At 65.1% G+C, this 230,686-nt stretch carries 201 protein-coding genes and 1 riboswitch (1 of these 202 cut by a window edge); of the genes, 103 read left to right on the top strand and 98 right to left on the bottom strand.

All coding sequences use genetic code 11. The features are described 5' to 3' along the window. The 6 genes from H7828_RS13680 to H7828_RS13655 all read left to right on the top strand — a co-directional run. Nucleotides 1–405 carry the end of a sugar phosphate isomerase/epimerase family protein gene (locus H7828_RS13680; protein ID WP_226781612.1) on the top strand. It extends 411 nt beyond the left edge of the window, so only the last 405 of its 816 coding nucleotides appear in the window; its start codon lies beyond the left edge, outside the window; its stop codon occupies nt 403–405. A gap of 23 nt (nt 406–428) precedes the next feature. Then, nucleotides 429–2,300, top strand: a complete 1,872-nt coding sequence (locus tag H7828_RS13675) for an ABC transporter substrate-binding protein (RefSeq protein WP_226781611.1) — start codon at nt 429–431, stop codon at nt 2,298–2,300. 63 nt (nt 2,301–2,363) lie between these two features. Beyond that, the gene (locus H7828_RS13670; protein ID WP_226781610.1) at nt 2,364–3,362 is read left to right on the top strand and encodes an ABC transporter permease; all 999 of its coding nucleotides are present in this window, start codon (nt 2,364–2,366) and stop codon (nt 3,360–3,362) included. Further along, nucleotides 3,362–4,531 carry an ABC transporter permease gene (locus H7828_RS13665; RefSeq protein ID WP_226781609.1) on the top strand — a complete coding sequence of 390 codons (1,170 nt, stop codon included), beginning with the start codon at nt 3,362–3,364 and terminating at the stop codon, nt 4,529–4,531. The genes H7828_RS13670 and H7828_RS13665 overlap by 1 nt, the downstream gene beginning before the upstream one ends. 10 nt (nt 4,532–4,541) lie before the next feature. Further along, nucleotides 4,542–6,215, top strand: coding sequence for an ABC transporter ATP-binding protein (locus tag H7828_RS13660; protein WP_226781608.1), 1,674 nt, complete (start codon nt 4,542–4,544; stop codon nt 6,213–6,215). Nucleotides 6,216–6,230: 15 nt separating this feature from the next. Further along, nucleotides 6,231–8,075: a DUF2264 domain-containing protein gene (locus H7828_RS13655; protein WP_226781607.1), complete on the top strand. Its 1,845-nt coding sequence runs from the start codon at nt 6,231–6,233 to the stop codon at nt 8,073–8,075. A 3-nt stretch (nt 8,076–8,078) separates the two neighbouring features. Here the strand turns inward: H7828_RS13655 and H7828_RS13650 are convergent, their stop codons facing one another. Genes H7828_RS13650 through H7828_RS13615 form a run of 8 tightly spaced genes read right to left on the bottom strand, consistent with a single transcriptional unit; the run spans nt 8,079 to nt 15,723 of the window. Continuing rightward, nucleotides 8,079–8,954 carry a dihydrodipicolinate synthase family protein gene (locus H7828_RS13650; RefSeq protein ID WP_226781606.1) on the bottom strand — a complete coding sequence of 292 codons (876 nt, stop codon included), beginning with the start codon at nt 8,952–8,954 and terminating at the stop codon, nt 8,079–8,081. Nucleotides 8,955–8,964: 10 nt separating this feature from the next. Continuing rightward, the gene (locus H7828_RS13645) at nt 8,965–9,273 is read right to left on the bottom strand and encodes an L-rhamnose mutarotase (RefSeq protein WP_226781605.1); all 309 of its coding nucleotides are present in this window, start codon (nt 9,271–9,273) and stop codon (nt 8,965–8,967) included. Further along, a complete protein-coding gene (locus H7828_RS13640; protein ID WP_226781604.1) occupies nt 9,270–10,433 on the bottom strand; it encodes an enolase C-terminal domain-like protein in 1,164 nt (387 codons plus the stop codon). Before H7828_RS13640 ends, H7828_RS13645 begins: the two co-directional genes overlap by 4 nt. A gap of 3 nt (nt 10,434–10,436) precedes the next feature. Beyond that, nucleotides 10,437–11,495, bottom strand: coding sequence for an ABC transporter ATP-binding protein (locus tag H7828_RS13635; RefSeq protein ID WP_226781603.1), 1,059 nt, complete (start codon nt 11,493–11,495; stop codon nt 10,437–10,439). 3 nt (nt 11,496–11,498) lie between these two features. Beyond that, on the bottom strand, nt 11,499–12,650 hold the full coding sequence (locus H7828_RS13630; protein ID WP_226781602.1) for an enolase C-terminal domain-like protein: 1,152 nt from the start codon (nt 12,648–12,650) through the stop codon (nt 11,499–11,501). Then, nucleotides 12,647–13,504 (bottom strand): carbohydrate ABC transporter permease, encoded by an 858-nt coding sequence (locus H7828_RS13625; protein ID WP_226781601.1) that lies wholly within the window; start codon nt 13,502–13,504, stop codon nt 12,647–12,649. The genes H7828_RS13630 and H7828_RS13625 overlap by 4 nt, the downstream gene beginning before the upstream one ends. Then, nucleotides 13,501–14,388: a carbohydrate ABC transporter permease gene (locus tag H7828_RS13620; RefSeq protein WP_226781600.1), complete on the bottom strand. Its 888-nt coding sequence runs from the start codon at nt 14,386–14,388 to the stop codon at nt 13,501–13,503. The genes H7828_RS13625 and H7828_RS13620 overlap by 4 nt, the downstream gene beginning before the upstream one ends. Before the next feature lie 21 nt (nt 14,389–14,409). Continuing rightward, nucleotides 14,410–15,723 carry an ABC transporter substrate-binding protein gene (locus H7828_RS13615; RefSeq protein ID WP_226781599.1) on the bottom strand — a complete coding sequence of 438 codons (1,314 nt, stop codon included), beginning with the start codon at nt 15,721–15,723 and terminating at the stop codon, nt 14,410–14,412. A gap of 139 nt (nt 15,724–15,862) precedes the next feature. On the opposite strand from H7828_RS13615, the gene H7828_RS13610 reads away from it, so the two are divergent. From H7828_RS13610 to H7828_RS13585, 6 genes are all read left to right on the top strand, one after another. After that, nucleotides 15,863–16,879, top strand: a complete 1,017-nt coding sequence (locus H7828_RS13610) for a LacI family DNA-binding transcriptional regulator (protein WP_226781598.1) — start codon at nt 15,863–15,865, stop codon at nt 16,877–16,879. Then, entirely contained in the window at nt 16,876–17,946 is a 1,071-nt protein-coding gene (locus tag H7828_RS13605) for a Gfo/Idh/MocA family protein (RefSeq protein WP_226781597.1), read from the top strand. The genes H7828_RS13610 and H7828_RS13605 overlap by 4 nt, the downstream gene beginning before the upstream one ends. After that, on the top strand, nt 17,943–18,689 hold the full coding sequence (locus H7828_RS13600; RefSeq protein WP_226781596.1) for an SDR family NAD(P)-dependent oxidoreductase: 747 nt from the start codon (nt 17,943–17,945) through the stop codon (nt 18,687–18,689). The genes H7828_RS13605 and H7828_RS13600 overlap by 4 nt, the downstream gene beginning before the upstream one ends. A 44-nt stretch (nt 18,690–18,733) precedes the next feature. Further along, a complete protein-coding gene (locus tag H7828_RS13595) occupies nt 18,734–19,663 on the top strand; it encodes an amidohydrolase family protein (protein WP_226781595.1) in 930 nt (309 codons plus the stop codon). A 109-nt stretch (nt 19,664–19,772) separates the two neighbouring features. Next, entirely contained in the window at nt 19,773–20,084 is a 312-nt protein-coding gene (locus tag H7828_RS13590; protein WP_226781594.1) for a MocE family 2Fe-2S type ferredoxin, read from the top strand. Beyond that, a complete protein-coding gene (locus H7828_RS13585; RefSeq protein ID WP_226781593.1) occupies nt 20,081–20,881 on the top strand; it encodes a 3-methyl-2-oxobutanoate hydroxymethyltransferase in 801 nt (266 codons plus the stop codon). The genes H7828_RS13590 and H7828_RS13585 overlap by 4 nt, the downstream gene beginning before the upstream one ends. Nucleotides 20,882–21,052: 171 nt before the next feature. Here the strand turns inward: H7828_RS13585 and H7828_RS13580 are convergent, their stop codons facing one another. Next, nucleotides 21,053–21,730 carry a GntR family transcriptional regulator gene (locus tag H7828_RS13580; protein ID WP_226781592.1) on the bottom strand — a complete coding sequence of 226 codons (678 nt, stop codon included), beginning with the start codon at nt 21,728–21,730 and terminating at the stop codon, nt 21,053–21,055. Between the two features lie 219 nt (nt 21,731–21,949). Between H7828_RS13580 and H7828_RS13575 the strand changes: the two genes are divergently transcribed. From H7828_RS13575 to H7828_RS13515, 13 genes are all read left to right on the top strand, one after another. After that, the gene (locus H7828_RS13575; RefSeq protein ID WP_226781591.1) at nt 21,950–24,064 is read left to right on the top strand and encodes a hydantoinase/oxoprolinase family protein; all 2,115 of its coding nucleotides are present in this window, start codon (nt 21,950–21,952) and stop codon (nt 24,062–24,064) included. Beyond that, nucleotides 24,057–25,742, top strand: a complete 1,686-nt coding sequence (locus H7828_RS13570) for a hydantoinase B/oxoprolinase family protein (protein ID WP_226781590.1) — start codon at nt 24,057–24,059, stop codon at nt 25,740–25,742. The genes H7828_RS13575 and H7828_RS13570 overlap by 8 nt, the downstream gene beginning before the upstream one ends. Before the next feature lie 24 nt (nt 25,743–25,766). Further along, the gene (locus H7828_RS13565) at nt 25,767–26,807 is read left to right on the top strand and encodes an extracellular solute-binding protein (protein ID WP_226781589.1); all 1,041 of its coding nucleotides are present in this window, start codon (nt 25,767–25,769) and stop codon (nt 26,805–26,807) included. A 42-nt stretch (nt 26,808–26,849) separates the two neighbouring features. After that, complete coding sequence (locus H7828_RS13560; protein WP_226781588.1) at nt 26,850–28,490, top strand: ABC transporter permease subunit; 1,641 nt, start codon at nt 26,850–26,852, stop codon at nt 28,488–28,490. Then, a complete protein-coding gene (locus H7828_RS13555; RefSeq protein ID WP_226781587.1) occupies nt 28,471–29,595 on the top strand; it encodes an ABC transporter ATP-binding protein in 1,125 nt (374 codons plus the stop codon). Before H7828_RS13560 ends, H7828_RS13555 begins: the two co-directional genes overlap by 20 nt. 51 nt (nt 29,596–29,646) lie before the next feature. Continuing rightward, nucleotides 29,647–30,534: an aminotransferase class IV gene (locus H7828_RS13550; protein WP_226781586.1), complete on the top strand. Its 888-nt coding sequence runs from the start codon at nt 29,647–29,649 to the stop codon at nt 30,532–30,534. Nucleotides 30,535–30,751: 217 nt separating this feature from the next. Next, complete coding sequence (locus tag H7828_RS13545) at nt 30,752–31,423, top strand: FadR/GntR family transcriptional regulator (protein WP_342592298.1); 672 nt, start codon at nt 30,752–30,754, stop codon at nt 31,421–31,423. 173 nt (nt 31,424–31,596) lie between these two features. Next, on the top strand, nt 31,597–32,592 hold the full coding sequence (locus H7828_RS13540; RefSeq protein ID WP_226781584.1) for a mannonate dehydratase: 996 nt from the start codon (nt 31,597–31,599) through the stop codon (nt 32,590–32,592). Between the two features lie 48 nt (nt 32,593–32,640). Then, nucleotides 32,641–34,560: an ABC transporter substrate-binding protein gene (locus tag H7828_RS13535; protein WP_226781583.1), complete on the top strand. Its 1,920-nt coding sequence runs from the start codon at nt 32,641–32,643 to the stop codon at nt 34,558–34,560. 68 nt (nt 34,561–34,628) lie between these two features. Further along, nucleotides 34,629–35,615, top strand: coding sequence for an ABC transporter permease (locus tag H7828_RS13530; RefSeq protein WP_226781582.1), 987 nt, complete (start codon nt 34,629–34,631; stop codon nt 35,613–35,615). Further along, nucleotides 35,608–36,783 (top strand): ABC transporter permease, encoded by a 1,176-nt coding sequence (locus H7828_RS13525; protein WP_226781581.1) that lies wholly within the window; start codon nt 35,608–35,610, stop codon nt 36,781–36,783. Before H7828_RS13530 ends, H7828_RS13525 begins: the two co-directional genes overlap by 8 nt. A gap of 9 nt (nt 36,784–36,792) precedes the next feature. Next, the gene (locus H7828_RS13520) at nt 36,793–38,541 is read left to right on the top strand and encodes an ABC transporter ATP-binding protein (RefSeq protein ID WP_226781580.1); all 1,749 of its coding nucleotides are present in this window, start codon (nt 36,793–36,795) and stop codon (nt 38,539–38,541) included. Next, nucleotides 38,541–39,425, top strand: coding sequence for an SMP-30/gluconolactonase/LRE family protein (locus H7828_RS13515; protein ID WP_226781579.1), 885 nt, complete (start codon nt 38,541–38,543; stop codon nt 39,423–39,425). The genes H7828_RS13520 and H7828_RS13515 overlap by 1 nt, the downstream gene beginning before the upstream one ends. Nucleotides 39,426–39,443: 18 nt before the next feature. Here the strand turns inward: H7828_RS13515 and H7828_RS13510 are convergent, their stop codons facing one another. From H7828_RS13510 to H7828_RS13500, 3 genes are read right to left on the bottom strand one after another with little or no spacing between them, the layout of a single operon-like run. Continuing rightward, on the bottom strand, nt 39,444–40,913 hold the full coding sequence (locus tag H7828_RS13510) for a sulfatase family protein (protein ID WP_226781578.1): 1,470 nt from the start codon (nt 40,911–40,913) through the stop codon (nt 39,444–39,446). Nucleotides 40,914–40,922: 9 nt separating this feature from the next. After that, on the bottom strand, nt 40,923–42,143 hold the full coding sequence (locus H7828_RS13505; RefSeq protein WP_226781577.1) for a mandelate racemase/muconate lactonizing enzyme family protein: 1,221 nt from the start codon (nt 42,141–42,143) through the stop codon (nt 40,923–40,925). Between the two features lie 45 nt (nt 42,144–42,188). Then, a complete protein-coding gene (locus tag H7828_RS13500) occupies nt 42,189–42,935 on the bottom strand; it encodes a FadR/GntR family transcriptional regulator (protein WP_226781576.1) in 747 nt (248 codons plus the stop codon). A 140-nt stretch (nt 42,936–43,075) separates the two neighbouring features. Between H7828_RS13500 and H7828_RS13495 the strand changes: the two genes are divergently transcribed. Both H7828_RS13495 and H7828_RS13490 read left to right on the top strand, forming a co-directional pair. After that, nucleotides 43,076–43,894 carry an NAD-dependent epimerase/dehydratase family protein gene (locus tag H7828_RS13495; protein WP_226781575.1) on the top strand — a complete coding sequence of 273 codons (819 nt, stop codon included), beginning with the start codon at nt 43,076–43,078 and terminating at the stop codon, nt 43,892–43,894. Continuing rightward, entirely contained in the window at nt 43,891–44,712 is an 822-nt protein-coding gene (locus H7828_RS13490) for an aldose epimerase family protein (RefSeq protein ID WP_226781574.1), read from the top strand. The genes H7828_RS13495 and H7828_RS13490 overlap by 4 nt, the downstream gene beginning before the upstream one ends. A 96-nt stretch (nt 44,713–44,808) precedes the next feature. On the opposite strand, the gene H7828_RS13485 is transcribed toward H7828_RS13490, so the two are convergent. The 3 genes from H7828_RS13485 to H7828_RS13475 all read right to left on the bottom strand — a co-directional run bounded on the left by H7828_RS13485 (nt 44,809) and on the right by H7828_RS13475 (nt 48,553). Continuing rightward, complete coding sequence (locus H7828_RS13485) at nt 44,809–46,026, bottom strand: mandelate racemase/muconate lactonizing enzyme family protein (RefSeq protein ID WP_226781573.1); 1,218 nt, start codon at nt 46,024–46,026, stop codon at nt 44,809–44,811. A gap of 500 nt (nt 46,027–46,526) precedes the next feature. After that, nucleotides 46,527–47,777 carry an enolase C-terminal domain-like protein gene (locus tag H7828_RS13480; protein WP_226781572.1) on the bottom strand — a complete coding sequence of 417 codons (1,251 nt, stop codon included), beginning with the start codon at nt 47,775–47,777 and terminating at the stop codon, nt 46,527–46,529. Continuing rightward, the gene (locus H7828_RS13475; RefSeq protein WP_226781571.1) at nt 47,774–48,553 is read right to left on the bottom strand and encodes an SDR family NAD(P)-dependent oxidoreductase; all 780 of its coding nucleotides are present in this window, start codon (nt 48,551–48,553) and stop codon (nt 47,774–47,776) included. Before H7828_RS13475 ends, H7828_RS13480 begins: the two co-directional genes overlap by 4 nt. 167 nt (nt 48,554–48,720) lie before the next feature. Between H7828_RS13475 and H7828_RS13470 the strand changes: the two genes are divergently transcribed. Beyond that, a complete protein-coding gene (locus H7828_RS13470; RefSeq protein ID WP_226781570.1) occupies nt 48,721–49,413 on the top strand; it encodes a GntR family transcriptional regulator in 693 nt (230 codons plus the stop codon). Between the two features lie 155 nt (nt 49,414–49,568). On the opposite strand, the gene H7828_RS13465 is transcribed toward H7828_RS13470, so the two are convergent. Genes H7828_RS13465 through H7828_RS13455 form a run of 3 tightly spaced genes read right to left on the bottom strand, consistent with a single transcriptional unit; the run spans nt 49,569 to nt 52,636 of the window. Then, nucleotides 49,569–50,372, bottom strand: coding sequence for a methyltransferase, TIGR04325 family (locus H7828_RS13465; RefSeq protein ID WP_226781569.1), 804 nt, complete (start codon nt 50,370–50,372; stop codon nt 49,569–49,571). Next, the gene (locus H7828_RS13460; RefSeq protein ID WP_226781568.1) at nt 50,369–51,889 is read right to left on the bottom strand and encodes an oligosaccharide flippase family protein; all 1,521 of its coding nucleotides are present in this window, start codon (nt 51,887–51,889) and stop codon (nt 50,369–50,371) included. Before H7828_RS13460 ends, H7828_RS13465 begins: the two co-directional genes overlap by 4 nt. Before the next feature lie 36 nt (nt 51,890–51,925). Beyond that, nucleotides 51,926–52,636 (bottom strand): sugar transferase, encoded by a 711-nt coding sequence (locus H7828_RS13455; RefSeq protein ID WP_226781567.1) that lies wholly within the window; start codon nt 52,634–52,636, stop codon nt 51,926–51,928. Nucleotides 52,637–52,896: 260 nt separating this feature from the next. Between H7828_RS13455 and H7828_RS13450 the strand changes: the two genes are divergently transcribed. Further along, nucleotides 52,897–53,067: a hypothetical protein gene (locus H7828_RS13450; protein WP_226781566.1), complete on the top strand. Its 171-nt coding sequence runs from the start codon at nt 52,897–52,899 to the stop codon at nt 53,065–53,067. Here H7828_RS13450 and H7828_RS13445 read toward each other — a convergent pair. Genes H7828_RS13445 through H7828_RS13435 form a run of 3 tightly spaced genes read right to left on the bottom strand, consistent with a single transcriptional unit; the run spans nt 53,052 to nt 65,532 of the window. Then, nucleotides 53,052–55,862, bottom strand: coding sequence for a condensation domain-containing protein (locus H7828_RS13445; protein WP_226781565.1), 2,811 nt, complete (start codon nt 55,860–55,862; stop codon nt 53,052–53,054). The genes H7828_RS13450 and H7828_RS13445 overlap by 16 nt on opposite strands. Further along, on the bottom strand, nt 55,859–63,637 hold the full coding sequence (locus H7828_RS13440; RefSeq protein ID WP_226781564.1) for a hybrid non-ribosomal peptide synthetase/type I polyketide synthase: 7,779 nt from the start codon (nt 63,635–63,637) through the stop codon (nt 55,859–55,861). Before H7828_RS13440 ends, H7828_RS13445 begins: the two co-directional genes overlap by 4 nt. Continuing rightward, entirely contained in the window at nt 63,634–65,532 is a 1,899-nt protein-coding gene (locus H7828_RS13435) for a non-ribosomal peptide synthetase (RefSeq protein ID WP_226781563.1), read from the bottom strand. Before H7828_RS13435 ends, H7828_RS13440 begins: the two co-directional genes overlap by 4 nt. Nucleotides 65,533–65,965: 433 nt before the next feature. On the opposite strand from H7828_RS13435, the gene H7828_RS13430 reads away from it, so the two are divergent. Continuing rightward, entirely contained in the window at nt 65,966–67,366 is a 1,401-nt protein-coding gene (locus H7828_RS13430; RefSeq protein ID WP_226781562.1) for a hypothetical protein, read from the top strand. Here H7828_RS13430 and H7828_RS13425 read toward each other — a convergent pair. Beyond that, nucleotides 67,363–68,358, bottom strand: coding sequence for a glycosyltransferase family 8 protein (locus H7828_RS13425; protein ID WP_226781561.1), 996 nt, complete (start codon nt 68,356–68,358; stop codon nt 67,363–67,365). The genes H7828_RS13430 and H7828_RS13425 overlap by 4 nt on opposite strands. Before the next feature lie 268 nt (nt 68,359–68,626). Between H7828_RS13425 and H7828_RS13420 the strand changes: the two genes are divergently transcribed. Genes H7828_RS13420 through H7828_RS13410 form a run of 3 tightly spaced genes read left to right on the top strand, consistent with a single transcriptional unit; the run spans nt 68,627 to nt 72,779 of the window. Then, nucleotides 68,627–69,514, top strand: a complete 888-nt coding sequence (locus tag H7828_RS13420) for a glycosyltransferase family 2 protein (protein ID WP_226781560.1) — start codon at nt 68,627–68,629, stop codon at nt 69,512–69,514. Then, the gene (locus tag H7828_RS13415) at nt 69,501–70,736 is read left to right on the top strand and encodes a glycosyltransferase family 4 protein (RefSeq protein ID WP_226781559.1); all 1,236 of its coding nucleotides are present in this window, start codon (nt 69,501–69,503) and stop codon (nt 70,734–70,736) included. Before H7828_RS13420 ends, H7828_RS13415 begins: the two co-directional genes overlap by 14 nt. Nucleotides 70,737–70,766: 30 nt before the next feature. After that, nucleotides 70,767–72,779 carry a hypothetical protein gene (locus H7828_RS13410; protein ID WP_226781558.1) on the top strand — a complete coding sequence of 671 codons (2,013 nt, stop codon included), beginning with the start codon at nt 70,767–70,769 and terminating at the stop codon, nt 72,777–72,779. On the opposite strand, the gene H7828_RS13405 is transcribed toward H7828_RS13410, so the two are convergent. Further along, on the bottom strand, nt 72,776–73,423 hold the full coding sequence (locus H7828_RS13405; RefSeq protein WP_226781557.1) for a 4'-phosphopantetheinyl transferase family protein: 648 nt from the start codon (nt 73,421–73,423) through the stop codon (nt 72,776–72,778). The two genes, H7828_RS13410 and H7828_RS13405, sit on opposite strands and share 4 nt — an antisense overlap. On the opposite strand from H7828_RS13405, the gene H7828_RS13400 reads away from it, so the two are divergent. Next, the gene (locus H7828_RS13400) at nt 73,423–75,255 is read left to right on the top strand and encodes a CocE/NonD family hydrolase (protein WP_226781556.1); all 1,833 of its coding nucleotides are present in this window, start codon (nt 73,423–73,425) and stop codon (nt 75,253–75,255) included. The two genes, H7828_RS13405 and H7828_RS13400, sit on opposite strands and share 1 nt — an antisense overlap. On the opposite strand, the gene H7828_RS13395 is transcribed toward H7828_RS13400, so the two are convergent. The 21 genes from H7828_RS13395 to H7828_RS13295 form a co-directional block, all read right to left on the bottom strand. Next, on the bottom strand, nt 75,231–76,355 hold the full coding sequence (locus H7828_RS13395) for a glycosyltransferase (RefSeq protein ID WP_226781555.1): 1,125 nt from the start codon (nt 76,353–76,355) through the stop codon (nt 75,231–75,233). The genes H7828_RS13400 and H7828_RS13395 overlap by 25 nt on opposite strands. 25 nt (nt 76,356–76,380) lie before the next feature. Continuing rightward, nucleotides 76,381–78,645 carry a GumC family protein gene (locus tag H7828_RS13390; protein ID WP_226781554.1) on the bottom strand — a complete coding sequence of 755 codons (2,265 nt, stop codon included), beginning with the start codon at nt 78,643–78,645 and terminating at the stop codon, nt 76,381–76,383. Beyond that, complete coding sequence (locus H7828_RS13385) at nt 78,642–79,802, bottom strand: polysaccharide biosynthesis/export family protein (protein WP_226781553.1); 1,161 nt, start codon at nt 79,800–79,802, stop codon at nt 78,642–78,644. Before H7828_RS13385 ends, H7828_RS13390 begins: the two co-directional genes overlap by 4 nt. 237 nt (nt 79,803–80,039) lie before the next feature. Continuing rightward, complete coding sequence (locus tag H7828_RS13380) at nt 80,040–80,783, bottom strand: FadR/GntR family transcriptional regulator (RefSeq protein WP_226781552.1); 744 nt, start codon at nt 80,781–80,783, stop codon at nt 80,040–80,042. Between the two features lie 8 nt (nt 80,784–80,791). Further along, the gene (locus H7828_RS13375) at nt 80,792–81,778 is read right to left on the bottom strand and encodes an ABC transporter permease (protein ID WP_226781551.1); all 987 of its coding nucleotides are present in this window, start codon (nt 81,776–81,778) and stop codon (nt 80,792–80,794) included. Further along, nucleotides 81,775–83,319: a sugar ABC transporter ATP-binding protein gene (locus tag H7828_RS13370; RefSeq protein WP_226781550.1), complete on the bottom strand. Its 1,545-nt coding sequence runs from the start codon at nt 83,317–83,319 to the stop codon at nt 81,775–81,777. Before H7828_RS13370 ends, H7828_RS13375 begins: the two co-directional genes overlap by 4 nt. Nucleotides 83,320–83,385: 66 nt before the next feature. Beyond that, nucleotides 83,386–84,360: a substrate-binding domain-containing protein gene (locus H7828_RS13365; protein WP_226781549.1), complete on the bottom strand. Its 975-nt coding sequence runs from the start codon at nt 84,358–84,360 to the stop codon at nt 83,386–83,388. Nucleotides 84,361–84,392: 32 nt separating this feature from the next. After that, a complete protein-coding gene (locus H7828_RS13360; protein ID WP_226781548.1) occupies nt 84,393–85,154 on the bottom strand; it encodes an SDR family oxidoreductase in 762 nt (253 codons plus the stop codon). A gap of 5 nt (nt 85,155–85,159) precedes the next feature. Continuing rightward, a complete protein-coding gene (gene dgoD, locus H7828_RS13355) occupies nt 85,160–86,332 on the bottom strand; it encodes a galactonate dehydratase (protein ID WP_226781547.1) in 1,173 nt (390 codons plus the stop codon). A gap of 173 nt (nt 86,333–86,505) precedes the next feature. Continuing rightward, nucleotides 86,506–87,555, bottom strand: coding sequence for a dihydrodipicolinate synthase family protein (locus H7828_RS13350; RefSeq protein ID WP_226781546.1), 1,050 nt, complete (start codon nt 87,553–87,555; stop codon nt 86,506–86,508). Beyond that, nucleotides 87,552–88,241 (bottom strand): TetR/AcrR family transcriptional regulator, encoded by a 690-nt coding sequence (locus tag H7828_RS13345; RefSeq protein WP_226781545.1) that lies wholly within the window; start codon nt 88,239–88,241, stop codon nt 87,552–87,554. The genes H7828_RS13350 and H7828_RS13345 overlap by 4 nt, the downstream gene beginning before the upstream one ends. Beyond that, nucleotides 88,228–89,253, bottom strand: a complete 1,026-nt coding sequence (locus tag H7828_RS13340) for an NAD-dependent epimerase/dehydratase family protein (RefSeq protein ID WP_226781544.1) — start codon at nt 89,251–89,253, stop codon at nt 88,228–88,230. Before H7828_RS13340 ends, H7828_RS13345 begins: the two co-directional genes overlap by 14 nt. Beyond that, on the bottom strand, nt 89,250–90,704 hold the full coding sequence (locus H7828_RS13335) for an enolase-like domain-containing protein (RefSeq protein WP_226781543.1): 1,455 nt from the start codon (nt 90,702–90,704) through the stop codon (nt 89,250–89,252). Before H7828_RS13335 ends, H7828_RS13340 begins: the two co-directional genes overlap by 4 nt. Further along, nucleotides 90,701–91,540 (bottom strand): sugar phosphate isomerase/epimerase family protein, encoded by an 840-nt coding sequence (locus H7828_RS13330; RefSeq protein ID WP_226781542.1) that lies wholly within the window; start codon nt 91,538–91,540, stop codon nt 90,701–90,703. Before H7828_RS13330 ends, H7828_RS13335 begins: the two co-directional genes overlap by 4 nt. Next, entirely contained in the window at nt 91,537–92,031 is a 495-nt protein-coding gene (locus tag H7828_RS13325) for a tripartite tricarboxylate transporter TctB family protein (protein WP_226781541.1), read from the bottom strand. Before H7828_RS13325 ends, H7828_RS13330 begins: the two co-directional genes overlap by 4 nt. Continuing rightward, the gene (locus H7828_RS13320) at nt 92,031–93,053 is read right to left on the bottom strand and encodes a Gfo/Idh/MocA family protein (RefSeq protein WP_226781540.1); all 1,023 of its coding nucleotides are present in this window, start codon (nt 93,051–93,053) and stop codon (nt 92,031–92,033) included. The genes H7828_RS13325 and H7828_RS13320 overlap by 1 nt, the downstream gene beginning before the upstream one ends. Further along, a complete protein-coding gene (locus H7828_RS13315; protein WP_226781539.1) occupies nt 93,046–94,551 on the bottom strand; it encodes a tripartite tricarboxylate transporter permease in 1,506 nt (501 codons plus the stop codon). The genes H7828_RS13320 and H7828_RS13315 overlap by 8 nt, the downstream gene beginning before the upstream one ends. 86 nt (nt 94,552–94,637) lie before the next feature. Then, nucleotides 94,638–95,639, bottom strand: coding sequence for a Bug family tripartite tricarboxylate transporter substrate binding protein (locus H7828_RS13310; RefSeq protein ID WP_226781538.1), 1,002 nt, complete (start codon nt 95,637–95,639; stop codon nt 94,638–94,640). A gap of 194 nt (nt 95,640–95,833) precedes the next feature. Beyond that, nucleotides 95,834–96,376 carry a hypothetical protein gene (locus tag H7828_RS13305; protein ID WP_226781537.1) on the bottom strand — a complete coding sequence of 181 codons (543 nt, stop codon included), beginning with the start codon at nt 96,374–96,376 and terminating at the stop codon, nt 95,834–95,836. A gap of 121 nt (nt 96,377–96,497) precedes the next feature. Further along, complete coding sequence (locus tag H7828_RS13300) at nt 96,498–97,367, bottom strand: SMP-30/gluconolactonase/LRE family protein (RefSeq protein ID WP_226781536.1); 870 nt, start codon at nt 97,365–97,367, stop codon at nt 96,498–96,500. Beyond that, nucleotides 97,364–99,046 (bottom strand): SMP-30/gluconolactonase/LRE family protein, encoded by a 1,683-nt coding sequence (locus H7828_RS13295; protein WP_226781535.1) that lies wholly within the window; start codon nt 99,044–99,046, stop codon nt 97,364–97,366. The genes H7828_RS13300 and H7828_RS13295 overlap by 4 nt, the downstream gene beginning before the upstream one ends. Nucleotides 99,047–99,157: 111 nt before the next feature. On the opposite strand from H7828_RS13295, the gene H7828_RS13290 reads away from it, so the two are divergent. Genes H7828_RS13290 through H7828_RS13255 form a run of 8 tightly spaced genes read left to right on the top strand, consistent with a single transcriptional unit; the run spans nt 99,158 to nt 108,599 of the window. Beyond that, a complete protein-coding gene (locus H7828_RS13290; RefSeq protein WP_226781534.1) occupies nt 99,158–100,339 on the top strand; it encodes a mandelate racemase/muconate lactonizing enzyme family protein in 1,182 nt (393 codons plus the stop codon). Between the two features lie 28 nt (nt 100,340–100,367). Continuing rightward, a complete protein-coding gene (locus H7828_RS13285; RefSeq protein ID WP_226781533.1) occupies nt 100,368–101,216 on the top strand; it encodes an SDR family NAD(P)-dependent oxidoreductase in 849 nt (282 codons plus the stop codon). A gap of 33 nt (nt 101,217–101,249) precedes the next feature. Further along, a complete protein-coding gene (locus H7828_RS13280; protein WP_226781532.1) occupies nt 101,250–103,010 on the top strand; it encodes an ABC transporter substrate-binding protein in 1,761 nt (586 codons plus the stop codon). A gap of 57 nt (nt 103,011–103,067) precedes the next feature. Beyond that, nucleotides 103,068–104,063, top strand: a complete 996-nt coding sequence (locus tag H7828_RS13275) for an ABC transporter permease (RefSeq protein ID WP_226781531.1) — start codon at nt 103,068–103,070, stop codon at nt 104,061–104,063. Between the two features lie 9 nt (nt 104,064–104,072). Continuing rightward, nucleotides 104,073–104,999 carry an ABC transporter permease gene (locus tag H7828_RS13270; RefSeq protein WP_226781530.1) on the top strand — a complete coding sequence of 309 codons (927 nt, stop codon included), beginning with the start codon at nt 104,073–104,075 and terminating at the stop codon, nt 104,997–104,999. Nucleotides 105,000–105,002: 3 nt separating this feature from the next. Beyond that, nucleotides 105,003–106,718, top strand: coding sequence for an ABC transporter ATP-binding protein (locus tag H7828_RS13265; RefSeq protein WP_226781529.1), 1,716 nt, complete (start codon nt 105,003–105,005; stop codon nt 106,716–106,718). Between the two features lie 40 nt (nt 106,719–106,758). Then, nucleotides 106,759–107,670, top strand: a complete 912-nt coding sequence (locus tag H7828_RS13260; protein WP_226781528.1) for a dihydrodipicolinate synthase family protein — start codon at nt 106,759–106,761, stop codon at nt 107,668–107,670. Nucleotides 107,671–107,699: 29 nt separating this feature from the next. Next, complete coding sequence (locus tag H7828_RS13255; protein WP_226781527.1) at nt 107,700–108,599, top strand: dihydrodipicolinate synthase family protein; 900 nt, start codon at nt 107,700–107,702, stop codon at nt 108,597–108,599. Nucleotides 108,600–108,629: 30 nt separating this feature from the next. Here H7828_RS13255 and H7828_RS13250 read toward each other — a convergent pair whose 3' ends face one another. The 7 genes from H7828_RS13250 to H7828_RS13220 all read right to left on the bottom strand — a co-directional run bounded on the left by H7828_RS13250 (nt 108,630) and on the right by H7828_RS13220 (nt 115,855). Continuing rightward, nucleotides 108,630–109,295 carry a GntR family transcriptional regulator gene (locus H7828_RS13250; protein ID WP_226781526.1) on the bottom strand — a complete coding sequence of 222 codons (666 nt, stop codon included), beginning with the start codon at nt 109,293–109,295 and terminating at the stop codon, nt 108,630–108,632. A 92-nt stretch (nt 109,296–109,387) separates the two neighbouring features. Further along, nucleotides 109,388–110,482 (bottom strand): ABC transporter ATP-binding protein, encoded by a 1,095-nt coding sequence (locus H7828_RS13245; protein ID WP_226781525.1) that lies wholly within the window; start codon nt 110,480–110,482, stop codon nt 109,388–109,390. Between the two features lie 5 nt (nt 110,483–110,487). Further along, nucleotides 110,488–111,327: a carbohydrate ABC transporter permease gene (locus tag H7828_RS13240; protein WP_226781524.1), complete on the bottom strand. Its 840-nt coding sequence runs from the start codon at nt 111,325–111,327 to the stop codon at nt 110,488–110,490. A gap of 3 nt (nt 111,328–111,330) precedes the next feature. Next, complete coding sequence (locus H7828_RS13235; RefSeq protein ID WP_226781523.1) at nt 111,331–112,206, bottom strand: carbohydrate ABC transporter permease; 876 nt, start codon at nt 112,204–112,206, stop codon at nt 111,331–111,333. Nucleotides 112,207–112,274: 68 nt separating this feature from the next. Beyond that, entirely contained in the window at nt 112,275–113,384 is a 1,110-nt protein-coding gene (locus H7828_RS13230; RefSeq protein WP_226781522.1) for an enolase C-terminal domain-like protein, read from the bottom strand. Nucleotides 113,385–113,443: 59 nt separating this feature from the next. Then, the gene (locus H7828_RS13225) at nt 113,444–114,679 is read right to left on the bottom strand and encodes an extracellular solute-binding protein (protein WP_226781521.1); all 1,236 of its coding nucleotides are present in this window, start codon (nt 114,677–114,679) and stop codon (nt 113,444–113,446) included. A gap of 144 nt (nt 114,680–114,823) precedes the next feature. Then, nucleotides 114,824–115,855 (bottom strand): LacI family DNA-binding transcriptional regulator, encoded by a 1,032-nt coding sequence (locus H7828_RS13220; protein ID WP_226781520.1) that lies wholly within the window; start codon nt 115,853–115,855, stop codon nt 114,824–114,826. Nucleotides 115,856–116,048: 193 nt separating this feature from the next. Here H7828_RS13220 and H7828_RS13215 point away from each other — a divergent pair, with 193 nt between their 5' ends. The 5 genes from H7828_RS13215 (at nt 116,049) to H7828_RS13195 (ending at nt 122,268) form a co-directional block, all read left to right on the top strand. Continuing rightward, nucleotides 116,049–117,317 (top strand): ABC transporter substrate-binding protein, encoded by a 1,269-nt coding sequence (locus H7828_RS13215; RefSeq protein ID WP_226781519.1) that lies wholly within the window; start codon nt 116,049–116,051, stop codon nt 117,315–117,317. 77 nt (nt 117,318–117,394) lie between these two features. After that, nucleotides 117,395–118,285, top strand: coding sequence for a carbohydrate ABC transporter permease (locus H7828_RS13210; protein ID WP_226781518.1), 891 nt, complete (start codon nt 117,395–117,397; stop codon nt 118,283–118,285). Nucleotides 118,286–118,296: 11 nt separating this feature from the next. Beyond that, nucleotides 118,297–119,121 carry a carbohydrate ABC transporter permease gene (locus tag H7828_RS13205; protein WP_226781517.1) on the top strand — a complete coding sequence of 275 codons (825 nt, stop codon included), beginning with the start codon at nt 118,297–118,299 and terminating at the stop codon, nt 119,119–119,121. 10 nt (nt 119,122–119,131) lie between these two features. Next, nucleotides 119,132–120,265, top strand: coding sequence for an ABC transporter ATP-binding protein (locus H7828_RS13200; RefSeq protein ID WP_226781516.1), 1,134 nt, complete (start codon nt 119,132–119,134; stop codon nt 120,263–120,265). Nucleotides 120,266–120,282: 17 nt separating this feature from the next. Then, a complete protein-coding gene (locus tag H7828_RS13195; RefSeq protein ID WP_226781515.1) occupies nt 120,283–122,268 on the top strand; it encodes an alpha-amylase family protein in 1,986 nt (661 codons plus the stop codon). A 102-nt stretch (nt 122,269–122,370) separates the two neighbouring features. Here H7828_RS13195 and melA (H7828_RS13190) read toward each other — a convergent pair whose 3' ends face one another. From melA (H7828_RS13190) to H7828_RS13160, 7 genes are all read right to left on the bottom strand, one after another. After that, a complete protein-coding gene (gene melA, locus H7828_RS13190) occupies nt 122,371–123,861 on the bottom strand; it encodes an alpha-glucosidase/alpha-galactosidase (RefSeq protein WP_226781514.1) in 1,491 nt (496 codons plus the stop codon). After that, complete coding sequence (locus tag H7828_RS13185; protein ID WP_226781513.1) at nt 123,858–125,351, bottom strand: tryptophan halogenase family protein; 1,494 nt, start codon at nt 125,349–125,351, stop codon at nt 123,858–123,860. Before H7828_RS13185 ends, melA (H7828_RS13190) begins: the two co-directional genes overlap by 4 nt. Next, the gene (gene melA, locus H7828_RS13180) at nt 125,348–126,709 is read right to left on the bottom strand and encodes an alpha-glucosidase/alpha-galactosidase (RefSeq protein ID WP_226781512.1); all 1,362 of its coding nucleotides are present in this window, start codon (nt 126,707–126,709) and stop codon (nt 125,348–125,350) included. The genes H7828_RS13185 and melA (H7828_RS13180) overlap by 4 nt, the downstream gene beginning before the upstream one ends. Next, complete coding sequence (locus tag H7828_RS13175; RefSeq protein ID WP_226781511.1) at nt 126,706–128,322, bottom strand: ABC transporter ATP-binding protein; 1,617 nt, start codon at nt 128,320–128,322, stop codon at nt 126,706–126,708. Before H7828_RS13175 ends, melA (H7828_RS13180) begins: the two co-directional genes overlap by 4 nt. 12 nt (nt 128,323–128,334) lie before the next feature. Further along, the gene (locus H7828_RS13170; protein WP_226781510.1) at nt 128,335–129,540 is read right to left on the bottom strand and encodes an ABC transporter permease; all 1,206 of its coding nucleotides are present in this window, start codon (nt 129,538–129,540) and stop codon (nt 128,335–128,337) included. Next, nucleotides 129,541–130,566: an ABC transporter permease gene (locus H7828_RS13165; RefSeq protein ID WP_226781509.1), complete on the bottom strand. Its 1,026-nt coding sequence runs from the start codon at nt 130,564–130,566 to the stop codon at nt 129,541–129,543. Between the two features lie 101 nt (nt 130,567–130,667). Further along, a complete protein-coding gene (locus H7828_RS13160; RefSeq protein ID WP_226781508.1) occupies nt 130,668–132,755 on the bottom strand; it encodes an ABC transporter substrate-binding protein in 2,088 nt (695 codons plus the stop codon). A gap of 178 nt (nt 132,756–132,933) precedes the next feature. On the opposite strand from H7828_RS13160, the gene H7828_RS13155 reads away from it, so the two are divergent. Next, nucleotides 132,934–133,848: a helix-turn-helix domain-containing protein gene (locus tag H7828_RS13155; RefSeq protein ID WP_226781507.1), complete on the top strand. Its 915-nt coding sequence runs from the start codon at nt 132,934–132,936 to the stop codon at nt 133,846–133,848. Between the two features lie 140 nt (nt 133,849–133,988). On the opposite strand, the gene nagA is transcribed toward H7828_RS13155, so the two are convergent. The 8 genes from nagA to H7828_RS13115 all read right to left on the bottom strand — a co-directional run bounded on the left by nagA (nt 133,989) and on the right by H7828_RS13115 (nt 141,062). Further along, nucleotides 133,989–135,161, bottom strand: coding sequence for an N-acetylglucosamine-6-phosphate deacetylase (nagA, locus tag H7828_RS13150; protein ID WP_226781506.1), 1,173 nt, complete (start codon nt 135,159–135,161; stop codon nt 133,989–133,991). Continuing rightward, complete coding sequence (gene nagB / locus H7828_RS13145) at nt 135,148–135,930, bottom strand: glucosamine-6-phosphate deaminase (RefSeq protein ID WP_226781505.1); 783 nt, start codon at nt 135,928–135,930, stop codon at nt 135,148–135,150. The genes nagA and nagB overlap by 14 nt, the downstream gene beginning before the upstream one ends. Next, a complete protein-coding gene (locus H7828_RS13140) occupies nt 135,927–136,826 on the bottom strand; it encodes an ROK family protein (protein ID WP_226781504.1) in 900 nt (299 codons plus the stop codon). Before H7828_RS13140 ends, nagB begins: the two co-directional genes overlap by 4 nt. Further along, nucleotides 136,826–137,497, bottom strand: coding sequence for an N-acetylmannosamine-6-phosphate 2-epimerase (locus H7828_RS13135; RefSeq protein ID WP_226781503.1), 672 nt, complete (start codon nt 137,495–137,497; stop codon nt 136,826–136,828). Before H7828_RS13135 ends, H7828_RS13140 begins: the two co-directional genes overlap by 1 nt. A gap of 5 nt (nt 137,498–137,502) precedes the next feature. Next, nucleotides 137,503–138,777, bottom strand: coding sequence for a TRAP transporter large permease (locus H7828_RS13130; RefSeq protein ID WP_226781502.1), 1,275 nt, complete (start codon nt 138,775–138,777; stop codon nt 137,503–137,505). After that, nucleotides 138,774–139,253 (bottom strand): TRAP transporter small permease, encoded by a 480-nt coding sequence (locus H7828_RS13125; protein ID WP_226781501.1) that lies wholly within the window; start codon nt 139,251–139,253, stop codon nt 138,774–138,776. The genes H7828_RS13130 and H7828_RS13125 overlap by 4 nt, the downstream gene beginning before the upstream one ends. A 65-nt stretch (nt 139,254–139,318) precedes the next feature. Next, nucleotides 139,319–140,281, bottom strand: a complete 963-nt coding sequence (locus H7828_RS13120; protein ID WP_226781500.1) for a sialic acid TRAP transporter substrate-binding protein SiaP — start codon at nt 140,279–140,281, stop codon at nt 139,319–139,321. A 46-nt stretch (nt 140,282–140,327) separates the two neighbouring features. Then, on the bottom strand, nt 140,328–141,062 hold the full coding sequence (locus tag H7828_RS13115; protein WP_226781499.1) for an FCD domain-containing protein: 735 nt from the start codon (nt 141,060–141,062) through the stop codon (nt 140,328–140,330). A 162-nt stretch (nt 141,063–141,224) separates the two neighbouring features. On the opposite strand from H7828_RS13115, the gene H7828_RS13110 reads away from it, so the two are divergent. After that, nucleotides 141,225–142,127 carry a dihydrodipicolinate synthase family protein gene (locus H7828_RS13110; protein ID WP_226781498.1) on the top strand — a complete coding sequence of 301 codons (903 nt, stop codon included), beginning with the start codon at nt 141,225–141,227 and terminating at the stop codon, nt 142,125–142,127. Nucleotides 142,128–142,282: 155 nt separating this feature from the next. On the opposite strand, the gene H7828_RS13105 is transcribed toward H7828_RS13110, so the two are convergent. Together H7828_RS13105 and H7828_RS13100 are read right to left on the bottom strand one after the other, a co-directional pair. Then, complete coding sequence (locus H7828_RS13105) at nt 142,283–143,737, bottom strand: aldehyde dehydrogenase family protein (RefSeq protein WP_226781497.1); 1,455 nt, start codon at nt 143,735–143,737, stop codon at nt 142,283–142,285. A gap of 3 nt (nt 143,738–143,740) precedes the next feature. Beyond that, nucleotides 143,741–144,322 carry a carboxymuconolactone decarboxylase family protein gene (locus tag H7828_RS13100; protein WP_226781496.1) on the bottom strand — a complete coding sequence of 194 codons (582 nt, stop codon included), beginning with the start codon at nt 144,320–144,322 and terminating at the stop codon, nt 143,741–143,743. Nucleotides 144,323–144,446: 124 nt separating this feature from the next. Between H7828_RS13100 and H7828_RS13095 the strand changes: the two genes are divergently transcribed. The 4 genes from H7828_RS13095 to H7828_RS13080 are packed head-to-tail and all read left to right on the top strand — an operon-like array spanning nt 144,447 to nt 147,737. Beyond that, nucleotides 144,447–145,190, top strand: coding sequence for an amino acid ABC transporter ATP-binding protein (locus H7828_RS13095; RefSeq protein WP_245398703.1), 744 nt, complete (start codon nt 144,447–144,449; stop codon nt 145,188–145,190). Between the two features lie 2 nt (nt 145,191–145,192). Then, entirely contained in the window at nt 145,193–146,002 is an 810-nt protein-coding gene (locus H7828_RS13090) for an amino acid ABC transporter permease (RefSeq protein ID WP_226781495.1), read from the top strand. Nucleotides 146,003–146,024: 22 nt separating this feature from the next. Continuing rightward, nucleotides 146,025–146,852, top strand: a complete 828-nt coding sequence (locus H7828_RS13085; RefSeq protein ID WP_226781494.1) for a transporter substrate-binding domain-containing protein — start codon at nt 146,025–146,027, stop codon at nt 146,850–146,852. A 12-nt stretch (nt 146,853–146,864) separates the two neighbouring features. Next, complete coding sequence (locus tag H7828_RS13080; RefSeq protein ID WP_226781493.1) at nt 146,865–147,737, top strand: amino acid ABC transporter permease; 873 nt, start codon at nt 146,865–146,867, stop codon at nt 147,735–147,737. On the opposite strand, the gene H7828_RS13075 is transcribed toward H7828_RS13080, so the two are convergent. Further along, a complete protein-coding gene (locus tag H7828_RS13075) occupies nt 147,694–148,824 on the bottom strand; it encodes a hypothetical protein (RefSeq protein ID WP_226781492.1) in 1,131 nt (376 codons plus the stop codon). The genes H7828_RS13080 and H7828_RS13075 overlap by 44 nt on opposite strands. A 72-nt stretch (nt 148,825–148,896) precedes the next feature. Here H7828_RS13075 and H7828_RS13070 point away from each other — a divergent pair, with 72 nt between their 5' ends. From H7828_RS13070 to H7828_RS13055, 4 genes are read left to right on the top strand one after another with little or no spacing between them, the layout of a single operon-like run. After that, on the top strand, nt 148,897–149,877 hold the full coding sequence (locus H7828_RS13070) for a LysR substrate-binding domain-containing protein (RefSeq protein ID WP_226781491.1): 981 nt from the start codon (nt 148,897–148,899) through the stop codon (nt 149,875–149,877). A gap of 11 nt (nt 149,878–149,888) precedes the next feature. Beyond that, nucleotides 149,889–150,914 carry an aromatic ring-hydroxylating dioxygenase subunit alpha gene (locus tag H7828_RS13065; protein WP_226781490.1) on the top strand — a complete coding sequence of 342 codons (1,026 nt, stop codon included), beginning with the start codon at nt 149,889–149,891 and terminating at the stop codon, nt 150,912–150,914. Beyond that, the gene (locus tag H7828_RS13060) at nt 150,911–151,933 is read left to right on the top strand and encodes a histone deacetylase family protein (protein ID WP_226781489.1); all 1,023 of its coding nucleotides are present in this window, start codon (nt 150,911–150,913) and stop codon (nt 151,931–151,933) included. Before H7828_RS13065 ends, H7828_RS13060 begins: the two co-directional genes overlap by 4 nt. 19 nt (nt 151,934–151,952) lie before the next feature. Next, nucleotides 151,953–153,335, top strand: a complete 1,383-nt coding sequence (locus tag H7828_RS13055) for an aspartate aminotransferase family protein (protein WP_226781488.1) — start codon at nt 151,953–151,955, stop codon at nt 153,333–153,335. A gap of 65 nt (nt 153,336–153,400) precedes the next feature. Here H7828_RS13055 and H7828_RS13050 read toward each other — a convergent pair whose 3' ends face one another. The 6 genes from H7828_RS13050 to H7828_RS13025 all read right to left on the bottom strand — a co-directional run bounded on the left by H7828_RS13050 (nt 153,401) and on the right by H7828_RS13025 (nt 159,924). After that, the gene (locus H7828_RS13050) at nt 153,401–154,897 is read right to left on the bottom strand and encodes a TRAP transporter large permease (protein ID WP_226781487.1); all 1,497 of its coding nucleotides are present in this window, start codon (nt 154,895–154,897) and stop codon (nt 153,401–153,403) included. Next, nucleotides 154,894–155,424, bottom strand: a complete 531-nt coding sequence (locus tag H7828_RS13045) for a TRAP transporter small permease (protein WP_226781486.1) — start codon at nt 155,422–155,424, stop codon at nt 154,894–154,896. Before H7828_RS13045 ends, H7828_RS13050 begins: the two co-directional genes overlap by 4 nt. 15 nt (nt 155,425–155,439) lie before the next feature. Then, on the bottom strand, nt 155,440–156,477 hold the full coding sequence (locus H7828_RS13040; protein WP_226781485.1) for a TRAP transporter substrate-binding protein: 1,038 nt from the start codon (nt 156,475–156,477) through the stop codon (nt 155,440–155,442). A gap of 90 nt (nt 156,478–156,567) precedes the next feature. Next, entirely contained in the window at nt 156,568–157,266 is a 699-nt protein-coding gene (locus H7828_RS13035; protein WP_226781484.1) for a fumarylacetoacetate hydrolase family protein, read from the bottom strand. Nucleotides 157,267–157,565: 299 nt separating this feature from the next. Next, the gene (locus H7828_RS13030; protein WP_226781483.1) at nt 157,566–158,615 is read right to left on the bottom strand and encodes a ParB/RepB/Spo0J family partition protein; all 1,050 of its coding nucleotides are present in this window, start codon (nt 158,613–158,615) and stop codon (nt 157,566–157,568) included. A 1-nt stretch (nt 158,616) separates the two neighbouring features. After that, nucleotides 158,617–159,924, bottom strand: a complete 1,308-nt coding sequence (locus H7828_RS13025) for an AAA family ATPase (RefSeq protein WP_226781482.1) — start codon at nt 159,922–159,924, stop codon at nt 158,617–158,619. Nucleotides 159,925–160,307: 383 nt separating this feature from the next. Here H7828_RS13025 and H7828_RS13020 point away from each other — a divergent pair, with 383 nt between their 5' ends. The 9 genes from H7828_RS13020 (at nt 160,308) to H7828_RS12980 (ending at nt 169,750) form a co-directional block, all read left to right on the top strand. Then, nucleotides 160,308–160,997 (top strand): hypothetical protein, encoded by a 690-nt coding sequence (locus H7828_RS13020; protein ID WP_226781481.1) that lies wholly within the window; start codon nt 160,308–160,310, stop codon nt 160,995–160,997. 121 nt (nt 160,998–161,118) lie between these two features. Next, nucleotides 161,119–161,448, top strand: a complete 330-nt coding sequence (locus H7828_RS13015; RefSeq protein WP_226781480.1) for a hypothetical protein — start codon at nt 161,119–161,121, stop codon at nt 161,446–161,448. Nucleotides 161,449–161,521: 73 nt separating this feature from the next. Further along, nucleotides 161,522–163,129 (top strand): carboxyl transferase domain-containing protein, encoded by a 1,608-nt coding sequence (locus H7828_RS13010; RefSeq protein ID WP_226781479.1) that lies wholly within the window; start codon nt 161,522–161,524, stop codon nt 163,127–163,129. Between the two features lie 9 nt (nt 163,130–163,138). Beyond that, nucleotides 163,139–165,130, top strand: coding sequence for an acetyl/propionyl/methylcrotonyl-CoA carboxylase subunit alpha (locus H7828_RS13005; protein ID WP_226781478.1), 1,992 nt, complete (start codon nt 163,139–163,141; stop codon nt 165,128–165,130). Then, complete coding sequence (locus tag H7828_RS13000; protein WP_226781477.1) at nt 165,123–165,977, top strand: hydroxymethylglutaryl-CoA lyase; 855 nt, start codon at nt 165,123–165,125, stop codon at nt 165,975–165,977. Before H7828_RS13005 ends, H7828_RS13000 begins: the two co-directional genes overlap by 8 nt. After that, complete coding sequence (locus H7828_RS12995) at nt 165,974–166,765, top strand: crotonase/enoyl-CoA hydratase family protein (protein ID WP_226781476.1); 792 nt, start codon at nt 165,974–165,976, stop codon at nt 166,763–166,765. Before H7828_RS13000 ends, H7828_RS12995 begins: the two co-directional genes overlap by 4 nt. 82 nt (nt 166,766–166,847) lie before the next feature. Beyond that, nucleotides 166,848–168,047, top strand: a complete 1,200-nt coding sequence (locus tag H7828_RS12990; protein WP_226781475.1) for an NAD(P)/FAD-dependent oxidoreductase — start codon at nt 166,848–166,850, stop codon at nt 168,045–168,047. Nucleotides 168,048–168,071: 24 nt separating this feature from the next. Further along, the gene (locus tag H7828_RS12985) at nt 168,072–168,908 is read left to right on the top strand and encodes an NAD-dependent epimerase/dehydratase family protein (RefSeq protein ID WP_226781474.1); all 837 of its coding nucleotides are present in this window, start codon (nt 168,072–168,074) and stop codon (nt 168,906–168,908) included. 11 nt (nt 168,909–168,919) lie between these two features. Beyond that, a complete protein-coding gene (locus H7828_RS12980; RefSeq protein WP_226781473.1) occupies nt 168,920–169,750 on the top strand; it encodes a Rossmann-fold NAD(P)-binding domain-containing protein in 831 nt (276 codons plus the stop codon). On the opposite strand, the gene H7828_RS12975 is transcribed toward H7828_RS12980, so the two are convergent. Beyond that, entirely contained in the window at nt 169,747–170,412 is a 666-nt protein-coding gene (locus tag H7828_RS12975; RefSeq protein ID WP_226781472.1) for a DUF1028 domain-containing protein, read from the bottom strand. The genes H7828_RS12980 and H7828_RS12975 overlap by 4 nt on opposite strands. A 102-nt stretch (nt 170,413–170,514) precedes the next feature. On the opposite strand from H7828_RS12975, the gene H7828_RS12970 reads away from it, so the two are divergent. Genes H7828_RS12970 through H7828_RS12950 form a run of 5 tightly spaced genes read left to right on the top strand, consistent with a single transcriptional unit; the run spans nt 170,515 to nt 176,625 of the window. Then, nucleotides 170,515–172,080 (top strand): ABC transporter substrate-binding protein, encoded by a 1,566-nt coding sequence (locus H7828_RS12970; protein WP_226781471.1) that lies wholly within the window; start codon nt 170,515–170,517, stop codon nt 172,078–172,080. Nucleotides 172,081–172,126: 46 nt separating this feature from the next. Then, complete coding sequence (locus tag H7828_RS12965) at nt 172,127–173,074, top strand: ABC transporter permease (protein ID WP_226781470.1); 948 nt, start codon at nt 172,127–172,129, stop codon at nt 173,072–173,074. Further along, entirely contained in the window at nt 173,071–174,939 is a 1,869-nt protein-coding gene (locus H7828_RS12960) for a dipeptide/oligopeptide/nickel ABC transporter permease/ATP-binding protein (protein WP_226781469.1), read from the top strand. Before H7828_RS12965 ends, H7828_RS12960 begins: the two co-directional genes overlap by 4 nt. Beyond that, complete coding sequence (locus H7828_RS12955) at nt 174,936–175,892, top strand: ABC transporter ATP-binding protein (RefSeq protein WP_226781468.1); 957 nt, start codon at nt 174,936–174,938, stop codon at nt 175,890–175,892. The genes H7828_RS12960 and H7828_RS12955 overlap by 4 nt, the downstream gene beginning before the upstream one ends. Further along, complete coding sequence (locus H7828_RS12950; protein WP_226781467.1) at nt 175,861–176,625, top strand: FadR/GntR family transcriptional regulator; 765 nt, start codon at nt 175,861–175,863, stop codon at nt 176,623–176,625. The genes H7828_RS12955 and H7828_RS12950 overlap by 32 nt, the downstream gene beginning before the upstream one ends. A 28-nt stretch (nt 176,626–176,653) precedes the next feature. Here the strand turns inward: H7828_RS12950 and H7828_RS12945 are convergent, their stop codons facing one another. The 4 genes from H7828_RS12945 to H7828_RS12930 form a co-directional block, all read right to left on the bottom strand. Beyond that, complete coding sequence (locus tag H7828_RS12945) at nt 176,654–177,766, bottom strand: acetate/propionate family kinase (protein ID WP_226781466.1); 1,113 nt, start codon at nt 177,764–177,766, stop codon at nt 176,654–176,656. Next, entirely contained in the window at nt 177,763–178,692 is a 930-nt protein-coding gene (locus H7828_RS12940; RefSeq protein ID WP_245398702.1) for a bifunctional enoyl-CoA hydratase/phosphate acetyltransferase, read from the bottom strand. Before H7828_RS12940 ends, H7828_RS12945 begins: the two co-directional genes overlap by 4 nt. A gap of 87 nt (nt 178,693–178,779) precedes the next feature. Continuing rightward, complete coding sequence (locus tag H7828_RS12935) at nt 178,780–179,940, bottom strand: CaiB/BaiF CoA transferase family protein (protein WP_226781464.1); 1,161 nt, start codon at nt 179,938–179,940, stop codon at nt 178,780–178,782. Further along, nucleotides 179,930–180,496, bottom strand: coding sequence for a MaoC family dehydratase (locus tag H7828_RS12930; protein ID WP_226781463.1), 567 nt, complete (start codon nt 180,494–180,496; stop codon nt 179,930–179,932). Before H7828_RS12930 ends, H7828_RS12935 begins: the two co-directional genes overlap by 11 nt. A gap of 258 nt (nt 180,497–180,754) precedes the next feature. On the opposite strand from H7828_RS12930, the gene H7828_RS12925 reads away from it, so the two are divergent. Then, complete coding sequence (locus H7828_RS12925) at nt 180,755–181,843, top strand: lactonase family protein (protein WP_226781462.1); 1,089 nt, start codon at nt 180,755–180,757, stop codon at nt 181,841–181,843. Beyond that, complete coding sequence (locus H7828_RS12920) at nt 181,840–182,949, top strand: ABC transporter substrate-binding protein (RefSeq protein ID WP_226781461.1); 1,110 nt, start codon at nt 181,840–181,842, stop codon at nt 182,947–182,949. Before H7828_RS12925 ends, H7828_RS12920 begins: the two co-directional genes overlap by 4 nt. On the opposite strand, the gene H7828_RS12915 is transcribed toward H7828_RS12920, so the two are convergent. Together H7828_RS12915 and H7828_RS12910 are read right to left on the bottom strand one after the other, a co-directional pair. Further along, complete coding sequence (locus tag H7828_RS12915; RefSeq protein ID WP_226781460.1) at nt 182,939–183,802, bottom strand: amidohydrolase family protein; 864 nt, start codon at nt 183,800–183,802, stop codon at nt 182,939–182,941. The genes H7828_RS12920 and H7828_RS12915 overlap by 11 nt on opposite strands. After that, the gene (locus H7828_RS12910) at nt 183,799–184,620 is read right to left on the bottom strand and encodes an IclR family transcriptional regulator (RefSeq protein WP_226781459.1); all 822 of its coding nucleotides are present in this window, start codon (nt 184,618–184,620) and stop codon (nt 183,799–183,801) included. The genes H7828_RS12915 and H7828_RS12910 overlap by 4 nt, the downstream gene beginning before the upstream one ends. A 160-nt stretch (nt 184,621–184,780) precedes the next feature. Here H7828_RS12910 and H7828_RS12905 point away from each other — a divergent pair, with 160 nt between their 5' ends. The 8 genes from H7828_RS12905 to H7828_RS12870 all read left to right on the top strand — a co-directional run bounded on the left by H7828_RS12905 (nt 184,781) and on the right by H7828_RS12870 (nt 192,004). Continuing rightward, nucleotides 184,781–186,103, top strand: a complete 1,323-nt coding sequence (locus tag H7828_RS12905) for an ABC transporter substrate-binding protein (RefSeq protein WP_226781458.1) — start codon at nt 184,781–184,783, stop codon at nt 186,101–186,103. Between the two features lie 67 nt (nt 186,104–186,170). Beyond that, nucleotides 186,171–187,067 carry a carbohydrate ABC transporter permease gene (locus H7828_RS12900; RefSeq protein WP_226781457.1) on the top strand — a complete coding sequence of 299 codons (897 nt, stop codon included), beginning with the start codon at nt 186,171–186,173 and terminating at the stop codon, nt 187,065–187,067. Next, entirely contained in the window at nt 187,067–187,933 is an 867-nt protein-coding gene (locus tag H7828_RS12895) for a carbohydrate ABC transporter permease (protein ID WP_226781456.1), read from the top strand. The genes H7828_RS12900 and H7828_RS12895 overlap by 1 nt, the downstream gene beginning before the upstream one ends. 29 nt (nt 187,934–187,962) lie before the next feature. Further along, nucleotides 187,963–189,060 carry an ABC transporter ATP-binding protein gene (locus H7828_RS12890; RefSeq protein WP_226781455.1) on the top strand — a complete coding sequence of 366 codons (1,098 nt, stop codon included), beginning with the start codon at nt 187,963–187,965 and terminating at the stop codon, nt 189,058–189,060. Beyond that, complete coding sequence (locus H7828_RS12885; protein WP_226781454.1) at nt 189,060–190,178, top strand: mandelate racemase/muconate lactonizing enzyme family protein; 1,119 nt, start codon at nt 189,060–189,062, stop codon at nt 190,176–190,178. Before H7828_RS12890 ends, H7828_RS12885 begins: the two co-directional genes overlap by 1 nt. Continuing rightward, complete coding sequence (locus H7828_RS12880) at nt 190,178–190,507, top strand: L-rhamnose mutarotase (protein ID WP_226781453.1); 330 nt, start codon at nt 190,178–190,180, stop codon at nt 190,505–190,507. Before H7828_RS12885 ends, H7828_RS12880 begins: the two co-directional genes overlap by 1 nt. Further along, nucleotides 190,500–191,552: a Gfo/Idh/MocA family protein gene (locus H7828_RS12875; protein WP_226781452.1), complete on the top strand. Its 1,053-nt coding sequence runs from the start codon at nt 190,500–190,502 to the stop codon at nt 191,550–191,552. Before H7828_RS12880 ends, H7828_RS12875 begins: the two co-directional genes overlap by 8 nt. Beyond that, nucleotides 191,552–192,004, top strand: coding sequence for a MaoC/PaaZ C-terminal domain-containing protein (locus H7828_RS12870; protein ID WP_226781451.1), 453 nt, complete (start codon nt 191,552–191,554; stop codon nt 192,002–192,004). The genes H7828_RS12875 and H7828_RS12870 overlap by 1 nt, the downstream gene beginning before the upstream one ends. Nucleotides 192,005–192,026: 22 nt before the next feature. Here the strand turns inward: H7828_RS12870 and H7828_RS12865 are convergent, their stop codons facing one another. The 4 genes from H7828_RS12865 to H7828_RS12850 are packed head-to-tail and all read right to left on the bottom strand — an operon-like array spanning nt 192,027 to nt 195,416. Continuing rightward, on the bottom strand, nt 192,027–192,779 hold the full coding sequence (locus H7828_RS12865; RefSeq protein WP_226781450.1) for an ABC transporter ATP-binding protein: 753 nt from the start codon (nt 192,777–192,779) through the stop codon (nt 192,027–192,029). After that, on the bottom strand, nt 192,769–193,764 hold the full coding sequence (locus tag H7828_RS12860; protein ID WP_226781449.1) for a FecCD family ABC transporter permease: 996 nt from the start codon (nt 193,762–193,764) through the stop codon (nt 192,769–192,771). Before H7828_RS12860 ends, H7828_RS12865 begins: the two co-directional genes overlap by 11 nt. Nucleotides 193,765–193,768: 4 nt before the next feature. Next, nucleotides 193,769–194,710, bottom strand: coding sequence for an ABC transporter substrate-binding protein (locus tag H7828_RS12855; protein ID WP_226781448.1), 942 nt, complete (start codon nt 194,708–194,710; stop codon nt 193,769–193,771). Beyond that, nucleotides 194,697–195,416: a (2Fe-2S) ferredoxin domain-containing protein gene (locus H7828_RS12850; protein ID WP_226781447.1), complete on the bottom strand. Its 720-nt coding sequence runs from the start codon at nt 195,414–195,416 to the stop codon at nt 194,697–194,699. Before H7828_RS12850 ends, H7828_RS12855 begins: the two co-directional genes overlap by 14 nt. A gap of 88 nt (nt 195,417–195,504) precedes the next feature. Further along, nucleotides 195,505–195,717, bottom strand: a riboswitch (cobalamin riboswitch). A 142-nt stretch (nt 195,718–195,859) separates the two neighbouring features. On the opposite strand from H7828_RS12850, the gene H7828_RS12845 reads away from it, so the two are divergent. The 5 genes from H7828_RS12845 to H7828_RS12825 are packed head-to-tail and all read left to right on the top strand — an operon-like array spanning nt 195,860 to nt 201,011. After that, on the top strand, nt 195,860–196,834 hold the full coding sequence (locus tag H7828_RS12845) for a Bug family tripartite tricarboxylate transporter substrate binding protein (RefSeq protein ID WP_226781446.1): 975 nt from the start codon (nt 195,860–195,862) through the stop codon (nt 196,832–196,834). A 49-nt stretch (nt 196,835–196,883) separates the two neighbouring features. Further along, nucleotides 196,884–197,360 (top strand): tripartite tricarboxylate transporter TctB family protein, encoded by a 477-nt coding sequence (locus H7828_RS12840; protein WP_226781445.1) that lies wholly within the window; start codon nt 196,884–196,886, stop codon nt 197,358–197,360. 3 nt (nt 197,361–197,363) lie between these two features. Continuing rightward, a complete protein-coding gene (locus H7828_RS12835; protein WP_226781444.1) occupies nt 197,364–198,851 on the top strand; it encodes a tripartite tricarboxylate transporter permease in 1,488 nt (495 codons plus the stop codon). Continuing rightward, nucleotides 198,848–199,546, top strand: a complete 699-nt coding sequence (locus H7828_RS12830; protein WP_226781443.1) for a FadR/GntR family transcriptional regulator — start codon at nt 198,848–198,850, stop codon at nt 199,544–199,546. The genes H7828_RS12835 and H7828_RS12830 overlap by 4 nt, the downstream gene beginning before the upstream one ends. 10 nt (nt 199,547–199,556) lie before the next feature. Next, complete coding sequence (locus H7828_RS12825) at nt 199,557–201,011, top strand: sulfatase family protein (protein WP_226781442.1); 1,455 nt, start codon at nt 199,557–199,559, stop codon at nt 201,009–201,011. A 14-nt stretch (nt 201,012–201,025) separates the two neighbouring features. Here the strand turns inward: H7828_RS12825 and H7828_RS12820 are convergent, their stop codons facing one another. Both H7828_RS12820 and H7828_RS12815 read right to left on the bottom strand, forming a co-directional pair. Next, complete coding sequence (locus H7828_RS12820) at nt 201,026–201,742, bottom strand: FCD domain-containing protein (protein ID WP_226781441.1); 717 nt, start codon at nt 201,740–201,742, stop codon at nt 201,026–201,028. A gap of 31 nt (nt 201,743–201,773) precedes the next feature. Then, nucleotides 201,774–203,390 (bottom strand): GMC family oxidoreductase, encoded by a 1,617-nt coding sequence (locus tag H7828_RS12815; protein WP_226781440.1) that lies wholly within the window; start codon nt 203,388–203,390, stop codon nt 201,774–201,776. Nucleotides 203,391–203,535: 145 nt separating this feature from the next. Here H7828_RS12815 and H7828_RS12810 point away from each other — a divergent pair, with 145 nt between their 5' ends. From H7828_RS12810 to H7828_RS12775, 8 genes are read left to right on the top strand one after another with little or no spacing between them, the layout of a single operon-like run. Next, on the top strand, nt 203,536–204,996 hold the full coding sequence (locus H7828_RS12810) for an aldehyde dehydrogenase family protein (protein WP_226781439.1): 1,461 nt from the start codon (nt 203,536–203,538) through the stop codon (nt 204,994–204,996). A gap of 52 nt (nt 204,997–205,048) precedes the next feature. Then, nucleotides 205,049–206,026 (top strand): ABC transporter substrate-binding protein, encoded by a 978-nt coding sequence (locus tag H7828_RS12805; protein WP_226781438.1) that lies wholly within the window; start codon nt 205,049–205,051, stop codon nt 206,024–206,026. A 60-nt stretch (nt 206,027–206,086) separates the two neighbouring features. After that, nucleotides 206,087–207,607, top strand: coding sequence for a sugar ABC transporter ATP-binding protein (locus H7828_RS12800; protein WP_226781437.1), 1,521 nt, complete (start codon nt 206,087–206,089; stop codon nt 207,605–207,607). Beyond that, nucleotides 207,604–208,575 (top strand): ABC transporter permease, encoded by a 972-nt coding sequence (locus tag H7828_RS12795; protein WP_226781436.1) that lies wholly within the window; start codon nt 207,604–207,606, stop codon nt 208,573–208,575. Before H7828_RS12800 ends, H7828_RS12795 begins: the two co-directional genes overlap by 4 nt. Nucleotides 208,576–208,578: 3 nt before the next feature. After that, the gene (locus H7828_RS12790; RefSeq protein ID WP_226781435.1) at nt 208,579–209,574 is read left to right on the top strand and encodes an ABC transporter permease; all 996 of its coding nucleotides are present in this window, start codon (nt 208,579–208,581) and stop codon (nt 209,572–209,574) included. After that, entirely contained in the window at nt 209,571–210,671 is a 1,101-nt protein-coding gene (locus H7828_RS12785) for a mandelate racemase/muconate lactonizing enzyme family protein (protein ID WP_226781434.1), read from the top strand. Before H7828_RS12790 ends, H7828_RS12785 begins: the two co-directional genes overlap by 4 nt. Continuing rightward, entirely contained in the window at nt 210,668–211,702 is a 1,035-nt protein-coding gene (locus H7828_RS12780) for a zinc-dependent alcohol dehydrogenase (RefSeq protein ID WP_226781433.1), read from the top strand. The genes H7828_RS12785 and H7828_RS12780 overlap by 4 nt, the downstream gene beginning before the upstream one ends. After that, nucleotides 211,699–212,466 (top strand): SDR family oxidoreductase, encoded by a 768-nt coding sequence (locus H7828_RS12775; protein ID WP_226781432.1) that lies wholly within the window; start codon nt 211,699–211,701, stop codon nt 212,464–212,466. The genes H7828_RS12780 and H7828_RS12775 overlap by 4 nt, the downstream gene beginning before the upstream one ends. 85 nt (nt 212,467–212,551) lie before the next feature. Here the strand turns inward: H7828_RS12775 and H7828_RS12770 are convergent, their stop codons facing one another. The 5 genes from H7828_RS12770 to H7828_RS12750 are packed head-to-tail and all read right to left on the bottom strand — an operon-like array spanning nt 212,552 to nt 217,916. Beyond that, nucleotides 212,552–214,090 carry a sulfatase family protein gene (locus H7828_RS12770; protein WP_226781431.1) on the bottom strand — a complete coding sequence of 513 codons (1,539 nt, stop codon included), beginning with the start codon at nt 214,088–214,090 and terminating at the stop codon, nt 212,552–212,554. 58 nt (nt 214,091–214,148) lie between these two features. Next, entirely contained in the window at nt 214,149–215,123 is a 975-nt protein-coding gene (locus tag H7828_RS12765) for an aliphatic sulfonate ABC transporter substrate-binding protein (protein WP_226781430.1), read from the bottom strand. A gap of 14 nt (nt 215,124–215,137) precedes the next feature. Further along, nucleotides 215,138–215,923 (bottom strand): ABC transporter ATP-binding protein, encoded by a 786-nt coding sequence (locus H7828_RS12760; RefSeq protein ID WP_226781429.1) that lies wholly within the window; start codon nt 215,921–215,923, stop codon nt 215,138–215,140. A gap of 2 nt (nt 215,924–215,925) precedes the next feature. Further along, nucleotides 215,926–216,720: an ABC transporter permease gene (locus tag H7828_RS12755; protein ID WP_226781428.1), complete on the bottom strand. Its 795-nt coding sequence runs from the start codon at nt 216,718–216,720 to the stop codon at nt 215,926–215,928. Nucleotides 216,721–216,764: 44 nt separating this feature from the next. Next, nucleotides 216,765–217,916 (bottom strand): ROK family protein, encoded by a 1,152-nt coding sequence (locus H7828_RS12750; RefSeq protein WP_226781427.1) that lies wholly within the window; start codon nt 217,914–217,916, stop codon nt 216,765–216,767. A 238-nt stretch (nt 217,917–218,154) separates the two neighbouring features. Between H7828_RS12750 and H7828_RS12745 the strand changes: the two genes are divergently transcribed. The 7 genes from H7828_RS12745 (at nt 218,155) to H7828_RS12715 (ending at nt 224,501) form a co-directional block, all read left to right on the top strand. Continuing rightward, nucleotides 218,155–218,868 (top strand): FadR/GntR family transcriptional regulator, encoded by a 714-nt coding sequence (locus tag H7828_RS12745; RefSeq protein WP_226781426.1) that lies wholly within the window; start codon nt 218,155–218,157, stop codon nt 218,866–218,868. Between the two features lie 7 nt (nt 218,869–218,875). Continuing rightward, a complete protein-coding gene (locus tag H7828_RS12740; protein WP_226781425.1) occupies nt 218,876–220,078 on the top strand; it encodes a mandelate racemase/muconate lactonizing enzyme family protein in 1,203 nt (400 codons plus the stop codon). Between the two features lie 28 nt (nt 220,079–220,106). Next, nucleotides 220,107–221,081, top strand: coding sequence for a sugar ABC transporter substrate-binding protein (locus H7828_RS12735; protein WP_226781424.1), 975 nt, complete (start codon nt 220,107–220,109; stop codon nt 221,079–221,081). A gap of 71 nt (nt 221,082–221,152) precedes the next feature. Further along, a complete protein-coding gene (locus H7828_RS12730; RefSeq protein ID WP_226781423.1) occupies nt 221,153–222,133 on the top strand; it encodes an ABC transporter permease in 981 nt (326 codons plus the stop codon). Nucleotide 222,134: 1 nt separating this feature from the next. Then, nucleotides 222,135–222,866: an ATP-binding cassette domain-containing protein gene (locus H7828_RS12725; RefSeq protein WP_226781422.1), complete on the top strand. Its 732-nt coding sequence runs from the start codon at nt 222,135–222,137 to the stop codon at nt 222,864–222,866. An 11-nt stretch (nt 222,867–222,877) separates the two neighbouring features. Beyond that, nucleotides 222,878–223,630: an SDR family oxidoreductase gene (locus H7828_RS12720; RefSeq protein WP_226781421.1), complete on the top strand. Its 753-nt coding sequence runs from the start codon at nt 222,878–222,880 to the stop codon at nt 223,628–223,630. After that, nucleotides 223,605–224,501: an aldose 1-epimerase gene (locus H7828_RS12715; RefSeq protein ID WP_226781420.1), complete on the top strand. Its 897-nt coding sequence runs from the start codon at nt 223,605–223,607 to the stop codon at nt 224,499–224,501. The genes H7828_RS12720 and H7828_RS12715 overlap by 26 nt, the downstream gene beginning before the upstream one ends. A gap of 14 nt (nt 224,502–224,515) precedes the next feature. On the opposite strand, the gene H7828_RS12710 is transcribed toward H7828_RS12715, so the two are convergent. The 5 genes from H7828_RS12710 to H7828_RS12690 all read right to left on the bottom strand — a co-directional run bounded on the left by H7828_RS12710 (nt 224,516) and on the right by H7828_RS12690 (nt 229,388). Then, nucleotides 224,516–225,589 carry a 3-carboxy-cis,cis-muconate cycloisomerase gene (locus H7828_RS12710; protein WP_226781419.1) on the bottom strand — a complete coding sequence of 358 codons (1,074 nt, stop codon included), beginning with the start codon at nt 225,587–225,589 and terminating at the stop codon, nt 224,516–224,518. After that, a complete protein-coding gene (gene pcaD / locus H7828_RS12705; RefSeq protein WP_226781418.1) occupies nt 225,586–226,398 on the bottom strand; it encodes a 3-oxoadipate enol-lactonase in 813 nt (270 codons plus the stop codon). Before pcaD ends, H7828_RS12710 begins: the two co-directional genes overlap by 4 nt. Next, complete coding sequence (locus tag H7828_RS12700) at nt 226,395–227,903, bottom strand: tripartite tricarboxylate transporter permease (RefSeq protein WP_226781417.1); 1,509 nt, start codon at nt 227,901–227,903, stop codon at nt 226,395–226,397. Before H7828_RS12700 ends, pcaD begins: the two co-directional genes overlap by 4 nt. Before the next feature lie 7 nt (nt 227,904–227,910). Further along, entirely contained in the window at nt 227,911–228,351 is a 441-nt protein-coding gene (locus H7828_RS12695; RefSeq protein ID WP_226781416.1) for a tripartite tricarboxylate transporter TctB family protein, read from the bottom strand. 68 nt (nt 228,352–228,419) lie between these two features. Then, nucleotides 228,420–229,388: a Bug family tripartite tricarboxylate transporter substrate binding protein gene (locus H7828_RS12690; RefSeq protein ID WP_226781415.1), complete on the bottom strand. Its 969-nt coding sequence runs from the start codon at nt 229,386–229,388 to the stop codon at nt 228,420–228,422. 160 nt (nt 229,389–229,548) lie between these two features. Here H7828_RS12690 and H7828_RS12685 point away from each other — a divergent pair, with 160 nt between their 5' ends. Both H7828_RS12685 and H7828_RS12680 read left to right on the top strand, forming a co-directional pair. Then, nucleotides 229,549–230,415: a LysR family transcriptional regulator gene (locus tag H7828_RS12685; protein ID WP_226781414.1), complete on the top strand. Its 867-nt coding sequence runs from the start codon at nt 229,549–229,551 to the stop codon at nt 230,413–230,415. A gap of 45 nt (nt 230,416–230,460) precedes the next feature. Next, nucleotides 230,461–230,686, top strand: a 226-nt coding sequence (locus H7828_RS12680) for a DUF1153 domain-containing protein (protein WP_226781413.1), incomplete at its 3' end; no start/stop codon positions are given.

The raw sequence follows: 230,686 nt of genomic DNA, 5'->3' as shown, positions 1-230,686 counted from the left end.
CGCAATTCCCTGACCGAAGAGGCCGCCGATACCCTGGCCCTGCTGAAGGCCGCCGCGCATCCGAACCTCTTTACCTATTGGCAGCCGGTGCCGGGCCGTGGCCTTGCAAGGTGGCAGGCCGAGCTTGACCTGCTGGCGCCCCACCTGGGCGATCTGCATGTCTTTCACTGGATCATGACCGACGAGGGCCAGAAGCGCCGCCCTCTGGCCGAAGGTGTGGAAGACTGGCGCGCCCTGTTCCATCGCTGGCAGGTGGCCGATGCCTGGCCCCACCCGCGCACCGCCTTTCTGGAATTCGTGCAGGACGACACGACCGCACGGTTCCGCGACGACATTCGCCATCTGCACGCCCTTTGCGGCACCCGGGGCGAAGATGAAACCAGCATGAAATCAATGGGAGGTTGAGAAACATGATGTTGAGAAATCGGATGAGCGTATCGCTCGTGGCGATCCTGGCCATGGCCGGGCCGGCCTTGGCGCAGGAATATACCCAGGCGCCTGAACTGGACGCGGCGGTCGAGGCCGGCGATCTGGCCCCCGTGGCCGAGCGGTTGCCGGAAAACCCCTATGTCCTGACGCCGATTGAATCGGTGGGCACCTATGGCGGCACATGGCGTTCGGCGCTGAAGGGCACCTATGACAGCGGCTGGATCCGCCGCTCGGTGGGTTATGAGCCCCTGGTGGCCTATGATCTGGAATGGACCGGCGTTTTCCCCAACGTTGCCGAAGAATTCGAAGTGAACGACGACGCGACCGAGTTCACCTTCCATCTGCGCAAGGGTCACAAGTGGTCGGACGGTGAACCCTTCACCGCCGAAGACCTGAAGTTCGCGCTCGACCTGATGAAAAGCCCCGCCTATGGCGGCCGCAAGGCCAGCGGCTTCGAGTGGGAGAAGATGACGGGCGAGGTCATCGATCCGCAGACCTTCAAGATCACCCTGACCGAACCCAACGGCTTTTTGCTGGAGCGTCTGGCTTCGGTCGAGGGCATGTTCATCGTGAACGCGGCCAAGCATTACTGCGGCAAGTATTTCCCCGAAACGGATGAAGCGGCGAACGACAACGCCAAGGCGGACGGGTACGAATCCTGGAGCCAGGCTGTGGAACAGACCTGTTTCTTCAACTTCGTCGATGAAGACCGCCCGCTTCTTTTCGCCTGGCGCCAGACCACGCCCTATGACGGGCTGAACCAGCTGATCGAATGGGAGCGCAACCCCTACTTCTTCAAGGTCGATACCGAGGGTCAGCAGCTGCCCTATATCGACGACGTGCAGATGATCCAGACCGAAAGCGTCGAGGACATCGTGCTGAAGGTCGTCGCGGGCGAGATCGACTTTTCCAACCGTCACTTCGCCACCGTGGCCAACAAGCCGGTGATCTATGACGCGCAGGAAAGCGGAGGCTACACCCTGAAGTCGACGGTCGATGCGCGGATGAACAACGCGATCTTCCAGCTGAACCTGACCCACGAGGACGAGAACAAGCGCAAGCTGTACAACGAAAAGGATTTCCGCGCCGCGCTGAGCCTTGGCATGGATCGCGAAGAAATCATCGACGTGGTCTTCGCCGGGCAGGGCGAACCCTATCAGGCCGCACCGCGCCCCACTTCGGCGCTGTACAACGAAAAACTGGCGACCCAGTTCACCGAATACGACCCCGACCGCGCGAACGAGCTTCTGGACGGCCTGGGCCTGACCGAGCGCAACGCCGATGGCATCCGCCTCGGGTATGACGGTGAGCCGATCCGTATCCAGCTTCTGTCGCCCTCGGACCAGTCCGAGTTCAACGACGTGGCCCAGCTTGTCGTCGAGCAGTGGAAGGAGATCGGCATCGACCTCGATGCGCGCAACGCCGAACGTTCGCTGGTCTACGAAAGGGTGCAGAACAACAGCCACGACATGCACATCTGGTGGGGCGATGGCGGGCTGAATGACGCGCTTCTCGATCCGCGCTTCTATTTCCCCTTCAACCTTGAATCGGCCTATGCCGAAAAATGGGCGCAGCATTTCATGAAAAGCGGCAGCACCCTGGCCGAAGCGCCGCCCGCCGAGGTGCAGAAGCAGATGGATCTGTACCTTGAAATGACGGCAACCGCCGACAAGGAGCGCCAGAAAGAGCTGTTCGGCGAGATCCTGGATATCGCCGCAGATCAGTTCTATGTCATCGGCACGGTCCTGCCCGCCGACGGCTATGTGGTAGCGAAATCGAACCTTGGCAACGTGCCGGATGGTCAGATCTATACCTGGCTTTATCCGCAGCCGGGCCCGATGGAACCGGCTCAGCTTTACTACAAGAAGTGACAGGGCGACGGGCGCGGGGTTTTCCGCGCCCGTCCGACCCGGAACCGAACAGGGGGGAAACGGATGCTTGGCTATATCGCGCGTCGGCTTGTGACCATGGTGTTCACGCTTCTTGCGTTGTCCGTGGTGGTGTTTGTCGTGATCCAGCTGCCACCGGGGGATTTCGTTACCTCCTATATCGCCAGCCTGTCGGCGGCGGGCGAAAGCGTGGACCAGGAAACGATCATCGCCCTGCGCGAACGCTACAAGCTGGATTCCCCGGTCCTTGTCCAATACGCCGCCTGGCTGGGCGATCTGCTGCGCGGCGAATTCGGCTACAGCTTTGAAATGCAGCGCCCCGTTGGCGAGATCTTCTCGCAGCGCATCGGTATATCGCTGGCGGTCGAACTGACGGCCGTGGTGGTGATGTGGGCGATTTCCATTCCCATCGGCATCTATTCCGCGGTGAACCAGTATTCGATCGGCGATTACGTCGCCACGATCCTGGGCTTCCTGGGCCTTGCGATCCCGAATTTCCTGTTCGCGCTGATCCTGATGTATGTCTGCTATAACTGGTTCGGGGTCACGATCACCGGCCTCTTCTCGGCCGAATACATGAACGCGCGCTGGTCGCTTGACCGGTTCCTGGATTTCGCCAGCCATGTCTGGGCGCCGATCCTGGTGATTTCCACCGCCGGCGCGGCGCAATTGGTACGCGTGCTGCGCGCCAACCTGCTGGATGAATTGAACAAGCCCTATGTCCTGACCGCCCGCGCCAAGGGTCTGGCGCGGCGCAAGGTGATCTGGCGCTATCCCGTCCGCGTGGCCATGAACCCGCTGGTGTCGACCATCGGCTGGGTGCTGCCCACGGTGATCTCGTCTTCTTTCGTGACCGCCATCGTGCTGAACCTGCCCACCCTGTCGCCCATCCTTCTGCGCGCGTTGCTGAGCCAGGACATGTATCTGGCGGGTGCGCTGATCCTCTTCATGGGTCTTCTGACGCTGGTGGGCACGCTGATTTCCGATCTTCTGCTGGCCTGGATCGACCCGCGCATCCGGCTTGGCATGGTAGGAGCGAACTGATGTCGATCATTCCCCCCGCAGACAGCCCCGACACCCGGCTCGAGGCGCCCTCGGGCGACATTGACCCGCGCATCGATGGCAATGCCGGCACCGAAAGCCAATGGCAACTGATCCGCCGCCGCTTTTCCAAGCACCGCCTGGCGATGATCAGCCTGGTGATCCTGGCGCTGTTCGGCTTTGTCGCCCTCTTTGCCGGCTTCATTTCGCCCAACGATCCGGGTGACGTCAAGGCGCGCTATACCTTCGCGCCGCCCCAGGGGCTGCATTTCATCGACCGCACCGAAGAGGGCTGGTCGTTCCGCCCCTATGTCTATGGCTACGACGTCGAGATCGACCCGGTGGCCCTGCGCCGCACCTTCGTGATCGACGAGGAAAAGAAGATCTACCTGACCTTCTTCAAGCGCAGCTGGGAATACAAGCTGTTCGGCCTGATCCCCACCGACCTGCACCTGATCGGCCCGGAAAAGACCCGCGATCCGCTTTACATCTTCGGGGCCGACAGGCTGGGCCGCGACATGTTCTCGCGGGTGGCCTATGGCACGCAGATTTCGCTGTCGGTCGGCCTTGTCGGCGTCATCATGAGCCTGGTCCTCGGCGTCATCATCGGCGGGGCGGCGGGGTATTTCGGCGGCTGGTTCGATGCCGCCACGCAGCGGGTGATCGAATTCCTGCGATCCCTGCCTACCATTCCGCTGTGGATGGGGCTGGCCGCGGCCATGCCCAGCGGCTGGTCGCCTCTGCAAACCTATTTCGCCATCACGCTGATCCTGTCCTTCCTGGGCTGGACCGAACTGGCCCGGGTGGTCAGGGGGCGGTTCCTGGCGCTGAACGGCGAAGATTACGTTGCCGCCGCCCGCTATGACGGCTGCTCCCATGGCCGGGTGATCGTGCGCCACATGGTGCCCGCCTTCACAAGCCACATCATCACCGCCGCATCGCTGGCCGTGCCGGGGATGATCCTGGCGGAAACCGCGCTGTCCTTTCTTGGGCTCGGGCTTCAGGCGCCGGTCATTTCCTGGGGCGTGCTTCTGCAAGAGGCGCAGAACATCCGCACCCTGGCCACCGCGCCCTGGCTGCTGGTGCCCGGTGCCGCCATCGTGATTGCCGTTCTGGCGATGAACTTCGTCGGTGACGGCCTGCGCGATGCCGCCGACCCCTATGCAAACTGAGAGGCCCGGCATGAGCAACGACACCATTCTTCAAGTGCGCGGCCTCAGCGTCGATTTCCCGGGCCGCAAGGGGGACACCACGGCCATTGCCGACGTGGATTTCGACCTGAAGCTGGGGGAAACCACCTGTTTCGTCGGCGAATCCGGGTCGGGCAAATCGGTGACGGCGCGGGCGGTTCTGAACATCGTGGAACCGGCGATCATCAAGAAGGGCGCGATTCACCTCGTCGACGTGAAGGCGGGCCAGAAGATCGAGCTTTCGGGCCTTGACCCCGACGGCGCCGAGATCCGCGCCGTGCGCGGGGCGCGCATCGCGATGATCTTCCAGGAACCGATGTCATCGCTCAGCCCGGTTCATACCATCGGTCAGCAGATCACCGAGGCGATCCTGCTGCATCAGGATGTCGACGAGGCCGAGGCCCGGCGCCGCGCCATCGAGGCGCTGCGCGCCGTGCAGATCGCCGACCCCGAACAGGCGATCGACAAGTATCCCTTCGAATATTCCGGCGGGATGCGCCAGCGCGCCATGATCGCCATGGCGCTGGGGTGCGAACCCGACATCCTGATCGCCGACGAACCCACAACCGCGCTGGATGTCACCACCCAGGCCGAAATCCTGCGCCTGATCCGTGGTTTGCAGGAAAGCCGCCGCATGGCGGTGATGTTCATCACCCACGACATGGGCGTGGTGGCCGAAATCGCCGATCAGGTGGTCGTCATGCTCCATGGCCGGGTCGTGGAAACCGGTGCGGTCGACCAGGTGTTTCACGCCCCCGAACACGCCTATACCAAGAAGCTGCTCAAGGCCGCGCTGGGGTTGGATGATGCCCCCGCACGGCGGCGCGAGACGCCCTCGGACGAGGTGCTGATCGAAACCGGCGATCTTTCGCTGGCCTTTCCCAGCAAGGGCAAGCTGTTCAAGAGAGTTGCCGGAGTGCAGGCCCTGGACCGGGTGTCGGTCGAGCTGCGCAAGGGCGAGATTCTGGGCATCGTAGGTGAATCCGGCTCGGGCAAGACCACGCTGGCGCGGGTTCTCATGGGGCGGTTTCAGCCGCAGTCGGGGCAGGCGATCTATCACATGCGCGACGGCGGCACCCGCGATCTGACCGACAAGGCCAGCTTTCGCGACGGGCAGGTCTACCGCGAGATGCGGATGATCTTTCAAGACCCCTACGGCTCGCTGAACCCGCGCATGACGGTTGAGCAGATCATCGGTGAACCGCTTCTGGTGAACGGGCTGCTGAAGGGCGCCGACCTGCGCCGCCGGGTCGGCGCATTGCTGGAACGTGTCGGGCTGCCCGCAACCGCGATGGAGCGATACCCCCACGCCTTTTCGGGCGGCCAGCGGCAGCGCATCGGCATCGCCCGCGCCATCGCGCTGGACCCCCGGATCATCATCGCGGACGAGGCGACATCGGCGCTGGACGGGTCGATCCGGGCGCAGATCCTCGATCTGCTGCTGGACCTGCGCGCCGAGCTGGACCTGTCGATCCTGTTCATCGCCCATGACATCGGCGTCGTGCGTTACTTCTGCGATCGGGTGGCGGTGATGCACCGGGGCCGGGTAGTGGAAACCGGCACCGCCGTGCAGATCTGCGACGCCCCGCAAGAGGCCTATACCCAACGCCTGATTTCCGCCGTGCCGATCCCCGATCCGCGCAAACGGCACCTGACGGCAAGCTGAACGAAAGACGCTCCCATGATGACCAACCCGATGAACGGCAATCCCTTTGCCACCCGCGCCGATGTGCAAAGGGCCGTGCAGGACCTGACTACGCCTCTGCTGGCCGGGTTTTCGCCCGGGCGCGCGCGGGTGGAGCTGGGCACCAGCGCGGCGCATTTCCACACCGCCGCCGCGCATCTTGAAGGGTTGTCGCGCCCCTTCTGGGGATTGGCACCGCTGTTGGCGGGGGGCGGCACGTTTGACGGGATCGACCTGTTTGTCGAAGGGGTGAACAACGGCGCCGATCCCGATCATCCCGAATACTGGGGCCCGGTGGCCGACCGGGATCAAAGGATGGTGGAATCCGCCGCCCTTGGCTATGCGCTGGCGCTGGCGCCCGAAACCTTCTGGGATGGGCTGACGGGCAGGGGGCGCGATTGCCTGCGCGACTGGCTTTTGCATTCGCTGCAACAGACCCCCGCACCCAACAACTGGAACTTTTTCCATGTCCTCGTATCGCTGGGCCTGACCCGGGTCGGAGTCGACCATGACCTGTCGATCATCAAGGGCAACCTGGACCGGCTGGAAACCTGGGACATGGGCAATGGATGGTATCGCGATGGCGACCAGCGGCAGGCCGACCATTACATTCCCTTCGCCATGCATTTCTATGGCCTGATCTACGCGCAATACGGCCCCGAGGCCGACGCCGCCCGCCGCGAAAGGTTTCGCGAACGCGCGCGCCTGTTTGCGCCGCAGATCGCCCATTGGTACGGGGCCGACGGTTCGGCGCTGCCCTATGGGCGGTCGCTGACCTACCGATTTGCCCATGGCGGCATCTGGGGCGCGCTGGCCCTGGCGGGGGAAGAGGCCCTGCCCTGGGGTGAAATCCGCGGTCACTGGGCGCGCAACCTGCGCTGGTGGTCGGACAAGCCGATCACCGACCGCACCGGCGTGATGTCCATCGGATACGGCTATGCGCAACTGTCGATGGCCGAGCGGTACAATTCCCCCGGCTCGCCCTATTGGGCGTTCAAGGCCTTTGCCCCGCTGGCCCTGCCCGAAACCCACCCGTTCTGGACGGCCGAGGAAACCCCCGCCCAGGAGCGTGACGGCGTGGTGTCCCTGCCCGAACCGGGGATGGTGAAATACGAGGACAAGGGCGATGTGACGGTCCTGTCGGGCGGGCAGCAATCGCCGACCTTCGGGCGCACCGCCGAGAAGTACAACAAGTTCGCCTATTCCACCCGCTATGGCTTCAGCGCCGAACCCGAGGGGCGGTGCTTTGCCAATGGCACCTTCGACAACATGCTGGCCTTTTCCGAAAACGGCGAACTGGCCGCCCTGCGCAGCCGGGAATCCATGGCGCGGATCGGCGATGACTGGCTGTTCTCGGCCTGGTCGCCCATGCCCGAGGTCGAGGTTGAAACCTGGCTGATCGCCCGCGCCCCCTGGCATCTGCGCATCCACCGGATCGTGACCGGGCGGGAGGTGGAAACCGTGGAAGGGGGCTTTGCCATTCGCCGCTACGATCCGACCCCGGCGCGCAACCCCGAACCGGCGCCGATCGGCCCCATGGCCGGCATCGCGACGCAAAGTGACATGAGTTGCATCGTCGATGGCACCGCGCCGTTTGAAAACCCGGTGTCCCGTACCCCCCGGATCATCACGCCCGAACCCAACAGCAACGTGATCTGGCCGCAGTCATGGGTGCCGCAGCTGACCGGCACCCTGACGCCCGGCACCTGGTCGCTGGCCGCATGGGTGCGGGCGGGGCGCGACATGGCGCTGCCCGATGGCGCGCCCGAAGGGTTGCCCACCGCCGCGGATCTTGTGGCGATGCGCGAGGGCGGGCAGGTCATCAAGGTCTGGGATCTCTGAGCGTCAGCCGATCAGCGCGTCGATTTCGCCCTGCGTGATCCTGTCGGGCAGGGCGGTCGGCGCGCGCACATCCGCCCGGGCAATCACGCCCTTCTTCACAAGCATCTGCTTGTGGACGTGGTAGAACAGGTCATGTTGCTGTGCGCCCAGCCGGTTCACGGCCATGATCTCACGGTCGAACACCTCGCGCGCTGCTGCCTCGTCCCCCGCCAGCAGGTGATCCCAGACCGAGACGAAGGCGGCGGGTTGGCTGCAAAACGGCATGGTGCCACGGGCGCCACGGCGGAATTCCTCGATCATGTAGGTGCCGGCCAGGCCGCCGATCACCGTCAGGCTGTCGGCCACCTGGGCGGCCATGGCGCCCACCTGTGAAACGGTTGGCATGGTTTCGACCTTGATCGCCCGTGCCGTGGGGCAATGCGCCAGAACCGCGCGGGCCATGGCGGCCGGTATCGGGCCCTGCACCACGTCCTGAAGGATCAGGGGCAGGGGGGTTGCGCGGCCGACCGCCTCGAAACAATCGGCGCCGCTGTCCGGCCCGGTGGGCATGAAGGACGGCGGAAACAGCATCAGCGCATCGGCGCCCAGTTCGGCGGCGCGGCGGGCCTGGGCCACGGTCAGGTCGGTTCCCTGGGCCGAGACGTTCATCACCACCGGCACCCGGCCGCGCACCGCGGCGACGGTCAGCTTCAGGATCTCGTCCCGCTCGGCCGCGTCCATCTTGTAAAGCTCGCTGCCGATGGCGATGCCCAGGCCATGCACGCCCGCGTCGATGTTGAACTCGATCAGCGATTGCAGGCTGTCGGCGTCGATACGGTTCTGGCCGTCGAAAGGGGTGACCAGAATCGGGATGATGCCGGTGAAGTCGGGGTTTTCCATGGGAACCTCGTCAGGAAGAAGCGTTGAAATCAAACATCGTTTCCAGATCGGTCTGGATTGGGCGCGTGTCGGGGTGAACCTCCATCAGGGGCGCCATGTGTGCCCACCATTTCCACATCACCGGATCAGGTTCGCCCGGGGCCGGGCCGTCGCGGTCTTGCACGGCAAAGAGGGTCAGCCCGTGGCGGTGGATGGTGAAGCGCGACACGCCCGCCTTGCGCATCTGGTCCAGCATCTCGGGCCAGATGGCATCGTGGCGGGCCTTGTATTCGGCCGCGCAGCCCGGTTTCAGGGTCATGATCCAGGCGCGGCGCGTCATCGGGCGATCACGTTGTCGTCGATGTAATCCCAGACGATATCATACCCCAGGCCGGGGCCGGTGGGCAGGGTGATCATGCCGTCGGGGTCCATCGGATCGCAGTTGGCGCGCAGATAGGGGTGGGGCGCGTCGTAATCCACGCCGGGGGCCAGCAGGCCCTTTTCGTAGTATTCGCTGGTATCCTCGCTGGTGGCGCCCATGGCGTGAAGATTGCCCCAGCCGGCCATGTGGATTTCGCACTTGATGCCGTAGGCCTCGCAGACCACCGCCGTCTTGCGGCAGCCGGTCAGCCCGCCGCGCCGCACGTCCATCCGGCTCATGTCGCTCGCGCCGCGCAGGATCCATTCGGCGCGGGTGAAGACGCCGCCGGCGGCGATTTCGGGCGCCAGGATCGGGATCGACAACTCGCGGCACAGGCGCACATAGCTCTCCACGCGATATTCCGGCATCGGATGTTCGAACCAGTAGAAATCTAGCGATTCCAGCACCCGCCCGACCTTTATGGTTTCTTCCAGCGTGTGATAGGTGCCCCAGACATCGTACATCAGCACCATGTCGGGGCCGACAGCCTCGCGCACCAGGCGGCAGGTTTCGATATCGGCCTTGATGTTCGACGGGCGGCCCGGCGTGGGGGTGCCGGTTTCGGGGTTCCAGAAATAATGGGGGTGGATCTTGTAGGCGGTATAGCCCTGGGCCTGGCATTCCAGCGCGTGATCGGCATAGACCTGCGGCGCGCCGATGTTGGGATAGGTCGAGGCATAGCATTTGACCCGGTCGCGCGCGCCGCCCATCACCTTGTAGGCCGGTTGGCCAAAGGCGCGCCCCGCCAGATCCCACAGCGCCAGATCGACGACCGAGGCGACAACCTCGGGAATATTGGCGACCCAGAGCCATTTCCAGATCATCTCGCGGTCGAAGGGGTCTTGCCCCAGCAACAGCTCCCTGATCCGCCCGGTCAGAAGCCCCGCCTCGACCACGTTCAGCCCGTCCTGATCGCCATGCTTGCCGCCGCCCAGGAAATACCCCGAAAGCCCTTCGTCGGTGTCGATGCAGGTGACGGTCTGCGTCACCTCGGCGTTCGGCAACAGGCGGCCATGGCCGATGTCCCACCGGTCCGCATGGGTGCGGAAGGTGATGACGCGGACATCGGTGATCTTCATGGCCTAGACTCCGCCAAGGCGTGCGCCGGTTTCGGGGTCGAAGGCGTGCAGCTTGCCCGGTTCGACCGACAGGTTCAGGGTGTCGCCCAGCCGGGCCGTGACCCGGTCGCGCGTGGTGATCAGCACATGATCGCCCGCGATATCGACAGTGAACTGGATTTCCGCGCCCGTCGGTTCGACAAGGGTGACAGGGGCATCAAGCGCGCCGCTGCCGATGACGAAATGTTCGGGCCGCACCCCGGCGGTAAAGGCCTGTCCCTCGCCCAGCCCGGCGGGGGCCGCGCCCAGCACCTGACCGTTGGAAAGAACCGCCTTGCCCCCCTGGGCGGTGCAGGACATGAAATTCATCGAGGGCGACCCGATGAACCCCGCCACGAAAAGATTGGCGGGCGTGTCGTAAAGATCGAGCGGCGCGCCGATCTGTTCGACGTGGCCGTCCTTCATCACCACGATCTTGTCGGCCATGGTCATCGCCTCGATCTGGTCGTGGGTGACATAGACGATGGTGGTACCAAGGCGCTGGTGCAGCTCCTTGATTTCCGAACGCATCTGGACGCGCAGTTTCGCATCGAGGTTGGACAGCGGTTCGTCGAAGAGAAACACCTTGGGGTCGCGCACGATGGCCCGGCCCATGGCAACCCGCTGACGCTGGCCGCCCGAAAGCTGCTTGGGATAGCGGTCAAGCATCGCCGTCAGGCTGAGGATCTCGGCCGCCTTGGCGACCTTGCTTTCGATCTCGTCCTTGGGAACCTTGTTGAGCTTGAGGGAAAACGCCATGTTTTCCCGCACCTTCATATGCGGGTACAGCGCATAGTTCTGGAACACCATGGCGATGTCGCGGTTCTTGGGTTCCAGCCCGTTGATCACCTTGTCGTCGATGGAAATGTCGCCGGCGCTGATCGTCTCCAGCCCGGCAAGCGAGCGCAGGAGCGTGGATTTCCCACAGCCGGACGGGCCGACCAGAACGACGAATTCGCCGTCGGCCACGTCAAGGTCGATGCCATGCAGCACCTCGACCGGGCCATAGGATTTGCGGATGTTGCGAAGTGTGACGGACCCCATGGGTTAGCTCCTGCTTTGGCTCGGACGGGCGGATTCGCCGTCGAAAAGTGCCGAAATATGTTCGGGAGGACGGTTGCCGGCGGTTGGCACCGCAACCCGGCCTCCGGCGATCCGGGCGCGCGGGCCGGTCAGTTCGTACAAGGGCGAGGTTTCGCCGCGATCCACGAATTCAACCACCGCGTCGGTCTGGCGCGCGGCGGCCAGCGCTAGCGCCCAGGGCTGTTCGCATGTGTTGTGAAGGATCACCGGCACCGATTTCTCTGCCGCCATGTCAAGGATGCGCAGCACCTCGGTGATGCCCCCGGCCCAGGCGACATCGGGTTGCAGCAGGTCGCACAGATCCTCGCGCATCAGTTCGGCGCAATCCCAGCGGGTGAAACAGAAGTTCCCCAGCGCAAGGCGGATGTCGCTGCCGGCCTCGGCACGGATGCGGCGCAGCCCGTCCAGATCGTAGGGCGGCAGGGGGTCTTCGATCCAGTAGACATCCAGATCGCGCGCCGCCTCGGCAAAGCGCAGGGTATATTCTGCATCCCAGGCCATGAAGCTGTCGAGCATCACGCGCCCCTTGCCGGCCACGTCGCGGAACTGGGCGATGTATTTCACGTTCTCGGCCAGCCCCTGATCGCCGGCCGAGGGTTCAAAGGGCATGGCGGCCTTGATGCCCCACCACTCCGCGCCGCCGTGCGCCTCGGGTTGGGGGGTGGTGCAATAGACGGCCAGATCGGGGGTTTTCGCCCCGCCCAGCAGATCGACCAGCGATTTGCCTTCGGTCCTTGCCTTCAGATCCCACAGGGCGATGTCGATGCCCGCAATCGCCATCATGGGAAAGCCGGATCTGTCGCAGGGAAGCAGGGAAAAGAACATCTGGTCCCAGACTTCGGAGATGTCCGTCACCTCGACCCCGTCCAGAAGGCGCGAGAGGTGCTGTTCGATGATCATCGCCACGATCTCGCCGCCGTTGGTGGCGGACCAGCCGACCTGGCCATCGTCGCTTTCGATGCGCACGAAGACCTTCTTTGTCGGCCACATCCAGCTTGACCGTTTCTCGCCGAACTGCGGAAACCGCGACATGGGCGAGGCGACGCGCGTGGTTTGCAGCTTTTGCGCCTGAAAGCCCATGTCGACGGCGCGGGCCTGAATCGAGGTGATCTTCATCCCTTCACCGCCCCGGCCAGAAGGCCGCGTGTGAAATAGCGTTGGCCGAAGAAGAAGACCAACATGATCGGCATGGCCACAAGGCTGGCGGCGGCGCCAACGCGGTTGAATTCGATGGTGAAGAGTTCGACGAAACTGGCCAGGCCGATGGTCACGGTCTTGCTGTCCGAGCTTTCCATCAGGATCGAGGCGAAGGCGAATTCGGACCATGCGCCGACGAAATGCCACATGGCGGCGGTGATCAACGCGGGCGTGGCCAGGGGCAGCACGATCTTGACCATGCATTGCAGACGCGACGCCCCGTCCATCATCGCGGATTCCTCAAGCTCGAAGGGGATTTCACGCAGGGAGGATGCGATGATCCAGGTGGCGAAAGGCAAGCCGAAGGCCGAGTAGAGCAGCGTCAGGCCCAGAAGGCTGTCTTGCAGGCCAAGGTTGTTCATCAGCCGGTAGGTGGGCAGCAGCAGCGCCGCCCCCTGGAACATCCGGCTGATCAAGAGCCCGCCCAGGATCAGGTCGCGGCCCGGAAACTGGATCCGGCTGAAGGCGTAGCCGGCCAGGGTACCGAAGACCAGCACGATCAGGGTCGAGCTGACCGAGACAAGGAAGCTGTTCGAGATCAGCCGCGGCCAGTTCAGGATCTGGCTGGACTGCGACGTGGTGTCGAACAGGGCCGTATAGGCCTCGATTGTGGGGGCGACGGGCCAGAAGGTCAGCGGCAACGAAGCCAGTTCGCCCGTCGTCTTGAACGAGGCCAGGAACAGCCAGAAGATCGGGAACAGCACATAGGTGGCGATCACCAGACCGAAGATGGACAGGCCGATCCAGTAAAGCGGGCGCGGCTGCGGATTCATGAGTTACCCCCTGCGGCCCAGGACCGGCGGTTGATGTAAAGGTAAAGGCCGACGACCGTCATCAGGAACACCAGGTTCACCACCGACATGGCCGAGCCGACGCCCCAGTTGAAGAACTGGAAGCTCTGTTGATAGATGTAGGTCGACATGATCTGGCTGGAGTTGGCCGGACCACCGCCCGTCATGACCCAGGGCAGGGTGAATTCCGCCGTGATCCAGATCATCGAGATCACCGTCACCGCCGTCAGAGAAAAGGCGATGTTGGGCACCACCACGAAGCGGAACCGGTGCCAGCCGTTGGCGCCATCCATGCGCGCCGCCTCAAGCTGTTCCGAAGGCACCGAACGGATCGCGGCGCAGAGGATCAGGGCCACCAGCGGCATCTTGCGCCAGATCAGCACGATCACCAGCATCCACATCACAAGGTCGGGGTTGCCAAGGAACGAGATCGCCCCGTCGGTCAGCCCCATGCGCGAGATATAGTCGCCGATCACGCCCACCTGGCCGTGCAGCATCCATTTCCAGGCCATCGCCGTCACCACGTCGGGCAGGACCCAGGGCAACAGAATGATGGCGCGCAGGCCCATGGTCATCTTCGAATCGATGGCCAGGAACATGCCCACGGCAAGCCCTGTCATCACGCACAGGATTGTGCCGCCCAGGATCCAGATCGCGGTGTTCTTTACCACCGTGGGAAAGACCGGATCGGCGAAAAGCGCGCGGAAGTTCGACAATGTGCCGAACCCCCTTTCCTGGCCCATGACCACGCTGGTCAGGGACAGGGTTCCGACATCCCATGTCGGGCCGATGACGAAGGCCAGAACCGCCGCAACGACGGGCAGTATCATGAAGTAGGCTAGCCATGTGTCGCTGCGACGGTTCATATCTTTATCCTTTCCGGGCGATCAGCCGCGCAGCAGGTCGATCTGCGCCTGGGCTGCCTCGGTTGCTTCGTCTGCGGCCTCTTGCGGGGTCTTCTGACCCAGGACCACCTGCTGGATCGCCGTTGCCAGGGCCGATTCCACGGCCGAGACGCCGATGAAACGCGGCATCGGTTCGGCGCCGTCGAACAGCGTGCCGGCGTTGTAGGATTCAACCCAGGCAGGCCATGCGTCGGCCAGGCCCTGTTCGCTCCAGGCGCTCTTGCCGGCGGGAACGCGGGCAATCTCGGGGTTGCCGCCCCAGGTGTTCAGCTGCTCGTTCTGCGACCAGAAATCGAGGTATTCGATGGCGGCCTCGGGGTTCTTGGTGCTGCTGGACACCATCAGAACGGCGGTGCCGTCCATGATCGCGGCCACGGGCGGGAAGGCGCCCGAGGGTGCGTCGGGTTTCGGGAAGGGCGCGCCGGCCCAGTTCATGCCCTCCATCACGCCCCAGGGGGTGTTCAGCCAGGACAGGCCGATCCACATGGCGGCGCGCTTCTGACCGAACAGCTGCGCGGTGTCGCGGAAGTTGGTTTCGGTCATCGAGTTGCCCGAGGGGGTGGAGCCATCGGCGATCAGGTCGGCGTAAAGTTGCAGCGCACCGACGACGCCCGCGTCGTTCAGCGTGACCTTGCCGGTTTCCTCGTCGAAGATGCGCCCGCCGTTGGCATAGGCGATGCCTTCGAAGATGTTGATGTCGACGGGGGCCGTGGTGGCCGGGAAGGCGATGCCCGGGCGGTCGGCGGTGGTCAGCTTCTTGGCGTATTCACGCAGCTCGCTCCAGGTTTCGGGCGGGCGGTCGTATCCGGCCTCTTTCATCGCATCGGTGTCGATGGCGATGAAGGTGGCCATGTCGACATAGGTGGGCAGGCCGTAAAGCTTGCCCTCGTGCATGCCCGAGGACAGGATTTCGGGAACGATACGGTCCTTCCAACCCTCCAGCTTGTCGCCCGCGATCTCTTCCAACGGCTGGATCATGCCGAAACCGGCGAATTCGGGAATGTCCTGGCCGAAGGCGATGATCACATCGGCCAGCTTGCGGGTCTGGAACCCGGCCAGGATCTTCTGACGGCGGATCTGCCCGTTGAAGAAGGAATAGTTCAGGTCGATGTCGGGGTTGGCGGCCAGGAACTTGTCGTTCGCGGCGGGCCATGCCTCGACCTCGGCGGGGGTGCCGCCGAATTTCCAGACCGAAAGCGCCCCCGATGCGGCGCGGGCCGGAATCGAGGTTGTCGCCAGCGCCAGAAGCGCTGTCGTTCCGGCAAGGAAGCCGCGGCGGCCAATATCAGTTTTCATCAGTCTTTCCTCCCATGAGATGTCCCCGACAGGTTGGGGAACAGAAATGACATACGAATGTCATATGCTGTTGCACCGGAACTAGCGGAATGATATTCGTATGTCAACGGGTTCGAAGCCAAAGCGTCAGGGATGCCAGATGACCGACAAAAAGCGAAAGGTGACGCTCAAGGATGTCTCGGCAGCCTCGGGAGTGTCGCTGATCACGGTGTCGCGCGCCCTGCGTCTTCCCGACACCGTGCAGCCTGCCACGCGGGCCAAGGTGATGAAGGCGATCGACGATATCGGCTATGTTCCGAACCTGACCGCACGTTCGCTGGTGTCGAACCGTTCGGGGATGATCGGTGTCGTCGTCCCGATTCTCACCAGTTCGCTGTTTGCCGATTTCGCCCAGGGCGTGGCCGGGGCGCTGCATCGGGACAATGTGCAGATGTTGCTGGGCGTCAGCGAACGCTCGGTCGATCTTGAGGCCGAGGCGGTGCGCACCTTCATCGCCCGCCAGGCGGATGCGATCATCGTTACCGGCTTCACCCATTCGAAGGCCTGCCTGAAGCTGCTGGAGACCTTTGACGGCCCCGTGGTCGAGACGTGGAACACCCGCCGCGCACCCATCGACATGACGGTGGGTTATGACAACTTCGCCGCCTCGGCCGAGATGACCCGCTATCTGATCAAGCGCGGGTATCGCGAAATCGCCATGGTGGGCGGCGCCTTTGAAAACAACGACCAAGCGGTGGATCGCCACGCCGGTTTCCTGTCGGCCATGGCCGAGGCCGGGCGCAGCGTGCGTGACGAATTCGTCGTCTCGGTGCCCAACCCGACCACGATGCACAGCGGCGGCGAAGCGATGAACCGCCTGCTGGACGGCCCGGTCAGGCCCGACGCGGTGTTCTTCCAGGCGGAAATCCCGGCCCTTGGCGCGGTCATGGCCTGCATGTCGCGCGGGGTGTCCATGCCCGGTGACGTGGCCATTGCGGGGTTCGGCGATCTGAACCTGTCGGCGCTTCTGCCCGTGCCGCTGACCACGGTGCGCATCAAGGCGCGCGAGATCGGCGAGCGCAGCGCGCGCATGGTGCTGGACCGGCTGGCCGGCGATGAAATCTCCGACACCGTTCAGGATGTCGGTTTCGATCTGATGATAAGGGAAAGTGCATGACTGCCTCACAGAAACCCGTCCGCGCCGCCGTGATCGGCGCCGGGCATTTCGCCTATCGCGTCCATATCCCCGTGCTGGCCGCCCGCCCCGAAGTGGTGCTGGACAGTGTCTGCCGGCGCGGCGCCGAGCCCCTGAAGCTGATCAAGGAGGAGTTCGGCTTTGAATTCGGGGCCGAGGATTGGCGCGACGTGCTGGAGCGCGACATCGACATCGCGGTGATCGCGACGCCGCATCACCTGCATTACGAACAGGCGATGGCCTTTCTCGACAAGGGCTGTCACGTTCTGGTGGAAAAGCCGATGTGTCTTGATCCGGTTCAGGCTTGGGAACTGGTGGAAAAGGCGCGCGCCGTCGGGCGCGAACTGGTGGTGTCCTATGGCTGGCACTACAAGCCCGGCCTGTCCGACGCCCGGGCGATGATCGAACGGATCGGGCGCATCGAACATGTGGTCTGCCACATGGGGTCGTTCACCCGGTCGGTCTTTGCGGGCAGTGGCGGCGCCGGGCGGTGGGCGCATATCAAGATCCAGCCCCAGGCCGAAACCTGGCAGAATGCCGATGCCGGGGGTGGCTATGCCTATGGGCAACTCAGCCATGCACTGGGCCTGCTGTTCTGGCTGACCGACCTGCGGGTCGGTTCGGTGCGGGCGCAGACCCTGAACGCCGAAAATGGTGTCGATCTGCACGATGCCGCCGTTGCCCGTTTTGACGGCGGCGCCACGGGCGTCTTTTCCGGCACCTGCGGCGTGCCCGACGGCCATGGCTTCGAGGTGGATCTGCGGATCTACGGCGAGGGCGGGTCTGTCTTGCTGGACATCGAAACCGAACGGCTGATCCTGAAACTGCCCGGCGGCACGCGGGAAGAGGCCCAGGTGCCCAAGGGCGCCTGGTTCTATTCCTGCGAAGGCCCGGCGAACGCGCTGGTCGATCTGGCGCTGGGTCAGGGCACGAACGAAAGCGGCGGCGCCATCGGCGCGAAGGCCGTTGAAACCCTGCATGCGCTTGTCGCATCGGCGCGGGCCGAGGGGCAGGTCATCGACATCACATCAAAAGGAACATCCGAATGAGCGCTCCCGAATTCAACCAGCAGATTGCCGTCGTCACCGGCGGTGCCCAGGGCATCGGCGGCGCGGTTGCCGCGCAACTGGCCGAAAAGGGCCTGCGCGTCGCGATCTGGGACATGGACGAAGCCCTGGCCCAGGCCACGGCCGACACCCTTGGCAACGGCGCCGTCGCGGTGAAATGCGACGTTTCCGACTGGGGCAGCGTGCAGGCCGCCTATGACGCGACCATTAAGGCCTGCGGGCGGGTCGACGTTCTGGTCAATTCGGCCGGCATCGCGGGGGCCAATGCTCCGGTGGCCGACTACCCGGTGGAAGAGTTTCAGAAGATCGTCGCCATCAACCTGAACGGCTGTTTCATGGTCAACAAGGTGGTGGTCAAGGGCATGGAGGCACAGGACTACGGGCGCATCGTCAATATCGCATCGGTCGCGGGGAAAGAGGGCAACCCCAATGCCTCGGCCTATTCCGCCTCGAAGGCCGGGGTGATCGGGCTGACGAAATCCCTGGGCAAGGAACTGGCCGGCAAGAACATCGCGGTGAACTGCGTGACGCCCGCCGCCGCCCGCACCCGCATCTTCGACCAGATGAAGCAGGAGCATATCGACTACATGCTCAGCAAGATTCCCCGGGGCCGGTTCCTGGAGCTGGACGAGGCCGCGGCGATGATCGTCTGGCTGTGCACGCCGGAAAACAGCTTTACCACCGGGGCCACCTTCGATCTTTCGGGCGGGCGGGCGACCTATTGATCCTGCCCTATTACCATCGTTCCGCCGGGGCGGAGGGCTGAGCCATGGCCGGACACCAGCCGCGCGCGATTGTCGATGCCCATCACCACCTGTGGGAACTGGGGCGCTTTCCCTACACCTGGCTTGCCCCCGACGCCCCGCCGCGCCCCTTCGGCGATCATACCGCGATCAAGCGTGACTACCTGCCCAACGATCACCGCCGCACCATCGGCGACATGCCGGTGGTACAATGGGTGCATGTCCAGGCAGAATGCGGCGCGTCCGACCCCGTTGCCGAAACGGCCTGGCTGGCACAGTTGGCCCGGACAGAGGGCGCGCCCCAGGCCGCGGTCTTTCACGCCGATCTAAGCGCGGATCATGCGCCGTCGGTCCTTGCGGCGAATGCCCGGTTTGCCATCGCGCGGGGGGTGCGCGCGCCGGTGTCCTGGCATCCATCGGGGCGGTTCTGCTTTGCCAACCGCCCCGGCGTCATGGGCGAACCGGCCTTCCTGAAGGCCGCCTCCCTGCTGCCCGGTCTGGGCCTCTCGCTTGATCTGGTGGTGGTGCCCGATCAGCTGACCGAGGTCGCAGCCCTTGCCGCGCGGATGCCCGAGCTTCAGATCGTCATCAACCATCTTGGTACCGCCGAACCGGCGACGCGGACGCCCTGGGAAAAGGGAGTCGATGCCATCGCCGCCCATCCCAACATCGCGATGAAGATCTCGGGCCTCTGGACCATCGACCTTGCCTGGCGCGCCGAGAAACTCGCGCCCTACCTTCGGCATGCCTGCGCCCGGCTTGGCCCGTCGCGGCTTCTTTATGGCAGCAACGCGCCGATCGAAACGCTGAACTGTACGATTCCCCGTCAGATTGCCGTTCTGACCGAAGTGCTGGATCATCTGTCGCCTGCGCAACTGGACATGATCCTTGCCGGAACGGCGCGGCGCGTCTATCGGCTGCCCCCGGGTGTGATCGCGCAGCATGCGCCGGCGTGAATGGCTTGCGGTTTCCCGCGAAGGACGCAAAACTCGGCTCCGACGCATTGCAACGCCGATGCCCCGCCTCCATGACTGCAAAAGACACTGCACTTAAAAGGAAGAAAAGATGCCCTGGATTGACGCCTGTGCCACCGATGATGTCGAAGAAGAGGACGTGATCCGCTGGGACCATGACACGCGGACCTTCGCCATCTATCGCAGCGCCGACGACGAGTATTACTGCACCGACGGGCTGTGCACCCACGAACAGGTTCACCTGGCCGATGGCCTGGTGATGGACCACGAAATCGAATGCCCCAAGCACAACGGGTTGTTCGACTATCGCACCGGCGAGGCCAAGCGCGCCCCGGTCTGCGTCAACCTGGCGACCTATGAAACCAAGGTCGAAGGCGACCGCGTCTTCGTGATGCTGACATGAGCCGCAAGCGCCCCACCGTCGCCGACCTTCGCGCCCAGAAGGGCAAGCGTCAGCTTCCCATGCTGCGCATCGAATCACTGGACGAAGCCGCCGCCGCCGAGGCGGCGGGCATCGAGATCGGGTCGGTCATCCCCGAGCTTTGCGCCGACCCCCGGTTCCGTGACCTGGCCCCCGGCATCTTTGCCATGACCGGCAAGGAACACCTGACCGCAGGCACCGCCGAGGATTACCTGCGCTGGTGCGGCAATGCCATCGCGGGCGGGGCCGATGCGGTCTATTGCTCGGGGTCGTTTGAAACGGTCGAATACCTGGCGCGCGAACATATCCCCGTCGTCGGCCATGTCGGGCTTGTCCCCGCACGGGCCACCTGGACGGGCGGTTACCGCGCCGTGGGCAAGACCGCCGACAGCGCGCTTGAGCTGTATCGCCAGGTCAAGGCCTATGAGGCGGCAGGCGCCATCGCCGTCGAGATCGAGGTGGTGCCCGCCAAGGTTGCCGAGGCGATCAGCCGGCGCACCAGCATCCTGTTGTGGTCGATGGGCGCAGGGGCGGGGTGCGATGCGCAATACCTTTTCGCCTGCGACATCCTGGGCGAAACCCGCGGCCACATTCCGCGCCACGCCAAGGTCTATCGCGATTTCGCCCGCGAATATGACCGCCTTCAACAGGAACGCATCGCCGCCTTCCAGGAGTTCGTGGCCGATGTCGACAGCGGGGCCTTCCCCGAAGACCGCAACCTGGTTCCGATGCCAGACCCTGAGTTTGACCGCTTCATGGAGGCCCTCGAAAAGGCCTGAGCGGTGTTGGCCAGCGTTTTCGCGCCCTTGCCCAAATCCGTGACGGGCAGGAAATGGGCGCGAAGGCATCCGCGCAATATCTGCTGACAGGCGGCGCTTGTCGTCTGTCAGCAATCGGTCGCGGGATCGCAGATGTGCTTTGGTGAAACGAGCGGGGGCTGGGGCTGCCGCTTATCGCGCTTCGGCCTCCGGGGCGGTCGGTGTTCGTGCCAGCCCCTGCTTCATGTGTTCGCGGATCACGGATTTCATCACCTCGAAATCCTCGCCCAGGGCTGCGGCGACGTAGTCGTCGTGGGCGTCGCGCTTGGGCCCCTGGCGCTGATGCGCCCGATGAAGCGTGGCCCAGTAGAGTTGCACGCGCCCACGCAGACTGTGCCAGACGGTCTTCAGCAGGTTGTGCCCTGTCGATTCGTAGACAAGGGAATGCAGGGCCAGTTCGGCAAGAAGGCTGGCTTCGTCGTCCTGGCGGTCAATGCAGCTTTGCAATTCCTCGTGCCGGGCCACCAGATCGGCGCGAAAGGCCGCATCCCGGTGATCCCAGATCAGTTCGAAGGCGAAAATCTCCAATGTCGTGCGAAGCGAATGCATCTCGCGCACGTCCGAGTCGGTGAGGGCGACAACCTGTGCGCCTCCGAAAGAGCGGGTGGTGAGAAGACCTTCGTTGCTGAGCGCGCGGATGGCTTCGCGCAGGGGGCCGCGGCTGACGCCGAATTCCGCCGCGATGCGGGTTTCGACAACCTGGCTTCCGGGCGGCAATGACCCGTTCATGATCGCTTCGCGCAGTTTCTCATGGACGAGGTCGCCGAAGGTACTGCGTTGAATTCTCTCGATTCCGGCTGCCTTGGCCACGATGCCTCCCCCTTCATGTCCGGATGTTCGTCCGACGCAATCGCCGATGGAACGCCCTGCAATTTTCCCTGTCAAGCATAGTGCCGGTGCGGGCAATAACAATAGACTGTCTATAGCTAACAGCAAACTGTTGACAATTGACCAACGGTCTTTAATCTTTCGAGTCATGCGGCGCCCCCTTTGCGCGCCGGGGATGAATTCGGATTGCTGGAGGCACGGGTGCAGGACAAGAAGCGCGACTATCGCATCGGCATCGACATCGGTGGCAGCTTCAGCGATGCGGTGCTTTTGCATGACGCCTCGGGCCAGGTCTGGACCGCGAAGGCCCTGACGACAGCCGACCCCACCAAGGGCGCGATCGAGGCGATCGAACGGGTGGTGCAAGAAGCGCAGGTCACGCTGGAAGAGGTCGGATCGATCGTCCACGCGACGACGCTGGTGCCCAACACCATCCTGCAACGCCGTGGAACCGAAGTCGGGTTCATCACCAACCTCGGGTTCGAAGATCTGATCCATATCGGCCGCGAGGCGCGATATGACACCCTGCACCTCGACGCGCCCCTGGTGGAACCGCTGGTCGCGCGCCGCAACTGCCGGGGCGTGGCAGGGCGGATGCTTGCGGACGGAACCGAGATCGAACCCTTCGATCTGGATGGGTTGAAGCGCATCCTGGAAGAATGGAAGGGCACCGGCATCTCGGCTGTCGCGGTCTGCCTGATGCATTGCTACGCCAATCCGGCCCATGAGCAGGCGGCATTGGCCGCGATCCGGTCGGTGCTGGGAGATGATTTTCCCGTCTCGCTGTCGTCCGAGGTGGCGCCGGAAATCCGCGAGTTCGAACGTGCCTCCACGACGGTTCTCAATGCCTACGTCCAGCCCGTCGTCAGCGGCTATCTGAACCGCTTCGAGACGGCACTGGCCGATCTCAGGTACAAGGGGCAACTGTTGGTCATGCTGTCGGAAGGCGGCGTGACCTCGGCCAGCGTGGCATCGAAGTTTCCTGCGCGGATGCTGGAATCGGGGCCTGCGGCGGGCGTGCTTGCGGCGGCGGGCTATTCCTCGGGCGATCGCAACCCGGCGCTGGTGGCTTTCGATATCGGCGGCACCACCGCCAAGGCCTGCCTGGTCACCGAAGGGCGGCCACAGCGCACCGCCAGCCTGGAAGTGGCGCGCACCCGGCGTTTTGCCAAGGGCAGCGGCATCACGGTCCGCTTGCCCAGTGTCGACCTGATCGAGATTGGCGCCGGGGGCGGGTCCATCGCGCATACCGATTTTCTGGGGCTTCTCAAGGTCGGGCCGCAATCCGCAGAGTCGCGCCCCGGTCCGGCCTGTTTCGGGATGGGCGGTGCCAAGCCGACGGTGACCGACGCCAACCTTGTCCTTGGGTATTTCGATGCCGAGGGCTTTGCCGGCGGCACCATGCAGCTGGATCTCGCCGCCGCGCGCGATGCCATCGCCACCCTGGCCAAGCCGCTGGAGGCCAGCGTCGAGGATGCGGCCCTGGCCATCGTCAATTCCATCAACGAATCCATGGCCGATGCGATCCGTGTGCACCTGGCCGAACACGGTCTTGACCCGCGCCGCGCCACCATCCTGGCCTCGGGCGGGGGCGGGCCGCTGCATGCCGCCCGCGTGGCGCGCAAGCTGTCCATCGGCAAGGTCCTGGTGCCTGCCAACGCCGCCGTCCTTTCGGCGGTGGGGCTGCTGGTCACGCCCCCCGCGATCGACCTGGTGCGCTCGCACATCATCCGCCTAACGCCGGATGCCGATTATGACCGGCTGTTCCGGATGCTGAAGGAGGTGGAAGCCGAAGCGCGCGCCACGCTGGCCGACACGGGCGTGCCTGCCGATGCCATCAGGATCGAACGCTGGGCCGATTTCCGTTGGGTCGGCCAGACGCATTCCGTCGAAACGCCGCTGCCTGATTGCGACACGGGCAGCGAATTCGCTCAGGCCGCGGTCGAGAATTTCAACGCGGAATGCACGCGCATCTACGGCGCGCCGCTGGAGCCGACGGTCCTTGAATCCGGCAACTGGCGCATCCGTGCCACCGTAAGCCAGGAAAGCCCCGACATCCGCGCCGAGACGGTTGCCGGGCAAGCGGGCGAGGTGCCGACGCGCACGCTCTGGTTCGAAGGCACCGGGGGGGTTGTCGGCAAGGTCTATCAGCGCGCCCAGTTGGAGCCCGGTTTCCGGGCCCCCGGTCCGGCTATCGTCGAAGACCGCATGTCGACCGCCCTCATCGGCCCGCACGACAGCCTGGAAGTCGACGACCTGGGGAATCTCGTCATTTCCATCAATCATGAAGATACCAGCCGAGGTCAGAATGTCTGAGATCGACACCCTGCATATCGAGATCATTCGCCAGCGCCTTGTCAGTATCGCCGAGGAGAGCGAGGCGACGATCCTGCGCACCGCCTATTCATCGACGGTTGCCGAGGCCGCCGATTTTTCGGCCGGGCTGTTCGATGCGCAGCGCCGCCTGATCGCCCAGACACCGCGCGCCCTGGGGGCCTTCATCGGCATCCTGGGCACCGCCCTCCGGCGCCTTCTTGAGGATTTCCCGCCCGAAACCCTGTCGCCCGGCGATGTCATCATCACCAACGACCCCTGGATCGGGGCGGGGCACCTGCCCGATATCGTGATGATACGCCCGATATTCTATCGCGAGCGGATCGTCGGCTATTCCGCCAACGTGGCCCATGTGGCCGACCTGGGCGGCAAGGTCTCGGCCGAGGCGGCGGACATGTTCGAGGAAGGGCTGAGCATTCCGCCCATCAAGTTCTATGAGAAGGGCAAGATGAACCGCACGGTTCTGGCCTTCATCGCCGCCAACAGCCGCTTGCCGACCCACGTCAACGGCGACCTGCACGCGCTGAACACCGCCAACAAGATGGCGGCCCAGCGGGTTTGCGAGCTGATGGACGAATACGGGCTGGACGAACTGACCGGCTTCAGCGACCAGATCCAGTCGCGGGCCGAAAAGGCGGTGCGCGCACGCATACGCGAGGTTCCCGACGGGGTCTATACCGGAAGCGCCACCTCGGACGGCGCCGATGCCCCGCTGAAGCTGAACGTGGCGATCACGGTCAAGGGCGATACGGTGACGGTGGACTATGCCGGCACCTCGGACCAGGTGCGCTGGGGGTTGAATGCCCCCTTCAACCTGACCCGGGCCGAAACGCTCTATGCCCTGCGCATCGCCTTTGCCCCGGATGTTCCGGTCGTCGACGGTGCCGTCGCCCCCTTCACTGTCACAGCCCCCGAGGGCTGCGTGCTGAACCCCCTGCGCCCCGCGCCCACGATGATCAGGGTGACGGTGGTGCAGAACGTCTATGGCGCGGTCTTCAAGGCGCTTGCGCCGCTGGTGCCCGAACATATCGCGCCCAACCGGTTGCATGCCCATTTCGGCGGGATCTGGGCCGTGCGCTTTCGCGGAACCTATCCGAAGGTGCCCGCCGCCTATGCCAATGGCGGCCCGCCCCAGGTCAACGCCACCTTCACCGAGGCCTATTTCGCCAATGGGGGGGCGGGCGCGCTGCCCGATTCCGACGGGCATTCGACGATTTCGATGCCGGTCAACTGCGCCAATATCCCGGTCGAGATCATGGAGGCCCGCGCGCCGATCCTGTTCGAATACAAACGCCAGGAGCCCGACACCGGCGGCCCCGGAAAATACCGCGGCGGCGTGGGCCAGGCCTTTGCCATCAAGGTGCTGAGCGATGTTCCCGTCGATTTCGTGCCCGGCACGAACGACCGCGTCGACAACCCGCCCTTCGGCCTGTTCGGCGGCCAGGCCGGGCGCGGCGGCGGCTTCTGGATCGAGGGGCAGAAGGCCGACCGGCGCCGTTCACAGCGGATGGAGCACGGTCAGGTCGTCACGGTGGTCGTTCCCGGTGGCGGGGGCTGCGGCAACCCGTCCGAGCGCGACCGCGCGGCGATCGCGGAGGATCTGAAGGAAGGTCTGATTACATCAGAGGGCGCCGCCCGCGACTATGATTATCGCGACTAGCGTCCCAACAAGGAGGAGATGGGAGTGATTACCGGAAAAGTGAAACAGGGCGCGATGGCAGCCGTTCTTGCGGCGGCCCTGCCGCTGGTGGCGGGCGAAGCCACCGCGCAGAACCGCGCGCTGGTGCTGATGAGTTCGGGCGGCGTGCTGCTGGACGCGCAGAAGAAGGCCTTCATCGAGCCTTTCGAAGAAGCGACGGGCATTCGCGTCGTCACCGTGGCCCCCGTGGATTTCGGCAAGATCCAGACCCAGGTCGAGGTTGGCCGGGTCGAGATCGACGTGGTGGAATGGGCGCCGGAATTCGCCATCCGCTTCTGCGGCACCGTGCTTGAGAAGATCACCGACGAATTCGACATGTCGGTCTTCGATCCGAAATACGTCAGCAACGAATGCGGCATCCCGCAGGCGACCTTCACCCACCCGTTCTTCTACAACAAGAACGTGTTCACCGGTGACGTGCCAAGCACCTGGGCCGATTTCTTCGACACCGAGAAGTTCCCGGGCAAGCGCGCGGTCTGGAACTCGGGCTATGGAACGAACTTCGAAAAGGCGCTGATCGCCGATGGCGTTGCCGCCGAAGACCTGTATCCGCTGGATTTCGAAAGGGCGCTGGCAAAGTTCGACGGCATCAAGGATGACATCATCTACTGGAACACGGCCGCGCAGCTGGTTCAGCTGATGCAGGAAGGGTCGGTCGATCTGGTGGCAGGCTGGGGGCCGGCGGCGACGCAGGCCATCATCAACGGCGCCGATGCCTATGTTCCCGTGATGAACCAACCGATCATGATCTACAATCAGCTCATGATCCCGACGGGCGCGCCGAACCGCGAAGAGGCGCTGGAGTTCATCCGCTTCGTCACCTCGCAGGAATCGCAGCTGGGCCATGTCTCGACCTATCCGCAGGGCCCGACCCGCAAGGACGTGAACCCGACCGAGTTCGCGAATGAAACGCTCAAGCAGAACTATCCCGGTTCCGCGACCAACGCTGTCGATCTCGATCCGTCGTGGCGCTGGCAGCACATCGGCGAGATGGGCGATGCCTGGGTGAACTGGTCGACACAGTAACGCCCAACCGGGCACTGCGAAAACGCGAGGGCGGGTGAAACGATGAAGTCACCGAACATGTGGAAACTTGCGGTCATTCCGGCCCTGCTGTTCCTGATGGTGGTGGTGATCCTGCCCCTGGGCAACACGATCTGGACAAGTTTTGCCAAGCCCGAACTCGGGCTTGGCAACTATGTCGAATTCTTCGCGCGCGACGCCTATGTGCGGATTCTGGTGCGAACCATCCTTACCGCGCTTCTGGTGACGGTGGCCTGCCTGCTGATCGCCTTTCCCTATGCCTATCTGATGACGCTGGTGGGCGCGCGCTGGCGGCTTGTCATGGTGGGGGCGATCCTCATTCCGTTCTGGACCAGCGCGGTCGTCAGAACCTTTGCCTGGATGGTGCTGCTGCAACCCAGCGGCTTGGTGAACCAGGCGCTTGGCCTGTTCGGCCTGGGGCCCTATTACCTGACCGGCAACCTGATCGGCGTGCTCTTGGCGATGACCCAGGTGATGCTGCCGCTGATGATCCTGCCGCTCTTTTCCGCGCTGGCCTCGATCGACCGCAAGCTTCTGGTCGCCGCCAACGGGCTTGGCTCTCCGCCGCTCAGGGCCTTTCGCCGTGTGATCCTGCCTCTGACGGTGCCGGGGATCGTGGCAGGGTCGGTGATTGTCTTCGTCTCGTCGCTTGGCTTCTATCTCATCCCGCAACTTCTGGGCTCACCGCGCCAGCAACTTCTGTCGCAGCTGATCGTGGACGAGGTTTCGGTGCGGCTGAACTTCGGGATCGGATCGGCCATGGCGGTTGTCCTGTTCCTGGCAACGGCGCTTATCCTACTGTCGGCGCGCAAATTCGGCGGATCAACGGAAACCTTCGGGTCCACCAATGTTCTTTCGCCGCGCGGCGCCGAGACGCTTTCGGGGCGCAGGCCGGTTGCGCTGGTGATCTTCTCGGGGATCGTGGGGATGATCCTGGTGGGGCCGGCCATGGTGCTGATCCCGCTCAGCTTCACCAACGAAGCCTCGTTCGTCTTTCCGCCCGAATCCTACTCGCTGCGCTGGTACGCCAACTTCTTCTCGTCGCGCGACTGGATCGAGGCGCTGACCAACTCTCTCAAGATCGCGGGGCTGGTGACGGTCTGCGCCACGGTGCTGGGCGTGCTGGCCTCGTTCGGGATCGTGCGAAGCCGCTCGCGTTTCGGACGCTGGGCGCAGGGCATCATCCTGGTGCCGCGCATCGTTCCCACCGTGATCGTCGCGGTGGCCGTCTATGCGGTGTTCCTGGTCTGGGGGTTTACGGCCACGACCACGGGTTTCGTGATGGCGCATACGGCCCTCGCGGTGCCCTTCGTCGTCGTCATCGTGTCGGCGGCGGTCAAGACGCTGGACCCGCGGCTTGAGATCGCGGCGCAATCACTCGGCTCGTCGCCGCTGCGCGGGTTCTGCCGCGTGACGCTGCCGCTGATCTGGCCCAGCGTCGCCAGCGGTGCCCTGCTGGCCTTCATCACGTCCTTCGATGAGGTCATCATCTCGCTCTTCCTTCAGGGGCCGTTCCTGCGAACCCTGCCGGTGCTGATGTTCTCAAGCATCCAGGACCGGATCGATCCGACGATTGCCGTCGCCTCGACCCTCATCCTGGCGCTGGCGTCGATCCTTATCATATTGAACCTGGTGTTTAGAAAAGATGGCCAAAATATTAGCTGACAATTCCGAAGGGCAGGGCGCCGCGGTTCGACTTGAAGGCGTCAAGCGCAGCTACGGCGACGTCATTGCCGTGGAGAACGTCAACCTTGACGTGAAGCCCGGCGAATTCGTGACATTGCTGGGCCCCAGCGGCAGCGGCAAGAGCACGACGCTCAACATCATCGCGGGCTTTGAACAGGCCACGGCGGGCGAAGTTTTCGTCAACGATCAGCCCATCGGCAGGCTGCCCGCCCACAAGCGCAACATGGGCATGGTGTTTCAGCACTATGCCCTGTTCCCGCACATGACCGTTTCCCAGAATGTCGCCTACCCGCTGGAAGAACGGCGGATGGCCAAACAGGACATCGCCGAAAAAACCAGGGCGGCGCTGGATCTGGTGAAGCTGGGGCATCTGGGCGATCGCAACATCGCGCAGCTTTCGGGCGGCCAGCAGCAGCGCGTTGCACTGGCGCGCGCCATCGTCTTTTCACCCCATATCCTGCTGATGGACGAACCCCTTGGCGCGCTCGACAAGCAGTTGCGCGAAGAACTTCAATACGAGCTGAAGGAACTGCATCGCCGCATCGGTGTGACCGTCTTCTTCGTGACCCACGACCAGGAAGAGGCCCTGGCCCTGTCGGACCGGATCGCGGTTTTCAACGACGGCCAGATCCTTCAGATCGGAACGCCCCGCGCCCTGTGGGAGGCCCCCCAAAGCCCCTTCGTGGCCAATTTCATCGGTGAATCGAACCTGATCCCCGGTGCCATGGCGCAGGGCAGGTTCCGCGCCCGCGATCAGGACTATCAGGCAGGCCCGAATGCAGGTGACGGCGCGGCGACCCTTCTGGTGCGCCCCGGCCAGTTGCGGGTCAGCGCCGCGGATGGCGCGGTGCCCGATGGGCACAACCGGATCACCGGGAAACTGGCATCATCGGCCTTCATGGGTTCGGTGCGGCGGCTGGTGGTCGATTGCGGCGCGAATGGCCGGTTCCAGGTGGTCGAACAGATCGGCGCCTTTTCCGATACCGCCGATGGCGACGCCGTGATCCTGCACTGGCACCCCGACAACAGCATCCTCGTCGAAGGTGTGGACGACACCGTCGCCAATGTCTTCGACGCCCGCTGAGCCCTTCCAGGGCCTTCACCCGCGACCTCATACTTCCGGAGAAAAGAACCAATGACCGAACAGCTTGTCTATATCAACGGCGATCTCGTGACGCGCGAGAACGCCAAGATTTCCGTCTGGGATCGCGGCTTCCAGAGCGGTGACGGCGTCTATGAAGGCCTGCGCGTCTACAATGGCGGCGTCTTCCGCCTGCATGAACATGTTGCCCGCCTGATCCGCTGTGCCCATGCCCTGCGCATCAACCTGAAGATGACCCATGATGACATCTGCAAGGCGATCCTGAAAACGGTCGAGGCGAACGGCCTGACATCTGATGCCCATATCCGCATCACCCTGACCCGCGGCGACAAGCCCACCACCGGCATGGACACCAAGATCGGCGAAGACTGGCCACCCTGCCTTGTCATCATCATCGAACCCAAGAAGCCGAGCTTTCCGAAGGACGGTCTGCGCCTGATCACGTCCAGCGTGCGCCGGATGCCCGCGCAATGCCTTGACCCAAAGCTGCACACCCTGAACCAGTTGGGCCAGATCATGGCCAAGATCGAAGCCAACAACGCCGGCGCGAACGAGGCGATCATGCTGGACATGCAGGGCTTCGTGGCCGAGACCAATTCGGCCAACCTGTTCATGATCGAGGGCGACACCCTGCGCACCCCCAAGGTCGATGCCCTGATGCCGGGCCTGACGCGCGGTTACATGCTGAAGATCGCGGCCGATTTCGGCCTGAAGGCGGTCGAGGACAACATTTCGCTGGGCGATCTCTATTGCGCCGACGAAGTTTTCATGACCGGCACCGTCTGCGAAATCGTGCCGGTGACGGAAATCGACGGCCGGCGGATCGGCGCGGGCAAGCCCGGGCCGCGGACGCTCAAGCTTCTCGAACGCTATCTTGAAACCGCCAACAGCGAAGTGACCCGGGCCGCCGAATTCGCCTGAGGCTTTCCGCACCGCGCAGGGCGGATCATCCGGTTTCGGAGTGTTCCGCTCCATTTTTCGACCGGCCGGAATATTCCGGCCGGTCGAATTGCATTTGGCAGGGCCGCCCGCCTGTCGGGCTCCCCTTGCCATCGTGGGGTTTATCGGGGTAATCTGACTGACAAATTCTGGCTATCGAGGCAACATGGCTCCGAAACATGCGTCAAGATCGGATCACGTGTTCGCCGTTCTGCGCGAGGAAATTCGCAGCGGAAAACACCCCGTCGGTGCGCGTCTTCCAACCGAACGTGAACTGATACAACGCTTTGATGTCAGCCGGGTCTGCGTGCGCGAGGCGCTGGCCGCCCTGCGGTCGATGGGGCTGGTATCGTCGCGACAGGGCTCGGGTGTCTATGTGTCGGACGCCCAGGCCGAAGGGAACGGCGTGCTCCTGACGGCAACCACCCATGCCGAGATCCTGGATTGCCTGGAGCTGCGACTTGCCATCGAAGTCGAGGCCGTGGGCCTGGCCGCCATGCGCCGTAGCCCCTCCCAGCTTGACGCGATGACCGATTGCCTTGTCGAAATGCGGCGGTGCATCGAAGCCGGATCGCCCTCGGACGAGGCCGACTGGGCCTTTCATCGTGCCGTGGCGGCGGCCGGGGGAAACAAGTATTTCACCCGCCTGATGGACGGCCTTGGCGCCCGGGCCATCCCGCGGAATTCCCTGCCCGGTCAAAAACGCGACGCCACTTGGGAAACCGCCCAGCACGCCGAGCATATGGCGATTCTACAGGCGGTCAGCGCGCAGGACCGCGATGCAGCGCGCGCCACCATGCGGACACATCTGACCAACGCCATGGCACGCTATCGCGAGATGCGCGTCGCCGCGCTGATGAAAAAAGTTTGACAGATTTATATGATAACTTTACCGATAACTACCAATTAACCTGTGAGGTGCCATGACCGCGGAACAACGTGAAGGACGCCCGGCGATGCGTGTCTGTTGTTTCGGCGATGCGGTCGGGGTGGATTTCGCGACGCCTCGCACCCTGTTCGCAACCGCACCGCGGGAGGACCGTCATGCTGCTTGGCACTCAATTCAGGGCGCGTGACGACGACGATTATCGCGTCATGGCGCAACTGGGGGTGACCCATGTCTGCGCCGATCCCGATGGCAATCCGCATGACTGGACGCTGGATGTGCTTCAGCGTCATCGCGACCGGATCGCAGGTTTCGGGCTGAACCTCGATATGGTTCAACTGCCGCTGGCCTCTTGTGTAGTGGAAGATTCGCAAAGCCCCGACATCGTGCTTGCAGGGCCCGATCGAGACCGACAGATCGACTCCATCTGCCGGTTGATCGAACGGCTGGCCGCGGCCGGCATCGGGGCGGCGAAATACAACTTCAATTTCATCGGCATCCCCCGCAGCGCCCCCGAAGAGGGCAGGGGAGGGGCGCGCAATGCCGCCTTCCGCTGGGACAGGATGGATCAGGCCGCGGCGCCCGGCCTTGCCGGCAGCCTGGACGAGGACGAGATCTGGGAACGGATCGACTATTTTCTGGCCCGTGTCGTGCCGGTCGCCACGGCCAACCGCCTGCGTCTTGCCTGCCATCCCCATGATCCGCCGACGCCGCCCGGCTATCGTGGCGTGACCCGCGTGCTGGGCAGCGTCGAGGGACTGAAGCGGTTCGTGACCCTGCATGAAAGCCCCTATCACGGCCTGAACTTCTGTCAGGGCACCGTGGGCGAAATGCTGGACGACCCGGCGCGCGAGATCGGCGAGGTGATCCGCTGGTTCGGCACCCGGGGCAAGATATTCAACGTCCATTTCCGCAATATCAGGGGCCGCCGCCTGTCGTTCATGGAAACCTTCCCCGACGAGGGTGACATGGACATGTGGGCGGCGCTGAAACTCTATGCCGAAACGGGCTACAGATACATGGTGATGCCGGACCATGTGCCGCAAATCTCGGGGCGTGACGGTGAGAATACCGCCTTCGCGTTCTGCTATGGGTATATCGCGGCACAGCTTCAGGCACTGCGGGCGGAGGGGCTTCTGAACACGACGGCATAGGGATTGCGAAAACACCGAAGAGTGAATTCAAGGGAGGAGAACCAAGAAATGACACTTTACTGGAAAATGGGTGCGCTGGCGCTCTCGCTGGGGTTGGTCACGACGCCAACCTGGGCGCAGGACTACAACGAGGCTCCGGCGCTGGCCGAGGCCGTTAAGGCCGGCAAACTGCCGCCAGTTGCCGAACGTCTGCCCGCCAAACCCGAGGTGATCACCCCGGTCGAACAGATCGGGACCTATGGCGGCACGATCCGCCGCGGTCTGCGCGGTTCTTCCGACCACAACAACATCCTGCGCTTCCTGTCGCCGCAGGGCCTGACCCGCTGGAACCCCGATTTCACCGAGGTCGTTCCAAACCTCGCCGAAAGCTGGGAGGTCAGCGACGACGCGTCGGAATACACCTTCCATCTGCGCGAAGGCACCAAGTGGTCGGATGGCGCACCCTTCACGGCGGATGACGTGCTGTTCTTCGTCAACGACCTGCTGACCAACGCAGACTTCTACGGTTCGGCGCCGCCGGCCCGTTTTGTCATCGAGGGCCAGCCGATGACGGCCGAGAAGATCGACGACTACACCGTAAAGCTCAGCTTCGTTGCGCCCTACGGGCAGTTCCTTCAGGAACTGGCAACGCCGCTTGCACAGGAACCGGTCCTGTGGGCCAAGCATTACTGCTCGCAGTTCCACCCCACCTACAATTCCGATGTCCAGAGCATGGTCGACGCCGAGGGCGCGGCCGATTGGGCCGATCTGTTCCGCCGCAAGTGTGGCGACCTGGAGATCCCGGCGCGCTGGGGCAACCCCGACCGGCCGACGCTCGATCCCTGGGTGGCGACCGACGAGGCCTATACCGGCGACGCCACCCGCGTCGTATTTGAACGCAACCCCTACTTCTGGCAGGTCGATACCGAGGGCAACCAGCTACCCTATGTCGACAAGGTGCGCTGGAGCGTGGAGCAGGACGCGGAAAGCCTGGTCCTTCAGGTGCTGGCCGGCGAGATCGACATGCAGGCCCGCCATCTGGACGCCTCCAAGAACATCCCGGTCTATTACGAGAACCAGGAACGTGGAGGCTATGACATCCTGGAGCGCCTGAACTCGGATGCCAACGCCATGGGCTTCTATCTCAACCTCAACGAGAAAGACCCCGAGCTGAACAAGGTGTTCAATTCCAAGGATTTCCGCATCGCGCTGAGCCTTGGCATCAACCGCGACGAAATCATCGACCTTGTTTACCTGGGGCAGGGCGAACCCTTCCAGATCGGCGCACGTCCGGGCCACGCGCTGTACAACGAACAGCTGGGCCGTCAGTTCACCGAGTATGACCCCGACCGCGCGAACGAACTTCTGGATGGCCTGGGCCTGACCGAACGCGACGCCGAAGGCTATCGCCTGCTGCCGGATGGCAAGCGCCTGTCGTTCCAGGTCGACGTGATCCCGACCCTTCAGGTCGAATGGGTCGATGCGATGGAACTGGTCAACGAACAATGGAAGGCCCTCGGGATCGAGACCACCACCAACACCGTCGAACGGACCCTCTACTACGAGCGGGGCGACAGCAACGATTTCGAGATGCAGGTCTGGAACGCTCCCGGCGGGCTCGACCCCACGCTCAGCCCGCGCAACGTGATGGCCGTGCATCCCCAGGGCAGCCGTTTCGCCCTGCAATGGGCCAAGTGGTATCTGTCGGGCGGCAAGGACGGCATGGAACCCAGCGACAGCATGAAGCGGCGCTATGACCTCTTCGCCGAGTTCAAGTCCGAGGCCGATCTGCAAAAGCAGCTCGAGATCTTCGAGAAGATCCACCAGGAAGCGGCGGATGCCTTCGAGGTGTTCGGCGTCGCGCTTCCGGCCAACAAGGTCGGGATCAAGAGCAGGAAGCTGAAGAACGTGCCGATGTCCTTCCCGGCGGCGTGGATGTATCCCGATCCGGGCCCGACCCTGCCGCAACAGTACTACTTCGAGAAGTAACATTCTCCGGCGGCGCGGCGGGTTCTTCGCCGCGCCTACCACCTGCCCCCACCCCAGGGAACATTGTCATGTTGCTGCGCTATTTCATCCGACGCCTGCTCTGGATGATCCCCTTCCTGTTCGTGGTCTCGATCGTGGTCTTCGCCCTGATCCAGGCGCCTCCGGGTGACTTCCTCACCACCTACGTCGCGAAAATGGCAGAGTCGAACGAAGGCATCGACCAGGCAACGCTTGAGCGTATGCGCGAGCAATACGGTCTCGACCGTTCGTTGCCGGTTCAGTACTGGAAGTGGATTTCCGGTCTTGCCGTCGGCGATTTCGGCCAGAGCTTCGAGTGGAACCAATCCGCATGGAGCGTCATCAAAAGCCGCCTGCCGCTTACCCTTGTCCTGATGCTGTCGACCTTCATCTTCGCCTGGGGCGTGGCGTTGCCCATCGGCATTTATTCGGCGGTGCGCAAATATACCGTGGGCGATTATGTCGTGACGTTCTTCGGCTTTCTTGGCCTGGCCACGCCCAACTTCCTTTTGGCCCTCGTGGTGCTCTACCTCGGCGTGCGGTTTTTCGGGGTTCACATGGGCGGGCTGTTCTCGGACGAATACGAGGGCGAGCCCTGGTCGCTGGCCAAGGTCATCGACCTCTACAAGCATCTCTGGATCGGCATCCTTGTCCTTGGAACGGCGATCCTGGCCAGCCTGATCCGCATCATGCGGGCCAACCTGCTGGACGAACTGTCGAAACCCTATGTGACGACGGCCCGCGCCAAGGGCATGGCCGAATGGAAACTGATCCTCAAGTATCCGGTCCGCATCGCGTTGAACCCGTTCATCTCGATCATCGGAATCTATTTCCCCGCCCTCATTTCGGGGGCCGTGGTGACGGCGGTGGTTCTTGGCTATCCGACCCTGGGGCCGCTGATGCTCCAGTCGTTGCTGGCGCAGGACATGCACCTGGCCGGCGGAATTCTGATGATAATGTGTTCGCTCACGGTGGTCGGGATGCTGATCTCGGACATCCTGCTGGCACTGCTTGATCCGAGGGTTCGCTATGACTGAACACCTGCACGACGACACCCCCGCCGATACTGACGGTGACGAAAGCATGCTGGCCGATGGCCCGCCCCTGGCCGATGGACGCAACACGGCCGTCGCCTCGCAATGGCAGTTGATGTGGTGGAAGTTCCGCCGTCACAGGCTTGCCATGGCCGGTCTGACGGTCGTCGTCATTCTTTACCTGATCGCGGCCTTCGCCGAGTTCCTGGCACCCTTCGATCCGAATTCCTATGACCGCAAGGGCGGATTTCACCCGCCCCAGGCGGTGCACCTGATCGACCGCACCGAAGAGGGCGGCCTCACGATCCGGCCCTGGGTCTGGGAAACCGAACTGACGCGCGATCCGCGCACCCTGGTAAGCACCTATCAGGCCACCGGCGAAAAGACCTATCTTCGCTGGTTCGGTGAGGGCGACAGCTATGAGCTGTGGGGGCTGATCCCGGGCAACCGCCATCTTCTGACGCCGGTCGATCCGGACAAGCGGTTCTATCTGCTGGGGGCCGACAGGTTGGGTCGCGACATGCTGAGCCGCACGATCCACGGCGCGCGGCTGTCGCTTCTCATCGGGCTGATCGGGGTCGCGTTCTCGCTGGTGCTGGGTATCACCCTGGGCGGGCTTGCGGGCTATCTTGGCGGTTGGGTCGATACCGTCATCTCGCGGTCGGTCGAATTGGTGCTGTCCTTGCCGACGATCCCGATATGGCTGGCGCTGGCGGCCGCATTGCCGGCGACATGGTCGACAGAGACGCGCTATTTCTTCATCACGCTGATCGTCAGCCTGGTGGGCTGGACCGAACTGGCCCGGGTCGTCCGGGGGCGGTTCATGAGCCTCAAGAACGACGATTTCGTCGTCGCCGCCGTGCTGGACAATGCGCCCCAGCGCCGGGTCATCTTCCGCCACATGCTGCCATCCCTCACCAGTCACATCATCGCCTCGGTCACGCTGGCGGTACCGCTGATGATCCTGGCCGAAACCTCGCTGTCGTTTCTCGGGCTTGGCCTGATGCCGCCCGCGATCAGTTGGGGCGTCCTTCTGAAGGAGGCCCAGGATGTGCGGTCGATCGTGCTTGGCCCATGGCTTTTCGCGCCGGGCGTCGCCGTGGTGATCACGGTGCTGGCGTTCAATTTTCTGGGGGATGGTCTGCGCGATGCGGCCGATCCCTACAACTGAGGGTATCGCATGCTGAAAACGAGCGTCGAGGACAAGGTGGATGCGCGCGGGGATGTCATCCTGGATATTCGCGACCTTGCCACACATTTTCCGATGCGCAACGCGACGGTTCATGCGGTCGATGGCGTTTCGCTGAAACTGCGGCGTGGAAAGACCACCTGCGTCGTGGGTGAAAGCGGGTCGGGCAAGTCCGTCACGGCGCGTTCGGTCCTGCAGATCGTCGATGCGCCGGGGCGGATCGTCGGTGGCACCATCGCGCTGAGGACCGGCGGGGGCGAGGTGGACATCGCCACCCTGCACCCCCGGTCGCGCGCGATCCGTGCCATCCGAGGGCGTGACATCGCGATGATCTTCCAGGAACCGATGTCGTCGCTTTCACCGGTCCATACCATCGGCAACCAGATCATCGAATCCATCCGCCTGCACGAAAAGGTCACCAAGGCCGAGGCCCGCGCCCGCGCCATCGAATTATTGGCCCAGGTCGAAATCCGCGAGCCGGAGAAGGCCATCGATCAGTACACCTTCGAATTCTCGGGCGGGATGCGCCAGCGCGCCATGATCGCCATGGCCCTGTCGTGCAACCCCCAGGTTCTGATCGCGGACGAACCGACAACCGCCCTGGACGTGACAACCCAGGCCGAAATCCTGGACCTGATGCGCAGCCTTCAGGAAAAGCACGACATGGCGATCATGTTCATCACCCACGACATGGGCGTCGTGGCCGAGATCGCCGACGATGTGGTGGTGATGCGCCACGGCAAGGTCGTCGAGACCGGCGAGGTGAACGAGATTTTCGCCAACCCGCGCCACGCCTATACCCGGCGGCTGCTGGAGTCGGTCGTCAAGCTGGAACAGCGCGCCGAGATCAAGCGCCCCGAAGCCGAGGTGCTTGCCGAACAGACCGACCCGATCCTGTCGGTGAAGAACGTCAGCGTGGTGTTTCCCCTTCGCGGGCCCAAGCGGAAAGGCCCGGCAAGGGGGTTTCGCGCGGTGAACGACGTGTCCTTCGATCTGCGCCGCGGGGAATCCCTTGGCATCGTCGGGGAAAGCGGGTCGGGCAAGACGACCCTGGGTCGCGTGCTTGCCAGCGTGCTCAGCCCCAGCGAAGGCGGCATCCGGTTTCATGAAAACGGCGGGGCAGGGGGCGATGTCGGGCAGTTGGAGGGCGAGGCGCTGCGCAATTATCGCCGCCAGGTGCGCATGGTCTTCCAGGATCCCCATGGCTCGCTCAATCCGCGCATGACCGTGGGTCAGATCGTGGCAGAACCCCTGCTCAACAACGGAATCGCCAGGGGCGACGCGCTGCGCGACCGGGTCTACGACCTGCTGGAGCAGGTCGGCCTGCCCGCCGCTGTGGCCGAACGCTATCCCCATGCCTTCTCGGGCGGCCAGAGGCAACGTATCTGCATCGCCCGCGCCATCGCGCTGGAGCCGCGTGTCGTCATCTGCGACGAGGCGACATCGGCGCTGGACGTGTCAATCCGCAGTCAGGTTCTGGATCTGCTGATCCGCCTGCAAGAGCGGCTGGACCTGAGTTTTGTCTTCATCGCCCACGATATCGGCGTCGTGCGCTATTTCTGCGATCGCGTCGCCGTCATGCGCAAGGGCGAGATCGTCGAGATGGGGCCGGCAAGCCAGGTCTGCGACAACCCCCAGCACCCCTATACCAAGGCGCTGATCTCGGCCGTTCCCCATCCTGACCCGACGGCGCGCAGCATGCATCTGCGTCATCGCTATGAAGACGCGGGGGTGTCGTGATGGCTGCTCCGGTTGTTGACTGCGTCGTCGATGTCGGCGCGACACTGGGCGAGGGCGCGATCTGGTCGGTGGCCGAACAGGCGCTTTGGTGGGTCGATATCGCCGGCAAACGGCTTCACCGCCACGATCCCGCTCGGGGCGAAAACGCCAGCTGGGACATGGGGATGCCCGCCGGATGCCTTGCGCTGCGCGCGAATGGCCGGGTGGTGGTGGCCCTGACCGAGGGCTTTCACGAATTCGACCCTGCAACCGGCCACCTGCAATTCCTGTCCGGCCCCCGCCCGGCCGAGCGTGGCCACCGCTTCAACGACGGTTCGGTCGATCATCGTGGGCGTTTCCTGGCCGGAACAATGCCGCTGACGGGCCCCACACCCGAAGACAGCAGCGGCACGCTCTATTCATTCGACGGGACCGCCCCGGCGCGTCGGGTGATGGACGGTTTTCACACCATCAACGGGCTGGCCTTTTCGCCGGACGGGCGGACGGCCTATGTTTCGGACAGTTTTCCCGACGTGCGCCTGATCTGGGCCCATGATTATGACCCCGACGACGGCGCATGGAGCAACAGGCGCCTGTTTTTCGATACCCGCGCTGTCGCCGGCCGCCCGGACGGGGCGGCGATCGATACCGATGGCTGTTACTGGATGGCCGGGGTGGGTGGCGGGCATCTGCTGCGCCTGACGCCCGAGGGGCGGATCGACATGGATATCCCGATGCCGGTCGCGCGTCCGACACGGCCGGCCTTCGGCGGGCCGGACATGCGCACCCTCTATTGCACCTCGATCGGTGCCGCGGACGATCCGGCACAGCCGCAGGCCGGTGGGGTTTTCGCGCTTACCGTTCCCGGCGTTCAGGGCGTTCCGCTTCCCGTCATGGAAGGCTGAGCGCGCCCGCCCGGCGCATCAATGCAACCCCCGGGGCAGATCCCCGCTCCACGGGTCGGCAGGATAGGTTCGTTTCCACCCCCGCCCGTGGCCCGGATGGTCGGGCGTCATGGTCATGTAGGGATAGCTCTTGTCCTTGTGCCCATCCATGGCCGAGGCGATCAGCCATGCCGTCAGCTTGCGGTCGAGCGCTTCGCGCAGGTCGCTGCAGGCCGGGTCAGACCACCGGTTGTGCTGTTCCCGGGGGTCTTCGACGATGTCGTGCAGGGTGCAGACCCCGTTGCGATAGCGCGACAGTTTCCAGCGGGCATCCGCGATGCAATAGCCCTTGTCGGTGGCACCCATGAGATGCCCGCGCCGTTTGTCGCCAAGGCCGATGCCCGGCAGGGGCAGGCTGTCCTGGCAGGCGGCGGGCACCCTTGCGGCGGCACAGAAGGTGGCAAAGACATCGGTCAGTGAAACCAGGGCATCCGACCGGGCGACGGGCGTGCCGGCCCCGGCCACGATCATCGGCACCCGCATCGAGGATTCATGGAACAGCACCTTGCCCAGGAAATCGAAATCACCCAGGAAATCGCCGTGGTCCGAGGACAGCACGATCAACGTTTCGCGCCCGTCGTCGCGGGCCTCGGCGGCGGCGACGATGGCGCCGACCTGGGCATCGATCAGGCGGATCAGGGCCTGGTAATGGCGCCGGATCCGCAGCTTCGTCGCGTCGTCGAAATCCGAGATGTCGACCCCGGACGACCCCTTGAGATGCGCCTCGATCATGCCGGGGCGGAAGGGCTCGGTTTCGGGGGTGGCGGCGAAGGCCTCGGGCATATCCTCGGTGACCTGGGCCAGCAGATCGGGTGTGGGGTTATAGGGATCGTGGGGGCCGGGAAAGGCGGCCCACAGGAAGAACGGCCCGTCGCCGTCGTGGCGCTCAAGGAAATCGACGCTGTGATTGCCAACCCATGCATCGACCTGGTGTTCGGCTGGCACAAGGCTGATCGACGCCATGCGCCCTTCGACATAGCCCGGCTCTTCGGCGCCGGCATATTTCCGCAACCCGTTCCGCTCCAGGTAATCGTGATAATCGTCGCGGATGTGAATGTGGCGCTTGTCCTCGGCGATGACCCGGTGGTCGAAACCCTCGGCGCTGTCCCAGGGGATAAAGTGCATCTTGCCGATCGCCTCGGTGTGATAGCCCGCCCTTGAAAGCAGTGTGGCAAAGCTGGGCACGCCGCAGGCGTCATGATCGGGGCGCAGCCAGTGGTTGTTGTCCAGAACGCCGGTCGAAAGCGGATTGTGCCCTGTCAGCATCGAGGCCCGGGCCGGGATGCAGACCGGCGAGGGGGACAGGCATCTTTCAAAGACGGTCCCGCGCGCGGCCAGCGCATCCATGTTTGGGGTGCGGGCATGGGGCGCCCCATAGGCGCCGACGAAATCCCATCGCATCTGGTCGGGCATCAGGAAGATGATGTTCGGCCTGCTATCCTTGGTCATCTTCGGTCCTCAGCCAGTGGTGCGTTCGATATGGGTTGCGGGGTGGTTCAGCAGCTCTTCGGACAGTTCGGTGCCAAGGCCAGGCCCCTGCATGGCCAGGGCATTGCCCATCTCGATCTTCGGCAGTTCGGTCACCAACCGGCGGTACAGGCCCTTGTAATAGGCCCGCACGCTTTCCAGCCAGAGCGCGTTGGGCTGGCTCATCGCCAGATGCAGGTTGGCGATCCAGACGACGGGGCCGGTGCAGTCATGGGGTGCGATCAGGCGGTCGTGGGCCGCGGCCAGGTGGGCGATGCGCAGCGCCTCGCTGATGCCGCCGGTCCAGCCGATGTCGAAATGCAGGTAATCGACGGCCCCCGCCGCCAAGGCATCGCGGATCCAGGTGGCGGTGCCGTGGCTTTCGCTGCCGGCGATCGGGGTCTTCGTGCCGCGCCGCAATTCGGCGAGGGTGGCGATCTCTTCCATGGGGATCGGGTCTTCGTGCCAGAAGGGGTTGAACTCATCCACCTCGGCCAGGATGCGGCGGGCGGGCGCGGCGTTCCACAACCCGTGATACTCCAGCAGGATATCCATGCGGTCACCCACCGCGTCGCGGATCGCGGCGATGCGCGACAGGGCCGCGCGCATCTCGTCGCCCGAAATGCGGTGCCCGCCCGAGGCCTCGGCGGCTGCATCGAAGGGCCAGATCTTCATCGCGGTGATGCCCTCTTCCAGGAGGGATTGCGCCAGGGCGCCGGGGTCGCTGGCCTGGGCGGCAAGATCGTCGGGCACATCGCCGGCAAGGGCGGCGTCGCCGTCCTGGACGATCCGTGCCCGTTCGGCCCCCGATTGCCAGTTATAGGACGGACCGGCGCAGGTGTTGTAGATCGCGATACGGTCGCGCACCGGCCCGCCCAGCAGATCGCAGAGCGGCATCCCGGCCGCCCGTGCCTTCAGATCCCAGAGGGCGATATCGACAGCCGAGTTGGCGCGGATCTCGACCGAGCGGGTGGGATAGCCGCTGAAGCGCAATCCACCGTGGCGGCGCATCGCGTGATCGTGGGCGTTCACCGCCCCCGCATCGCGCCCCAGAAGCCAGGGCGCCAGGTGGTCATGCACATAGCGGGCGATGGGCGTGACATGGCGGAAGGTTTCGCCAAGCCCCACCAGCCCGGCATCGGTTTCAACCCTGACCCAAAGGAAGTTCGACCATTCCTCGTTTCGGATCGTCTCGATGGCTGTGATCTTCATGGCGTTTCCTGTCTTCTTTCGGTCGGACGGGGCGGGGCCGGTGACTTAGCCGCCAAAGACACGCTGGCGCGCGTTCTCGATGTGGGTGCGCATGGAATCACGGGCGGCATCGCCATCGCGCCGGCGGATCGCCTCGACGACTTTGCGGTGTTCGCCCTGCACCAGGGCAAGCCGCGCGCGCGGCTTGGCATGCGAGAGGCTGAGCGCGACATTCATGCCCGTCAGGATCTGGTCGTGCAAGGAACGCCGCGCATCCAGGAAATAGTGGTTTCCCGCCGCGGCACAGATTGCGAGATGCAGTTCCTCATCGTCCTTGGCGGCCATTTTCCCCTCGGCAACCGTGCGGTCCATCGTCGCAAGGGCTGCCTCGATCCGTGCCATCCCCTCGGGCTGCCAGCGTTCGGCGGCCAGTGCCGCCGCCTCGCTTTCGACGGTGGCGCGAAATTCGAAGGTGCGGCCCAGGTCGGTGATGCTTCCCACCGGGGCAAAGCGCAGCATCTCGCGATCGGGGCGCTTCTGGACGTAAGAACCCGAGCCGCGCCGCGACTGAATCAGACCATCGGCGCGCAACTGCCTGAGCGCCTGACGCAGGACGGGGCGCGACACCCCCAGTTCGGCACTGAATGCCTGTTCGGCAGGCAGGCGCGTGCCCGGCGGGCAATCGCCGTCGATGATGCGTTCCAGGATGCGTTCATAGACCTGATCCGCAAGGGGCGACTCGCGCAGTTCTTCGGGCCCGTCGTTGTCGTCCTGATCGGGGTCTTCGGCGAAATTCCTGCTGTGCGGCGTCATGGGCGACCTCTTTTCAACCGCAGGATAGGCAGAGGGGTCATAAGTTGTCAATCAGGGCTGGAAATGGAAAGACCACTTTTGACAAGCGAGCCGAAAAGCAGTATCGCGAAAGGACGCAACGCCCAGGAAAGGCCAGGACGATGGACCAGAGGATCTTGGTGACCGGAGCTGCCGGACGGGTGGCGGTCATGCTTCGGCCACTGCTGTTGCAAAGGTACGGACGGCTTGTCCTGTCTGATCGGACCGAACCCGCCGACCTGGCGGAAGGCGAGGTGTTCCGCCAGGCCGATCTTGGCGATGTCGATGCCATCCGCCGCGCCTGCGACGGCGTGACCGGCGTGATCCATCTTGGCGGCCGGCCGAACGACGGCACCTGGGCAGAGGTTGCCGCGCCCAACATCGAGGGTGTCATGAACCTGTTCGAAGGCGCACGGCGCGCAGGTGTCGAACGCGTGGTCTTCGCATCCTCGAACCATGCCATCGGCATGTACCCCCGCCATCGCCGCATCGGCACGAAGGAACCCGTGCGTCCCGATGGCCATTACGGGCTCAGCAAGGTTTTCGGCGAAGCGGTCGCGGCGCTCTATGCCGACAAGCACGGGATGCGGTGCCTGTCGATCCGCATCGGCAACGTTGCGCCGAAACCTCTGGATCTGCGCCGCCTTTCGGTCTGGCTCCATCCCGAGGACCTGCTGCAACTCTGCGCCATAGGGCTTGAGCATCCGAAGCTGCACCATGCCGTCGTCTTTGGTGTCTCGGACAACGTCCGCACCTTCTGGGACAACCAGGAGGCCTTCCAGCTTGGGTATCGCCCGGCCCACCGCGCCGAGGATCATCGCGCCCATGCCCTTACCGCTCAGGGTGAGGTGGCGGCCGAAACGCTTGCCGATCGCTTTCAGGGCGGGGCCTTTGCCGGCAACGGCTTCGACGGCGACGCCGAGCGGACGCTTTGGTCGTGAAGATCTCTTGCGGCGACCTTGCGGCAATCCTGGCCCCGGACTGGGGCGGGCGGATGCTGCGGCTGATCCATGCGTCGGCAGGCGATCTGCTCTATCCCTGCGCGGCGGAAAGCTTCGATCGCCTTCGCTGGCCCAAGGGCGGCGGCTATCCGCTGTTTCCCTATCACGGGCGCATGGGCAATGCCGCCTTTCCGTGGGACGGCGGGCAGGCCCGGCTTGCCGCCCATCCCGATGCCGCCCCGCACAGCCTGCACGGCCCCGCGCACCGGACCCCCTGGGAGGTTGACGATCACGGCACCGACCGGGCAACGCTGCGCTGCCTCTATGCCGCCGACGAGGATTGGCCCTGGTCCTTCGAGGCCCGGCAGGTGTTTCGGCTGGATGAAACCGGGCTGTCCGTCACGCTTGAGATCATCAACCGCGATCACCGGGACATGCCCGCAGGTGTCGGCTGGCATCCCTATTTCCCAAGGGCCGAAACCATCGTCTCCGATGCGCGCTGGCAGTGGCCCCACGATGACGACGGGCTGCCCACGGGTGAGCGTCACCGCCCCGGCCCCCTGCAGGCTGCGACGAGCTCGCTCTCGGGGTGGGGCTATGTCGATCTTGCCCTGTCGGGCGGGGCGAAGTTGCGGATCACGGCGCCCGTGGGAATGGACCACCTGGTCATTCATGACAATCCGCGCGGTTATACCTGCGTCGAGCCGGTCAGCCACCTGACCAATGCGCCCAACATGGACGCCGCGCCGCAGATGGCACGCCTTGCCCCCGGCGCAAGCCTGTCGGGCGAGGTGCGGCTGACGCTTCTGCCGGGCTGAACCTTGCCTTGCGCCCACCGGTGAGGCCCCGCCGCCGGATCGCATCCTAGGGCCGCGAAGGCACCCCCAGGCCCGAGGGGCAGGGGGGTGCACCTGTCAGTTGCTTTCGCGCCCGAAGGCGGTCGTGCGCTGCCAGCGGGGCTGGACATAGACGTATTCGTTTTCGGTGCCTTCCGCATAGGACACCGTGTTCGGCACCGATGCATTATGCCCGCCGGGATACTTCGCGATCTCGTCAAGGTTCAGATCCACCCCCAAACCGGGTTCGTCGGGCACGATCAACCTTCCCCCGACCATCTCCGGCTCGCGCGTGACGACCTGGTAGCGCCCCTCCCAGTCCTTTGCGAACCTTTCCAGGATCATGGCATTGGGGATCGCCGCCATGGAGTGGAGCGCCGCGAATTCGGCCACAGGGCCGAGGGTGCCGGCATGGGGCGCCACCTGAACGAAATTCGCTTCGGCCATGGCCGCGATCTTGCGGAAGTGCGTGATCCCGCCGCAACGCCCCGTGTCGGGCTGAACCACGTCGACCAGGCCGCGCTGGACAAGGGGCGCGGCAGACCAAAGGTTGCCTGTATGACGTTCGCCCGCCGCCAGCGGCAGGGCCACGGCATCGCGAACGCGGGCGTAGCCTTCAAAGTTCTCGGGCGGCAGGGGCTCTTCAAGGAACAGAAGGCCATAGGGCTCCAGCGCCCGGCCCATGGCGATCGCGTCGGCAACGGTCAGCCAGGGCGGACCATGCAGATCGACCATAAGATCGGCCTCGGGGCCCAGCTCCGCACGCAGGGCCGCGACCTTTTCCACGGTTCCCTTGACATTGCCCGACTTGAAAGCCCGATACCCCATGTTCCATGCCTTGCGGGCCATTTCAGGGGTCGAGGCATGGGCATAGGCGGGAAGGCTGTCGCGGATCTTGCCGCCCAAAAGCTCGTGCACGGGCACGCCAAGCGCCTTGCCCTTGATGTCCCACAGGGCCATGTCGATGGCCCCGACGGCGCCACCCCCGACCGTGCCGACCTGCCCATGGCTCATGGTGGCCAGATGCATCATGCCCCAGAGCCTTTCGATATGGCGGGCATCCTGACCGATGAGCAGTGGCGCAAGATCGTTGATTGCCGTTTCGACGACGCGGGGCCAGCCGCTGCCTTCGCCCACACCGGTCAGCCCGCCCTCCACGGTGACGCGCACGAACAACCAGTGCCGCGTCGTTCCCATGCTCATCCCGCCCGACCGGGTTCCGGTATTGCCCGACCATGCAGTTTCCCCGGGCGCGCCGGCATGGACAAGGAAGGTTTCAATCGCTTCGATCTTCATGAACACCGATCTCCGGTCAACAGCTTCCCCGGCATGTTCGCCTACTTGCCACGCCAAGGCCAGCGCGATGTTTCCGGGCATCAGGTTGCCTTGCCCGCCAACCAGGCCATGATACCGGCAAGGGGCATTTGGAGAGGCCCTCAGGAAGCCGAATGATACATAATCATGCTTATTAAGCCTCTGTTAACCCGGGGGTGCGCGCTACCTTGAAGTGCCTTTCGGAAGAACTGAGCGGGTTCTTCGGGCATATGGCCCGGTCAAGGACATGGAAGCACCAGTCCGTGCAGAGACGTCTGATCCGGCAGCCGGGTGATCCTTGAAGGAGCGAACAACCGGATCTGCCAGAAGACGATACACCCCTACACCTGCCAATGCCTCGGAGGGAAAACGCCAGCAAAAGTCTGCCGCGAAAAGATGATGGCAGCGATCGGCCGACACGCTTGCCCTTAATCCCAACAGGAGGCGCGTTTAAGGAACCGCCCGAACGCCAACCTCAACCGTCAGGTCCCCCCAACGGATTTCACCGAGGGATCGGCAAAGCGTGTTTCGGGCACCATGGCAAACCAGTCCGGGCGCCCGGGGTCGCGGTCATAGGTATAGCCGCCCACCTCGCGGAAATGCTCGGCATATTGGCGGACCTTCTCGCGGTCGACCTCGACCCCCAGCCCCGGCCCCGTCGGCACCGCGATCGCACCGTCGCGATAGGCCATCGGCTCGCCCACCAGGATGTCGTCGACCAGGTGATGATAATGCGCATCCGCCGCGAAGTTCAGGTTCGGCAGCGCCGCGCCAAGGTGAAGCATCGAGGCCAGCTGGATGCCCAGTTCGCCCGAGGAATGAACCGCCGCCGAGAACTGGAAAGTCTCCAGGACCGTGCCCGCCTTGTAGGCCTGGCGCAGGCCGCCCCAGAACGTCGTGTCCAGCAGGATCACGTCCACCAGGGAATGCCGGATGCACTGGGCCAGTTGTTCAAAGTTGACCACGACCTGGTTGGTGGCCGTGGGAATCGTGATCCTTTCGCGCACGCGGCGCATGCCCTCAAGGCCCCAGGTCGGGTCTTCGAGGTAGTCGTTCGGCAGGTGCCGTATCGCCTCGGCCACGCGTAGCGATTCCTCGACCGACCAGACACCGTTGGGATCAAGCCGCAGCCTGTCGTCGGGAAAGGCCTGGGCCAGCGCTTCCATGACCTCGATATCGTGGTCGGGCGCGAAATGGCCGCCCTTCAGCTTGTGCACCTTGAAGCCGTGCTTTTCCTTCAGCGCGCGGGCGTGGGCGACAATCTCGTCAGGTGTCACCTCACCGCCTGCCCTGCCGTCTTCCGAGGTGTAGCGATAGAACAGGTAGCTGGCGAAGGGCACCTCTTCGCGGATCGCACCGCCCAGCAGATCGCAGGCCCTCAGACCATGCTGCTTGCCCGCAAGGTCCATGCAGGCCATCTCGATCGCGGCGTGAATCTGCATCCGGTTGTTGTAGAGGCTGGCGGTCGGGTTCATCAGCTTCCAGCGCAACTGTTCAAGCTGCAGCGGCGCGTGCCCCACCAGGTAGGGCTTCATCGCCAGGAACACGGCTTCGGCGCTTTCGCCACCGCCACCCATCTCACCCCAACCCGAGCGCCCCTCCTCGTCGATCACCTCCACGAGGGTGCGCACGAAGCGGCCCCAATGCGCGCCGTTGGCATGGCGCAAAGGCGCCTCCAGCGGGACGGCAACTGTCGTGGCGCGAATGTCGGCAATCCTGGTTCCGGGTTTCATTCGGGGCGCTCCTTCGGTGATCCGCCGATGATGGATAACAATCCGCCGTCCACCCGTATGACCTCACCGGTCACGAAAGAGGCCTGATCGGACAGCAGGAAGGCCACGACATTGGCAACCTCGGCAGGCTCGGCGGGGCGTCCAAGGGGGTGCATGTCGCGCACCGTCTGCCAGGCGGCAGCCTCGTCCTCGGCCAGGGCCAGAGCGTCGCGCAGCATGGGGGTGTCGACCGACCCGGGGGCGACGGCGTTGCAGCGCACGCCCCGTTCGGCATAGTCGACGGCGATGGACTTGGCCAAACCCAGCAGCCCGTGCTTGGCCGTGGTATAGGCGGCGACGTTCTTCTGCGTCGCCAGCCCCTGGACCGAGGCCATCAGCGCGATGGCGCCGCGACTTTTGCAAAGCTCGGGAAGGGCGGCATGGGTGATGTAATAGGCGCTGGACAGGTTCACCTCGATCACCTCGCGCCAGTCTTCGGGCGTGGTTGAACCGGCGCTTCCATAGCGCTGAATCCCGGCGTTGTGCGACAGCAGGTCAAGACGCCCGAAGGTACCGACCGCACGCGCAACCGCCGCTTCGCAGGTTTCGGGGTCGGCGACGGACCCGGTGACGGTTTCGACCTGTGCGCCGCTTGCGCGCAGGGCATCGGCGGTCGCAAGCAACCCGTCGGCGTCGATGTCAAGGCAGACAAGGGATGCACCATCGGCCGCCAGCCGCTCTGCGACGGCCGCGCCGATCCCCTTGGCCGCGCCGGTGACAAGCGCAACTGACCCCATGTCTCTCTCCCATTGCTCTGCGCCACCGATGGTCTTTCGCGTGGCACGGTCCGATCTCATCGTCATTTCATATTGTATTTTTGTATGCAATCTGGAACAGTATTGTCAACGGGCGGGCGGGTGCCTACCCAGAATTGATTTTCCACGCCGGGGGTCCGGGATCACAGATGGCGCGCCAACGTGAACATCAGGCAAGCCCACTGCATGCCTACAGGGCATTGAAGCAGCGCATCCTTTCAATGTCGCTTACCCCGGGCAGTTCGCTGGGGGAACAGCGGCTTGCCGCCGAGCTGAATGTCAGCCGCACCCCCATCCGCGAGGCGCTTGTCCGTCTCGCCTCGGAAGGGTTGGTGGAACTCATCCCGAACCGTGGTGCCTTTGTCGCGCCAATTCGCACCGAGGCGGTGATCGCCGCGCAATTCGTGCGCGAGGCGCTTGAGGTTTCCATCGCGCTTCAGGCGGCCGAACGTATCGATGCCCACGGTGAACTGCGCCTGCGCCAGGCGATCGAGGAACAGCGCCTTGCCGATCAGGAAGGGCGGGCCGGGCTTTTCTATCGCGCGGATGAACAGATGCACCGCGTCATCGCCGAGATTGCCGGCCTGCCCCTTGTCTGGGAACATGTGCTTGAGGCGAAGGTGCACCTTGACCGGGTCAGAACCCTGAGCCTGCAAGATGCGCGGTCGTTCTCGGTTCTGATTGGCCAACACGAAAGCATCGTCGCGGCGATCTGCGCGCGGGACGGCGGGCAGATCCAGCAAAGCCTGCGCAACCACCTGCGCCAGGTCCTGCCCAATCTTGCGGGCCTGAAGGAAGAGTTTCCAGACTATTTCCTGGACGATGACCAGCACCCCGACTGATCTGGCATATTGGCCAGCCGCGCGATACCTGCCTAACCCCCAAGCGACAGCCTGACACAGTTGAACGCGCCCCTTGGGCCTTCCACGACGTGCAGCATGCTGACTTGGCCACATTCACCCAATCACCGCGCCGCTCTTGTGGGCGCTGGCTGTGCTCAGACCACCCGCAACCCCTGCGGGCGGCGGCGCAGAACGTAGCCGCGGCTTTCGCTGCGGCCCAGCCAGGGATGGGTGACAATGACATGGCCAAGCTCGGGGATCGCCCAGCCATCGACGATCTCATATCCCATGGCGGCAATCTCACTCTCCCATGCGGCCCGGTCGCGGATGTGATAGGGAACACGGTTGGCCCCGATCCGCTCGAGCGTGAAAACCGCCGGCCCCTCGCGCAGTGCGACCTTGTTCAGCAGGATATACTCGGGCGGTTCGGCCAGTGCCGCCACGAAATCGGAAAAGGGGCGATCAAGATATTGCAGCAGGCCCGACCCGATCAGCACATCGCAGGGTGCAAGGCCGTCCAGCCTGTCCGCGAAGTGGATGGCCGCAGGGATGTCGCCCCTGTCCTGTCGCACCCTCGCCGCGCGCACGATGCCCGGCAGGTCGAATACCGTCCAGCGCACCGGGGCCAGGTTCAGAAGGTCGGCGAACGCGATGTACTTGGTCCCCATGTGCCCGCCCGCGTCGATCACCACGGGGTGATCGGGCAAGAGGCGATCCAACCAAAAGAGAAGTGGGTAGTCCCAGATGGCGCGCACGCACATCACGTCAAAGGACACCCCGGCAATCCGGTCGTCATCGTACCCGCGCGGGCCGCTGGCGCCGACGGCGGCTGCCCTGTCGTGCCAGGCACCGGCGAAACGGGGGGCGCGGCGCCCTTCCGGCAGCAGCCGCGCGAGGCCAGCGCGCGGCAGGGCCGCCCCAAGGCTCAGCACCCGGCGCGCCCTTCCCCGCCAGGTCATGTGGCGACCGGGCGGCGGCGCAGGATCGCCGCGATTTCGGCGCGCAACCCCGGCTCGCAGATGGCCAGGGCCAGGGCATAGGCCGCCAGACCGCCCAGGCCGAACAGCACCGCCTCGGCCAGGTCGGGCAGGCCCAGGCCCGCCCCGCCCCGGTCAAGCAGCACGATTGCCGCGATCCCGCAGACCAGCGGCAGGATGCTGCCGCGCAGCGCAACCACCACCCCGCCCCACCGGATGCCGGCGTGGCGGGTGAACAGGCCCACCGTCGCCACCAGCACAACCACAGAGATCGCCACCTGCGACCAGGCCACGGCATGCACCCCGAAATGCACCGCCACGAAGGTAAGCACCAGCGACACCACCATGATACCGGCCATGAAGGCAGGCAGCCGGCGCGCGGCACCGACCAGTGACAACAGGGGTTCGGTCAGGATGCCCGGGAACAGCAGAAGCCGCGAAAGGGCCAGGATCGCCACCAGCGGCGCCGCTGCCTGCCAATCCTCGCCCAGCACGCCGCGCACCAGTTCCTCGTTCATCACGATCAGCCAGATCAACGGCGGCGCGCCGAAGACCACCAGCATCTTGAGATGGCGTGCCACCTGCCGGTTCAGCCGGTCGCCCAGACCGGCAGCGTCGCCGCCATCACGCGCCCGGCGAAGCTCGGTCCAGGCCAGAAGCTGACCGGGCACCAACACAAGCTCGGCCACCGCACCCACCAGCCGGTCCGCCGCGCGAAAGACCCCCACCGCGGCGGGGCCCAGGAACCCTCCGACGATCAGCGTCACGAAATGCAGCCGAAGATGCACCAGCATGCGGGCGGCGAAGATCCGGCTGGAGAACGCCCAGAGATCGTGCAGAAGCATCCGCGTGATGCCCCCCCTCGGGGCATGGCGCGTCATGGCAAAGCTGAGCGCAAGCGTCGCCGTCTGACTGGCCAGCCGCCCATAGACCAGCGCGAAAACCCCCGCCCCCCCAAGAAGCGTTGCCACCGCCACGGCAAGGCCGGTCAGTTCGCCCGCCATGTCGCAGATCGCAGCGCCCTTCAGCCGCTTCATCCAGATCAGGATGCCCTTCTGCGCCGAAGAGGCATTGGCCAGGGCCACCCAGACCGCAAAAAGAACCGACAGCAGGACAGTGTCCGACCCTACGCCGAAGCGCCCCGCCCCAAGCGCGGCCAGCGCCCCCAGGAAGGCCAGGGCAATGCCATTGGCGATGGCCACCGACAAGACCTGCAAGGGCACGGTTTCATCGCCGGCATGCGACATGATGAAGGGCGACCAGCCGACTTCGGCCACCTTCAGCAGCAGGATCGCACAGGCCGAAACCAGCGCGAAAAGGCCAAACTCGGCCGGTCCCAGAAGGCGCGCCGCAAGGATGAAGACCGCAAGCTGCGCCAGTTGCGACACGACCCTTTCGCACACGCTGAACAGGGCGTCACCGAACAGCTTCCGCCCGCCCGCCCCTGTTTCACCCTGGTTTTCGCCGTCGCTTTGCATACCGTCAACCGCCTGGTGCATGTGATGGGGCCTTCCGCCGACTCGCCCGCAAGCGGTTCAACAGGCGCCCTTGCCGGTGAAGACCACCACGAGGGTGCGCAGCATGATCCGGATGTCGAACCAGAGCGAGCGTTCGTGGAAGTACCGCACGTCAAGCGCCACCCTTTCGTCATAAGTCGTATCGTTGCGCCCGCTGACCTGCCAAAGGCCGGTGATGCCGGGGCGCAGCGCCAGGTAGAAGGCGAAGTTGCCACCATATCGCCCGGCCTCTTCGCGGACCACGGGGCGGGGGCCCACCAGGCTCATCTCGCCGCGCAGCACGTTGAGGAACTGCGGAAGCTCATCCAGGCTGGATTTGCGCAGCAGGCGGCCCAGGGCATGAACCCGCGGATCGCGGGCCAGCTTGCGGTTCCGGTGCCACTCCATCCGCAGGCGGGTGTCCCTTTCCAGGCATTCGGCAAGCAGGCGGTCGGCATCGGCATGCATGCTGCAGAACTTGAGGCAATCGAAGGGCACACCGTCACGGCCCACGCGCCGGTGGCGAAACAGGACGTTTCCGCCATGGCAGACGAAAAGCGCCCCCGCGATCACGGCAAGCAGCGGCATGAAGAACACCAGAAGTAAGCTGGCCCCGACGATATCGACCAGCCGCTTGCAAAGGTCCATCCCCGAGCGGCGCATCGGCAAACCGATGCCGCGCCCCGCCCCCGGCCCGATCGACCGGTCGATCGATCTTTGCACGGTCATGTTCTTGACTGGATTGTCCATAATTCCCCCCCACGAAGAACCCCTCGAATGTTGCCGGTTGCCTTCCGTTTCGCCGCCCTGCCCCCGGTCCGGCCCGGGCGCGCGGCGCGGCACCCCGGGCGCCGGCATCGGCGCCTGCGGGTCACTTCGCCGCGCAAAGCGGCAGGGCATCTGAATCAAATGCTGCAAATTGCTGGCGATTGGTGTATCGCGAACCCCGAAAGACACCGTTCGCGCGCCGCAGGTCGGCCCGGTCGAACACAACAGGGGGCGGATGGTCCGTGCAGACACCGAAACGGCCAGACAGTGTGGCACAGCCCCATGACACCCGCCCGACATCCGAAAGCCAACCGGCGCAACGCGCACCGATGCGCGGGCGGACCATCCGCATCCTGGCGATCCTGGCCTGTGTGCTGTTCTGGGGCGCGGTCGCCTTTTATGCATTTTCCTGAGCCTCGGGCTCGCGGGCCTCGCGTTCCAGCAACATCGCTTCGATTGCCCGGGCCGCCGCCGCGATGCCGCCGTTCTGCGGATGGGCGACGCTCAGGTCGTTCAGGGGCGTGGTGATCAGCTGACCGGTGACGATCCGGCCCCAGCCCATGGTCGGGTCGAAGATGCGGCCCGAAGGGGATTCGCCGGTCACGAAATGCAGGACATCCCCGTCATAGGGCGCTGGTCGATGCCGGTTGCGCGCCTCTGACAGATGGGCGATGAAGTCTTCCTGCTCCTGGTCCAGATCGGTGTGGCGTACCCTGTCGATCAGCCCGACCCGCACCGCCCAGCCCAACAGGCCCGAGTTGCGGAAGACCCGGAAGGTGCCCAGGAAGGCCGAAACCGAAATGTCGCCCCGGCGCAGGAACCGCAGCCGCACCCGCAGGAAATGCAGCCGGTTCAGCAGGGCCATCCGCCGGTCGGCGCCCACCCGTTCGCCATAGCGCGGCTCCCACACGTCCTTGAGGATGACGGCGGCAACCTCCTGGCCCTCGGCCCTCAGCAGGCGCGCGACCTCGATTGCCAGGTTGCCGTGCACGCAGACGCCGAACAGGGCATAGGGCCCCCGGGGGCGGGCGCTTTTCACCGCCTCGACGTAGTCGGCGGCAATCTCCTCGAAGGGGCGCGGTGTCAGGATGATGCCGCGCGCCTTGTCATAGATCCGCACCGCCAGCGCCGGGCGGGGGGTTTCGAATTCACCCGAGATGGCAAAGACGGTTCTGGCGTTGTTGATCGCGATGATCGGAATGCCCCGCCCTTCGGGGCGCAGCTCCAGCACCCGCCAATCGCCTTCGCCCGCGTCGCTGACGGCCGGAGCCGTATCGCCCCCCGCCAGATGACGTGCCAGCGCGCGCAGGGTCGGGCTGCGATAGGCCGTGGCAAGGCTCAGCCGCTGGCCGAAGGTGCTTTCGATGCGCGACAGCATCCGCACGGTGAGAAGGGAATGCCCGCCGAGGGCGAAGAAATCGCTGTCGGGCGCCACTGAATCGACACCCAGAAGGTCGGCCCAGATGGCGGCCAGACGGGCCTCGGTCCGGGCTGTATCCATCGGCGCGGCAGGGCTGGCCCCTTGCGTGGCCTGCACCGCGCCGGCCAGCGGGAGCCTGGATTTCACCAGGCGCCCTGCCCCGTCGCGCGGCAGCGCAAGCAGCACGCTGATGCCGTCGCAGGCCAGACCGGACGTCCGGGCCAGGTGTTCGCCCAGAAGGCCGGGCAGGGTTTCCAGCGGCACGGTGACCGTTTCGGCCGGGGCCACGAAGGCATGGATGCGGCGCGCGCCACCGGTTCCCGACCATGGCAGGGCCGCGGCCTCGGTCACCATCGGGTGATCGGTCAGCGCGGTTTCGATCCGCTGAAGCTGGCGCGCATCCTCGCGCCGGTGCTCGGCCCGGTGACGGGGGCCGGGCATCTGCGACAGGCACTGGTCGGCATGGTCATGGGCAAAGCGGAACGTGGCCTGCCACAGCGCCAGAAGATCCTGCGCCGTCTGGGCGTCGAAAAGATCGGCGTTGTATTCCAGCGTCATGCGCCAGCCGCCTGCCCGCCCGATCAGGACGAACCCCAGATCATAGATCGCCCCCGGCGCATGGGACGGCGCACTGGAAAGCTCGAAACCACCGTGGCGCGCGGTTTCCATGAAGGCCTGTTGGAGGATGAAATTCACCGAGATCAGCGGCGTGCGCGATGGATCGCGCGGCGGATTGACCATCTCGACCAGCTTGTTGAAGGGCACGTTCTGGCCGATCAGCCCCTCTTGCACCACGGCGCGGGCATGGACCAGGTGATCGTTCAGGGTGGTGGTTGCGGGCGTGGCGAAGCGCAGCACGACGTTGTTGATGAAGACCCCGATCAGCGGCTCCAGGTCAACCTCGGTGCGGCCCGCCACCTGGGTGCCGATCGTCACTTCGGGGGTATCGGCGCAGCGCGACAGCATCGCGCTGAGCACGCCGGCACCGTAGGCAAAGGGCGACATCGCGCGTTTCGCCGCCTCGCGGTTCAGGGCCTCGCCGAAAGCGGGGGGCAGGTCGGTCGTGACCATGGCGCAGGCGGCGCTGCGTTCCAGCGGGCGGGGAAAATCGGGCTGAAGTTCGAAGTAGGGCAGGTTCTCCAGCCGCTTGCGCCAGGGGGCCAGGTCTTCGCCAAAGGCATCGCTGGCGAAATATTCCTGCTGCCAAAGGGCATAATCGCCGTATTGCAGCGGAAGGTCGGGCAGATCGGCGGTGGTTCCCGCGTCATGGGCAGCGGCCAGCGCGCCAATCTCGCGCCCCAACACGCCGATGGACCAGCCGTCGAAACAGATCTGATGCACCGTGATTGCCAGGATGGCACGGTCGTTGTTCAGCCGGATCAGCGTTGCACGGATCGCCCCGGCACGGGTCAGATCAAAGGGCAGCGCCGCGCTTTCCGAGGCGATGGCCTCAACTCGCTTTGCCTGTTCGCCCTCGGGCGTGGTGCGGATGTCGATCTCGGACAGGTGAAAGGCGGCGGTTTCCATCACCTGCTGCACGGGGCGGCCGTCCTGTTCGGCAAAGCGGGTGCGCAGGATTTCATGGCGCAGGATCACGCCGCGAAACGCCGCCTCGAAGCCCGCCGCAGTGAACCGCCCGGTCACATTCCAGCGGATCGCGACGTTCAGCGCCGGGTTGCCCGGGTTCAGCCGGTCAAGGAACCAGCACCTTTCCTGCGTGGCGGAACAGGGAAAGCAGGCAATCCCATCGCTGTCGGCATGGGCCGGAGGGGTGGCGGGCAGCGTCATGCCGACACCGCCGTCTTGCGCCGCGCACCGTTGCGGAAATCCTTGAGCGATGGCGCACGCGGCTCCTCGGTGCGGCTTTCGGCGAAGGCGACAACGCCCTGGATGGTCGGGTGCTGCATCAGGTGGCGCGCCTCGATGCCAAGGTCGCGTTCCAGCATCCGGGCGGCGATACGAAAGATCGAAAGCGAATCCGCCCCCAGTTCGAACAGGTTGTCGGTGATGCCCAAGGCCTCGAGTCCCAGAACATCGCGCCAGATCTCCACCAGCGTACTTTCAAGCGCGCTTCGGGGTGCGGTGATCTCGCGCAGGTTGGCCAGCGGCGCGAGGGGTTCGAGATCGGGCAGCGCGCGGCGGTCCAGCTTGCCATTGGCGGTTTCGGGCAGGGCCGCGATCCGCTGGAACCGGGTCGGCACCATGTAGCCGGGCAGAACCCGCCCCAGGGCAGGCCCAAGATCGTCGCGATCCGCCTCGGCCACGTAGAACCCCGCCAGAAGCGGCCCCGCCGGGCCGTCGCGCAGGTCAACGGCCGCGGCGCGGATGCCGTCGATATCGCGCAGCGCGGCTTCGATCTCGTCCAGTTCGATACGGAAGCCGCGCAGCTTTACCTGCCCGTCGCGCCGTCCAAGAAGGGTGATCGTGCCATCGCCCCCCCGGCGCGCCAGATCGCCGGTGCGATAAAGCCGCACGGCCCCCTGCCCCGGCAGGTCGACGGTGCGAAAGGCGGCCTCGGTCAGGTCGCTGCGGTTCAGATAGCCCCGCGCAAGCCCCGCGCCGCCGATGTTCAGCTCACCCACCACGCCGACGGGGGCAAGACCACCGTTGTCGTCCAGCACATGCATCACCGTGTTGGCGATGGGGGTGCCGATGTCGATGGCCCCGGCACCCACCGGACCGCAAGAGGACCAGATCGTGGTTTCGGTGGGGCCATACATGTTCCAGACGGCCCCGCCCCCGGCAAGCAGACGGTCGGCCAGGTCACGCGGCAGCGCCTCGCCCCCGACCAGGATCTTCAGCGCGGGATCGGGGCTGAACCCCGCCTCAAGCAGCATCTGCCACAGGGTGGGCGTGGCCTGAAGCATGGTGATGTCGCCCCGCTTCAACCGTTCGACCAGGGGGAAGGCCTCGCGCACCTCATCCTCTCCGGCGATGACGACGCGCCCGCCCCGGGTAAGGGGCAGCAGCAGTTCCAGCGCCGCGATGTCGAAGGCGACGGTCGTGACCGCCAGCAGGCTGTCGTGCGCGCCGAACCCGGGGCGCCCGGCCATGGAGGACAGGAGATTGGCCAGCGCCGAATGGGGCACCTCGACCCCCTTGGGCGTGCCCGTGGTGCCCGAGGTGAAGATCACATAGGCCGCCGGATCGCCCTGTTCGTCCAGTGGCAGCGGCGCGGCTTCGGCGAGATGGCCATCGCAGGGGATGCAGGCCAGGTCCAGCCCCCCCGCCACGTCGGGCGCGGCCCCCCGGTGGATCAGCCCGCGCGCGCCCGATGCCTCAAGCACCGCGCGCAGACGGGCGGGCGGATGCTGCGGGTCCAGCGGCACATAGGCATGGCCGGCCCTCATCACCGCAAGAAGGGCCACCACCAGGTCGGCGGACCGGTCGATCATCACCGCCACGGGGGCGCCGGGCCGTGGCAGGCGGCGTTGCAGGGCCGCGGCCAGACGGTCGCTTTTCGCCATCAGCCCGGCATAGTCCAGCGTGCCCGCCGCATCCTCGATGGCCGGGGCATCTGGCGTGGCGCGGGCCTGGGCCGCGATCATCGCATCGGCCCGGGCATGGGGCGGCATGGCCGTTTCGGTGTCGTTCCCCAGGGCAGCCAGCGCCACCTCCTCGTCCGGCGACAGAAGGGGGGCGGCGGCCAGGATAGTGTCCATGTCATCGGCGATGGCTGCCAGAAGGCGATGGTACTGACGGCACCAGCGCGCCACGGTATCGGCACCCAACACATCGCTGGCATAGGTCAGGTCGACCCGCAGGCCCGCGCCGCTTTCGGTGACATTGAAGATCAGATCAAAGTTGGTATGGGCGCGGGGGTTGGCCTCCATCGCGGTGTTCAGCCCGGAAAAACCGAAATCGGCGGGCTGTTGGTCTAGGTTGAACTGCACCTCGCTCAGCGGCTGGCGGTTGATGTCACCGCGCAGACCGGCGGTGCGCAGGATGGCGCCATAGGTGGTATCGCCATGGTCGAAACAATCCAGAACCTTGCCCGCGCAGCGCTTCAGGTGGGTGCGCAGGCTTTCGCCGCCATCACAGGTGAAGGAAATCGGCAGCAGGTTGACGCAATGGCCCACCAACCGGTCATCGGGCAGAAGGGTCTGGCCCGCCGTCGGCACGGCCAGCACCACGCGCGATGCCGCGCCGATCCGTCCCAGCATCGCGGCCAGCGCACCAGAGAGAGCGGCGAACAGCGTCACCCCCTCGCGTCCGGCGGCACGCTTCAGGCGCTTTGCAAGGTCGGCGTCAATCAGGTGAACATGGGTGGCCCCGTCAAAGCCGCGCGCGCCGCGACGCGGCCGGTCCAAGGGCAGGTCGGGCAGATCGGGCGCCTCGGGGAATTCATTGCGCCAGAATTCCAGCGTGGAATCGGCGGGCGCGCGGCCCTCCTGGCTGAGGGCGTATTCTGCAAAGCGCGCCGCCGGGGGCAGCTTTGCATCGCGCCCCGAAAGCTGCGCGTTGTAAAGCGCGGCCAGTTCCTCGACGATCAGGTAGGTCGACCAGCCGTCACAGACGATGTGGTAGGTGGTCAGGATCAGAACGTGATCCTCGTCGCCAAGCCGCGCCAGGGTGGCGCGCACCAGCGGGCCATTCACCAGGTCGAAGGGACGGCGGGCGTCGGCGGCGATCAGGGCGGACAGGGCGGCTTTGTCCATCGGTTGCGGATCGAGCGTCAGGCGCAGGCGGGCCATCACCTCGGCCGCCTCGCCGCTGGCGGCAAACCGCAGGCGCAGGGAATCGTGGCGCGCGACGACAGCGTTCAGCGCCTGTTCCAGCGCCGTCGCATCAAGCACCCCGGCCAGACGCAGGCTGACGCTTTCGATGAACACCCCCGAGGCCGCCGCGCCCAGCTGCGCGGCCATCCAGACCTCTTTCTGCGGTTCCGTGAGCGGTAGCGTGACCGGCAGAGCGTCGCGGCGCGTGTCCCCGGCCAGGATGCCGACCGCCTGCAGGCGGTCGATGGCGGCGGCGAAAACCTGCGCGACGGTTTCGAAATCGGCTTCGGAATGGGCGGTGGTCAGGAACCAGGGATAGCCGTCATGCACATGCACCCCCCCCAGACGCATCAGCGGGTAGAGCAGCGCGGCGCGCGGGTCATGTTCGGACAGGTTGACGATCATCCAGCTTGAAAACCCGGTGACGGCGCGGGGCAATCCGCGATCTTCGAGGATATCGTTCATCTGCCCCAGAAGGGCGTCGGTGCGCGGCGCCACCCGGTGGTAAAGCGCGCTTCCCTCGCCGTCGATATGATCGAGAACCGCCGACAGGGCCGCAAGGACAAGGGGGTGGCGCACGAAGGTGCCCGCGAAGAAGGTGGGCGGCACCTCGGGGGACGACTCATCTCCGAAGGCCCAGAACCCGCCGTCCAGCGCGTCGAGGAACCGCGCCGACCCAGACAGCACGCCAAGGGGCATTCCCCCGCCCACGACCTTGCCATAGGTCACCATGTCGGCGCGGATGTCCCAAAGTTCCTGCATGCCGCCGCGGGCCACCCGGAACCCGGTGACGATTTCATCGAGGATGAACGCCGCGCCACCGTCATCGGTGATGCGCCGCACCTCTTCGCAGAAGGCGCGCGGGCGCAGTTCGGGATGGCGGCTCTGCACCGGTTCAATCAGGACAGCGGCGATTTCACCGATATTGTCCCTGATCCAGTCCAGCGCGGCCTCGCTTCCGTACTCCAGCACGACCATGTTGGCCACGGAAAGCGACGGCACCCCGGCCACCGCAGGCAGCGCCGTGGGGTCGCCCGATGCACGGCCCTTCACCAGAACCTCGTCGAACTGGCCGTGGTAATCGCCCTTGAAGCAAACGACGGTATCGCGCCCGGTCACGGTGCGGGCCAGGCGCATCGCCGCCATCACCGCCTCGGAGCCGGTGTTGCAGAAGGTCACGCGCTCGTGCCCGGTGATGGCCAGGAATTTGCCCGCAACCTCGTGCGCCAGCGGGGTCTGCGGGCCGATGGCAAAGCCCTTTTCCATCTGTGCGGCGATGGCACGGGTGACGAAATCGGGCGCATGGCCAAAGGCGGTCTGCCCGAAGCCGTTCACAAGATCGACAAGGCTGTTGCCGTCGGGGTCGGTCAGGCGTGCGCCCTTCGAGGTTTCTGCGATGACCGGAAAGACCAGCTCTTTCCACTCGGCGCGAAAGCCCGAGGCGGTGCGCGGATCGGCCAGCGCGCGGCGGCCGTTCTGGGCGCGGGCCTTCGAAGTGGGAAACCTTGCGCCGTATTCAGCACAGAGATCGCCAACAAAGGCCAATTGCTCCGGCGTGAACTCTGCCTGAGCCGTGGCGCGGCGGTTCATGTCGTGCCGCGATCCGGCTTCGGGGCCGGTTGCCGCGACGGGCGCGCGGCCCACCCTTGCGGCAGCAGGAGGGGACGGGGGGGCGACCGGTGCCGCCCCGCCCGCGCCCATGGTGCGCATCTGGTTCTCGAAAAGCGACAGCATCGCCTGGGTCTGCGCCTGCATCAGCGCCCCGATATCGCCCGAAGCGGCGGAAACCTTGCCCGGCGCCGGGCCGGGATCGGGGCGCGGCGCCGGTTCGGGCGCGGCCATCTCGGGCGGCAGCGTCGCGTCGAGATGGGCCACCAGCGCCCCCACCGTGGACAGGTCGCCCATCAACTGGCGGAAGGTCAACGTGACACCCATGTCGCGCTGAAGCCGCTGTGTGACCTGCCCCAGAAGAAGTGAATCAAAACCCAGTTCAAGGAAGGTGCAATCGCTGTCATCATCCGTCAGGCTGTCGCCCGACAGGTCACACAGCAGGGCCAGAACACGGGCGGTCAGGGTTTCGGTGCGATCACGGGGGGCAGAGGGCGTGGACATGGCAACACTCGTCTCGCTGGTCTGGGAAAGGGCGGTTTCGGGTGCGGCTGCGCCCTGGCGGGCCAGCGGCAGGGGCGCGTCGATCCAGTGGCGTTTCTTCTGGAACGGATAGCCGGGCAGCGACACGCGCCGCCCCGCCGTGGCTGATCCGGCCGACCAGTCCACCTTGACCCCCTGCGACCAGAGCGCACCCAGGGCGGTGCCCATCGTTTCGCGGTCGCGGTCGGCTTCGCTGTGGTCGGGCAAGGATTGCAGGATGGCGCGCCGCCCCTCGCGGGCCACGGCCTGGGCGGCAAAGGCGCCAAGGCTGCGCCCCGGCCCCACCTCGACCAGAACGGGCGCGGCATTGCCGGCGCAAAGACTGTGCAGGGCCGTATCGAAATTCACCGCCGCGCGGCAATGGCGTGCCCAATAGGCCGGATCCATCGCTTCGGCATCGGTGATCCAGGTGCCCGTAACGCAAGAAACATAGGGGATCTGCGGCGCGCCAAAGGCATGTTTCGCCGCCTCATCGGCAAGCGCCGCCGCCACCGGGTCCATCATCGCCGAGTGGAAGGCATGGGAAGTGTGCAGCCGCTTGCAGGGGATATCCGCCTTGTGCAGCCGCGCCTCGACCACGCCGATCTCGGCATCGGGGCCGGCCAGCACGATCATCTGCGGCGCATTGCGCGCGGCAAGGTCCACGCCATCGCAAAGCAGCGGTTCCACCCGGTCGAACCCGGACCGCACCGACAGCATGGCGCCTGCGGGCTGGTCCTGCATCAGGCGCCCCCGCGCCGCGATCAGATGCAGCCCGGTTTCAAAGCTCATCACCCCGGCCAGCGTTGCGGCGGTGAATTCGCCCACCGAATGGCCGATCATCGCGGCAGGGGAAATGCCACGCGCCTGCCAAAGCCGCGCAGTGGCATATTCCACGAGGTAGAGCGCGGGCTGCGTGATCGCCGTGTCGCGCAGCACCCGGGCGGCGGCCTTGCCATCGCGGGCCGCGTAAAGCAGATCGTCAAGGTCAAGCCCGATCAGCGGTTGCAGGATTTCGCTGCCTTGCCGGATGATCCGGGCAAACCCGGGCTCTGACGCGCGCAGGCCCTGCCCCATGCCGGGATATTGCGCGCCCTGCCCCGGAAACATGAACATGACCGGCGGCGCATCCCCCATGGCAATCCCGGCCCGGAAGGGCGCGCGCAGGGCGGCGACGGCATCGGCGTGGCAGGTGGCGGCAACGGCATGGCGATGATCGAAGGCGCAGCGCCCCTGTTGCAGGGTAAAGGCGACATCGGCCAGCGACGGCGCACCGTCACGGCCAAGCCGTTCGGCCAGATCGCCCACGCGGGAGGCAAGGGCGGCCCCGTCCTTGCCCGAGAGCGGAAGGATGAACAGGCCATCGCGGGCCGGCTGAACCTGCGCCGGTGCCTCTTCAAGAACAAGGTGGGCGTTGGTGCCCCCCACGCCAAGCGCGCTGACCCCGGCGCGCAGGGGGCCGGGTTCGTCCCAGTCCTGCGCGAGGGTCGGAATGCGGAAGGGGCTTGGGTCAAGGTCGATCTGCGGATTGGGCGCGATGTAATTCGCCATGGGCGGGATGGTCCGGTCCCGCAGCATCAGCGCCGTCTTGATCAGGCCGATCACCCCCGCCGCCGCATCGCAATGGCCGATATTCGCCTTGGCCGACCCAAGGAACACCCGCCCCGGCGCCACCCCGGCAAAGGCCTTCTTCAGCCCCTCGAATTCCACCGGGTCCCCCAGGGGCGTGCCGGTGCCGTGACATTCGACATATCCGATGCTGCCCGGATCGACCCCGGCCGCGCCCTGGGCCTGGGCAATGGCCATGGCCTGCCCGGTCACGCTGGGCGCGGTGAAGGCGATCTTGTCGGCCCCGTCATTGTTCAGCCCCGCCCCCCGGATCAGTGCATAGACCTGATCGCCGTCCGCCAGGGCATCTTCGTACCGGCGCAACACCACGACGCCCGCGCCATGGCCAAAGACGGTGCCGGTTGCCCCGGCGTCGAAGGGGCGGCAATGGCCGTCACGCGACACCATGCCCCCTTCCTGGTAGAAATAGCCCCGCTCCTGCGGAAAGGTGATGGAAACGCCCCCCGCCAGCGCCATGTCGCAATGGAAGGCATCAAGGCTTTGACAGGCCTGCGCCACGGCCACCAGCGATGTCGAACAGGCCGTGGCAACCGTCACCGCCGGACCGGTTAACCCCAGGCGAAAGGCAACGCGGGTGGCCAGGGTATCGCCAAGCGCGCCCATGAATTGCTGATAGTCGCCCAGTTGATAGGTCGAGACGAAATCCTCGATCTTCGCGCGGTCGGACATCAGGTTGTTCAGGAAATACGTGGACATCGACGCGCCGCCGAACACCCCGATCGGACCGGGGGGGCGTGCGGGGTCGTGTCCCGCATCCTCAAGGGCCTGCCAGCAGGTTTCCAGGAAGACGCGGAACTGGGGATCGGTCTGCGCCGCTTCACGCGGCAGCATGTCGAAGAAGGGGGCGTCGAACATCTCGGCGCCTTCGATGGCGGGGCGCACCGGAACATAGGTATCGCGGGCGCGCTCGGCATCGGTGAAATTGTCGGCCAGGGTTTCGGGGGCGTGGGGGCGGATCAGATCGCGCCCCTCGCGCACCGCCTTCCAGAAGGACTCGACCGAGGCGGCACCGGGAAAGCGGCCCGCGATGCCGGTGATCGCGATGGCGCCTTGCAGATCGTCCGGGATAGATGCGCCCTGTGTCATGGCGCGGCCACCCTGTTGCGGCGGCGCGCCCGGGCCATGACGGCGCGGCGGGCGGCGATCGGGTCGGGTGCCGCTGCGCGCTCATCCAACCGCCTTTCAAGATCACGGATGCGCGGCGCTTCGAACAGAAGGGCGATATCGAACCTTCGGCCCAGCCTTTCCTGCAACAGCGCATGAACGGTAATCAATTGCAGCGAGGTGCCGCCAAGATCGAAGAAGGTGCGGGTTTCATCGGGCAGATCGCCACCCAACACGTCATGCCAGACCTGGCGGATCGTGCTGCGCAGGCTTTGCGCGGTGGCGCATTGCGGGGCGGCTGCCTGATCCAGCGTGGCGACAAGCGCCCTGCGATCGACCTTGCCCGAGGACGACAGCGGGAAGGCACCCCGCAGCTCAACCCGGGCGGGCACCGCAGCGGCCGACATCCCCCGGCGCAACCGCCCCAGCAGCGCATCGCAGAACGGGGCCGGGTCATCGACCGGGCCAAGCGGTTTGACAAAGGCGGTGATCCGTCGGCTGCCATCGGGACGGCGCAGGGCGACGGCGACGGCATCCTCGACCGCGTCATCGGCGCGCAGGGCGTGTTCGACACTGTCCAGTTCGACCCGCTGACCGTTGATCTTGACCTGCCGGTCGGCGCGCCCGTGAAAATGCACCACGCCGTCCCTGCCCCGCATGACAAGGTCGCCGGTCAGGTAGACGCGCCCGGAACACCCGCCCGCCGTCAGCGTGACGAAGGCCGCATCCGTCAGGTCGGGCCGCCCGAGATAACCTATCGCCACCCCCGCCCCGCCCACCGCAAGCTGGCCGATTTCGCCATCCGGCAGGGGGCGAAGATCGTCGTCCAGCACGAAAAGGCGATCGTGGTTCAACCCGCGCCCGATGGGAACCGGGCCGCCGGTCCAATCGTCGCCTATGGGGAAACAGCAGGTGAAAACGGTGTTCTCGGTCGGGCCATAGCCGTTGATCATCCGCAGATGTGGCAGGGCGGCGCGGATGCGTTTGACATGCACCTCGGACAGGACATCGCCACAGGGAAAGACCTGTTGCAGCGGCGCCAGAAGCTGTGGCCGGTGTTCGGCGATGATGTGGAACAGCCCGGCAGTGACATAGGCGATGGTCACATCGCCCTCGGCGATCACCTGTTCGATCCGGTCCAGCGAAGGCGCGGCATCGGGCAGCACCACCAGCGTTCCGCCGTTCAGAACCGCACTGTAGATTTCACCGATGCTGGCATCAAAGCCGACGGCGGCCATGTTCAGCATCACCTGATCGGGGCCAAGATCGGCATAGTCCTGGCCGCGGACAAGGCGGCAGACCCCGCGATGGGCCACCATCACGCCCTTGGACCGCCCCGTCGAACCCGAGGTATAGATCACATAGGCCGGATCTTCGGCGGTGATCTGACAGGCGGGTTCCTCCAGCAGGGCCGCGAAACCGGTGGTTTGCGCCGCCGTTCCGTCAAGTTCCAGCATCGGCAGACCGGCAGCCAGATCCGAGGTCATCGCCGCCTGATCGGGGTGAACAAGAACCGCCCCTGCCCCCGCTTCGCCCATTACGGCACGGTGATGCCCCCTGGGCGCGGCGGGGTCGAGCGGTACGAAAGCCGCGCCGATGGCCGTCACCCCCAGTTGCGCCGCCACGGTTTCGATGCTGCGTCGTGCCAGAATGGCCACCCTGTCGCCGCGGGCAATGCCCGCCGCGCGCAGGGCCCCCGCAACTCCGGCGGCCTGCCCGGCAAGGGCATGATAGGTGACGCGGCGCTGCCCTTCGATAATTGCAATCTTGTCAGGGCGATGCCGGACCTGCCCCAGGAAAAGGGCGCCGATTGTCGCGGCTGGATCATGATGATGATGCGAAACATCAATTGCAGAAAGAGAATGGAAATCATTCATCGCGATAACCAATAATCTAGGAACGCGCAAAAGCGCGAATAAGGAAACCTGCCTTATGATATTGACTGATCAGCCTGGAAATGCGCCATCAGTATTGAAATCAACGCCACCAGCTTTCCAGAAATTCGGGGCTGGATTTTTACATTGTGTGGGGTCGGTTCGGCTTGGCCCTTTGTCGAAGAGCCCGAAAATTCTAAACCTGCAAACAGAGTTAACATCAGGAAATGCCTGACGGTCAACAAAAAACCGTTTGCCGCGCCGGGTCGAATCCGAATTATCGCCTTGTTTCAGATGCCTGAATATTCCAGAATATTCCGACAGCCGGAATGCCCTGCGGATGTGCCCTGCCAGGATTCAACCCAGGGTTGTAAATTGCGATCGCTGAATGCGAATCATCTGTTTTCAGGGCCGGGCGACAGGAAGGGAGAGAGATTTGCAATTCTACCTGATCTCTCCCCTGTTCTTCGTCGCCATGGGCCTCTGCGCGATGGGGGGAATGCACCGCCTTCTGATGTTCCTCTGCGCGATGATGCCCTTCGGGATGCTGGCGGTGGTGGGCCTGCCGGCGGTGGGCGGGCTTTCCCTGCTGGCGGTCAACCTGTCCGCGGCCGCCTTGGTGGCGGGCGGGGTTCTGATCCTGCTGTCGCGGCTGATGCGCGGGCAGGCAATTGCGATTGCGCCGGCAACCTTCGCCCTGCTGGCCTTTGCCCTTTACGCGGTGTTTTCCGCCACCGTCCTCGTGCGGCTGTTTGCCGGGGAGACCATGGTCTTTGCCCTGTCGCGCGGGGCGGTGGGCGTCAAGGTCAGCACGCAGTTTTCATGGGGAAAGGTCTGGCTGGGGCCAAGCAGTTCAAACATATCCCAGACCTTCTATGTCCTTCTGGCATGCGGGTTCTTCATCGTCGCCAGCCAAATCCTGTGCCGCCGGGGCGCCGCTTTCGGGGCGCGCTGCTTCGCGCTGGCGGCCGGCGTCAACCTGGCGCTTGGGCTGCTGGATCTCGCGGCGCTTGATCCGCTTCTCTCGGTCGTGCGCACCGCCAGCTATTCCCTGGCCAACGAGGCATCGGTGCGCGGCATCCCCCGGGTGATCGGCGGGTTTTCCGAGGCGGCCAGCTTCGGCTCGGCCAGCGCGATGTTCTGCGGCTACTTCGCCTCGGCCTGGACCGGTTCGCGCCGCTTGCGTGACGGGGTGCTGGCGCTGGGAAACGGCGCCTTTGCCATGCTCGCGCTGTCCTCGACAGGCATCGTCGCGCTGGCCGTTGTGGTCATGGTGCTGACCCCCCGGCTGATCCTTGGCATGCCGCAGCGGATCGCGCCACGCCACGTTCTGGCAGGCGCACTTGCCCTTGCCGCCGGAGCGCTGGCTGTGGCCGCCGTCTTGACCCTGACCGACGCCCCGGCCATGATCTCCTCGGTGATCGACGATCTGATCCTCGACAAATCGGGCAGCTCCTCGGGGATCGAGCGGACGGCCTGGGCCATGGGCGGGCTTGAGGCCTTGCGCGACACCTGGGGCCTTGGGGCGGGCACGGGATCGTTGCGGTCGAACGGCCTGCCCTTCGTGCTGTTGGGCAGTGTCGGGATCATCGGAACCGCCTGTTTCGTGGTCTTCCTGTGGCTGGCCTTCGGCGGACGGGCCGCCCCCGGTCAGGCGGCAACGCTGGCGGCGGCCCGGGTCGGCGCGCTGGCGGTCATCGTGTCGATGCTACTGGCGGCAACGGTGCCCGATCCGGGTGTGCCGCTGATCTTTCTAGCCGCACTGGCCATTGCGGCGCGACAGCCCCAGCCGGTTGCCCCGGCCCTGCCACTGATGCCCGCCGCGCAGACACGCTAGACCGGTTTCAGGGCCTCGGCCTCGGTCTCGGCGAACATCCGGCGGCGCGCGCGCATCCGGGGGCGCAGCACCGTCGCATTCTTGATCCGCTGCCGCAGAATCGTGCGCTCCAACCCTTTGCGCGCCTCTTCAGGCCAGAGCCCGCGCGAAAAATGCTCGGAATCCAACCCGTCCAGAAGATCGCCATAGGTGGCATGGTGGTTGGCCGAGCTGCGCAACCGCCCCTTCCAGGGCTTCTCGGCCCCGGCGAAATGCATCAGATGGGGCGGCGCCACCCGCTGCACCCCCCAGTCGCGAAAGGGAACAAGGAAGTTCCAGCTGGCCGAAAGCCGCTGCCGGCGCCCCCCGATCACCGCGTTGATCGCGCTTTGATCGTGGTAGCGGCAGATCGCCAGGTTTTCGCGCAGGTAGTGCAGGGCCTCGACCGAAAGCTGTCGCCAGGTCTCCCAATGGCCCAGGATGACGCCCGAATTGCCATAGCCCTTGTCACCATCGATCCCCAGATCGCCAAAGTACCGTCGCACGGCAGCGCCGGTCGGCCCGGCATCGCGCCGATAGAAAAACGACTGATCCTCGGCCAGAAGCAGCTTGTCCTGCGCGACCCCCAGGCGCAGCAGGGGGGCGGGCGGGGCCAGGAACAGGGTGTCGCCATCGACATAGAGCATCCGCCGCCCCCCCGGGGCCGAGAGGTTCTCGGCCAGGAAGAACCGGGCCAGGCAAGAGGGGGGAACATGGGTCTTGTTGAACCGCTCATCGCTGAATTCCTCCAACTGCGCGGCATCCATGGCAACGACATTGGCCCCGAGATCGGCAGCCATCCGGTTAAATTCCTCGGATTGGGCCCGGGAAAACCCCAGTGTCATGACATGAACCGGCAGGGCCCCTGCGCAAACCCAGCGCCGCAAGGATGAAATGGACGCAAGGGTGGGCAATGCGAAACCGGGATCTGTCGTGTAAACGACATCGGTTTCGAAAGGAGCACTGACTGACATGAATTCTTCGCCCCTGTTGAATTGGAAATTGCGCCGTGGATTGAATGATCTGAATCGGGCGACCTTGAAATTCGAAGCCGTGCAATCACCGACACGCTAACAAATTTTGCAAAAATGCGCTATGGTCAAATTATTGCCAAAGCGAATCGCGACCGACCCGGCGCCGCAGGTGCCGATTTCAGTAGACATTGAATTTCACGGTGGTGCGAATGCCTTTTTTCTGCGTATTTCCAATGCGGCGGGTTTTGCCGATATGGCGCGGGGTCAAATGAAGATCGCCGTCGCCATTGCCACCACGGGGCGGCCTGACGTGGTGCAGGGCGCCCTTGCGGACCTTGCCCATCAGGGGCGGCCTGCCGATCGGATCATCCTTTCGGCCACGGGGCCGGAAGACACGGGCCCCGTTCCGCCCGGTGTCGAAGTTCTGACCGGCCCCAGGGGCCTGACACGTCAGCGCAACGCGGTACTGGCCGCGCTGGACGATGCCGACGTGGTGCTTTTCCTCGACGATGATTTCGTGATGGCCCCGGATTACCTGGCCCGGCTTGACGCCCTCTTGGGCGCGCATTCCGCTGTCGGCATCGTCACCGGCAACGTTCTGGCCGACGGGATCGGCACGGCGGGGCTGAACATGGGTCAGGCACACCAGATCCTGGAACGGGCCATGACCACGCCGCGCGACGCCTCCCTTGTCGAGGTCAACAACGCATACGGCTGCAACATGGCCTTCCGCTGTGCGCCGATCCGCGCCCATGGTCTGCGTTTTGACGAACGCCTGCCGCTTTATGGCTGGCTTGAGGATGTGGATTTCTCCCGCCGGGCGGCCCGATACGGGCGATGCGTGCAGGCGCGCGACCTTCTGGGCGTGCATCTGGGTACCAAGGGCGGGCGCACCAGCGGGCGGCGGCTGGGCTATAGCCAGGTGGCCAACCCGGTCTACCTGGCGGCAGCGCGGACCATGCGCCGGGGCCATGCCCTGCGGATGATCGCCCGCAACCTCGCCGCCAATATCGCCCGATCCCCCTGGCCCGAACCCTGGGTCGATCGTCGCGGGCGCCTGGGCGGCAATCTGGCCGCGTTCGGCGATCTGCTGCGCGGACGGCTTCACCCCGAGCGGGTCCTGACCCTGGAAAGCGGCAGCCATGGCCAGCCCTGAGCGGATCGTCATCCTCAACGACTTTTCCTCGGCCACCGGGGGGGCCGGCTATCTTGCAACCACCCTCGCGGCGGGAATGGCGGCGCGGGGCCTGCCCGTGACCTTTATCGCGGGCGACAACGGCCCTGCGAATCCGCCGGCGGGCATCGATTGGCTGGCGCTGGGGGGGATGCCCCTGCTGGTCGGGTCGGCGGGGCGGGCGGCCATGCGCGGCATCTACAACCGCGCCGCGGCCGCAGGGGCGCGCGACTGGATCGCCCGCAACGATACCCCGCGCACCGTCTATCACCTGCACAACTGGTCCAACATCCTGTCACCGTCGATCTTCGATGCCCTGGCCCCGGTGGCCCGGCGTTGCGTGATCCATGCCCATGATTTCTTCCTGGCCTGCCCGAACGGCAGCTACCTGGATTTTCCGCGCGCCGAGGTCTGCCAGCGCGTACCCCTGTCGCCCGGCTGCCTGACGACGAACTGCGACAAGCGCGCCTATGCCCACAAGGTCTGGCGGGCGACCCGGCACAGGATGCTGTTCTCGCGTCTGGGCCCACACCTGCGCGCGGCCCGTTTCGTCATGATAAACGAGGCAATGCGCCCCTGGCTGACCCGCGCGATCCGCCCGGCACACCTGATCGCCATTGCCAATCCGGTGACGCCCTTCGGCCCCCCCGCCAGGGCGCCCGAAACCCAGAACGGGGTCGTGCATATCGGGCAGGTTCAGCGGCTGAAGGGGGTCCACGATCTGGCGCAGGCCGGGCGGCGGCTGGGCCTATCCGTCTCTTTCTTCGGAAACGGCGAGGATCTGGAGGTTCTGCGGGCGGGCTTTCCCGAACATCACTGGCATGGTTTCACTTCGCGCGAGGACATCGCGCGCCACCTGCAAGAGGCCCGCGTCGTGGTGGTCGCCACGCAAAGCCCCGAGCCTTTCTGCCTTGCCGCCTTCGAAAGCCTTGCAACGGGGGTTCCGCTGGTCCTGTCGGATGCGATCCTGGCGGCGGGTGATCTGGTGCAACGTGGCCTGGCCCTGGGCTTTCGGGCGGGCGACGTGACCGACCTGACCCGCGCCCTGACCTGCGCCCTGGGGGACGATGCCCTGATCGCGCAACTGGCCGCCAGGGCGCGTGCGCAGGGCGCCACCCTGGGCAACGACCTGCCCACCTGGGCTGCCGCCCATACCGATCTGTACGCCGATCTTGTATCGGAGGATTGCCGTGCCCTGTCCTGATCCGTGCCAGCCGCTTCGGGGGCGCTCCCGATGATCTCGCGGCGCGGGGTCGTCCGCCTTGCAGGGGCCGTCGCCACATCCCTGGGTGGCGCGCTGGCGCTGCCTGCGCGCGCGCAGGGGGATGGCGCCGCCGATCTTGCCGGCCTTGCCAGCCTGCCCGCCACCGATGCCCCCATTCATCTGCCCGGCCAGGGCTGGTTCGAAAGCGTCGCGCCCCAGGGTACGCCCGATGGCGTGATGCGCCTGGCCGGACCCGATGGGCGGCATTGGTTGCGGATGGGGTGCGAGGGTGTTCTTCGGCCCGGCTGGTTCGCCGCTTCGGGCGATGGCGCCGATGCCGCACGGGCCATTCAACGGGCCTGCGATCACGCCGCGCGCTTCGGCCCCTTCGTCATCGACCTTGGCAATGCCCGCCACCATTGCACCACGCAGCTGACCCTTGATCCGACGCGCGCGGCCCTGCGCGGAGCCGGGGCCGTGCTTGATTTTTCCAACATGTCCGAACCCGCCCTGCACGACCCCCTTGCCACCCTTCGGGATATTCTGCCCGCCGACGGCTGGACGCGGCGGGGCGATACGCTGGCGCGCCCCGACGACGGCATCGCCACGCTGACCCATGCCCTGAACCTGGCAGAGCCCGGGCGCTACCGCGTGTCGCTGTTGGTCAGCGCGCTGTCGGGCCATGCCGATTTTCCGGTGCTGAAACTGACCGTCAGGGGCGACGGCCCGCACCCCCTGGGGGGCATCGCCGCCATTTCCCCGGGGTTTCACGATTTCGAGGTCGAAGGCCCCCAGCCCGGCGCCCGCCTGATCATCGAAACCAACGCCGCCGTGACCATCGATTCCCTTGTCATCGACCACCACGGAAGGCGCGAGGCCGTTCTGGTCCGCTCGGGCGAGACAAGTCCGCAGTACGGCCACCTCTGGATGGAGGGGGTGGAGGTGAAGGGCCCCGGACTGGGAACACGGCTGCACGGAATGCGGTTCGAAACCATGGCCGAGGCGCGATCCTCGCGTCTGGCTCTGCGGGATGTGACCGTTCAGGGGTTTCACACCGGCATGGTGTTTTCGCACCGCGCCTATCTTGTCCGCGCCACCGGCCTGCGCTGCGCCTGCGAGGCGGTGGGGCTGCACTTCCTTGGCGGCGCGCGCGACGCGGGCGAACTGATCTCCTGCTATGGTGGCGTGATCGACGGCGGGCGCATCGCGGTTCTGAACAATGATGCCGAGGTCGCACTCTTCGGCACGGCGGTCGATTTCGTCGATCAGGTCTTCGTCGGTTCGGGCCGCCTGACCCTGCAGGGCTGCCACCTCGAAGTGAACCGCCCCAAGCTGGCCGACAGGCCGCTGATCGACCTGGGACAGGGGAACGTGGCGATCTCGGGCGGGTCTTTCGGGGTGACGGGGGCCGGATTCGACGCGGGCAACCAGTGCGATCACATCTTCCTGCTCCGCTCGCCCATGGCGACGGCCTCGATGCGCGAGGTGGCCAGTTACAACCTGCGCAGCCGCAGCGGTGCCCTGGCGGGGGGCGCGGGGCGGCTGGACACCGCCCTGCTGCGCGGACGCCGCCCCCGGCACATGGCCCCCATCGTGCAGTTCGACGCCGCGCGCAACCTGCTTGGCGCGGGGCCCATTGACCTGCGCACCAGCGAGTCCGCCACCGGGCCGTTCCAGCGGTTTCCCTCCGATGTCACCAGCTTCAGGGTGTCGCCGATGTTCCGCCATATCTGGCTGTTCGGGCGGGCGCAGCCGGGGGGCGAGGTGGGCGTGTCCTTCCGCCTGCGCAGCAGCACCCCCGGCAATGTCCTGGCGCGGCTGCAATCCTTCAACGGCGATGCGCGCCTTCCCCTGGGCGATGCCTGGCCCGTCACGGTCGATACCGACTGGACCGTCTTTCGCAACAACACCGCCAACACCCACCCGGCCTCGACCGCTTTGGGCCGGATGCCGGATGGCTTTGGCGAGGTGGCGCTGATGCTGGACCTTACCGAGATCGAGGGCACAGTGGAATTCGCCGACTTCTTCCTCTGCGCGGTCTAGCCATGGTGGGCCAGCCTCACATCACGCCCGCCACAGCGCAGCGCCAGCGCCCCCGCAACCCCGGGTGCGGGCGCCAGATCGAACAGCCGCCAGGCCCCGGCATCACCGCCCGCACAGCTCAGCACTGCCGGCGGCTCGCCTGGTGCCAGTGTCACGGCAAAGCTGTGCAGGTCCGTCGACAGGCCGGTGCCAAGCGCCTTGAGGAACGCCTCTTTCCGGGTCCAGCAGCGATAGAAGGCGGCAAGGCGGGCCCCTTCGGGCAGGGCGCAAAGCGCTTGCACCTCGTTCGCGGAGAAATGCGCCCGCGCCACCGCCATGTCGATCGGCGCGACGGTTTCGATATCCACCCCCGGCACCAAGTCCCGCGACACGGCAAGTTGGGCCAGGTCGCCGGTATGGCTGAGGTTGAAATGCACCCCCGCAACCCGGGGCCGCCCATGTGCGCCGTAGCCAAAGGCGATGTCACCCGGCGCACAGCCCAGATACCCGGCAAGGATCGCCCGCAGCCGCGCCCGCCCCGCGACAAAGCGATCCCTGTCGCGGTCATGGACAAAGCGCGCAGCGCGGGCGCGTTCGTCGGGCGAAAGGCTGCGCGGGTCGGGATCATCCAGCCGCCAGCGCCACAGGTCTACGGTGGCGGTCAATGCCGTCCGCTCCGGGGTCGGCCGTGAAGCTGGCGGTGGCCCTGCTTGCCACGCTTGCCATCCTGGCGGGCCTTGCCGTGATGCAGCGCGACCGGCTGCGCGGATTCTGGCACGGCGCCGCCCTGCGCATCCAGACGCTGCGCGACGGACTCGAGGTGCAGCGCGACGTGATGATCACCATGCCCGACGGCGTGCGCCTTGCCAGCGACATTTACCTGCCGCGCGGTGCGGCAAAGGGCGTGGCGGCCCTGCTGATCCGCCTGCCCTATGGAAAGAACGGCTTTGAGGGCGCGCTCTGGTGGGTGCGTACCTTTGCGGCGGAAGGCTATGGCGTCGTCGTGCAGGATCTGCGCGGGCGCTACGGCTCGGGCGGGGTGTTCGCCCCCTATGCCCATGGCGCCGAGGATGGCGCGGCGACGCTTGACTGGATCGCGGCACAGCCCTGGTCGAACGGCAAGGTGGCGACGGCGGGCTGTTCGGCCCTGGGCGAGGTTCAGTTGATCCAGGCGAAAACCCGCAATCCCCACCTTTCGGCCCTGATCGCCGAGGGGGCGGGCGGCGCCATCGGCGATGGCGGGGCATCCCGCGGCTATTTCGGCATCTACGAGGGCGGCATCCCGAACCTTGCCGCCGCCTATGGCTGGTTCTCGGCGGCAGGGGGCAAGACAGCCGACCGGATGCAGCCCGCCAGCATCGATCCGGCACAGGTGATCGGCGCGTTGCCCAGCGGCACCTTGGTGTCGCGCCACCGCGAAGACCCGACGGATTACGAGGATTTCATGGCCCGCTTCGAGGATCCGGCCTATTGGCGCGCCCTGGGGTATCTTGCCGCCGACGATCAATTTGCCGCCCCGGCCCTGCACGTCAATTCCTGGCACGACATCGCCCTGCGCGGCACCTTCGAGGCCGCCGCCCTGATGCGGCGCAACGCCGTGACTGAAGCCGCCCGCGCCCATCAGCACGTTCTGATCGGGCCGGGCCTGCATTGCAATTTCGCCGCGCCGTTCCTTGCCGGGAAGGTGGGGGACCTGGCGGTCAGGAAGGGGGCCGACCTTGACTATACCGCGCTTTATCGGGGCTGGCTGGATCACTGGTTGCGCGATGGCCCGATGCCGGATCTGGCGCAGTACACCTATTACATGACGGGCGCGAACCGCTGGCAAAGGTCCGCAACATGGCCGCCCCCCGATGCCGAAGCCCAAGCCTGGTATCTTGGCGGCGATGGCACCCTGTCGCGCAGCAGGCCCGCCGAGGGCAGCGCAACCTATCGCCACAACCCCGCCGATCCGGTGCCCTCCATCGGCGGGCCGATCTGTTGCACCGGCGGGCTTGCCCTGCGCGCCGGGCCGCTGGACCAGCGCCCCAACGACGGGCGGGCAGACCTGCTGGCCTTCCGCTCGCCCGTGCTGAAGGCGCCCCTTGCCATTGCCGGTGACATCCGCGCCGAGATCGCGTTTTCCTCGGATGCCCCGGATACCGACCTTGTGGCGATCCTGACCGATATCGCGCCGGACGGGGCGATGGTGACAATCCAGCAGGGGGCCCTGCGCCTGCGCTATCGCAAGGGTTTCGATGCGCCCGCCCCCCTGATCGCGGGTGAAACCGTGTCGGCCACGGTGCAATTTCCCCCCATCGCCCATGAAGTGGCCAGGGGCCACAGGATCGGGCTGCACCTTTCTTCGGCCAGCTTTCCGCGCCTTGAACGCAACCTGAACGGCCCGGGGCCGAACCAGTTGGACACCGTCCCGCGCGTGGCAACCAACACGGTGCATTTCGGCGCCGGGCGCTCGGTTCTGGTTTTGCCGGTTCAACCGGAAAACCGCGCCGACTGAGCCGCGCGGGTGCTTTCGATCACCACTGCCAGTTCCCGGCGAAACCTCTCGGCGCCAAAACCGCGGGCATGGGCGGCGATGATCCCGGCGTCGAAATCGCTGCGCCGGGCGTCGAAATCGGTGACGGCGGCGCGCAGGGCCGCGGGCTCCTGTGCCTCGAAGAAGGTGCCCGTCACCCCCGCCCTGACCGAATCCAGCGCCCCGCCGCGTCCAAAGGCGATGACCGGCGTGCCACAGGCCATGGCCTCGACCGGGACGATGCCGAAATCCTCCTCGCCCGGAAAGATCAGCGCCCTGGCGCCGCGATAGAGATCGGCCAGCGCGCCATCGCCGACACGGCCCAGCATCTCGACGTTGGGCGGGGCGTCGCGCGCGAGACGGGCAGACTCCTCGCCCTGGCCCACCACCTTGAGCGGAAGGTCCAGCCCGCGAAAGGCCTCGACCGCCAGATCGGCACGTTTGTAGGCCACCAGTTCGGACACGAAAAGGTAATGATCGCGGGGGCGGGCCGGTTCGGGGCCGTATTTCTCAAGATCGACGGGGGGATGCACCACCACCGACTCCCGCCCCCAGGCGCGATGGATGCGCCCGGCCACGAAGCGCGAGTTGGCAACGAAACGGTCCACCCGCGCGGCCGAGGTGACATCCCACTGGCGCAGACCATGGGCCAGGTGCGAAAAGACCCGCCGCTTCACCCCGCCCAGCCCCGCGCGATAGGCGGGGTAATGATCCCAGATGTAACGCATGGGCGAATGGCAATAACAGACATGGGTGGCGTCGGGGCGGGCGATCACCCCCTTGGCCGGGCCGGATTCGGACGACAGCACAAGGTCATAGGCGCCCATGTCCAGTTCCTCGAGCGCGCGGGGCATCAGGGACAGGTATTTCTGGTAATGCCGCCGCGCACCGGGCAGGCGCGCGATGCCGGTTTCGATGATGGGCCGCGCCGCCAGTAGCGGGCTGATCCGGTCGCGATCCACCACATGGGTGAAGATGTCGGCCTCGGGGTAGAGGCGCAGCATCTCTTCCAGCACCCTTTCACCGCCGCGCATCCCGACAAGCCAGTAATGCACCAGCGCGACGCGTCGGGGTGGCGGCAACCTGCCCTGCCCGCCCGCCACCGGATCAGGCCTCCATCTCGTAGGCCCGCTCGGCCCGGGGGGCGGTGGCCGATGTTGCCTTGCCGATGGTGTTGGAGAGCACCGTTCCCACGACCCGCCCCCCTGCCCCCTCAAGCGTGGCGATGGCCGAAATCATGTCGGGGCGGCGCGAAAATCCGGCCCGGGCCACCACGACGACCGCATCGCAGAGACCGGCCAGAACCGGCGCGTCGGCCTGCCCCAGGGTGGGCGGCGCGTCGATCAGCACCATGTCGTGATCTACCCCCAGTTCGCCGATCAGGGTGGCAAACCGCTGTGCCGACACCATGTCGGCGGTATTGCCGGCCTGCTTGCGGGCGCGGACAAGGGCAAGCCGCGGTTCGGCCGCGTCGATGGTGATCTCGGCCAGTGTCGCTTTGTCGGCAAGATATTCCGCCACGCCGGGGCCGCTGGCCGCGAGGTTCAGCAGGCGGTGTTGCCGGGGATGCCGGAAATCGGCATCGACAATGGCCACCCGATGGCCCAGCGACGCCAGAACCCGGCCCAGCCCCAGAACCGTCGTCGAACAGCCGACGCCGCGTTCCGCCCCGCTCAGCATCACGACGTGGGGCGTCGGGCCATCCAGCATCCGCAGCAGGCCGAAGGACAGCATGCGCAGCCCCTCGCCATAGCCCGAAACCCTTGGGCGGCGCAGTTGCGCCAGTTGCCAGGCGCCACTACTGCCCCTGGTGCGGACGCGTGGCAATGTGCTCAGCACCGGCAGGCCGGTGATGCGGGTCAGTTCCGGGGCCGTGCGCACGATCTGGTTCACCGCCTCGCGCGCCAGGACAAGCGCCACGCCCAGAAGCGCCCCAAGGAACAGCGCCACCGCCAGGATCAGCCGGCGCCGGGGGCGGGCCGGGGCCAGGGCGGGCACCGCCTCGGTGATCACCCGGGCATCGGCGCGCTGAAACTCCAACTGCTGGGTGGTTTCCTGGAACCGCGACAGGAAACTTTCGTAGACCTGGCGCATGGCGTTTGCCGAACGCTCCAACTGGCTCAGCCGCACGGAGGAACGCGACAGTTCCACCTGGCGCCGCTGTGCCGAGTCGATCTCGTCAAGGATGGCCCCTTCGCGCCCTCGGGCCTGTTCCAGCGTCGCCTCAAGTTCGCGCACACCGGCACGGATCGCCGCTGCCCGGTCGCGCACCAGGTCCCCCAGCGCCAGGTCCAGGGCCTGCATCTCGGGGTGGCGCGGCCCCAGTCGGGTCGCCAGTTGCGCACGGCGCCGCTCAAGGTCGGCCAGTTCGCCATCAAGACTGGCCAGGCGCGGCGTATCCAGTACCGAGGCCGCCCCCTCGGGGCCGTTCTCGGCCATCAGGCGGCGCACGTTCGACAGGCGCACCTCGGCCGCGGCACGGTCGTTGCGGCCGGTCACGATGGCGCGGTTCATCTCGGCCAGCTGCTGGGACACGCTGTCCTTGTCGCCCCCCTCTTCCAGCACCTGGCGGGCCAGGAACTCCACCACCTCGTCCTCGGCGCTGCGCAACTGGGTCTCGAGCTCGATCAGGCGCCGGTCAAGCCAGGCGATGGCGCGCTGGGTCGCCGCCAGTTTCGTCGCCAGCTGGTCCTTGATGTAGCGGTCGGCGACGGCATTGGCGATGGCGGCGGCGATATCGGGATCATGGGCCCGCATCGAGATCGAGATGACATAGGAAATGCCGCTTTGAACTGCGACAAGGTTGCGCCGCACCTGCCAGATGACAAGGTTGCGGGCATCGTCGGGGCCAAGCCCGCTTTCGGCCCCCGCATCATTGCCGCTGGGTTCGGGCTTGGGTTCGGGGGCCGCGATCCCGATTTCGAGAAGGGCAAGCCTTGCGCGGATCATGTCGGAAAGGCGTTCGATCAGGCCCGGCTCGGCCACCTCGTAGGGGTTGAAATCGGGATGCGTCATCAGGTCCAGGTCATCCACCACCTGCCCCAGCAGAAGGTTCGAGCGCAGGACCGCGATTTCACCGGCTACCACCGAATTCGTCACGTTGAGATCGGAAATCACCTGCTCCACCCCGACGACACGTTCCTGCCGGGTGTTCAGCAGAACCTCGACGTAAGAGTAATAGCTGGGGCGGATCGACTTGAGCACGGCAAAGGCCAGGGATCCGGCAATCAGGATGCAGGCCAGGATCAGCCACTTGTTGCGCCTGAGCGCCCCCAGAAGCGCGCGCATCTCGATCCCGTCACCATCGGGTTGCAGGGCCCGCTGGGCTGGCGGCCGGGAGAAGGGGTGGTGTTTTTGCGGATGCAGGGTCACGGGCGTGGCCCGGCGCGGGCCTGCGCCAGATCCTCGGCCGGGGTGATGCGCACGATCAGCACGTCACCCGGTGAAAGTTCGTCGGTTTCGCCTGCTTCGCTTGTCATACGGCGGCCATCCGGCAGGCGCCTGCGGACAAGATAGGACAGTTCCGCCTGCGACTCGGCCTCGGACATGCGGGCGGACCAGCCTTCGACCACCTCAAGGCGATCCAGTGTCGCCTGTCGCCCGGCGCGCAGTTGCGCGGCACGCACCGCGCTGTCCGACAGGGCAAGGCGCCAGGATTGCCGCCGCTGATAGTCAAGCTCAAGCTGCTGACGTTCCAACCCGACAAGTTGCAGCCGCGCCGCGGCAAGGTTGGTGCGAAGGCGCAGAAGGTCGGTCTTTTCGTCGGCCACCTGTCGCAACAGCCGGGCGCGCACCGGAGCGGCGACAAGGCCGCGGTCGGCCAGATCGGCGTTTCCTTTCAACTCGTCGTCATAGGACCGGATCTGCGCCTCCTGCGCCGTGATCTGATCCTGGATCAACCCGATCTGAAGGCGGGCATCCACGACGGCCCGCCCCAGAAGCGCCTTCTGGGCATCGAAATGGCCGCGTTCGGCGGCGATGATCCCGTTGTCCTGAACGACCAGCGTATCGATCAACTGCCGGTCTGCTGCATTCAGGCCCATCACCTTGACGCTGTCTGGGTCGATGGCCTGGCCATCCTCAAGCTGCGTGTTCAGGCGCGCCGCCACCACGGCCTCGCGCGTCAAATCGCCTTCGATGCGGTCCAGTTCGCCGCGCAGGGCGGCCCGTTGCATCGAGCGGCCCTCTTCGCTGTCGCCGGCCCGCATGACCCCGCCCGCAAGGCCAATTGCCTGTTCGACCGTCACGAAGGGGCGAAAATCGTAGACCCCCGGCTGCCGCACATCGCCCAGAACCGAAAGCGGGCGCATGGAAACGAAGGAGAGTTCGATCCGCGGGGCGATGAAAACCTCGCGCGCGATGTAAAGCTCGGAGATCAGGCTGCGCGCCTGGTCCAGATCATTCCCGGCAATGGCCAGCGCGCCGACAAAGGGCAGTTGCACTGTCCCGTCGCGGCCCACGTCCAGCGGCAGAGGGGCCGCATCGTCATCCAGAAAGTCGATCTGCAGGGCATCGCCCGGCGCAATCACGGGAAAAACGGCGCCAAAGGCACCGCCGGAAAAATGACTTAGACAGATCGCAAGAAACGTTACGGATCGCCAGAGAGGCGACATCCGCATGGCAAAACCACGCATACAAACACCGCTCGCAAGAAAATTGAAACGGAAGTTCTTAAATCAATGGTTCCACCATACCGCAAAACCGCCCGGAATTCCACGTTTGAATCTGCGCGCGCCCCATGGAGGCGATATCGTCGTGCTGCCGCCTTACGGCCCGCCCCTTTTGGCGTGCTCGGCCATGGCCTGCGTCAGATCACGGGCGGCAAGTGAGATAAGAGTATGCATGAGCGCGCGTGCCCGCCCCGCGTCCCGCAGGCGGATCGCCTCCAGAACCTCGCCGTGGATGTCCAGCGCCGCCGGGAAATCTTCCGAGGCCCGCGTAGTCAGCCGGAAGCTGGCCCGCAGCGCCGCGCCGATGACAGCGCCGAAATTGCCGAAGATGGCATTCTTCGACGCCATCAGGATCGCGATGTGAAAGGCTTCGTCCGCCGCGACAGTCTCGCCTATATCTTCGCGGCGACTGGCGTACATGCGTTCATAGGCCATGCTGATGCGGCCCACGTCGGTTCCGGTGGCGCGTTCCGCCGCCATGCCCGCGGCGGCGGGTTCGATCACCTCGCGCGCCTCGGTCAGCGCGCGGATGAATTCGGGGTCGGGCGGCAGCTCCTCCCGCCAGGCCAGCAGCGCGCCGTCGAGATGGTTCCACTGGCTGGAAGGAAGCACCACCGTACCGATGCGCGGGCGGCTTTCGACCAGACCCTTGCCGGCCAGCATGCGGACGGATTCGCGCAGGGTGGTGCGGCTGACCTCCATCTGCTCGCCCAGCTCTGCCTCGGTGGGCAGGCGGCTGCCCGGCCCCACCTCGCCCGAGAGGATCATCTTCGCCAGCGTGCTGGTGACATGCTCGCGCAGGCGGGGGGGCGACGCGGCGATGAAGTCATCGGTGTCCATCCCGCGCCTCAGGCCTTGTTCAGACGGAATTCGGCAAGGAAGACGGCCACGATCAACAGCGTGCCCTTGGCCAGCATCTGATAGAAGGTCGGAACGGCCGTCAGGATCATGCCGTTGTTCAAGACCCCGATGATGGCCACCCCAAGCAGCGCACCCACAACCGTGCCCCGCCCGCCCTGCATTGCACACCCCCCAAGGAAGGCGGCGGTGATCGCCTCAAGCTCCAGGCCGTCCGAGCCAGAAATCGGCTGCCCCGACCCCGTGCGCGCGGCCAGAAGAATGCCGCCGATCCCGGCCATGACACCCGAGACGGCATAGATCGCGACCCGATAGCGCGGAATGTTCAGGCCCGACAGGCGTGCGACGATGGGGTTGCCGCCAATGGCGTAATAGTTGCGCCCAACGATGCTCTTGTGCAGGAAGATATAGAAGCCGACAACGACAGCCAGCAGGATCCAGACGGGCGCCGGAAGGCCCAGGATGCGCCCGGTGCCGATCCAGCGGAAGGAATCGTTGAAGATCGAGATCGACTGGCCGTCCGAAAGGATGAAGGCAACGCCGCGAAAGATGGCCATGGTGCCCAGCGTCACGATCACCGCGTTGATCCGTCCGTAGGTTATGATGATTCCGTTGACCAGCCCGGCAAGCCCGCCGACCAACAGACCGGCAACAATGCCAAGCCCGGCCATTTCCGTCGCCTGGATGGTCATGGCCGTGGCGACCGTCGTCAGGCCCACCATGGCGCCGACCGAAATATCAAGACCCCCCGATACGATCACGCCCGTCTGGGAAATGGCCAGCACCCCCAGGATCGCCACCCCCATGCCGATGTTCAGCAGGTTGCGCGTGGAAAAGAAGACATCGCCGCGAAGAATTCCGAAGATCAGAAGCAATCCGATCAGCGCGGTCAGCAGGCTGATGTTGTGGATGCCGATGCGTTCGACGACGCGGTGAAGGGTGAATCCGCCCGGGGCGGTTGCGGATCGATCGCTCATCGGTCTGTTCCTTTCGAAAATGCATTGTTGTCCGGCGCCGCGTGGGCCCCCTGCGGGATCGCGGCGCGCATGACCTTTTCCTCGGTCGCTTCCGCCCGGTCGAATGTGCCGCGGATCTGGCCGTCGGCCATCACCAGAACCCGGTCCGAAAGCCCCAGAAGCTCGGTCATTTCGGATGAGATGACGATGACACCCAGTCCGGCGCTGTCGGTCAGATTGCGGATAAGATCGTAGATTTCCGATCGCGCGCCCACGTCGATGCCGCGCGTCGGTTCATCCAGAATCAAGACTTTCAGATCGCAGGCCAGCCAGCGGGTCAGCACGACCTTCTGCTGGTTGCCCCCCGACAGCGACGTGATCGGCGCATCCAGCGACGACGCCTTCAGCCGCATCTGGCGGGATATGTCGGAAATCAGCTTCAGCGCCCTGGACCGGCTGAAGAACCCGCCGGTCGAAACCTTTTCGGGAACGCAGAGAACGGCGTTTTCGAGGATCGTCTGCATCAGCAGAAGCGCCTCTTCCTTGCGGTCCTCGGGCGCGAACCCGATTCCGGCGGCAATGGCCGCGGCGGTGTCACCCGACGGCAGTTCGTTGCCGTCCAGAAGCACGCGGCCCGACAGGCGGCGGTGAAAGCCGAAGATGCCCTTGGCCAGTTCCGACCGCCCCGCGCCGATCAGCCCGCCGATGCCCAGAACCTCGCCGCGCCGCAGTTCCAGCGACACGTCCGAGACATGTTCGGTCGTCAGACCCTCGACCTTCAGGACGACGTCGCCGGTCGAAGGGTCGCGGTCGGGAAACATGTCCGACAGCGGGCGCCCCACCATCAGATGCGTGATGCGTTCCTCTGTCAGCCCCTCGGCGGGAAGATCGTCGACAAGGGCCCCGTCGCGCAGGACGGCGACGCGGTCGGCCAGTTCCGTGATCTCGGCCAGGCGGTGCGAGATGTAGATGATCGCGACACCGTCGTCGCGCAGCCGGTTGATGATGGCGAACAGGCGGCGCGTCTCTTCGTCGGTCAGGGACGAGGTGGGTTCGTCGAAGGCGATCAATTTGCCGCCCGCCTGGACCGCCCGCATGATCTCGATCATCTGGCGCTGTGCGGGGCCAAGCCCGCTGCACATCTGGCGCGGGCGAAGTTCATGCGCCATCCCGAATGCCGCGAGAAGTTCAGCGGTTTTCGCCTGCAATGTGGGCCATGACAGGAAATGCCGCGCCACCCGGGGCAGGTTGCCCGCAAAGATGTTCTCGGCCACCGTGAGATCGGGAACGATCTCGGGTTCCTGATGGATGACGCGGATGCCCGCCGCATGGGCATCGCGGGGCTGATCGAAGGTGACGGACCGGCCCGCCACCTCGATCGTGCCACGGGTCGGTTCGAACACGCCCTCGATCAGACGCATCATGGTGGATTTGCCGGCGCCGTTCTCACCCACAAGGGCAAGAACCTGGCCGGGATGAACATCAAGCGTCACGTCGTTGAGGGCCTGCACCGGCCCGAAATGCCGGGTCAGCCCCTTCATGCGCAGGAACGGTTCAGCCATGCAATTCGCTTTCCTGTCTTTGGCGAGGGTGGGCGGGCGCCCGGTCCGGGGCGCCCGCCGCAGGGATCACTGGCACAAAGCGCCCTTGTAATCGCCGAAGTTGTCCATGGTGATGAATTCGGGGTCCGAATAGGTTTTCTTGGGGATTTCGGCATCGTCCTTGATGGCGGCCAACAGCAGCTTGACCGCGTCGCGCCCGTGATTGGCCGAGTTCAGCCACATCGTGCCCTTGAACGCCGATTCACGCCCGTTGCCGAAAGCATCGCAGGCGCGGCTGCCATCGATGCCGATACCGATGCCCTGCTCTGCCGGATAGCCGGAGTTCTCCATGGCCCGCGCGGCGCCCAGCACGCCATCGTCATTGCAGGAATAGAAGATCCAATTGTCGTATTGCGGGTTCGCGGTCAGCGTCGTTGTCATGACGTCGATGGCGTTGACCATCGTGTTGTCATAGGCGGCGCGGATGATCTGACCTTCGGAAAGGTCGGAGTTTTCCAGCAGCGCCTTCTCGGCCCCGCCGTTGCGCTGCATGCAGGTGTCAGCCTTGCGATCCTCGATCGACACGACACCAACCGAATCCGCGGCCCATCCGGCCTCCTTGTAGAAATTCGCCAGCTCGCGCCCGACGTTCTCACCGATCGAGAAGGCGTTCAGCCCCACATAGGGAACGTCCTTGCCGTCACCGTCGACAATGTCGTCGTCCACCGCGATCAGCGGCACGCCCGCCTCTTTCGCGCGTTGGGCAACCACTGGGCCAAGTGCGCGGTCGGGAACGACAATCGCGATCCCGTCGACACCGTCGCCGATCATCGTGTCCAGGGTCGTGATGGTGAGGTCGGCGTTGAACTGAACGTCCTGGCTGACGAATTCGGCGCCGCCTTCTTTTGCCGCCTCGGCGGCGCCGGCCACCTCGGCCACGAACCAGGGGTGATCCCCCATCTTGTTGATATAGCCGATCTTGGGGGCGTCCTGGGCCTGGGCCGCCATCGGCAGCAGGACAAGCGCGGCAGCGCCCGTGGTCGCCAGAGTACGAAGTTTCATGGTGTTTCCTCCCGTGGTTTGCTTGATGGTCTTCAGTCGTGGAAAAGTGCGGATCGCCCGCCGTCGATCACGATGGTTTCGGCGTTGATGAAGGGGGCCTCGTCCGAGGCCAGGAAAACCGCCGTCATCGCCACCTCTTCGGGCTGTCCGATACGGCGGGGCGGGTGCAGGTCTTCGGCCTTGCGCCGCTCGGCGGCCGGATCGTCGAAGCCGGCCCAATAATCGCGCGCGATCTGGGTATCCACATAGCCCGGCGCGATCGCGTTCACGCGGATGCCCTCGGCCGCGTATTCTATCCCCAGGGCGCGTGTCAGACCGATCAGCCCGTGCTTGGCCACCGGGTAGGGAAAGGTGTGGGGAATGATCTTGAACCCATGGCAGCTTGCGATGTTCACGACAGCGCCCGATTTCTGCGCCCGCATCATCGGCAGCACGCTTTCGGCCATGGCCCAGCAGGCCTCGAGGTCAAGGGCCATGCAGCGCGCCCATTCCGAGCGCGGCATCTCGTGGGGGCGATGGAACACGTTCGCGCCCGCGTTGTTCACCAGAATGTCGACCCGGCCGAACCTGTCCTGCGCCAGCCTTGCCAGGGCATTCACATCGTCCTGGACGGTCACGTCGGTCGGCTGGAACAGCCCGCCGATCTGCTCGGCCACGGCGGCGCCCGTTTCGGCATTGCGTTCGGCCACGATCACTTGCGCGCCCTCGGCGGCGAAGGCCCGGGCGATGGCAGCCCCGATGCCTTGGCCCGCACCGGTCACGATGGCAACCTGGTCTTTCAAACGTCCGGTCATGGGTATCACCAATCCACGATGGTGCCGTCGGACAGCACCGCGTTGCGTGCATGAAGCACTTCCTGCTTGAAGGGGTGGCGCGCGATCTCGGCCTCGTTCACCTCAAGCCCGAGGCCCGGCTTCTCGGGCAGATCCCAACGGCCGGGGCGCAGGGTTATCGGCCATTGCACCACATCGTCGTACCAGGGCACCGCGCCCACCATTTCCTCTTGAATGATGTGGTTCGGCGTCGAAATCCCGAAATGCAGGGCCGCAATGCCGGCAATGGGACCAAGGGGATTGTGCGGAGCAACGCCCATGCCCGCGGTTTCGCACATCGCCGCCACCTTCCTGGCCTCGGACAGACCGCCAAGATGGCAGATGTCGGGCTGTGCGATATGAAAGGCACGGCGCGCGATCGCCTCGGCGAAGGCCCCCCGGCCGATAAGCCGCTCGCCCGCCGCAATGGTCAGGCCGCTGTGGCGCGTCAACTCGGCCAGGCCGTCCATGTCTTCGGGCGGAACGGGTTCTTCGGCGAAAAGCGGGCGACAGGGCGCGATCGCGTTCAGGAAATCGCGCGCCAGCGCGGCCGACGCGGGGCGACCGTGAAAATCGACCATGATATCGACATCCGGGCCGACGGCATCGCGCAGGGCCGACATCGCCTCGCCCACCCGGTCAACGGCGCGGTTCGGCGCGATGTAATGAACATAGGGGATCGGCACGACCTTCAGTGCGTCATAGCCCGCCTCGACCACCGCGCGCCCCCGTTCCACAAGAGAGTCACCGTCCATGGTGTCATAGACCGCCGACATGTCCCCCATGCCAAGGTGGGTGTAGGTGCGCAGATGGTCGCGGCACTTGCCCCCCAGCAGACGCCAGACCGGCGTGTCGAGAGATTTGCCCAGGATGTCCCACAGCGCGATCTCGATCCCGCTGACCGCCGTCATGCCGATGACGCCAAGGCGCCAGAAACCGTGACGCGTCATGATCTGGAAGCACTGTTCGATATCGCGCGGGTCTTGCCCAAGAAGCAGCGGTTCAAGATCGGCGATGGCGCCGGTGATCGCCCGCGTTTTCCATTCCAGGGTCGCTTCGCCCCAGCCGACAAGGCCCGGCACATCGGTTTCGACCTTCACGAAAACCCAGTTGCGCATCTCGGCATTACACACCGTCGCGCTGATCCCGGTTATACGCACTATGATTCTCCCTCTTTTGTATGATTAAATAGATTTGTTTGTATGAGTCAAATATTTTTGCCGCCGAGGGCCGGGGTCAGCCCCCCGGCACAACAAAAAAGGCGCCGCCAAAGGCGGCACCTTGAAAAAATGCAACTCATTAAAAAAGCGTGTTTATTTTCGCCCTAACCGGTTCAGGCCAGCCAGCGCTCCAGGTTCTGGCGCACGAAATCGTCGTCGGTCAGGTCGGGGTAATCGCGCAGGATGCGTTCCAGTTCCTCCATCTGGCCGGGGCCCATGGTTTCGTCCGGGTTCAGGCACCAGGTGGCGCGCATCAGGCCCTGGCGGCGCAGAACCTCGTGCAGGCAGGCGATGCAGCCGGCGAAATCGTTCGCCACGTCGAAAAGCACACCGTTCGCATCCGTGGTGCGGGCATCGAAGGCCAGCCATTCCAGCGCGCTGCGCCCCCCGGGGGCTTCGCGTATCTCGTCCAGCAGTTGCACCGCGCGCCTTGTCCAGACCGACCAGTGGCCCAGAAGACCGCCCTTGATGCGCACCGTTACCTGTTCACCGTCGCGCATGAAGGTGAAGGGCATCAGCAGGTCGGCAACGATATGGTCATCGTTGCCGGTATAAAGGGTGATCCGATCCTCGGCCCGGGCATCCACCACCGCGCGTACCACGTCCAGCGTGCGATACCGGTTGAAGGGCGCCATCTTGATCGCCACCGCGTTTTCGATCTGCGCGAAGCGGCGCCAGAAGCTGTAGGACAAAGGCTGACCGCCCACCGCCGTTTGCAGGTAGAACCCGATCAGCGGCATCACCTGCGCCACCCTTTCGCAATGGGCGATCAGGGCATCCTCATCCTCGTTCCGCAGGGCGGCAAGGCCCAGCAGGACGGCGTGATAGCCCAGGTCGCGGGCCAGTTCGGCCTCGGCCACCGCCTGGTCGGTGCGACCCACGGCACCGGCCACCATGAAGGGGGTCGAACCGTGGCGCGACGCCTCCTCGGCAGCCAGGCGCAGGACCGGTTCCAGAAGGCCGTGATCGCGGATTTCGAACTGCGTGGTATGCACCGCAACCGCGAGCCCGATCGACCCCGCGTCGAGGTAATAGCGCGACAGGGCGCGCTGGTGGCGTTCGTCAAGGCTGCGCTCTTCGGTCAGAGCCAGGGGATGGGCCGGGATCACCCCGCCCCGGCGCAGGGCGGCAAGGGGGGCGGCGGGTATGTCGGAAATGTTCATGCGGGGCCTTTCTGGGAAGGGTCGGGGCGCAGATAGCCCATGATCACCTCGATCACATGGGCGCGGCGCACGGCCAGCCCGGCCTCGGAGCGGTCAAGCGCGAAGATCGCCGACAGCGTGGCCCGGTTGGCGATGAAGAAATAGCAGATGCTGGCGATCGAGATGTAAAGCTGCACCGGGTCGATCCCGGCACGGATTTCACCGCGCGCCACACCCCGTTCCAGGATCGCGTCGATCAGCGCAACCAGCGGAGAGTTCAGCGCGCGCGCCGTGTCGGTGTCGGTCAGGTGGGCGCCGCCATGCATGTTGGCGTCGTTGATGATGGCGATGAATTCGGGGTGGCGGCTGACGTAGTCGAAGGAAAAGCCCACCAGCTTTTCCATCGCCGCAAGGGGCGCTTCGCCCTCAAGGTTCAGTTGCCGCTCGGCGGTGCGGATGTCGCCATAGGTGATTTCCAGAACCTCGCGGAACAGGTCCTCCTTGCCGGTGAAATAGTGATAGATCAGCGCCTTGTTGCACCCGGCTGCCTTGGCGATGCTTTCGATACGGGTGCCCTGAAGACCCGCGCGCGCGAATTCGCGCTGCCCGGCCCGCACGATGCGGGCACGGGTCGCGACGGCATCGCGGGTCTGGCGCGCCGCCGGGGGCCGGGGCGGTGGCTTGGGCAGGGCGTCAGTACCTGCCATCGCGCACCTCGAAATGGGTCGGCTTGCCCAGAGAGCCGCCGCCGCCCTGCATCCATTGGGCCGTCCATTCGATCAGGCGGGGCAGTGGCACCGTCGGATAGCCATAGAGGCGTTGTTGCAGGCTGGTATCGACGATCCAGGCGGTGGGGTTCTCGGTGCCCGAAAACACCGGTTCGCGTCCGAAGAATTCGCCGAACTTCTCGGCCAGGCGCCGCACGCTGACCAGTTCGGGGCCGGACAGGTTGAGAACGAAGGGCGGCGTGTCGGCGCGGGCCAGGGTTTGCAGCGCCACGTCATTGGCATCGCCCTGCCAGATCACATTGCAATGCCCGCTTTCCAGGGCCACCGGCCGCCCCTCGGCCACCGCGCTGGCCACGTCGTGCAGCACACCATAGCGCATGTCGATGGCATAGGAGAGCCGGATCAGCGAAACCTTGGTGCCACGGGTCAGCGCGCCGTGTTCGAACATCCGTTCGCGCCCGACGCAGGAATTGGCATATTCCCCCGGCGGATCAAGGCGCAGATCCTCGCGCGCGCCCTGCCGGGCGATATCCACGAAGGGATAGACGCAGGCGGTGGAAAACACCGCGATCCGCGACTGGGCAAAAGCCTCGGCCACCAGGGCAGGCACACCGGTGTTCATCGCCCAGGTGAGAGACTGGTTGCCCTCGGATCCGAACTTGCGCCCTGCCATGAAGACCACGTTCGCCGTCTTGTCCAAGGCCTCGACCGCCGCGCGATCCAGCAGGTCGCATTGCACCGTTTCGATGCCCCAGCCTTCCAGCTTGTCGCGCACGGCGGGGTCGGAAAACCGCGCCACGCCGATCACCCGTTTGTCGGGTGCGGCCCGTTTGGCCATGCGCGCCAGGGTCGGCCCCATCTTGCCGGCCACGCCAAGGATGGTGATGTCGCCCTCAAGCCTCGCAAGGCTTTCGCGCAGGGCATCCGAGGGGCGCGACATGAGATCGTCCAGCATTTCGTCGTCTGCGATGGTATCGGGCAGATCGTTCATTTCGGTTCTCCTGTTTTGGACGGGGCGCGCAGCATGTCGAAGGCCCAGTCTGCGGGCGCGATGCGCCGTGAAAGATCGGGCAGCGGCACAAAGCCCATGCCCGGCACCTGCAACGAACCAAGGTTCAGAACGCCGCCACCATTCGCCAGCCGGATGCCGCCGCCGCTGCGTTCGTAAAGGTCGGGGTGGGCCGCCAGCGCCGCCTCGGCCTCATCCCCGGGCAGGTGATCGAGACCCCGGAAATAGTGGTGGCCATTGCGTTCGACATGGGAAATACCAAGCGCGGCGACCACCGCCAGATCGGCCTGAAGCGACACCACCGGCAGGCAGGTCAGGTCTTCGGCCGATTGGAAGCACCCCTCGTGGCGGCGCACCAGTAGGGCGTTCAGCAGCGAGTGGATCACCCCCTTGCAGTTCTTGTGGCTGACCCCGCGATAGCCAAGGGCAATCGCCTCGTGGAAGGCCCCCGTCCAGCCGTCGGATTCGTCGATCAGCATGGGCTTGCCGATCAGCTCCAGCGCCGCCGGGTCCAGCGGCCCGGCCAGCGCCACGCCGCGTTCCAGCGGCTGTTCGATGAACAGGATCGAATCGTAAAGGGGGCGCAGTGCGGGGCTTTGGCGAAGATCCCCGATCAGGGCCGCGAAATCAGCCAGGTCGCGGTATTGTTCGTTGCCGTCCAGGGTGATCTGCACGGGTTCACCCAGGCGCGCCAGGCTGTGGGCGATCTTGCCCAACCGGTCGAGATCGGCGTCGCGTTCGCCGCTGACCTTGATCTTCAGGTAACGCACGCCGTCGCGGTGCAGGTAATCCTCCAGCGTGTGGGGCAACCCGTCGTCTGGCAGGTCCAGCCCCGCCAGATCGCCCGCCCCGATCGGATCGACAAGGCCGACAGTATGGCGCAGATGCACCTGTTTCAGCGGCGCAGCCAGCACCGCGTCGCCCGAGGAAAGACCCTGCAGTTCACCGAAGACATCGCCGGGGCGCATCCCGAAGGCATCGCCCTGCACCATCTGGTGAAAGCCCTGCCCAAGGGCGCGGCCCAGCCCGTCGATCATCGCGCGTTCCACCATCGACACGCCAAAGCCCGCGCCCAGCCGGTTGAACCCGCCCTCCACGGCGCGCCTGTCCACCTCGGCGTCAAGCTGTCGCCACAGGTCGAACAGCGGCCCCGCATCAAGGCCCTGCGCCACCTCAAGCGCCTGTTCCACCACCCACAAAAGATCGGCCACATTGTCGGCCGGCGTCTTTTCCGGGCGCTTGTCGAACCACTTGTAGGCCAGCAGGTCCGAGGAATAGCCGGTGACGGGGGTGCCGTTCACCGTCATATCAAGCGCCAGCGTCAGCGAGGCCGCCGCCTCAATCGTGACCACGCCAAAGCGGAAGGGCATCCGCGCGAAGGCATTGTCGATGCCAAGACGCGCGACGCCGGTTTTCAGGATCGGTGCGTTCATGTCGTTACCCCTTCCACAAGGCCCCGGACAAAGCCGATGGCACGGGCCGCCGATGTCACGCCGTCGGGATGATAGTCAAACGGTTCGATCCCGATGATGCCGTCATAGCCTGTCTCGACCAGCGCGGCGACGATGGGGGCGAAGGCGTGGGCGCCCTGCCCCGGCCCGCGCCGGTTGGATTCGTTGAAATGGACATGGCCCAGCAGCCCGGTGGGCATGTGGCGGCGGATCAATGCCTCGGGCGGGTCGTCCTCGCCGCCCCAGGCCGCCGATGTGTCGATCATGGCGGTCAGGTTGGGCAGGCCAAGCGCTTTGACGATCTCACCCGCCTGGGCAATGGTGTTGACGCAATCGGTCAGGGCCGGCGCCAGGGGTTCGATGCAATAGGTGACGCCAGCGTCGCCCGCCGCCTCACCGGCGACGCGGAACGCCTCGCGTGCGTTGTCCAGCCCCGCCTGGGCCGAGGGCGCATCGCCCAACCGCCGCTGGGGGGGCGAGCCGTGGATCAGGACGCTGCCCCCAAGATCGGCGCAGAGATCGACCATGGCGCGAAGATGATCCAGCGTGCGTGCCCGCATCGCGGCGTCGTTGCTGGTGATCGACAGGCCGTCGGGCGCGCTGAGCAGCCAGTGCAGGCCGGTAATCTCGATCCCCGCATCCGCGGCGGCGCGGCGGGCGCGGGCGCGTTCGGCCCCGCTCAGGCGGGCCGGATCACCGGACAGGGTGAAGGGCGCCACCTCAAGCCCATCATAGCCCAGATCGGCCGCCAGCGCGCATTGCCGCTCGAACGGCAGATCGCGGATCACTTCGTTGCACAGGGAAATTCGAAAGGTCATCCGGGCAGCCTCACCAGGAACAGGTCGGTAAAAAGATACTGGATCGCCAGGGCCGAAACCCCGGCCAGAAGTGCCGCCCAGAGACACAGCGCCACGATGCTGCGGCTGCGCCCCGGGTGCATCAGTTCGGCCCCCAGGGTGAAGACGAAGACAAATCCGGCGGTGGCCGGAAGAAACGGCACCTGCCCGAACAGCACGACGCCATAAATCAGGGCGGTGACGATGGTGAAGACCGTGCGCAGCGCGGCCCCGGGGGGCCATGTTTCAACCGGAACATCCCGTGGGCCGCGCCCGGCCATCGCCCGCAGCAAAAGCACGATGCCCAGAACCGCGATCACGCCGCTGATGATTCCGGGCGTGATGCCCGGCGCCGTCAGCGGATCTCCGTTCCGGTCGGCAAAGGTGGGCATGGCCAGCGCGCCTGCCAAGGCGGCGATGCCTATGGTCGATACCACCAGCCCGGCGCAAAGATCGGTGCGGTGAATGCTCATCAGGCGGCTCCTTCTATGGGGCGCAGGGGGCGTTGGGTTGGTGTCAGGGCCTGCATGACGCGGGCCATTTCCCGTGCGCCCTCGGCGATGTTGCACAGGACCGGCCCGCGCCCTGCCATGGCGGCGCGGAACATGGCGAAGCTGCGGGCAAGAAGCGTGGCGGGCGTGATGCCGATCGCCATTTCCTGCACCACGGCCCCCGGCGTCACGGCAAAGACATCGCCCTGCCGGGCATAGTTCACCCGGGCGTGGCGCAGGGTTCCGGCGTTGAAATCCAGCGCGAGGTTGCCCGCATCGCCGATCAGCGTCAGCCGCTTTTCGGTCAGCGCGCCAGGCATGAAGCCATCTTCGCGCGCCCCCGCCACAAGGATGCCCAGGCGCAGGGTTGCGCTGATCCCGCCCGCAAGGGAAAGGGTGATGCGCAGGTCGTCGGCAATATCGGGGCTAAGCGCGCGCACCTCGTGCAGGTCCACGCCGGTGATCGCGCCGCCCGCGCAGTGGCGCATCAGGTCCAGAAGGTGCACGCCATCATTGGCGATCAGGCCGGAATCCGCGCGCATCCTTTTCCAGCCGGCCGATTCACCCTCCAGCCGCAAAAGCCGCCCGATGGCGCCCTCGGCCAGCAGGGCCCGCGCCCGCGCCACCAGCGGATGCGCTCGCAGGACATGACCGATCTGCACCGGCAGATCCCCCGCCAGGCGGGCCAGTTCATCGGCCTCGGCCACGGTTTCGACGGCCGGTTTCTCGATCAGCACGGGTTTCCCCGCCGCCAGCGCGATCCGCGCCAGGGGCATGTGCTGCGCCGGGGGGGCCACGATATCGACCAGCGCCGCGCGTTCGATCAACGGCTCCGGCGTGGCGGCAACATCGCCCTGCGCGATGCCCATGGACAGCGCCGCCGCCCGCGCCCCGGCATCGGGGTCGCTGACCATAAGCCGCAGGCCCGGTTCGGCCAGCCGCCAGCCGTCGGCATGCAGCCGCCCGAAGGCCCCGAAGCCACAGATCAAAACCGCGTCACCCATGGCGCTGCGCCATCATCCGCGCGATCCCGCGCCGCACCGGCGGCAGCGCCAGCACGATCATCAGCAGCACCAGCGCGGCGATCACCGCACTGATCGGGCGGGTGACGAAATCAACCGGATCGCCCCGCGACAGCGAAAGTGAGCGGCGGAAATTCGCATCCAGGATCGGCCCCAGCACCACCCCCAGGATCATCGGCGCCACCGGAAACCCGGTTTCGCGCATCACGAAGCCGATCAGCCCGAAGAGGATCATCACCCAGACATCGAACAGCCGGCCGGCGATGGCGAACGACCCCACGGCACAGAGAACGAAGATGATCCCGATCAGCCATTCGCGCCGCACCTTCAGCACCCACAGCAGCGGGCGGGTCAGTGCCAGCCCCAGAACCAGCATGGCGCAGGTGGCCCAGAACACTATGGCCACGACGGAATAGAAGAAATCGGGTTGGGTGATCATGATCAGCGGCCCGGGGCGCAGCCCGTGAATGACCATCGCCGCCAACAGCACGGCGGCGGGGGCCGATCCGGGGATGGCCAGGGTCAGCACCGGGATCAGCGCCCCGGGCACCGCGGCGTTGTTGCCGGTTTCGGCGGCAAGCAACCCGTCCACCGACCCGTTGCCGAATTCATCCGGTGTTTTCGATGCCCGCTTGGCGGCCGCATAGGACACCCAGGCGCCCATGTCCTCGCCCACGCCCGGGACCACGCCCATGAAGGTGCCGATCACGCCCGAACGCACCCAGGTGCGCGCATAGGACAGCGACGAAAAGGCCGCGCCGATCACGTTGCCCATGCGCGCGCGCACCAGTTGCGTCGCTTCGGAGCGCATGACCGAAAATACCTCGGCACAGCCGAAGGCCCCGACAAGAACCGGCAGCAGCCCGAATCCGGCCTCAAGACTGGTGAATCCGTAGGTATAGCGCGAATAGGCATGCAGGCTTTCCTGCCCCACCAGCGCGACCAACAGCCCGAAGAAGCCAGCGATCCAGCCTTTCAGCGGGTCGTCCATGGCCGTCAGTTGCCCGCACAGCACCACGCCGAAGACCGCCAGCCAGAAGAATTCGAACGACGTGAAATCAAGCGCGAATTCGGCCAGCCATGGCGCCAGCACCGCCAGCCCCATCATGCCGATCATCGACCCGAGGAACGATCCGGTGGTGGCCACCGCCATCGCCTCGCCCGCACGGCCCTGTTTGGCCAGGGGGAAACCGTCCAGCGCCGAGGCGGCATTGGCGGGTGTGCCCGGAATGTTCAGCAGGATCGCCGTGCGACCGCCGCCATAGATCGCGCCGATATAGACACAGATCAGCACGAGGATCGCGGTGTTCTGCTCCATCGAGAAGGTCAGCGTGGTGACAAGCGCAACCCCGAGCGTTGCCGTCAGGCCGGGTATCATGCCCACCACGATGCCAAGCAGCGTCGCCCAGAACACGGTGACGATGTCGGCGGAAAGGCCGATCGCAAGGATTGCGTTCAGGAATTGTGAAAGTCCGTCCATGATCCTGCCAGGATTGATCGTTCAGAAGGGAAAAACCGTCCGGACCGGCCGGGAGAGGAACCGGACCGGACGGTATCGACCGCGCCTTACGGCTTGGGGATGTCGAACTGCGACGGATCGTTGGGTGCCGCGCCGCTGTCGAACTGCTGCCAGGCGTTGATCGACAGCATCGGCATCGCGGCCTTGGCCGCCGCCTCGCCCGAGGTGGCGTTGAACAGCGCGCCACGCTCGGCGGCGAACTTCTTCATCACTTCGGAATTGGCGATCTTGTCGGCCCAGACGGCATCCATCGAATCCAGCACCTCTTGCGGGGCGTCGGCGGGGATGAAGATGCCGAAATAGTTCGGCGCACTGGCCACGCCCTCGATCCAGTCGGTGATCGGGGGAACGGTGCCGAACCCTTCCAGTTCAAGCGGCTGATCGGCGACCACCGCCAGGGGGCGCAGACGACCGGCGCGCACCATGTCGACCTGTTCGGTCGCGGTCTGGGTGGTGAACTGGGTTTCGCCCGCCACGGTGGCGATCACGGCGGGGTTGCCGCCCTCATAGACGATCTGGCGATACTTGATGTCGGGTTCGACCGCCTCGATCGCCTGAAGGGCAATGGCCCCGGCCGAGGTAAGACCAGCGGAGGACACCGTGACCTCGCCCGCCTTCAGCGCCTCGAGAAGCTGGCCGAAGTCCTGGAATTCGCTGTCGGTGCGCACCGAGATCATGCTGGGGTTGGCAACATGCAGGTATAGGCGCCACTGATCCAGCGTCACATCAAGGCTGCCCAGCACAGGATAGGCGCCCAGATCGGCGGCTGCACCGGCGGCGAAGGTCATGCCATCGTGGGGCGCATCCCAGACGGCACGGGTGCCGGTGGACCCCGAGGCGCCGGGCTGATTGACGATCACGAAATTCTGGCCAAAGGCCTCGCTCAGCTCACCGGCGACCACGCGGGTGACGGTGTCGGTCGATCCGCCGGCCGACCAGGGCACGATGATGGTGACCGGTTCGCTTGGCTTCCACTCCTGTGCGCTGGCGACGGCCGGCACCACCAGCGCGGCCAGGGCAAGGGACGCGATTCTAGACGTGAAATTCATATGATCCTCCTCTGCTAACTAAACGTTTAGTTAATAGAGCGCCCGCATATCGAGTCTGTCAAGAAAATTCCAAGGAGCATTGGCGCTGGGAAGTTTGGGGAAAGGCGTGCCCGCCACCGGGCGCAAGAAGCAGGCGGACTGGTTGCACCGCCTGTTTCCCTTCATCTGCCGGACTGAACCCGCGCGATGGCGGGCTATTCGACGATGGCGTCGAAGGTAAGGTCGATGGCAAGGGTATCGTCGGGGTCGGGGTTGCGCAGGCCCATACGGTCCATGCTGACAAGAACCCCCTCTGCCCTGACGGAAATCTCGAGCTTGCCCTCGACAATGGCCGAACGGGTCACGCTCAGGGCAAGGCCGTCGTCCAGATCGGCGCGATAGACGCGGGGCGGATCGCCTGCGGGAATGGATATGCTGACATCGCCAGCCGCGAATGTGCCATCGAACGTCCCGATCCATTCCGCACCCAGGGTCATCGCGCCCAGGCCACGCTGTGTCAGGCCCGGGCCGACAACATAAAGCGAGATATGCATGTTCCCGTAGTCGGATTGCGACGGGAGAACCGACAGTTCGACAGTTTCGCCATCGATCATGCCTGAAACCCGTCCGCCCGGATCGGCGGCAAGGCCGGGCGTGGCGGCGAAAAGGAAGGCGACGGCCATGGTCAGGCCGGCGAGGGCATTGCCCGCGGGCGCAGTGGCGCGGGGGGCGAATTTGGCAAAAGGGGCGGTCTTCATGGGCATCACCATCATGCTTGGGGCTGGATGGCACCGTAGCATAGGTCTTGCCCGGGGATCCGTCCCCCTTCGTTCGAAGGGGGCAGGTGTTTCGGCGGTCGCGCGCGGGTGTTGCCCGCCCTCAGATCGGAAAGGCAGGGGGCGGCAGGCCCGGCACCGGGGCGGGCAGGCTCAGCAGATTGCCGGCACAGAGTTCTTCGCGCAACTGGGGGGCGGTCAGGAAACGCCGCTGACTGGTGACAAAAAGCGTGGCCAGGTCTTCCCCTCCGAAGGCGGGCATGGTCGGGCGCGAAACCGGCAGGGCGATCTTGCCCGCCTCGCTGCCGTCTGGGCTCAGGCACAGAAGATGCCCGGCCCCCACAATCGCGATCCAAAGCCCGCCGTCACGGTCGACCGAGGCGCCATCGGGGTTGTGCCCCTCGGGCAGCACGGCAAGGCAATCCACCGCCACGGGTGCGCCGCTGGCGGCGTCCAGTTCGAACCGCTCGATCCGGCGGGTGGGGGAATCGGTGAAATACAGCGTCCCGCCATCGGGCGAGATGGCAATTGCATTGGGCACGGCGACCGCGCGGCGCACAACATGCAACTCGCGACCCGGCGTCAGGCAGTATAGCGCACCTATGACAAGCCCACTGCCGGTCTTGTCCATCGAGCCGAACCAGATGCGGCCGCGCCCATCGACCTTGCCGTCGTTCAGCCTGGTGCGCGGCTCATCCGCCTCGACCGGGCACAGCAGGTCGAACGCGCGGCTCTCGGGGGCCACCAGCCACAACCCGTCCTCAAGCCCGACGATCAGCCGCCCGTCATCGGCGTGGCAGACAAAGCCCGGCATCGACGGCAGCGGAATGTCGAAATCGGTCCCCCCGCCCAGGCCATGGCCCAAAAGGCGCTGGCCCTGGATATCGATCCACCACATGACATTGCGCGCGCGATCCCAAAGGGGGGATTCACCGGTCAACGCCCCGGCGGCATGTACTTGTGTCACGTTCATCGTGCGGCACCGAAATATGAAACGGGTTGTCCGGGCACGTCGACGTCGATGGCAAAGACGTTGCCCGATTGTGGCGCAAGGGTCGAGAAGCCGGCAGGCAGGCGCAGATAGGTGCTGGTGATGAACAGCGTACGCAGTTCGGGGCCGCCAAAGGCAATGGACGTGGGCATGGGCACCGGCAGATGTACGATCCGCTCCAGCGTGCCATCTGGGGCATAGCGGTGCAGGCACCACCCGCCGATCATCGCCGCCCAGACGTGGCCTTCGGCGTCGCAGGCGATCCCGTTCGGCCGCCCCCGCCCCGAACCACCGCGCACAAATTCGCGTTCGTTGGTCAACTTGTGTGTTTCCGGATCGCGGTCGAAGGCCAGGATCGCCTCGCGCGGGCCGTCCGAAACGTAAAGCGTGCCACCGTCCGGCGACAGGGCCGGGTTCTTGGGCATGCCCACCCGCGACAAGACCCGCGTGACCGACAGATCGCCCGCGATGCGATACATCGCCCCCTGCCCCGGCGCGTGCCGCAACGACATGGTGCCGGCCCAGATCGCCCCGTCGGGCGCCACCATGGCGGTGTTGAACCGGTTGTCGGGGCGGTCGGCCTCGGGATCGACCAGAAGCCGCCGGTCGTGGGTGGCCGGATCGAACAGCGAAACGCCGTTCTGGCCCAGCAGGATCAGCCGGCCATCGGCGGCCAGTGCCAGCCCGCCTGTGACCTCGGGCAGAAGGATGCGGTCGGTTTCGCCGGTGTCGGGGTTCAGGCTGCGCAGGGCGGGCGCAAGAATATCAAGCCAATAGAGCCGATTTTCGGACGCGCTCCAGATCGGGTTCTCGCCCATGAAATCGCGCCCTGTCTGCAGATCCCGCAGGTCCTTGTCGGGGGGGGCGGCGGCCTGTGGCGCCACGATGTCGGGGATCGCGGCATCGCCCACATTGCCCGAGGCGCGGCGCGCGCTTTCGGCCACAAGGCGGCCTGCCTCGTGAAGCTTTTCGGCGCTTACCGGTTCGCCCTCGAAGGCGACCGAGATGGCAGCGACCGGAAAGCCCGATTCGTCGCAGATGGCCGCGGCAACGGTGGTGGCCTGCGTTTCCGTCCGGCCGGGATGGATGCAATAGCCAAGCGCCTGCGCAAGGCCGATCTCGGCGGGCACGCCCTTGCTGCGCGTTTCGGGCGGCAGGTTGCCCGCGATGGCCTGACCCGCCGCCGTCTCGGCGGCCTTTTCCCGGGGCCAGACCCGAACCATCCGCGTCTGCGAGGCGTCGGGGTCTTCGAAATCGATCACGAAGACATCTTCGCCATCGGCGGCGTAAAGACAGGCGGGCTGGCGCAACAGGGCCGCCAGGCGTGAGAGTTCCGGCTTGGCCGCACGCCCGACCGTCGATTGATCCATCGACCGGCGCACCAGCTCGAACACCCGCGACCCGGTGAAATAGCGCCGGGTGCGCGGATCATAGCGCAGCAGCCGCCGCTGCACGAGCGCGGCAAGAAGCCGGTGCAGCGTGCCCTTGGGAATGTTCACCCGGGCGTGGATCTCACCGAACCGGGGCGGCTGGGGCGTCATGCTGACAGCCATCAGAACGTCGATCCCCCGCATCAGCGCCTGGGTTCCAGGAACGTCGATACTGGCGGTGTCGGTCGGGGCCTTCGCGGCGGAGGGAGAGGCGGCAGGAAAATCGTTCATGGGCAAAAGCCTAATGGCAAGCCAGTCGGCAATCCAGAAAAAGTTTGAAACTTTGTTTGACTTTTAAAGATCATCTCTCACTATATGGAACACCTATCGGAGATGCGGCGCATGAGTACCAAAAGCAACCTGACGGTGGACGAACTTTCGTTTTCCCGCGTCGCCATTTCGGCCAAGACCACTTGGATCTTTGTCTCCGTCACCCTTTCGGACGGCACCAAGGGGTTTGGCGAAGCCACCGATTTCGCAAATGCGGCCGCCATCGAATCCACCCTCGCCCTTCTGGCGCAGGTGGTGGCCTCGGAACGCCCGGCGCCTATCGCTCCGGCGCTTTCGCTTCTGGCGGGCAAGCATGTCTCGATCGCCCGCAAGACGGTAAGCGCGGCTTTCGAACAGGCCATCCTGGATGCCATGGCGCGGCGGTGCGACATCCCCCTCGCCGTGATGCTGGGCGGGGCCTATCGCCAGCAGGTGCCGACCTATGCGAACATCAACCGCGGCATCCCCGACCGTAGCCCCGAAGGCTTTGCCGCGCAGGCGCGTGCGGTGATCGCCGACGAAGGTTATGGCGCACTGAAGATCGCGCCCTTCGACGGCTTCTCGTGGGATAGCGCCCCCGACCGCGCGGCCCTGGACACCGGGCTGGCACGGATTGGTGCGGTACGCGATGCGGTCGGGCCGGATGTCAGGCTGCTGATCGACTGCCATTCGCGCCTGAACCCGGCAACCGCCGCCCTGGTCATACGCGAAACGGCCCCCCTGTCGCCCTTCTGGATCGAAGACCCGGTGGATGCGACCCGGTTTTCCGCCCGCGATCAGCGCCAGTTGCGCAGCCTGGGCCAACAGCAGGGCATCCGGCTGGCCGGGGGTGAATCGCTTGAAACCCTGGGCGACACGCGGCGTCTTCTGGACGATGGCGCCTTCGATGTGATCCTGCCCGACCTGCGGCTGACAGGGGTGCGCAACGGCATGGCAATCCTTGAACTGGCGACAAGCTGCGGCGTCGAGGCAAGCCTGCACAATCCTGTCGGTCCGATCCTGGATGCGGTCAGCCGCCATGTCGCCGCCGCCCTGCCCTCTTTCCTGATCCTCGAACGGCAGGTGCGCGAAAGCCCGCTTTATACCGAAATCGCCGGAGGGCGGCTTGAGATCGAGAATGGCAAGGTCGGGCTTGGGCAGGGGCCGGGATCGGGGCTGAACGTCGACACCAACGCCATGCAGCGCGCCGCCAGCGCCGCCCAGCCGCAGGTTCTTTCCTTTGCGGGCATACCGGGCGCCGGGCCGGACGCCTAGCCAGAAGACATCATTGCAGGACATTCCCGTGACCCAGAGCAGACCCTTCGAAAACCGCCGCATTCTCGTGACCGGCGCCAGCCGCGGTATCGCCGCCGAAATCGCCCTGGCCCTGGGCCAGGGCGGGGCCCATGTGATCGTGAACCACTCGGCAGCCGCGGACGACGCGGCCGGGCGCGGCGATGCCGCCCAGACCCTGGCCAGCCGCATCGCCGGGGCCGGTGGCAGCGCAGAGCTGATCGAACAGAACCTGGAAGACACCGGCGCGGGCCGCACCCTGGCGCAAAAGGCCCGGGCCGGTGGCCCGGTGGACAGCGTGGTCCTGTCGGCCTCGATCCAGATCCACAAACCATTCCTGTGCCAGAGCAGCGACGATATCGCCCGCCAGATCGCCATCAACATCACGACGAACCTGGAACTGCTTCAGCAGCTTCTGCCCGACATGGTCAGCGCCGGTTTCGGCCGGGTACTGGCCATCGGCAGCGTGCAACAGCAGGTCCCGTCTGCCGAAATGCCGATCTATGCCATGACCAAGGCCGCGCTGGTGAACCTGTTCGAGAACCTGGCCCTTCAGGGCGGCGCCGACGGAATCACCTTCAACACCCTGTCGCCCGGTCTGGTCCAGACCGACCGCAATGCCTTTCGCCGTCGCGACATGGCGACCTGGGAAAAGGCCTGCAAGGGGGCAAACCCGATGCAACGGGCCGGCCAGCCCGCCGAGATGGCAGCGCCTGCGCTGTATTTCCTGTCACGCGACGCCGGTTTCGTGACCGGCGCCACGCTTTTCGCGACGGGCGGCAGCCATATCCGCAGCTTCACCAGCGACGCACGGCACGGCTTCGTGCTGCCCGACGCAACCGACGATTCCCCGCACTAGCGGGAACGCCAATCGACCAAGGGAGGAAAATCGATGAAACTTGCAAATCTGACTTTGCTGGGCGGGCTGACCGGGGGGCTGGTCTGTTCGCTTCTGGCGGGCACGGCCATGGCCCAGAGCCTGGCCAACGTGGCCCGCGAAAAGACGCTGGTGGTGGCCCACCAGACCGAGGCGCCCAACTATCGCAACGTGGGGATCGCGAACCCCTACACCATCAACAACGAGGATATTCGCGGCTCGATCCTGAACATGTTCGAACCGCTGTTCTATTACAACTCGAACAAGGACGAGCTGATCCCCTGGCTGGCCGAGGGATTCGAGTACAACGACGATTTCACCGAAGTGACGGTGAAGCTGCGCGAAGGGGTGACCTGGTCGGATGGCGAGGCCTTCGATGCCGCCGACGTGGCCTTCACCTATGAAATGCTGCGCGAAAACGGCGCGGGCAAGAAAGACCTGATCCAGGCCACGAAGGTGACCGACTCGGTCGCGTCGGTCGAGGCTGTGGACGAGAACACCGTGAAGTTCACCCTCACACGGCCCGACCCGCGCTTTGCCTTCAAGTTCCTGATCAACTATTTCGACATCGGCTTTCAGATCGTTCCCGAACATGTCTGGAAGGATATCGAGGACAAGGCCGCCTTCACCAACTTCGACCTTGAAAAGGGCTGGCCCCTGACGACCGGCCCCTGGAAACTGGTGCGCTTCACCGACACCCAGGTCTTCATCGACCGGCGCGACGATTACTGGGCGGCGCAATCGGGCTTTGCCGACCTGCCCGCGATGGAGCGTATCGTGACAGTTCCGGGTGGCACGCGCGACCGGATGGCACAGCTTATCTCGGCCAACCAGGTCGACATCACCGCCGACATCGGGGTGGCCAGCGTGATCAAGCAGATCGTGTCGCAATCCCCCCAGATCAGCACCTTCAGCGGTGACAAGCCGCCCTATGGATCGAAAGACTGGTGGCCCACCTCGCTGTACTTCAACAACCTGAAGGAAAAGTGGGCCGACCCCAAGTTGCGCCACGCGATCAACTATTACGTCAACCGCGACCAGATCAGCGACATCGTCTATGGCGGTGCCAGCGAAAGCGCCAACACCCCCTTCCCCGGCTTCGGATCGCTGAAACCCTATATCGATGCGGCCCAGCCCCTGGCCGAGAAATACGGCATCGGCGTCTTCGATCAGGCCAAGGGCGATGCCCTGATGCAGGAAATCGGCTATGCCAAGAACGCCGACGGCATGTGGGAAAAGGACGGTGAGGTACTGACCGTCCAGATCGAGACGATCTCGGTGCTGGATGCCGTCGCGCCTGTCGTGTCGCAGCAACTGCGCCAGGCGGGGATCGACGCCTCGTTCCGGTCGACCCCGGAAAGCCGCGGCATCATGCGCGACGGCAAGTTCGACATGGCGATGTTCGGCCACCGCGGTTCGATCTCCGATCCCTATGCCACGCTGGAAATGTACACCTGCAAGAACCAGTTGTCCGAAGGTCAGCCGACCCTGTTCATGGACCGCTGGTGCGATGCCGAATTCGACGGGCTGGTGGAACAGATCGGAGCGTTGCAGCCGGGCGACGCCAAGATCCTGGACCTGACGACCCAGGCCATGGAAATCTGGATGCGCGAGGCGGTCGAGGTGCCGATCCAGGAATGGTATCACCGCATTCCGATGAACACGACCTACTGGACCAACTGGCCCACCGAGGAGAACCCCTATCTCCAGCCGGCCTTCTGGTACACCTCGGGTCAGTTCGGCTACGTGATGCACCAGCTTGAACCGGCAAACTGATCGCGAACGGGGTTCGGGCCGCTTCTGGCCCGAACCCGGCACAGACAGGCGAATTCCATGTATATCCAGCGCATCCTGCGACGCATCCTGACGTTGCTTGCGGTCATCTGGGCCGCGGCGACGCTCAACTTCTTCCTGCCGCAACTGGCCCCCAAGAACCCGATCACGGAAAAGCTGACCCAGCTTGCCGAAACCTCGGGGATTTCGGGCAACCAGATTGCCGTCCTGACCGAGGCCTTCAACGAACGCTTCGGGCTGGATCAGCCATTGTGGAAACGCTATTTCGACTACCTCCACGACATCGCGACCTTCGATTTCGGCTATTCGATCTCGTCCTATCCGACGCGGGTCGGCGATCTGATCGGGGGGGCACTGCCCTGGACGCTGGGGCTGATGATCACCACGACGCTGGTGTCCTTCGCGATCGGCACGCTGGTGGGGGCCTATGCGGCCTGGCGTCGCGATTCCCTGCTGATGCAGGCGGTGTCGTCGGTTCTGATGGTCTTCTCGGCCATTCCCTTCTACCTGATCGGGTTGGTGCTGATCTATTTCCTGGCGGCCAAGGGCGGGTGGTTTCCGATTTCGGGGGGCTATTCGCTGTTCTCGATCCCCGGCTGGAACTGGTCCTTCGCGCTTGAGGTGCTGCACCATTCGCTTCTGCCCGCGCTCTCCATCGCCATCGCCTCGATCGGGATCTGGGCCATCGGCATGCGCGGCATGATGGTGACGGTGCAGGGCGAGGATTACATGGTCTTCGCCAAGGCCAAGGGCCTGAAACCCCGGCGCGTCTTCCTGCGCTATGGTGTGCGCAACGCGGTCCTGCCCCAGGTCACGACGCTGGCGCTGTTCTTCGGGCAGGTCGTCACCGGCGCCGTGCTGGTCGAGATCGTCTTCGGCTATCCCGGCATGGGGAACCTGCTGCTCGAATCCATCACCCTGTTCGACTACCCGACGATCTACGGCATCGTCTTCATCCTGATCGTCACCATCGCGCTGTCGATGCTGCTGGTTGATCTGATCTATCCGCTGATCGACCCCCGTGTGCGCGCGTAAGGAGTTCCCATGACCACCTCACCCACAGTGCAAACGCGTGTCGAAACCATCGCCGAGGAGGCCGAGGCCGGCAGCCTGCGGGGCGTGATTCTGGGCGTCGGCCGCTATCTGCGCCGCAATCCGCAACTGATCGTCGGGCTGATCCTGCTGCTGGGGCTAGTCGCCTTTACCACCATCGGGCGGCTGTTCGTCGATATCGCCGGGGCGCACCCCCTGGCCGGCCCGGCCAGCCAGCCGCCTTCGGCCGAGTTTCCGCTGGGCACCGATCCGCAGGGGCGCGACGTTCTGGCGGTGATGGTGGTGGGGGCCTGGCTGACCATCCGCACCGGTGTGATTGCGGGGTTCATCGGCATCCTGGCCGGCTCGGCCGTGGGCTTTGTCGCCGGGTACTACGGCGGCTGGGCGGATCGCATCATCACCTGGATCGTCGATGTCCTGCTCACGGTGCCCGCCATCCTGTTTCTCGTCATCATCTCGGCCATGCTTCAGAACGGGCTGACATCCTTTGGGATGGCGCTGATTATCGCGCTTCTGGCCTGGCGCCGACCGGCCCGCCAGGTGCGCAGCCAGATCCTGGTCATGCGCGAGGCGGGCTATGTGGAAATGGCCAAGCTTTCCGGCTCCAGCGGCTTTTCCATCATCTTCAAGGAAATCGCCCCCAATCTCATGCCCTACCTGATCTCCTCCTTCATCGTCGCGGTCGCGGCGGCGATCCTTGCCAGTGTCGGACTTGAGGCGATGGGCCTTGGCCCGCAGAACGAACCCACCCTCGGCATGACGGTTTACTGGATCATGCAGTTCTCGGCCTTCCTGCTGGGGCTCTGGTGGTGGATCCTGCCGCCGGTGCTGATCCTGATCGTGCTGTTCGTCGGGCTTTACCTGCTGAACGCGGGGCTTGACGAACTTGCCAACCCACGCCTGCGCAAAAGGACCTGAGCCATGACACTTCTTGAGGTACGCGATCTTTGCATCGACTATTTCACCTCGACACGGGTGATCCACGCGGTGCGCGGCGTCAGCTTCGACGTTGCCCCCGGCGAAAGGGTGGCCCTGGTGGGCGAAAGCGGGTCGGGCAAGACCACGACCGCCCTGGCGCTGATGCAGATGATCGAACCGCCCGGCAAGATCGTCGGCGGAACCGCCAAGCTGAACGGCACCGATCTTCTGGCCCTGCGCGGCGATGCGGTGCGCGCCTCGCGGCTGGCCAATGTCGCCTATATCCCGCAGGGGGCGATGAATTCGCTGAACCCGGTGTTGCGGCTGCGTGAACAGATCCTTGACGGGCTGGTGGACCACGGTCAGCGGCTTGACCGCAAGGCCGCCGATGCCCTGGTGGCGGGGGCGCTGAAGGGGGTGGGCCTGTCGCCCGACCTGGCCCGCGCCTATCCGCATGAATTGTCCGGCGGGATGAAGCAGCGCGCCTGCATCGCCATCGCCATCGCCATGAAACCCGACCTGGTGATCGCCGACGAACCCACCTCGGCGCTGGATGTGATCACGCAGAAACAGGTGATGGCCACGCTGATCGCCGCGCAAGAGGAAATCGGCTGTGGCCTGCTACTGATCGGGCATGACATGGGGCTGATGGCCCAGGCCACGAACCGCGTCATCGTCTTGCAGCACGGGCTGATCGCCGAGGATGCGCCGGTGGGCCGGATCTTCACCGACCCGCAGCACGCCTATTCGCGGATGCTGATCGACAGCGTGCCGACCCTGGGCAAACGGGCCGAAACCGCGGCGCCTGCGGTGATCGCCAAGCCCGAGGCGGCCAGCCTGATGGAATTCGACAAGGTATCGAAAACCTTCGGCGGCGGGCTGTTCGGCAACGACGCGGTCCGCGCTCTGGACACCTGTTCATTCCGCCTGGCCGACGAACACCCGCAGATCATCTCGGTTGTCGGGCAATCGGGGTCGGGCAAGACGACGCTGGCGCGCATGGTTCTGGGGTTCGAAACCCCCAGCACCGGTGAAATCCGATATCGCGGGAAACCGATGGCGGCCATGCGGGCCGAGGAACGGCGCGCCTACCGGCGCGAGGTGCAGGCGATTTTCCAGGACCCCTACGGATCGTTCAACCCCTTCTACAAGGTTGATCGCGCCCTTTCCCTGCCGCTGGCCAACTTCGGACTGACCACCCAGGGCGGCAGCGCGCGCAGCCGGATGGAGGAGGCCTGCGAGGCCGTTGGCCTGGATGCGGGCGAGGTTCTGGGCCGCTTTCCCCACGAACTTTCGGGCGGTCAGCGCCAGCGCCTGATGGTGGCCCGCGCGCTGATGATCGGGCCGCGCATGCTGGTGGCCGATGAACCGGTTTCGATGGTCGATGCGTCGTTGCGCATGACCATCCTCGGCAACCTGCAACGACTGAAAGACCGCTTCTCGATCTCGGTCATCTACATCACCCATGACCTGGCCACCGCCTATCACGTCAGCGACTACGTTCTGGTGCTGCACAAGGGGCGGATCGTCGAGGCGGGGCTGCCGGGCGACGTGATCGAACGCCCCGAGCACCCCTATACCCGGTCACTTGTCGATGCGATCCCCTGGCCCGACCCGAACCGCCACTGGGGCACCGGCGCACCCGACCGCGCCGGATGGGACGCCCGCCAGATCATCCGCGGACAAAGCGCCGGCTTTGTCCTGAACGCGGCAGGTTGAACCCGCCACGACCGCACACCCTCAGCATGACGAGATTGCCATGAACGACATCACACAGCGCCTCGGGGGCATCCTGCCCGTCCTCTACAGCTATTTCGACGAAGGCGGCGGGCTGCGCCCCGGCGGCTTTGCCGCCCAGACCGACCATTGCCTTGATGCGGGTGCCGGTGGCGTCGTGCTGTTTGGATATGTCACCCAGTTCTATCGCCTGTCCTTCGCCGAAAAGAAACGCGCCCTTGCCGAAACCGCCGAGGCGCTGGCCGGGCGCGGCCTTCTGGCCGTCACGGTGATGGACGCCACCACCGAGGGCCAGATCGAACTGATCCGCGCCTCGGAAGCGGTGAAGGCGGACGCGGTGATCCTGCAACCCCCGATGAGCCCTCCGGGCTGTTCGCCCGACTGGGTCAGCATGATCGAAGCCGTGGCCGGCGCCACCGACCTGCCGATCATCATCCAGAACGCCCTGATTTCCGGCACCACCCTGGACAACGACGCGCTGGCGGCGTTGCAGGACCGGGTGCCCAACCTTGTCGGCGTCAAGGCCGAAACCGGAAGCGCCGACATCGCCGCCTTCTCGCGCGAACATGGGGGGCGTTTCCGCATCCTGACCGGCAACTGGGGGGTGGAATATCCGTTCTTCGTCGAAAACGGCGCCCACGGCCTGATCCCGGCGCCCAACTTCGTGCCCGAACAGGTGGCCCTGCATACCGCGCTGACAGGTGGCGAGGGCGCGCTTGCCCGTGCGCTGGAGCTGCACGGCCAGATCCTGCCGCTGATGCAGTTCCTGCGCGAACGTCCCACCGTCGAGGAACAGCTTCTGCTGGGCAAGATCGCCCTGAGCGAGCGGATCGGGCTGGCCCGCTGCGCCGGACGCAGCCCCGGCCCCGGTACCGCCGACCCCGCGATCATCGCCCATGTCGAACGGCTGGTTTCACATCTGCCCGACGTCTGAGCCGCCAATCCCACAGGAATTGCCCCACCATGCCCCATGATCTTGACACCGCGCTTGCCGGAATTTCCGGTATCCTGGTCACGCCCTTTGACGATGCCGGGGCAATCGCGCCCCAACGACTGGCCCCGATCATCGACCGGGCCCTGGGCGCGGGAATGCACATGCCCGTTGTCAACGGCAACACCGGCGAATTCTACGCCCTCACCACCGATGAGGCCTGCACCATGGTGCGCGAGGTGGCGGGCATGGTTGACGGCCGCGCACCGCTTCTGGCGGGCGTGGGGCGTGGAATTCACGACGCCTGCAAACTGGCGCGCGCTTCGGCCGATGCGGGTGCGGCGGCGCTGATGGTTCATCAGCCGCCCGACCCTTTCGTTTCGCCGCGCGGCACCGTGGACTACGTGAAGGCGATCCTCGACGCCTCGGGCGGGCTGCCCGCCATGCTTTACCTGCGCAACGATGCCATGGGGCCGGCAGGCATTGCGCAACTCTGCGCCCTGCCCGGCGTGAAGGGAGTGAAATGGGCCGTACCAAACCCCGACCGCCTTGCCGAGGCGATGGAGGCCTGCGATCCGGCGATCACCTGGGTGGGCGGATTGGCCGAGGTCTGGGCCGCGCCCTTCTATGCCGTGGGCGCGCGGGGCTTCACCTCGGGGCTGATCAACATCTGGCCGGAACATTCGGTCGCCATCCACCAGGCATTGGAGACCGGCGACTGGGCCGGGGCCCGGCGCCTGGTCGCCGCCATGCGCGATTTCGAAAAGGTACGCGCGCAGGAATTCAACGGCACCAATGTCACCGGGGTAAAGGCCGCGCTTCAGGCCATGGGCCAGGACTGCGGCCCCACGCGCCCGCCCTCGGCCTGGCCGCTGAGCGACCGACAAGAGGGCGTGATGCGCGATTTCCTGAAACGCAACGGGTTGATCTGACCCGGCCCGCCACGGCAGGGCCGGCTGGGTTCAGAATTCGGTCGTGTAGAGATTTGTGATGATCGCGCGTTGCAGCGATGCGGTCAGGTGTTGCTGAAGCGCCTTGGCGGCCCCCGCCACGTCACGGTCCAGCGCGGCGTCGATGATCTCCAGATGCTCGTCCGACGTTGCGGCGAAATGTTCGTTCGTCAACTTCGTGCTTTCCCGGCGCATCATCGCCACCTTGTTCATGTTCGTCTTGTAGATCCGCATGATGGTGGCATTGTTCAGCGACTGGATGATCCCGCCATGCAGCCAGCGTTCGATGGCATCATGGGCCTTCGCCAGATCGGCCGAGCTGGCCCGTGTCTCGGTGCGTTCGCGTTGCGCCACCACCTCGGCGCGCAGTGCGGCCAGGTCTTCAAGGCTGTGGGTGCCGGCAAACTGCTGGATCGCGCCCATCTCCAGCAACTGGCGAAACTGCTGACATTCGCGGAACTCGGTCAGGTCGGGGCGCTTGACGGTCACGCCCGCCCGCGCCCGGATTTCGACGAAACCCTCGCTTTCCAGAACCTTCAGCGCCGCCTGAAGGGGGTTGGTCGAAAGATCAAGCTGACGGCACAATTCGGCCTGTGTGTAATTCCCGCCCAGCACCAGTTCCTTGTTGCGCAGGGCATCCATGAACCGTGTATAGGCCGCTTTGCGAAGGCTTGGCATCTGTCGTCCAATTCGTCCTGGTTGCCCGGTTCCGTCTGCCGTGCCGGGCACGACCCACGGGGTGATACTGCAAAGCCCGGACGCTCACAAGTTCAGGCGGGCCGCAGCCTTTGTTCGGTCGTGGCGTCAAAGAGGTGCAGCGCCGAAGCCTCGCATCCCAGTTCCATAGGCGCGCTGCCCGAAACCTCGGTCTGGCCGTCGAGGCGGGCGATCAGCTCGGACTGGCCGACGCGGAAATGCACCATGGTATCGGCGCCCATGGGTTCGATCACGTCGGGCACCGCGTTGAACCTGAGCAGGCCCTCGGGCGACACACCGGGCGGGATCGGGCGCAGGTTTTCGGGCCGCACCCCCAGCACGATTTCGCGGCCCGGCTCCAGCCTGTGTTCCATTGCGGGCATGGTGATGCGATCGCCCCCGCCATCGGGGGCAAAGCCTCCGCCCTCGACGATCCGGCCGCGCACGAAGTTCATCGGAGGCGCCCCGATGAAGCCGGCAACGAACAGGTTATCGGGCTCGCGATAGATCGTCATCGGGGCGCCGATCTGTTCGATCGTGCCGCCGCGCATGACGGCAACCTTGGTGGCCAGGGTCATCGCTTCGACCTGGTCATGGGTGACATAGACGATGCTGGCGCCCAGGCTTTGATGCAGCTTCTTGATTTCGCCCCGCATCTTGGTGCGCAGCTTGGCGTCCAGGTTCGAAAGCGGTTCGTCCAGCAGGAACAGCCGGGGCTTGCGCACGATGGCCCGCCCCATGGCCACGCGCTGACGCTGACCGCCCGAAAGCTGGGCGGGCTTGCGTTCCAGAAGCGCCCCGATGCCCAGAAGATCGGCCGCCGCACCCACCTTCTCCTTGCGCTCGTCCACGCCGGCGCCGCGCATTTCCAGGCCGAAGCCCATGTTCCGTTCGACCTGCATCGAGGGGTAGAGCGCATAGGACTGGAACACCATGGCAATGTCGCGGTCGCGCGGATGCAGGCCCGTCGCCTCGCGTCCGCCGATCTCGATCGAACCGGCGCTGGCATCCTCAAGCCCCGCGATGATGCTGAGCAGCGTGGATTTCCCGCAGCCCGAGGGGCCAAGCAGAACGAGGAACCCGCCCTCTTCCAGGGTCAGGTCGATCCCGTTCAGCACCTTCAGCGCGCCGAAGGATTTCTGAATGTTGCGGATCGCAAGTGCGTTCATGCCGATCATCCCTTGATTGCCCCGACCGTAAGCCCGCGCACCATGGCGCGCTGGACGATGGCGAACAGCGCCACCACCGGCAGGATCGAAATGACGCCGCTGGCGGCCAGCAGCCCCCAGGGCAGCTGGAATTCGCCCACCATCATCTGAAGGCCCACAGGCCAGGTGCGCGACCCCGCCGACGAGGTAAGCATCAGCGCGAAAAGATACTCGTTCCAGGCCCCGATCGCCACGAAGACGGCGCAGGCCCCCAGCCCCCCCTTCACCAGCGGCAGCACGACCCGGACCATGGCCCCGATCCGGGTGCAACCATCGATGCGGGCGGCCCTTTCAAGGTCGGGCGGGACGGCATCGAAAAAGCCCTTCATCATCCAGACGAACAGCGGCAACAGGAAGCTGGCATAGGCCAGCGACAGGCCGAACCGGGTGTCCAGCAGGCCCACGGTCCGCAGGATCAGGAACAGCGGAATGATGATCAGGACAGCCGGAAACATCCGCACCACCAGGTAGAACAGCATCAGTTCACGGCGCAGCGGAAAGGCGTTGCGCGAAAAGCTGTAGGCTGCAAGCGATCCGGCAACCATGCAGATCGTGACGGTATAGAAGGTGGTCACGATACTGTTCCACATCAGCGAGGGATAGTTCGACTGCGCCCAGACATCGCGGTAATTCTGCAATTGCAGGCTTTGCGGCAGGAAGGTGATCGTGTCGGTCACGATCTCGGCCTCGGTCTTGAACGAGGTGATGACAAGCCAGACGATGGGCAGAACACTGAACAGCGCAAAGCCCAGCCCGACGCCATGGGCAATCAGGTTCATCCGGCGGGTGTGACGCGAAACGGCCATGGCTTATTTCTCCAACACGCGCGAGACACGCAGGTAAATGACGCAGAACACCATCAGCAGAAGAAGCGTGACCACCGACAGCGCCCCGGCATAGCCGAAATCGAAACTCTCGTAGGCGGTCTTGAAGGCATAGAGCGAGATGACCTGCGTTGAATCCCCCGGCCCGCCACCCGTGAGGATCAGCAACAGTTCCGGTGAATTCGCAAGGCTGATGACCCGCAGGATCACCGCCGTCACGACGATCATCCGCAGCATGGGCAGGGTGATGTTGCGGAAGGCCTGATAGGAACCGGCACCATCCACCGAGGCGGCCTGGTACAGGTCTTTCGGGATCGCCTTCAGCCCGGCAAGGATCAGCAGGGTGAAGAAGGGATAGCCGTGCCAGGCCTCGATGAAGACCGCCGCCAGAAGGCCCGAGGTGGGCGTGGCGAACCAGGCGACGTAACTGTCGATCAGCCCCATGCGCACCAGCAATTCGTTCACCACACCTAGGCGGGCGTCCAGCATCAGCGCCCACATGTTGGCCGCAACCACATTGGGCAGGAACCAGGGCAGCAGCACCAGGACCGTGCAAATCCGCATCAAGGGGCCTTCGCGGTTCAGCGCCAGCGCGCTGATCATTCCCATGGCCAGTTCCAGGGAAACGGCCAGCGTCACCCACTTGAAGGTATTGGCCAGCGAGCGCCAGAAGATGTCGTCATGCCACAGGTCGACGTAATGGCGCAGGCCGACGAAGCCTGTTCCAAGGTCGGGCCGCGTCAGCCGCATTTCCCGAAAGCTGAGAGAGATGCCATGCAGCGTGGGATAAAGGACCACCAGCAGGATAACGAGAAGGCTGGGCACGATCAGAAGGAACGGCCACGAGCGCGTTTCCGACATGGCCCCGATCGCCCGGCCCAGGCGCCCGCCCGTGAACGGGCGCCGGCCGCTATCCACCCCCACGCCCATCAGACGGTCAGCACCGCGCGCTTCTCGATGTCGGCCCAGTCATACTCGGCCTCGCCCAGCCCGGGTGTTGATGAAACATGCAGCATGCCGTCGATGATCGACAGGTCGCCCATCTTGTCGAGCTGGGCGATATGGTCGGCATCGAAGATCAACTGCTCGTAATAGTCGTTGTTCGGGATCGACGCGCAAAGCTGGGCATTGGCGTGGCCCATGCCGTGCACCTGGGCGCGCATGCCGTGGGATTCCGCCAGGTGCGCGATCTTCAGCGCGCCGGTGAAACCGCCCTTGTACTTGGTGTTTGTGCGCATCATGTCCAGCGCGCCCATGTCGATCCAGGCGGCAGCGTTCCAGTGGCATCCGTCCGAGGTTTCACAGGCCAGGACCGGAATATCCAGCTGCTCGGTCAGTTTGGTGTAAGACCGCAGGTCGAATTCGCGCATCGGTTCCTCGTACCACAGGAAGCCCTCGTTCTCGAGCGCGCGGCCGAACTCCAGCGAGGTGACGAAATCCCACCCTGCCGAACCGTCGAACATCAGGTCTGCGTCCGGTCCGGTCCAGATCCGCAACTGGCGGCACAGTTCGGCGTCGGCCTTGGCGTCGCCCCAGGCGTGCAGCTTGAACGCCTTGAACCCGACATCCATGCAGCGTTTGATGTTGGCCTCGTATTCCTCCATCGTGTCCCATGTCACGGTCGAGGCATAGGCCGGCACCGCCGTGTCATAGCCCCCCAGAAGCTGGTGGATGGGCAGCCCGGCGGCCCGCGATTTGATGTCCCAGGCGATGTGGTCGATCAGGCCCAGGTGGGTCATGTGGAATTCTTCCAGCCGGTCAAGCTCCCACATCAGATGCCAGAGCTTTTCCGTCATCAGCGGGTCTTGCCCGATCAGCGATTTCAGGCGCCGGCGGGTCAGGTCGATCACCTGGTATCCGCGGTCCACCTCGATCGCGCCGGTGATGCCCGCGTCGGTGTCGATGCGCAGGATCGCCACATGTTCGGGGTCGGGGGCCGGCGTGCCGTCGCCCGATCCGGGCAGCCCGGCGCGCCAGCGGAAATCACCGCTGCGGTTGCGGGATTCCAGAAGGTAACAGCGGATGTCGGTAATTCGCATGATCTATCCTTGTGCGGTGGGGCGCGCCAGGACCGGCGCGCCCGATAGGGGCGGCGCGTTCAGCGCATTTCCTTGTCAAGTTCGCGCGCCATCCGGTCGACGGCATCCTCGACGTTCGACGTGCCGACGAGGATCTTCTGGAATTCCGACAGGACCGTCCCGCTGAGCCAGCCCGAGAACCCGACGATCTTGGGCGAACCCACCCCGATCTTGAGGGTCTCGAGAGCGGCCGTGTAGATGTCGTTGCCGGTGATCCGCGGGTCCGAAGCCACGGCCGAGGTCGCCGGGAAATATCCGGTCGCCTCAAGCAGGGCGATGGCGGCATCCGGTTCGGCCCAGAACGAGATCCAGTCCCAGGCGGCGTCCATGTCGCCCTTGCCGCTGATGCTGTTGTAGAGATAGTTCACCCGCGCAATCCGCGCCGCCGGCCCGGCCGGGCGCATCATGGTGCCGATCTGCCCCTCTTCCATCGCCTCGGACAGTTCGATCAGCGATCCGGTGTGGTGCCAGATCATGCCGGTCTGGCCGGTCTTGAACCCCTCCATCATCTGGCGATAGCTGTCGTTTGCGGCACTGGGCGGAACGGCATTGTGTTCCGTCGCAAGCCCCGCGTACCAACCCATCGCGGCCCGCGCGGCATCGGTATCCAGGGTGGCCTTGCCATCGGCGTAGTTCAGCGCGCCATAGCTTTCCAGAACGTCCAGAAGATAGTTCTGCCCGCCGTCGCCGCCGCGCAGGCCAAAGCCGTAGCGCCCCTTCGACGGGTCGGACAGGGCAATCGCCACCTCCTGAAATTCTTCATAGGTGTCGGGCACCTTCAGGTTCAGCTCATCGAACCAATCCTTGCGGTAGTAGACCCAATTGACGAAGGAAAAGGCGGGCACGCCGTAAGCCTCGCCCTCGAGCGAAATGCCATCCCAGGCGTCGGCGGTGAAATTGTCCTTGTGCGCCCAATCGTCGATCCGGTCGGTGACGGCGGCGATGGCGCCCAGGGCCGCAATGTCGGGGAGGCGTTCGCTTGTCACCATCAGCGTTTCGGGCAGGCCCCCTGCCACGCTCGCCGTCGTCACCTTCGACATGTACTGCGCGTTGGGAATGCCCTCGGAGCTGACGGTGGCGCCGCTGGCCGCCTCGAACAGAGCGGCGACATCGGCAAGGCCGGCCATCTCGGTCTGGCTGGTGAAGTGGTGCCAATAGCTGACCGCGCCGGCGGCCCTGGCCTGTCTGGGAATGCCCGCGATGGCCAATGCCGCCGCACCGGATGTTGTCGCTAGAAACTGACGTCTGCTTTGCATGTTATTACCTCCCTGTGAAATTTCAGTAGGACGATAAAAAGTGCGAGTCAAGATTCGTCGTGCCCTTTACGCGGCCGGGCGATGGCCCGCCAGACCGTCAATACGGCATGTTGCAATAGGCTTTTGGCCCCCCGGGGAGGCAGATCAGGCGATCGGCGCGGTCGAGGTGCCGATATGAAGCTGCGGCGCATAGAGCGTCTTGCGGGCCACGGCGACATCCTTGCCCGGCTTGCGGGTCAGGCGTTCGATCAGCCAGCGGGTGGCCAGTTCGGCCATCTGCGCCACGGGCTGCACGGTGCAGGTCACGTCGGGTTCGATCAGATCGCCCCAGGGCAGAAAGTCGATCGAGGCAAGCGATACATCGCCCGGGCATTGCAACCCAAGCCGCTTCATCGCCCGCAGCGCGCCGATGGCCGACATGTTGTTCGCCGTGACAAGGGCGGTCGGGCGGTCGGGCCGGTCCAGCAAGGCAAGCGCGGCCTGTTCCGACACTTCGGCGTGGTAGTCGCCCGGCGCCACGGGGCAATGCGCCGGGTCCAACCCGGCCGAGCGGCAGGCCTCTTCGACGCCCGCCAGACGCTCATGCGCGCTCCAGAGCCCCTCGGTGCCGGCGATATGCCCGATCCGGCGATGGCCAAGCCCGACCAGGTGCTCCACCAGAAGCTGGGAGGCCGCGCGATCGTCCAGCCCCACGTGATCGGCCCCCAGGCCCGGCAGATGCTGGTCGAAGGTCACGAAGGTTTCGCCGCTGGATTTCAGCCGCGCGATGTATCCATCCCCCGACCCCGACCCCAGCAGGATGACCCCCCGGATGCTGAGCGAACGGAAGTATTCGAGGATTTCCTCTTCCTTCGCGATGTCCTGATCGCTGGTGGCGGTGATAACGATCTGCCCCTGCGCGCGGCAGGCGGCCTGAACAGCCTTGAGAATCGCGCCGGTGTGCGGGTTCAGCATGTCGGCCACCAGCAGCCCGATCAGGTTGTTGCGCCCGCTTTTCAGGCTCGACGCCATGACGTTGGGCGAATAGCCAAGCTTGCTTGCGGTTTCCAGAACGCGCGCAAGGGTCTTCTCGGCCACCCGTTCCGGCGCGCTGAACGCCAGTGAGGCGGTCGATTTGGCAACCCCCGACTGGGCAGCGACATCCGCGATGGTGAAATTCTTCCTGCGTCCAGACATCTGCGCCCCGCCGTGCTGTTCATGCGAACCGTTTCGATCCGATATCCCTGTTATGGCAGAATAAAATCAGGACAGAAAGATTTTGCTTCACAAAATTACCGAATCTCGGTTACCTTCGCAATCGAACCGGTTCGATAAACCGTCGATCCGGGGACAAACTGATCTGATGGGAGGATCGAAGTTGAATATTTGGATGAAAACGCTGACCGCGCTTGCCGTGGCGCTTCCGCTGGGAATGCCCGCCGCCGCGCAGGACAAGGTTCAGGTCAAGTTCTGGACGCTGAAGAACCCCGGCATGGACGAATTCATCGCCGGCCGCGTCGAAGCCTTCGAGGAAGCCAACCCGGGAATCGAAATCATCTACGAGGATTTCCCGAACGAAGCCTACAAGACCGCGATCCAGGTCGCGCTGAACGGGTCCGAGCCGCCCGATGCCTTCTACAACTGGGTGGGCGAGGACAGTTCGCGTTTCGTGCGCGAAGGCCTGGCCATGGACATTTCCGACTATGGCACCGGGCCGGACGGGTTCCAGTCGCTGCTGTCGGACGGCTGGCTGTCGTCGATGCGCCAGGACGGCGGGCTTTACGGTGTCCCGCTTGAGGCGGTGTCGAAGTTTTTCTACTACAACGTGCCCTTCTTCGAGGAACACGATCTGAAGGTGCCGGAAACCTTCGACGACGTCGTTCAGATGTGCCGCGACATCCGCGCCATCGATTCCAACCTGGTGCCCCTGCCGCTGGGCAACTCGGAACGCTGGAAGCTGATCCACTGGATCACCATGCTGAACGAACGCATTGTCGGGCAAGAGGCGACCTCGGTCGATTACAGCCTGTCGGCCCCCGATGACGAACTGTTCACCAATCCCGGCTATGTCGAAGCCTGGGAAAAGGTTGTCGAACTGCGCGATGCCGATTGTTTCGAGGATGCGCCCAACGCCACGGCACCGGAACTCAGCTATGTGATGTTCTCGACTCAGGCCGCCCCGATGATCTATTGCGGGTCCTGGTGTGCGGGCATCTTCGATGGTGACGGGTTCACCGACTATGCCATGTTCCGCATGCCCCCCGTCGAAGGCGGCAAGGGCGCCGACGGCACGAACTTCGTGATCATCCAGGGCTACCAGGTTTCGGCGAAATCGAAGCACCCGGAAGAAACCGTGAAATGGCTCAGCTTCCTCGTGACGCCGGAAAGTGGGCGTGGCTATGCCGAGGCGATGTCGCGCGTGCCCTCCAACCCCTCGGGCCTGGAAGAAAGCGAATCTCTGACCGACAGTTTCAAGTGGATCGCCAACGACGTGGCTTCCGTCACCGCGCCGATCAACGTGCTGGACGTGCTGTTGGACAACAACGTCTCCGAAGCCTACCTGAACGCCGGTGTCGAGGTTCTGAACGGATCGAAAACCCCGCAAGAGGCGATGGACTCGGTTCGCCAGACCGCGCTTGAGGTGAAGAACCGCCAGTAACGGCGCACCCTGCGTTCCGGGCCGCGCAACGTGCCGCGGCCCGGGCACCCTGCCCTTCCTGAAATCGGACAGCAACAATGCCCCAACGCCCCCGTACCGCCAGGTCGGATGGACGGCTGACCTATGCCGCCATGCTTTCTCCGGCCATCGTCCTCTTGTCGATCTTCGTCTTCGTGCCGGTCGCGCTGGTGCTTTACGGCTCGCTGTTCCGCTTCGGGCTCACCTCGGCCGAATGGACCTTTGTCGGCCTGTCCAACTATGTCCGCGCCATGGGTGACGGCGTGTTCTGGATCGCCCTGCGCAACAATATCATCATCGTCGTCGGTTCCATCGTTCTTCAGGTCGGCTTCGGCACCCTGCTGGCGGCGGTGCTGGATCGCGGCATCACCGTGGGCAACACGGTTCTGCGCACCATCATCTTCGCGCCCATGGTGATTTCATCGGTCGCGGTCGGGCTGATCTGGCTGATCATCCTCGACCCCAACGTCGGGCCGCTGGTCAGCCTGGTCAAGGCCATGGGGCTGACGCCGCCGCGCCTTGGGTTCCTGGGCGATCCGTCGATTTCCATCTGGGTCGTTCTGGGCATCGCCTCGTGGCAGTACACCGGCTTCATGATGGTGCTGATCCTGGCCGGGCTTCAGGCCGTCCCGAAAGAGCTGTACCAGGCTGCCGCGCTGGACGGGGCAACCGGTTTGCGGGCCTTCTGGCACATCACCCTGCCCGCCATCCGCAACATCCTGATCGTTGCCGTCCTGATCACCACCGTCGGCGGGTTCAAGGTGTTCGACCTGATCTTCGTCACCACCGGGGGCGGCCCGGCCAATGCCACGCAGGTGCTCAGCACCTGGATCTATTTCCAGGCCTTCAACCTGGGCAACACCGGCTATGCCGATGCGATCTCGGTGATCCTTCTGGCCATCGCGGTGCTGCTGGGCTGGGCGCAACTGAAATCATCGCGCCGCGCGTAAGGGAGAGCACAATGAACACCCGCCGCCTGAATGCCACGACCCTTGTCCTCTACGGCTTCGTGGGCCTGATGAGCCTGATCGTGCTGCTGCCCGTGATCTACATGATCATGGCCGCCTTCAAGACGCGAACCTCGATGTTCGTCTCGCCCCTCGCCCTGCCCGAAAGCCTGAGCTTTGAAACCTTCGAACGCGCCTGGGGCGTGGGTGTCGGCGGGTTCATGGTGAACTCGCTGCTGGTCACCTTCCTGTCGGTCGTCGTGATCGTCATCGTCAGCGGCATGGCGGCCTATGCCCTGTCGCAGATGCGCGGCTGGGTCGGTCAGGCGATCTACCTGATGATCGTCGCGGGCTTTGCCATCCCGGTGCAGGCGGTGCTGGTGCCGGTGTTCCAGATCATGTCGGGGGCGGGGTTGCTGAATTCGCGCCTGGCGCTGGTGCTGCCCTATGCGGCCTATGGCATCCCCTTCACCGTCATCCTGTTCTATGCCTTCTTCCTCGACTTTCCCAAGGAACTGGAGGAAGCGGCCCGCCTGGACGGTTGTTCGCGCTTTCAGGCCTTCGTGCGGGTGATCCTGCCGCTGTCCGGACCCGCCATCGCCAGCGCGGCGATCTTCCAGTCGGTGTTCATCTGGAACGAATTCATCCTGGCGCTGCTGGTTCTCACGCGCCGGGGGCTGAAAACCCTGCCTGTCGGCATCCTGGATCTTCAGGGCGAATTCACCAGTGACTGGCCCGCCGTCCTGGCCGGGCTGACCCTTGCAACGCTGCCGCTGCTGATCCTCTTCGTGCTGGCGCAGAAATACTTTGTCCGCAGCCTGGCCGGGCTGGGTAAATAAGGAACATACCATGAGCGATGTGAAAATCAGCGGCCTGCGCAAGTCCTATGGCCGGTTCGAGGCAATCAAGGGCGTCGACCTGACGGTGGCCGATGGCGAATTCGTGGTGATGGTCGGCCCCTCGGGCTGTGGCAAATCCACCCTGCTGCGCACCATTGCCGGGCTTGAGGGCGCAGACGAAGGCGCGATCGCCGTGGGCGGGCGCGACGTGACGCACGAGGAACCCGCCGACCGGGGCGTGGCCATGGTGTTTCAGAACTATGCGCTTTACCCGCACATGAACGTCAGCGGCAACATGAGCTTCGGGTTGCGCATGGCGGGCATGGCCAAGGACAAGATCGCCGCGGCGGTCGAACGCGCGGCCGGCATCCTGAACATCGGCGATCACCTTGACAAGCAGCCCAAGGCGCTGTCGGGCGGCCAGAAACAGCGCGTCGCCATCGGCCGCGCCATCACCCGCCAGCCCGAGGTGTTCCTGTTCGACGAACCGCTGTCCAACCTCGACGCCGCCCTGCGCACCAAGATGCGGGTGGAACTGGGCCGGCTGCATGCCGATCTGGGCGCGACAATGATCTATGTCACCCACGACCAGACCGAAGCGATGACCATGGCCGACCGGATCGTCGTGCTGCGCGACGGCCTTGTCGAACAGGTGGGCAGCCCGCGCGAGTTGTACAACCGCCCCGTCGGGCGCTTCGTCGCCGGCTTCCTCGGATCGCCCCGCATGAACGTGGTCCCCGCCCGCCTGACCCGGCGCGAGGGTGACCGGATCACCGTTTCCATCGACGGCCTGGACGACATGACCCGCCCGCTGGACGTGACCAAGGGCAAGGATCTGCGCGAGGGCGATACCGTTTTCGTCGGCATCCGCCCCGAGGCCTTCGGCCCGCCCGAAGACTCTGGGCGCCGCTTCGCGCTCAAGATCCGGGTGGTCGAAAATCTGGGCCGCGAAACCCTGGTCTATGGCACGCCGCAGGGCTTCGTTTCGGACGAATCCGATGCCGAGGACGGCGACCTGGTGATCCAGTTCGCCCGCCAGAAGGACGTGCGCCCCGGCCAGACCATCGACATCGGGCTGTCGGCCTCGGCGCTGTACATCTTCGACGACGCGGGCCTGACCCGCAGCTTTCCCAACGACCACTGACCCCTGAAAGGAAGACCATGCGTTTTCGCCAGATCCACCTTGATTTCCACACCGCTGGCCAGATCGACGGCGTGGGAAGCCGCTTCGACCCCGACGCCTTCGGCGATGCCTTCCGCGATGCCCGCGTCAATGCCGTGAACCTGTTTTCGAAATGCCATCACGGCTATTCCTACCACCCGACCGAGATCGGGATGCAGCACCCTTCGCTTGATTTCGACCTGCTGGGCGAACAGATCAAGGCGCTTCAGGCGCGCGACATCCTGGCGCCGGTCTATGTCTCGGCGCTGTGGGATGAACTGGCCGCCTATCGCCACCCCGAGTGGCGGGTGGTTTCGGCCGACAATTCGCGCCCCGTCCAGCACGGCAACGACATGGAGGCGGGGTGGAAGTTCCTTGACCTGTCGTCGCCCTATCAGGATTACCTCTGTTCGCAGATCGAAGAGGTGGTGCAGCGCTATTCGCCGCTGGATGGCATCTGGATGGACATCAACTTCCAACTGCCCTCGATCAGCCCCTTCGCCAAGGACGGTATGGAGGCCGAGGGCCTTGACTGGACCGACGCCGAACACCGCGATCTTTACGCCGAGCGTGTGACCTTCCGCTATCTAGAACGGGTCAAGGGCATTGCCGACCGCGCCGATTGCCCGGTGTTCTTCAACTTCGGCCACCTGCGCCGGGGCCGTCCCGAAATCCTGCGCAAGTATTTCAGCCATATCGAGATCGAAAGCCTGCCCACCGGGTCCTGGGGATACGAACACTTCCCCGTCTCGGCCCGCTACATGGAGGGATTGGGCATGGAGATGCTGGGCATGACCGGCAAGTTCCACCACATGTGGGGCGAGGTCGGCGGCTACAAGAAGCCCGAGGCGATGATCTATGAATGCGGCGCCATGCTGGCCCAGGGGGCCAAGGTCTGCATCGGCGATCACCTGCACCCCACGGGCCGCGTCGATCCGTCAACCTATGCCGGCGTGGGCCAGGCCTATGAATGGATCGAGGCCCGCGAACCCTGGTGCGAAGGATCGCGCAACCGGGCCGAGATCGGCGTGCTCAGCGATCAGGCCCTGCGCAAACCGGCCTGGAGCGGCTTTCCCGGCCACCACGAAACCATCGACGACGGCTGTGTGCGCCTGTTGCTGGAAAACCGGTTCACCTTCGACCTGCTGGGCGAAGACGGCGATTTCGACGCCTATCGCCTGCTGATCCTGCCCGATGCCATCCATATCGACGCGGCCTTGAAAAAGCGGCTGGATGCCTACCTGGCGCAGGGCGGCAAGCTGCTGTTGACCGGGCAAAGCGGGATCGACGGCGACACCATGCATTATCCCGCCGGCACCCGCCACCATGGCACCGCGCCCTTCACCGGCGGCGATTTCGCCCTGCCCGTGGAAGACCTGCGCGCCTCGTTCGTGGATGAACCGCTGTTCATGTATGCACCCTCCCAGCAGTTGACCCTTGATGGCGGCACCAGCCTGGGCGAGGTCTATGACCCCTATCTTGACCGGTCGGGCCCGAATTTCAGCGGCCACCTGAACGCGCCCAACCGCCCCGATCCGAACGGGTATGTCCTGGGGGCGCAGGATGGTGCGGTTCTGCGGCTCGCCCATCCGGTCTTCTCGATCTATTACCGGGTCGGGGCCGTGGCGATGGTGGAAATGGTGGGCCGTGTGATCGACCGCGCCCTGGGGCAGGAGCGGATGATCCGCACCGACATGCCCACCGCCGGACGTGCCACCCTGCGCCGGCAGGACGGGCGCGACGTACTGCACCTGTGCCACGCCAACCCGGTTCAGCGTGGGGTGCTGCGCCGCGACCGGATCCAGCCGATCCAGGACGTCGTGCCGCTGCATGACGTGAAGGTGGATATCGAATCCGAGGCCCCCGCATCGGTGCGCCTCGTGCCCGAAGGCAGTGACCTGCCCTTCAAGGCCGAAGGTGGCCGGGTGCGGTTTACCGTGCCGAAGGTCTGGGCGCACCAGATGGTGGAAATCGCCCACCGATAGGCACGGCAAAAGGCCGCCCCACCCGTTCTCTCCCGCGGGTGGGGCGGCCTGCCGCTGCCGGAACGCGCCCCGCCCAGTCCGGCGGGGCGCGTTTTTTTCAGCCTATTCCATCACCTTGGTGCCAAGGTCATGCGCCTCGGCGGATTTTTTCGCCCCCGCCTCGCGCATCTGTTCGACGCTGCGCACGTTCAGCCGCGCCGCGCCGGCCCAGTCGCGGGTGGCGACGCGGGGCGACTTCAGCCGCTCGGCCGCCGCCGGAATGGCATCGGCATATTGCGGAAGCCATTCGGCCTGGGCCACCAGCATTTCATCCACCATCTGCCACACCTCTTCGGGGGTGCAGATCGCCCCCACCAGCGGATCGTGCAGGACCGCCTGCTTCAACAGCTCCACATCGCCGGTGATCGCGGCCTGAACGCCCATCCGCTGGACATTGACGCTGGCCATGCAGGTGGCGGCACAGGCGGCAGGAAGTTCGACCCCCTCGACCATGTTGATGCCGAAGCGATCGACAAAGCCGGGGCTTTCGATGATGCAGTCGTCGGGCAGGTTGCGGATGATCCCGCCGTTCTTCACGTTGAAATGGCCGCGATAGGTGCGCCCGGTTTCCAGACCTTCCAGAATCCAGCTGGCGTGTTCGTCGGTGCGCGGCCCGGTCAGGGGTTTGCCCGCCTCGTCCAGGAACTTCGGGAAATCCTCTTCGAACCAGTTCCGGTTTTCGGTGGTATAGCGCAGGTAACCGCCGGTTTCGCCGTGGATCCAGTCATCAGTCGAAATCCAGTCCATGATCTGCTCGGGGCGCTTGCGATACCAGGGCAGGTATTCGCTGAGGTGGCCGTTGCTTTCGGTGGAATAGAATCCGAACCGCTTCAGAACGTCTATGCGCACCTTTTCCTGGCGGGAAAAGACGGGATGCGCCTCGAAGGCGGCGATCAGTTCGTCGCGCCCGATCTGGCGGCCGTTGTGCCGGATATCCAGATACCAGGTCTGGTGGTTGATGCCCGAACAGATGATGTCCACCTCCTCCATCGGCACCTTCAGGGCGCGGGCGATCTGGCGGTGGCCGTTCTGCACCCCGTGGCACAGGCCCACGACGTCGACGCCGCCGTGGTCCAGGGCGGCCCAGGTCATCATCGCCATGGGGTTGGCATAGTTCAGCATCTTCGCGCCGGGTTCGGATACCGCGCGCATGTCGGCGCAGAAATCCAGCATGGCGGGAATGCCGCGCTGACCGTACATGATGCCGCCCGCGCAGATGGTGTCACCGACGCATTGATCCACCCCGTACTTCAGCGGGATGCGGATGTCGTCGGCAAAGGCGGGCAGACCGCCGATGCGCACGCAGTTCATCACGTAACGCGCCCCTTCCAGCGCGCGGCGCCGGTCGGTGGTGGCGGTGACGCGGGTCTTCAACCCGTTGACCTCGACGATCCGGGTGATGATCTGGTGGATCATGTCAAGGTTGTGGGCGTTGATGTCTGTCAGCGCGATCTCGATGTTCTCGAACTCGGGCACCCGCAGGATGTCGGAACACAGTTTCTTTGTGAACCCGACGCTGCCGGCCCCGATGATACAGATCTTGAAGTCGGTCATATGGCGAAATCCTCTTGTAAAGACTGAAGAAACGGGCGGTGCGGCAGGCATTTTCCCGCCGCACGGCGGTATTCGGAAACCAGCGCCCCGTGGGTGCGGCGCAGGGCGGCACGTCGGCGCGGATCATTGGCCAGCGCAGCCTTGGCCGCGCGCTGTGACAACAGCCCCAGGCCATCCAGAACGGGGGTGTAAAGCTGCTGCTCCACATGGGGCAGGCCCAGGGGAAAGGGCGTGAAATCGCGCCGCTGTGGCATCGCCTCGGCCCACTGGGCCAGCCGGTCGGTCACCGCCGGTGGATGGCTGGCGGCGACATCGCGCCAGAAGGGCGTATCGCGCCTTTCGCTGACGTAATGCATGCGGATGAAATCGCGGAAATCATCCACCTGCCGGGCCACCGCCGCATTGTAGGCCGCGGCGCGCCCAGCCTCGGGCAGACCCGTCAGCAGCATCAGTTGCACGATGGTGCCATGGATCGACGTCGCCTCAAGCGGTTCAAGAAAGGACGACGACAGCCCCAGCGCCACGCAATTGCCGATCCAGGCCCGGTCCAGCCGACCGGCGTTGATGCGGATGTCGCGGCGCGGTTCGATCCTGTGGCCCAGGACCGCCTCGATCTCGGCCTGGGCGGCCTCGGGCGTGGTGTGGGCGTCGGAATAGACATAGCCGCAGCCGTACCGTTCTTGCGTCGGGATCTTCCACATCCACCCCGCCCCCTGCGCCCAGGCCAGGGTCACCGGGTCGATCTCTTCGCCCTCGGCAAGGTCGATCCAGAAGGGCATCGCACGGTTGACCGGCAGCACATCGCCAAACCCGATCCACTGCGCCCCCAGAGGGCCGATCAGGGCGCGGGCGAACCCGGTGCAATCGACATAGAGATCCGCGCTCAGCCGTTGGCCGCTTTCGAGCGTGAGGGACTTGATGCCATCCTCGCCGGTCTCGACGCCCTTCACCTGGTCGTCGATGCAGCGCACGCCGGGCGCATGGCGTTTCAGGAAGGCGCCCGCACGGGCCTGATCGAAGTGATAGGCAAAATGGAACGGCCCCGCCGCCACCCGTCGCCCGTCGCGTTCGCCAAAGGGCGCGCGGCGCCGTGCCATGAGATGGGTGAACAGATGCGCCTCGGCCACGCTGCGCCCGCTGGCCACGGCGTAGGTGTCCAACCCCGGCCCCGCCACCTGGGCGATATCGTCGATGGGGCCATCATAGCTGTGGCCGACACGCCGCCAGTCACGGTGGCGGATACCGTATTTCACCGTTGCCCCGGTTTCGCGCAGGAAGGCCATCTCGTCGATGCCAAGGTGCTGCAACATCTGGCGGAACACCGCCGTGGTGCCTTCACCGACGCCGATGGTGCCGATCCGGCTGCTTTCCACCACGGTGATCTCGCCCGCCTGCCCCGCCCGGCGGGCTTGGTCGGCCAGCATCAGCGCGGCAAGCCACCCCGCCGTGCCTCCGCCGACGATCACGATGCGGGCGGGCGCCTGTGTCATGATGCCTTGCGCTCGGGCGTGCGGGCGAATTCGGGCAGCCAGGTGCCATGGGCCGCGAGCATCTCATCCACCAGGGCCCAGATCTGGTGCAGGTCCAGTTCCGCCGCCGTATGCGGGTCAAGCATCGCTGCGTGATAGATGTGTTCGCGCTTTTCCTCGACCAGGGCCGCGACGGTCAGTTCCTGCACGTTCACGTTGGTGCGCATCAGCGCGATCAGCTGCGGCGGAATGTCATGCACCACGGTCGGTTGAAGGCCGCTGTCGTCCACCAGCACCGGCACCTCGACCGCCGCACCCTGCGGCAGTTGCGGAATGTAACCGCGGTTGGGAATGTTGCCATAGATCACGTCAGGCACGCCCGTCACCACAGAATCGATGATCCGCGCGGCATATTCATGGCTTGGCGCGACGGTGATCTCGTTTGCCTCGCGGTACTGTTTGGCCTGCTTTTCCCACCGGGCGATCTGTTCGACACAGCGCACCGGGTATTCATCCAGCGGCACGCCGTATTTCTCGATCAGGTCGGGGCGGTCGCGCTTGATGAAATAGGGGGTGTATTCGGCGAAATGTTCGCTGCTTTCCGTCACGAAATACCCCAGCCGCATCAGCATCTCATAGCGCACCCTGTTGGGGCAGCGGCCCGAATGGCTGGTGGTGGTGGGGAACCGGCCGTCAAGATAGCCCTGGCGCAGCGCCGGATAGAGATCGCGATAGCTGCCGTCGGGCTGGCGGTGTTCGAAGGCCAGGTAGAAGGCCATGTGGTTGATCCCCCCCGCGCGATAGCGGATTTCATCCACCGGGATCGCAAGGTCGGTGGCCAGTTCCTCGGCCGTGCCCTGCACCGAATGGCACAGGCCCACCTGGCGGATATCGGGGTACCTGGCGCCGATCGCCCAGGTGTTGATGGCCATGGGGTTGACGTATTGCAGCATGATTGCGCCCGGCGCGTGCTGGCGCATGTCCTCGCAGATGCTCCACAGCACCGGCACGGTGCGCAGCCCGCGCATGATCCCGCCGATGCCCAGGGTGTCGGCGATGGTCTGGCGCAGGCCGAATTTCTTGGGCACCTCGAAATCGGTGATGGTGCAGGGGTCATAGCCGCCCACCTGGAAACAGCAGACCACGAAATCGGTGCCCGCGATGGCGCGCGTCTGGTCGGTATAGGTTTCGATCTTCGCGGGAACGCCCAGGGTGGTGGCCATCTTGCCCACCACGATCTCGGATTCCTCCAGGCGCTTGGGGTCGATATCCATCAGCCGGATCGTGGCGCCCCGCAGGGCCGGCTTTTGCAGGATGTCGCCCGCGATGTTCTTGGCAAAGACGGTGCTGCCGGCACCGATGAAGGTAATGGTGGTCATGTTGCAATCTCGAATGCTGCGCGGACAAGCCGCTTGGTGTACTCGGTTTCGGGGTTCACGAGGACGTCCTTGACCAGACCCTCCTCGACGATCTTTCCGTGCTGCATCACCATCACCCGGTGACACAGCGCGCGCACGACCTTCAGATCGTGCGAGATGAACAGATAGCTCAGCCCCTTCTCGCGCTGCAGCTTGCGCAGCAACTCGATGATCTGGGCCTGAACGCTGAGGTCCAGCGCGCTGGTGGGTTCGTCCAGCAGGATGAATTCGGGCTCGAGCGCGATGGCGCGGGCGATGGCCAGGCGCTGCCGCTGGCCGCCGCTGAATTCGTGGGGAAAACGGTGCGCGATGGTATCGGGCAGGCCGGCATCGCGCAGCGCCTGGCGCATCCGCGTGTAACGCTCGGCCGCATTGGCGCCGATGCCGTTGACGATCAGCCCTTCCTCGATGATCTGGCGCACCGACATGCGCGGATTGAGCGAGGCGAAAGGATCCTGGAACACGATCTGCATGCGCGAACGATAGGGGCGCATGGCGGCGCGGTTCTTGTCCTCGATCCGGTCGCCACAGAAGGTGACCTGCCCCTGCCCCATGTCGATCAGCCGGATCAGCGCCTGCCCGAAGGTCGTCTTGCCGCTGCCGCTTTCGCCCACAAGGCCCAGGGTTTCGCCCCGCCGCAGCTCCAGGTTCAGGGAATCCACCGCCACCAGCGGCGAATAGGTGCCGCGAAACGCCCCGCCCTTGCGCAGCATGAACTGCACCCGCACGCCTTCGCCCTTCAGCACGGTATCGCGCCCCGCCTCAAGCGGATTGGCCACGCCCTTGGGGTCCGAGGCCAGAAGCCGCTTGGTATAGGGATGGCGGGGTGTGCCGAAAATCTCTTCGGCGGTGCCGCTTTCGCGCACCTCGCCGTGCTGCATCACGTAAACCTGATCGGCGAACTGGCGCACCACGGTCAGGTCATGGGTGATCAGGATCACCCCCATCCCCAACCGCGCCTTCAGATCGTCGATCAGGTGCAGGATTTCGGCCTGCACCGTCACGTCAAGCGCCGTCGTCGGTTCGTCGGCGATCAGGACATCGGGGCGGTTGGCCAGGGCCATGGCGATCATCACGCGCTGGCGCTGCCCGCCCGACAACTGGTGCGGATACTGGTTGACCCGGCTTTCGGGGTCGGGGATCCGCACCTCGTCCAGCAGTTCGACCGCCCGCGCCCAGGCTGCCTTCTTGCTCAGCTTCTGGTGCAGCATCAGCACCTCGACGATCTGCGCGCCCACCTTGTAGACGGGGTTGAGCGACGACATCGGCTCCTGGAAGATCATCGAGATCCGATTGCCGCGCAGGCCGCGCATTTCGCGGTCGGACAGATGCGCCATGTCGCGGTCGCCGTACATGATGCGGGTGCGGTCGGCCACGGTGGCACGCTTGGACAAAAGCCGCATCACCGCCCGCGCCGTCACCGATTTGCCCGAGCCCGACTCGCCCACCAAAGCCGTGGTTTCCCCGGCGCGCAGGGTGAAAGACACATCGCGCACCGCCTCGACCTCGCCGCCGTCGACCTTGAAGGTCACGCCGACGTTTCGTGCATCGATCAGAACTTTGCTGTCGCTCATCTTGGGGCCTTCCTAGTACGGATCGATTGCATCGCGCAGCCCGTCGCCCAGAGCGTTGAAGGCGAAGACGGTCAGCAACACGAAAGCGACGGGCGACAGGATCCAGGGATAGGACCCGATCACCGAGAACGTCCCGGCGTCCTGCAGCATGAGCCCCCATGAGATCAGCGGCGGCTTCACCGCGAAGCCAAGGAACCCGAGGAAGGATTCCAGCAGGACGATGGTGGGAATGCCCAGGGTGATCGCCACGATGACATGGCTCATGACGTTGGGCAGGATGTGGCGGGTGATGATGCGTCCGTCCCCTGCCCCCACGGCCATGGCGGCGCGCACATAATCGACCCGGCGCAGCGCCAGCGTCTTGCTGCGCACCTCGCGGCTAAGCTGCGCCCAGCCAAGGCCGACGATCACCGCCACGACAAAGGCCATGAACACCGGAGAGGGTGCCGTCACCGGGATGAGCGAGGCCAGCGCCAGGTAAAGCGGCAGTTGCGGGAAGGCGAGGATGATTTCGACGAAGCGCTGGAACCACATGTCGAACCGCCCGCCGATATACCCCGAGGTGATGCCCGCCAGGGTGCCGATGATGGTGATCAGCGTTATGCAGACCAGCGCCAGGGCCAGCGAGATGCGGCTGCCGATGATCCCGCGGCTGAGGATGTCGCGGCCCAGCCTGTCGGTGCCCAGGATATGCAGCGGGCTGCCATCGGCCACGCCGATGAAATGACGCTCCATCGGGATGCCGAACAGCGAATATTTCCAACCCTTTGCGAAAAGCACGATGGGCCGGGGGTTCTCATAGTCGGGGCCGGTCAGGGGTTGATAGGTGACGGGGTCAAGTTCGTCGCTTTCCACGATGGGAAAGACCACGGGCGTCAACCGCCAGCCCTCGCCCGGGACATGCCATGAAATCCGGTCGGGCGGGGCAAAGCCGACATTGGGCTGCTTGGGATCGACCGGCGCAAAGAAGGGCGCCAGCAGGGCCACCACCAGAAGCGCGACCACAAGGATCAGGCCCAGCATCCCCGGCACCGACTTGCGCAGCCGCCGCCAGACCAGGCTGAGATAGCTCTGGCTTTCGGTGCTGACGGTGGACAGGCGCTGATCCTCGCCTTCGTCGTCATACAGGGTTTCGGTGGGAATGGCCGGGGCCATGTCGCCCACGCCGCGCACTTCCATTTCGTCGTCGCCGGGGGTGTCTTTCGGATTACGTGTCATTCAATCGCTCCCTACCCGGATGCGCGGGTCGAGGACGGCCAGCAGAAGGTCGGCGATGATGTTGCCGATGATCAGGGTCGCGCCCAGCACCAGAAGCAGCGTCGCGGTGACATAGACGTCGCCCAGCCCCATCGACCCCACGATGGCCGGACCCACGGTGGCAAGGGAAAACACGATGGCCACCTCGATTTCGCCGGTCAGCATGTAGGGCAGGATCACGCCCTGATAGGCGACCAGCGGGTGCAGCGCATTGGGCACGGCGTGGCGCATGATGACCCGGTGTTCGGGCAGACCCTTGGCGCGGGCGGTTTCGACATACTGCTGGTTCAGGGTGTCCAGAAGATTGCCCCGCATCACCCGCATGTTATAGGCCAGCCCGCCCAGGGTGGCGATGAAGACCACCGGCCAGACATGTTCGATCAGGTTCCACAGCTTGGCCCAGTTGAAATCGAGAAAGCCCAGCCAATAGGGCTGTCCGCCATAGCGCGAGGAATAGAAGCTGCCCAGTTCCTGGACGTTCAGCTTGAACGCCAGCACGTAGAGGATGATCAGCGCCAGAAGGAACCGCGGGATCGTCATGCCAAGAAAGCTGACGAAGCTCAGGATCGTGTCGGTCCAGCTGTATTGGCGGGTGGCGGCCAGGATGCCGAAGGTGATGCCGAACAGCGAGGCGAAGAAATGGCAGGCCAGCGCCAGAAGAAGGGTGCGCGGAAGACGCTCGCCCACCACCTCGGACACGGGCTTGTTGTAATAGAAGGAATGGCCGAAATCGCCATGCAGGACGATGCCGCCGACCCAGCGCAGGTATTGTATCACCATCGGATCGTTCAGGCCGTGCTGTTCACGGTACTGGGCGGCGGCGATGTCGGCCGCGGCGGTGGTCGCGTTGCCCTGGGTAATCATCTGGCTGCGGATATAGTCGGCATAGTCACCCGGCGGCGCCTGGATGATCACGAAGGTGATCATGCTCATCACGATCAGCACGGGGATCGCCTGAAGCAGCCGGATGGAAAGGAAACGGATCATCAGCGGACCTTTCGGGTCACAACGGAAGGTGCGGGGAAGGTATGGGGAAGACAGCGGGCGGGATCATCGACCCCGCCCGCCGCCCTGTCGCGTCTTCGGGGTCAGTTCACCGTGACGGGGCCATCGCCACCCGGTTCGCCCGGCAGGGTTTCGGGGAACAGTTCGTGATCGGCCTGTGCATCCTCGGCCACGAAGACACGTTCGCGCATCACGGCCCCTTCCGCCCAGTTGTACATGAAGATCGGCGCACCCGGAGGAATGTTGCTGAACCGCTTGTTGATGATCAGCGCCCCGGGATAGGCCGTCAGACCCACCGAATAGACGTTCTCGGTGTGCAGCTTCTGATATTTCTTCATCAGCTCGGCCCGTTCGGCGGCATCGTTGGTGGCGATGAAGGCATTGACGGTCTCCACCATCTCGGCCTCGAAATCCATCAGGTCAAGTTCGCCCTCGTCGTTGGCCATGTGCATCCAGGCTGTGCGCGGGCCGACCGGTGCCAGGTCGGTGGTGCGCTGCACGACGGTGATGTATTCCGACGAGTTGCGCCGCACCATCCAGTCATAGCGCCCGGCATCGCGGGTGGCGTCCAGATCCGGGCCGCTCAGCATGTCGAGAGCGACGCGGATGCCCGCCTCTTCCATCATGGCCACCACGCCTTCGGCAAGGTTGGCATCGGTCTGATAGGAATTGCTGGCCAGAAGCGTGACCTGCACATTGGCCCCGCCCAGAACGTCGGCGGGATGGTTCAGGAAGCCGTCACCATCGGTATCCTCAAGCCCGGCCGCCGCGAAATGCGCCTTGGCGCTTTCCAGGCTGTAGGGATAGAAGACCGTCGAATCCGCGTCATAGAACGAGGTGCCGGCATAGATGCCGCCCGGATACTGCGCGGTAAAGGGCCCCTTCACCAGGCTTTCGCCCAGGCGCACCCGGTCGATCACCTGGGTCACGCCCTTGCGGAATTCGGGGTTGCGGTTCAGCTCGCGGATGGCCTGGCGGCGGTCGTCAGGTTCGCCCCAGCCGTTGCCCGAGAAGTTGAAATACATCGAATATCCGATGGTGCGCGGACCGAAGGCCAGGCGCGCCGGGCTGTTCGGATCGGCCGCACGGCGCAGGCTTTCGACATAGTTCTCGGCCTGTTCAAGGTTGCTGAAATCGCCGGTGCCGGCCACCGCCTGCACATCGCGGTCGGCCCAGGTGGACAGGCGATAGTGCATCTCGTTCAGATAGGGCAGCTGGTTGCCCGCCTCGTCCACCTTCCAGTAATAGGGGTTGCGCCGCAGAACCACGATGTCGTCGCTGCGATGTTCCACCGGCACCCAGGCACCCATCACCGGATAGTTCATGTACCCCGGCGGGAAGGCGTTGCGGTATTCCTCGTAGGTGTTGTCGGAATTGGCCGGATGCAGCGGTGCCATCACATGGCTGGGACCGGGGCAGAAGGTGCCATAGGCCATGGCGTAAAGAACCGCCTCGGGGCGCGGCGTGGTGAAGGTGAAGGTCACCTGGAACTCGCCGGTCTTCTCCATGGTGGTGCCCTTGCCGAAGGTATCCTGGGTGGCACCGTTCAGCGGCGTGATTTCGGGATCCATCACATGATGATCCCAGTAGAACACCAGGTCGTCGGCATCGAAGGGGTCGCCGTCGCTCCATTTGGCGCCCTCGATCAGGTTCACCTGCAACTGCATTCCGTCCTCGGACCATTCCCAGTTGCGGGCCAGGTTGGGCATCGGCGCCAGGTCTTCGGATTCGATCATGAACAGCGGGCCGGTCCGCGTCAGGCATTCGTAAAGCCCGATGTCGATGCCGCCCCAGCCCTGTCCGTTGCCCGCGATATAGGCCCAGCCCTCGGGGCGCCCGCCGATCACATGGCGCATCACGTCACCATAAACACCGTTGCCGTCGGGCATGTTGGCGGTCTTGTAGACCAGCGGCTCGCGCGGCAAACGGTCTTTCACCGGGGGCAATTTGCCCGCTTCGACGAATTCCTTGACGAAATCGGGCTCGGAATAACTGTCCAGCGCGCGATATTCGAAGACATCGCTGCGCTTCACGAAATTCGGCTCGCCCTGTGCGGCGAACACCGGCGCTTCGGGCACCGCTGTCGGCTCGACGATCTGGCTAAGCGCCATCACGGGCGCCACCCCGGTCAGAAGCGCCGCGGTGGCGGCACGGGTCAACAATCTTTTCATCCTGGTCCTCCCAAAAAAACCAATACCGGGCCCGGTTCTCCCGGGCCTCGCTTGCGCCAGGCTGCCGCAGGTTTTCCCGCGACAGCGGACGTCTTGCCGCATCCTGCAATTTGCCACGCTTTACAACAATGGCGAAAACCCGCATTTACTTCCGGATTCTTAAGATCGGCGAATTCACATGGCATCTTCTTCCAGCTACGATCACCTTGAAGGCACCCCCAGCCACGAAAGGCACTTTTACGGCCTCACCCGGGCCGTCGGCCGGTTCGGCATGCGGATTTTCACCCCCTACGCCATGGAGACCGCCCACTGGCACGGCCACTTCGAAGCGAACTTCCTGACCGGCGCCACCATGAGCTATGACGTCGACGGTTGCCCGATCGAGGTGCCCGAAGGGCGGCTGGCGCTGTTCTGGGCGGGCATCCCGCACCGCCTGACCGATGTGCATCCCCTGGGCGAACGTTCACCCAAGCTGGCCAACATCTACCTGCCCGTCGACACCTTCCTGTTCATGCCCCATATCGCCGAACTTCAGGTCGCGCTGCTGGGCGGCGCGGTCGTCTGCCTGGACAGCACGCTTTGCCCGCCTGACCGCATCCCGCAATGGTACCGCGATTACCGCAGCCGCGATTTCGAAAGGATCGAGGTGATGCGCATGGAGTTGAACGCCATGCTGCGCCGCGCCCAGACCGGCGATCTTCACTATCTGCGCCCCCCCCTGGCCCGCGCCGACGAGGGGCGCAGCCTCTCCTCGGCCCATATCCGGCATGTTGTCGCCATGGTGCGCTTCATCCTCGACAACCTGGCCGAGCCGATCGACAACGCCCAGGTGGCCGCCGTCACCGGGTTGCATCCGAACTATGCGCTTTCGCTGTTCTCGCGCACCATGCGCCTGTCGATGAAGAAATTCGTGATCCGCATGCGCCTGCTGCGCGCCCGGGCGCTTCTGATACAAAGCGGCCTTGCCATCGCCAAGGTGGCCGAGGACTCCGGGTTTCAATCCATCAGCCAGTTCTACACCCATTTCAAGGCGGCCTACGGCATGTCGCCCCACGCCCTGCGCGCCCGCTATACCAGGATGGCCCTGCGGTGATGCGGCCCCGGCGCGGATGCAGAATGCCTGATCCGGGCGGACCTTCGCGCCATGGAGGACCACCTGCCGCGCCATAGCTGCATGGAACGCTTCGTCGGCGGCCTTCACGACCGGGCGCCCGGATAAGCAGGGCGTCCCGTTCAGCCCGGCAGGGGGGCGAACAATTGGCCGTCGACCATGACGCCCGCCACGTCCAGTTCCGGTGACAGGCAGGTCAGCGCGGCGCGGCATCCGGGGCGCAATACGCCCACCTCGCCCTCAAGCCCAAGGGCGCGGGCCGGGTTTGCCGTTGCCATCTTCACCGCCTGCGCCAGATCGCAGATGCCGTTGTCCAGCATGTTGCGCAGGCTTTCGATCATGCTGACGTGGGCGCCCGCCAGGCGGCCCTCGCTGTTGGTCAACCGTCCATCGCGAAGCTGGATAGCCACACCATGCAGCTCGAACCCGGTTTCCTGGCCCGCGAGGGTCAGCATCGCATCGGTGACAAGGCACAGCCGGTCGGGCATGGCGCGCGTCGCGATTGCGATGTTGCGCCAATCGACATGGTGCCCGTCGGCGATGATCCCCGCAAAAAGCCCGCGCGAGGCCAGCGTCGCGCCGACAACACCCGGTTCGCGCCCTGTCATCTGCGACATGGCGTTGAACAGGTGGGTGACACCGACAAGGCCCTCGGATTCGGCCTGATCGATCTGATCGGCGGTCGCCTCGGTATGGCCGGCAAAGACGCGCACACCGGCCGAGGTCAGCCGCGCCAGCGCGCCCTCGGGCAGGTCTTCGGGCGCGACGGTCAGCAAAACCGCACCGGCCTGGGCCGTGGTCAGGGCGTCAAGATCTTCGGCGTCGATGGTGCGGATGGCCGAGGGATCGTGGATGCCCGGCCGCCTCTGCGACAGGAAGGGCCCTTCCAGGTGCACGCCAAGGATGCCCGGCACGCCCTGCGCGATGGCCGTTTCCACGGCCGAAATCGCGCGGGCGTAGTCCCGCCCCGGTGCGGTGATGAAGGTGGGCAGCAGATAGGCGGTGCCCCCCTGCCGCGCGCCCTGCGCGATGCGGCCAAGCGCTTGGGCATCGGGGTTGAAGTTGAACTGGGTGTCACCGGCCCCGTTGATCTGAAGATCGATGAAGCCGGGTGCCACCATGTCGAATTCGCGCGTTGCCCCCTCGCGCGCATCCTGCGCCGTTGCGGGGCGGATGGCGGTGATCCGACCATCGGCGATTTCGATCAACCGGTCGCGGACAGGCTCATCCGCGATCCCGTCGTAAAGGCGGTTCGCGACGATGCGGGTGGGGCTTTGCGGATCAATCGAAGACACTGTCTTGCCCCTGCGGATGGACGTTTTCGTAATAGTCGGTCAGTTTCAGCCCCTCGGCAGCGGCCTGGTCAAGAATGACCGTGGCCTTGGCGTGCAGTTGCAGCGCCGAGGCGGGACAGGCCGCGCTGAGTGGCCCTTCCACCATCCGCGCGACCGCTTCGGCCTTGGCCGCACCGGTGGCGACCAGCACACATTTGCGCGAGGCAAGGATGGTGGCAACCCCCATGGTGATCGCGTAGCGGGGCGTTTCCTCGTAGGATGCGAAATACTGCTGGTTGGCACGGCGGGTGCTGGTGGTCAGCGTCTTGATCCGCGTGCGCGACCCCAGGCTGGCCGTCGGTTCGTTGAACCCGATATGGCCGTTCTGCCCGATCCCCAGAAGTTGCAGATCAATCCCGCCCGCCGCTTCGATGAGGTCTTCATACTCATCCGACGCCACCTGCGGATCGGCGGCGTCGCCCCTGGGCAGGTGGGTGCGCGCGCGGTCGATATCGACATGCGAGAACAGGGCGTCGTTCATGTAGGTGTGATAGGAACAGGGGTGATCCGGCGCCAGGCCGATATATTCGTCGAGGTTGAAGCTGGTGGTCTGCGCGAAGGAAAGGCCGTCGTCCCGGTGGCGCTGAACCAGTGCGGCATAAAGCGGTAGCATGGTGCCACCGGTGGCCAGCCCCAGAACGGCGGCAGGATTCGCGGTGACGGTGCGGGCAACGATATCGGCCGCGCGCTGCGTGGCGGCCTTTTCGTCGGGAAGGATCAGAACCTTCATGGATTTTCCTTTCTCAGATGCGCCGCCAGGGCGCCGATCAACGGTGCGTCATGGCCCAGGGCCGCCGGAACCAGAATCGGGCGGAACAGCTCGGGCTCATCAGCCAGGGCGGCGCGGGTACGGTCGATGTATCCCGGGGCCAGGCCGATGCTGCCCCCCAATGCCACGGTATCGAGGCCCAGAACAGCGGCAAGATCGCCGATCAGGGCAGCAACCGCGGCGGCGGAGGTGGCGACGATGCGCCCGGCCCAATCCTGCCCCTCGGCGGCGGCGGCAAAGACCGCGCGCGCGTCGCTGTCGGGATGGCCCGCTGCGGCCGCGGCCGCCGCGATGCCGCGTCCGCCCGCGATGCTTTCGACGGTGGCCATGCGCCCGCTGCCGCAGGGGCCGCTGGCCTGGCGGCTGGAGACGAAACCGACGTGCCCGGCCATGCCATTCGCGCTGGACAGGAGGCGGTTGCCAAGGACCAGCCCACCACCAACCCCTGTGGAAACGGTGAGATAGGCGAAACTTTCGCTGCGGCTGCCGGCGCCGAACAGCCCCTCGGCCAGGGCGGCGCCGGCGGCGTCGTTCACGCAGGTGGCAGCCCCGGTGGCGCGGGTCATCTCCGCCTCAAGCGCGAAGCCCAGGATCGCCGGAAGGGTGCCGCGGTTGACCGCGTGCCAGGCGCCCGCACCATCGACCCGCCCCGCAACGGCCACGCCCAGCGGTGCGCCCCGGCTGTGGCCCAACCGGTTAAGCAGGGCGCGGATGGCGGCAACCTGCGCTTCGGGGTCGGCGGCGGCATCGGTCGGCGACAAAAGCCGTTCGACCACCACGCCCCCTTCGATCCGGGCGGCGGCAAGTTTCGTGCCGCCAAGATCGGCAGCAAACCCGGCAAGTTCGGTGCGCTCCATCATCGCGCCTCGACGGCAGCCTTGAACCAGCCGGTGACATGTTCAAGCCGCGTGAGGGCAGTGCCCACCGTCACTGCATCGGCCCCCGCCGCCATGGCCTGTGCGGCCAGTTCGGGGGTGTTGATCCGCCCCTCGGCCATGACGAAGGCGCCCAGATCGCGGAAGGCGGCGATCAGGTCGGTGTCCACGCCATCGGGGCGGTGGGCGGTTTCCTCGGTATAGCCCGAAAGTGTGGTGCCCAGGATCGCGGCGCCTTCCTTCAGCGCGCGCTGTCCGTCGGCAAGGGTGGAACAATCGGCCATGGCCAGCTTGCCCGCTCCGTGGATGGCGGCCAGGATCGCCGCCGTGGTTTCCGGGCGCGCTCGGTCGGTGGCGTCATAGGCGATGATGTCGGCCCCCGCCTGCGCCAATGCCTCGACATCCGCGAGATAAGGCGTGATGCGCACCGGGCTGTCGTCCAGATCGCGTTTCAGGATGGCGATGATCGGCACCCCGACAACCGGGCGCGTGGCGGCCAGGTTTTCAACCCCTTCGATGCGCAGCCCGTCCGCCCCGCCCGCCACCGCCGCAGCGGCCATGGCGGCAACGATGTCGGGGCGGTCCATCGGGCCGTCATCGACCGGTTGGCACGAGGCGACAAGGCCGCCGCGCAGGGAATCGAGTATCGTCACGTGCATCAGTCCATCAGGCCAGGCAGGCCGGTTGAGAGGATCGGGAAGGCACAGACCAGGATCAGCACCACGAAAGGCGGGATCAGCCAGGGCAGGATCGCCTTTGCCAGCCGCTGATACGGGATTCCCCCGACCTGGGCCACCACGAAAAGGGCCATGCCCATGGGTGGCGTCAGGATCGAGATCATCAGGTTCAGCACGGTGATGATTCCGAAATGCACCGGGTCGATGCCAAAGCCGGCGGCGACCGGCACCAGGATCGGCACCACCACCAGCAGGATCACCAGCGCCTCGATGAAGCAGCCCAGGACGAAGATCATCACGTTGACCGCGATCAGGAAGGTCAGCGGGCTGTCGGCGATGGAGAGGAAGAAGGTCGCGATCTGCTGGGGGGCCTGTTCGCGCGCCATGATGAAGCTGAGCAGCCCGACACCCGCGACGATGGTGGCGATCGACGCCGAGGTGACGGTGGTCTCATAGATCGAATCCCACAGCTTGCGGAAGGTCAGCTCGCGATAGAACACAAGGTCGATCAGGATGGCGTAGAGCACGGTGATCGCCGCCGCCTCGGTGGGCGAAAACAGGCCGGAGAAGATGCCGCCGACAATGACGACGGGTGTCATCAGCGCGGGCAGGGATTTGACGAAAAGCGTTCCGATTTCCCCGGCGCTGCTGCGCGGATCACGGGGATAGTCGCGCTTGCGGGCAATGAACCAGACCATGACCATCAGCGCCACGGCACAGAGGAACCCCGGAATGATCCCCCCGAGAAACAGCTTGCCGATCGACACGTTGGCGATGACGCCATAAAGTACCATGGTGATCGAGGGCGGCACCAGCGGGCCGATCATCGACGAGGCGGCGGTGACCGCACCGGCGAAGTCGTCGTCGTACCCCGCCTCGCGCATCGCCTCGATCTCCATCTTTCCCAGCCCCCCGGCATCGGCCAGGGCCGAGCCGGACATGCCGGAAAAGAACAACGAGGCGAGAACGTTCACATGGCCCAAGCCGCCGGTGATATGGCCCACGAGGCTGCGCGCGAAACCGAAGAGGTGATTGGTGATCCCGGCCGAGTTCAGCACCCCGGCGGCCAGGATGAACAGCGGCACCGCCAGCAACGGAAAGCTGTTCAATCCGTCCGTCATACGCTGCATGGCGAAGCTGAGGCCCATGCCGGTGTAATAGAAGTATCCCATGGACACGAAGATCATGGCGACCCCGATGGGCACGCCGATCAGCACGAAGATCAGCCAGAGAATGCCGACAGTGGCAAGGATCATAGCGAAGGCTCCCGTTTGACGGAAACATCACGGCGGCCAAGAATGCGGCGGAGGATCCGGTGCAGGATGAGAATGGCGGCGACCAGCCCCGAGGCATAGAGAACCGCGTCGGTGGTGGGCAGGGTGACGGTGACGTTGTTCCAGGTGCGCAGGACGGTCTTGTAGGCGATCCAGATCAGATGGCCGACGATGCCCAGGTAAACCAGGTCGATCAGGGTATAGAGGATGCGGCGCCCCGTTTCGGGCAGCAGTTCGGCCAAGAATGCCATCTTGAGCTGGCTATCCTGACGCTCGACCTCGGCGATGCCGATGAAGGCCATCCAGACCCAGAGCCAGCGGGCCGTTTCCTCGGTCCAGACCGGGCCACGAAACAGCGGTGTGCGGCCAAAGACCTGGATCAGCACGACACCGATCAGAGCAATGAAGAACACCGACGCGACGATGCCTTCGATGCTGTACTTGCGCGGTTCTTTCACGGATGGCTCCCCCTCGTGGCTTCGGAAATGCCCGGCGGATGTTTCACCACCCGCCGGGCACCGGATCATTCGCCGCGCACGCGGGCGATGGCGCCTTCACCGAACTGATCTTCCAGCGTGTCGTAGTAGGGCTGCATCGCCGCGCGGAAGGGGGCCAGGTCGGGACGGGTGATCGTCAGGCCACGCTCTTCGAAGGTGGCGATCAGGTCTTCCTCGGCCTTTTCGGTCAGGCTGTTGTTCAGCACGCCACCGGCTTGTGCGGCTTCCTGCACCCATCCCTTTTCCTCGTCGCTCAGGCTGTCCCACAGGTCTTTTGACATCTGAAGGGCCGAGGATGCGATGAAGTGGTTGGTCATGGCCACGTGGCTTTGCACCTCGTAGAACTTCATGGCCTCGATGGTGGGCAGGGGGTTTTCCTCGGCGTCGACCTGGTTGGTCTGAAGCGCCAGATAGACCTCGGCAAAGGCCACGGGGGCCGGGGTGGCGCCGACGTTTTCGGCGTAGGCGATCAGAAAAGGCACGTTGGGGGTGCGCAGGCGCAGGCCCTTCATGTCCTCGATGGATTCGATGGCCCGGTTCGAGGTGGTCTGGCGGGTGCCGTAATACCAGACGTCCAGCAGCTCTACCCCCTGTTCGCGGAACTTGTCGGCCATCTTCTGGCCCCAGTCACCGGCGATGATCTCTTTCAGGTGGTCGAAATCATCGGCGACATAGGGGGCGCCAATCAGGTTCAATTCGGGGATGGTATAGCTCATATCGGGATAGCCGGTGATGACCATGTCCAGCTCGCCCGCCTGAAGCTGGGCAACCATGGATTTGAAATCGCCCAGCTGCGACGAGGGGAACAGGTTCACGGTCAGCTCGCCGCCCGAAAGCTCTTCCAGCTTGGATGCGAATTCCTGCGCACCCTTGTAGACGTTGCTGGCTTCGTTGTCCTGAAGGCCGAAGGTCAGTTCGCGCTCGGCCAGGGCCGGGGCGGCCAGGGCCAGGATCGCCGCGCAGGCGAGAAGTGTCGTGGAATGTTTCATGGGGTTCCTCCTTGGTTGTCGATGGGTTCGGACAGGCCCGCCGATGTCACTCGGTCGGGCCGTCCCTTGTCAGGCTCGGCGCCCGAAGGCGCGCGCGATAGGATCGCGCCAGGTGCCGGTCCATGACATCGGTCGCCGCGACGACATCGCCATCCAGGATCGCCTGGAAGATCTCGCGATGTTCGCCATAGGCGATCCGGTCATGGCGTTCGGGGTCATCGGTGGGTGGGCGATGGGCGATCATGGTGCTGACGAACATGTCGTGCAGCGTCAGGATCACCTGGTTGCCGACGACCGACACCAACGCCCGATGAAAGGCAATGTCGGTCGGGGCGAACTGGGCCGTGCCGATGGCCTTGAAATTGCATTCCAGCGCGGCCTGAAGCTTGGTCAGCTGGATGGCATCGGCGCGCTTTGCGGCCTCGCGGGTGGCGCCGGTTTCGATGAATTGGCGCATCTGTTCCAACTGGGCGCCGCTTTCGGAATCGCCGAAAATTTCGCGGATCAGATCGCCCGTGCCGCGCAGAACACTGCCGATCGAGGGCAGCGCGGCGCGCGGCCGCTTTCCCGCACCGGCGGTGACATAGCCACGCATCTGCATCTGCGCCAGCGCCTCGCGCACCGTGGGCCGCGACGCCGAGAAGCGTTCGCACAGGTCACGCTCGGTCGGGAGGGGGGCGTCGGTCAGGAAATCGCCGCGCCTGATCTCGGCGATCAGCGTGTCGGCAATCATGTCCGGCGTCCGCCGCTGGGCGGTTTCTGTTTCGGCGCTATCGGGCATCGGTTCTCCCTTCCTGTTCATTTGGTATTACCACATATTCTTATTGTCAAACTGAAACGCGAATGTATGCTTCAATTCATCGGACGACGCTCCTGTTAGTAAGTCCAGAAGAACTAATCTTGCCCTGCTATAGCACGGCAATGCACGAGGTAGAGACCACCGATGAGTGAACGACTGACTGGCATGTATGCCGCCCTGATGACCGGCCTGACCGATTCGGGCGAATTCGACGAATCGCGCCAGCGCGCCCTGACCGAACATGTTCTCAAGCAAGGTCTGGCCGGGCTTTACGTGGGCGGCAGCAGCGGCGAATCCGGGCTTTTGAACTATGACGAGCTTTTCGCGCAGCAGGGCATCGTTGCCGATTGTGCCAAGGGCAGCGATGCGACCCTGATCGCCCATGTCGGCATGCCCAACCTGCGCGATTCGGTGCGTCTGGCGGAACGGGCCGCCGATCTTGGCTATCACGGGCTGTCGGCCCTGCCGCCCCATTCCTATCCTTTCGGCGATGCCGAGATCGAAGGTTATTACCGCGACCTCGCCTCGGCCACCGACCTGCCGCTGATCGTCTACGAGGTGCCGGTGCGCACCGGCCGCCCGATCCCCCTGGAATCGCTTGTGCGCATTCTTGACCTGCCCAACGTCACCGGCATCAAGTTCACCTCGACTGACCTGTTCAAGTTCTCGATGTTGCGCCGCCGTCGCCCCGACAGCAGCTATTTCTTCGGCTTCGATGAAATCTACCTGACCGGCGGCGTGCTGGGTGCGGATGGCGGAATCGGCACGACCTACAACATCCTTGGCAAGCTATACGTCGCGCTTGACGCCGCGCTGCGGGCCGGTGACCTGCCCCGCGCGCAGGAATTGCAGGATGCCTCGCAGATCTTCGTCGAGGCCTTGCTGGACACCGGCGTTCTGCCCGGCATGAAGGCCGCCTTCCGCGTCATGGGTATCGACTGTGGACCGACCCGCGCGCCGATGTCCATGCGCATGCCTGAAGACAAGGCCGAGGCCCACATGCGCGCCGTGCTCGACCGCCCCGAGATCAAGCCCTGGCTGGCCTGATCCCACCCCATCGCCACCATGGCCGGTCCAGCCTCTGAACGTCCGGGCACTTGACCGGCCATGGTGAAATCCCAGCGGGAGGCAATGTCTTCCCGATGCGGTGGAACACCAAGACACCGGCGTTGACGATAGCGTGTTCGCCCGCTGCCCCCGCGCTAGCCGTGCAGCGCCGCCACCGTCTTCAGCGTCGAAAAGCCGTAAAGCGCCTCGAACCCCTTTTCGCGGCCATGGCCCGACAGTCCGGTGCCACCAAAGGGCAGTTCCACCCCGCCCCCCGCGCCATAGTTGTTCAGGAACACCTGACCGGCGCGCAAGGCGCGGGCCAGCCGCATCTGCCGCGCGCCATCCGCCGTCCAGACCGAAGCGACCAGCCCGAAGGGCGTGCCATTGGCGATGGCCAGCGCCTCGGCCTCGTCGGCGAAGGGGATGACCACCTGCACCGGGCCGAAAATCTCGTCCTGTGCCAGCACATGATCGGGCGCCGCACCGGTGAACAGGACCGGCGCCACATAGGCCCCGCCTGCCGGGGCGTCGCCGTCGATCGTTCCCCGGGCGGCCACGGTCAGATCGCGCCCCTTGTCGAGATAGCCCTCGACGATGGATTTCTGCCGCGCCGACACCAGCGGCCCAAGGTCGAAGTCCGCCAGCGCCGGACCGGCCCGCAGCGCGCGGTAGCGTTCGGCCATGGCGCGCACCACCTCGTCAAACCGGCTTTCATGCACCAGAATGCGGGATGAGGCCGAACAGGTCTGACCCGCGTTCTGAATACCTGCATTCACAAGAAACGGCAGCGCGGCGTCGATATCGGCATCCGCGAACACCAGTTGCGGAGATTTCCCGCCCAGTTCCAGGGTGACGGGAACAAGGTTCTCGGCGGCCGCCGCCTGTATCCGCCGCCCCACCGCAACCGATCCGGTAAAGGACAGGTGGCGCACACCGGGATGGGCGGCCAGCGCCGCGCCCGCCTCGCCCCCCTGCCCCGGCACGATGTTCAGCGCCCCGGCGGGCAGCCCGGCCTGACGGGCCAGTTCGCCAAAGGCCAGCGCGGTCAGACAGGCCTCTTCCGCAGGTTTCAGAACACAGGCGTTGCCCATGGCCAGCGCCGCCCCCACCGACCGCCCGATGATCTGCATGGGATAATTCCACGGGATGATATGGCCCGTCACGCCATGGGGTTCGCGCAGGGTATAGACGGTGTAGCCGTCAAGATAGGGGATGGTCGCACCATGGATCTTGTCGGCCGCCCCGGCATAAAACTCCATGTAGCGTGCCAGGGCGATCACATCGGCGCGCGCCTGTTTCAGCGGCTTGCCCACGTCCTGCGCCTCGAGCCGGGCAAGTGGTTCGATGTTCTCGCCCACCAGCAGGCCGATCCGGTGCAGGATGCGGCCCCTTTGCGCCGCGGCCATCCGGCCCCATTCGCCCTCCATCGCCATGTCGGCCGCCGCGACGGCGCAGTCGATGTCGGGCGCGTCACCGCGTGCAATGGCGCAAAGGGGGCTGCCATCGGAAGGGTCGTGCAACGCCAGGGTTTCGCCCGACTTGCAGGGTGCCCATTCCCCGCCGATCAGGCAATGGGTCGTGTCGATGCCGAAGGGATCAAGGATCATGGCTCAGGTCTCCGCCGCGTAATAACCGACGACATCGCCATCGGTGGTGACGCCCAGCCCGTTCAGCAAGCGGTTGACGTAGTTGAAATAGCCGACGATCTGGTTCGCCTCGAGGATTTCGCCATCGTCCAGCCCCGTATCGCGCAGCGCCTGCACATCGCCCTGCACCATCTGCGCCGGGTGCAGCGTCAGCTTTTCGGTATAGCGCAACAGCGCCAGTTCACGCCCCGCGAAGGCATCCTGTGGGCGGCGCGCCTGCAATGCCGCCTCGACCACCCCGGCGCGGGCCGGATCGCCGATCAGATGCGCCGCGTTGGCCCAGTGGTTGGCATAGGAATAGGGGCATTCGTTCAGGACCGAGACATAGGCGCTCATCACCTCCTGCAACCAGGTGGGCAGGGTGTTGGCGTCGTCGTGCAGGCAGGCGCGGTAAAGTTTCACATGGCCAATCATGGTGTTGGGACGCAGGGAATGCACCCGCATCACGTTGTCGACGGTGCCGTGCGGCGTGCGGGCCAGGTTCAGCGCGTCGCGCAGGCCCGGGTCGGCCTTGTCATCGGGAATCATCCTGATCCATGCGGCCATTGTGCATCCTTTCAACACGGTTTCGTGTATTCGACCACGCCACCGCAGGAAAATCCACATCACGGCTTTGCCCCCGGAGAAAACACTCTATCATGGTGCCTCGACGCAGCAGCGAAAGACGGAAATGCCCGGCGAAATCATCATCCAGGCCGACCACATCGACAAGTTCTTCGGCACCTTCAAGGCGCTGGACGATGTCAGCCTGACGGTGCGCCAGGGCGAACGGGTGGTGGTCTGCGGGCCGTCCGGATCGGGAAAGTCGACGCTGATCCGCTGTTTCAACGGGCTGGAAAACCACGACGCCGGGCGCCTGACCGTCGAGGGGGTGGAGCTTCACGAGGGCTCTCCCAAGATCCGCGAATTGCGCCAGAACGTCGGCATGGTGTTTCAGCAGTTCAACCTGTTCCCGCACCTGACCGTGCTGGAAAACCTGACCATCGGGCCGATGAAGGTGCGCAAGCTGTCGCGCAGGGCCGCCGAGGAAACGGCGCGCAAGTATCTTGACCGTGTGCACATCCCCGAACAGGCCGACAAGAAGCCCGGGCAGCTTTCGGGCGGGCAGCAACAGCGCGTGGCCATCGCCCGTTCGCTGTGCATGGAACCCCGCGTGATGCTGTTCGACGAACCCACCAGCGCCCTCGACCCCGAGATGATCGGCGAGGTTCTGGACGTGATGGTGGAACTGGCCCAGTCGGGCATGACGATGGTGGTGGTGACCCACGAAATGGGCTTTGCCCGCAAGGTGGCCGACACGATGGTCTTCATGGAACAGGGGCGGATCGTCGAAACCTCCCCGCCTGAAACCTTCTTCACCAACCCCGAAAGTGCCCGCGCCCGCCTGTTCCTTGACCAGATCCTGGAGCATTAGGCGTGGCCCCACCCCGCCCGATGTCCTTTGCCAGGCTGATGAACACCCGGCCCGTCGCCGTCGCGCTGTACCTTGCGATCATGGGGGTGATCGTCTGGGGGTCGTATGTTGGCGCCCAGAACATGGGCTACAACTGGCAATGGTACCAGGTGCCCAAGTACCTGTTCACCTTCACCGAGGACGGGTTCCAGTTCGGCGAAATCATGGTGGGGCTGAAAACCTCGGTGGTGCTGTCGGTTTCGGCCTTTGTGCTGGCCGTGGTCATCGGACTGGTGGTGGCGCTGTTGCGCCTGTCGGGTCTGGTTGTCGGTTCGGCGGTGGCGGTCGGGTTCCTGGAGCTGATCCGCAACATCCCCCTGCTTGTCCTGCTGTACCTGTTCTATTACGTCCTTGGCCCGATTTTCGGGCTGGATCGCTGGGCCGCCTCGATCCTGACTCTGGCCGTCTTTCACGGCGCGCTGGTGTCCGAAATCTTCCGCGCCGCCATCAACGCCGTACCCCAGGGCCAGTGGGAGGCGGCGGCCAGCATCGGCATGTCGCGCGCCCAGGCCTATCGCTGGATCATCCTGCCGCAATCGGTGCGCTTCATGCTGCCCCCGCTCACCGGGGAAATGGTGCACCTCATCAAATCCAGCGCCATCGTCAGCGTGATCGCCGTGGCCGAACTGACCACCGTGGGGCGCAACATCATTTCCGAAACCTTCATGAGCTTTGAAATCTGGTTTACCGTCGCCGCCGTATATCTCGTGGTGACGCTGATCCTGTCGATCGGTGTTTCGCGTCTGGAAAAACGCTTTGCCACCAACCAATGACCAACCCAAGGGAGTTTCCACCATGTCACTGACCCGCCGCGCACTTGGCCTTGCCTTTGCGGCCATCGCCGCCACCGGCCTGGCCGCCAATGCCCAGACCGCCACCCAGAACCTCAGCAGCGAATCCGTGATCGAGCAGATCAAGGAAGAAGGCGTGATCCGCATCGGCCTTTCGGTTTTCGTGCCCTGGGCCATGCGCGACCTGAACGGCGAACTGATCGGGTTCGAGATCGACGTCGCCAAGGCCCTGGCCGAGGACATGGGCGTTGACGTCGAATTCGTGCCCACCGCCTGGGACGGGATCATACCGGCGCTGGTCGCGGGCAACTTCGATGTCATCATCTCGGGCATGTCGATCACGCCGCAGCGCAACCTGACCGTGAACTTCACCACGCCCTATGCCTATTCGGGGCTGACCATCCTCGCCAATACCGCCATGACCGAAGGCTTCACGCTTGAGGATTACAACAGCCCCGACGTGACCTTCGCCGCACGGCGCGGCGGCACGCCCTCGACCGTCATCCAACAGCTGTTTCCCAAGGCCAAACTGCTGCAGTTCGACGAAGACGGCGCCGCGACGCAAGAGGTTCTGAACGGCAATGCCCACGCCACCATGGGCGCCGAACCGACCCCCAGCACCGACGCCCGCCAGTATCCCGACGTGGTGAACGTGCCCTTCGATCAGACCTTCCTGGCCACCGGCGAAGGCTTTGCCCTGCGCAAGGGCGACATCGACGCGCTGAACTTCTTCGACAACTGGATCCGCGTGCGCACCGCCAGCGGCTGGCTGAAGCAGCGCAACGATTACTGGTTCAAGGGCAACGAATGGGCCGACCAGGTCAGCCAGTAAGGACACCGCAGCTTGCCCTCGTTCCTCAAGAAACTGAAGATCGCGGATTACGTGATCGCCGCGATCCTGGTCGCGTTCTTCGGTTACGTCGCCCTTACGGTCGAGGGCAAGCTGAACTATGAATGGCGGTGGGAGCTTATCCCCAACTATATCCTGCGCTACCGCGAGGATCAGGATGTGTGGTTCGCCAATCTGCTGTTGCAGGGTCTGTTCAACACGATCCGCATCAGCATCTACGCCTCGGTCCTGGCGCTGATCCTGGGCACCATCCTGGGAATAGCGCGCACCGCCGAAAACCTGACGGTGCGGATGCTGGCCCGTACCTATCTTGAACTGCTGCGCAACATCCCGCCGGTGGTCATCGTCTTCATCTTCTTCTTCTTTCTGTCACAGCAACTGATCGACTGGCTGAACCTCGACCGTTGGGCGCGGGGCATCGCGCGCAGCGACAACGTCCATATCTGGGAGTTCTTCTTTGGCGAAATGCGCCGCTTTCCCTCGCTGATCGCCGGGGTGATCGTTCTGGCCCTGTTCGAATCCGCCTTCGTGGGGGAAATCGTCCGCGCCGGCATCCAGAGCATTCCGCAGGGCCAGCGCGAAGCCGCGCGCAGCATCGGGATGAGCCGGCTGCAGGAAATGCGCTATATCGTGCTGCCACAGGCGATGAAGAAGGTCGTCCCGCCCATGGCGAACCAGTTCATCACCCTGATCAAGGACAGTTCGATCATCTCGCTGATCTCGGTGCAGGAACTCACCTACAAGACCGTTGAACTTGTCGCCTCCACCCGGCTGATCTTCGAGGCATGGCTGACCACGGCGGCCTTCTATTTTGTCATATGCTTCACCCTGTCGATGCTGTTTCGCCGGCTGGAACGGCAGCGCTAGGCGGGGCCATCCCGATCCGCCGGTCGGGATTGGCGAAGAGTTCGGCCACCATGGGCCAGGCCCTTAGGATCGTGCCACCGCCCGACAGACGTTCGGGGTGGAACACCCCATCTTCCCAGACCTTCACGCCGTCGATGATAACCGTTGGGTCGATCACGTTCAGGCTGATCTCGCCGGGGGCCTGGTCGCCGCAGGTGTGCAGGTGCAGGATACGCGGATTGCCGAAGGCCGCGCCGCTCCAGCGTTCCATCTGCCGGGTCGCGTCCCATGGAAAGCCACAGCCGGGATGGATGCCCGCATGCCAGGAATGCACCCTGTCGCGGTCGATGCCGTATCGCCGCGCCACCCTGTCGTATTGCGCCTGCGCACGGGCCACGTCGCGCGCGCTGCCGTCAAAGCCGGTAAGCCGCCCCGCGCGAAACCGCGCCAGAACCGGCCCGTCAAACCGCTGCATGTAGCCATCGTAATACCGCGATCCCGTGCCTGCCAGAAACCCCGGCAGGGCGACGGTGCCCGAAAACGCCTCTCCGGGCACCGGGGCGAAGACCGACACCGGAAACCGCTTCACGCTGGTATCGGCGAAATCGCCCATCTCGGGCCTGCCGGAAAAATCGGTTCCGGCGCGGCAGGTCACGCGCACCTGCTGCGCTTCGGCCAGGTGGCGATTGACCAGGCTCTTCAATGCCACGAAGGCCCGGTAATCGGCGGTGCCGAAGGCCGACCCAAGGCAGCCTTCACCAATGACGAAACAGACAACGATCCGCCCTTCGGGCAAACCCTCGGCAAAGCGAAGCTGATCGCCCAGCCGCGAGAGGAACAGCGTGATGTCGGCCCCTTCGATCAGCGCCCGAAGCCGCGGCGAAAGCCCAGGGTTTTCGGGGGAAAACCCCACATCGACCATCGTGACCTCAAGGCCCAACCGCCGGGCCATGGCACCCACGCATTCGGCCAGCCCCGGTTCGTAATACCCGAAATCCGGAGATTCGCGCAGGATCAGCAGGCGCTGCCCGGCCCTGGCGCCGGCACAGGCCACAAGCAGATTGCGCGCACCGCGTGCGGCCGAGGTTTCGATTGCAGATGGGGTCATGGTGCGATGCTGCGCCCCGATGCCCGCGATTACCATTTGAAAGACGTAATAGGTGGCATTAGTTTTGCTAATATGATCCTGAACCTTCCCTTCGGCGCCCTGCGCGCCTTCGAGGCTGTCGTGCGCTGCAACGGGTTCAGTGCCGCCGCCAGCGAGCTGGGGGTCAGCCAAAGCGCGGTGAGCCAGCACGTCAAGGCGCTGGAAGAGTGGTTGGGCCAGGAATTGTTGACCCGTCGCGCCCGCCGTACCCTGCCCACCCGCGAGGGCGAGCAATTGGCCCGCGCCATTTCCGAAGGTCTGGGGCGCATCTCCGAAGTCTGCGCCGATCTGCGCGACCGTCGGCGCGCCGACGATACCATCGTCATAAGCTGCCTGCCCGGTTTCGCCTTCACCTGGCTGTTCCCCCGCCTTGTGCGGTTCGACCTGGCCCATCCCGACATCACCATTTCCATCAGCACCGACAGGGGCGCCGCACCCATGGCTGCGGGCGAGGCCGACCTGGCCATCCGTTACGGCTTTGGCCATCATCCGGGGCTGCATGTCGAACGGTTGATCGAGGAACGGCTTTTCCCGGTCTGCTGCCCCAGCCTTTTGACCCGTGGATCGGGGGCGGATATCGAAACCTTTCTGGCCAAGAACCGCCTGCTGCATGACGTTCTGGCCGATTTCGGCATCTCGCAGCCCAGTTGGGATTACTGGGCGCAGGAATGCGGGGTAAGTCTGCACAACCGCCTTCCGCCGCGCCGCTTCGGCCAATCGAACATGGTGATCCAGGCCGCGATCGAGGGGCTGGGCGTGGCGCTGGGGCGCGAACCGCTGGTGATCGACGCGCTCTGCGACGGGCGGCTGGTCCGCCCCTTCGATCAGATCGCCGCCTCGCCGCTGTCCTATTGGCTGGTCTGCCCGCCCCACGCCCCCGAGGTGCCGAAGATCAGGATGTTCATGGACTGGCTGCGCCACGAGGTGGCCACGCAACCCCGATTGCCAGCGGCCATTAGCGCGGCTTATGCTGACGGCGAACCGCCCCAAGCAACGAAGGGGCGCGGCGCATGACGGAGGACGGGATGTTTCTGAGAAACTGCTGGTACGTGGCCGGCTGGAGCAAGGATTTCGACCGTAGTCTGAAGGCCGAAACCCTGCTGGGCGAGAAGATCGTTTTCTACCGGCGCGCCGACGGCACGCCTGTCGCGTTGGAGGATGCCTGCCCGCACCGCAAGCTGCCCCTGTCGCAGGGCAACCTCAGGGGCGACACGGTGGAATGCGGCTATCACGGGCTGACCTTCGATTGCACTGGTGCCTGCGTCGCCGCCCCCACCCAGCCGGATGCGATTCCGCGCCGCGCCGTCGTGCATGCCTACCCGGTGGTCGACCGCTATCGCCTCACCTGGATCTGGATGGGCGACCCGGCGCTGGCCGATCCGGCGCTTATCTTTCCCATCGAGAATTACGACAACCCCGCCTGGGGCTCCTCCGATGGCGGGGTGCTGGACATCGACTGCAACTATCTCTGGGTCTGCGACAACCTGCTTGATCCCAGCCATGTCGCCTGGGTGCACGTCACCTCCTTCGCCGGGGCGGGCACCGATGACGAACCGCTCGAGGTTGCCCGCACCGACCGTGGCGTGATCGTGTCACGCTGGATCTACGGCAAGCCGCCATCGCCCTATTACGCCGGGCTGGTCCGGTTCGACGGCCCCTGCGACCGGTTGCAGCATTACGAAATGTTCCTGCCCGGCATCGCCCTGAACAAATCCGTCTATACCCCCGCGGGCACCGGCGGGCCGGATGCGCCACCTACGCCGGAAACCTATGTGAACATTTCCTACAACTTCATGACCCCGATAGACGGCGACAGAACCCGCTATTTCTGGTTTCAGCACCGCAACACCGACCCGCAGGACCGCGAGATTTCCGACAAGATGAACGCCGGGGCGCGCATGGCCTTCGAGGAGGACAGGACGGTTCTGGAAGCGGTGCACCGGGGCATGAAGACCCCCCGCACACCGGCGATCGACCTGGGGCTGGACGCGGGCGCCAAACTGTTTCGCCAGATGCTGAGCCGCGCCATCATCGCCGAGGTTGCCCCATGAGATGCTTTTTCGCCCCCGAAACCGATGCCCACGACCCGCGCTTCTATCTGGTGCGCGGACAGGTCGCCGCCAACAAGGAGCTGCCCCAGCGGGCCGCCCTTCTGATCGAAGGGCTGGCCCAGGCCGGGATGACCACCGAAGCCCCTGCCCATTTCCCCGAGGCGGCCCTGTCGGCCATTCACAGTGACCGCTATCTCGATTTCCTGCGCCACGCCCATGCCGAATGGCAGGCCCTGCCCGATCAGGGCGCCGAGGTGGTGGCCAACGTGCACCCTGCCGGGCCGGTGCGCGCCTATCCCAAGGGCATCGTCGGGCGCGCGGGCTGGCACATGGCCGATGCCGCCTGCCCCATGGGGCCGCACAGCTGGGCCGCCGCGCGCCGCTCGGCCGATACCGCGCTGGCCGCCGCGCAGGCCGTGGTGGATGGCGCGCGCGCCGCCTATGCCCTGTGCCGCCCTCCCGGCCACCATGCCCTGGCCGAGGTTGCGGGCGGGCATTGCCTGCTGAACAATGCCGCCATCGCCGCGCAGCACCTGCGCCGCCATCACGACAGGGTGGCGGTTCTCGACATCGACGTGCATCACGGCAACGGCACCCAGGGAATATTCTGGACCCGGGGCGATGTGCTGACCGTTTCGGTCCATGCCGAAACCTCGGCCTATTACCCTTTCTTCACCGGCTACGCCGACGAAACCGGCGAGGGCGACGGCAAGGGCGCAAACCTGAACATCCCCCTGCCCCGGGATGAAACCGACGATGCCTGGTGTGCCGCCATCGAAACGGCGCTGGCGCGGATCGCTGCCTTCAATCCCGGCGCCTTGGTCCTGTCGCTGGGCCTCGATGCGCACGAGGCCGACCCCCTGCGCGGCCTTGCGGTGACCACGCCCGCCTTCGGCACCGCCGCGCGGCTGATCGCGGGCGCAAACCTGCCGACGGCGATCGTGCAGGAAGGCGGTTATCTTTCTCGGCACTTGTCGGCCAATCTTTCCGCCTTCATGATCGGGTGGAATTCCCACTGATCCGCGCCAGGAGCCCAAGATGAACGTGAAGCCCAATTCGCTGCACCACAGCGATGTCACCACCATGCTGCACCCCTATACCGACGCCCGCACGCACGAAGCGCAGGGCCCCGTCATCATGGACCGCGCCAAGGGCATCCACATGTGGGACACCGAGGGGCGGCAGTATATCGACGGGCTGGCCGGTCTCTGGTCGGTGGCCGTGGGGTACGGCGAAGACAGGCTGCGCGCGGCGGCCAATGCGCAGATGGAAAAGCTGCCCTATTCGCACATCTTCGCCCACAAGAGCCATGAACCGGCCATCACCCTCAGCCAGAAGCTGGTGGACATGACACCGGCCAACCTGACGCGCACCTTCTTCACCTCATCGGGGTCCGAGGCGAACGATACCGTGGTGAAACTGGTCTGGTACATGAACAACGCCATGGGCCGGCCGAAAAAGAAGAAATTCCTGGCCCGTACCAAGGGCTATCACGGAATCACCGTCGCTTCGGGGTCGCTTACCGGGTTGCCGGGCAATCACCGCGATTTCGACCTGCCGGCGATCCCGGTGCATCACCTGACCTGCCCGCACCACTACCGCTTCGGCCAGGAGGGCGAGAGCGAGGCCGATTTCTGCGCCCGCCTGATCGCCGAGGTGGAAGAGGTGATCGAACGCGAAGGCCCCGACACCATCGCCGCCTTCATCGGTGAGCCGCTGATGGGCGCGGGCGGCGTGATGCCTCCGCCCGAAGGCTATTGGCAGGGGGTCGAGGCGCTGTGCCGCAAGCACGACATCCTGATGGTGGCGGACGAGGTGATCTGCGGTTTCGGGCGCCTGGGCAGCCGCTTTGGCTGTGAACACTACGGCTTCACCCCCGACATCATGACCCTCAGCAAACAGCTTACCTCCTCTTACATGCCGCTGGCCGCCGTCCTCTTTTCGGAGGAGATCTATGCCCCCGTCGCCGACAACAGCCACGGGATCGGCACCTTCGGCCATGGCTATACCGCTTCGGGCCATCCGGTGGCCTGTGCCGTGGGGCTGGAAAACCTCGCGATCATCGAGGAACGCGACCTGGTGGGCAATGCCGCGAAACAGGGTGTCGCCTTCCAGAAGGGGCTGCGCGATCTCGCGGGTCACGACCATGTGGGCGAGGTGCGCGGAACCGGCCTGATCGCGGCGGTGGAACTGGTGGCCGACAAGGCCACGCGCCGTCCCTTCGATCCCGCCGGCAAGGTGGGCATGAAGGCCGCCGCCATCGCCGCCGAGGAAGGGCTGATCACCCGGGCGCTTGGCGACACGCTGGCGCTGTGCCCCCCGCTGGTGGTGACGGGTGATGACGTCGCACAGATCGTGCAGCGCATGACGCGCACCATCGAACGCACCCACGATTGGATCGCGACAACCGCACCGGCCTGAGGGCCCCTGCCCTCTTTCTTGCCCGAATACTCGGGGGGGACGGCCCCCCCCGGCGCCGCAACGGTTCAGATCGGGATGAACACCAGCGTGATCAGCGGAAAGGCCACCAGCAGCGCCACCCGTAAAAGGTCGGACAGCACGAAATAGACCACCGCGCGATAGGTGTCGGAAATCGGCGTTTCCCGGTCCATGGTGTTGATGATGAACAGGTTCATGCCCACCGGCGGCGTGATCAGCCCCACTTCGACAACGATCAGCACCAGGATTCCGAACCAGATCGCCACCTGCTCGCCGTTGATCCGCGCCAGGGCGCCTGGGCTGGCGCCCCGGATCTCCAGCGCGCGCAACTGATCGCGGGTCAGTTCGCCCCCCTCGGCCAGTGCGCCCTTGATGCCCGCCAGAACGTCGGGCGCCAGGGCCAGGCCCTGGGTCAGCGCCTCGGCCGCGCGGGCGGCGTGCAGGTCGGCCATCGAGACGAAGCCGAAATCAAGCCCCTGAACCACCGGCCAGAAGATCGGGATCGTCAGCAGGATCATCGAAAGGCTGTCCATCAGGCAGCCCAGCAAGAGATAGAACAGCAGGATCACCAGCAAGATCACCAGCGGCCCCAGGCCCAGCCCGGCGACATAGGCCGCCACCTCCTGCGGCACTTGGGTCAGCGCCAGGAAACCGTTGTAGAAGGCCGCGCCCAGCACGATGAAGAAGATCATCGCGGTGGAACGGGCTGTCACCATGAAGCTTTGCGTGAGGCTGGTCAGGGTCAGCCCGCCATTGGCCCAGGCAATGACGGCGGTGCCAAGCGCGCCCACGGCCGCACCCTCGGTCGGGGTGAACCAACCGCGATAGATGCCCCCCACCACCAGCGCAAAGACCAACAGCACCGGCCAGACCGCCCCCAGCGCCGCGAAACGCGCCGCCAGGGGCAAGGGCGGCCTTGCCGCAACCGTTCCCGGGTTCAGCCGGACGTAAAGCGAGATCGCCAGCATGTAGCCGAGGGCCGCCAACACACCGGGGATCACGGCGGCCAGGAACAGCTTGGCGATGTTCTGTTCCGTCAGGATTGCATAGATCACCAGCACCACCGAGGGCGGGATCAGGATGCCCAGCGTCCCCCCCGCCGCCAGCGTCGCCGTCGAGAACCCACCGGAATAGCCATGGCGGCGCAGTTCGGGCAGGGCCACGCGGCCCATGGTGGCCGCCGTGGCAAGTGAGCTGCCGCAGATGGCGCCAAAGCCCGCACAGGCCCCCACCGCCGCCATGGCCACCCCGCCCCGCCGATGCCCCAGCCAGGCCGCTGCCGCGTTGAACAGCGCCTGCGACATACCGCCAAGGCTGGCGAATTGCCCCATCAGCAGGAACATCGGGATGATCGACAGTGAATAGCTGGAAAAGGTCGTGAAGGTTTCCGATTTCAGCCGTGCCAGCGGAAGGCCCGCATCGCCGCTGACCAGGACCAGTCCGGCAAAGCCCGCCAGGAACATCGCCAGGCCGATGGGCACCCGCAGAAAGATCAGCCCCAGCAGAGCGGGAAACGACAGAAGGCCGATGGCCAGGTCGCTCATGCCTCGGGGTCCGTCGTAGCGGGAAGAAGCGGGCGGCGCAGGGCAAGTTCGGCCAGGCGCAGCATTGCGATATAGGTTGCCACCATGGCCGCGACGCAGGCCCCCGCAAGACTGGCCCCATAGGCCCACCACAAGGGAAATTCGAGGAGGAAGGTCGTCTGCCCGCTGCGCAGCTTGCTCTCCATGCCCGCCGCAAGCTGGATCGCGATCACGATCAGCACCGCGGCAAAGGTGACATCGGTCAACATCTGGCGCCAACGATTTGCGGCACCACTCCATCTTGTGGTGAAGATTTCCACCGTCGCATGGCCACCGGTGATCTGGCAAAGCGGCAGGAAGGCGAAGATGCAGAATGCGATCCCCGCCTCGATCAGTTCGAAATCACCCCGCACCGGCCCAATGCCAGGGGACAGCCCGCTCAGCGCCCGCCCCGTCACCGAAACACAAGTCAGCAGGATCAGCGCCAGAAGAACCAGCCCGCCAAGCCAGGCCATGGCGCGCGACAGGGTCAGGAAGAAGCCATGCATCGCGCGCCTCCGTCGTCAGTGAGCGGCGGAAAATTCGTCCATCAGGGCCCTGGCCTTGTCGATCAGCGCCTGGCCGTCGATGCCCCTGCCCTGCATGTCGGCCAGCCAGTCGTCATAGACCGGTTGCGCCATGCGGGCCCATTCGGCCGATTGCGCGGCATCCAGCGTCACCACCTCGTTCCCGGCATCCAGCGCAATCTGGCGGGCGGGCGCGTCGGCATCCTGCTGAACCCGGCCCGCGAAGACCGAGAAATCCAGGCCCGAATTGTCATCAACCACTTGTTTCAGATCATCCGGCAGCGCCTGATAGGCCTCCTTGTTCATCGCAAGGACGAAGGTAAGGGTATAGAGCATCGGCCCGGTGAATTCGGTGTGATACTCCACCAGTTCGGAAATCTTCAGCGATTCCGTCACCTCCCATGGGATGGTGGTGCCGTCGATCACGCCCTTCGACAGCGCCTCGGGGATTGCGGGCACCGGCATGCCGACAGGTGTGGCGCCCAGGGTTTCCAGCAGGGCGTTCACCTGGCGCGATGCACCGCGGATCTTCATGCCCTCCATATCGGCGGGGGCAAGAACCGGGTCCGAGGCATGAATCACCCCCGGGCCGTGAACCCAGGTTGCCAGGATGCGAACATCGCGAAACTCTTCCTGCATGTCCGATTCATAGAGGTTCCAGAAGGCATATGAGGCGGCGGATGCATCGCTGACCAGAAAGGGCAGTTCGAAAACCTCGGTGCTGGGAAAGCGCCCGGGCGTGTATCCAACGGCGGTCCAGATCACATCGGCCACGCCGTCAATCGCCTGGTCCATCAGTTCGGTGGGCGCGCCGCCCAGTTGCATGGACGGATAGCGCGCGATGGCAATACGCCCCCCGGAGTCCCGTTCGATATTGTCGGCCCAGACATCCAGGATGTCCTTGGGAACATTCGCCTGGGCGGGCAGGAACTGATGCAGCTTCAGCGTGACCTCCTGCGCCAGGGCGGCGGTCGTGGTGATGGCCGAAAGGGCCAGCGCGCAGAGGGCCCCCAGAATTGCGCCGTGGTTGGTCATCTGATCGCTCTCCCTCGAGGTATCCTTCGTGCGGTTGGGGATGTGATGCACATTGCCCCCCCGCTTGTCACCCCGTTTTCTGGCCGCGGCCTATTCTGCCGCGCCCAGCCTCAGGGAGATTTCGCCCAGCCCGTCGATTCCGCCGCTCAGATGATCGCCGGCCACCACCGGGCCGACACCGGCGGGTGTGCCGGTCATGATCAGATCGCCGGGGCGCAGGTGATAATAGTGCGACAGGTGGCTGACGATCTCACCGACGCTCCAGACCATTTCATCCAGCAGGGCATCCTGGCGGATTTCACCGTTCACCGAGAGATGAATCCGCTTGCCCTTCAGCGGGCCGGCCTTGGCCGCCGGGGTCAGCGGGCCCAGAACGGCGGAATTCTCGACGTCCTTGCCCAGGTCCCAGGGGCGGCGATAATCCTTGCCGTCCTGCTGGCGATCCCGGCGCGTCATGTCCAAGCCGCAGCCATAACCGAAGATCGCCGCCTCGCCTTCGGCCCGGTCGCATTGAAACACCGGGCGTCCCAGGGCCATGACCAGTTCAACCTCGTGATGGTAATTCTCGGTGCCCGGCGGATAGGGCACGGTGGCCCCGCTGGCGCACATGTTCGGAGCGGACTTGGTGAAGTACCAGGGCGCGTCGCGATCAACGGTATTTCCCATCTCTTCGGCATGGGCGACATAGTTTCGCCCGACACAGAAGATGCGCCCGACAGGATAGGCGGCATCCTCCCCGACGACGGGGATGGCGTTGGGAGGGGGCATGTCAAACAACAGACGGGTCATGGCCGGGCTTTCCTTTGCGACGAATCCTGCCCCAAGTGGTGGCCTGCCGGGCGGCTTTCGGCAAGGGAAGAGAGCACGGCAGCCGTGCGAAGCCGGTGGTTTGGGTTGAAATTGGGGATTGGGCGGCGGCTTCTGGCGAAGATGTAACCGGGGCAGGCGACGCAGCGCTCAGCGAGCACTTATTTCAAGATTTATTATTTAAATACAGCTACTTAGGATGAACATCCAGGCAAGGAGTTGCCAATTGTAACCCACGGGTTACTGCGCCGTGCGCGCCGATAACCCGTGGGTTACCCCCCCTACCCTTCCTCGCGCAATACCGCCTCGAATGCGCGAATGGCCTTATCCAGCTTGTCACGCGGAACGCTGGTGAAATCGATCCGGCTCAGGATCCGGCACTCGCCCTTGCGGGCCGTCACCTTCACCTCGCCAACATGAAACTCGAACTTCTCGCGTGCGGTTGCGGCCTTGGCGGGGCGACTTGCCTCCTTGGCAATGAAGGCCGCAAGGATGCGCGCCTGGTCCTCGCGCCGGCTTGCCGCCGCCAGGTCGGCGCGCAGCCTGTCGGCATTGCCGTGTCCCGCCTTCAGTGCACGCGCCACATCGACGCCCAGGTTGCGCGCCACGTCCTTTGGCCATTGCAGCGCGGGGCCCAGCGTTTCCAGAAGGTAAACGAAGCTGCGGATGTAGGAGCGTTTCATCTTGTGAAGCGATCCGTAAAGCCGCCCCACCAGCGCATCGGCCCCCTGCCCTTCCACCGCCGGATCGCCTGCGGCAGTGATCGCCACCTGCGCCATCTCGGCAAAGGACAGGTCTTCGCGCACGACGTTCTCTTCCACCATGTCGACATAGCGGGCCAGTTGGTCTTCCTCGCTCTGGTCGATCCGGGCCGTGACGCTGGCGAACCGCGCGTCGCCGGTTTCTTCGTAAAGCTGGGTCAAGGCGGTCAGGCGCCGCCAGCCCTTCTTCAACTGCCGCCGCCCGTCAGCCGCGACATAGACCTCGATCGGCTCTTTCTGACCCCGCGCGCGGATCGAGGCCTTCAGTTCCTCCATCTCGTCGGAACTGGCCACCGCCTCAAGCTCCAGCCGGTCGCGGGGCAGGGCGTCGGTGTGAACCTCCGAAAGCGGCAGCGCGATCAGCACCCGCCCCTCGGCCGAGGCTTCGCGGAAGGCCTTGGCCTCTTCCGCGTTCTGGCGACGCTGCGCCACCTTCGCCTCGGTGGTCTCCTGAAGGCTCTCGGCGGCGTCGCGCACCGCGGCGCCCATGGGCCCCACCGAACGTTCACGACGCGGTTTCGCCCCGTCGGTTTCCAGCGGTCCGAAGCCGAACCTGTTCTTGCCAGCCATCTTACACCTCCTCCTTCTGCGCGCTGTCTGCCGCCCAGGCGCGCAGAACCGTGTCGCGGAATTCGTCATAGGCCCGGTCGAAACTCTGCCGGGCACGCTTCCAGGTCTCGCGCGTCATCTGGCGATAGTCCTGCTCGTAAACCGACATCTGGAATCGCCCCGATTGCTCGACGGCGCGGGTCATCTCGATGGGGCTGTCGCACAGATCCTCGCCAAAGACATTGCGGAAGGCATCCATCATCGCGGTGTGCAGCGGATTGTTCAGCTCGAACCGTGTCATCAACAGGCGGATATCGCGGAACTGCTTGGGCAGGGTGATGCCCGCATCTTCCGCCAGCTCCGAAAAGCCCTCGGAAATATCGTTCATCGCATCGCCCAACTGGCCCAGATAGCTGGTGGTGGAATCGTACTCCCAATATCCCGGCCCCGAGGGGATATAGAGGATATCGGCAGCAAAGGCCGCGTTCAGCGACTGATAGCCGATGGCCGGGGGGCAATCGAAAACGATGAGGTCATATTGATCGTCGGGCAGTTCATCCAGGTACCGGGCCATGCAGCCGAAAAAGCTCCAGGCCTTGTGCAGTGACCGGTACTGCGCGCTTGCGAATTCCACGAAGGCGGCATTGGCGCAGGAGGGAATGATGTCGATGGTGGGCCAGCAGGTGGACTGGATGAAATCCTGAACCCGCTGCGCGCCGATCGACTGCACATCCTGGGGCAGTTCGTCACTGGCGGGGTAGGGACAATCGTCGGGGTCGTCATATCCGTCGGCGATGCGGTCCGCTTCGCGGCAGAGATCGCGGCACATGATGCCCCAGACCGTGTTCCACTCCTTCACCTCGGTCAGCCCCATGGAGTGCGTCAGGGTCGCCTGCGGGTCGAAATCGACACAAAGCACGCGGTATCCGTCAAGCGCGGCGGCATTGGCGAGGTGCTGTGCAACCACGGTCTTGCCCACGCCGCCCTTGAAGTTGCTGACCGCAACGCGCATCGCCCGCCCCTTGGGCCGCTTGGGCAAAAGAGATTTGCCGCGGAACCTGACCCGGCGGCGCAGCTCATTTATCTCGGCCAGGGTGAACCAGCGCTGGCGCCCGTCCTCCTCGGTTTCGCCCTGGGGCAGGGACGGATCTTCGGCCAGCTTCTTGCGCAGGGTGTCGGCCGGCACATGGAACATGAACTGGCTGATTTCCCAGATCGAGAAGGGACGAAGCGTCTTCACCTCCCCGGGTGAAAACGTTGCCTTGCGCACGGCGCTTTGCTGTACGAGGCTGCGTTCGTTCATCTGTTGCAGGTCGGAATGATCACGCATGGCACTACTCTTGTTTTTTGTTCCCTGACCCTGAATAACGCGAAAAGCACGGAACGGCCATTCTGAATTTTTTCGTCTTGTTCCTCGGCGCCTGAGCGGCAAAAACAGGAGGAAACCCGCCAGGCCGCAATCACCCCATGCAAATATGGTGACAGGATCGACGGTCATTCTCGCTATTTGGTGACAAATTATGCTGATATAGTGACAGACAGGCGCCCCCCTTCACCTGTTTCACCTTCTTCTCAAATAAGATTTGAAAGGTGACCAGTCGATCCCGTCAAAACAGGCTTGTTGACAGATTACGCGATTTTGAGCCTTAATCAGCGCAAGCGGGAATCGGACGCAAAGATTCGATGCCGCTGGGGCAAAGAAAAGGACAGGACATGGGGCTGCAACGCAAGTTGGCCGGCGCAGGCGTCGGGTCGCTCAAGTACGATCTGCTGACAGCAATAGGGTTGATCGGGCTGCATGGCACGGCATCCCAACAGGTTTCCATGGCGCGGCTCAGCGTTCTGGTGACGGCGCGCTACAACTGGGCCCGTGACGAGATCAGCATCGGGCAGCGCGATATGGCCCGCATCTGGGCGGTCAACGAACGCACGGCGAAACGCGAGGTGAAGCGCCTGACCGACATGCAGATCCTTGGGTGCCTGCGCCCCGGTGTGCGGGGGCGGGTGGCGGCCTATCGGCTCGACATTGGGGAAATCTGCACCCGTTCACGACCCTCCTGGGCCTCGGTAGGCCCTGATTTCGTCGAACGGATGGAGGGTTTCGCCCCCAGCGCGCCCACGCTGTCGTTCACGCCGCCCGCGCCGCCCGACGCCGTGTCAGTGCCTGAAAACGTGCCGGGGCGATGGGGCAGGGTGCTTTCGCACCTCGACACCCAGGATCGGGCCACCTTCGAGACTTGGTTTTCCAAGCTGGAACTGGTCAGCGATCAAACCCCCGAGGTGCATGTGAAGGCCAGCAGTGCCTTTGTCGGCCGCTATATCGAAACCCACCTGGGCAAGGTTCTGATGCCGGTCTTCGCCGCCGTATATGGCCCCACGGCGCGGTTGCGGATCAGTGCCTAGTGTTTCCCATCAGCAAGACACATTATATAGTGTCGAAATCTGCAGGTCACCCACCATCTTGACAATGTTCTCACTCTGTTCTAAATATGGTGAACAGAGAGCGAAAGTCAGGGGGACGATCATGATCAGTGAGCAGACACATGCCTCGGGCGGCAATGACTATCACCGCCTGCCCGCGAGCGAGAAACAGCTTCGCTTCGCGCTTCAGATCGCGCAGCGCCTGGGGCGCAGCATTCCCGCCGACACCCGGCAGGATCGCCGCGCCCTGTCACGGTGGATCGACGAAAACCGCGGCGCCGCGCAGGCCCAGGCGGGGCGGTTCAGTCACTATCCCACCTCGAAACAGGTTGCCTTTGCGGAAAAGATCGCGCGGCTGAAGCGGCGCAATGTCCCGGATGAGTGTTTTCGTGACAAGGGTCTGATGTCGCGCTGGATCGACAGCAACACCTGACCTTTTGCGCAGAACCCTTGCGCTTTGACGTCATTCGTTGCCTCATGACCCTGGACGAGTCAGGGGAGGGGACATGGCTATACTGAAATCCGGTGCAAGTCCACGTTCCGAAGATTTTGCCCGCAACGTCGAAGCGCACCTTGCGGCCCTGGCCCTGGTGCAGCAGGCGGCCGCAAGGTCCATCGAAGGCGGCGGTCAGCGTGCCCGCGAACGCCATGTCGGGCGCGGCAAGCTTTTGCCGCGCGACCGGATTGCCGGGCTTCTCGACCCGGGCGCACCATTCCTTGAAATCGGCACCTTCGCGGCCCATGGTCTTTACGATGAAGTGGCGCCCGGGGCCGGGGTCATCGCCGGAATAGGGCGCGTTTCGGGACAGGAGGTCATGATCCTCTGCAATGATGCCACGGTGAAGGGTGGCACCTACTATCCCCTCAGCGTCAAGAAACACCTCCGCGCGCAGGAAATTGCCGAGGCCAACCACCTGCCCTGCATCTACCTGGTGGACAGCGGCGGCGCCAACCTGCCCAACCAGGATGAGGTCTTTCCGGATCGAGACCATTTCGGCAGGATCTTCTTCAATCAGGCCAGGATGAGCGCGAAGGGCATCCCGCAGATTGCCGTCGTCATGGGCAGTTGCACGGCAGGCGGGGCCTATGTGCCTGCCATGTCGGATGTGACCATCATCGTGCGCGATCAGGGCACGATCTTTCTGGCCGGTCCCCCCCTGGTCAAGGCCGCAACGGGCGAGGTTGTGAGCGCCGAAGATCTGGGCGGCGGCGATGTGCATACCCGTCTCTCAGGCGTTGCCGACTATCTTGCCCGCGACGATGTCCATGCCCTGGCCCTGGCACGCCGCGCCGTGGCCAACCTGAACCGTGACAAACCCGCCATCGTCGCGCTTACCCCGGTGGAGCCGCCGCTCTATGATCCGGCCGAAATCCTCGGCGTCGTCCCCGCCGATCTGCGCACGCCCTATGACATCCGCGAAGTGATCGCCCGGCTGGTGGACGGGTCGCGGTTCGATGAGTTCAAGGCGCGCTATGGCACGACGCTGGTCTGCGGGTTTGCCCATGTCTTCGGGATTCCGGTTGGCATCATCGCCAACAACGGTGTCCTGCTCAGCGAGGCGGCCCTGAAGGGCGCGCATTTCGTCGAGCTCTGTTCGCAACGCTGCATTCCGCTGGTCTTTCTTCAGAACATCACCGGCTTCATGGTGGGCCGGAAATACGAAACCGGCGGCATCGCCAAGGACGGCGCCAAGCTGGTGACGGCGGTGGCCACCACGTCGGTGCCGAAGATCACGATGATCGTGGGCGGGTCCTTTGGGGCGGGCAATTACGGGATGTGCGGGCGGGCCTACGATCCGCGGTTTCTGTGGACCTGGCCCAATTCGCGTATTTCCGTCATGGGGGGCGAACAGGCGGCCGGTGTTCTGGCAACCGTCAAGCGTGACGGTATCGAAAGGGCAGGGGGGGCATGGAGCGACGCCGAGGAAGACGCCTTCAAGAAACCCACGATCGAGATGTTCGAACGCCAGTCGCATCCGCTCTATGCGTCCGCCCGGTTGTGGGATGACGGCATCATCGACCCGCGGAAATCGCGCGATGTGCTGGGATTGTCCCTGTCGGCCGCCCTGAACGCCCCCATCCCCGAGACGCGCTTCGGCGTGTTCCGCATGTGAGGCCGCGCCATGTTTGACACCATCCTGATCGCCAACCGCGGAGAGATTGCCTGCCGCATCATCGCCACCGCCCGCCGTCTTGGGCTGCGCTGCGTGGCGGTTCATTCCGATGCCGATGCCGGGGCGCGCCATGTGCAGATGGCCGATGTGGCGGTGCGCATCGGCCCGGCTGCCGTGGGCGAAAGTTATCTGAAGGGCAGCGCGATCATCGACGCGGCCCTGGAGACCGGGGCGCAGGCGATCCACCCCGGCTATGGCTTCTTGTCCGAGAACCCCGATTTCGTCGATGCCGTCACCAAGGCCGGACTGGTCTTCATCGGCCCGCCCGCCGATGCGATCCGCGCCATGGGGCTGAAGGATGCGGCCAAGGCTCTGATGGAGCAGGCGGGCGTTCCTGTCGTGCCCGGCTATCACGGGGCGGGGCAGGGGGCGGATCTTTTGGCACAAGAGGCCGCGAAGATCGGCTATCCGGTGTTGATCAAGGCGCGCGCCGGGGGTGGGGGCAAGGGCATGCGCCTTGTCGAACACCCCGGGGATTTTGCCGCCGCCCTGGAGGGTGCGCAGCGCGAAGGGCAGGCCAGCTTCGGTGATCCTGCCGTCCTGATCGAACGCTATGTGACCAAGCCGCGGCACATTGAAATTCAGGTCTTCGGCGATGCCCATGGCAATGTCGTGCATCTGTTCGAGCGCGATTGTTCCCTGCAACGCCGCCACCAGAAGGTGATCGAGGAGGCCCCGGCCCCCGGCATGACTCCCGAGATGCGCAGCGCCATGGGCCAGGCGGCGGTCGAAGCGGCGCGCGCCGTGGGCTATCAAGGCGCCGGAACGGTGGAATTCATCGTCGACGGGTCGGAGGGTCTGCGCCCCGATGGCTTCTGGTTCATGGAGATGAACACGCGCCTTCAGGTCGAACACCCTGTTTCCGAGGCGATCACCGGCCTTGATTTCGTGGAACTGCAATTGCGCATCGCGGCTGGTGAGCCTCTGCCCTTCGGTCAGGACGATCTGGCGATCAAGGGCCATGCCTTCGAGGCGCGGATCTATGCCGAGGATGTGCCGAAGGGTTTTCTGCCCGCCACCGGGCGGCTTGACCATCTGTCCTATCCAATCGGCAGCGAATTCGAACGCGGCGCGGTGCGGATCGACAGTGGCGTGCGCCCGGGCGATGAGATCACACCGTTTTACGACCCGATGATCGCCAAGCTGATCGTTCACGGGCCAACCCGCGCGGCGGCGCTGCAACAGCTGGGCGCGGCACTGCGCGGGGCGCATGTGGCCGGAACGGTGACGAATGTCGATTTACTTACCGCATTGGCGCGCGATCCGGGCTTTGTTGCGGGCGATGTCGATACCGGCCTGATTGCGCGCAACATCGACGGCCTTGTTGCCTCCCCCGCGCCCGGTGCGGCGGTTCGCGGCCTCGCGGCCCTTTCGGCGCTGGGGCTGCTCGGGCGGCCCGGCGGCCCCGACCCCTGGCAGGCGCTGACCGGATGGCGCGCCTGGGGCGAAGCGGTGCATGATGCGACGCTGATCCACCTTGAAACGGCGCAAACCCACCGGGTGACGGTTCTGGGGCAGGGGGCCTTTCGCGTTGACGACACCGCTTTTGCGGTGCGGGGCGATGGCGCGGGCGGCTTCGATGTCACCATCGACGGCACAGGGCGACGCCTGCACCTCGTGCGCCACGGGGCCCGCATCACCGTGTTTGACGAGGGGCGTACCCACCGCTTCACCGTGCCTGACCCGCTGGAGGATGCGGCCGAGGCCGGGGCAGGGGGCGATGTGGTGATCGCGCCGATGCCGGGCCTGATCAAGCGGCTGATGGCCACCCCGGGCCAGGAGGTTGAGGAAGGCGCGGCGATGCTGGTGCTTGAGGCGATGAAGATGGAACACACCCTGACCGCGCCGCGCCGGGGACGGGTGGCCGAGGTTCTGGCCGCCGAGGGCGATCAGGTGGACGACGGCGCGCTTCTGCTGCGGTTCGAGGACGAGGATGGCTGAAACGGTCACGGTTTACGAGGTTGGCCCGCGCGACGGGTTGCAGAACGAAAAGGCGCAGATCGCCACCGCCGACAAGGTGAAGTTGGTCGATATGCTGTCGGACTGCGGCTTTGCGAAGATCGAGGTGACAAGTTTCGTCAGCCCCAAATGGGTGCCGCAGATGGCGGATGCCGCCGGCGTCCTGGGGGCGATCCGGCGCGCGCCGGGCGTCAGCTATGCCGCCCTCACCCCCAACCTGCGCGGTCTTCAGGGCGCGCTTGCCGCCGGGGTTGATGAGGTCGCGGTTTTCGCCTCGGCGTCCGAGGGGTTTTCGCAAGCGAATATCAACTGTTCGATCGCCGAAAGCCTTGAGCGTTTCGCGCCGGTCCTTGAGGCCGCGAAAGCCGCCGGTATAGCGGTGCGCGGCTATGTCTCTTGCGTGACCGATTGCCCCTATGACGGCCCGACGCCCCCGGCATGCGTGGCGCGGGTGGCAGGCGTGCTGCATGACATGGGCTGCGGTGAAATCTCGCTGGGGGATACCACCGGGCAGGCGAGGCCGGAAACCACCGCCGGAATGCTGGACGCGGTTCTTGACGTGCTGCCCGCCCAGGCCCTTGCCGGGCATTTCCATGACACCGGCGGGCGGGCGCTCGACAATATCGAAACCGCCCTGGCGCGGGGCCTGCGGGTTTTTGATGCGGCCATTGGCGGGCTTGGCGGTTGCCCCTATGCGCCGGGCGCGGCGGGCAACGTCGCGACCGAAGCCGTGGTGGCGCGGCTCCACGCCCTGGGGTTTGCCACCGGCATCGACGAAACCCGTCTCTCGCGGGCGGCGACATTCGCAAGGGGGCTGCGGCAGGGATGAGCGATTATCAGACACTGACAGTCGATATCGACAGGCGCGGCGTTGCCCGGGTGACACTGAACCTGCCGGAAAAGCGCAACGCCATGTCGGCGCTGATGATCGCCGAACTGACCGACCTGGCCCAGACCGTGGGCGCTGCGGATACCACGCGCGCCATGGTTTTGTCGGGGGCGGGCAAGGTGTTTTGTGCCGGTGCCGATCTGACGTGGATGCAGGCGCAGATCGAAGCCGACCGCGCCGGGCGGATGGCCGAGGCGCGCCGCCTTGCGATGATGCTGAAGGCGCTGAACGAAATGCCCACCCCCCTGATTGCCCGCCTGCACGGGGGGGCCTATGGCGGCGGTATCGGGCTGGCCTGCGTGGCCGATGTGGCGCTGGCCGAAACCGGCACGCGGTTCGCGCTGACGGAAACCCGGCTGGGGCTGATCCCTGCCACGATCGGGCCTTATGTGATTGCCCGGATGGGCGAGGGCCGGGCGCGTCGGGTCTTCATGTCGGCCCGTGTCTTTGACGCGCCTGAGGCCGAACGCCTGGGCCTGATCGCCCGCTGTCTTGACCCTGCGCAGATGGAAGACGCCATCGCCGCCGAGGTCGAGCCCTATCTGTCGGTGGCACCGGGAGCTGTGGGGGCGGCCAAGGCCTTGGCCCGCGCCCTTGGCCCGCGCATCGACGCGGCGGTGATCGACGACACCATCACCCGCCTGGCCGACACCTGGGAGGGCGAGGAAGCGGCCCACGGCATTGCCGCCTTCCTGTCGAACAGCCCGCCCCGGTGGTCGGGGAACTGATCTTGCTTTGCCCCTTGTCATTGCCCGGAGGCTGGCGTTCAACTGGCCGTGATAACTCAGAAAGGCATGGTGAGGTCGCATAATGGCGCAACATCAAAGCTATGACGTGGTGATTGTCGGTGGGGCAATCATGGGGTCTTCGGCAGCGTGGTTCCTGACACAAGAACCCGATTTCGACGGACGTGTCCTGGTGGTGGAGCGTGACCCGACCTATGAGAACTGTTCCACCAGCCACACCAACAGCTGCATCCGCCAACAGTTTTCAACCGAGATCAACGTGCGGATTTCCCAGTTCGGGGCCGACTATGTCCAGAACCTGCGCAGCCACATGGGCGGCGATCCGGATGTGCCGAACCTGAAGATCCAGAATTTCGGCTATCTCTATCTGGCCGACGATCCGGCCTTCGCCAAGGCCCTGCGCGCCAGCCACAAGGTGCAGGTGGCCGCAGGGGCCGGCACCAGATTGCTGAACCGCGATCAACTGGCCGCGGCTTTCCCCTTCTACCAGTTGGACGATATCCTGCTGGCCAGCCACAACACCGTCGACGAAGGCTATTTCGACGGCAGCACCATGTTCGATCACTGGCGCAAGGGCGCCAAGGCGAAGGGTGTCGAATTCATCGCCGACGAGGTGGTGAAGATGGACCTCTCGCAAGGCGGAACGCGGGTGACGCGCGTTCACCTGAAATCGGGCGCCACGGTCTGTTGCGGGCAGGTGGTGAACGCCACCGGCCCGCGCGCGGCCCGCACCGCGCGCATGGCCGGCATTTCCGTGCCGATCGAGCCGCGCAAGCGGTTCACCTGGGTGTTCGAGGCTGCCAGGCCCCTTGACCGCCCTCTGCCCCTGACCATCGATCCCTCGGGGGTGCATGTGCGCCAGGAAGGCACGCAGTATTACATGGCAGGGGGCCACGCCGACCACGATCCGGCGGTCGAACCCGATGATTTCGCCATGGATCACGCCATCTGGGAAGACAAGATCTGGCCGGCCCTGGCCAACCGCATTCCCCAGTTCGAGGCGATCAAGGTACGCCACGAATGGGTGGGCCATTATGCCTGGAACGTCTTCGATCAGAACGCCATCCTGGGTCCCCATCCCGAGGTGTCGAATTTCCTGTTCCTCAACGGGTTCTCGGGCCACGGGCTTCAGCAATCGCCAGCCATGGGGCGGGGCACGGCGGAAATGCTGGTGCATGGTGCCTATCGCACCCTCGATCTCAGCCCGTTCCATTACGGTCGCATTGTACGCGGCGCGCCTTTCGTGGAAAAGGCCGTCATCTGAACGCGAAAAACGAAAGGCCACGACATGAAGAAACTTGTGCTGACCGGGGCCGCCGGGCGTCTTGGGTCCTACCTGCGCGAACCGCTGTCGAAGATGTGCGACACGCTGGTCTCCACCGACATCGTCGAGGACATCGGCACGCTTTACGATGGCGAAACCTATGTAAGCGCCGACCTGGCCGATCTGGACGCCATGCTGTCGATCACCGAAGGCGCCGACATGGTGGTGCATTTCGGCGCCATTGTCGACGAAGCCCCCTTCGAACAGCTTCTCGGCCCGAACTTCATCGGCGCCTACAACATCTGGGAGGCCGCGCACCGCAACGGGCTGCGCCGTGTCGTCTATGCCAGCTCGATCCACGCGGTGGGCATGCACCCCAAGAACCAGTTCATCGGCATCGACGCCCCCCATCGCCCCGATACCTTCTACGGCCTGGCCAAGTGCTTTGCCGAGGATCTGGCCAGCATGTACTGGGACAAGCGCCAGCTTGAATCGGTCTGCATGCGCATCCTGTCCTGTGCCAACGTAGGCAACCCCCGCGCCGTGGGAAGCTGGCTGTCCTATGACGATCTGATCCAGCTGGTCACGCGGGCCATCGACACCCCCGTCACCGGATTCAGCGTGATTTATGGCGTGTCCAACAATGACCGCGCGCCGGTGGACAACTCCAAGGCCTCGTTCCTGGGATACCGCCCCAAGGACAACGCCGAGCAGTTCGCCAAGGAGGTCTTCGCCAAGGCCGGGCCGCTGGACCCGACCGATCCGGGCGACATGTGCCATGGCGGGCCCTTCGCCTCGATCGAACTGGGCAACAGCGCGCTTGGCAGCATGAACATCATCGACGACCGCAAGAAGACCTGACAGGCCCGGTCATGGACATCCTGATCACCGGAGCAACGGGCAACGTCGGGGCCGAGGTGATCGGGCAGCTTGCGGGCAGCGGCCACCGCCTGTTTGCCGGGGTGCGTGATGGCACCCCGGTTCCGGGGGCCACTCCCGTGACGGTGGATTTCGCGGCGGGGCAGGGGGCGACGGGGCGCTATGATGCCGTGTTCCTCATGCGCCCGCCGCAACTGACCGACCCCGACCTTTTCGCCGCCTTCCTTGATCCGCTGGATCGTGCCACCCGGATCGTGTTCCTGTCGGTGCAGGGCGCGGGCGAGGCGGGCTATCTGCCCCATGCGAAGATCGAAAAGCGGATCGTCGAAATGGGCTTTGACCATGTCTTCGTGCGCCCCGCCTATTTCATGGAGAACCTGCTGACCACGCTTTGGCCGGAGTTGGAGCGTGACGGGGAGATCTACCTGCCCTCGGGCGAACTGGCGCTTGATTGGGTGTCGGTGCGCGACATCGCCGCCCTCTGCGCGCTGGCGCTGACGGGCCAGGTATCGCGCCCGGTGGTGACGGTCTGTTCGGGCCGGTTTTTACGCTTTGACGAAGTTTGCGCCATCATCAACCGGATTGCCGGCACCGATCTGCGCTATGTTCCCGCCGGGCTGTTCGCCTATGTCCGTCGGTCCCGGCGCGATGGTACCGGTTGGGGCATGATCTTCGTGATGCTGCTTTTGCACTGGCTGCCGCGGTTCACCCGCAGGCCCCGTCACGATTGCAGCGATATCCCGGCGCTGTTGCACCGCCCGCCCGAGCCGATCGAGGATTTCGTCACGCGCCACCGCGCGCGCTTTGCGCGGCTGGGCCGTTAATCCAGCCCCCGCTGCGGGTCGTTCAGGGTGGGAACCTGGGTGGCCCACCCGGCGTAGTCGCCGGTGGTGGCGCGCCTGTGCAGATCGCTCAGCGCGCCGATGGGGTCGCTTGCGTGATGGTCGATGCGCAGGGTCAGGGGCGCACTGTCCGGGTGCAGAACCAGAAGAGCGGCCGAAAGCAATCCGCGGCTGTCGCTGCCTGCCCGCTCGGCCCCGCGCAGGGCGGCGATCAGCCGGGCGGCAAAGGAACCCTCCGCAGCCTTGAAGGCGCGCACCATCGCATCGATGACCTGTCGCCTGGCCAGCATGTTGCCCGCCGCCACGCCGTTTTCAAAAACCCTGCTGTTGATTTCGGGCGTGTTCTGGGTGCCGTCAAAGGCCGCACCGCCGCCGACAAGGTCAAGGGCCGAAAGCTGGCGTTCGGCGCGGCCCGCGTCGGCCCCGGTGATCCGCGCCACCGCATCGCCCGCCGTTTCGCCCTTGGCCATGCCGGTCAGAACATCCTCGCCCCAGAAGGTGGAAGGTGCCGCGCCCTGGCTGGCCGACATGCCCGCGTCAAGCCGCCCGCGCAGAACCCATCCGCCGACGCAAAGGCTTCCCGTGGCGGCGGCGCCACCGATGGCGCCGGTTTCGGGGTCTTGCGCAAGAATGGAAAAGGTCATGGGCCGCCTCTGAACATTTGTTCCGTATTTATCATGAAAAATTGACCGGCGCAAATTATCATGATAAATTGAGGGCAATAATCAGATCAGGGAGTGGACCTCATGAAGCTTTTGAATTGGACGCGGCGGGGCGTTCTGGCGGGGGCCGTTGCCCTGGCCATGCCGTTGAGCGCCAGCGCGCAGACCCCGGAAGGCGTGCTGATCGTCGGCCAGATCGCCGAGCCGAAATCGCTGGACCCGGCGGCAGTGACGGCGGTGAACGATTTCCGCATTCTTGTGAACCTTTACGAAGGCTTGGTGCGCTACAAGCCCGGCACGCTTGAGGTTGAACCGCAGTTGGCCACCGATTGGCAGATCAGCGAAGACGGCACCGAATACACCTTCACCCTGCGTGATGGCGTGACGTTTCACGATGGCACCCCATTCAACGCCGAGGCGGTGAAATTCAACTTCGACCGGATGCTGGACGAATCGCACCCCTTCCACGACACGGGGCCGTTTCCGCTCGCCTTTTTCTTCAGTGCCGTGCAGGAAACCGAGGCGGTCGATGACCTGACCGTGAAATTCACCCTGAACGAACCCTACGCGCCCTTCCTGTCGAACCTGGCCTATCCCACCGGCCTGCTGGTTTCCCCGCCCGCGGTCGAAGCCGGGGGCGCCGATTTCGGGCGCAACCCCGTGGGCACCGGCCCCTTCAAGTTCGCCGAATGGCGCAGCAACGAAGCGGTCGTCGTGGAACGCAACCCCGAGTATTGGGGCGATCCGGCGGGCACCCAGGCCGTCGTCTTCCGTCCCATCACCGATGCCAACACCCGGGTTGCCGAAATGCTGGCGGGCGGGATCGACATGATGGTCGAGGTGCCGCCAACCGCGCTGGGGCAATTCCAGGGCGATGAATTCAGGGTGGTCGAACAGGCCGGGCCCCACGTCTGGTTCCTGATCCTGAACGCCAAGGAAGGCCCCTTCGCCGACAAGCGCGTGCGCCAGGCCGCCAACTACGCGATCAACAAGGAGGCGATCGTCGACGACGTGCTGGAAGGCACCGCCGCCGTGGCCGCAGGCCCGACGCCGCCCGCCTTCGCCTGGGCCTATAACGCTGATCTCGATCCCTATCCCTACGATCCCGCCCGCGCCAGGGAGTTGTTGGCCGAAGCGGGGGCCGAGGGCGCAAGCCTGACCTTCTATGTCACCGAGGGCGGCTCCGGCATGCTTGACCCGATCGCCATGGGCACCGCGATCCAGGCCGATCTGGCCGCCGTGGGTCTGGACGTGAAGATCGAAACCTACGAATGGAACACCTTCCTTGGCGAAGTGAACCCGGGTCTGGAGGGCAAGGCCGACATGGCCGAAATGGCCTGGATGACCAACGACCCCGACACGCTGCCCTATCTTGCGCTGCGCACCGATGCCTGGCCCGACAAGGGCGGCTTCAACTCGGGTTACTATTCCAACCCCGAGGTCGATGCCCTTCTGGAAGAGGCCCGCACCGCCACCGATCAGGGCAAGCGCGCCGAACTGTACCAGAAGATGCAGAAGATCGTGCAGGAGGATGCGCCCTGGGTCTTCGTCGCCCACTGGAAACAGAACGCGGTGACAAACGACCGGGTCGAGAGTTTCAGCCTTGAACCGTCGTTCCTGCTGCAGCTTGCGGATGTCGTGAAGAACTGAAACCGGCGGGGGCGGTGCGCCGCCCCCCGACCATCCGGGGGGAACCATGGGCCGATACATTCTGAAACGCCTGCTGTCGGCCATCCCGGTCTTGCTGGGGATCACGGTGATCGTGTTCCTGATCATGGCGATGATCCCGGGCGATCCGGCCACCGCCATTCTGGGCAGCTATGCCACCCCCGAAAACGTCGCCAAGTTGAACCGAGACCTGGGCTTGGACAAGCCCCTGGTGCAGCGGTATTTCATCTGGCTTGGCAACATGTTGACCGGCGATTTCGGGCGGTCGTTTTCCCTGAACCGCCCGGCGCTGGACGAGATTGTCGAACGGTTCAGCGCCACGCTGGTTCTGGCCGGTACCAGCTTTGTCCTCTGTTCGCTTCTGGGCATTCTTGCGGGCGTGGTTTCGGCGGCGCGGCAGTATGGCCTTGCCGACAAGGCGATCACCTTCGTCGTGCTGATCGGCATCTCGGTGCCGTCGTTCTTCCTTGGCATGATGATGATCCTTCTCTTCGCGGTGAACCTGCGCTGGCTGCCGGTGTCGGGGATGTACGCGATCTATGGCGGCGGCGATCTGCCTGACCTGTTGCGCCACCTTGCCATGCCAGCCCTTGCGCTGGCCGCCGTGGCCACGGGGGTGATCGCGCGCCTGTCCCGCTCGGCCATGCTCGAAGTATTGCGCCAGGATTATATCCGCACCGCCCGCGCCAAGGGGGTGCCCGAACGCCGGGTGCTGATGGGCCATGCCCTGCGCGCGGCCATGGTCAGCATTATCCCGGTTCTGGGCATCCAGGCCGGGTTCGTGTTGTCCGGCGCCGTCTATATCGAACTGGTGTTCCAGTGGCCCGGGGTGGGGCGGATGCTGGTGGATGCGATCCTCAAGCGCGACATCATCCTGGTGCAGGGCGGCGTGGTCTTCGTGGCCGCCTGCTATGTGCTGTTCAACATCGCGGTGGACGTTGCGCAAAGCCTGCTGGACCCGAGGATCAAGACATGAGCGCCTTTCTGCGCCTTCTGTTCCGCAACCGCCTTGCCGCCCTGGGGGCCGTGGTTCTGGGGGCGATCCTTTTGCTGGTTCTGGCCATCCCGCTGTTGCCGCTGCCCGACCCGGACGTGATCGCCACCGCCGACCGGTTTCAGCCGCCCTTCAGCGAGGGGCATCTTCTGGGCACCGATCACCTGGGCCGCGATCTCCTGTCGCGGCTGCTTTACGGCACGCGGCTTTCGCTGGCCGTGGGGGTGGTTGCGGCGCTGATTGCCGCCAGCATCGGGTCGGCCATCGGGATCATCGCGGGGTACTTCGGCGGGCGGATCGACAATATCATCATGCGTGGCGTCGATATGCTGATGGCCTTTCCCTATATCCTTTTGGCGCTGGCCATCGTTGCGGCCCTTGGCCCCGGATTGCTGAACGCGCTGATCGCCGTGGCGGCGGTGAACATCCCGTTTTTTGCCAGAAACATCCGCGGCATCACCGCCGGGCTGGCGCAACGCGAATTCATCGACGCCGCGCGCCTTGCCGGGCTGGGCCATACCCGGATCATCCTGCAAGAGCTGTTCCCCAACGTCCTGCCCGTGATCGTGATCGCCATGTCCACCACCGTGGGCTGGATGATCCTTGAAACGGCGGGCCTGTCCTTCCTGGGGCTGGGCAGCCAGCCGCCCCAGGCCGATCTCGGCTCGATGCTGGGCGAGGCGCGGGCGGCGCTGATCTCGGCGCCCCATACCTCGTTCGTTCCGGGGGTTATGATCTTCCTCATCGTGATGAGCGTGAACCTTCTGGGCGACGGCATCCGCGATGCCCTTGACCCGCGCCTGAAATCCGGCGCCCTGTCGCGCCCCCTGCCGATGACGCAGGTGCGCCGCAGGGGCGACGTGCCCCCCGCCACCGACGATCTGCTGGCGATTCAGCACCTTGAGACGCAGTTCCACGTCGGCAAGCGCATCTATCGCGCGGTGAACCGGGTGTCTCTGGCGGTCAAGCCGGGCGAATGCCTGGGCGTGATCGGCGAAAGCGGGTCGGGCAAATCGGTGACGGCGCTGTCTGTCATGGGGCTTGTGTCGTCGCCCCCCGGCGTCATCACCGGCGGCGCGGTGCGGCTTGAGGGCGAGGATCTGCTGGGTGCGAAATATGAAACCCTGCGTGCCAAGCGGGGCGAGAAGGTGGCCTATATCTTCCAGGACCCGCTGGCGACGCTGCATCCGCTCTACAAGGTCGGCCACCAGTTGGCCGAGGCGATCCAGGTGCATCACAAGCCGAGCGACCGCGAGGCCCGCGCCCGCGCGCTGGACCTGCTGAAATCGGTGCGGATGCCGAATGCCGAAAGCCGGCTGGACAATTACCCGCACGAAATGTCCGGCGGGATGCGTCAGCGCGTGGGCATTGCCATGGCCCTGGCCAACGACCCCGAGGTGATCATCGCGGATGAGCCGACCACCGCGCTGGACGTGACCGTGCAGGCGCAGATACTGGCGCTGCTTGATGACCTGCGGCGCGAACGCGGTCTGGCCATCGTGTTCATCACCCATGACTTCGGCGTCGTGGCGCAGCTGTGCGACAGCGTGGCGGTGATGTATGCCGGGCGCATCGTGGAACAGGGGCCCACCGATACGGTGCTGAACGCCCCCGCCCATCCCTATACGAAACGCCTGATTGCCTGTGTGCCCGAACTGGGCGGCGGGCAGCGTGAACTGGCCGCGATTCCGGGCCTGCCGCCGGTGGTGGACAACCTGCCCGAGGGCTGCGCCTTCGCTCCGCGCTGTGACAAGGCGCGCGACGAATGCCGGCGCGGTGACATTCCGCTGGACGGGCAAGCCCCCCGCGCCGTGCGCTGCCTGTTCCCCGAGGAGCCCGTGACATGACCGCCCTTGCCGTCACCGATCTGTCGAAGACATTCCCCCTGCCGCGCCGCCTGTTCGGCCCGGCGCGCCCCGGGGTGCGGGCGGTCCGGCCCATGTCGTTCACGGTGGAAAGCGGCGAAACCCTGGGCATCGTGGGCGAATCCGGCTGCGGCAAATCCACCCTGGCGCGGATGCTGGTGGGGCTGCTCGATCCGACCACGGGCCATATCGAAATCGCCGGCAAGGCGCTGGACAATGCCGATCCGGCGGTCTTCGGGCGGTTGATCCAGTATGTCTTTCAAGACCCGATCAGCAGCCTGAACCCTCGCAAGACCATTCGCCAGATCATGGAAACGCCGCTCAAGCGGCTTTACGGGATGGAAAAGGCCGAACGCACCGCCCGCATTGCCGAAATCTTCGACAGCGTGAACCTGCGCGAGGAGTTCCTTGATCGTTATCCCCACGAATTTTCCGGTGGGCAGGCCCAGCGTATCGGCATCGCCCGCGCCCTTGCCGCCAGCCCCCGGATCATCGTTCTGGACGAACCGGTGTCGGCGCTGGACGTGTCGGTTCAGGCGCAGGTGCTGAACCTCATGGCGCGGTTGCGCGACGAATTCGACCTGACCTATCTGTTCATCAGCCACGATCTGGCCGTGGTCGAGGCGGTCAGCGACCGGGTGGTGGTTCTCTATTTCGGGGCGGTGGTGGAAATCGGCAACGCAAAGACGATTTTCAGCGCGCCCAAACATCCCTATACGAAACTTCTGGCCGACAGCGCGCCGGTGGTGGGCCGCCCCCTGACGGCACCCGAGCAGAAGGGGAGCGAGCTTCCCGATCCGCTGAACCCGCCGCCGGGCTGTGCCTTTGCGGGCCGCTGTCCCCGTGCCACCCAGATTTGCCGCGCCGAAGACCCGGCGCTGCGCCAGATGCAAGAGGATCAGTTTGCCGCCTGTCACCACCCCATCGAAAGTTGAACCCAAGCTCAGCCGCCCGGTGCAGGTGGCCGAGGCGATCAAGAGCTGGGTCGTGGAGGAAGGCCTGCGCCCGGGTGACAGGCTGCCCGGCGAGGTCGAGATGATTGCGCGGTTCTCGATGTCCAAGGGCACGATCCGCGAGGCGATGCGCATTCTGGAAGCGCAGGGCCTGATCAAGACCCGCACCGGCCCGGGCGGGGGCAGCTTCGTGCACGAGGTCAGCCGCGAAAGGGCCAAGGCGCTTCTGGGCAACTATTTCTACTTCAAGGATCTGACCATCGGCGACATCTACCAGCTGCGCCTGGCGCTGGAGCCCGAACTGGTGGCGGGGCTGGCAGGCCACCTGCCCGAAACGGTGCTGGCCGAGCTTGAGGCGAATACCGCGCAATATTCCCACCCCGCCCGCACGCTGGATGAAGAACGCCGGCAGCATGTCGCCTCGCTGCGCTTTCACGCGATCCTGGCGGCGCAATCGGACAATCCGCTTCTCAGCTTCGTGATCGATTTCATGGTGAACATGCTGTCGGACCTGACGGTGCACCGCGAACTTTACGCCCCGCCCAACGCCGAGCTTTGGGCGCGCGGGCGGGATTACCAGGTGCGGCTGGTCATGGCCCTGCGCGAGGGCGATGGCGGCGCTGCGCGGGCGATCATGAAGGCGCATATGGAAACCGCCTGGGCCCTGATGCGCGGGCAGGAGATGGAGATGCAGCGCCGCTTCATCTCGGAATAGCCGGTGCTGTCGTTGGCCGGGCAGGGGTTCAGCCCGTGGCCGACAGAACCGCCTGCGCCTCGATGGCCATCATCCGTTCCTCGTTCGCGGGAATGATTTGGACCTCGAAGGGGGCAAGGAAAGCCAGCCGCGCAAGAATGGCCTCGCGCACCGGCGCGGCATGTTCGCCGATGCCCCCCGTGAAAACGACTCCGTCCAGCCCGCCCATGGACACCGCCATCTTCGCGCTGAACTGGGCCACCCTCAGCGCGAAATGATCCAGTGCGAAACCTGCGCGCGGATCGTCTGACCCCAGCAAGGTTTCGACATCGTTGCTCAGCCCCGATAGGCCCAGCAGCCCGGAGCGGCGGTAAAGTTCGTCCTCGGTGTCCTCGATGCTCATCCCCAGCGCGCGCTGCATGTAGAGGACGGCGCCCGCGTCGATGGCGCCCGCGCGGGTGCCCATGGTCAACCCGTCCAGCGCGGTCAGGCCCATGGTGGTGTCAAGGCTTTCGCCGCCCCGCATCGCGCAGAGGCTGGCGCCATTGCCAAGATGCGCGGCCACCACCCGCCCCGCCGCAAGCTGTGGGTGATCTTCGGAAAGGACGCGGGCGATCCAGCGGTAGGACAGCCCATGAAAGCCATAGCGCCAGATGCCCTTGTCACGCAGCTCCCGGCGCAGGGCGAAGGTGCTGTGCAATTCGGGCAGGGTGGTGTGAAAGGCGGTGTCGAAACAGGCGATGTTCGCCACCTTCGGCAACAGCCGCCCGGCGGCGTCGATCGCCGCCAGGTTATGGGGCTGGTGCAGCGGGGCGAGGGGCGTCAGCGCGGCCAGCGCCTGGATGACCTGCGGGTTCACCAGGATGGGGCCGGTGAAATCGCTGCCGCCATGCACCACGCGGTGCGCCACGGCAGCGATGCGCCAGGAGTCGTCGTGCCGGTCGATGAAATCGAGGACCGATTCAAGGGCCGCCACATGATCGGCGCCCTTGGCCATGTCGCGGGTTTCGGGCGGTTTGCCGGTCAGCCCGGCGGTGAAGGTGGCGGCGCCGTCGATGCGGCTGACCTGCCCCCTGGCCAGCAGGCCCAGGTCGCCCTGCCGGAACATGCTGAACTTCAGGCTGGACGACCCGGCATTCAGAACCAGCAGCGTGTCGGTCATTTCAGATCGCCCCGCGCCCGCGCCCCGGCCACCAGGACCGCCAGCGCACAGGACAGAAGCCGCGCGCGCCGGTTGTCGGCGCGGCTGGTCAGCATGATCGGCACCCGCGCGCCCATGACGATGCCCGCCGAATCCGCGCCGCCCATGAAGATCAGCTGTTTCGCCAGCATGTTGCCCGCCTCGATATCGGGCACCAGAAGGATGTCGGCCTCACCCGCCACGGGCGAAACGATGCCCTTCTGCCGTGCGGCGGCGGCGCTGATGGCGTTGTCGAAGGCCAGCGGGCCGTCGATGATGGCGCCGGTGATCTGGCCCCGGTCCCCCATCTTGCACAGGGCGGCGGCGTCCAGCGTCGGCTGCATGCGCGGGTTCACCGTTTCGACCGCCGCCAGGATCGCGGCCTTCGGAGTTTGGTCGAAGCCGAAGACGACCTTCCAGAGGTTGATGGCGTTTTGCAGGATGTCGGCCTTGATCGCCAGATCGGGCATGATGTTGACGGCGGCATCGGTGATGATGAAGGGCTTGGGATAGTCCTCGATGCTCATCAGGAAGGCGTGCGAGATGCGCTTTTCCGTGCGCAGCCCGGCATCGCTCCGCACCACCGCACCCAGCAGTTCGTCGGTATGGATCGCGCCCTTCATGATGGCCGCAACCCGGCCCGCCGCCGCCATCTGGGCGGCCTTCCGGGCCGCCTCGTGGCTGTGTTCGGCTTCGACGATCTCGAAGGCGGCGATGTCGATGCCCGCCTCGGCGGCGGCAGATTCGATCCGGGCGCGCGGCCCGATCAGCACCGGCAGGATCAGGTTTTCGGTGACGGCATCGACAACCGCGCCCAGGACATTGGCCTTGACCGGATGCACCACCGCCGTCTTCAGCGGCGGCAGGGGGGCGCAGAGATCGAGGATTTGCTGGTAATGATCGGTCAAATGCTGTCCTCCGGTGGCATGCATGGCCCATGGGTGCACGAATGGGCCATGCTTGGCAATCGGCAGACGGGCCGGGGCGCGCGCACCCTAGAGGGCGAAATCCTTGCGGATGGTCGCGCTGTGTTCCCCGATCCGGGGGGCGGCGGTGCGGATGCCCGACCGCTGGCCGCTGATGCGCAGGGGCGACTTGGTGGTTTCGATGCTCACATCGTCTTCGCGGGTGACGGTCTGAAGCATGTCCAGCGCCTTGAAGCCTTCGCTGTCCAGAAGCTGTGGCCAGTCCAGCACTTCGGCGCACCAGATGTCGGCCGGCTCCAGCAGGGCGCGCCAGTTGGCTACCGTGTCGGTGGCAAGATGGGCGGCGAGGATCGCCTTGATTTCGTCACGCTTGGTGAACCAGCTGGCGGAATCGTCGCGGAAGGGTTCCAGCGTCTCAAGCCCGAGCAGATCGGCCAGCTTGCCGATGGGGGTCATGGCGATGGCGATGAACCCGTCGGCGGTGGGATAGACGCCATAGGGGGCCGAAAGATAGGCATGGGCGCTGCGCAGGTCCGAGCGGCGGGGCGGGCGGCGCCCGTCGTTCAGGTGGGTGGTCAGAACCTCGAACTGCAGATCGACCAGCGCTTCGAGAAGCGAGGTTTCCACATGTTCGCCCTCGCCGGTCACACCGCGCCCGACCAGCGCCGCCAGCAGGCCCTGGCACAGGGCCGCCCCGGCCAGCATGTCGGCCACCGCCAGCCCGAAGGGGACCGGGCCGTGGCTTTCGTCGCCGTTCAGCCACATCACCCCCGAACGCGCCTGGGCCAGAAGATCCTGACCGGGGCGCTTCACCCAGGGGCCTTCGGTGCCGTAACCGGTGATCGAGCCATAGACGAGGCGCGGATTGATCTGGCGCACCTCCTCATAGCTCAGCCCCAGGCGCTGGATCACGCCGGGGCGGAAATTCTGGATCATCACGTCGGCCTGGCCCAGCAGCTTGCGCAGGATCGCCATGTCGTCGGGGTTCTTCAGGTCGATGGCCAAGCTTTCCTTGCCGCGATTGATGGCGTGAAAGATCGTGCTGTCGCCGCCGATCTCGGTGTCCGACAGGTACAGCCGGCGGGCCAGGTCGCCGCCATCGGGGCGTTCGACCTTGATCACCCGCGCGCCCAGGTCCAGCAGGCGCAGCGAACAATAGGGGCCCGAAAGAAACTGGCTCATGTCCACGACGGTGATGCCGTTCAGGGGCAGGCGGCGTTCATTTGCCATTTGTGTCAGCCTCGGTCTTGCCGGCGAAATCGGCAGGGTTGTTGTATTTCACGGTTTGCAGGTGTTCGCAGTAGAGCACAAGTTCGCCTTCGTTCTTGTAGACCTCGTAAGAGGCGCGGATCAGGCCCATTTCCTTGTACTTGGGCCGTTTCTCCATGTTGGTGCGGATGGTGTAGATCGTATCGCCGATGAAGGTCGGCTTGATGAAGCGCATCTTGTCATAGCCATAGGAGAAGGCGTTGATGCAGTTCGTCGCGACAAGCCCCAGACCGGCGGAAAAGACGAAGGCGCCCGCCACCAGCCGGCGGTCGAACACGCCTTCGGTTTCGGCGAAGATGGCATCCTGCACATAGGGGTGAATGTCGGTCACCAGCATGTTGAACTGGTGGCTTTCGCCCTCGCTGATGGTGCGGCGCAGCGACCGGATCTTCTGACCGACGGGCCAATCCTCGTAAAACCAGTTCTCGGCGTTCCAGACCGGGATCTCGGCGTGGTCGCTGGGCATGGATTTCGGGTGGGTGGACGAAACTCCAACGGTGGGGGCGAAATCGGTCATGGCGTCTCCTCACGGCACGATGCAATTTGAAGAATTGTTTCACCAGTGAAGGATGTTGTCAATCGACGTGTTTTCAGGGCAGGTTTGAATTCTCACCGGCCTTGCCCTTTTAAATGCGGCGATGTTCCGGGCCGCCATCAGGTCGGGTCGCTTCGGCCTTGATGGATGTTCGGAAATGGATCGGCCATGAATATTCTTACTTGAGTGAGCTATTTGTATATGCATCAATCCGGCCAACCCATCACAAGGAGACGGGACATGAGTGACGCCTTGCTGCTGATCGCGGGATGCCTGAACCGCGACGCCCCCTATCTGCAGGGCGCAAGGGGCCGGGGAATCGCCGTTTTCGCCTTCGATGATGCCACGGGGCAGGGTGAATTGCTGTCGGAAACCGACGATATCGACAACCCGACCTATCTTGGCCTTTCGGCGGACGGCGACAGCCTCTTCGCCACGAGCGAGGTATTCAACCGCAGGGAAAGTACCGTTTCGGCCTATGGCCTGGACCGCACCAGCGGCCGGCTGACCTATCGCAACATGCAGCCGACCCTCGGCAGCATTGCGGCCCACACCACGGTTGCGGCGGATGGGCGGCATCTTCTGGTGGCCAATTACGCCATGGGCGAAGGCGGGCCCGACAAATCGGTGGCCGTCTTGCCCGTTCTTGCGGATGGCACCCTTGGCACGGCCGTGGCCAGCGTTGCCCATACCGGCAGGGGGCCGAATGCCCAGCGTCAGGAACGCCCCCATGCCCATTGCGTGAAACAGGCGGGCGATGTGGTGCTGGTGGCCGACCTCGGTATCGACCGGGTGCTGGCCTATCGGCTGGCGCGGGATGGCGGGCTGACGCGCCTTGGTGAAACCCCTGTCGCCGCCGGTGCGGGGCCGCGCCATGTGACCGCCAGCCCGGATGGCGCGCTTGTCTTCGTGGTGAACGAGCTGAACTCCACGGTGCAGTCCTTCCGACACGACGGTGCGGGCGGGCTGACCATGGTATCGACCTGTCCGGCCCTGCCCGAGGGCTGGCGCGACAGCTATTGTGCGGCGATCCATCTGTCACCGGACCTTCGGCATCTATACGTGTCCAACCGCGGGCATGATTCACTGGCCATCTTTGCCGTCGACCCCGCGACCGGGGGGCTGACCGCGCGGGGCCATGTGGCAAGCGGCGGCGCGACGCCGCGGTCCTTCGCCATCACGCCCTCGGGGCGGCATGTGCTGGTGGCCAATCAGAACAGCGACGAGATTGTCGTCTTTCGCCGGGATGGCGAAAGCGGCGCATTGCAGCAAACCGGCGGGCGACTGAAGGTCGGCACGCCCATGATCGTGGAGGTGATCACAAGATGACGAAACTGAAAGGCATGACCTGGAGCCACCCGCGCGGATACGACCCCATGGTCGCCTGCAGCGCCGACTGGGCCGCCCGGGGCGGGGCCGAGATCGAATGGGACAAGCGTTCGCTTCAGGGGTTCGAGAGTTTCCCGGTTGAGCAATTGGCGCGCGAATACGATCTTATCGTGATCGACCATCCCCATGTGGGGCAGTGTTTTGCCGAAGGTTGCCTTCTGGCCCTGCCCGAGGCGCCCGAAATCACCGGCTCAAGCGTGGGGCAGTCGGTGGACAGCTATCGCTGGCAGGGCGAACGCTGGGCCTGGCCGATCGACGCCGCCGCGCAGGTGCAGGCGATCCGCCCCGACCTGGCCGATGGTCCGGCGCGCGATTGGGCCGCGGTGATGGAGCTGGCGCAGCAGGGCAAGGTTCTGATCCCGCTGCGTGATCCCCATGCCCTGATGGCGTTCTTCACCCTCGTGGCCAACGATGGCCATCCCTGCCGCGCCGACGGGCCGGGCGCCTTTGTCGACCGGGCGGCGGGGCGGCGGGCCTTGCAGCGGTTGCGCGATCTGGCCGCGCTGGTCGATCAGGACGCCTACGAGATGGACCCGATCGCCGTGCTTGAAAGGATGTCGGAAACCGAAATCGCCTGTGCGCCGCTGATCTATGGTTACATCAACTATTCCCTGCCGGGGTTCCGGGCCAATCCGGTGACCTTCCATGACATTCCGTCGGTCGCGCCGGGTGGCGGGGTGGCCGGGTCTGCGCTTGGCGGTACGGGCATCGCGGTTTCGGCGTTTTCCAGGAACCCCGAGGCGGCGCTGGCCTTTGCCCGCTATGTTGCCGGCCCCGAGGTTCAGGCCGCGCGCTTTGTCTCATCGGGGGGGCAGGCCGGGCACCGGGCCGCCTGGACCGACGACAGCGTCGATCGGGCGGCGGGCCATTTCTATTCCGGCACGCTGGCCACGTTGGACGGGGCCTGGATGCGGCCCCGCCATGACGGTTACATGGGCTTTCAGGGGCCGGCATCGGCGCGGGTGTCGCAGGCGCTGCGCGATGGCGATCTTGACGGTGCCCTGGACGATCTGCAGCGCCTGTTCGACGAGTCGTTCAGGAGCTGAGCGGCGCCAGCCCCCAGATGCGCGCGGCGTTTCCATCGTGCAGCGCCGCGCGTTCATCGGCGCTGCATCCGGCAAAGATCGCGCGGCTGGCCCCGACCCAGGTCGACAGGCCGCCGCCCAGGGTGCAGACCGGCCAGTCGCCGCCCCAGACCAGCCGGTCGAAGCCAAAGCTTTCGGCGACGTGACCGGCCCAGCGGCCCAGGGTGGCGGCGGTCCAGTCGGGGGCGGCATAGGCGCAGATGCCGCTGATCTTGGCGGCGACGATATTGGGCCGTTTCGCCAGTTCGGTGATGTTGCGCGCCCAGTCGTCCCAGGCGTCGCCGGCGATGTCGGGCACGCCGCAATGATCCAGGATGAACCGGGTTTCGGGCGCGGAATCCACCAGTTCCATGGTCAGCGGCAACTGGTGCGCGGCCATGCAGATGTCGAAGGTCAGGTCGGTCTGGCCAAGGCTGCGAACGTTCTTGCGGAAGGTTTCGCCCTGCGACACGTCGTCGGGCACAACGTGCAGCACCCGGCGGAACCCCAGGATCCGGTCGTGGCCGACGGCCCGTTCCCGCTCGGCCGCGAAACCGTCGGATTCGGGGCGGCAGGCGGCGATGATGCCTTCGATCATCGAACCGGGCTGATCGGCCAGGTCGTTGATGTGGTCGATCTCGTCGCCGATCCGGTCGCCCGCAACATCCACCTCCATGAACAGCGCCCGGCCGATGCCGACCTTGCGCGCCTCGGTGGCATAGTCGTCCTGCGTCCAGTCGCGGTTCAGGGCCGGGGCATCGCCCAGCCACGGATAATCGATCTTGGCGCGGTTGACGATGTGCAGGTGCGTGTCGGTGATCAGCTCGGGGGTCATGGTCTGGGCCTCGTGGTCTGGGAAAGATCCTGGGGGGTTGCGTCGGGCTTGGCCCGCTGGGCGCCGATGCCCTCGGAGAGGCGGGTGGCGATTTCGGTCAGGAAATGCGTCGCATCCGAAGGGTCGGGGGCGTTGGGGGCGTTGACGTGGGTGATGAAGGGAATCGTCAGCGCGGCAAGGGCGCTGCCGTCGGTCGACAGGACCGGCGCCGACAGGTTGAACACGCCCGCGGTCTGCACGCTGCTCATGCTTTCGTAGCCCTGTTCGCGAATCCGGTGCAGCCGGCGTTCAAGGTCGGGCGGAATCGTGTCGGGTTCGTGTGCGGTGCGGTTGGCATCCAGCATCGAGGCCCGCTGTTCGGGCGAGGCGAAGGCCAGCATGACATGGCCCGACCCGGTGTCGAACAGCCCGATCTGCGATCCGATACGGATGCTGTAGCCCCAGTAGGTCGGCGCTTCCTGCTGGGCCACCACCACGGCACGGCCCCGGTCGAAAACGACCATGTGATTCGCCTGTTCGGTCTTCTTGGCCAATTCGCGCATCAGTGGCGTGGCAAAGCTGACCAGGCGGCGGATGGGCGCGTGCAGCTGCGCGAGCCCGAAAAGCTTCAGCGTCAGGGCAAAGCGTTCGCCATCCACCCGCGCGACATAGCCGCGCCGCTGAAGCCGGTCGAGCATGCGGTAGAATTCGTTCGGGCTGCGCCCCAGTTGCTTGGCGATCTCGGCCTGGGTCAGCCCGTGTTCAACCCCGGCCAGCAGCTCCAGAATGTCCAGCCCCTTGTCCAGGGCGGGCGCACGATATCGGTCGGTGTCACTCACTAGCGTTCTCCGTGAAGCTAGGCATTCATATATGCAGATTACAGAAGAAAGACCAGAAGTTTCTTGACAGGATCAGCCCATTAATTTGTATATGAAAGCGTCGCCCAAATATGGGTGAACAGACTAGCGAGGCCAGAGAGGCTTCAGGGGAGGAGAAACCATGATGAGTCGTTCAAGGATAACTCTGCTTGGCACCGGCTGCGCCGTCGCGCTGTTTGCCGGGGGGGCCATTGCACAGGATCTGCCGGGCAGCTTCGAGGGTGTCACCATCGACGCCAAGCTGATCGGCGGACAGCAGTACGAAAACCTGTATTCCCGCATCACCGAGTGGGAAGAGGCGACGGGTGCCAAGGTCAACGTGGTGTCCAAGAAGAACCACTTCGAGCTGGACCGCGAGATCAAGTCGGACATCGCCACCGGCAACCTGAGCTGGTGCGTCGGATCGAACCATTCGTCCTTCGCGCCGCAGTATCCGGGCATCTACACCGACCTGGCCGCGCTGCTGCCCGCCTCGGAGATCGAGGCTTTCGTGCCGGGCAACATCACCAGCGCCACGATCGACGGCAACCTCGTGATGCTGCCGCGCGCGCAGTTCGACGTCTCGGCGCTCTATTACCAGAAAGACCTCTACGAAGACGCCGACAAGGCCGCCGCCTTCGAAAAGGAATACGGCTATCCGCTGGCCGTGCCGGAAACCTGGGACGAGGTGCGCGACCAGGCGATCTTCTTCGCCAATCCGCCCGATTTCTACGGCACCCAGTACGCCGGCAAGGACGAGGCGATCAACGGCCGCTTCTATGAACTGCTGGTGGCCAATGGCGGTCAGTACCTGGATGACGAGGGCCGCCCGGCCTTCAACTCGCCCGCGGGTGTCGAGGCGCTGCAGTGGTTCGTCGACCTCTACCAGGCCAAGGCGGTTCCGGTCGGTGTGCCCAACTATCTGTGGGATGACATCGGCACCGGTTTCGCCAGCGGCACCGTGGCGCTGAACCTGGATTGGCCGGGCTGGATCGGCTTCTACAACGATCCGGAATCCAGCCAGATCGCGGGCAACGTCGGTGTTGCACCGCCGCCCAAGGGGTCGGCCGGGGTGCGTTCGGGCTGGTCGGGTTTCCACGGCTTCTCGGTCACGCAGGACTGCGCCAACAAGGAGGCCGCGGCATCGCTGGTCTGGTTCCTCACCAACGAGGACAGCCAGAAGCTGGAAAGCTCGGCAGGTCCGCTGCCCTCGCGCACTGCGGTGTGGGATCACGTGATCGAAGCCGCCAAGGGCGACGCCTACCGCTCGGAAGCGCTGGCCGCGTTCCAGACCGCTGCCGATACCGCTTTCGCCGTGCCGCAGACCGCAAGCTGGATCGAGATCTCGAACATGATCTTCCCCGAGCTTCAGGCCGCAATCCTGGGTGACAAGACGCCCCAGGAAGCGTTGGATGACGCCGCCGAAGAGGCGACGATCATCCTCGAGGATGCCGGCGAACTCTGATCGCCCAACCCAAGCAGGGGCCGCATTTCTGCGGCCCCTCACGTCTCTCAGCACGATTGGATGATCCATGAAGGCGACACGCCTGTCTCCGCACATTCTATTGCTGTTGCCTGCCGTGATCGTGCTGGCGGCCGTGGTCTTGTTTCCGCTGATCCTGTCGCTGTGGTCCAGCCTGACGCCGTTCCGGCTGACCCGGCCGGATTCGATCTATCAGTTCGTGGGCCTGCGCAATTACGAACGCATCTTCACCGACAGCGATTTCTGGTGGGCCTTCGGGCGCACGGTGCTGCTTCTGACGGTGGCGCTGAACCTTGAAATGGTGCTGGGCCTGGGCCTTGCGCTTCTGGTCGAACGGGCCAGCCGCGGCCAGCGCATCCTGCGCACGATCCTGATGTTCCCGATGATGTTCTCGCCCATTCTTGTCGGGTTCCAGTTCAAGTTCATCTTCAACGACAACGTCGGCCTGGTGAACAACGCCCTGCAATCCCTGGGGCTGACCGAAAGGGCCATTCCCTGGCTGATCGACGGTCAGCTTGCCTTCTTCGCCATCATGACCGCCGAGGTCTGGACCTCGACCGCCGTCTTCGCGATCTTCATCCTGGCCGGGCTGATGGCCATGCCGCGCGACCCGATCGAAGCGGCGCGCGTCGATGGCTGCACCCCCTGGCAGACCTTCCGCTATGTCACCTGGCCCTTCCTGATGCCCTTCGCCTTCATCGCCATGACCATCCGGTCACTCGACGTGGCACGGGCCTATGACATCATCAAGATCATGACCAACGGCGGCCCGGCCGGGCGGACCGAGGTCTTGTGGACCCTGATCGCGCGCACCGGTTACGGCGATTCCCGCATGGGGATGGCCAACGCCATGAGCTATGTCGCGATCCTTCTTTCGATCGCCTTTACCGCGATGTTCTTCCGCCAGTTGGCGAAGGCCCGCGCCCAGGTTGCAGGAGACTGGTGATGGACGCCAACCGCACCGCCCGCGCCAACAAGCTGTTGACGCGCTGGACCCTGAATTTCCTTCTGTTCCTGGCCATGGCGATCATCTGCCTGCCGGGGCTGTGGATTGTCCTCAACTCGTTCCGCCCGACGGTCGAGATCATGGCGAAACCCGCCATCTGGATCCCGCGCGAGATGAACTTCGACGCCTATATCGCGATGTTCTCGGGCATCGGGCAGGGCGGCATCCCGGTGATCGACTATTTCCGCAACTCGGTCATCATTTCGGTCACCTCGACGGTGATCGCGCTGGCCATCGGGATGGCGGGGGGATACGCCTTCGCGCGCTACCGCTTCCCCTACAAAAGCAGCTGGTTCCTGGGCCTGATGCTGACGCGCACCGTTCCGGGTATCGCGTTGTCGCTGCCGCTGTTCTTCGTCTATGCGAAGCTGGGGATCATCGACAGCCACTTCGGCATGATCCTGGTTTATGTCGCGATGAACGTGCCCTTCACCATCTGGCTGATCGACGGCTTCTTCCGCCAGGTGCCCAAGGATCTGGCCGAGGCGGCGCAGATCGACGGGTGCACCCGCTGGCAGGCCTTCTGGCAGGTCGAATTTCCGCTGGCCCGCCCCGGCATCGCCTCGGCCGGCATCTTCGCCTTCCTCACCTCGTGGAACGAATTCGCCCTGGCCAGCCAGCTGACCCGCTCGACCGCAAGCAAGACGCTTCCCGTGGGCCTGCTGGATTACACGGCCGAATTCACCATCGACTGGCGCGGCATGTGTGCGCTGGCCGTGGTGATGATCATCCCGGCGCTGCTGTTGACCTACGCGGTGCAGAAACATCTGGTTTCGGGCCTTACCTCGGGCGCGATCAAGGGCTGACGCCCACTGAATTCGATCAAGGAAATGACATGGCCGATCTGACGCTGAGCAAGCTAGACAAGAACTACGGCGCGTTCCACGCGGTTAAGGGAATAGATCTGTCCGTGCAGGACGGGGAATTCGTGGCGCTTGTCGGGCCTTCGGGCTGTGGCAAATCCACGACCCTGCGGATGATCGCGGGGCTGGAGGACATCACCAGCGGCGAGATCCGTATCGGTGACAGGGTGGTGAACGACCTGCCGCCGCGGGCGCGCAACATCTCGATGGTGTTCCAGTCCTATGCGCTTTACCCCCACATGACCGTGGGCGAGAACATGGGCTTCACCCTGAAAATCGCGGGCAAGCCGAAGTCCGAGATCGACACCGCCGTGGCCGAGGCCGCGCGGGTGCTGGAGATCGAGACGCTGCTCGATCGCCGCCCGGCCCAGCTTTCGGGTGGTCAGCGTCAGCGCGTCGCCATGGGCCGCGCCATCGTGCGCAACCCCGACGTGTTCCTGTTCGACGAACCGCTGTCGAACCTCGACGCGAAACTGCGCGGCCAGATGCGCACCGAAATCAAGCGCCTGCATGCGCGGCTGGAATCGACGATCATCTACGTCACCCACGACCAGGTCGAAGCGATGACCCTGGCCGACCGCATCGTCATCATGAAGGATGGCAACATCGAACAGGTCGGCACCCCGGACGAAGTGTTCAACCGCCCCGCCTCGCGCTTTGTGGCCGGCTTCATCGGCTCGCCCCCCATGAACATGACCGAGGCGACGGTCGATGGCGGCAGGTTGCGCCTGCCTGACGGATCGCACCTTCCCATGCCGCCGGGGTTCGACGTGGCCGATGGGCGCGAGGTGGTGTTCGGGCTGCGCCCCGATGACATCTATCCCGAGGGCCATGGCATCGACACCGTCGAGGGCCGCGAGCTGGCCGAGCAGGATCTGGAGGTGTCGCTCTCCGAACCGCTTGGAAACGAGACGCTGCTTTTCGTCTCGGTCGGCGGTGCGGAATGGACATCGCGCATGTTGAACCCGCGCGATGTGCGGCGTGGCACGGTCCTGCCCTTCCGTCTGAACCTGTCGCGCGCCCATCTTTTCGACGCTGCCAGCGGCGTCAGCCTGCGAAAGGACGCCTGATGGCCCGCATCGAACGAATCCAGCTTTCCATGGTCGACCTGGTGCCGATGGTGAAACGCACCGACGCGATCCAGAGCTTCGAATCCCAGGAAACGCCCATGGTGACGATCACCGATTCCGATGGCGCGACGGGCATCGGGTATTCCTATACCATCGGCACCGGCGGATCGTCGGTCATGCGCCTGCTGGCCGATCACCTTTGCCCGCGCCTTCTGGGCAAGGATGCCAGCGCGGTCGAGGCGATCTGGCACGAACTGGAATTCGCCACCCATGCCACCACCATCGGCGCGATCACCTCCATCGCGCTGGCGGCCATCGACACGGCCCTGTGGGATCTGCGCTGCCGCAAGGCGGGGCTGCCCCTGTGGCGGATGGCCGGGGGCGCGCACCCTGCCGCGCCCTGTTACACCACCGAGGGCGGATGGCTGCACATCGCCCCCGAAGCCCTGATCGAAGATGCCCTGGCCGCCCGCGAAAAGGGCTTTACCGGATCGAAGGTGAAGATCGGCAAGCCCACCGCCGCCGAGGACGTGGCCCGCATCTCGGCCATGCGCGACGCCCTCGGGAGCGGTTACGAGATCATGACCGACGCCAACCAGGCCTTCTCGCGCGACACCGCCCGCCGCCGGGCCGAGGCGCTGCGCCCCTTCGATCTGGCCTGGATCGAAGAGCCCATGGCCGCCGACGACATCCAGGGCCATGTCGATCTGGCCGCCGCCGCCGCCATGCCCGTCGCCGTGGGCGAAAGCCTCTATTCGGTGCGTCATTTCGCTGAATATATCGCCCGGGGCGGGGCCTCGATCATCCAGGTCGATGCGGGCCGGATCGGCGGCATCACGCCCTGGCTGAAGGTGGCGCATATGGCCGAGTGTTTCGACATTCCGGTCTGCCCGCATTTCCTGATGGAACTGCATGTCAGCCTTGTCTGCGCCGTGCAGAACGGGCGCTATGTCGAATACATCCCGCAACTGAACGAGATCACCAACAGCGGTGTGACCATCAAGGACGGCATGGCCCAGGCCCCCGAGACACCGGGCATCGGCATCGACTGGGATCACGACGCCCTGAAGGCCCGCGCCGTCGAGGAATTCAACCGCGACATCCGGGAGGGAAAATAATGGTCAGAATGGGATCGGTCATCGGGGTGCGCCCTGAACATATCGCAGAATACAAACGCCTTCACGCCGATGTCTGGCCCGGCGTGTTGAAAACCATCAGCGAATGCAACATCCGCAACTACGTCATCTACCTGCGCGAACCGGAAAACCTGCTGTTCGCGCATTTTGAATATCACGGTGACGACTGGGCGGCCGACGCGGCAAAGATGGCCGCCGATCCGGTGACGCAGGACTGGTGGAAAATCTGCATGCCTCAACAGCGCAAGCTGGACACCGCCGGGGAAGACGACTGGTGGGCCCCCATGGAAGAAGTGTTCTTCCATGAGTGATGCCGACCTGCGCCAAAGCTGGCCCGCCCCTTCAAGGAAGCGGCCCATCGTCATCTTCGGCGCCGGGTCCATCGTCAGCGATGCCCATCTGCCCGCCTATGCCATGGGCGGTTACACCATCGCGGGCATCCACGACCCCGACATGGACAAGGCCGCCCGCCTGGCCGAAGCGAACGGCACCCGCGCCCTGACCCTGGACCAGGCCCTTTCGGTCGAGGATGCGGTCTTTGACCTGGCCACCCCGCCCGCCGTCCACGCCGAGATCCTGGCGCGGCTGCCCAAGGGGGCGCCGGCGCTGATCCAGAAACCCATGGGCGCCGACCTGACCGGCGCGACCGAGGTTCTTAAGGTCTGCCGCGCGCGCGAATTGCAGGCGGTCGTCAATTTCCAGTTGCGTTTCGCGCCGATGATGGTGGCGCTGAAGGATGCCGTCGATCGCGGCATGCTGGGGCGGATCGTCGATGTGGAAATGCACGGCGTTCTCGACACACCCTGGGGGCTTTGGAAGTTCCTTGAAGGTTTGCCGCGGATCGAGATCACGATGCATTCGATCCATTATCTTGACCTGATCCGCCATTTCCTGGGCGATCCGACAGGAGTCCAGGCCAAGACCATCGGCCATCCGAACCATGATGTGTCGCAGACCCGCACCTCGGCCATTCTGGATTATGGCGACGAGGTGCGTTGCACGCTTTCGGTCAACCACGACTGGCCCTTCGGGCGCGACCACCAGGTTTGCGAACTGCGCGTCGCGGGCACCGAGGGCGCGGCCTGGCTGCAAATGGGCGTCAACCTGGATTACCCGCGTGGTGAGCCTGACCGCCTGCGCCTGAAGCCCAAAGGCGGCGACTGGCACGAGGTCGACCTGACCGGCGCCTGGTTCCCCCATGGGTTCCTGGGCCGGATGAACAACCTGCAACGTGCCGCGGGCGGCGAAGAACCCCTGATCGCCACGGTCGAGGACGCCTGGCGCACCATGGCCCTTGTCGAGGCGGCCTATGAATCCTCGGCCTATCCCATGACCCCCTTGAAGGACCTGCCCTGATGGAACGCCCCCGCCACTTCGAAGACTACGAGATCGGCGATGGCCGCACCACCATGGGGCGCACGATCACCGAAACCGACTTTGTCGTCCATGCCGGGCATACGGGCGATTTCTTCCCGCATCACATGGATGCCGAGTTCATGGCGAAATCGGAATTCGGCGGCCGGATCGCCCACGGCACGATGATCTTTGCCATCGGCATCGGCCTCACCGCGACCGAGGTGAACCCGCTGGCGTTTTCCTATGGCTATGACCGGCTGCGGTTCGTCCGGCCGGTGTTCATTGGCGACACGATCCGCACCCGCCTCACGTTCGACCGCAAGGAAGACGACCCCAAGCGCCCCGGCTCGGGCCGCCTGTTCGAGAAGGTCGAGGTGATCAACCAGCACGACGAAGTGGTGCTGGCCTGCGAGCATATCTACATCGTCGAACGCCGACCCGCCGAGGGCTGAGCCGTCATCGGTGGCTTTCACCCTACCGCAAGGCGCCGGTGATCCGCATCACTCCGTCTTCCAGCGCGCCGTCCACGCGAAAGACTTCGCGCATGATCTTGCGGGTCAGAACCTCGTCTGGCCGCCCGGTCGCCACATGGCGGCCCTCGTGCATGACGGTGACGGTGTCGCAATAGCGGGCGGCCAGCGTGAGATCGTGAAAGGTGGCGATCACGGTGCTGCCCCGCGCCCGGATCGCATCAAGCAGCAGGATCTGATAGCACAGGTCAAGGTGATTGGCCGGTTCGTCCAGGATATGAAGCGCGGGATCGCGGGCCAGGATCTGGGCGATATGGGTGCGCTGCCGCTCTCCGCCGGACAGAAGCGCCGCCTCGCTGTCGGCCATGTCGTGCAGCCCGGTCAGGTGCAGGGCCTCGTCCATCCTTGCGGTGCGGTCCTCGGGGCTTAGCGGCAGGTTCATCAGCCCGATTTCGACGACATCGCGGATCGTCAGCCCCTGAAGGCTGCCGCCCTCCTGCACCAGCGCGCCCACTGTCCGGGTCCAATCGGGGCGGGCCCAGTCATTGATCGGGGTTCCCGCGATCCGCACAAGCCCGGCATCCGCCGCCCGCGCGCGGTAAAGCACGCGCAGCAGGGTTGTCTTGCCCGCCCCGTTCGGCCCCAGCAGGCCGTGGAACGACCCGCGCTTCACCGTCAGGCTGAAATCCCGCACCCGGGGCCTGCCACCCAACGAGACATTCAGCCCCTCGATCTGAACCATGGGATCAGAAGGCATGGCGCACCCGCCGCAGGATCAGGATGAAGGGGGGGGCCGCGAAAATGGCCAGCAACACGCCAAGGGGCATTTCTTCGGGCGCCAGGACGACGCGGCACAGCAGGTCGACTACCACCAGCACCAGCGCCCCCAGCACCAGCGCAAGCGGGATCAGCGCGCGGTGCCGCCCGCCCGCCAGAAGCCGTGCCATATGCGGCACGATCAGCCCGACGAAGCCGACGATGCCCACAGTCGCCACCGACAGCCCGGCCAGCAGCGCCACGGCGCCGAAGACGATCAGGCGGAAGCGGCGCACGGGAACGCCCAGGGCCATGGCGCGTTCATCGCCCAGAAGAAGCGCGTCCAGCGTCTGCGCCCGGACACCGGCGAAAAGCGTCACGATGGCCAGCGCCGCGACGGGCAGCCAAAGATCGCGCCAGCCGGTGCCCGCCGCCGTTCCCATGAGCCAGCCAAGCGCCGAGCGCGTGGCGCGCGGATCGCCGACGTAAAGGAAGAAGGCCGTCAGCGACTGGAACATCAGCGACACCGCGACCCCCGCGAGGATCACCACCAGCGGCGCCATAATCGCCCCGCGCCGGAACGACAGGCCCAGGGTCAGGCTGAAGGCCAGAAGCGCGCCAAGGAAGGCGATCAGCGGCACCCCCATCGTGGCGGCAACCCAAGGCGGCAACCACAGGATTGCCCCCACCGCCGCCGCCGAGGCGCCCGAGGACAGGCCCATGAGGTAGGGATCGGCCAGCGGATTGTGCAGCACGGTCTGCATCATCACCCCCGCCAGGGCCAGGCTTGCCCCCACCGTGGCCACGGCCAGAACCCGGGGCAGGCGCCATTCCCAGAGGATCAGCGACAGGCTGCGCGGTGCATCGGCGGTGCGCATCAGCGCCGCCCAGCGGTCGGACCACGAGGCCTCGGCCGTGCCGAAGAAGACGCCTGCCAGAATGGCCAGCGCCAGGACCAGCGTGGTGATGAACGTGGGGCGGCGCATGGGCTCAGGGCAGGGCGGCAAGCTGTGCCGACAGGTTTTCAAGCCCGTCGGCGAACTGCATTCCCAGCACGGTCTGGGAAAAGGGCAGGGTGACGAAGCGTCCTTTGCGCACGGCGTCGAGTTCCGAAAGCACCGGGTCGGCCTCCATGTAGGCGCGTTTCTCGGCGGCGCCGGACCAGTCGGCATCGATCAGAACGATCACCTCGGGGTTGTCCTGCACCACCCGCTCCCAGCTCAGATCGACCCAGCGCCCCTCAAGGTCGGCGGCAATGTTGACCAGTCCCACGGTTTCGACCAGGACGCCGGGCCCGCCACAACAGCCGATGGAATAGGGCGTTTCCGCGCCGCTGTCATAGATGAAGGCGGTGCGCCCGTCGCCGGCGTTGTTACGCGATGCCGCGTCAAGCCGCGCCTGCGTCTGCGCGATCAGCCGGTCGGCCCGTTCCCCGACCCCGAAAATGTCGCCGATAACGCGGATGTCCTTCAGGATCGGCGCAGTGGTCGGCGGCACATCCTTGGGGTTGGTGGCGTCGCACGAGGCATCGACAAGATAGGTGCCGATGCCGCGCGCGTGCCATTCCGCCTCGGGGCCCAGGTTGTCCTCGGAAAAGGCCGAACCGAAGCCCGCAAAAAGGAAATCCGGCCGCGCGGTGATGACGACCTCGCGCGCGGGGTATCGTTCGGCCAGAACCGGGACCTTGTCATAGGCGTCTTTCCAGCGGGGCAGGATCGTGTCGTCCATGTAGGCGGTGCCCACCATGCGGTCTTCCAGCCCGAGGGCAAGCATCACCTCGGTGGCCTGCTGGTTCAGGGTCACGGCGCGTTCTGGGGGCGTGTCGAAGGTGAAACTGCCGCCGCAGCTTTGCACGCTGGCCTCTTGCGCGGCAAGGGCGGTGGACACCAGCGGCAGAAGGATGGCCCCCGCTACGACATCACGCAATTTCATGGGGTTCTCCTGTCGTGAAGGTCTGAAGGTCGGGCAGGGGGCGGTTGCGGCGCAGCACCACTTCGGCAAAGCGGCGCACCGCCGGGGCGTCGGGTAGGCGAAACCATTCGGCGCGCGGATAGACCACGACGACAGGCCCCGCGTTGCAGGGGAAAAGACAGCCGGTGGCGGTGACAAGGCAGTCGTCCTCGATCCGAAGGCGGCTGATCTCGGCCTTCAGCAGGCCCAGCAGATCGGGGGCATCGCGCAGGTGGCATCGCGGCCCGGTGCAGACAAGAACGTGGTGGCGGTGGCGGGGCGGGGCATCCCACCCCTTGCCGGCGCTGCCGCGCGGCATGGGGGCGATTGGCACCCGCGTGACGGGCGCGCGCACCAGCGCCGATAGAACGGCGTCGTCCTGCGACGCGTCGTCGGTGATCCACAGGCGGCAGTTCGCGTTTTCGGGCCGGGCCAGCCATTCGCCCGCCGCACCGGGCAGCCATGTCATCAGGCTTTGGGAAAACGGCAGACCCACCGGGCGCAGGGTGATGTCGCGCACCCCCTCGGCCAGCAGGGCCGCCAGGGCCTGCCACAGGCCCATGCCGTCACGCTCAAGCCGGATGGCCGCGGCGTGCCCCTCGGTTGCGGCGCAAATGCCGTCCATGACAGCGCGCAGCCTGCGCCCGCTCACGTAGGATTGCGATATCAGATAAAGGGTGGCCTGCACCGTGCTCTCCCGCGGGGCGGGTCGGGCAAACAGGGTCTGGCACGGACATGGTCCATCATCAGCTGTCTCCTTCGGACGCCCCGTCCGAATGTGTTAACACCTGATGGCAGGTCTCCTGACTTGCGGGTCATCGCTTGGCCAACCTTCCCGGGAACTGTCCCAGTGGCATGTCTGGCTTCGCTATCCGCTCACAGTTGCGGGGGCAGTCACGGTCTCGGCGCCTCTGGGCTTTTCCTCACCGTATTCCCTTTTCATCCCGGCACCGCTTTGGATGCCGAGAACCATCGCGCCCTTGATGGCAGTTCGCGCCCGGCAGGGCAAGCCGCTTGTCCCGCGCTGCCAAACGACACTCCCAATTCTGGTCTAGACAATTTCCGAATTCTCGCATATTGGTTGGTCCAATAATGACAAGAAGACGCTGTAATCAACGGGAGGAGCCCAGAATGATCGGAATTTCACGAAGAACAATTCTTGCGACGGTGGCAGGGGCGTTGTCGCTGGCCATGCCGGTTGGACCAATTGGTGCAGGTGCCGCCGCAGCCCAGGATTTCCCGGCCAAGCCGATCGAGGTGATCGTGCCGTTCAAGCCGGGTGGCCGCACCGACGTGGTGGCGCGTCTCATGGGTGAGAAGATCCAGGAAAACGGCTGGCTGTCGCAGCCCATGGCCGTGGTGAACGCCGATGGCGGGGCCGGGGCCAATGCGGTCAACCGGATGCAGCGCGGCGATGACGATGGCCATACCATCGTTCACTGGCACCACCAGGCGCTGATCGCCATGGCGATGGAGTTGGGCGACTTCAGCCTCGATGACTTCAAGTCCATCGGCTATACCGGCGGTGGCAGCCCGGTCTGGGTGGTCAATGCCGACAGCGAATTCCAGACCATGGAAGACCTGGTCGCGCACCTCAAGGCCGATCCGCGCAGCCTGGTGGAAGCGGTGGGCATTGGCACCATCCCGCATTTCGTCGGCGCCATGCTGGCCAAGGAAGCCGGCTTTGAAACCCGCTATGTGACGGCCAACTCGGGGGCCGACCGCCTGCGCCTGATCCTGGGGGGCAACGCCGATATCGCGCTGTTCGCCGCGTCGGAATACCTGGCCCAGGGCGAAGGGCTGCGTCCGCTGGTCTATTTCGGGCGCGAACGCCTGCCCGATCTGCCCGATGTGCCGACGGCGATCGAGCTTGGCTATGACGTGTCCTGGGCCAACCCCAACTGGTGGCTGGCTCCGGCATCCACCCCGGATGAGAATGTTGCCATCCTGGCCGATGCGCTGGAAAAGGCGATCAACGATCCCGAAATCATCGAGTATTTCGAAAGCAACACGCTTCAGCCTTACTGGACCCCGGGCGCCGAGGCGATGGAGGACGCAACCAAGCAACTCAACGCGCTCAAGGCCATCGCCGAGACGATCAACTGAGCTGACCAAGCGGCGGGCCGATTGCGGCCCGCCTGCCGGAGGACGATGAATGACAGAAGCCACGCGCCGCTCGATCGCCGATCTGGTCCTTTCGCTTCTGGTGGCGGGTGGGGCGGTGATCCTGTTCATCGGGGCCGCTGACCTGCCGCCGCCGCGCTTTGAACCCCTGGGTTCCGCCGCATTGCCGCGCATTCTGGGCGCCCTGCTTCTCTTGTTCGCGGCGATCCTTGCCCTGCGCGCCGGGCTGCGGTTGCACCGCGGCTGGGTTGCGCCCAAGGCCGAGGTAAACGGCGCCGACCCGCGCAAGGGGTTCGCGGTGCTGCTGGCGCTGATCCTCTATGTTCTGGCGCTGGACGTGCTGCGGGTTCCCTTCGTTGCGGCCACCACGGTTTTCGTGGTGGTGGTGGGGCTAAGCATCGGCGCAAGAAACTGGCGCAACCTTCTGGTCTTTGCCGGACTGGGGCTTGTCCTTTCGCTGGCGATCTCGACGATCCTCAGCCGTTTTCTTTTCATCACGATCGGATAACCGATGGTCGACGCCTTCTTCCTTCTTTTCGAATGGCAGAACCTGCTGTTCCTTTTCATCGGAACCGCCCTTGGCATCGTCGTGGGCGCGATTCCGGGGCTGACCGCCTCGATGCTGATCGCGCTGACGCTGCCGCTGACCTTCCACATGGACCCGGTCAGCGCGGTGACGCTGCTGATCGGCGAATATGTCGGCGGCATTTCGGGCGGGCTGATCACCGCGATCCTTCTGAGGATGCCCGGCACGCCCGCCTCCATCGTGACCACCTTCGACGGCTATCCCATGGCGATGCAGGGCAAGGCCGAACGCGCCCTTGCGCTGGGGATCATGGCCTCGGTTGTGGGTGGCATCATCTCCTGGGGGTTCCTGGCGGGCATGTCCCCTGCGCTGGCGCGCTTTGCGCTGCAGTTCGGGCCCTGGGAATACTTCACGCTGGTGCTGATGGCGCTGGTGATGCTGGCCGTCCTGTCGCAGGGGTCGCTGACAAAGGGGCTTCTGGCGGCGACGCTGGGCATGGCCTTTGCCCTGCCCGGGATCGACAGTTCCATTGGCCAGGCCCGCCTGACCTTCGGGTCCAGCACCATGTTGTCGGGGTTCGGGCTTTTGCCTGTGTTGATCGGGGCCTTCGCGATCAGCCAGATCCTGCGCGATGCCGCCACCCCGCAAAGCAGCACGACAATGGCGATTCCCAAGAAACGCCTGCCGATCTATCGCAGCGATGTGCGCTATGCCGGGAAACTTCTGCGCGGTTCGGTGATCGGCACCTGGATCGGGCTTTTGCCGGGCATCGGCGCGAACATTGCCGCGCTCATGTCCTATTCCACGGAAAAGCAGCTTTCACCCGAGCCCGAGAAGTTCGGTACGGGGCATGAACCCGGGGTCATCGCGGCGGAAAGCGCCAACAACGCCTCGATCGGCGGTGCGCTGATCCCGCTGATCACCATGGGCATCCCCGGAAGCGTCACCGAGGCGATCCTGATCGGGGCGCTGACCATCCACAACCTGCAACCCGGCCCGTTGCTGTTTCAGAATGCCCCCGAGATCGCCTATGGCATCATCGCGGCCTATCTTGTGGCCAATGTGCTGATGCTGATGCTGATGTGGGGCACGGTGCGCTATATCGCCCAGATCGTGCGCCTTCCGCGTTCGGGGCTGATGGCGGTGATCCTGGTGTTCTGCGTCACCGGCTCCTACGCCGTGAATTCCAGCTTTGCCGATGTCTGGGTCATGGTGGCCTTTGGCGTCATCGGCCTGGGGTTGGAGTTCTGCCGCGTGCCCCTTGGCCCCTTCGTGATCGGCTTCGTGCTCAGCCCCATCGCCGAGGAACAGCTGCGCGCCTCGCTGATGATGTCGGATGGCGATGTCACCGAAATCCTCTCGCGGCCCTATGCGCTGCTGTTCCTGGCGCTGGCCATCCTGACCGTCGCCTGGCCCTATGTCTTCGCCCGGATGAGAAAGGGTGAAAACGCCGCGAAGGGGGAATCGTCATGAGCCTGCTGGACCTGCCCACGGGCAGCCGCCGCTATCTTCAGATCGCCCGCCAACTGGCCGGCGAAATCCAGAATGGCCGCTATGCCTCAGGCGAACGCCTGCCACCCGAGCGCGAGCTTGCCCAGACCCTTGATGTCAGCCGCACCACCGTGCGCGAGGCCCTGCTGGCGCTGGAAATCATGCGGTTCATCGAAATCAAGGTCGGCGCGGGGGTCTATGTTCTGGATGCCTCGGCGCGGGCGCGCGGGGACCTTGCCGAACCGGATTCGGCCGCGCCCTCCGAGGTTCTGGCCGCCCGCCGCCTGGTCGAGGCGGAAACCGCCGCGCTTGCCGCCAGCAGCGCCACCCCCGCCCAGCTGGAAGCCATGCACGAGGCGAACGAAAGGATGGCCGCGAACATCGACAATATCGCCCGCTTCGATGCCGCCGACGCCCTCTTTCATCAGCGCGTCGCCGAGGCCGCGGGCAACGACGTGCTTTCAGGCTTCGTGTCACAGCTTTGGCGCATGCGCGAAAGCAAGATGTGGGCCTTCTGGTACGATCAGACCCGCCATCCCGGCAACCGCCGCCAGTCGGTCGAGGATCACAGGGTCATCCTGCGGGCCTTCGAACGTCGGTCGCCCGATGCGGCCCGCACCGCCATGCAATCGCACCTGGATGTCCTGGCCAACCGCTTCTACGAACTCAAACTCTGAAGGACCTGCAATGTCCAATGCTCCCGACATCGTCTTCATCATCACCGATCAACAGCGCTATGACACGATCCGCGCCCTGGGTGCGTCGCACATGGATACGCCCAACATCGACCGGCTGGTGGAAACCGGTGTCAACTTTGAACAATGCCATGTGACCGCGCCGTCCTGCGTGCCCTGCCGCGCCAGCCTGTTCACCGGTTATTACCCGCATACCAACGGCGTTCTGGCCAACGGCCAGCCCTGGAGCCGCACCTGGGTGTCGGACCTGGCCGATGCGGGGTATCACTGTGTCAACATCGGCAAGATGCACACGATTCCCTATGACGCCAAGGCCGGGTTCCACGAAAGGTTCGTGGTCGAGAACAAGGACCGGTTTCTTGAAGGGCGCTGGTTCTTCGATGAATGGGACAAGGCGCTGGCCACCCACGGCCTGAAGAAGCAGCAGCGCGAGGAATACCGCAAGCGGCCCGATTACAAGGACCGGCTGGGCGCCTTCACCTGGGATCTTGCGCCCGCGCTGCAATCGGACAACTTCATCGGCGAAACCACATGCTGGTGGCTGGAAACCAAGCCGGTCGAAAAGCCGCTGTTCCTTGTCGTCGGTTTTCCCGGGCCCCATCCGCCCTATGACCCGACCCCCGAGATGGCCGAGAAATACATGGCGCGCGATGTGCCGCTGCCCGATGTCACGGACGAAGACCTAGAAAACCTGGCCGCGCCATGGATCGAGAAGCGCAGTCATGATGTCGAGGTCGATCATGACAGCGTGGCCTGGAAGCTGAAGCCCACGACAGACGAACTGAAGCGGATGCGCGCCTATTACTATGCCAACTGCGAGATGATCGACACCCAGGTCGGCCATATCCTGGACCGCCTGAAAAAACGCGGCAACATGGACAACACCATCGTCATCTTCACCTCGGATCACGGCGACAACCTGGGCGATCACGGGCTGAGCCAGAAGTGGGCGCCCTATGACGAGGTGACCCGTGTTCCCATGATCATCTCGGCGCCGAACCGTTTTGACGGCGGGCGCAATGTCGAAGAGATGGTCCAGCTTTTCGATCTGGGGCCGACGATCCTTGAATGGGCCGGCGTCACGCCCGATGGCTCGTACGAGGCCGTTTCGCTGAACCCGGCCCTTGAGGGCAAGCCCTTCGAGGGCCGCAGCCACGTCTTTTGCGAACAGGCGGGCGATGTGAACATGACCGGCGCCAGCTATCTGACCATGGTGCGTTCCAGAACGCACAAGCTGGTGCGGTTTCGCGGATCGGACGAGGGGCAGCTTTTCGACCTGGTCGCCGACCCGGGCGAACGGCGGAACCTCTGGAACGATCCCGGGGCGGGGGAGATCAAGCAGGGCCTGTTGAATGCCATGCTGGATTTCCACCTTGAAAGCGCGGTGCAGACCCGGAACGCGCGGCGGCTGATCGTGGCGCCCCAGGGGGCCGAGGCCATGCAGTAACGGACCGGCCTGCCTCAGAGGTCTTCGCCGAATGTCTCGCAAACCTGGGTCCAGGCCTGTTCGAGATGCCGGCGCAGGGCCTCTTCGGCGGCGTCCGGATCGCGCATGAGGATGCCGTCCAGGATCTGGACATGCGCCCCATGGTTGGCCTTGTTGCGTTCGTGCAGCCGGGGCATCCGTGACCATTGCGGCGCAAGCCAAGTGACATAGGCCTTGTGCAGGGCGGGAAGCACCGGGTTGCGCGGAATCTCGTACAGCAGCGCGTGAAAGGCCCGGTCGGTGCGGTAGAATTCATCGCTGTCGTCGATGGCCGCCTCGTTCGCCTCAAGCGCCGCCTTCAGCGCCGCGATATCGTCGCGTTGGGCCTGCTGCGCCGCCTGACGGACCAGCGCGGATTCGACAAGGATGCGGGTATCGAACAGGTTCTTCACGCCGCCGGCATTCTTCAACAGGTGGCTGACCACCGTCTCCAGCGCCGAGATCGCGGCGTCATAGCCGGGTTTGCGCACGATGGGGCGATGGCGCGGGCGGGCTTCCAGAAGACCCTGCTTTGACAGGGCCTGCACCGCCTCGCGGACGACGGTGCGGCTGATGCCGAATTCCTCCATCAGAAGGCGTTCGGGGGGCAGGGGGGTGCCGTCGGAATATTCGCCGGCCTGGATTTTCGCGGACAGCCGGCGCACCACCGAATCGGCGGCGCGGCCCGTTCCGTTCTCGCTGGTCTCTGGCATCAAGGTTTCGGTCTCCGTCTCTGGCTGAGCGTCACGATACATCCATCACGAGGTCGGCGCACCTGTCCCCGAGCATCATCGCGGGGGCCTGTGTGTTTCCGGCATTGATGTCAGGCATCGCCGACAGGTCGCAGACGCGCAACCCTTCGATCCCGCGCACCCGCATCCGCGGATCGAGAACGGCCATCGAATCGCCGTCGCGCCCCATGCGGGCGGTCCCGGCGGGGTGATAGTTGGTCTTCACGAAGCGGCGGCAATGCGCCCTGAGGCCTTCGGTGTCGCGCTGGCCCTGTGCCGGCAGCATCACCTGGTCTATCCGCCCGGCCAGGGGTGATTGTTCGAAGGCCCGCAGGAAATACCGTTGCCCCGCGATCATCGCTTCCATGTCGGCCGGATCCTTCAGCAGGTTGGGCGAAACCAGCGGCATCGCTGCCGGGTCGGCCGAGGCAAGCCGCACCTCGCCGCGCGACCGGGGCTTGACGACGACGGTGGTGACCGTCAGGCCGTGACCTTCCTCGACCAGGTCACGGGTGTCGCGGTCGACATAGACGATGGGCACGCAAAAGGCCTGGATCGTCGGCTCGCCCTCGGGGTTGTCGGGGTTGACGAAGGCGCCCGCCTCGACCCCTGCCGATGTGACGGGCCCCGAGCCGAACAGCTTGAACTGCAACCCGTTGCGCACCATGCGCCAGCCTTCGCCCTGCTTGTAATACCCGTAGGGCCCGTTGACCCGCGCGGTGATCGGCACCTCGGGATGATCGACAAGGTTCTGGCCGACGCCGGGCAGATCGGCAATGCAATCGATCCCGTGATCGGCCAGGTGGGCCGCCGGCCCGATGCCCGACAGCATGAGCACCTTGGGCGTGACAAGCGACCCGGCCGAAAGGATCACCTCGCCGCCGCAGCGCACCTGGTGTTCGCCAGACCCGTCGCGATAGGTGACACCGACCGCGCGCCCGTTCTCGATGTCGATGCGCGACACCTCCGAGCGGAGCCGGACGGTCAGGTTGGGGTTGTTCTCTTGCGGGGTGACATAGGCATAGGCCGCGGATGAGCGCCGCCCGTTGCGGTTCATGAACTGGTAGAAGCCGACGCCGTTCTGCCGCGCCCCGTTGAAATCATGGGTAAAAGGCAGGCCCAGCCCCTGAACCGCCTGAACGAAAAGGCGTGACAGGCCGTCGATATGTCCGGGGTCCGACACCAGAAGAGGGCCGTCCGCGCCATGGCGTTCGTCCTGCAGGCGGTTGTTGCCCTCCATCCGGCGAAAATGCGGCAGAACCGCATCCCACCCCCAATCCACCGGATCGTTCGATCCGTGCAGAAGCCGCTGCCAGGCGTCGTAATCGGACGGGCGGCCGCGCATGTAGACCTGGGCGTTGACCGAAGACCCGCCCCCAAGGACGTGCCCCTGCGGAATGTCGTGCACCCGCCCGTCCAGATGCGCCTGCGGCACCGTCTTGTGATAGCGCATGAACCGGGTGCCGTTGATCATCTTGAAGATGCCCGGCGGCATGTCCAGAAGCGGGTGGCGGTTGGAATATCCGGCCTCCAGCAGCAGCACCTTCGCGCCCCCCTCCGAGGCGAGTCGTCCTGCCGCAACGCACCCCGCGGCGCCGCCACCGATGACGATATGGTCAAACTCTTCCACCCGGACTCTCCCCATTTAGACGTACCAAATGCACGGGCTATTCTGGGCATATATCCTGAAAAATGGCAATATCGGAAAAATCTGTTGACGCGGGGCAGATTTGCGTGAATGTTCCCCATAGTTTGGTCGTACCAAAGGAATGAAGATGGATTTCGCTCTCTCCAAAGCCCTCGAAGCGCAGATGCTGATTGGCGGTCAGTGGGTCGCGCCGGCCCGGGGGGCGCGGATCGAGGTCGAGAATCCGGCAGACCAGGGGGTGATCGGCACGATTCCCGATGGCACCCGCGATGATGCGGCGCGTGCCGTGGCCGCCGCCCGCGCGGCGCAGCCCGCCTGGGCCGCGCGCCCCGCCATCGAACGGGGCCGCGCCGTGCGCAGGCTGGCCGGGCTGATCGGTGACCGTGCCGAGGATCTGGCAAGGCTCATCACGCGCGAGCAGGGCAAGCCGATCGGCCAGGCCCGCGGCGAGGTGGGGGCCGTCGTGGGTTTCCTGGAATACGCCGCCGAGAATGCCCGCAGGATCGAGGGTGACATCATCGCCTCGGACAACCCGGACGAGGAGATCCATATCCGCCGTCACCCCCATGGCGTGGTCGTCGGCCTGACCGCCTGGAACTATCCGGCGGCGCTTGCGGCGCGCAAGATCGGTCCGGCCCTGGTGGCGGGCAACACCTTTGTCCTGCTGGCCCACGAGATCACGCCTTTCTCGGGGCTTTTCATCGCAGCCCTTGCCGAACAGGCCGGCATTCCCGCCGGGGTCGTCAACGTGGTGACGGGGCGGGGCGCCGTCGTGGGCCAGGCGCTGGTCGAACATCCGGATACCGGCCTGATCACCATGACCGGAAGCAACCGGGCCGGGCGCGACATCTTTCGCGCGGCGGCCGACGGTATGAAGGTGCTGCGGCTGGAACTGGGCGGCAAGGCCCCCTTCATCGTGATGGAGGACGCCGAGATCGACCGGGCTGTCGCCGCGGCGGTCACGGCCCGCTACACCAATTGCGGTCAGATCTGCACCTGCAACGAAAGGATGTACCTGCACCGCGACATCGCGGACGAATTCCTGGAGAAATTCGTCGCGGCCTCGGCGGCGCTGAGCATCGGCGATCCGATGAACGACCCCGACATCGGCCCCAAGGTCAGCGGGCCCGAGGTGGAGAAGGTGAAGGCGATCGTCGACGCCGCGGTGGCCGAGGGGGCCGAGGTTCTGCTGGAGGGCGGGCCGCTTCGCGAGGGCGACTATGCCAGGGGGCACTGGTATGCGCCCACGGTTCTTGAACTCAGGGACAACACATCTCCGGTCATCGGGCAGGAGGTTTTCGGCCCCGTGGTGCCGGCCGTCCGCGTGCCCGATTTCGATACCGCGCTGCAAATGGCCAACGACACCGATTTCGGGCTGTCGGCCTATGTCTTCACGCAGGATCACCGCCGCCTGATGCAGACGCCTTATCGGCTGAACTTCGGAGAAATCTACGTCAACCGGGCCAACGGCGAACAGTTTCAGGCCTTTCACAACGGCTGGGGCCACTCGGGGCTGGGGGGCGAGGACGGAAAATACGGTTTCGACGGGTATCTGCGCAAGCAGACCCTTTACATGAACTGGGCCTGACCCGGTTTGCTGCGGCCGGGTCTGTCCGGTCGTTCTTTTGGGAGGAAGACTTATGAAAAGACGCAATCTATTGCTGGGCACGGCCCTGTCGGGGCTGGTGGCGCTGACTGCCGGGCTGGCCACGGCCGAAACGCCGCCCCTTGCCCAGAAGGAACGCTACAAGGTGGGCTTTGCCCAGATGGAATCCAACAATCCTTGGCGGATCGCGGAAACCAAATCGTTCCACGAGACCGCCGAGGCCTGCAACTGGGATCTGATCGCGACCGATGCCGCCGGTTCGGCGGCCAAGCAGGTTGCCGATGTCGATTCCATGATCGCGCAGGGTATCGACGTGCTGTTCCTGCCCCCGCGCGAGGAAAAGCCGCTTCTTCCTGCCGTGATGAAGGCGAAGGCCGCCGGCATTCCGACCTTCCTTGTCGACCGGTCGGTCGATCCTGCCGTGGCCAAGCCGGGCGAACATTTCGTGGCCTTTCTGGGGTCTGACTTCGTGGAACAGGGCAAGCGCGCCGCCGAATGGCTGATCGAGAACTTCGAGGGCGACACCGGCGTCATCGTCGAGCTAGAGGGCACCACCGGGTCATCCCCCGCCAATGACCGCAAGAAGGGGTTTGACGACCGCATCGCCAAGGATGACCGCTTCGAGATCGTGGCCAGCCAGACCGGCGATTTCGCCCGCGACATGGGCCGGCAGGTGATGGAGACACTGCTTCAGGCGCATCCCGACGTGAACGTGGTCTATGCCCACAACGACGAGATGGCGATTGGTGCGATCCAGGCGCTGGAACTGGCCGGGCGCAAGCCGGGCGAGGACGTGACCATCGTTTCGATCGACGGCACCCGCGACGCGCTTCAGGCGATCATCGACGGCAAGATGGGCGTGACGGTCGAAAGCTCTCCGTTCTTTGGCCCGCTGGCCTGCGAGGTGATGAAGAAATACGCGGCGGGCGAAGAGATCCCGGGCTGGGTGCAGGTCGAAGACCGGGTTTTCACCAGCGACAACGCGGCCGACCACATCGACGAAGCCTACTGAGGTTTCGCACCGGGAGGGCGCGCATGCGCGCCCCCCGCTCTTCTCACGATCGGACAGGACATGAATGACCTCATCCAGATGACGGGCATCGGTAAATCCTTTGCCGGAATCATCGCCTTGCAGAACACCAGCCTCGCGATCCGCCCCGGCGAGGTTCACGCGATCATCGGTCAGAACGGCGCGGGAAAATCCACGCTGATCAAGATTCTGACGGGGGTCTATCGGCGCGACGAGGGCGAAGTGCGGATGAACGGGAAACCGCTGGCCATCTCCACCCCGCGCGAGGCGCAGGATGCCGGGATCGCGACCATCTACCAGGAGCTGAGCCTGGTGCCCCTGCGCAGCGTGACCGAAAACGTCGTGATGGGGTACGAACCGCGCAATCGGCTGGGATTGATCGACTGGAAGGCGGCCCATGCCCGCACCCGCGAGATCCTGGCCCGTTTCGGCGTGAAGGTGGATGTCACCCGCCAACTGGGCAGCTATTCGACCGCGATCCAGCAGCTTGTGGCCATCGCGCGGGCGGTGTCGCTGGAGGCAAAGCTGGTCATCATGGACGAGGCGACATCCTCGCTGGACGACCAGGAGATCGAGACGCTGTTTTCTGTGGTGCGCAATCTCAGGGAGTCGGGCGTGGCGGTGCTCTATATCTCGCACTTCCTGGACGAGCTTTACCGCATCTGCGACCGGGTCACGATCATGCGCGACGGTCGGACGGTGGCCACCCACGATGTGGCGCAGACGACAAAGCTGGGGCTTGTGTCCGAAATGCTGGGCCGGGATGCGCGCGAGATCCAGGCCGTCGGACTGACCGCGCTGTCGGGCGGGCATGGCCAGCCGGGCGAGGTATTGCTGGAAGCACAGGACATGCGCAGCCGCACGGGTCTGCGCGGGGCCTCGGTGACTGTCCGCAGGCGTGAAATCGTCGGGCTGGGCGGGCTTCTCGGTTCGGGGCGGACCGAGGCCGCGCGCGCCATCTTTGGCCTCGATCCCCTGACCGGCGGGCGTGTCGTCCATCACGGCGGCGTGCGGATCGACAACCCCGCCCAGGCCATCGCGCTTGGCATGGGATTCCTGACCGAGGATCGCAAGGCCGACGGCATCATCCCGCACATGTCGGTGCGCGAGAACATCTCGCTGGCCCTGCTGCCACGGCTCAGGCGGCTGGGGGCGGTCGATCGGGCGCGCGAACGCAAGCTGGCGCAGCATTACATCGACGCGCTTCAGATCAAGACCGCGGGCATGGAGCAGCCGATCCGCGAATTGTCGGGGGGCAACCAGCAGAAGGTCCTGCTGGCCCGCTGGCTGGCGCTGGAGCCCGAGATCCTGATCCTGGACGAACCCACACGCGGTGTCGATGTCGGCGCGAAATTCGAGATCCAGTCGATCATCCGCAAGCAGGTTGCCCAGGGGCTGGCGGTGCTGCTCATCAGTTCCGAGTTCGAGGAACTGGTCGAGGGCGCGGACCGGATCGTGGTTCTGCAGGACGGCCGTTCGGTAAGCGAGTTGCAGAACCCCGGCGTCACCGAAGACGCCCTCATCGGGGCCATTGCCCATCAGCATGAAAGGAACGTCGCGTGACCCAGGCCCTTGCTCAGTTGCAGCAGCGGTTCGATCCGTCGCGCCATGGCGCTCTTGTGGCGCTGGCGGTCATCCTTCTTTTCAATCTTGCGGTGACGCCCAATTTTCTTCAGGCGCAGACGCTTTTCGTCAATATCAGCCAGGTGGCGACCATTGCCATCGTGGCCATGGGAATGACGCTTGTCATTGCCACAGGTGGCATCGACCTGAGCGTCGGTGCGATCATGGCGCTGGCCGGGGCGCTGGCGCCGCTGATCTTCCTGTCCGATTTCGCCACGGCCAATCCTGCGCTGGGGCTTCTGGCCGCGATCGTCGTGCCGATCCTTGTCGCGCTTTGCTGCGGCGTCTTCAATGGCGTGCTGGTCACTTACCTGAATGTCCAGCCCATCGTGGCAACCCTGATCTTCTTCATCTCGGGGCGCGGCCTGGCGCAGGTGCTGACCAATGGCAACCTGCAGACCTTCTCGAACCCTTCGTTCAGCTATCTTGGCACCGGCAAGGTGCTGGGCCTGCCGTTCCAGGGCTGGTTGGTGCTGGTGATCGCGCTGGTGCTGTTCTGGGTCGTGACGCGATCGGTCTTCGGTCGCCAGCTTCTGGCGGTGGGGGGCAATGAACGTGCTGCGCGACTTGCCGGTATTCCGGTGAACCGGGTCAAGATCGGGGCCTATGTCATCTGCGCGGGGCTGTCGGGTCTTGCCGGGCTGATCGTCGTGGCGATCAACTCGGCCTCTGATGCCGCGCGGATCGGAACCCTGATGGAACTGGACGCCATCGCCGCCGCCGTGGTGGGGGGCACGCTGCTGCAGGGGGGGCGCGCGCCGATCTTCGGCGCCATCCTGGGCGCGGTCATCATCCAACTGGTGAAATACACGCTTCTGGCGAATGGCATCGCGGATGAGGTCGCGCTGATCGCCAAGGCCGGGATCATCATCGCGGCCGTCTATCTGCAACAAGCCCGCAAGGAGTAAGTCATGGCGGACACGAACACATTCGATCTGCGGCGCTACCTGAAAGGCGGCGGGCATTCCTTCGGGGTCTGGGCGGCGCTGGTCATCGTCGTGCTTTTCGGGCTCATGCGCTACGACAACTTCGGCGGTGCCTACAACATTTCGTCGTTCCTGAACTACAACGCCATGTTCATCGTCATTTCGGTTGGCATGTGCTTCGTGATCCTGACCGGAGGGATCGACCTGTCGGTGGGGTCGGTGGCGGCCTTCACTTCGGTTGTCGCGGCCTATCTGTCGCCCTATGGGATCCAGGTCGCGCTTCCGGGTGCGGTGCTGGCGGGGCTGGCCATCGGCGGGCTGAACGCCTTCTTCGTGGTGGCCATGCGCATTCCGCCCTTCATCGCCACGCTGGCGACAATGCTGGGTGCCAAGGGCGGGGCGCTGGTGATTTCGGGCGCTCAGACCATCGCGATCGACTGGGAGTCGAATTTCACCAAGCTGGGCATGGAGAAAGCCTTTGGCCTGCTGCCCTGGACCATCGTCATCACCGCGGTTGTGGTTGTCGCCCTGTGGATCGTGCTTGAATTCACCTCGCTGGGCCGCACCGTCCTGGCTGTCGGCGGGGGCGAGGACGCGACGATGATGATGGGGCTTGGCGTGGCGCGGGCCAAGGTTTTCGTCTATCTCCTCAGCGGTGGCTGCGGTGGCCTGGCCGGGGTGTTCCTGGCCTCGGGGTTTGGCGCGGGGCAGCCCCTCGAAGGGGTCGGCTGGGAGCTTTCGGCCATCGCCTCGGTGGTGGTGGGCGGCACCCTCTTGACGGGCGGAATGGGTTCGGTCGCGGCGACCGTCGCCGGCGCGCTGCTGCTGGGCCTTGTGTTCAACATCCTGAACTTCGAAAACGGGCGGGGTGTCATCAGCCTCAGTGCCTATTGGCAGATGGTCATTCGCGGCGGATTTCTTTTCGCGGTCATCCTTCTGCAATCGCAATTGACAACCAGAACCCGGAGGGCCGCGGAATGAGCGATATCACCAGCGTCAGGGTCCGGCTGTTCGACGTGCCGCTGGCCGAGGTCCTTTCGGATGCCAAGCATGGCGATCACACCCACTTCGAACTTGTGACCGCCACGGTCACGCTTGCCGACGGCAGTGTCGGCACCGGTTACACCTATACCGGCGGGCGGGGCGGGCGGGCCATCGCGGCAATGATCGAACACGACCTGGCGCCCTTCCTCGTCGGGCAGGATGGCGGGGCGGTCGAGGCGCTGAACGATGCGATGCAGTGGCATGTGCACTATGTAGCGCGTGGTGGAATTGCCGCCTTCGCGATCTCGGCGCTTGACATCGCGCTCTGGGATCTGCGCGGCAAGCGCAGCGGCCAGCCCCTGTGGAAGATGGCCGGCGGCACGTCAGACCGCTGCCGCGCCTATGCCGGGGGGATCGACCTGAACTTTCCGCTGCCCAAGCTTCTGCGCAGCGTGCAGGGATACCTGGAGCGGGGCTTTGACGGGGTGAAGATCAAGATCGGTCAGCCGACCCTGGAAGAGGATATCGCCCGCATCAAGGCCGTGCGCGAACTTGTCGGGCCCGACGTGGCCTTCATGGTCGATGCCAACTATTCGATGACGGTGGACCAGGCGATCGCGGCCGCCCGTGCCTTTGCCCCCCACGACATCACCTGGTTCGAAGAACCCACCATCCCGGACGACTATAAGGGTTTCGGCAAGATTGCCGCCGAAACCGGCATGCCGCTGGCCATGGGCGAGAACCTGCACACCATCCACGAATTCGAACAGGCCTTCGCCGAGGCGCGCCTGTCCTTCATTCAGCCCGACGCCAGCAATTGCGGCGGTATCACCGGCTGGCTTCAGGTGGCCGGGCTGAGCCGTCGGCACGGCATTCCGGTCTGCAGCCACGGGATGCAGGAACTGCACGTCAGCCTTGTCTCGGCACAGTCCAACCCGGGCTGGATCGAGGTTCATTCCTTCCCCATCGATGAATACACCCACCGCCCCCTGGTGGTCGAGAACCACCTGGCCGTGGCCCCGGACACACCGGGCATCGGTGTCGCCTTCGACTGGGACAAACTTCAAGCAGCACACGAGGACATGCACAGATGACCATGATCGCCGCCGCCTTCTACCGCGGAAACAAGAGCTTTGCCGTCGAGCAGGTCGAGGCGCCGACGCCCTCGGCGGGCCAGGTCATGCTGCGCGTCGCCTATTGCGGCATCTGCGGCACCGACATGCATGTCTTTCACGGCAACATGGATGCCCGCGTCGGCCTGAACCGGATCGTGGGCCACGAGATGTCGGGCATCGTCGAAGCCGTGGGGGCAGACGTGGACAGGGTGAAGCCCGGTCAGAAGGTCGTGGTGCGCCCGCTGGATCATTGCGGCGACTGCCCGGCCTGCAACGCGGGCCATAGCCACATCTGCCACAATCTGGCGTTCCTTGGCCTGGACACCGACGGTGCCATGCAGGAACTTTGGTGCGCGCCCGCCCATACCCTGCATGTTCTGCCCAATGACATGCGGCTGGATCATGCCGCGCTGATCGAACCGGTGGCGGTGGCCTGCCATGACGTGCGCATGGCCAGGCTGCAACCGGACGAGGACGTGGTCGTGATCGGCGGCGGACCGATCGGGGTGCTGGTGGCGATGGTGGCACGCGATGCCGGCGGCAAGGTGGTGATCTCCGAGGTCAACGAAACGCGCCGGGCCATCGCCGATGCCCTGGGCTTTGATACGGTGAACCCCGCGACGGCAGATCTGCAGGCCGCCATCATGGCGCGCACGGATGGCAAGGGTGCGGATGTCGTCTTCGAGGTGTCGGGCAGTCAGGCAGGCGTCGATGCGATGACGGCGGTGGCCGCAACCCGCGGCCGCATCTGCATGGTCGCCATCCATGCCAAGAAGCCGCAGGTCGACATGTTCCGGTTCTTCTGGCGCGAATTGCAGCTTGTCGGCGCCCGCGTCTATGAGCCGGAAGACTACGACAAGGCGATTTCGCTGGTGGCCGGGGGCGCCATCGCCGCCGAAAGCGTGATCACCGATGTCAGCCCGCTGGCCGGGATCCAGCAGGCGTTCGAGGCCCTCGACGCAAGCCCGACCGCGCTCAAGAGCCTGATCAAGGTGGGAGAGGTGGCATGAGTGTTCTGAATTCCTTTGACCTTGGCGGCAAGACAGCCGTTGTCACCGGGGTCAATCGCGGCATCGGGCGCGCCATGGCCGAGGCCTTGGCCCAGGCCGGCGCCGATATCGTGGGGGTCAGCGCGTCGTTGCGCCCGGGGTCCGAAGTGGAACAGGCGGTCACTGCACTGGGTCGGCGGTTCACGCCCTGTCAATGCGATTTCTCGGACCGGGCGGCAGTGACCGGGCTTGCCGCGCGGCTGGAAGCCGATGGCATCGCGCCGGATATCCTGGTCAACAATGCGGGCACCATCCGGCGCAAGCCCGCCGCCGCGCATCCCGACGACTGGTGGGACGAGGTGATAGAGGTGAACCTGTCGGCGCAATTCGTGCTGAGCCGCGAGATCGGGCGCGGCATGATCGAACGGGGCCGGGGCAAGATCATCTTCACCGCCTCGCTTCTGACCTTCCAGGGCGGGATCACCGTGCCGGGCTATGCGGCGTCCAAGGGCGGTATCGGCCAGCTGACAAAGGCGCTGGCCAACGAATGGGCGGGGCGCGGTGTCAACGTCAATGCCATCGCGCCGGGTTATATCGCCACCGACAACACGCAGGCGCTTCGCGATGATCCGGAACGGTCAGAGGCCATCCTTGCGCGGATTCCGGCCGGACGATGGGGTCAGCCGCAGGATTTCGGCGGGCCGGTGGTCTTTCTGGCCTCGGCGGCGTCGGACTATGTGAACGGCGAGATCCTTGTCGTCGACGGGGGCTGGATGGGGCGCTGAGCGTCGGCGCCGGAACCTGCGCGCAGTCGCGCACCCGTCATTGGCGGGGCCGCACGCGAAAGGTGGCGTGCGGCCCCGCCGTGATTCAGGCCGCAACCGCCTGACGCAGGATCGCGGCGGTATCGTGGCGGGGCTCTTCCCCGATCTCGGCCATTTTCGCGTCCAGCTTGTGCAGCATGGTCGCGAAGACTTCGGCATGGGCCGGGTCATGGGCCAGGTTGTTCAACTCGTGCGGGTCGGCCTCGCAATCGAAAAGTTCCCACTCCGGCGGCTCGTCGCCCGCGTTGGCGCCGATCTGGTCCAGGGGTTCGTTGTACCAGTAGATCAGCTTGTAGCGCGCGCTGCGGATTCCGTAGTGGGCGAATGCGTTGTGGATATCGTCCTTGTGCATCCAGTAGCGGTGATAGGCCACCTCCTGCCAATCGTCCCCTGCCGTGCTTTCGAACACCGGGCGCAGGCTGTTGCCCTGCATGTAGGTCGGAGAGGTCTGACCGGCATAGTCAAGGAAGGTCGGGGCGAAATCGACGTTCATGGCAATGTCCTTGGACACGCTGCCGGGCGCGATGGCGCGGGGGTATTGCACAAGGAACGGCATCTGAAGCGATTCCTCGTACATGAAGCGCTTGTCGAACCAGCCATGTTCGCCCAGGAAAAACCCCTGATCCGAGGTATAGATCACGATGGTGTCGTCGGTCAGGCCCTCGGCGTCCAGCGTATCAAGCAGACGGCCCACACTTTCGTCGATGGCCGCGACGGTGCGCAGGTAACGCTTGATGTAGCGCTGGTACTTGAACAGGTCCAATTCGCGCTTGGTTTCAAAGGTATAGGTTTCGCCGGTGGCGCGGTCGATCAGGCGCAGGCCCTCGTGATCGTCGGGCACGGTGCGCAGGTCGGCGCCGGGCATCACCATCTCGCCCACCTCGCTGCCGCCCTCGGGCTGCACCAGGCCAAGGTCGGTATAGCTCATGTCGCGGCGCACGCGCATCTTGGCGGCACCGGCGGCGACGGCGCGGTTTTCATAGGTGTCGTCGAAGGTTTCGGGCACCGGCAGGTCGTCGGTGTAAAGATCGTTGTGGCGCGGGTGCGGCACGAAGGGGCGGTGGGGCGCCTTGTGGTGGCACATCAGGAAGAACGGGCGATCCTTGTCGCGGTTCGTAATGAAATCGACCGACTTGTCGGTGATGATGTCGGTGGCATAGCCCTTTTCGACGGTCTCGCCCTCGGGACCGATCATCACGGGATCGAAGTATTCGCCCTGCCCGGGGACCACCGACCACTGATCGAAACCGCTGGGCTGGTGCGCCGGGCCTTCGCCCAGGTGCCACTTGCCGAACATCGCGGTCTGATAGCCGGTCGAACGCAGGTGCTTGGCCACGTTCGGCAGGCGGTTGTCGAGGTGGGTGTCCAGCGTCGTGACAAGGTTCACGTGGTTGTAGGTGCCGGTCAGGATCGACGCGCGCGAAGGCGTGCAGATCGAATTGGTGACATAGCAACGGTCCATCCGCATGCCGTTCTGCGCGATACGGTCGATCTGCGGGGTGGAGTTCAGCCCCGAACCATAGGCGGAAATGGCGGCGGCGGCGTGATCGTCGCACATGATGAACAGGATGTTGGGCCGGGTCATGGGTATCCTCAAGGCAGGGTGGGGGCCGGCCGCCTGGCTGCGGCCGGCCGGATGGGCATCAGCGGGCGTAAAGATCGCCGAGGTAGAATTCGGAAGCCGGCAGCGGTTCGTCGATCTTGCCGAAGTCGGCATAGAGATTGGCCAACGTGTCGAACCAGTTGCCGACGTTGCCGTTGCGGGTCAGCTCCTCAAGCTCGGCGCTGGAAGGCAGTTTGGCCTGAACCGCCTCGGCCTTCAGGGGGCCTTCGGGCACGCCCAGGAACTTGGCGGTGATCGAAACCGCCTCGTCCAGGTTGTCGCGGCGGAAATCCAGCGCTTCCTTGATGACGGCATTGACCTTCAGGATCGCCTCTTCGTTGCCGGCCATGGCGTCGCTGACGATGAAGCTGGAGGGGAAGGCAATCTCGGGGAAGAAATCCTCGTTCGAGGTCAGTTCGCCCAGGTCGGGGATGCGCTGCTTGATCACGTCGACGAAGGGATACCAGATGCCCGCACCGTCGATCTGCCCCGAGGCAAAGGCGGTGACGATGGTGCTGGGGTCCATCTTGACGACTTCGATGTCATCCGTGGTCATGCCGGCGCGATCCAGCGCCAGGCGCAGCAACATGTCGCCCGAGGTGCCTTCGGGCACGCCGACCTTCTTGCCCTTCAGCCCTTCGATCCCGTCGATGCCGGGCTGGGCGATCACGCGGTCGGTATAGCCCAGGGCGTTGACGGCGATTACCTTGGCCTGGCCGCTGGCGGGCAGCCACAGCGCGCCGGGGCCGATATAGGCAAAGTCCAGCGAACCGGCGTTCAGCGCCTGAACCTGGATCGGGCCGTTGGTGAAGACCTTGGTGTCGGCGTCAAGCCCGTGCTTTTCCCACAGACCCTTTTCCGTGGCGATGGCCACCATCGAGGTGCCGAAATAATCGGCGATGTAACCCATGCGGATTTCGGTCATGTCCTGGGCCGATGCGGCGGTGCCGAAGGTCGCGGCCAGGGCGATCAGCCCGGCGGTGGTGCCCAGAAAGTTGCGCTTGGTGATTTGCATGATGTTCCTCCTCTTCATGCGGTTTCTTTGTCGGAACGGGTATAGACCGCGTGCCAGACACGATTGCGGATCTTGGTGAATTCGGACGACAGGCGGATGTCCTCGTTGCGGGGAAAGGGCAGGTCGACCTCGATGATCTCCTGCAGGCGCCCGGGGCGCGCCGCCAGAACGATCACCCGGTGCGCCAGGTAGACCGCTTCGTCGACATCGTGGGTGATGAACATGATGGTGCGCTTGTCGCGCGACCAGGTATCAAGCAGCTGATCCTGAAGGCGCACCCGCGTCAGCGCGTCCAGCGCGCCAAAGGGTTCGTCCATCAGTAGAACACTGGGGTTCACCGCATAGGCCCGCGCGATGGCGCAGCGCTGCTTCATCCCGCCCGAGAGGTTCTTGGGCAGGGTGTCGGCGAAATCCGACAGACCGACAAGCGCGATGTAGTGTTCGGCCCGCTTGCGCCTTTCGTCCTTGCCCAGCCCCTGAAGCTTGAGGCCGAATTCGACATTCTTGCGCACCGTCAGCCAGGGAAACAGCGCATATTGCTGGAAGATCACGCCACGGTCGGGGCCGGGGCCGTGCACCTCGGTTCCGTTCACAAGACATTGGCCGGATGTGACATCCTGCAACCCGGCCACGATATTCATAGCGGTGGATTTGCCACAGCCCGAGGGCCCGACGACGGTGACGATTTCACCATCGGCGATATCCAGGTTCAGGTTCCGAAGGGCGGTGAAGGCATCGACGCCTTCACCGAACACCTTGGTGACATTGTCGAAACGGATCTTGGGGTCCTGGGTGTCCATGATCACATCCTTTCCTGCCAGCCGGTAAGGCGGGTGTCGCTCCAGACGACGACGCGGTCCATGATCAGCCCAAGTATTCCGATGGTGATCAGCGACACGAAGATCGTCGGCAAATCGTAGTAAAGCTGCGCCTGCTGCATCCTGAACCCCAGCCCCGATTGGGCCGCGATCAGTTCGGCCGCCACCACCGTCGCCCAGGCCGAGCCCAGCCCGATGCGAAAGCCCACGAGGATGAAGGGCGTCGAGGCCGGGATGACGACCTTGGCAAAGATCGTGCGGTCCGACGCGCCCAGCACCCGGGCGGCGTTGATATAGGTCTTGTCGACGCTGATGACGCCTTGATAGGTCGCCACCACCGACGACAGGAATGCCGCCAGGAAGATGACGAAGATCTTGGGCTTTTCGTCGATCCCCAGCGTGACGATGGCCAGGGGGATGATCGCCAGCGGCGGGACGACGCGGAAGAACTGGATCCAGGGGTCGATGAGCGACCGCGCGGTCTTGTACCAGCCCATCAGGAAGCCGACCGGAATGGCAACGGCCGTGCCGATGACAAAACCGGTCAACACCCGCGCCAGCGACGCCCCGGCATCCGATAGAAGTTGCCCGTTGGCCAGAAGCTCGCCAAAGCGGATCGCGACGGCAAGCGGGTTGGGCAGCACCGACAGCCCGGACACCGTGGCAAGCCACCACAGGCCGATGCCCGCCGCGAAGGAAATGATACCCAGAACAAGGGCGCGGGGCGGGACGCCGCGGCGTTTCTGATCGGGTGGTTCGGCGTCGGATATGACGGACATCTGTTACTCTCCCTTCCCGGCCACGGCCGGGCCTTTTCTGCGATTCATGTCGTGACGCGGTGATGCGCCGGGCGCTGGCGCGACGGGCCGGCGGCATAGAAGAACCGGTCCAGCCCCACGCAGGCCGCACCGCGCACACCGACACCGGGGCCCAGCAATGTCGGGCCGATGGTCAGGCCGACACGTTGCTGCTGCATGATGCGCCCGCCCAGATCCTGGCGCAGGCGGTCGGTGAATTCGGGCGGCGCCACTTCCAGGTGTCCGCCCAGCACCACCGCCTCGGGGGCGATCAGGGTGACGGTGGTGGCCAGGGCGCGCAGGAAGGCATCGTAGATGCCGTCCCATTCGGGGGTGCGCATGGCCGCGGCGATCAGGCCTTCGGGCGGCACTTCGTCAAGGCCCAGGGCCTTCAGCAACGGGCGTTCGGCAAAGACCGTTTCAAGGCAGCCGCGCCCGCCGCAGGCGCAGGACGCGCCGTTCTGGTCGATCACGATATGGCCCAGTTCGATGGGGCCGCCGATCCGCGCCGGAGCCAGCGCCCGCGAGGCATAGGCAAGGCCCCCGCCGGTGCCGCGCCCCATGAAGACATGCAGGGTGCTTTCGGCGGTGCGCCCGGCGCCGAACCAGGTTTCGGCCAGGGCGATGGCGGTGGCGTTGTGCTGAAGCGCCACGGGCAGGTCGAAGGCGGCCTCGAAGCGGTCGGCGAAGGGCACGTCGTACCAACCGGTTGCGACGGCATGGGTGTTGATGCGCTGAGCGGCGTCCACCCGACCGGGAACCCCGACACCGACCCCGACGATATCCTGGCGCAGGGTGCCGTTGCGTTCGAACAGGTCGTTGGCGGCGGCGACGGTGCGTTCGATCACCTCGTCAGGCGACGAGGCGGTATCGAAACCGAACCGCGTTTCGGCTACCGGCTCCAGCCGCAGGTTGGTCAGGGCGATGGCCACCTTGCCCGCCGACAGGTGAATGCCACAGACCAGCCGGGCATCGGGGCAAAGGCTGATCGTGACGGGGGGGCGGCCGATGCCGGTGAAATCCTCGGCCCGGGTTTCGCGGGCATAGCCCTCGGCAAGGATCTGGGCGGTGATCTTCGTGGTCGCGGCCGAGGACAGACCCGTGGCGCGCACGATATCGGCCCGGGAAAGCCCTTCGGTATCGCGCAGCAGGCTGAGGATGTTGCCGATGGCCGTCATGTCGCCCTCCTTTTGTTTACTTAGTGAGTAAAGTAACGAGGGATTCTGTCAATCCCTTTTCTGAAAATGGCTGTCGGCAAGCCCGGCGCGCCGGCCAGCAAGAAACCAGCCTTGCGGGGCCGCATTCGGGGTGCCCGAAAAAGTGGAAATGGATGTTGACAGACCACAATCGGGATAGGTAACAATCATTTTCAATAAACCTGTCCTACAAGTTTGGCGAATCTGCATTGGAAACCCCGTGAATCCTCGCGTCAAAACTCCCGGTAGCCAGAACCTGGTCGGCGAAACCATCGCCGCCATCACGCGGCATATCCGGGTAAACGATCTTGGCCTGGGGGACAGGCTGCCCAGCGAGATCGAGATGAGCCGGGAGCTGAACGTATCGCGCACCACAGTGCGTGAGGCCTTTCGCTCGCTCGCGGCGATGCGGCTGATCGAACAGAACACCGGCAAGCGGGCGACGGTGGCGGGGCTGGACTATGCCTCGCTGTCGCCGCTCATCGAACACGGTGTCCACATCGATCAGATATCGATCCAGCAGATCTATGACGTGCGCCGCACGATCGAGGCGCGCACCGCGGCCCTGGCGGCGCTGCGGCGCACCGAAGATGAGGCCGCGCAGATCGTGGCGCATTCGCAGGTCATGTCCGAATCGCACGATGATCTGGACCGGATGCTGGAACACGACATCGCTTTCCACCTGGCGATCGCGAAGGCGGCGCGCAATCCGGTGTTCACGCTGATCGTCGGCGCCTTCGAAGGCATCACCCGCCAGACCTGGCCCATCGGATGGCGCAGCCGTACCGAGCGCAGCCAGCAGGAAAAGGTTGTCGGGCTGCATTGCGACCTGGCCGAGGCGATACAGACGGGAAATCCACAACGAGCGAGCGAACTGATGTCGCTCCATTTCGATGAAAGTGTCCGCGCGCTGGTCGCGGCCGGAATAGCGTGAGGCAAACATGAAGATAACCGGAATCGAAACCATCCGCATTGCCGAACGGCCCAACCTGCTGTGGATCGAGGTGCACACCGACGAAGGCATCACCGGCCTGGGCGAGACGTTCTTCCTTGCCGAAACGGTCGAAACCTACATCCACGAATTCATCGCGCCGCAGGTGATCGGGCGCGACCCGCTGCAGATCGACCTGCTGGCGGCCGATCTGAACGGCTATCTGGGGTTCCGGTCCACCGGGGCCGAGGTGCGCGGCAATTCCGCCTTCGACATCGCGCTGTGGGACATCTTCGGCAAGGCCACGGGCCAGCCGATTGCCCAGCTTCTGGGCGGCTTCTCGCGCCGCGAGATCCGCACCTACAACACCTGCGCCGGGACCGAATACATCAAGAAGGCCACCGGCCAGCAGTCGGGGAACTATGGGCTGGAGACGCGCGGGCAGTATGACGACCTGAACGGTTTCCTGCACCGCGCCGACGAACTGGCGCAATCGCTGCTGGAAGATGGCATCACCGCCATGAAGATCTGGCCCTTCGACATGGCCGCCGAAAAGACCCGCGGTCAGTACATCTCGGGGCCGGACATGCGCGCGGCACTTGAACCGTTCGAGAAGATCCGCAACGCGGTGGGCGACAAGATCGACATCATGGTCGAGTTCCATTCGATGTGGCAACTGCTGCCGGCCATGGAAATCGCCCGCGAGCTGGAGCAGTTCCGCACCTTCTGGCACGAAGACCCCATCAAGATGGACAGCCTGGGCGACCTGGCCCGCTATGCCGCCGTCAGCCGCGCCCCGATTTCGGCGTCGGAAACGCTGGGCAGCCGCTGGGCCTTCCGCGACCTGCTGGAAACCGGTGCGGCGGGTATTGTCATGCTGGACATTTCCTGGTGCGGTGGCCTGTCCGAGGCGCGCAAGATCGCCGCCATGGCCGAAACCTGGCACCTGCCGGTTGCGCCGCACGATTGCACCGGGCCGGTGGTTCTGGGGGCATCGACACATCTGTCGCTGAATGCGCCCAACGCGCTGGTGCAGGAAAGCGTGCGCGCCTTCTACAACACCTGGTACCGCGATCTGGTGACCGCGCTGCCGACGGTAACCAACGGCATGATCACGGTGCCGCCGGGGCCGGGGCTGGGCATGGCGCTCAACCCCGAGCTTGCCCGTGCCTTTGACGTGACAAGGCGAATGACGACCGGGGCAGATATCTGACCCGCAAGATTTACCAAGGGAGGAAGACATGAAGAAACTCGTATCCACCATCGCCCTTGCGGCGGCGCTGACCGGTGGTCAGGCCATGGCGCAGGACGACAAGATGAACATCGTTTTCACGCATCACTCGTCGGCATCCAACCCGTTCTGGCAGGCCGTCAAGAAGGGCTTTGACGACGCCTGCGAAAAGATCGAGGCGAACTGCCAGATGGTCTTTACCCAGACCGAAGGCGCCATCGACCAGCAGGCCGCCAACATGATGACCGCGCTGGCGCGCAGCCCCGACGCCCTGCTGACCTCGATCGTCGACAACAACGCCTTTGACGAGATCATCCAGCGTGCGGTCGATGACGGCGTGATCACCGTCGCCGTCAACGTGGACGACAGCGAAGGCGCCGCAGGCAACGCCCGCGCGGCCTTCATCGGTCAGGGCTTCGTGCCGGCGGGCCGGTCGCTGGCCGCCAAGATGACCGAGTTCTTCCCCGAGGAAGGCCCGATCAACGCGGTCGTCGGCATTTCGGCGCCCGGCCAGAACTGGTCGGAACAGCGCGGCCAGGGCGTGATCGAGGGCCTCAAGGCCTGGGCCGAGGAAACCGGCCGCGACGTCAACATCGAACGGCTGGACACCGGCACCGACGGTGCGCAGGTGGCCGAACGGGTGGGCGCCTATATCAACGCCAACCCCGACACGACGGTCTATTTCGACACCGGGCTGTGGCACGCCTATGTCGCGCAGGTTCTGGCCGATCGCGGGATCGAACCGGGCACCGTTCTGATGGGCGGCTTCGACATCGTGTCCGAAGTGCTGCAGCAGATGGAGGCCGGCTATATCCAGGTGCAGGTCGACCAGCAGCCCTACATGCAGGGGTTCATGCCGGTCGTACAGGCCTACCTGGCCCACAACTTCGGCCTGTCGCCCACCGATGTGGACACCGGTCAGGGCCTTGTCCTGCAAGAGGATGTTGCCGCCCTGAAAGACCTCGCCGCGCAGGGCCTGCGCTGAGCATCTGACGATCCGGGGTCGCGGGCAACGCACCGCGGCCCCCTTCAGAACCAAGGGGGCGGACGGGCTTCATGCGACGACTACTCAAGATCTACATGGAAAAACCAGAGCTGGCGGGCATCGTGTTCCTGCTTCTGCTGGCGGCGGTGTTCCAGTTTCAGACCGACGGCGCGTTTCTGAACGCCTACAACATGCAGGGTATCCTGGGCATCCTGCCTGAAATGGCGCTGGTGGCCATCGGTGTGACCCTGCTGATGATATGCGGCGAATTCGACCTCTCGGTGGGGTCGGTATTCGCGCTGACGCCCATGGTGATGGCGGTTCTCATTCAGGACGGCTGGCCCTTCCTGCCCGCGATCATGGCCGGCATGGCAACGGCGCTTCTGATCGGATTCGTCAACGGCTTCCTGACCATCCGCTTCCAGATCCCCAGCTTCATCACCACGCTTGGGATGCTGTTCGTCGCGCGGTCGATCACCGTCGTGATTTCCGGGGGCTTCCCGCCGGTCCTGCCGCGCGACGCCTTGCCGCGAGGGATGTTCACATCCTTTGTCGGGCCGAACGATCTGTTCCGCATGTCCTTTGTCTGGTTCGTCCTGGTGGCGGTGGTGGTATCGCTTCTGCTGTCGCGCACGAACTTCGGCAACTGGGTGCGCGCCACGGGCGGTTTCCTGCCCGCGGCCCAGGCCATGGGCATTCCCACGGCGCGGGTGAAGACCGCGTGTTTCATGCTGTGTTCGCTGCTGGCGGGGTTCGCCGGCACCATCCAGGTGATGCGCCTTGGCGCGCCGCTGCCCTCGATCGGCGAGGGGCTGGAGCTTCAGGCCGTCGCGGCGGCAGTGATCGGCGGCACGGCCCTGACCGGCGGGATCGGCACGATCCTGGGGGGCATCATCGGCGCCACCCTGATCCGGGTGATCGACAACGGGCTGGTGCTGTCGCAGGTCGATGCCAACTGGTTCAAGCTGGCGATCGGTTCGCTGACCATCTTCGCCGTCATCCTCAACTCCTGGCTGCGCAAGAAGGCCAAGGCAATGAAGGTGGAGACCTGACATGGCCGATCCCATCATCAAGATCCGCAACCTGCACAAATGGTATTCCGGCGTGCACGCCCTGAAGGGGGTGTCGCTGGACATCCAGCCGAACGAGGCGCTTGGCCTTGTCGGGGACAACGGCGCCGGCAAATCCACGCTGATCAACATCCTGTCGGGCATCCAGCAGGCCGACGAGGGCGAAATCACCATCGACGGCGAAAAGGTGAACTTCCGCAACCCGCGCGATGCCATGGATCGCGGGATCGAGACGATCTACCAGTACAACTCGATGGTGCCGACCATGAGCATCGCGCGCAACATGTTCATCGGCCGCGAGCCGCTGAAGGCGTCGTTCATGGGCGTAGGCATCATGGACCGCAAGCGCATGGCCGAGGAAAGCGTCCAGGCCATCGCCGATGTCGATCTGCACCTGCGATCGCCCGATGCCCTTGTGGGCGAACTTTCGGGCGGCCAGCGGCAGGGCGTCGCCATCGCGCGGGCCATGCACTTCAAATCCAAGGTGATGATCCTGGATGAACCGACAAACCACCTTGCGGTGAAGGAAACGCAGAAGGTGATCGGTTTCGTGCAATCGCTGAAGGAACTGGGGATCACCGCGATCTTCATCAGCCACAATATCCATCATGTCTTCGAATGCTGCGACCGGATCGTGGCCATGGCGCGCGGCGAGGTGGTTCTCGACCGCCGCACCGAAGAGACGAACATGGAAGAAATCCATTCGGCCCTGTGAAGGAGGAAACCATGGCAGAACTAGACGGAAAGAGGGTTCTCCTCACCGGGGGGCTTGGCTCTCTGGGGCGGGCCCAGGCGCAGGAACTTGCAGGGCGGGGCGCGCAGGTCACCATCCTGGAACGGCCCGAGTATGAGGACGGCGCGGCGCGGGCGGGCGAACTGGGCGCCAGCTTCCTGCCCTGCGATCTGAACGATCTCGAAGCTGCCCAGGACACCGTGCGCCAGGCGGGCGGTTTCGACATCCTGGTCAACAACGCCGCCCTGATCATCAACCGCCCCTATTCGGCCTTTACCATGGCCGAATACGAAGACCAGGTGCGCGTGAACTCGTCCGCGGCCTTCGCGCTGACGGCGGTGTGCGCCGAACACATGAAGGCGCAGGGCTGGGGTAGGGTGGTCAACTTTACCTCGGTCACGTTGAAGGGGATGATCGACGGTTATGTGCCCTACATCGCATCCAAGGGTGCGATGCTGGGGCTGACCGTCAGCCTTGCGCGCGAACTTGGCCCCCACGGCATCACCGTCAACGCGGTTGCGCCCGGCGCCATCGTCAGCGAGGCCGAGGCGCGGGTCTTTGCCGACAAGGCACAGGAATATTCCCATTGGGTGCTGGAACAGCAATGCCTGAAAACCCGGATCGAACCCGCCGACGTTGCGCGACTGGTGGCGTTCCTGGTATCGCCGGGGGCGGCGATGATCACGGCACAGAATATCGGCATCGATGGGGGATGGCTGGGTGGCAAGGCTCCTGGAACTGAGTGACGCGCGCAGCCGCCTGCGCCTGGTGCCCGCCCTTGGCGGGGCCGTGGCGGATATGCAGGCGCGGCTGCCCGATGGCACGGAACAGCCGGTCCTGCGCCCCTGGCCGGGGACGGAGGCGGGCGTCTTCGGGGTCGGGATGAACCTGCTGGTGCCCTTTTCAAACCGGATATCGGGGGGCGGCTTCGCCTTCGATCCGGGCGAGGGTGAAACATTTCATCCCCTCGCGCCCAACCTGACGGGCGAGCCTTTTCCGATTCACGGCGATGGCTTCCAGAAACCCTGGCAGGTCGTCAGCCAAAGCGCCACGCAGGCGGTGCTGGCGCTTGAGGACGGCGCAATCGGGCCTTACCGCTACAGCGCCGAGGCAACCTATCGGCTGAACGACGGCACGCTTCACGCTGGACTGCGGATCACGAACAAGGGGCGTGAACTGCCCTTCGGTGGCGGTTTCCATCCCTGGTTCCCGCGTGGCGCCGAAACCCGGCTGACCTTCGATCACAAGGGCGTCTGGCTGGAGGATGCGCAGCACCTTCCGACCCGCGAAGTTTCGGCCGCCGAATGGGGCCAGGCCGCCTTCGCCAGCGGCGCGCCCCTGCCCGAGGGGCTGATCAACAACGCCTTCACCCGATGGCCCGGCACGGTGACGATCGCACAGCCGCACCTGGGGATCGATCTTCGGATGACGGCGGACACTGACCTTGATACTGCCATTGTCTATTCGCCGGGCGCGCAGAGCGGATTCTTCTGTTTCGAACCGGTGAGCCATCCGGTGGATGCCCACAACATGGCAGGCATGCCCGGCCTGAAACGCCTTGCCCATGGCGCGACCCTGGAATTCGCGATGCAACTGGAATGGCAGTCGCGGGCCTGAGGCGCACCGGATCGCTATGGATTGGCCGGTCGCTCGGGCCCCATGCGTCGGAACGAACGCAGCAGGCGGGCCGTCACGCCCAGGGCCGCGCCGGTCGAGGCCAGAAGATCTGGAAAGCACAGCCATTCCAGCGTCCAGGAAATACCCGAGCGTTCGTTTTCGTGAACCGCCGACAGGCCTGCGGCGCCAAGGTTCAGCGAGGATTTCCGCGCCAGGGCGACCAGCAGTTCGGCATCGACCGGATTGACCTTGTGAGGCATCGAGGACGAACTGCCGCCTGTCAGGGCAAGGGCATCGATGCCGTCCTGCACCATCAAGGCAACATCGATGCCGATCTTGCCCGTGGCCTGCGTCGTCTGCGCCAGCGTGGTCGCCAGATGGAACATCCTGCTCCGCTCTACATGCCAGGGCCCGCCGGGATCGGGCAGGCCAAGGCGTTCGGCCAGGGCGGCCCGCAGGGCGCCACCGCCATCCGTGAACTTGTCAAGCGTTCCCACCGGTCCGGCGAATTGCAGCGCCAGGCCAGTGTCCTGCATCCCGCGCAGGCGGTGGCGCGCCGCGACAAGCCCCTGTTTCCAGGTACAAAGCCGGTCGCCGACGGAAAAGGGCAGGGCGGCGCGCATCCGCGTGACCGCCATCAGCGGGCGGTCGCCCCATTGGTCGGCCAGCGCCCCGACCTCGGTTTCAAGCGCTTCAAGCTGCCTTTCATATCCCGCCAGCAGCGGTTTCAGACGCAACATCAGGCTGGTGTCGACCACATCCTGACTGGTGGCCCCCATGTGCAGATATTGCCTTGCGGGGGCGTCGACAGCCCGGCGCAGCTGGTCGATCAGGCCCGGAACGACAACCCCGTCACGCGCGGTACTGGCACGCAGGGCCGCGATATCGGGCTGAAACCCCGCGCATGCCTGCCCGATACGCACGGCGGCGGAGTCGGGCACAAGGCCAAGGTCGGCCTGTGACCGGGCCAGCGCGCTTTCGAACCGCAGCATCGCCGCGAGGTCGGCCTCAAAGGAAAGGGCCAGGCGCGTGGCCTCGTCGCCGGCCCAGCCCGACAGCACGGGGTGATCGAAGACAGAGACGCTCATGCGCAATCACCCGAGAAACCGAGGATATGATCGGCAAGCGCTTCGGGCGCTTCGATGCAGGGCAGGTGGCCGGCCGCCGGGATTGCCGCGAACCGCGCCCCGGGGATGCCGTCGGCCAGGGCCCTGACAACGGCGGGCGGGGTCGAGGCATCATGCTCGCCGACAAGGCACAATGTGGGGGCGGAAATCTGCCCAATGCGCTGGGTCAGGTCGGCCTCGCGCAGGGCCGCGACACTGCCCAGGTAGCCTTCGTCGGATTGGCGCACCAGCATGTTGCGCATGATTTCAACCTCGCCGGGATGATTTTCCCTGAAGGCCGGGGAAAACCAGCGCTCCATCTGTTCGTCGGCGATGGCCCCTATGCCCCCCTTGCGGATTCGGTTCGTCCTGTCCTGATACCGCGCGGATGTGCCGATCCGCGCGGCGGTATCGCAGAGGATCAGGCCCCGGACCAGCTCAGGCTGGCCAAGCGCGGTTTCCATGGCGACAAGACCGCCGATCGACAAGCCGCACAGAAACACCGGCCCTTCGGCGAATTCAGCGATCAGCGCCACAAGGTCGGCGGCGTGGGTGGCGATCCGGCACTCGCCCGTGCCGCTGCCGGACAGGCCGTGCCCCCGCTTGTCGTAGCGGATCACGTTCAGGTGCGGGCGCAGCGCCGGAACCACCCGGTTCCAGATCCTCAGATCGCACCCGAGAGAGTTGATGAACACCAGCGTCGGTGCCCGGCCTGGCCCTGCCGCAACTTCGACGTTCAGCGTGACGTCGGCACACCGGAAGGCCCGCGGCCAGCGAACTTCAACGCTCATTGCTTCTGTGCCGCCATCCGCAGCCGGCGACGCCCCACGATCACCGGGATCACGATGGTCAGCGCCGTCAGGACATAGAGCGCCTGGCTGTCGAAGGATTCCAGCAGGATCGACCAGTCACCGCCCGACATCGACAGGGCGCGGCGCAGGTTGTTTTCGAAGAGGCTGCCCAGCACGAAACCCAGGATCACGGGGGCCAGCTGAAAATCGAGCTTGCGCAGGATCCAGCCGAAAATCCCGAGGCCGATGGCAAGTTTCAGATCGAAGGTATTGCCGATCACGGCATAGACCCCGACAAAGGCCAGCACCCCGATAAGCGGCGTCAGATAGCGCGGCGGGATCGTCAGCATCCGGGCAAACAGCCCGACCAGCGGCAGGTTGATCACCAGAAGCGCCACGTTGCCGATATACATCGACGCAATCAGGCCCCAGGCGATTTCCGGCCTTTGCTGGAACATCAGCGGGCCGGGCTGCACGTTGAACAACAGCAGCGCCCCCAGAAGCATCGCCGTGGTGCCCGACCCGGGAATCCCGAGGGTGAGCATGGGCACCATGGCCCCGCCGGCGGCGGCATTGTTGGCGCTTTCCGGGGCGGCAAGGCCGCGCGGATCGCCTGTGCCGAACTTTTCGCTGTCGCGGGCCAGCCGTTTCTCGGTTCCATAGGCGACCGCCGAAGCGACCGACGCGCCGGTGCCCGGCAGGATGCCGACGAAGAAGCCGATGACCGACCCGCGCGCGATGGTCCATTTGGTCAGCAGAAGATCGGCCTTCGACACGAAGCTCTTGTCGAGTTTCAGAAGCGACATGCGCCCCGTCACCTGCTGTTCGACAAGGTGCAGAAGCTCTCCGATGCCGAAAAGGCCGATGATGACGACCAGGAAATCGATCCCGGCCAGGATGTCGGGGATGCCGAAATCGTACCGTTTGATCCCGGTCGAGGCATCGATGCCGACCGTGGCCAGCATCAGCCCGATCAGTGCGGCGATCAGGGTTTTCAGCGGGTCCTTGCCCACAAGTGAGGCCAGCGAGGCGAAGGCAAAGACCATCAGCGCGACATAATCGGCCGGTGAGAACGAGATCGCATAGGAGGCAAGGAGGGGGCCGAAGACGCTCATCAGGACAACGGCGAAGGTGCCCCCGATGAAGGATGCGACGGCCGACAGGGAAAGGGCGCGCCCCGCCTCGCCGTTCACCGCCATGGGGTGGCCATCGAGGGTGGTCATCACCGCGCCTGAATCACCGGGCACGTTCAGCAGGATCGACGAGATCCTGCCGCCGTATTCCGCACCGTAATAGATGCCGGCCAGCAGGATCAGCGCCGATTCCACCGGCAGTCCTAGGCCATAGGCGATGGGCAACAGGATCGCCACGCCGTTCGTGGGCCCGATTCCGGGCAGGGCGCCGATCAGGGTTCCGCCAAAGCACCCCACCAGCACGAGGAACAGGTTGAAAGGGTGCAGCGCGACGCCAAATCCGCCGGCAAGGCCCGAAAGTACGGTTTCCATATCTAGATCAGTCCAGGAATTCGAGCAAACCGCCCGGCAGGTTGAGATCGAGAAGATCGGTGAAGACGAAGAAGGTGACGGTGCTGACCACCGCGCCGAAGATCACGGCCTTCACGGGCCGGGTGCCCAGAAGCCAGGTCACGGCAGAACAGAAGCCCCAGGTCGACAGGATGAAGCCAAGCCGCTGGAACAGGATCGCATAGAGCAGGAGAAACCCCGCGACGACTGCCAGCCGGATGATCGTTTTCCGTGCCACGTCCGGAGCCACGCCCGAGGGCCGCACCAGCCGGATTGCAAGGGCCACCGCCATCAAGAGCCCCAGAAGGCGGGGCCAGGTTTCCGGCCCCAGGGGGTCGTACTGGATCGGGGCCTTGATCGTGACGAAGGCGAAATAGAGATAGCCGAGCGTCAGGATGAACAGGGCGCCGTAGAAAAGCCGTTCGGCCATGGTTCGCCTCCGGGTGTGGGCGTTTCGGGGGGACAGGGCGCAGGGGCGCGCGCCCTGTCCGGTGCCGTTTACTGGATCAGGCCCGCGCGTTGCGCCATGCCGCGCAGACGGTCCACGCGGTCGGCGATGGATGCGTTCAGTTCGTCGCCGGCCATCTGCATCTTGAGCAGGCCCTTCTCGGCAACCACCTTGTTGAAGTGGTCATTCTCATAGGCGGAGCGGAACACGTCGATCCATTCCTGGTAGGCTTCGTCCGAAACGTTCTTGCCCACGTAGAAGCCCCGCATGATCGTGTACTCGGCGTCATAGCCCTGTTCGATCGCAGTCGGGATTTCCTCGAAGGGGGCGGGAAGCCGCTCGGGCGACAGCGAGGCGAGAATGCGCATTTCGCCCGTGTCCATGTGGGCCGTCATTTCGCCCATATCGGCGAAGAAGACATCGGTGTTGCCGCCCAGCAGGGCCGCGATCGCCTCGCCGCCGCCGTCGAAGGCGACATAGCGGATCGTCTTGGCATCCAGTCCGACGGTATCCAGCAAGATCGCGCCCTTCATCCAGTCCTGCGATCCGACCGAACCGCCCGACCCGAAGATCACCGATGTCGGGTCTTCCTTCAGGGTCGCCACCAGATCGTCGAGGTTCTGCCATTCGCTGTCGGCGCGCACGACGACGGCGCCGAAGTCGGCCCCGACCGTGCCCACGAAACGCACGTCGTTCTCTGTCCATTCACCGAACTTGCCGGTCACGATATTCAGAAGCGACCCCGTCGAGAATGCGACGATGGCGTTGGGATCGTCGGTGCGGGTCGTGTTGAACTGGTTGATCGCCACGGCGCCCGACCCGCCCGGCAGGAAGGAAACCTTCATCGGTTCTGACAGGACCTCGGAAAATCCGTCCTGGGCCACGCGGCAGGTCAGGTCGAACCCGCCGCCGGGTTGTGCCGGAGCGATACACTCCGGATCGGTGATCGCATTCTGGGCCAGAGCGGCCCCACCTGCAAACATGCCGACGGCGCAGGCCGCCGCGAAAACGATGCGCATTGATAATCTCCTCCCTGTTGACCGGCAGATGTCGCCTGCCGCCTTCATGCCGCAACTTACGAAGGCTTGCGATGCACCACAAATGATCATTGTTGACTTGGACATTCAAAAAATCTGAAACTGTATCGCACAGCCGGTTCACCTGGAAAAAGGCGGTGCGATGAACCTTGCCAACCTCACCACGCTCAAGATCGTCTGCGATACCGCCAGCGTGACAAAGGCCGCGGCGCGCCTGCACTGCGTGCCGTCGGCCGTCACGGCGCGGCTGAAACAGCTTGAGGCCGAAGTGGGCCAGAAGCTGGTGACACGCGAAAGCAGCGGCATGGTGCCGACACCCACGGGGAGGATCCTGCTGGAGTATTCGGAAAAGGCGATCAAGCTGTTCGACGAAGCGGCCAAGGCAGTGCGCCACGATGCCGAACCGCGCGGCACCCTGCGCGTGGGGGCCACCGATACCGCCGCAACCATCTATCTGCCGCCAGTCTTCGCCCGCTATCACGAAACCTATCCCGACGTGACATTCGAGATCACCTCGACCGTGACAAGCGAGCTGATCGCGCTGGTCAAGGCCCATGATCTGGACTGTGCGATCATCAACACGCAACCCGCCGACCCGGCCCTGAACATCGAGATGGTGCGCCGCGAACGCCTGGTGCTGGCCTCGGCCCGCCGTGTGAGCGATCCGTTCGGACAGCGGGATTCCACCTTCCTAGCGGCCCGGGCAGGTGGCGCGCAACGCAAGCACATCGAACAATGGTGGGCCAGCAGCGGTTATCCCCAGTTGCGCATCATCGAAATGCCCAGCATCGGCCTGCGGCTGAGCTTCGCCGCCGCCGGGATCGGAATCACGGTTCTGCCGCTCTCGGCGCTCGAGAACATCGCGAACCGCGACACGGTGCGCCTGCACGACATCCCCGAGCCCTGGTGCTGGCAGGACACGGTGTTGATCTCGCGCGCCGACAGCCCGGAATTCGCCGCCCGGCGCAGGTTCGCTGACATTCTGCACGCGGCTGTATCGACCCAGTGAAAACCTGCTCATGCTACAAGGGAGAACGTAGCGATGAGTATGACGATGGACGACAGCATCAAACGGTGGACGGCGAAGCGTAAGACGGCGCTCGTCATCGAGATCATCCAAGGCAAGACGACCGTGTCGGAGGCGAGCCGGTCGTTTGACCTGACGCCCTCCGAGATCGAGGGCTGGGTCGAGGAAGCGAAGCGCGGCATGGAGAACTCGCTGCGCGCCAACCCGCTCGATATCCGCGAGCAATACGAGAAGCAGCTCCGGGACCTGCAGG

Source organism: Oceaniglobus trochenteri (assembly GCF_020529025.1).
Lineage (GTDB): Bacteria > Pseudomonadota > Alphaproteobacteria > Rhodobacterales > Rhodobacteraceae > Oceaniglobus > Oceaniglobus trochenteri.
This window is presented reverse-complemented; position numbering and strand designations above follow the sequence as displayed.

Excerpts from the sequence above, each read along its gene's own strand:
- H7828_RS13675 (WP_226781611.1), top strand. The coding sequence starts at position 429 with ATGAGCGTATCGCTCGTGGCGATCCTGGCCATGGCCGGGCCGGCCTTG.
- H7828_RS13670 (WP_226781610.1), top strand. The coding sequence starts at position 2,364 with ATGCTTGGCTATATCGCGCGTCGGCTTGTGACCATGGTGTTCACGCTT.
- H7828_RS13665 (WP_226781609.1), top strand. The coding sequence starts at position 3,362 with ATGTCGATCATTCCCCCCGCAGACAGCCCCGACACCCGGCTCGAGGCG.
- H7828_RS13660 (WP_226781608.1), top strand. The coding sequence starts at position 4,542 with ATGAGCAACGACACCATTCTTCAAGTGCGCGGCCTCAGCGTCGATTTC.
- H7828_RS13655 (WP_226781607.1), top strand. The coding sequence starts at position 6,231 with ATGATGACCAACCCGATGAACGGCAATCCCTTTGCCACCCGCGCCGAT.
- H7828_RS13650 (WP_226781606.1), bottom strand. The coding sequence starts at position 8,954 with ATGGAAAACCCCGACTTCACCGGCATCATCCCGATTCTGGTCACCCCT.
- H7828_RS13645 (WP_226781605.1), bottom strand. The coding sequence starts at position 9,273 with ATGACGCGCCGCGCCTGGATCATGACCCTGAAACCGGGCTGCGCGGCC.
- H7828_RS13640 (WP_226781604.1), bottom strand. The coding sequence starts at position 10,433 with ATGAAGATCACCGATGTCCGCGTCATCACCTTCCGCACCCATGCGGAC.
- H7828_RS13635 (WP_226781603.1), bottom strand. The coding sequence starts at position 11,495 with ATGGGGTCCGTCACACTTCGCAACATCCGCAAATCCTATGGCCCGGTC.
- H7828_RS13630 (WP_226781602.1), bottom strand. The coding sequence starts at position 12,650 with ATGAAGATCACCTCGATTCAGGCCCGCGCCGTCGACATGGGCTTTCAG.
- H7828_RS13625 (WP_226781601.1), bottom strand. The coding sequence starts at position 13,504 with ATGAATCCGCAGCCGCGCCCGCTTTACTGGATCGGCCTGTCCATCTTC.
- H7828_RS13620 (WP_226781600.1), bottom strand. The coding sequence starts at position 14,388 with ATGAACCGTCGCAGCGACACATGGCTAGCCTACTTCATGATACTGCCC.
- H7828_RS13615 (WP_226781599.1), bottom strand. The coding sequence starts at position 15,723 with ATGAAAACTGATATTGGCCGCCGCGGCTTCCTTGCCGGAACGACAGCG.
- H7828_RS13610 (WP_226781598.1), top strand. The coding sequence starts at position 15,863 with ATGACCGACAAAAAGCGAAAGGTGACGCTCAAGGATGTCTCGGCAGCC.
- H7828_RS13605 (WP_226781597.1), top strand. The coding sequence starts at position 16,876 with ATGACTGCCTCACAGAAACCCGTCCGCGCCGCCGTGATCGGCGCCGGG.
- H7828_RS13600 (WP_226781596.1), top strand. The coding sequence starts at position 17,943 with ATGAGCGCTCCCGAATTCAACCAGCAGATTGCCGTCGTCACCGGCGGT.
- H7828_RS13595 (WP_226781595.1), top strand. The coding sequence starts at position 18,734 with ATGGCCGGACACCAGCCGCGCGCGATTGTCGATGCCCATCACCACCTG.
- H7828_RS13590 (WP_226781594.1), top strand. The coding sequence starts at position 19,773 with ATGCCCTGGATTGACGCCTGTGCCACCGATGATGTCGAAGAAGAGGAC.
- H7828_RS13585 (WP_226781593.1), top strand. The coding sequence starts at position 20,081 with ATGAGCCGCAAGCGCCCCACCGTCGCCGACCTTCGCGCCCAGAAGGGC.
- H7828_RS13570 (WP_226781590.1), top strand. The coding sequence starts at position 24,057 with ATGTCTGAGATCGACACCCTGCATATCGAGATCATTCGCCAGCGCCTT.
- H7828_RS13560 (WP_226781588.1), top strand. The coding sequence starts at position 26,850 with ATGAAGTCACCGAACATGTGGAAACTTGCGGTCATTCCGGCCCTGCTG.
- H7828_RS13555 (WP_226781587.1), top strand. The coding sequence starts at position 28,471 with ATGGCCAAAATATTAGCTGACAATTCCGAAGGGCAGGGCGCCGCGGTT.
- H7828_RS13550 (WP_226781586.1), top strand. The coding sequence starts at position 29,647 with ATGACCGAACAGCTTGTCTATATCAACGGCGATCTCGTGACGCGCGAG.
- H7828_RS13540 (WP_226781584.1), top strand. The coding sequence starts at position 31,597 with ATGCTGCTTGGCACTCAATTCAGGGCGCGTGACGACGACGATTATCGC.
- H7828_RS13535 (WP_226781583.1), top strand. The coding sequence starts at position 32,641 with ATGACACTTTACTGGAAAATGGGTGCGCTGGCGCTCTCGCTGGGGTTG.
- H7828_RS13530 (WP_226781582.1), top strand. The coding sequence starts at position 34,629 with ATGTTGCTGCGCTATTTCATCCGACGCCTGCTCTGGATGATCCCCTTC.
- H7828_RS13525 (WP_226781581.1), top strand. The coding sequence starts at position 35,608 with ATGACTGAACACCTGCACGACGACACCCCCGCCGATACTGACGGTGAC.
- H7828_RS13520 (WP_226781580.1), top strand. The coding sequence starts at position 36,793 with ATGCTGAAAACGAGCGTCGAGGACAAGGTGGATGCGCGCGGGGATGTC.
- H7828_RS13515 (WP_226781579.1), top strand. The coding sequence starts at position 38,541 with ATGGCTGCTCCGGTTGTTGACTGCGTCGTCGATGTCGGCGCGACACTG.
- H7828_RS13510 (WP_226781578.1), bottom strand. The coding sequence starts at position 40,913 with ATGACCAAGGATAGCAGGCCGAACATCATCTTCCTGATGCCCGACCAG.
- H7828_RS13505 (WP_226781577.1), bottom strand. The coding sequence starts at position 42,143 with ATGAAGATCACAGCCATCGAGACGATCCGAAACGAGGAATGGTCGAAC.
- H7828_RS13500 (WP_226781576.1), bottom strand. The coding sequence starts at position 42,935 with ATGACGCCGCACAGCAGGAATTTCGCCGAAGACCCCGATCAGGACGAC.
- H7828_RS13495 (WP_226781575.1), top strand. The coding sequence starts at position 43,076 with ATGGACCAGAGGATCTTGGTGACCGGAGCTGCCGGACGGGTGGCGGTC.
- H7828_RS13485 (WP_226781573.1), bottom strand. The coding sequence starts at position 46,026 with ATGAAGATCGAAGCGATTGAAACCTTCCTTGTCCATGCCGGCGCGCCC.
- H7828_RS13480 (WP_226781572.1), bottom strand. The coding sequence starts at position 47,777 with ATGAAACCCGGAACCAGGATTGCCGACATTCGCGCCACGACAGTTGCC.
- H7828_RS13475 (WP_226781571.1), bottom strand. The coding sequence starts at position 48,553 with ATGGGGTCAGTTGCGCTTGTCACCGGCGCGGCCAAGGGGATCGGCGCG.
- H7828_RS13470 (WP_226781570.1), top strand. The coding sequence starts at position 48,721 with ATGGCGCGCCAACGTGAACATCAGGCAAGCCCACTGCATGCCTACAGG.
- H7828_RS13465 (WP_226781569.1), bottom strand. The coding sequence starts at position 50,372 with ATGACCTGGCGGGGAAGGGCGCGCCGGGTGCTGAGCCTTGGGGCGGCC.
- H7828_RS13460 (WP_226781568.1), bottom strand. The coding sequence starts at position 51,889 with ATGCACCAGGCGGTTGACGGTATGCAAAGCGACGGCGAAAACCAGGGT.
- H7828_RS13455 (WP_226781567.1), bottom strand. The coding sequence starts at position 52,636 with ATGGACAATCCAGTCAAGAACATGACCGTGCAAAGATCGATCGACCGG.
- H7828_RS13445 (WP_226781565.1), bottom strand. The coding sequence starts at position 55,862 with ATGACGCTGCCCGCCACCCCTCCGGCCCATGCCGACAGCGATGGGATT.
- H7828_RS13440 (WP_226781564.1), bottom strand. The coding sequence starts at position 63,637 with ATGACACAGGGCGCATCTATCCCGGACGATCTGCAAGGCGCCATCGCG.
- H7828_RS13435 (WP_226781563.1), bottom strand. The coding sequence starts at position 65,532 with ATGAATGATTTCCATTCTCTTTCTGCAATTGATGTTTCGCATCATCAT.
- H7828_RS13425 (WP_226781561.1), bottom strand. The coding sequence starts at position 68,358 with ATGTCAGTCAGTGCTCCTTTCGAAACCGATGTCGTTTACACGACAGAT.
- H7828_RS13420 (WP_226781560.1), top strand. The coding sequence starts at position 68,627 with ATGAAGATCGCCGTCGCCATTGCCACCACGGGGCGGCCTGACGTGGTG.
- H7828_RS13415 (WP_226781559.1), top strand. The coding sequence starts at position 69,501 with ATGGCCAGCCCTGAGCGGATCGTCATCCTCAACGACTTTTCCTCGGCC.
- H7828_RS13410 (WP_226781558.1), top strand. The coding sequence starts at position 70,767 with ATGATCTCGCGGCGCGGGGTCGTCCGCCTTGCAGGGGCCGTCGCCACA.
- H7828_RS13400 (WP_226781556.1), top strand. The coding sequence starts at position 73,423 with ATGCCGTCCGCTCCGGGGTCGGCCGTGAAGCTGGCGGTGGCCCTGCTT.
- H7828_RS13380 (WP_226781552.1), bottom strand. The coding sequence starts at position 80,783 with ATGGACACCGATGACTTCATCGCCGCGTCGCCCCCCCGCCTGCGCGAG.
- H7828_RS13375 (WP_226781551.1), bottom strand. The coding sequence starts at position 81,778 with ATGAGCGATCGATCCGCAACCGCCCCGGGCGGATTCACCCTTCACCGC.
- H7828_RS13370 (WP_226781550.1), bottom strand. The coding sequence starts at position 83,319 with ATGGCTGAACCGTTCCTGCGCATGAAGGGGCTGACCCGGCATTTCGGG.
- H7828_RS13365 (WP_226781549.1), bottom strand. The coding sequence starts at position 84,360 with ATGAAACTTCGTACTCTGGCGACCACGGGCGCTGCCGCGCTTGTCCTG.
- H7828_RS13360 (WP_226781548.1), bottom strand. The coding sequence starts at position 85,154 with ATGACCGGACGTTTGAAAGACCAGGTTGCCATCGTGACCGGTGCGGGC.
- H7828_RS13350 (WP_226781546.1), bottom strand. The coding sequence starts at position 87,555 with ATGAACATTTCCGACATACCCGCCGCCCCCCTTGCCGCCCTGCGCCGG.
- H7828_RS13345 (WP_226781545.1), bottom strand. The coding sequence starts at position 88,241 with ATGGCAGGTACTGACGCCCTGCCCAAGCCACCGCCCCGGCCCCCGGCG.
- H7828_RS13340 (WP_226781544.1), bottom strand. The coding sequence starts at position 89,253 with ATGAACGATCTGCCCGATACCATCGCAGACGACGAAATGCTGGACGAT.
- H7828_RS13335 (WP_226781543.1), bottom strand. The coding sequence starts at position 90,704 with ATGAACGCACCGATCCTGAAAACCGGCGTCGCGCGTCTTGGCATCGAC.
- H7828_RS13330 (WP_226781542.1), bottom strand. The coding sequence starts at position 91,540 with ATGACCTTTCGAATTTCCCTGTGCAACGAAGTGATCCGCGATCTGCCG.
- H7828_RS13325 (WP_226781541.1), bottom strand. The coding sequence starts at position 92,031 with ATGAGCATTCACCGCACCGATCTTTGCGCCGGGCTGGTGGTATCGACC.
- H7828_RS13320 (WP_226781540.1), bottom strand. The coding sequence starts at position 93,053 with ATGGGTGACGCGGTTTTGATCTGTGGCTTCGGGGCCTTCGGGCGGCTG.
- H7828_RS13315 (WP_226781539.1), bottom strand. The coding sequence starts at position 94,551 with ATGGACGGACTTTCACAATTCCTGAACGCAATCCTTGCGATCGGCCTT.
- H7828_RS13310 (WP_226781538.1), bottom strand. The coding sequence starts at position 95,639 with ATGAATTTCACGTCTAGAATCGCGTCCCTTGCCCTGGCCGCGCTGGTG.
- H7828_RS13305 (WP_226781537.1), bottom strand. The coding sequence starts at position 96,376 with ATGAAGACCGCCCCTTTTGCCAAATTCGCCCCCCGCGCCACTGCGCCC.
- H7828_RS13300 (WP_226781536.1), bottom strand. The coding sequence starts at position 97,367 with ATGAACGTGACACAAGTACATGCCGCCGGGGCGTTGACCGGTGAATCC.
- H7828_RS13295 (WP_226781535.1), bottom strand. The coding sequence starts at position 99,046 with ATGAACGATTTTCCTGCCGCCTCTCCCTCCGCCGCGAAGGCCCCGACC.
- H7828_RS13290 (WP_226781534.1), top strand. The coding sequence starts at position 99,158 with ATGAGTACCAAAAGCAACCTGACGGTGGACGAACTTTCGTTTTCCCGC.
- H7828_RS13280 (WP_226781532.1), top strand. The coding sequence starts at position 101,250 with ATGAAACTTGCAAATCTGACTTTGCTGGGCGGGCTGACCGGGGGGCTG.
- H7828_RS13275 (WP_226781531.1), top strand. The coding sequence starts at position 103,068 with ATGTATATCCAGCGCATCCTGCGACGCATCCTGACGTTGCTTGCGGTC.
- H7828_RS13270 (WP_226781530.1), top strand. The coding sequence starts at position 104,073 with ATGACCACCTCACCCACAGTGCAAACGCGTGTCGAAACCATCGCCGAG.
- H7828_RS13265 (WP_226781529.1), top strand. The coding sequence starts at position 105,003 with ATGACACTTCTTGAGGTACGCGATCTTTGCATCGACTATTTCACCTCG.
- H7828_RS13260 (WP_226781528.1), top strand. The coding sequence starts at position 106,759 with ATGAACGACATCACACAGCGCCTCGGGGGCATCCTGCCCGTCCTCTAC.
- H7828_RS13255 (WP_226781527.1), top strand. The coding sequence starts at position 107,700 with ATGCCCCATGATCTTGACACCGCGCTTGCCGGAATTTCCGGTATCCTG.
- H7828_RS13250 (WP_226781526.1), bottom strand. The coding sequence starts at position 109,295 with ATGCCAAGCCTTCGCAAAGCGGCCTATACACGGTTCATGGATGCCCTG.
- H7828_RS13245 (WP_226781525.1), bottom strand. The coding sequence starts at position 110,482 with ATGAACGCACTTGCGATCCGCAACATTCAGAAATCCTTCGGCGCGCTG.
- H7828_RS13240 (WP_226781524.1), bottom strand. The coding sequence starts at position 111,327 with ATGGCCGTTTCGCGTCACACCCGCCGGATGAACCTGATTGCCCATGGC.
- H7828_RS13235 (WP_226781523.1), bottom strand. The coding sequence starts at position 112,206 with ATGTCGGAAACGCGCTCGTGGCCGTTCCTTCTGATCGTGCCCAGCCTT.
- H7828_RS13230 (WP_226781522.1), bottom strand. The coding sequence starts at position 113,384 with ATGCGAATTACCGACATCCGCTGTTACCTTCTGGAATCCCGCAACCGC.
- H7828_RS13225 (WP_226781521.1), bottom strand. The coding sequence starts at position 114,679 with ATGCAAAGCAGACGTCAGTTTCTAGCGACAACATCCGGTGCGGCGGCA.
- H7828_RS13220 (WP_226781520.1), bottom strand. The coding sequence starts at position 115,855 with ATGTCTGGACGCAGGAAGAATTTCACCATCGCGGATGTCGCTGCCCAG.
- H7828_RS13215 (WP_226781519.1), top strand. The coding sequence starts at position 116,049 with ATGAAAACGCTGACCGCGCTTGCCGTGGCGCTTCCGCTGGGAATGCCC.
- H7828_RS13210 (WP_226781518.1), top strand. The coding sequence starts at position 117,395 with ATGCCCCAACGCCCCCGTACCGCCAGGTCGGATGGACGGCTGACCTAT.
- H7828_RS13205 (WP_226781517.1), top strand. The coding sequence starts at position 118,297 with ATGAACACCCGCCGCCTGAATGCCACGACCCTTGTCCTCTACGGCTTC.
- H7828_RS13200 (WP_226781516.1), top strand. The coding sequence starts at position 119,132 with ATGAGCGATGTGAAAATCAGCGGCCTGCGCAAGTCCTATGGCCGGTTC.
- H7828_RS13195 (WP_226781515.1), top strand. The coding sequence starts at position 120,283 with ATGCGTTTTCGCCAGATCCACCTTGATTTCCACACCGCTGGCCAGATC.
- melA (WP_226781514.1), bottom strand. The coding sequence starts at position 123,861 with ATGACCGACTTCAAGATCTGTATCATCGGGGCCGGCAGCGTCGGGTTC.
- H7828_RS13185 (WP_226781513.1), bottom strand. The coding sequence starts at position 125,351 with ATGACACAGGCGCCCGCCCGCATCGTGATCGTCGGCGGAGGCACGGCG.
- melA (WP_226781512.1), bottom strand. The coding sequence starts at position 126,709 with ATGACCACCATTACCTTCATCGGTGCCGGCAGCACCGTCTTTGCCAAG.
- H7828_RS13175 (WP_226781511.1), bottom strand. The coding sequence starts at position 128,322 with ATGAGCGACAGCAAAGTTCTGATCGATGCACGAAACGTCGGCGTGACC.
- H7828_RS13170 (WP_226781510.1), bottom strand. The coding sequence starts at position 129,540 with ATGACACGTAATCCGAAAGACACCCCCGGCGACGACGAAATGGAAGTG.
- H7828_RS13165 (WP_226781509.1), bottom strand. The coding sequence starts at position 130,566 with ATGATCCGTTTCCTTTCCATCCGGCTGCTTCAGGCGATCCCCGTGCTG.
- H7828_RS13160 (WP_226781508.1), bottom strand. The coding sequence starts at position 132,755 with ATGAAAAGATTGTTGACCCGTGCCGCCACCGCGGCGCTTCTGACCGGG.
- H7828_RS13155 (WP_226781507.1), top strand. The coding sequence starts at position 132,934 with ATGGCATCTTCTTCCAGCTACGATCACCTTGAAGGCACCCCCAGCCAC.
- nagB (WP_226781505.1), bottom strand. The coding sequence starts at position 135,930 with ATGAAGGTTCTGATCCTTCCCGACGAAAAGGCCGCCACGCAGCGCGCG.
- H7828_RS13140 (WP_226781504.1), bottom strand. The coding sequence starts at position 136,826 with ATGGAGCGCACCGAACTTGCCGGGTTTGCTGCCGATCTTGGCGGCACG.
- H7828_RS13130 (WP_226781502.1), bottom strand. The coding sequence starts at position 138,777 with ATGATCCTTGCCACTGTCGGCATTCTCTGGCTGATCTTCGTGCTGATC.
- H7828_RS13120 (WP_226781500.1), bottom strand. The coding sequence starts at position 140,281 with ATGAAACATTCCACGACACTTCTCGCCTGCGCGGCGATCCTGGCCCTG.
- H7828_RS13115 (WP_226781499.1), bottom strand. The coding sequence starts at position 141,062 with ATGCCCGATAGCGCCGAAACAGAAACCGCCCAGCGGCGGACGCCGGAC.
- H7828_RS13110 (WP_226781498.1), top strand. The coding sequence starts at position 141,225 with ATGAGTGAACGACTGACTGGCATGTATGCCGCCCTGATGACCGGCCTG.
- H7828_RS13105 (WP_226781497.1), bottom strand. The coding sequence starts at position 143,737 with ATGATCCTTGATCCCTTCGGCATCGACACGACCCATTGCCTGATCGGC.
- H7828_RS13100 (WP_226781496.1), bottom strand. The coding sequence starts at position 144,322 with ATGGCCGCATGGATCAGGATGATTCCCGATGACAAGGCCGACCCGGGC.
- H7828_RS13095 (WP_245398703.1), top strand. The coding sequence starts at position 144,447 with ATGCCCGGCGAAATCATCATCCAGGCCGACCACATCGACAAGTTCTTC.
- H7828_RS13085 (WP_226781494.1), top strand. The coding sequence starts at position 146,025 with ATGTCACTGACCCGCCGCGCACTTGGCCTTGCCTTTGCGGCCATCGCC.
- H7828_RS13075 (WP_226781492.1), bottom strand. The coding sequence starts at position 148,824 with ATGACCCCATCTGCAATCGAAACCTCGGCCGCACGCGGTGCGCGCAAT.
- H7828_RS13070 (WP_226781491.1), top strand. The coding sequence starts at position 148,897 with ATGATCCTGAACCTTCCCTTCGGCGCCCTGCGCGCCTTCGAGGCTGTC.
- H7828_RS13065 (WP_226781490.1), top strand. The coding sequence starts at position 149,889 with ATGTTTCTGAGAAACTGCTGGTACGTGGCCGGCTGGAGCAAGGATTTC.
- H7828_RS13060 (WP_226781489.1), top strand. The coding sequence starts at position 150,911 with ATGAGATGCTTTTTCGCCCCCGAAACCGATGCCCACGACCCGCGCTTC.
- H7828_RS13055 (WP_226781488.1), top strand. The coding sequence starts at position 151,953 with ATGAACGTGAAGCCCAATTCGCTGCACCACAGCGATGTCACCACCATG.
- H7828_RS13050 (WP_226781487.1), bottom strand. The coding sequence starts at position 154,897 with ATGAGCGACCTGGCCATCGGCCTTCTGTCGTTTCCCGCTCTGCTGGGG.
- H7828_RS13045 (WP_226781486.1), bottom strand. The coding sequence starts at position 155,424 with ATGCATGGCTTCTTCCTGACCCTGTCGCGCGCCATGGCCTGGCTTGGC.
- H7828_RS13040 (WP_226781485.1), bottom strand. The coding sequence starts at position 156,477 with ATGACCAACCACGGCGCAATTCTGGGGGCCCTCTGCGCGCTGGCCCTT.
- H7828_RS13035 (WP_226781484.1), bottom strand. The coding sequence starts at position 157,266 with ATGACCCGTCTGTTGTTTGACATGCCCCCTCCCAACGCCATCCCCGTC.
- H7828_RS13030 (WP_226781483.1), bottom strand. The coding sequence starts at position 158,615 with ATGGCTGGCAAGAACAGGTTCGGCTTCGGACCGCTGGAAACCGACGGG.
- H7828_RS13025 (WP_226781482.1), bottom strand. The coding sequence starts at position 159,924 with ATGCGTGATCATTCCGACCTGCAACAGATGAACGAACGCAGCCTCGTA.
- H7828_RS13020 (WP_226781481.1), top strand. The coding sequence starts at position 160,308 with ATGGGGCTGCAACGCAAGTTGGCCGGCGCAGGCGTCGGGTCGCTCAAG.
- H7828_RS13015 (WP_226781480.1), top strand. The coding sequence starts at position 161,119 with ATGATCAGTGAGCAGACACATGCCTCGGGCGGCAATGACTATCACCGC.
- H7828_RS13010 (WP_226781479.1), top strand. The coding sequence starts at position 161,522 with ATGGCTATACTGAAATCCGGTGCAAGTCCACGTTCCGAAGATTTTGCC.
- H7828_RS13005 (WP_226781478.1), top strand. The coding sequence starts at position 163,139 with ATGTTTGACACCATCCTGATCGCCAACCGCGGAGAGATTGCCTGCCGC.
- H7828_RS13000 (WP_226781477.1), top strand. The coding sequence starts at position 165,123 with ATGGCTGAAACGGTCACGGTTTACGAGGTTGGCCCGCGCGACGGGTTG.
- H7828_RS12995 (WP_226781476.1), top strand. The coding sequence starts at position 165,974 with ATGAGCGATTATCAGACACTGACAGTCGATATCGACAGGCGCGGCGTT.
- H7828_RS12990 (WP_226781475.1), top strand. The coding sequence starts at position 166,848 with ATGGCGCAACATCAAAGCTATGACGTGGTGATTGTCGGTGGGGCAATC.
- H7828_RS12985 (WP_226781474.1), top strand. The coding sequence starts at position 168,072 with ATGAAGAAACTTGTGCTGACCGGGGCCGCCGGGCGTCTTGGGTCCTAC.
- H7828_RS12980 (WP_226781473.1), top strand. The coding sequence starts at position 168,920 with ATGGACATCCTGATCACCGGAGCAACGGGCAACGTCGGGGCCGAGGTG.
- H7828_RS12975 (WP_226781472.1), bottom strand. The coding sequence starts at position 170,412 with ATGACCTTTTCCATTCTTGCGCAAGACCCCGAAACCGGCGCCATCGGT.
- H7828_RS12970 (WP_226781471.1), top strand. The coding sequence starts at position 170,515 with ATGAAGCTTTTGAATTGGACGCGGCGGGGCGTTCTGGCGGGGGCCGTT.
- H7828_RS12965 (WP_226781470.1), top strand. The coding sequence starts at position 172,127 with ATGGGCCGATACATTCTGAAACGCCTGCTGTCGGCCATCCCGGTCTTG.
- H7828_RS12960 (WP_226781469.1), top strand. The coding sequence starts at position 173,071 with ATGAGCGCCTTTCTGCGCCTTCTGTTCCGCAACCGCCTTGCCGCCCTG.
- H7828_RS12955 (WP_226781468.1), top strand. The coding sequence starts at position 174,936 with ATGACCGCCCTTGCCGTCACCGATCTGTCGAAGACATTCCCCCTGCCG.
- H7828_RS12945 (WP_226781466.1), bottom strand. The coding sequence starts at position 177,766 with ATGACCGACACGCTGCTGGTTCTGAATGCCGGGTCGTCCAGCCTGAAG.
- H7828_RS12935 (WP_226781464.1), bottom strand. The coding sequence starts at position 179,940 with ATGGCAAATGAACGCCGCCTGCCCCTGAACGGCATCACCGTCGTGGAC.
- H7828_RS12930 (WP_226781463.1), bottom strand. The coding sequence starts at position 180,496 with ATGACCGATTTCGCCCCCACCGTTGGAGTTTCGTCCACCCACCCGAAA.
- H7828_RS12925 (WP_226781462.1), top strand. The coding sequence starts at position 180,755 with ATGAGTGACGCCTTGCTGCTGATCGCGGGATGCCTGAACCGCGACGCC.
- H7828_RS12920 (WP_226781461.1), top strand. The coding sequence starts at position 181,840 with ATGACGAAACTGAAAGGCATGACCTGGAGCCACCCGCGCGGATACGAC.
- H7828_RS12915 (WP_226781460.1), bottom strand. The coding sequence starts at position 183,802 with ATGACCCCCGAGCTGATCACCGACACGCACCTGCACATCGTCAACCGC.
- H7828_RS12905 (WP_226781458.1), top strand. The coding sequence starts at position 184,781 with ATGATGAGTCGTTCAAGGATAACTCTGCTTGGCACCGGCTGCGCCGTC.
- H7828_RS12900 (WP_226781457.1), top strand. The coding sequence starts at position 186,171 with ATGAAGGCGACACGCCTGTCTCCGCACATTCTATTGCTGTTGCCTGCC.
- H7828_RS12895 (WP_226781456.1), top strand. The coding sequence starts at position 187,067 with ATGGACGCCAACCGCACCGCCCGCGCCAACAAGCTGTTGACGCGCTGG.
- H7828_RS12890 (WP_226781455.1), top strand. The coding sequence starts at position 187,963 with ATGGCCGATCTGACGCTGAGCAAGCTAGACAAGAACTACGGCGCGTTC.
- H7828_RS12885 (WP_226781454.1), top strand. The coding sequence starts at position 189,060 with ATGGCCCGCATCGAACGAATCCAGCTTTCCATGGTCGACCTGGTGCCG.
- H7828_RS12880 (WP_226781453.1), top strand. The coding sequence starts at position 190,178 with ATGGTCAGAATGGGATCGGTCATCGGGGTGCGCCCTGAACATATCGCA.
- H7828_RS12875 (WP_226781452.1), top strand. The coding sequence starts at position 190,500 with ATGAGTGATGCCGACCTGCGCCAAAGCTGGCCCGCCCCTTCAAGGAAG.
- H7828_RS12870 (WP_226781451.1), top strand. The coding sequence starts at position 191,552 with ATGGAACGCCCCCGCCACTTCGAAGACTACGAGATCGGCGATGGCCGC.
- H7828_RS12865 (WP_226781450.1), bottom strand. The coding sequence starts at position 192,779 with ATGCCTTCTGATCCCATGGTTCAGATCGAGGGGCTGAATGTCTCGTTG.
- H7828_RS12860 (WP_226781449.1), bottom strand. The coding sequence starts at position 193,764 with ATGCGCCGCCCCACGTTCATCACCACGCTGGTCCTGGCGCTGGCCATT.
- H7828_RS12855 (WP_226781448.1), bottom strand. The coding sequence starts at position 194,710 with ATGAAATTGCGTGATGTCGTAGCGGGGGCCATCCTTCTGCCGCTGGTG.
- H7828_RS12845 (WP_226781446.1), top strand. The coding sequence starts at position 195,860 with ATGATCGGAATTTCACGAAGAACAATTCTTGCGACGGTGGCAGGGGCG.
- H7828_RS12840 (WP_226781445.1), top strand. The coding sequence starts at position 196,884 with ATGACAGAAGCCACGCGCCGCTCGATCGCCGATCTGGTCCTTTCGCTT.
- H7828_RS12835 (WP_226781444.1), top strand. The coding sequence starts at position 197,364 with ATGGTCGACGCCTTCTTCCTTCTTTTCGAATGGCAGAACCTGCTGTTC.
- H7828_RS12830 (WP_226781443.1), top strand. The coding sequence starts at position 198,848 with ATGAGCCTGCTGGACCTGCCCACGGGCAGCCGCCGCTATCTTCAGATC.
- H7828_RS12825 (WP_226781442.1), top strand. The coding sequence starts at position 199,557 with ATGTCCAATGCTCCCGACATCGTCTTCATCATCACCGATCAACAGCGC.
- H7828_RS12820 (WP_226781441.1), bottom strand. The coding sequence starts at position 201,742 with ATGCCAGAGACCAGCGAGAACGGAACGGGCCGCGCCGCCGATTCGGTG.
- H7828_RS12810 (WP_226781439.1), top strand. The coding sequence starts at position 203,536 with ATGGATTTCGCTCTCTCCAAAGCCCTCGAAGCGCAGATGCTGATTGGC.
- H7828_RS12805 (WP_226781438.1), top strand. The coding sequence starts at position 205,049 with ATGAAAAGACGCAATCTATTGCTGGGCACGGCCCTGTCGGGGCTGGTG.
- H7828_RS12800 (WP_226781437.1), top strand. The coding sequence starts at position 206,087 with ATGAATGACCTCATCCAGATGACGGGCATCGGTAAATCCTTTGCCGGA.
- H7828_RS12790 (WP_226781435.1), top strand. The coding sequence starts at position 208,579 with ATGGCGGACACGAACACATTCGATCTGCGGCGCTACCTGAAAGGCGGC.
- H7828_RS12785 (WP_226781434.1), top strand. The coding sequence starts at position 209,571 with ATGAGCGATATCACCAGCGTCAGGGTCCGGCTGTTCGACGTGCCGCTG.
- H7828_RS12780 (WP_226781433.1), top strand. The coding sequence starts at position 210,668 with ATGACCATGATCGCCGCCGCCTTCTACCGCGGAAACAAGAGCTTTGCC.
- H7828_RS12775 (WP_226781432.1), top strand. The coding sequence starts at position 211,699 with ATGAGTGTTCTGAATTCCTTTGACCTTGGCGGCAAGACAGCCGTTGTC.
- H7828_RS12770 (WP_226781431.1), bottom strand. The coding sequence starts at position 214,090 with ATGACCCGGCCCAACATCCTGTTCATCATGTGCGACGATCACGCCGCC.
- H7828_RS12765 (WP_226781430.1), bottom strand. The coding sequence starts at position 215,123 with ATGCAAATCACCAAGCGCAACTTTCTGGGCACCACCGCCGGGCTGATC.
- H7828_RS12760 (WP_226781429.1), bottom strand. The coding sequence starts at position 215,923 with ATGGACACCCAGGACCCCAAGATCCGTTTCGACAATGTCACCAAGGTG.
- H7828_RS12755 (WP_226781428.1), bottom strand. The coding sequence starts at position 216,720 with ATGTCCGTCATATCCGACGCCGAACCACCCGATCAGAAACGCCGCGGC.
- H7828_RS12750 (WP_226781427.1), bottom strand. The coding sequence starts at position 217,916 with ATGACGGCCATCGGCAACATCCTCAGCCTGCTGCGCGATACCGAAGGG.
- H7828_RS12740 (WP_226781425.1), top strand. The coding sequence starts at position 218,876 with ATGAAGATAACCGGAATCGAAACCATCCGCATTGCCGAACGGCCCAAC.
- H7828_RS12735 (WP_226781424.1), top strand. The coding sequence starts at position 220,107 with ATGAAGAAACTCGTATCCACCATCGCCCTTGCGGCGGCGCTGACCGGT.
- H7828_RS12730 (WP_226781423.1), top strand. The coding sequence starts at position 221,153 with ATGCGACGACTACTCAAGATCTACATGGAAAAACCAGAGCTGGCGGGC.
- H7828_RS12725 (WP_226781422.1), top strand. The coding sequence starts at position 222,135 with ATGGCCGATCCCATCATCAAGATCCGCAACCTGCACAAATGGTATTCC.
- H7828_RS12720 (WP_226781421.1), top strand. The coding sequence starts at position 222,878 with ATGGCAGAACTAGACGGAAAGAGGGTTCTCCTCACCGGGGGGCTTGGC.
- H7828_RS12710 (WP_226781419.1), bottom strand. The coding sequence starts at position 225,589 with ATGAGCGTCTCTGTCTTCGATCACCCCGTGCTGTCGGGCTGGGCCGGC.
- pcaD (WP_226781418.1), bottom strand. The coding sequence starts at position 226,398 with ATGAGCGTTGAAGTTCGCTGGCCGCGGGCCTTCCGGTGTGCCGACGTC.
- H7828_RS12700 (WP_226781417.1), bottom strand. The coding sequence starts at position 227,903 with ATGGAAACCGTACTTTCGGGCCTTGCCGGCGGATTTGGCGTCGCGCTG.
- H7828_RS12695 (WP_226781416.1), bottom strand. The coding sequence starts at position 228,351 with ATGGCCGAACGGCTTTTCTACGGCGCCCTGTTCATCCTGACGCTCGGC.
- H7828_RS12690 (WP_226781415.1), bottom strand. The coding sequence starts at position 229,388 with ATGCGCATCGTTTTCGCGGCGGCCTGCGCCGTCGGCATGTTTGCAGGT.
- H7828_RS12685 (WP_226781414.1), top strand. The coding sequence starts at position 229,549 with ATGAACCTTGCCAACCTCACCACGCTCAAGATCGTCTGCGATACCGCC.